This is a genomic window from Lysobacter gummosus (assembly GCF_001442805.1).
GTDB classification, from domain to species: domain Bacteria; phylum Pseudomonadota; class Gammaproteobacteria; order Xanthomonadales; family Xanthomonadaceae; genus Lysobacter; species Lysobacter gummosus.
In genome coordinates this window covers 5,213,819-5,444,504 of the sequence record NZ_CP011131.1, presented here as the reverse complement: position 1 = coordinate 5,444,504, position 230,686 = coordinate 5,213,819, and the positions used below count along the sequence as shown (strand labels likewise).

Genomic DNA, 230,686 nt, shown 5'->3' with positions numbered 1-230,686 from the left:
GCTATGGAAAGGAGAGCTTCCGGTCGGCAGCAGCGCCACACCGATGACGTATGTGTCGCCGATTGATGGGAAGCAGTATGTACTGATCTCAGCCGGAGGCGCTGCACATTCGCCCACGATGGGGGACTATGTCATCGCATTCTCGCTCTAATGTGAAGGCATAAAGCCAGCTCAGGCTGAGCGAGATATTAAGTTCAACCATAGTCCTAGCGGATCGTATCAGTGCATCGACATCCCGGTGTCAAAAGGCAATAGCTGCTGTATGGGCAGGCGTCGTGGGCGAGGCTGAGCGGATTATTGTCCGTCGCGCGGCTTTCGTGCGCGCGAGTTTTACCTCCACAAGGACAAAGGCAATGCCCAGAAGAAGCTAGCGCTTCTTCTGGGTTTGGTGACTTAAGGTGATCTGGTAATTCGTGGGTGAATATTGACGCAGAGGCACCGAATCACTGGTGATTTCAAAGATGCTGAAGGCCCAAATGGGTCGCGCTCAGGAGTTTCTGTTGATCACGTCGCGCGGAGGCTTGTTGTTAATCACCGTATTCAGCGCGCGCGACCTCAATGCATGGGGCGCTTCCCGGCACGAAGAACGCTTATGAAAACTTGGTCCAAGCCTCAGGTCCGCGAAATCGCTGTGTACATCATTTCATTCAGCCGCCTAAGAAATCAACTCGTACTCCTCCGGCGATTTGTTCTGAACACGCCCGATTCCGCTGTCGCAACATCCGCGGGATCCTCATCGAATCGGAGGTTAATCGATGATTGATGGCAATTGATTTCTAATGAATTCAGGCGGATATGTTTCTGTAGGCGCCGTGCGTTGCGCTCAAGTGGCTTTGACCGCTTAGCGTTGAACCTACTTCAGCGAAAGGAATCCACGGCGAACATCGCCCCCCCCCCCACCCCGGCCGAAATAGCGCCCATACAGCATCGCCGGATCGCCTTCGGCCACCGCTTTGAGTGGCTGGTAAGAAAAATCCTTTGGAAATTTTGGAACGAGTTTTGGAACGTAATTTAGAACACATCATGAAATTAAAGGCTCACTACCCCGCTAAAGAGCTTTCTCGATACAGCCTCTATGTTGCTTGTCGGGAAATACTGCTGAGCGGCGCACTGAAGACTCTACCCATGGTAGGTCTTGTCAGCGTGGCCGTTTTGGCCGTTCCACCGGCATTGGCCTCGCAATGTGCTACGACAGATGGGGGCAACGGTGGGGATGTGGTTCTTAATGGTGGGACATGCTCCATCCCCTCGGGATACAACCCCGTCGATAACGATCAGCGAGTGGGAGGCGCCTACGTCGATCAAGGAGATCGGGTAACGCTGATTGGAAATGCGCAGGACATATCTGCGGGGGACCGAGGGCAGCGCAACTTCACTTTGGGTGAGCTCGACGCGTCCGCCAGCGGAAAGGAAAGGCTTCTGCTCGGAGGGAAAGGGAAAGGTGTTAGCACTCCCGATCCCATTACCGGGGGGCGGATTGTAGTCGCTACCTATGACTCTGCGGCGATTAGCTCTGCCGATTGGGGCGCATTGCAGAATGCGGCCACCAGCAAATACGTTAATGTCGGTGATCAGCAATATGTTGACGCTCGTTTAGGGACGGCGCAGGGAGGAACGCTGGTTGTTGATATTGGCAATCGAGCGCTTGCGCCATCTGCGGCTGAGAACTCGCTTGACCTCGCGCTGAAACAAACGCAGCTAACAAGGGCGGCCGGAGATGGAAGTGCCGTTCGCTGGGCCTCCCGAAACCGAATCTTGGCTGCGGATGTGATCACAGCGGCTTCGGGGGCGACGACAAGAACAGTCCCTATGTCAATTCCAACGTATGCGGGTACTTTTGCGGGATTTGATGGTAGGGCCTACACGGTAAATAACGTAAGCGATCTCAAGAACTACAATGATCTCTTGATCGCGGCGCTTGAGGACGGGCGGCTGAATTCGCAGGCTGCGTATGATTCGGCCTTCGCACAAGCGGTAAGTTATACAACCCAGAATGCAAGCTTCAGCTTCGATATCGATCCCGGGGACGAAATAACGGTCGCTGGCGGCATCAATTATTCGATGTATGTCGATGGGGTCGGGGCGTTGGGCGTCATTGAAAACGGCGCGCAGATTGATCAGCGAGGCGCGCGGGTGGCTTCGGCCAATGGAGGGCGGGTCGTTATTGAGGCGGAGGGGCAACTGTCGGGTCATTTCTCGAGTCTGGAAATTTCCAGCGGTGGCTCTGCGCAGAATAATGGAGCGATTTCCGCGGGATATTACGCGGATAATGAGCACGACACGACGACGGCGGGTACGCACGGTGGGGCTTACGTTGAGGGCTTCGCCGTGACCGTTGATGGGAATGGATCCGCTTTCGAGAATCGAGGGATCATTAATGTCGCCGGCTTCGACTATGCCCCGGAAACGGCTCCTGATCAGTATGGCGTCTTGACGCGGAACGGCGGGGCGACGACTAACCGGGGTGTCGTGAACGTTGGTGTTAACAATGGCGCCAAGACGGGAGCCATCAACGGCGCGCTTATTGCCGGCAGTGGATCTTCATTTATAAATGAAGCTGAAGGACTCATTTATATTGGGCGGGCGGCGCAGTACAGCCCCGCCATGCCCGAGGCAGTCTCCGATACAAGCAACCATGTGATGCAACGGGGCATTTATCTCGATGCAAGCGCGGGCGGGACTGCCATTAACGAGGGCGCCATCGTTATCGGCACGAAGACCGAAAACGCCATTGGCATGGGAGCGGTCGGTTCCAACGCGCAGGCGCAACTGCGAAATCGTGGAGAGATAATCATTAATGGCGCATCTAGATCAGCGCCTTTGGAAAACCTCGGCCTGCTTGCACAGGACAATGGGTCCACCGTGATTGCAAATGACGGGATCATCCGCGTAAACGGCATCAACGGAGTGGGGCTGAAGGTTCTTTCTGCAAATGCATCGGCTTCGGCTGTTTCCAGCGCTGGCAGTCGTATCGAGGTAAACGGAACCGCCGATCCTGCTAGCGGTGTGCGGAACTACGGCGCATGGATAGATGGTAGTTCGGCAAACGCTTTGCTCGAAGGAGATATCTTGCTCGCGGGCCGCGGAGCAATCGGCGTTCATGCAAGAAATGGTGGGTTGGTAAGTATTGGGCCCAGCGCTGCCGTGAAGTTCATCGAAGCCGGAGATTCCACCGCCTGCCCAGCCAGTTGCAGCGATCAGATCGGGTATTTTGTGTATGGCAAAGGCTCGCGTATTGAGGGGCGGGGTGGTGCCTTAGACGTCAATACCTCCCGCTCGACCCTGCTCCGTGTAGAAAATGGCGCAGCCTTCTCTACTAGCGCAGGACAGCAAATTTCTGCGTCTGGCGTTGCCGCAACTGCAATTCAGGGCTCAGGATCCGAAGCCCGTGTAGATATCGCCGGAGCGCGTCTCGTGGCGTCGGGTTCCGGTGCGACCCTCTTGAAAATTGATGGTGGAGCGACAGGAATCATTGGTGCCGACACCGAGGCGCGCCTCGCCGCGGATAGGGCCATTGCGGGCTTGGTGGATGGCCGTAAATATGAGTTGTCCGGTCAGCCCAGCAGCGAAATGTTTCCGTCCAGGTTGGAGTTTTCCGGCCAAGTCATCGCAGACTCGAAAGACGCGCGGGGATTTATCGCGCAGGCGAGCGGGGTGTTGGTGCATCGCGGAACCACTCAGCTAGCCGATGGCGTAGGAATTACCGTGCGCGATGGAGGGGTGCTGCAAGGAGGGGGCTCCGTCTTGGTGCAGAACGGTACCGGACTGCTGTTGGATGGGGCGGCTTCCAGCACGGACTTTAACGCGGGAGCCAGCATAACGACTCTGGACGGCGATGCTGCGATTCGTGTCCGCAATCAAGCATGGCTGGAAACGGGGGCCGGAATAGCGCGCGTTCAAGCGGCCGGCTCTGCGCACGGGGTGGTCTTGAGCGAGGATGCCAAGGGGGCTGCATTTAACGACGGAAACATCATTGTGGATGGCCAAGGGAACGGCATTGAGAACAATGCCGCGGGAGGGCGGGTGCTGTTGAACCGGTCTACCCTTTCAGTGACTTCAGGTGCGGGCATCCGGAATCTAGCGGCTGCTCAGGGAGTGTCCTCATTCTCACTCGTAGGCGCTCGGATTGCGTCTGCGTCGGGTTGGGGCATCCAAGCCGAATCTGGAACGGCCAAGGTCAATGTGACCGGTGGCCGGATCGAAGGCGGGGCTGGCGCCCTATTCACCGGTTCGAGCGCGCAATTGGAGATCTACGCGCAACAAGCGAGTCTTGTTGGTCGCGCGCTGACTGAGGATGGCGGGCGGAGCTCTGTCACGCTGGACGCTGCGTCGCTGTGGGAAATGAAAGCGAGCTCGAATGTCAGCGAATTGGTCAACAGAAACAGTTCGGTAGACTTCGGAGTATACGATCCGGCGACGGGATTCAAGAGGCTCACCATTGCAGGTAACTATGTCGGAGACGGCGGTAGGTTTCTTATCAACACGAAGCTGGGAGACGATCAATCTCCCACTGATCTTGTGCGAATCATGGGCAACTCGTCGGGAGCCAGCAGCCTTCAAGTGACAAACGCTGGCGGGCTAGGTGCGCAGACAGTGGAAGGCATCAAAGTGGTGCAAGTCGGCGGAACCTCCGACGCGCGGTTCCTGCTGAGTGGTCGAGCTGTGGCGGGTGCCTACGAATACCTACTGCAAAAGGGGGGCATTGCCACGCCTGCCGACGGTGATTGGTATCTACGTTCCTATGTGGTCGTGCCGCCCAAGCCCGTGCCGCCCAAGCCCGAGCCGCCTGAGCGAATTGTGCGTCCGGAAGTTGGCGCCTATCTGGCGAACCAGTCCGCAGCAGAGGGACTGTTTCGCCATAGCCTGCATGATCGCTTGGGCGAGCCGAATCTGGCCGAGCGCATGCGCGAGGGCGATGCGTTGAGCTCGGCATGGGTGCGCACCTGGCGCGAGCAGGCCGACTACACGTCTGTCGATCAGCTCGACACCAATAGCGATAGCTCCGGTCTGCAGGTCGGCTCGGACTTAGCGCGCTGGGGTGAGCGTGGACGTGGTCAGTTCGGCGCCATGCTGGCCATTGGGCAGGCGAACAACCACGTGCGCTCGTTACTGACCGGCTATTTCGCCAAGGGCAAGGTCGATGGCCGCGCGTTGGGGCTGTATGCGACTTGGTTCGCCGACCCGGTCGAATCCACCGGCTTGTATATGGATGGATGGCTGCAGTACGCGCGCTTCGATAACCGTGTGGAGGGCCTGGGCTTGGCGCGCGAGAGCTACGACAGCAGTGGTTCGACTGTCTCGATCGAAGCCGGTTACTCCTTCCGCTTGCGGAGCAACGGCCGCAGTGCGTTGTTTCTTGAGCCGCAGGGGCAGCTGATCTATTCCGATTTCGACATGGAATCCTTCACGGAAACCGGTGGCACGCACATCGATGATACAAAGTCGGGAGGGCTGACCACGCGTCTCGGCTTGCGTCTGTACGGTCATGCGATGGGCGACACCGGCAATCGCGTCCAGCCGTTTGCAACTTTGAACTGGTGGAACCAATCAAGCAGCGCCGAGATTGCTTTCAACCGTGACCGTGTACGTACAGCTCTGCCGCGCGATCGCTACCAGCTCAAACTCGGCGTGCAGTTGCAACTGGGGGGCGGCTGGACTGGTTGGGGCCAAGCCTCCGCGGAAACGGGTAGCGGAGACTACCGTGACATAGGCGGCCTTATTGGAACCAAGTATAGCTGGTGAGGCTCGCAGCGCAGGACTGCAGAGTGAGCGTCAATCTGCGTCCTTTGCTTGACACGGCCGCACGAGTATTCATGCGAGTGACGCTTCATAAGCCTCGACGTAGCAACGAGATCCCGAAAACTGCCGAAGTTGATCGTATATGAGCACAATTGAGCAGTACAAAAATTTAGATAAATCACTGGGGTTACGCGGAAAGTCACGCAAATATTTTTCTTGCGTCTGTCCGTTGCCACGATGATGCGCATCCTCGTGCTCGGTGCAGCGGCTGGCGGCGGCTATCCGCAGTGGAACTGCAACACTTCCAGCAGTCAGCGCGCCTGGCGTCAGGAGCCCGGGCATAAGCGCCGCAGCCAGGCGAGCATCGCGGTCAGCGCCGATGGCGAACGTTGGCTGCTGATCAACGCATCGCCTGATTTCCGTCAGCAGATCCTCGCCCTGCCACCGCTGTGGCCGCAGCGCGATCTGCGCCATTCGCCGATCGAAGCGGTGTTGCTGACCAGCGGTGAGATCGATCACATCGCCGGTCTCTTATCAATGCGCGAACGCCAGCGCTTCGACTTGTGGGCAAGTGCCCGCGTGCTGGACGTGTTGAGCCAGAACCCGATCTTCGATTCGCTTCACTCCGATTACGTCACCCGTCGGGCGTTGAGTCTGGATGCGCCGCTGCATATCGCCGGCCACGATTCGCCGCTCGGTCTGTGCGTCACCGCTTTCAGCGTGCCGGGCAAGGTGCCGTTGTTCATGGAGTCGCGAGAGAGCGGCGATCTTCGGGGAAGCGATGAAGAAACGGTCGGCCTGGAAATTTCCGATGGCCGTGAGCGCTTCTACTACATTCCCGGCTGCGCGGCACTGTCGCCGGCCTTGCGTGAACGCTTGCGCGGCGCCTCGCTGTTGTTCTTTGACGGGACCCTATGGCGTGACGACGAAATGCAGCGCGCCGGCGTCAGCGGCAAGACCGGCGCGCGCATGGGCCATATGAGCATTGCCGGTGGCAACGGCGACGATGATGCCGGTGCCCTCGCCGCGTTCGCCGATCTCGACGTGGAGTGCAAATTCTTCATCCATCTCAACACCACCAATCCGGTCCTGGACGAAGCCTCGCCTGAGCACGCTCAAGCCCGTGCGCAAGGCTGGAACGTAGCCGAGGACGGCATGGAGCTAAGCCTATGAGCATCAGTGCCGCTGAACTGCATCGCCCGACCAAGCGGTGTTGCGAGAGCAGGGTAAACGAGAGTCGGAATTTGACTAGATCTTCCATGCTGGGTGTGTTGACTCCCGACCATCGCCTGCGGCGGATGGCGATACATTGAACGGGGGTTGCGGAGTGCCATATTCCAACTCAGTGGCATATGGATATGCGACGCCCGCTTCCTGACTAGCAGCTTTCGATCCGTCGCTACTGGCAGTGTCCGGCGTGGTGACGGCCATCGCCAATTCGCCAATGACGTTCGGCCGCCACTGGCACAGCGCTTCGAAATACCGATTACCTCGGAGCAAGCAGTTGGGGCGTATAGCTATTAGTCCGCGGAAGGGCGGATGTCCGGAGATATGGAGAGGATTCCGATCCTCTTGGATTTCGATCACTTCCACATCTGCAATTCCTTTCGGCAGGCCTGCCCAAAGCTATTAAAAATACTTTGAGATTTTTCAGATTGCTGCCGATCTGCGTACAGCTCTCGGAGCGTTTTGTTATCGGCCATGTAGATGCGGGCAATTTGATCGACGGCTGCTTCCGCTGTCTCGACTACCTCATCAGAGGCGATCAAGCGAATTCGGTTAAGAAGCGAAAGCAGCTGGGATGTTGAGGAAAGGCTTACGACATCATGTTCGAATGCGTCCATTTCCAGGCGCGTCGCTTCATCGATGAAATTTCCGTACAGCGTCTCCCGCTTCGTGATCTCTAACGAAATTCGCTCTCGTCTCTGCTCGTAACGATGGCTCAACCATGTCGAAGCAAATGTTGTTAAGCCACCTAATAGGGATCCCCCCAGTGCGGCTAAAGCCGTGACTATTGAAGCGTCCATGAAGTGCCTTCTCTTAAGGGTCTTCGATTGATATCACACCGAGCGTGCAGTGACGATCGTTCCATGGACAAGGGCTGGCATCCGAAACCTCGGATTAGATATCCAAATTCTATGAGACTTCACCAAAAGCCGACATGCCTATTGGCCAGGAATCGAGAGCCTCGGCGATCAAGCTTCCGGTATGCCCATGCGTGCTCGCTTTGTTCAGCTCATTCAAAATCCATGCTGACGGGTTCCTCCTGGTTAAACGGTTATGAGTCGTGCGGCGAACGGAAACCGAAATCCCAAGCGGCAAGAGCTTGCGTGTGAAGATGTGTCTCTAAGAGGGACGGATCACAGGCCTTTTGCATGAGGCCGAAGCCGGAGCGGCATCAAGCGGCAGGGGCGTCAGCGTGGCTTCAGTGAAGTCTCGCACCAGTACGAGGCAGCAAGTTTGACGGCATGAGTGTGTCCGATGCCAAATGCCGTGCGAAATGGCGACGGAGTGAAAAAACTGGTGAAGGAGTAGGTGCGTGGGAGCAGCTATGTAGTAAGCAGTGAGCGATGGATGATGGGCGCAGATCAACAGAGAATTTCATCGCGTGTTGACGTTCAATTTGTCACGTTACGTGCTAGAAGAACTGGTCCTGTCGCATTAAGAACTTATCTTTTAGGCAGACTTGTTTAGCAGGCAACACTGTGGTGTTGATGCCGGCATGGCAGTTCCAGCTAGGTGGCGTGAACCTAAGGCGTGATCATCACCTTCGACGCATGAAAACGAGATCTTGCATAAATTTCATGGCGGCTGGATGCACGCTTGTATTTTTAGTTTATTTCCCAAAAGACAAAGGAAGAAGTATGAAGGTTTGGTCAAGGCCGCAAATCCGTGAGATCGCTTGTGGTTGCGAAATAAATTCGTATTCCTCGGGCGACTTGTTCTGACAACGAGGCAGCTACCGTCCGTTGCGACTTTTGCTCTTCTGATTTCTGAGACTTTCGGCCTCGATAGTCCGTTTGATTGGCGTATTGCCATCTTCAGTGTGCTTGGCAAGATGCTGTTGTGCATGAGGGAGCGGCCTGCGCTCAACGTGGCCTGAGGAAATGCTCAGCTTTGAGATTGGTAGCGGACGCACACGCGTCTTCTGTGCATCCTGTTGCGCAGAGTGCCCCTGGGTTGCGCGCGTGGGGGAGCTTCTTGACGGCGCGTAGTTCGACAGTGAAATGGCCGTTGCCGACATATATGAGAAGAGTGGCGCCCGTATGGGCAGATTTCCGCCGGCTGTTCTGATGCCGCTGTCGCCCGTCTCGATCTGCGCCGCAACATTTTGTCTACAGCAACACTATCAACTCTATTCTCAACGCGATCATCCCCGAACGGGCCTTCGTCGATGCAGACAGTTGGGAGGTAGCCAAGGATCGAATGGATATTCGCTTGTGAATGCTTTTTCCCCTCCCGAGACCGCGTGGTCGCCCGACCAATTGGAAGCGCAGTTACGTGCCATCGGCGCAGAGCGCTATCATGATAAGCATCCGTTTCATGTTCTTCTGCATGATGGTGGACTCAGTCGTGGCCAAGTCCAGGCTTGGGCATTGAATCGTTTCGAGTACCAACGCTGTATTCCGCTCAAGGATGCAGCGCTATTGGCGCGTATCGAGGCGCCAGACCTTCGCCGTGTCTGGCGACAGCGCATCATCGATCACGATGGTGACGGCGCCGATGATGGTGGTATCGCGCGCTGGCTACGTTTAACAGACGAACTTGGTCTAGATCGCGAATTGGTGGAGTCTGGCCGCGGTCTGCTCCCGGGCACGCGCTTTGCCGTACAAGCCTATGTCCATTTTGTTCGCGAGCGAAGCCTGCTCGAGGCGATCGCTTCTTCTTTGACGGAACTGTTCGCGCCCACCATTATCAGTCAGCGCATCAGCAGCATGCTTGCCAACTATGACTTCGTCTCAAGCGACGCACTGAGCTACTTCAATCAGCGTTTATTTCAGGCGCCGCAAGACGCGAGCTTCGCCCTAAACTACGTAAAGTGCCACGCGCGTACGCCCCAGCAGCAATTCGACGCGATCCAGGCACTGCAATTCAAGTGCGACATACTATGGTCGCAGCTTGACGCGCTCTATCTGGCATACGTTGATCCTGGCCTAATTCCGCCCGGAGCATTTCATCCAAGTGAGGCGAGGGATGAGCGGGTCCGACTATGGCGACATTAACCCCAAGCAGCGTACTGCGTTTGGCAAGTGGCGTGCGTCTATGCCGCGACGTGGTGCGTGGACAATGGGTGCTGCTCGCGCCCGAACGCGTGATTGAGCTGGATGATATCGCCTACGAAGTGCTGGCTCGCCTGGATGGGCAGGGGGATATTAACTCTCTCGTTGCCCTGTTATCGCGTGATTTTCAAGCGGATCCTTCGCAGATCTCTGACGACGTGATGGAGCTACTCGACGTTCTTCACGGAAAGCAGTTGCTGTGCAAATGAACGCTTCGTTTCCACCGCCGCTGGCGATCCTGCTGGAATTGACGCACCGCTGCCCACTGTCGTGCCCCTATTGCTCCAACCCGCTGCAACTGATCAGTCAGCGTGCTGAACTGGATACCGCGGATTGGCTGCGAGTGATCGACGAAGCTGCAACGCTAGGTGTTCTACAGGCGCATTTCTCTGGTGGTGAACCCACGCTCCGAAAAGACCTGCCTGAGCTACTGTTCCGCTCGCGGCAGAGGGGTTTGTATAACAATCTCATTACTTCTGGCGTCGCATTGGACCTCGAGAGACTCGCGGTCCTGCGGGACGCTGGGCTTGATCACGTCCAACTTAGCATCCAGGACAGTGTTGCCACCGAATCCAATCGCGTCGCAGGTTATCGTAATAGCCACGCACGTAAGCTCGCTTGCGCCAGCTGGGTGTGTGCGCTTGGAATGCCTTTGACGATCAACGTCGTCATTCATCGCCATAACATCGAGCGAGTGACGGATATGATCGCGCTGGCGGTGAGTCTGGGCGCTACTCGAGTCGAGGTCGCACATACCCAGTACTATGGCTGGGGTCTGCTCAATCGTGCCGCGCTACTGCCCACCCGCGGGCAGGTCGATACTGCCACTGCGGCTGTTGAAGAGGCGCGCACGCGGCTGCGCGGCGTGCTGACTATCGACTACGTAACGCCGGATTACTACGCGCGTCGGCCTAAGGCCTGTATGGGTGGCTGGGCCAGGCGCTTCGTTAATATCACGCCGGAGGGGAGGGCGCTTCCTTGTCATGCTGCTGAGACAATTCGGAGCTTGCAATTCGACTCGGTGCGCGAGCGGTCGCTAGCAGATATCTGGTATCACTCGGAGGCCTTCAAGCGCTACCGTGGCAGTGACTGGATGCCGGCGCCATGTCGGAGTTGCGATTATCGCGAGATCGATTGGGGCGGTTGCCGCTGCCAGGCCCTTGCGCTGGGCGGTAGTGCAGATACGCTCGATCCGGTCTGCGAACGCTCACTCGATCACAGCCGCCTTCGCGAGCTTGCGCGCAGTGAAGCGCATGCCGCTGGCCCAGCTTTTATCTATCGTCACGGAAAGAGAGAAGGCTTCGACTCGTAGCGGTGTCTTCAGTGCCTATAGTGAAGCGCGTCTGCAGGCGGCTGCTTCGCGCTTTACTTTCTGTAGGCATCAAGCTCTCTGACACACTCTCGCTATCCATGTTTGTAAGGCGGATAACGAAAAATTTCGGATGCGTCGGAGGTATCTACGCTTTCTTTCGCCGCAGCGTGCAGCCGTTCGCTTAGCGTGTGGCTACGCGAAGCCCCGGCAAAAAGCAGGGGGCAGCGCAATCCATTCAGCCCCTCTATCATCTCGAAAAGGCGCTCTCAACGGCGATCATTGGCCACAACCTGCCAACGACGTATGTCCTATTGGCCCGTAGTCGCGTAGCAGCGGTACGGTGCCAGGCAACTGCCAGGCCTACAGCGGCACGCCGGTGAATATGTAGGTGCCGTTTAGCGGGCATCCGATTGCTCAGAATCGGCAGAAGGGAAGGGGCGTAGTGGTTCGTCTCTTGCAGATGTTCGCAGGAGGTGGCATCACGCCGAGCATCGCTGATAGGTACGGGTTCCATTGGGACTCCGCGGGCGGCTTTCTGAGGTTGTGATTGATTGTTCCGCTGATTCGCCGTGTAGTAGATCAAGCGCAAAGCGCAAAGCGCAAAGCGCAAAGCGCGTTGCAGATACTGTTTTGCAAGGTCGGGCGATGACAAGCGTTCGTCGGCGGCTTCAGAAAATTAATGCGTTGGCGAGTGCTGAGTAAGCGGTGGTCCTGGTGGGTGCCGCGGCGAACTAAGCCGAGCGCGCGAACCATCGGAGGGGCAGCCTTGTCTCGTTACCAAATCACCCTGAATCGAAGGCCAGGATCGTTGCTGGACTTTGTTCCTTTGCAAGATGTTGCGTTGGCCTATGTGCAATCACTAGAGGCGCTGTGCGACGTGCGCCTGGAAAGCGCGTCCGAAAGGCAGGTAGTCATAAGCTTTCTGTGGAGCAAGGTCGGTTCCCGGGACATTCCTCAGGACAAGCTCGACTACTACGGCCTGGAGCGTGCTGGGTAGGGTGGTCGGAAGGGGCGTCCGGCGTAGTGCGAAGAGCGCGAGTAGTGCTCGGTTTTCACATTGTGCGCGGATGCGCCGTACATTGCGCCGGGTTCTTCTCATGGATGCCGGGTTCACTGCCAATCGGCCGATGGTTTTCCCGGAATGTGATTGATTGTTCCGGTGGTTCGCGGTGAAGTGAGCGAAGTGCAGAAGGCGTTGCGCGCATCGTTTTGTAAGGTCGGGTGACAGCAGGCGTTTGTCTACGACTTCCGCAGTTAATACGTTGGCGAAGTGATGAGTAAGCAGCAGACTTGGTGGTGCGCCCTAAGCGGGCATGCCCTCCGAGCCCATTCGGGCGTCCGACGAGAACTAGCTGAGAGCGCTATGGTGAACGCCTCTCGGGTTGATGTCGGGTCAGGCCCTGGAAAGCGGCGCTCGATAGCTCGAGCGGGCCGGCCGCCGTGCACGGGTTGCTGCGTGTTGCCTCTCGTGCTCGGCGGGGGCGCGATGCCGAGCAAGGTTCTCGGCACATCATTAGTGATGAAGCGATGGCATAAATCGCTTGGGTCGTATCTCGCCCGAGGCGTGCCGAGGTTCCTCGAAGGCGCCAGTGTGCCGACATCAGGTCGAAAGAAGGCTGGGTTCTGGAGTTTCTGAGCGGCCACAGGCTATCCATTCGTTCCGAAAGTTGGTCCATGGAATACGAAATGGGCCTGAGCCGGTTGGGATTCATGGCCGTCGATGGCTGCGGCAGAGCCAGCAGTCGCTGATATCGACGATGTCCTCCTAGCTATGCGGTATGCCATCGCGTTGATGGCGCTCTGATCGTTAGGTCGGCGAGCGTGAGCTCGGCTCCGTTGATGGGCGTCGGTGCGTTAGAAGGTGGGATTCAATGGGTCTCACGCGAAACGAAGAGGAACGTTGGATGGAATATGTGCGGATAGATTCGTCGCTCATAACCTTTGCTCGCGAAGCCATGCTTAGTGAAATACTCGTGAGCAACTGGAGCCCCCCGTACGGTGCCTCGGCGCGGTTCGCGGGCCGCTGGATTCAGGGGCGGCGATGAGCGATTACCTTCAAAAGGTTGTGTTCGGATTCGCCACGCTATTGCCGTTGGCGAACCCGCTGGCAACCATGGCATTGCTGCCGACCATTAGCCGCCACTACAGCGCTCGTGAGATCGACCGCCAGATCATCAAGACATCGATCAATGTCGTGGTGATCATGGTGGCGACCTACTATCTCGGCACGATGCTGATGCATGGGCTCGGGATCTCTATTCCCGGCCTGCGCATCGCCGGTGGACTGACCGTCAGCTACATCGGCTTCTCGATGCTGTTTCCCTCGGCCAAGGATGATCAGGAAACGCTGTCCGAGGACGTGGCTCGGCAGCCGAAGAAGATGCAGGATTTTTCGTTCTTTCCCCTGGCGATGCCGAGCACTATCGGCCCCGGCAGCATGGCCCTGATAGTCAGCATCGCCAGCACTGCACAGAGTGAGAAGTCGATCGCGTGGACCTCGCATTTGGCGGTGCTGACGGTGGCTGCGCTGTTCGGCGCACTGACCTGGGTCGGACTGAAAGGAGCCGGGTCGATGATGCGCGTCCTCGGCGCGTCTGGCCTGGATGCTATCTCCAGGCTCATGGGGTTCTTGCTGATCAGCATGGGTGTCCAGTTCGTCATCAACGGGGGGCTGGAGATTTATCGCCAGGAACTGCGCCCGCAGGTCCGGACCGAAGCCAACGTGAGGGTGGCGCGTGTGGATTCGCGATGGGATGCCGATATTGCGGGCGAGTCGGAGTTCTCTTCGGGTCGCGAATGGACGACGAGCGCTGCGGCACCCGCCTTGTCGGTCGCGTGGCCATTTCTCGTGGTTGGCGGCCGGGCAATTGCGCGCAGCTGCGACGAAGCAGGCTCGATGAGCCAAGAGAAGTCAATCGTTTGAATGTTACGGCAGGGCGCAGCGGCCTGCCTGCATAGCGTAGTTCTATTTAACTCCGAGGAAGGCTTATGCCTCTTAAGCTCGATATTCTGATAAATAATCCCTGGCCAATGCGCCTCGTCTCGGCTGTTGTATTCCTGCTTGGCCTCGCGTTGTTTGGCGGCGGCGTCTATCTGGCGGTCCTCGGCGGTTCCTGGTACTACCTGTTAACGGGCTTGGCGCTGATGGTATCCGGCGGTCAGCTGTTCCGTGATCGCCGGGATGGTGTCTGGTTGTTCGGCGGCGTGTTCGTCGCCACGATCGTGTGGACCATCTGGGAATCGGGATCCAGCTATTGGGGCTGGGTGCCACGCTTGGGGCTGTTGACCGGGCTGGGCATGGTGATCGCACTGCTGCTCCCGCGGTTGGGCTTCACCCGCAAGCAGTCGTGGGCGGCGACCGGCGTTATGGCGGCGATCTTTGCGGTCGCCTTCGTATTCGCCTTCGTCCCTTACCACGTCACCTCGCCCACCACGGCGATTCCCGACAGCCCTTTGGCGAAGGCGACGCGCCCTGCGCCGGCATCGGGCGATTGGATCGCCTACGGCCGCGACAAAGAGGCCACGCGTTACTCGCCGCTGGCGCAGCTCACCGCGGCCAATGTCGGGCAACTCAAACGCGTGTGGACCTATCGCACCGGGGATTTGCCACCGACCGGCAAGGTCAACAAATGGGGGGCACAGACCACTCCGCTCAAAATCGGTAATGGCCTGTACTTGTGCACTGCAACCAACAATCTGATGCGGTTGGATCCTGCTACCGGCAAGGAAGTCTGGCGCTTCGATGCGGGCGTCAAATACACAAGTGTGCCGTATACCGCCGCCTGCCGTGGCGTCAGTTACTACGAATCCAATCAGGTGGCAGAGGGCGCGGTTTGCAAGCGCCGCATCATCGAAGCCACCCTGGACATGCGTTTGATCGCGGTTGATACGGAAACTGGCAAGCTCTGCCCGGATTTCGGCAACAACGGCCAGACCGACATGATGGTTGGCTTCGGCAAGGTCGTGCCAGGCTTCGTTGCAACCACTTCGCCGCCACCGATTGTCAACGGAGTAGTAGTGGTCAACCACCAGGTACTTGACGGCCAGCGCCGCTGGGCTCCGTCCGGCGTTATCCGCGGCTACAGCGCGGAAACCGGTCGGTTCGTTTGGGCCTGGGACGTAAAACGTCCATACGATCGCAATGAGCCGCCGCCGGGCAAGACCTACAGCCCCGGTACGCCAAATTCTTGGGGCGCGATGATCGGCGATGACGCACTGGGCCTGGTCTACGTACCCACTGGAAACTCCGCTGCCGACTATTACAGCGCCCTACGTTCGCCAGAGGAAAATCGGGTGTCCAGCGCCGTGGTCGCGTTGGACGCTGCTACCGGCGAGCAACGCTGGGTGTTCCAGACTGTGCACAAAGACGTGTGGGACTACGACATCGGATCCCAGCCCACGTTGATGGACTATCCCGGCGAGGATGGTCAGACGGTGCCGGCCATCATTGTGTCGACTAAGCGAGGGCAGACCTTCGTGCTCGATCGCCGCAACGGTACGCCGCTGACCCCGGTCGAGGAGCGGCCGGCGCCAGCAGCAGTGTTGCAGGGTGATCCGCGCGCGCCGACGCAGCCGTGGTCAGTCGGTATGCCGCGGCTTGGTTTTCCCGACTTGACCGAGCAGCGGATGTGGGGCATGACCCCATTGGATCAGCTGTATTGCCGCATCCTATTCCGAAAGGCCCGCTACGAGGGCGAGTTCACGGCGCCGAGCATGAGTCGGCCCTGGATCGAGTATCCCGGCTACAACGGTGGCACCGACTGGGGCAGCATGGCGTTCGACCCGCAGACGGGCATCCTGGTGGGGAATTGGAACAACACGCCGATGTACAACCAATTACTCTCGCGCGACCAGGCCGATGCGCGTGGCCTGAAAGCGATTGACGATCCCGAGTACAAACCGGGTGGTGGTGGCGCCGAAGGTCCCGGCGCGATGGCGCAGACGCCTTACGGCGTGGACGTCCATCCGTTCATGGTGAAGTTCACCAATATCCTGTGCAACGAACCGCCGTACGGAATGATCACTGCAATCGATATGCACACCCGCAAGGTGCTGTGGCAGCGGCCGCTTGGCACCGCACGCGCCAACGGTCCGTTCGGTCTTCCGACATACATGCCGATCGAAGTCGGTACGCCCAATAATGGTGGGCCGATTATTACTGCCGGCGGCTTGGTATTTGTCGCCGCAGCGACCGACGGCTTGATCCGTGCCATCGACATGAAAACCGGCAAGGTGGTTTGGAGCGATGTGCTGCCGGCTGGCGGTCAGGCTACGCCGATGACGTATGAGGTGGGAGGGCGTCAGTACCTGGTGATGATGGCCGGCGGCCACCACTTCATGCAGACGCCGGTCGGCGACTACGTGGTCGCGTATGCCTTGCCCGATGCAAGTGGACAGTCTGCTCAATGACCGATCGAAGCCGCTCCCACGAATGGAACTCGCGGGAGCGGTGGACGACTTCTGATCTTATAGATCGCACGGCCGTTGGCAGAGTGAAGCGGACAGCGATTGCTTGGATGGTGCGCCGTTGCGAGCGGGCTACTGCATGGCAGTCGGCGATGTCAGCGGCGATTTCTAACAGTCGATCGCGCATGGGTTTTCTCAAGGCCCGTGGGCCAGGGTACTTTCATGATCGAGAAAGATGCCTTGTTACTGACGAGGGTGCAGTTCTCCTTCACGGCGTCGTTTCACATCGTGTTCCTGTGCTGAGCATTGGCCTGGCTAGATACCCGGCTGTGTTGGAAGGGGCGAGGCTAGGGTGACCGATATGGGTATCGGCCTTGATTTGCCGACGCTACTGATAGCGGTGATCGCGTTCGGCATTTTCGTTTACGGGACGCTCAACGGTTTTGAGCTGGGCGTCGGCTTGCTGTTTCCCTTCTTTCGTGGCGACTGCGACCGTCAACTGATGATGAACACGCTCGCGCCGATCTGGGGCGGGAACGAGACTTGGCTGGTGTTATGCGGAGCGGCTCTATTCGCGGCGTTTCCGGTGGCTTACGCGACCTTACTGCCGGCGGGGTACCTTCCGTTGGTACTGATGCTGTGCGGGCTGATCTTCCGCGGCGTGGCTTTCAAGCTGCGCGCCAAGTTCAATCGCACCCGTTTCCTTTGCGACGCGGCTTTCTGTGGCGGCTCGGCGTTGGCGACCCTGGCGCAGGGCATGGTGCTCGGAATCTTGCTGCAAGGCACCCCCGCGATCGAGCAGCACTACGCCGGTGACGACTGGGACTGGCTGTCGCCGTTCAGCCTGTTCTGTGGGATCGGCCTGTTGGTGGCTTATGCCGCTTTAGGCTGTGCTTGGCTGATCATGAAGACGCGCGGCCCTCTGCAGCAAGGTATGTTCATTGCGATGCGCCTGTTGACTCCCGCCTTGCTGGCGATGATAGGCATCGTGAGCTTGTGGACGGTGATCGGTCAGGCAGAAGTGCGCGCGCGTTGGCTCGATCCGCATAACTTGCCGTACTTCCTGCTCATGCCATTGCTGGTGCTGGGCTGTGTGATCGGGATTCTGCGCGCGGTTGAGCGGCGGCGGGAATGCGCGCCGTTTCTGTTCGCTATGAGCCTAATGTTACTGGCCTATAGTGGATTGATCATCAGCATATTCCCAAACATCGTTTCACCCGACGTGGGCCTTTGGAACGCACCTTCAGCCCATTGCAGCCAAGTGCTGGCATTGATTAAAACCGCGATCATTTTGCCCTTCGTGGTTGCCTACACAGCGCTGAATTACTGGGTATTCCTCGGAAAGGACCGCCACGATGACCGACGCCGATGAGTGCGGCCTGCCGTGATGGTCATGGCTATGGTTCCCAGGGGCGGTGGTTCCCCACCGGCCTGCCGCCACATCGGCTTTGCACAGTCGCGGTACGCCTATCGATGGAGCCGGTGTTGGGCGAACTCGGAGCCCGCAGGCCCTGTTGCAGTTTCAACCAAAAATATCATTGATAGATAGCGCCCTATGTTGAGCAACTTGAGCACGAGACTTAACGCGGCGCTGTGGGCCGCACTCTCATTGGCATCGCTGTGCGGTTGCGCGATGGTCAAGACCAGCACGCTGAGCCCGCGCGAGTACATTGTCAATGAGCGTGGCGATGTGCTCAGCTCGGGGAAGGTAAGCGCGGCGACCCACGAGGTATTGCGCGCCACCGGCTTGGATCAGGCCCAATGCGCAAAAATCTCCCGGGATTGCATCGATGCGCTTTCCATGCGTGTCGATGAGCCAGATGAACGACGCCTCGCCGCTGTCACGGAACTGTGGTTGAAGGAGGCGGTCACGCGCGAAAAGATCGCGAACGATGCAACCCTGGACGCGTGGTTCGAAGTCGCGCGGAACGCCTATGCTTATTTGTTCTTTTCTGCTCGCTCGACCGGTGAGCGAGCACTCGAGGCGCGGCAGGTGCAGGTAGCCGATTACTACGACTATGCCACGCAGCGGATCGTCACCGGTCTGTATCAGAAACGGCGGGGAGACGGAGAGGAGACCAGCATTCGCAATACGTTCGAGGCGGCTGGCTGGAAAATCCACATGGACGCATCGAGAGTGCGTTTCCCAGAAGGGGCGACCCTTCCAAAGGAACTGATCCCGGCAAACACGCTAGCGTTTTCTGGACTGCTGAGCACCTACCGACGCGACGGTCTGGGTACAGAGCTGGTGGCAGTGATGAACGACGAGCCAGACATGGTGGACGCCGAATCGGATGGGCGCGATCGACCGGCCTACAGCGAAATGCCCTCGCCCACGCTAACAGCCTTAATTCATTTCACAGGGAAAAATCTCAGCGAAGTACTGGCCACACGGGAGGCACGAATCGCCGTGCACGACCCCTATCAGGATGATGCGACTGACATTCAAGGCAAGCGTGTCCCACTGTCGGCGGACTTCACTGCGGGATACGCCTTGTGGCTATCCCGGGCGCGTTTCTCGCGGCAGGCAATCAGCACGTTGCTCGGGCGAAAGCAGGGCATCGACAGGCCGCATATCTACATGATGCAGCCGTTCGATCCGAATCGCCGTATCCTGGTCATGTTGCACGGGCTCGCCAGCAGTCCGGAAGCGTGGGTCAACGTCGTCAACGAGGTGACCGGCGATCAGGCGCTGCGCGAGCAGTTCCAGGTCTGGCAGGTGTACTACCCGACGAATGCGCCGCTTTCCTATAACCAGGCGACCATCCGCGACGCCATCCTTCGCAGCTTGCGCCACTTCGATCGGGATGGCGGTTCGCGTGCCTCGCACGACATGGTGTTGATTGGCCACAGCATGGGCGGAGTGCTTGCTCGGCTATTGGTGTCCTCTTCCGGGGATACGCTGTGGAACGAACTCCGGCAGGAATATGCGGTCGACGACAAACATGCCGAATCCATGCGCGCCCGGCTTGATCCGCTGCTGCGCTTCGAGCCGCTGCCGCACGTAGAGCGAGTGATTTTCATCGCTTCGCCCCATCGCGGTACCCGAGTGGCGGGCACGGGACTGGTGCAATGGCTGGCGGGGCTGATCAAGCTCCCCGACACATTGAATTCCGGTTTCGGCGATATTATGCAGGAGCTTGCCAAGGGCAAGCACGCAGACGGTTCGCGCCGTGCTATCCCCAATAGCGTGGATAACCTCAGCCAAACCAATCCCTTCGTCCGAGTCGCGGCGGATCTGCCGATTTCGCCGAACATGCGCTATCACTCGATCATTGCCCGACGTAATCCCAAGGTAGCGCTGGAAGCGTCGGACGACGGTCTGGTGCCGTATTCCAGTTCGCACCTGCCAGAAGCTGTTTCGGAAATAGTGATTACTTCCGGCCACAGTGTGCAGAAGACCGCGGCGGCGATCAACGAGGTGCGCCGTATCTTGCACGAGGATGTCGCGACTCTGCAGGCCGGCGCACGCTGAATCGATTGTGAGTGCGCGCTACTCGAAACGAAGGGAGTCGCGTTACTGCCGACGCTCCACTCCCACAGTGAAACTGCGGCCCGCGCCAGGTTCGTAGAAGCGTGCGTTGCTCTCGTTGACGATCACAGAGCCGACATAGTCGCGGTCGAACAGATTGTCCGCTCGAACGAATCCTTTCCAGCCGCGCGATCCGTGCCATTGCAGGCGCAACGCGAATTGGGCATAGCCGGCGGCTTGTTCGCTATTGAGATCGTCCACGGCGGTTGCGCTGCGGACGCGAAGCTCGAGAGCGGAGTCGAGTACGGCGTCGGCGGTCTCCCAGGCTAGTTCGGCATACCCGCTGGTCTGCGCTATGCCTGGCACGCGGTTGTTCGATGCGACGAAGCGCCTACCCGATATGGTGTTGTATGAGAATGGGCTCGCGAAGCGCGCACGGGTCCAGTTGAGTGAGGCAAGGTAAGACCACTGTGAACCCCAGCGGCCGTTGATCCCGAATTCGGCGCCAGTCCGGAGGGTGTCGCCAGCATTGGTGAAGCTGGCGCGCCCGCCGCTGCTTGTCGCGGGCACGATCTCGTCGTTGCCGTCGATGCGATACACCGTCGCGGTGACCTCGCCCCAACGCGGGCGCCAGCGTACGCCCACCTCGGCAGTGGTGTAGCGCGCGGCGCGAAGTTCGCGATTGAAGCCGGAGAGATTGTCGGGCCCGTAGGCCAGTTCGGTAACCGTCGGGGTTTCGTAGCCGTTGCCGACGCTCGCGAACAACTCGCCCTCGGCGAAAGCGCGGGCGACGCCTAGCGAGAACGTAGTCTTGCGGTAGTTGAGCCGGCCTCCGTCGTCGCCATTCCCCGCTGCACGGTAGTCGTCATCCGAAGAAAACCGCATGCGACCGTAGCGCAGGGCCACGAGCATCTTCCAGTGCTCGCCCAGGCTGCGGTCGGCGACCGCGAAGGCGTCGGTGCTGCGGACCCTGTTGTCCTCGTCGCGGCGCAACCGGCCGCGCACACCAAGACGCGGTGCGGCGCCGGTGCCGACGAAGTTCTCATAGCCTTTTCTGTCCTCATTGAGCCGGCCTAATTCCAGGCCGATCAGCAGTGATCCCTCCGGACTTTGCGAGCGGTGGCCAAAATCAAGGCCGGCGCTGATCCGGCCCACGTCGACGACGCCTCCGGCGCTAGTGGGCGCTCGTTGCGCGCTGACTGGAACGGACAGGAATTGCACGATATCGCGCTGGATGCCGTGAGCGCCGATCCAATAGGAGCGTCCCTGTGCATAGGTATCCTCCAGGCGCGCTCCGATCTGCAGGTTGTCGATGCGCTTGCGGGTATCGAACGTGAACGCGGCCGGATCGGTGCCGCGCGGGGTGCGCTGCAGTTGCTGGCGGCTCAGGCCGAGCGGATCGTCCGTGTAGGGCTGGGTCAATCCCGTCAACACCAAGCGCAGATTGCGACGGTCGTCGGGCGACCATTGCGCGACCATGTTGAGTTGGGCGCGCTCGGCGGCGCTGTGCGCTCGCTCACCGCTACTGATGAAATGGCTGCCATGCGCGCGCCAGCGCCAATCGCCGCCGCCGCCCAGCGCACCCGCTTCGACTCGGCGGCTGCGGTGGCTGCCGGTCCATGCGGATGCCTGCACGCCATCCGCGCCGTCCAATGCGGTCTCGGCGAGGATGACGCCTCCGGCGGCGTTGCCGTACTGCAATGCCAGCGGGCCGCGTAACACCTCGATCCGGTCCAGCGAGCCGATCGGAAAGGAGGAGGCTTGGCCTTGGCCGTCCAGTGCAGTGGCGGGGATTCCGTCGACGACCAGTTTGATACCGCGAATGCCAAACGTCGAACGGGCGCCGTAGCCACGGCTCTGGATCTGTAGATCCTGAGAATAGTTCTGCCGGTCCAGTACGTTGATGCCGGGCACGCGCGCCAAGGTCTCGGCCAAGCTCACCTGGCGCTGCCCGTCGCGCAGCGTCTCACCTTCGATGATGCTGACCGAGCCCGGAAATCCAGACAGCGGACGTCGATCGCCAAGGACGCGTACCGTATCCAACTGCGTAGCCGGATCGATTTGAGGCTCAGCGGCCACGCAATATCCATTGGTTGTCAACGCTACGTACAACGCGGTATGCCACGGCCTGGTTTTGCTGGAACTACTCTTGCGCATCGTTAGGTCGCGACAGGGGGGCGGAGTTCACCGGCAGACGATAGCGCCACATTGCCAGAGCGCCGTAAACGACCGCCAACAACGTTAGCGTTCCCAGTTCTGGAAGCACTTCGTCAAGACTCGCGCCCATAGCATTGATCTTGACCATCACGTTAATGCCGGCCGTGGTCGGCACCAGCTTGGCAGGCCAAAGCAACCAAGGCGGCATGGATGTCGATGGCCAAGACAGTCCGGCCAGAAAGTACATCGGCATCGACAGCAACAAGATCACTTGCATCGCGCGTTCGCGAACCCGGAAGAAGCTGCCGACGAATGCGGCGAAACTCACCACCGCGGCGATGTATAGCATTGCGCACAAGAACAGTCCGGGCAGATTGCCGCCGCGAGGAAAATCTTGGATCCAGTAGACGAAACCCGAGTAATACAACAGGTTCAATGTGCCGATCAGCCAGAACGCACTCAGACTGCCGAACAGCGTCGCCGTCCGCAGTGCTAAGCGTCCACGCAGTTCCTGGCGCGTGCCGATCAGCAGAACCATACCTAGCAACAGAGTTTGCTGGACGATCAACACGGACACCGCGGTGACCACAGCGCTGGCATAGCCCTCGCGCGTGTTGAACAGCGGGCGCTGCACGAGGCGCATTGGCGCGGTGTTTGGCAGGCCTTCGAACTGCGCCTGTACCAACACCGCTTCCTGCGAGAAACCTGCGACCGCGTCGGCCAAGCCCTGCAGGACTGTATTGGCCCGGCTCAACAAGGCGCCTTCGGCGAGAAAGGTGACCCGGCCTTGCTCGCCGCGCAGGATGTCGCGTTCGAAATCGGCGTCGACAATTAGGATGCCGTCGGCCTTGCCTTCCGACACCCGCTCCCGCGCTGCGGTGAGAGAGGCTTCCGGCGGGATCAGGTCGACCGCGCGGACTGCGCTGAGCTTGCGTAGCAGATCGCGGCTCATTGGACTGCGGTCGAGGTCAACGACCACAGTAGGCAGCCGGGAAGCGACCTGGTGACTGTAAGCGGCCGGATAGTAGAACGAATAGATTATCGTCGCGACGATGATCGACATCACGGCGGCGCGATCACTGAAGATTGCTTTGAGTGCGCCTTGGAACCCGCGGAGAAATTCGTTCATCGCCGCCCCCAACTGCCCGGATCGTGCAGCGCGCGAGCATAGAGTCTTAGGCCGAGACCGCCGCCGATGAGCATGAACAGCCCTAGTGTGGCTAGTGGCCAAAGTGAGTCACGCCAGGGCGCGCCTACGTCCAGCTGCTGCATCTGCAGTTGAACGTAGGCAGTGAAGGGCATCAACCGGCTCCAGATCTGGGTGAACAGCGGGCCTTCGATGGTCGGGAACGTGCCGCCGGAAAACGCCATGGCCACGCCAGCATAGATGCCGGTGAGCGACAGGGCAGTGGCCATGCTGCGGGTGGCGCCGATCAGCAAGCTGCCGATCGCGGCGTAAGCCAGGTACATGCCAGCATAGCCCGTTAGCAGCATGGCGAAGCTGCCGGCGACCGCGCCGCTGCGCAGACCGCCCACCCACAGCAGGGCGAGGGCGCCGTAGATCATGAACAACGACAGGTAAGGCAGCAGCTTGCCCGCAATCGCAGCGATGAACCTACCACCGCTAGCATCCAGCCAGGCCGGCGCGGTGCCGTCGCGCAATTCACGACCGAACGCGCCGACTACCGCAAGACAGAATGCCAACTCAAGTACAGCAGGGAACAGAAGCGATTGCAGAAAGTGTTCGTAGCTTCGTTCCGGGTTGAACAGTACCTTCGACTGCACTCGCACCGGCTCAGCGCGTACGCCGCCGCGACCATGCAGAAACATCTCACGGCCGAGCGAAAGCTCCGCGTTGTTGGCCTGCACGACTGCAGAGATCTCGCGGAACGCCGCCTGCCCCGTGGTCATGTAGCTGGCGTTGTAGTAAGCGATCGCCGTTGCGGTCTGGCCGCGTCCCGCTTCGCGCGACGCGTCTCGCGGAATATAGACCACGGCATACACCTCTACGCGCCGCACCATCGGCCAGGCCCGACTGAGGTCAGCAGGCGTCGCCCGCACGTAGACGCCGGGCGCAGCGTTGAGCATACGCACCAGGGATCGGCTGGCAGGGCTCTGATCATGGTCGACCACCGCTATGGGCACATCGCGCAGGACGGTATGGCTGAAGACCACCATCAGTAGTAGCAGGATCCCCCAAGGGATCCAGGTGATCTGAGCCGCGTCCCAGCGGCTACCGCGCAGAAAGGTAATCTCGCGTCGGGCCGACGCGAGGGTTGCTGCGACGAGGGTTAGTGGTTGGGCCATGCGAACAGCACGCTCATACCGGGCCGGAATCCGGCGATCGGCCGTACCGGACGAGCGCGCACTTCGAAACTCTTGATGTCGTAACCCGCCGACTGGCGTGTGGCCCTCCAGGTGGCGAAATCGCCCGCCGGATTGATGAAATACACCTCAAACTCCCCGTCGCTAGAGAGCGCGGGAATGCGGCCCCGCAGATGTTGTCCCAGCTTGAGTCCGGCGAACTGTTCCTCACGCAGATAGAAGGCGACCCAAACCCGATTCAAATCGATCAGCGTGAACACGGGGTAGCCGGCTGGCACGAGCTCGCCAATGTCGGCCAATCGTTTGTTGACTTCGCCCGCACTCGGCGCCAAACCGCGGACTTCGACGCGCGACGCCTCCACTTCATCCATGCCACCCTCGGCTTGGCGCACCTGCGCCTGCGCGGCCAACTTATCCTGACTGCGGGTGCCGGCCATGGCTAGGTCATACTGTGCGCGCGCCGCGGCGGCTGCTTCATCGGCGCTGCGCTGTTGCGCCAAGGCCTCGTCGCGTTTTTGCAAGGTGACCACGCCTTCGAGGTACAGGTTCTCCACGCGGCGAAAAGTGCTGCGCGCCAGATCGACCGCCGCCGCCGCGCGCTTCCAATTGGCCGCCGCCGCGCGAATCTCTTCCTGGCGCGCGCCTTCATCGGCTTTGGCGGCCTGAGCCCGCGCCGCGTCGAGCAGCGCCCCGGCCTGGCGCCCCTTGGCCTGTACCTCGGGACTGTCAAGTTCGAACAGAATCTGGCCCGCCTTGACCCGGTCGCCCTCTCGTACATGCAACCGGGCTATGCGTGCAGTGATCTTGGCCGAGACCTTGATGGTGTCGGCGTCGGCCGTGCCTTGCACTAAGCCGTCCGGTTTGCGCACAGCCAGCCACAGGCCGCCGATGATGAGCGTCGCGACAATCGCGATTAGGATGAGTCGTTTGTGGCCGAGCTTGGCGCCGGCCGTCTCCTGGGAAGCGTTCTGGTTCATTGCGAAACTACCTTGTCGGCCCATTCGGCGTATTCGGAATAACCATCGATCCGGCCAGAGACTTCCAGCAGCTGAGCCAGTGCGATGTCGTATTGATAGGCCGCTTGGGCGCGATCGATCGAAGCCGAGCCCAGGCGCAGGCGTGCGTCGATGACGTCCAGCGAGGTGGCCTGCCCTTCGCGGAAGGACAGTTCCTGCAAGCGCAGGTTCTCGCGCGACTGAGCGATGGAACTGTCCAGCAACAGGAACTGTTGCCGAGCAGTTTCCAACTGATTCCAGGCGCTGGTGACCGAGATCGCCACTTGATTCTGCGCCTCGCGCAGGCCCGCTTCGGCCTGTTCGAACTGCGCGCGGGCAGCGCCGATCTGGCGCGGGCGATTGCTGCTGGATACAAGGTCGTACTTCAAGCCAATGCCGAATACCCAGTCGGGCTCAGTGAGCGAGGCGTCGTCGCGATAAAGATCGCGCTGACCGAACAGGAATATCTGCGGCTTGAGCTTGGCTTGTTGCGCGCGCACGTTTTGGCTGGTCTGATCGACGATGGCTTGCAGGCGCAACAGCGCCGGATGATGATTGCGCGCAGCACGCTGAAAGGCGTCAAAGTCATCGAGCGGGGTGCTGATCACGAACAAAGGCGTGGTGGTTCCAACGGCCCGGTCTTCGCGCAGAAACCGCTGCAAAGTCGCGGTTATCGTGTCGTGATCGTGCCTGGCCCGCTGGAAGTCTCGTTCGGCCTGATCGCGGGCGACGGTGGCTTGCAGGCGCTGGGCCTTCGTCGCCATGCCACCGCGTTCGAGCTTCTCGGCATCATCGAGGTGCCGCTGAAGTCCGTCGCGGACATCGCTGCGGACCTCTAGCGCCCAGGCAGCCAGCTGTTGCCCAAAGTACAGTTGTACCAGTTGAAGCGTTTGCGACTGGCGCTCGCCGGCATGCTCCGCCTCGGCTTGGCGTACCGCGGCGGCAGCCGCGTGCTGCGCGGCCGAAATCTGCCCGCCGGTATAGATCGGCATGGATGCGGTGAGGCTTGGTCGGAAGCGCCAGTCGCTGTCGCTCAAGTGCAAGGTCGCCGGAGCACCGAAGGGTGCGAGCACCGGAGCCAGCGGCCCCAACGACAAATCCAGAGACTTCTGAAACTTCATCTCGCGCGCATCCAAGGTGATGTCGGGCAAGCGCAGGCTGCGAGACGCTTGCTGCAGATCGCGCTTGCTGTCCACATTGGCTTCGCTGGCGACGAGCGCATCGGACTTCTGTAGCAAACGCGAGCGGGCTTGTTCGAAGCTCAGCGCCCGCGCTCCGTCGCTTGGCATCTCTTGCGCGGCTAACGGCGACATAGTGAGCAATAGCACAAGAGAGAGCGATAGCACTCTATGGCGCACGCCTAATGCAGAGACTCTATCGAGTTGTAGCGCGCGGTCCTCGTTCGGATGGAAGGGATGGAGCCTGGGTCCGATTGCGGCATTATTGAATAACAATCTTTGAATTCGATGTGTTCGCACTTTTAGCTTTCGATAGGTGGTTCTCAAGTGCGAGTATAGATAATTCGAATCTACCCACAATGGGTTGCGAAGCTGTTGCCTTGTTTTTTTTCGCGATGAAAATGTGATTGATTATTTTGAGCAAGTCAGTTTTGCGCGAGTGCGAAGTGTCGCACCGTGGCGAATGTGATTGATTATTCGCGTGATACGAGCTGTGGAGCAAGCGCGGCCCGTATGATGACGGTGTCGAGTTTCACTATCGTCGGCACATCGAATTACGATTTAGTGGGCGATCTTTGCGGATGCGCAGTTGCAATCACATTGCGTAGCGGGTACGCATTCGGTAGTGCGGGGGGGGCGGGCGGGTCCCGATCGGGTGCGTCGTGGCCATTCTCGATCCAGGTGTGCATTCATGATTTCGCCCGAAAGGATTTGCCCGGGCGAGTTTTTCGCCTCGGCAGTACTGATCATGCTTGGCGCTTGGTCGGTCAACAGTCGCCGATGCCGGGTGAGGCATCGTCACCTTCGTCTTGTGGCGATGATGAAGGGGCATCTTTATTGCTGACCTGGGCGGCGCGCGATCATGAATCCTATGCTGACTATCACGCTCGTCATGGCCGATAGGCGATGTCAGGATCTGATCTCCTGTTTCACCGCCGGGTAGATGACCGGCGTCTTCATCGGCGCTGTGAAGATATATTTGACTTACGCCGCGCATTAGCGCGATACCGACGACCCGGCGCGGGAGCTCGCCGCGTTGTGTGATGCTCCGGCATTCCGCCACGCGTCGGCCAACTTGCTCGACGAAGTCATCGCTGCCTTCATGTTGATGTTCGCCAATCTGGCGCTGGGAGCGGGGCGCTAGCGCTCGGGACAGGCTCATTGATGGAGGTGCGGGTGGCCTACATTGCGCACTCTAGTCAGTAAGATGAATGGCATCAGCGCCGGGCGCTGCATGTGGCTATTTTTCGCGACGGGATGCGGGTGCTCGCATACCTCACTGTGATCATTCTTTCTGGGGTGGTGAAGGTGGGTTGTCATCGGGATCGACCAACTGCCGAGAACGGGCGAACTGGCTCGGCAAGACTGCCGTGATGCCAGTGCCCCTGGCTGCAGGTGTGATTGAAATTTCTCTCGCGCTGACAGGATGATTCTCCAGTAGCAGCATTGGAATTAACGGCGCCGAATGTACTTGAACGCTGGCGTACTCGGACGCCGGCGCTCTTGGCTTCGGGCCAAGGAGAAGTTGGATGTTGGATCGAGTAATCCCCCGCGCCCGTTTCTTGGTCGCCGGTCTTGGCCTTCTGTCTCTTACGGGATGCGCCATCAGCCGGATGCCCATTCTCAACCCCGTCGGCCCGGTTGCCGGGAAACAGACCGAACTGCTGCTGATCGCCACAGTAACGATGCTGTTGATCGTTGTGCCGATAATCTTGGCGACGCTGTGGGTAGTCTGGCGCTACCGCGCGTCCGCCAAAAGTGTCGATTACGATCCCGAGTTCACCAGTTCCCGCACCCTCGGCGCGGTTGTCCTGTTTGTTCCGCTGATCACTGTGGCGGTGATTGGTGCGATCACGTGGTTTTCCACCCACGATCTTGATCCCTACAAGCCCATTGCAGGAAAGCAAGCGCCACTAGAAATCCAGGCCGTCGGGCTGGACTTCAAATGGCTGTTCATTTATCCCGAACAAGGGATTGCGACCGTCAACGATCTGGTAGTGCCGGTGGATCGTCCGGTAACGATCCGACTATCTTCCGATCCGATGATGACTTCACTGTTCGTCCCCGGCCTGATCACCCAGATCTATGCCATGCCGGGCATGGAGACCCGCACCAACTTCCTCGCCGACCGAACGATCGAACTGCAGGGCCGCAACGGCAATTACTCGGGTCTTGGCTTTTCGCACCAGCATTTCAAGACGCGGGTGCTGACAAGCGAAGAGTTTGAGCACTGGCTGCGAAAGGTGGACGCATCGCCAAACATGCTCGATCGCGCGGCTTATGACGCGCTAGTGAAACCGACAGACGGCTATCCAGTGACCGCCTATCGCAGCGCACAGCCGGGATTATTCGTCGACATCATCAAGAAGTACTCACCTGCACACACGCCACCTGCGCGCCTGTCGGCCGCTGCCCCGAGTGTGGATGCTGACAACAAACACCAAGAGGGACATCACTGATGCTAGGGCGCCTGAACTACGAAGCCTTGCCGTTCTACAGCCCGATCGCTCTCGGCGGCGCAGCGGTCACATTGCTGGGCGCGCTGGCCGTGGTCGGTATATTGACCTGGTTCAAGCTGTGGGGATGGCTGTGGCGCAACTGGTTGACCACTTCCGATCATAAGAAGATCGGAATTATGTATGTAGTTCTGGCGCTGGTGATGTTGCTGCGCGGTTTCGCCGACGGGATCATGATGCGGTTCCATCAGGCAGCGGCGGTCAACGGCCCGGGATTCCTGGAAGGCGATCATTTTCAGCAAGTGTTCTCCGCGCACGGCTCGATCATGATCTTCTTCATGGCAATGCCGTTTTTTACTGGTCTTGCCAATTACGTAGTTCCGCTTCAGATCGGCGCGCGCGATGTCTCGTTTCCGTTCCTGAACGCGCTCAGCTACTGGTTGACCGTGGCGGGCGCAGGTTTGGTGTTGATCTCGTTGGTGATCGGTAAGTTTTCCACCGCAGGCTGGACCGGATACCCGCCTTATTCGTTGGCGCAGTACAACGACGGCGTAGGTGTCGACTATTGGATATGGGCGTTGTTCATCAGCGGGTTCGGCACCACGTTATCCGCGATCAACTTGATGGTCACGATTCTGCGGCGACGCGCGAATAACATGCTGATGATGGAAATGCCGGTATTCACCTGGACGGTGTTCTGTGCCTGCGTCATCATTCTTATCGCGTTTCCAGCACTGACGGCCGCGCTGGCGTTACTGGCCTCCGATAGGTTGTTCTCGACGCATTTCTTTACGCCGGGTGATGGTGGCAATTTTATGAATTTTGCCAACATGTTCTGGATGTGGGGGCATCCGGAAGTCTACATCCTGGTGTTGCCGGCTTTCGGTGTGTTCTCCGAGGTGGTTACCACGTTCTCGTCGAAGAAGCTATTCGGCTACAAGACCCTGGTCTACGCCACCTTGGTCATCACAGTGATTTCGACCCTGGTATGGGTTCACCACTTCTTCACCATGGGCGCTAGTCCGAAACTAAACGCCGTTTTCGGTATCGCCACGATGGTCATCGGCATCCCCACTGGGGTGAAGGTCTTCAACTGGCTGTTCACCATGTATCGCGGCCGTATACGCATGCATTCGACTATGTATTGGACAGTCGGCTTTATGGTGTTATTCGTGATCGGAGGTATGACCGGGGTGCTGCACGCGATCCCGGCCGTGGACTTCAACCTACACAACACGACGTTCCTCGTTGCCCATTTTCATAACATGATCATCCCAGGCGTGCTGTTTGGGTACATCGCGGGCTACCAGTACTGGTTTCCGAAAGCGTTCGGTTTTCAACTCGATGAGCGATGGGGAAAACGCGCATTTTGGGGCTGGTTCTTCGGCTTCTGTTTTGCGTTCCTTCCGTTGTACGCCCTCGGCATGATGGGCCTGCCGAGGCGCTCATCGCTGATCTTCGACGAAGACATGCGGGCGCTGCTATACGTGGCGTCAGGCGGTGCGGTTCTGATCCTGCTAGGCATCATCTGTCTGCTGGTGCAGTTGTACGTCAGCATCCGAAACCGGAACCAACTGCGCGACGCTACCGGCGACCCTTGGGATGGCCGGACCCTAGAGTGGTCAATTCCTTCGCCAGCGCCTTCCTACAATTTCGCTCGCAGTCCCAAGGTGCTGGGGCTGGACACCTGGGCCGAGGCCAAAGAAAGGAACATCGATCTGTATTCCGGGCCGTATTCGAGCATCGAGATGCCAAAGTCCAGCCCGGCCGGTTTCATCATCGGCGTGGCAGCGTTCCTACTTGGTTTCGGCGTGGTGTTCTGGATGTGGTGGTTGGCTGTGATCAGCTTTGCGGCAATTTTCATCGTGGTAGTCTCCCGCATGTTCAACGATCATTCCGAATACGAGATAGATGCAGCCGAGGTCGCTTGGCTCGATCAGCAACAACGGGGGGAGATCGCGCCATGAGCGACACACTGTTTATCAAGCCGAGCCGTGGCAAGCTGTTGGAGGTGAAGACTTCAGCGCACGGGGAGCGCGCGTTGGGATTTTGGTTCTACTTGATGAACGACTCGGTTCTATTCGGAATCTTGTTCGTAAACTTTGCCGTCCTGTTGAACGGTACAGCGGGCGGGCCGACCATTGCAGACATCGTCTCCTTAAGTCGCGCGGGGATCGAGACTGCGCTACTGCTGACTTCGAGCCTGGCGTTCGGGCTCGGTACGATTTCCGCGTTGTCTTCCAAAAAGAACATGGCCATTGGCTGGCTGCTGGTCACGCTCGCGCTGGGTGGTGCATTTCTGGTACTCGAAGTACTTGAGTTCCGCGAGCTGATCGAGCAAGGCGCAGGCCCCACTCGCAGCGGCTTTCTCAGTGCGTTTTTTGCCTTGCTTGGTGCCCACGGCCTGCATGTGGCCTTTGGCATGATCGGCATCGTGCTGATGATTGTGCAGTTGTCGAAAAGAGGACTGAAGGAATCGGTTTTTTCACGCCTGTATCGGCTCGGGTTGTTCTGGCACTTCCTCGATATCGTCTGGATCGGAATTTTCTCGTTCGTCTATCTGCCTGGGGTGCTGAAATGAGCGATCAAGCCAATCAGGGCGATGTGCCGATTAATCAACCACATCTGGTCAAGCCGCATTTGGGCGGTTATGCGGCCGGATTCGCATTCGCCGTGATCTTGACGGCGGTGCCGTTCGCTGTCGCGGGCTACGATCTTTTGGACCGGCGCTCGACGCTACTGCTAATCGCCCTGTTCGCGGCTATTCAGGCGGCGGTCCATGTTCGATTCTTCCTGCACTGGTCGGGCCGGCGGACACCGGTCGAGGCAACGATCGCCTTAGTATTCACAACCCTCGTCATCGCTATCATGATTGGCGGCGGCAGTTGGGTGATGTCCGACCTGCATCACCGAATGATGCCGTAATACATTGCGCGTCGGCCGACGTGTAAGCGGCTTGGCACAAGAACGCTGACGAGAGGGGCAGCCCTGTTCGGGCCGGGGCTGCCTCGTGCCCACGTCTCACACAGGCGTTGCCGAGTACAGTTCATCCGTCCGTCGTTTGCGGGGAGCGCTGAAGGCAGTGACGCGTAGTTCGAGCGGCTATATCCAGCGACATACCAGACTCAGTACTCGCCGGGTCACGTAATCTGGAGTTCCCAGGATTTCGTGAGCACCCGCTGGTATCCATACTGATAGCTGAAGTGATTCCCGTGTCTGCGCACGAGACGCAAGGCCACGCTAGGTCAGCCTGTAAGCGGGTTAGTGCGCATCGGGTTGGCGTGACCTCAATTGATGCTTGAAATCCTGAGCATTGCTCGCATAAACCATCGCGTGCGATTTCCCGTTCGACGCCAAATCGAACTAAGAAGATCTACCGCGGTTATGTCAGTGCGAATGAGAACGAAACGACAAATTGAGCCCGCCGATCAGATGTCCACAAAATCCTGGCAACTCCAATCGGAATGGAGCGAGCCGCCAACGATTCGGACATCGGGATTTGATAATCGTGCAGACGACCTTGTAAAGACGGCGGCAAGATCGTGCAGCCGGGAGTGTAGTAGATGCGCTCGCGGCCGTCGGAAATTTTCAACCCCTCCTATCTCCCCGAGCCGTCATGCAGGTCGGACTCCACGAGGATGTTGCGCTCAAACGCATGACTCGCCGTTCCGCGTTGGGAAAAATCACCGCGTTTACGGCGTTGCGTCCGACCCGTCGATGGGGATTCTATGATTCGGAGCTTCCGGCACGGCGCCGACTATTCCGGAACCATGACCATCTCTCCACGGCCGGTCGCAAGCCACTCGAACGAAACGTTCAGGGTTATTGCGAGCCGCACCAGATGCGACAGACTCGGATTGGGCCGGGCATTGAGCTCCCAATTCGCGACTGCATTGCGCGTCACATGCATCCGAGCAGCCAATTCGTGCTGGGTCATGCCGGTACGTTGTCGCGCCACGCGTATCCGCGTGGCCATGTCCATGGTGGGGTCTTTCGAATAGGGCGGTGTGTATAGACCCAGTTTCCTGTCGATCACTGGGCCCACCTTGCGGCCAAGCCGGCTTGTAAGTTGATTGACGACGTTTCGGTTTCCCCGCCGAAATCCGTTTGCGTATCGCGCTGAGGCCTCGGCCGACCCGATGCCGCTGCCGTCGCGCGATCTGCGGCGTGGTCAAGCGGGTGGCATCCTATGCCTTGCTCCTGGCCGGTCACGAGCCATACGATCGACACGCCGGTCTTGATCGCTAGCTCGATCAAATGTCCTGTCGATGGCGGTCGGGCTTCCCCGCCTTTTTCCCAATTGGTGATTGATCGCAGGGATACCCCCAGCATTCTTGCCAACTGCTCCTGTGACAGGCGTGCTTGCTTACGTGCCGCAGAAACCCGTTCTGCCAGACTCATCATTCGCTCCACTTGAAGATTGATCAAAAGTGGAGGCCAATACGAATCAGGGCCGTCTCCTCCCTACCTTCGGTCGGGGCTGGCTTTAGGGCTTACATGAACAAGGTCGCCGAAAGCTGAACAACGCGTTGTAGGGCGCTACCCGCTCGTAGCGCTTCGACCTCGCCGCTTAGCGCATGCGTCCGGTGATGCGGGCGAGTCGGCCGGTCGGGAACATTGCGTCATGCCGAGCCGTGCCGGAATCTGCATGCACTGGGATAGATACTCAGGCGGTGCAGTCGCCTTGCCAGGCACGGCGGTATCTGGACGAGTAAGAGATGGGGCTGGGGAGCGTCCCGCAACCGCGAGCGTGAATTTGTGCCGGGCGTCTGTATGACGGTTAACGAATCGGGCCGTCGGCGGGGGGGGGGGGCGGGTTCCCGCAGCCGCATCACGCCGAGCCGCAGCGATACCTCATCTTTACGGACACTCTGAATGTGTAATTTTAGTCATATTATTTGACTGATCTCTCACTCTTCACTCAGCTGGTTGTAGCTTTGATCACAAAGCGGCGGCCTGCGACCCAGCAGCTCGTCTGGTGAACGCGACCTAGGGGTTCGGGTGAGCATCGTCCCGGAAGTAACGACTAACGACCACGCTTTCGAACGATTCCTGGGAGAGGAGCGGACGCCGTTGATTAATTTCCTGCGCAGCCACGGCGCCTCGCAGGACGACGCCCAGGATGTCACCCAGGAAAGCCTGTACAAACTGACCCGATACCGCGCGGTGCCGCTGCAGGCGCTGAAACCACTGCTGTACCGGATCGCGCTCAACCAACTGTGTGATATTAGACGCCGCGAATCCGGCCTGCGCCGTAGCCTTCAAGCCGCCGGTCTCGGTGCGATTGACGCTCCGATCGATGTACCGCTGCCAGAGCAATGGGTGGAAAATCGCGAAGAATTGGCGCGGGTGAACGCTGCCATCGAGCGTTTACCGGAACGTTGCAGGCAAGTGTACTTACTCAACCGTATTGACGGTATGAGTTACAGCCAGATTTCGGCCCACCAGAGCATTTCCGTGAAGGCGGTGGAAAAGCACATCAGCAGGGCACTTACGCTACTCCGGCAATTCCTGGCTGCGCAGGCCCAAACTATGCTCAACGAGCAAGAGCCATGAACGTCTCGACCTTGCCACCGTCGCACCGCTTTCCCGATTCCGCGGAAGGCTGGCTGGCGCGGCTGCTGTCGCCCGAAAGCGACACGGACGATTTCGCTGCGTTTGAGGAGTGGATCGCGGTGTCCCCGCAGAACGCATTAGCTTATGCCGAGGCCGAACGCGTCCACGGCATGGCCCGCGCATCGCAAGCCGTGCGTGCGCAAGTGCCGACAGACCTATCGCAGATCGCCCTATCGTCCAAGCGCCCGTCGGCGCGCCGGGCGAGGCCGGCAGTCTTCGCCTGGGCCGCAGTCCTGGTGCTGGCGCTGGTGTCCGGTTGGGGTGTTTGGGTGGCACTGCGACCGTCGTCGCCGGTACAGTACGCCACCGCCGTCGGAGAACGGCTCAAGGTGGATCTGCCGGATGGATCCACGCTGGTTCTCGATACCGATACCGCGCTCCAGCTTTCCTACCGGCGTTCGCGTCGCGGGATCGAACTGTTGCGCGGTCGTCTGCAGGCGAACGTTGCGCACGACAAAGACCGCCCCTTCATCGTCTCCTCCGGAGACGGTAGTGTCCGCGCCGTGGGTACCGTCTTCCAGGTCGAGAACCGTGGCGGCGACACCGTGGTGCGCTTGTTAGAGGGGCGCGTCGTCGTCGCCACCCGACAGGCCGGCCAGGCGCTCGAACTGCATCCGATGCAACAGGTCGTCTACGGCGAAAACGGCTGGTTCGGAACGCCGGAAGGCGTCGACCGCATCGCTGCGGAGGGTTGGACCCAAGGCCGCTTGATCTTCAAAGAAAGACGGCTCGCCGAACTGCTGGTGGAGTTCAATCGCTACTCTCGCGATCATCTGGTCTTGTCGAAGGCAGAACTGGGCGACATCCGCGTCAGCGGCGCGTTCGCAGCCGACGACCGTTCCGGGCTGATCATGGCCCTGCAGCGCGGCTGGGGCTTGCAGGCCAAGCGCACGGCCAGCGATGAGACCACGCTCTATCTGCGTGAATGAATACCCAAGCTCCACGCCGATGAACCTGATCGTGCGCCACCGGCGGCATGGACCGCGTCCAACCATGGCTTCGAACCGATACACGCATCTACTGTCCTGCGGTCTGGCATTGGCGTGCTTTGCGCTTTCGCTGCCGATCACTGCCGCCGGGCGGGACATCGGCCTAGCTGCGGGTTCCAGCTACGACATCGGATCGGGACGGCTCGACGAGGCCCTCAGCCTCTTGGTCCATCAGTCGAACGTGCAACTGCTCTATTCGCCCAGTCTGGTCCGCGGCAAGCGCAGTGCGGGACTTAAAGGGCGCTACCCACCAGCGCAGGCGCTATCCCGGTTGCTGGACGATCAAGGCCTCACGGCGGTATCGGTGACGCCGAATACCTATCTGCTGCAACCCGCTCCGGTTCGCCCGCAGCGCCAACTCCGTAACGGTAGCGCCGCGGACTCGCGAGCCATGCAGGCGACTGCGCACGCCGCACTGACAGAACTGGCTTCGGTCACCGTGGTCGGCTCACGGATTCCACGCAACTCTTTCGATATCTCCGTTCCGGTGAACGTGATTACCGCAGAAGATATCGAAAAGAGCGGCGCAGGCACCCTGTACGAATTGTTGCGTGAACAGCCGGGCATGCTCGGTCATAATCCCGTCGAGATCGCCTACGAAGGCCGCATCGGTTCGCTCCAGCCCATCGTCGCCGCGGCTAGCGTCAGTCTGTACTCGCTCGGACCACGGGGTACTCTGTTCCTGGTCGACGGCAGGCGCGTAGCGAGCTTCGGCTTCGTTACTCCCAACCTGGGCGGGCTGTTCGATCTGAACAGCATTCCCTTGAGTTTCATCGACCATATTGAGATCTTGCGTGGCGCGGCATCGGCCAACTACGGCGCCGATGCTGCGGCGGGCGCGGTCAACATCGTCCTGAAGAGGGACGTCCAGGGCGCCGAAGCCGTCGTCCGTTACGGCGTCTCGGGGCGAGGAGACGCGCAAATAAGGGGCGCGTCCGTAAGCTACGGCGCGCAAACGCGCGACGACGGCAATCTGTTCGTCAGCGCGGACCTGTTGGCGCGCGATGCCTTGGCCGGTGACGCGCGTAACTGGCATACCCAGGACCTGACTAGGTTTGGCCTGCCCGACTATCGCGTACCGCTAGGAGTCCTCTCCCGGAATTTCGGAACGACATTTCCATTGCAGCAATGCCGCTCCGCCGGCAATGATCCCGACTCGCCATATTGCAGCGTCGACGCTCCCAGGTACGCCACGTTGCAACCGGAGATAAGGGTCAACTCCGTTTACGCGCGCTGGCAGCAGCCGCTAGGCGACGCCACGTCCCTGGAGATCGCCGCGCGCGGCTCACGGGTCGAGCAGGCCCTACAGACCCCGCCCAATATCGACTATCTGTTCATAACGGACCCAGGCCATCCGAACGTGGACATTCCAGATGATCTGCCCGACGACTACATCTCGTCGCCGGTTCGCTACGCGCTATACGACCTGGGCCTGCCGCGTAATCGGACGACGAGCGAAACCTTCGACTTGGCCATCGGCCTGCGCGGCAGCGTCGGCCGTTGGAACTTGAAGCTTGACCTGTCGCGTAGCGCGCAACGCACGAACAGCACTGTCTCCAATTTGTTGCGGTCATCAGGGGGCGACTCGCGGACGCTGTCCAGGTATCGCGTGTTCGGTGAAAATGATCCGGCCCTACTCGAATTGATGAGCTCCACGATCCATCCCGGCGGGCGCAACACCCTGGATTCGTTCGAAGCCAATCTGGATGGCGCTCTCTTTCGGATGGCCGGCGGTCCGGTCCGGTTGACTGCGGGGGTGGCCATTCGTACCGAGCGCCTGGTCGACTCCCCGGATCCACTGCAACTCGAGTTTCTGCCTTCCCAACTCGTTGTTCCTGCGACCTCGCACGACATCAGCCTCCACTCCACGTCGACGTTTGCAGAGCTCCGACTCCCGCTGCATCGAAAACTGCAAGTCGATCTCGCCGCCAACCACGACCGCGACAACAGGTTCTCCGGATCGCTTTCGACCCGTATCGGACTGGCGTGGGCGCCGCACGAACGCATCCGCTTGCGCGCCAGTGTCGGCCGGACGCGCCGCGCGCCTTCGCCTCAGGAATGGAGAAATCCCTACGAAGGCCAATTGAGGCCGGAACTGATGATGCCGCTGGCAACGCCGCTGCTGACACCTTGTGTCGAACTCGGGCAAGATCGGTGCTTACTAGGGGGCGGCGCGGGCGAAAATCCGAACCTGCGGCCCGAATCCTCGCGCAGTGCTTCGGTCGGAATTACCCTCGCTCCGACCGATGCTTTTGATCTGCGTCTGGAGCGCTACCAGATAGAACGCTGGGACGAGTTCGGCCTCAGCAATGCGATGTACCATCCATTCCTACATCCCGAAGGTCTGATTCGCGACGCGAACGGCGTGCTCTACCGCATCAGCGAGCACTTGGCCAACATTGGCGCTTCGAAGTCGAGTGGCTGGGAAGCGAGCATGAACTATCGTTTTCGCGGCCAAACCTGGGGCACCTTCGACTTCTATCTAGGCGGCCACTATCTCCTGCGGCATGCCACTTCCACGATCTACGCCCCCCAACGGATCGACGACGCTGGCTACAACAACCCCAAGCTCAGCTTGCTTGGTAGCGTGAAATGGCGTTATGGCGATTGGGACACGACATTAGCCATGCGCCACTTTGGACGCTCGCGCAGCTACGGACCATTGTCCGACTGCAGGATCGAACATAGTGATGCTGGAAAGTGCGCGAATCCATCGATGACCTTGTTTAACCTGCGCCTTAGCTATTCTGGGTTCGATCGCTGGACGCTCTCGCTCAACGTCAACAACCTCATGGACCGCCAGCCGATCAACTACCGCGCTTTTTCTGGGAACGGCTACAACATCGCGATGGACGACCCCTACGGCCGATACTACATTTTCAGTACCGCGTACCGGTTCTGAAAGCGCACCTGTGGGGGCGCTGTCTTTCGAGCGCAAAAGCGCCGCGCGCATCCGGTCCGTGCGCACGCGATTTCAATGACTCAGGCGATGTCGGCGCGGGGAGCGGGAGGTGGTGTAGCCCATCCCGATATTCCGCGAAGCCGTCGCCCTTTTTCAGCAGTTCCACGCGGGACGATCAATCACATCAATGCGGCATCGATCGCGCGAGCGTGTCGCGGCGGTCGCGACGCGGTGCCGACACCGGCTTCGCCGAACATGCCGTCGGTGATGTTCGCAAACGCGATGAGGGCGATCCCAGATTCGCGTTCTGGAAGCACGTAGGGTTCAGCCGAGCCGGATGTCATGGCGACCCGAAAGCTTTAATCACAGCTTGGGGATGATCCAGTCCCAGGTGGCTTGGTTCAATCACCCGTGATGGGTTCCGCTTACCACCTGGGAGACGAAGATGCGGCCGTTCTTATCCATTTTAGTTCGGAGATCGTTGCAGATCTGATCCACGCTGTAGGTGGTGGAGATCCATCGCACCGACTCCATGCCGGATTCACCTACATTGGCGTGTCGCTCCAGATGTGCGATGAAGTCTTTTCGCGCCTGAGCGTAGTTTTCGCGTTCCTTGTTCAAGTTCCACGTAATCACGAAGGCAGTCATGTTCCCCTGAATTTAGACTCGCGAAGCCATGTCCTTTGACGTCTGGCCATATATTGAGCTAGGTGGCTAGAATCTCCGTTCGAAGTTTAAAAGGTAGTAACGCCCGACTGGGTCATCATCGGCGATGGTATAGCCGCCGAAATTGTCGTTGTAGTTCTTCGGAGTAGCATTGAAGATATTTAGCGCGTTAGCTCCTAGGGTCCAGTTCGTGCCTGCGCCGTAGGTTAGGCTGAGGTCCGCGGTAGTCATTGAAGGGAGGTCTCGCCACAATCGCGTGTTTAGGACCAGCATATTCCCTGCAAGAACAGCCGACGTGCCGCGTAAGCCGCTCCGGTAACGAAGGGCAGCTCGACCAGACCAGCTTGAGTGAGTCCAGTTCAGTTGAGCGCTCGCATGAATGCGAGGAAATAGGCGGCCGGCCAGGTCCGCATCAAGATCTTGACTGTTCGTCCATCGGTCAATGTAGTCGGTTTGCAAGCGCAATTCGATTCGATCATCGCCAGCAGTGTTAAATCGAAGGGCTCCGTCGAATTTCCAGCCGTCTAGCTTTGTAATGCCAACGTTTTGAAGGGAGATGAGGAGAGCAACCACCCGGCCATCCGCATCAAGCACGTGTTTCGAAGGATCTTTGAAATCGGCCGCCGCGCGGATCTCATCGACACGTTGAATGCCGTAATATCCAAGACTTATATCCAAGTGGGGGTTGGGGGACCACAGTGCGTCCAGGGTGGTGCTACGTGATCTCTCCGGGCGCAGCGCTTGGTTTCTGACTGGCTGCAGATCCAAAAGGCAGAGGTCTTCGAACATTGGATTGCAAGGGAGGAGCGACGACGGTACTGCAGTTCTTGACGCAGGCAACATACGCTGTGATTCATACAGTGTGGGTACGCGGTAACCGTTGCCGTAAGAGCTTCGTAAGGTTAGGGTTGGCGTTACCTTCCATTTAGCGCCAATCCTTGGCGTGAGTTGTGTCCCGAAACCTTCGTTGTGATCGATTCGCCAGGCCAAGTCGAGAGCTGCGCTGCGAAATAGTGGCGCGGCTATTTCGCCAAAATGCGACACTCGCAGCGCATGCCCTCCGATGTGAGAGTTATCCATTCCACCCAGGCCCTCGGAATAGGCCGAGTAGCCGTCTGAACGCGCGGTGGTATATGCGTTCGATTGTAGATGTTCCTGATGGACGTCGAAGCCAAAAACGGACTCGATCGTGCCATGTCGCATTGTGAATAACGGTCCGCTGACTGTGCCGCTGATGCCGGAATGCCAGAATGCCCCGCTCAGCCGATTAGGTGGAGCAATGCTCGCGAGCGTTGCATGACTGACGTCTCCATCTAATTGATAATTCCATTCGCTCAATTCACGAAGTGGAAATGGTTTAAATGGATCAATATTCACTACGCCTGTGATACTGCTGGAGGCACTGTTTTTGCCATAAAACCCAGTGCCCATCCACATCCACTTTGTACCTCGACTTTGTACGCTGACCCGGGCGTCGACATCGTGCGATTCTGAGCGTACTGAAATAGGGCCCACGTCAAAAAAGGCGTGGGTGCGCCACGTGGCGCCGTCATAAAATTCCGCTGTCGAAGGGGGGAACTGCATGCCTGTTCTCAATTCGGACAAGCGTACAGAGGCATCAAGCGTGTGGCGTTCACTCAGGGGGTGTTGAAGAGTGGCATAGGTTGTTGTGGATTCCCTTGACGGAAGTAGGCTGAGATAACGAGGGGAGTCAAGGCTACAAATTCGGCCACTCGGACTGTCATCGGAGCTTGTGCAGTCGCCTAACCATTTTGCATCTTGCCCGGTAGAGATTTGAAGTGGATATCGTTCGTCATACAAGCCGTGGCGCGACTGATCGAGTGTGGCCCAGGTGCGCTGACGTCCAATTAGGCCTTCGTCGTAAGAACGATTGGCCGCGAGAGTCCAGTGTCCCCCCGCGGCAGTCAGGCGAGCGAGGTTTGCGAATAAGTCATGGCGCGCCGTATCACCTCGGTCGGAGATGCCGGTGTGTCCGCCGATCTCGGCCCCTTCATAGTCGTGCTTTAGTATTATATTAATGACACCACTCATTGCTTCTGAGCCGTAGACGGCAGAAGCACTGCCGCTCACTATCTCCACGCGCTCAATCATGCTTAGCGGAATACTTCCAAGATCAGTGAGCCCTCCATACTCTGATGAGCTCAGGCCAGAGCTTGCCACGCGTAGGCCATCAACCAAGAACAGTGTGGCCCTGGGGCCCAATGTGAACAGGCTTGTTGTGAAATTCGGTGCCCGCGGTGTTCGAAGGTTGACCCCAAAGTCGGTTGCGATATCACGAGGGTGGTGTGCGGTTGTGTTAGGCCACTGGCGGAGAAAGTCAAAGAGCGTGGTCTGGCCACTCGCACGAATGTCCTCCGCGGTAAATATCTTCAATGGGGCCGTCGTTTGCAGTGACTGGCGTGGAATGCGAGTGCCAGTTACCTGCACCGGTTCCAACTCCGTTAGCCTGTTAGCGAATGGCTGGGGGGGCGACGTCGTGAGGAATGGATCTTCCCGTGAAGTGCTTTGCAGTATATATACGTTGGGGCTTACTTCGGCTGCGGTTAGGCCGGTGCCATTCAATAACTGAGCCAGGGCCTCCAAGGGGGTGGAGGGGCCTCGAATGCCGGGGCTGCTGCGGTGCGCTACCGCCGACGGTGAGTACGCCAGGCTCAGTGGGGTCTGCTGAATAAACTGTTGCAGGACTTCTTGAAGTTGGCCGGCTGGGATCGAATACGTTGACCGTGAGGCATTAGAGTCGGATGCTCCCGCCGGAATGCTCCACGCCGATGTCGTCGCCGCAGCCAATGCTGAAGCTAATATAATAAAGAAACGAGAGGGGCGGGCGTGCATTCGTATGGATAGTTATATATATTTTTGGCGGTGCCAGCGAATTAATATGCACCGCGTTAGGTCAGTCAATGCTAGCTCAGTGCCATCTTAGGATAGGCATAGTATTGCGTACAATGTCGGAATAGTATTGGCAGATAGCGGGTTTATCTGTAGAGTTGGCGGCGGCCGATGTAAAGCTGCGGGGCGAGGCGTCTTCACGAGGCGGAATGGAGGTTTGAGCATCAATGTGCCACTGACGTGATTGACTGATCTTCGTAGATCAGCGGAACTTGTAGCCGACGCTTAGTGCGTATTCAATAACGGTGTAGATTGGTCCGTCAAGTTGTCCGATGCCGTCTTGATTGTTTTGAGCAAAGCATTGTTGCCTGTCGCTCTGAGAGGTTGGTACCTTTCAGGCCAACTGCAGCACGAAATCGACGGCGTTAAAATTATTGGGTTGGAAATTCCGGTCGGTTTGGAATTGCCGGAATCTAGTGGGCATCTGACCAGCGCTTTTGAATCGACGAGTCGGGTGGTAAAAAGGCCCTCGATGTACTCGGATACGTCCATGACGGCGGTCTTTCGGCCAGTGTAAACACGCATCTTGATGCGCTCTCTTTTAGGCTTCCAAAAGCCTCTTCCGGCGTTGCCCCAGCAATTTCCTCGTTTGCTTGTGCTTGGCTCGGGCTGCAGAAGCGTCGCCAAGTGTCGCTCCCATACTGAGCTCCTTCCGAGTGGATCAAGGCCTTGCATGAGCGCCTGCATCGCAGCCGTCCTTCGTGACCACATCCAGAACCAACGCGCGTTGCGTTGTTGGCTTTGCGGCCCACAGCTGCGTCGAGGACTCGGCACGGCGTCCGAATACCGAACTCATTCCGATGCGCTTCAATGAACTTATGGGCTTGGTTGGCTTTGCTTGAAAACCTTGTATGTAGGCATGGTGGTCACCTCAAGCTACAAACCTGGATGCTGGCCCTACCCACAAATCCTGGCGATTCCAAGGCATCGTCTTATTCAGAGTAATAGGGGGCGTAACGTAATTGCCCGCAAGGCCATGATGGTCTTGCGGGCGGTCGATCATGCTCGAATGGTTTTTTGTAATCGACTCGCTAACCGGTTCAATAGTCAGCCGGATTCGAACTGAAGGTGACCGGCACGTTTACGCTCACACAACCGCCTACGGGCAGCACCACGCCGGTGACGGAGACCGCGTTGCCACCGACGGCGCCGCCGCTGGCCGGGCAGGTGCCGAGCGTGGTGCCGCTGCCGGCGCAACTCCATGGGCCGCTCAGAGTAACGCCGGGCGGCAGGGTGTCGGTGATGGTGGCGCCGTTGGCCACGTCCGGGCCGGTCTGGTTGCAGGCGTTGATGACATAGGTGGTGCTGCCGCCGGGCGTGTACGTGGTGGATACGTCGCCCTTGCTGATGCGCAGGCTCACCGACGGACGCACGATCGGCGTGCTCGGTGGTGTCGGGTCGGAGCAGGGCGTGGCGATCGGGCAGTTGGCGTCGCCGCCGCCGCCCACGCGCGCGGTGTTGACCATGTTGCCGGAAGCGGCGAAGTCGACGTTGACGGTGAAGCCGAAGGTCGAGCTGGCTGCCGCCGCGATCGCGGTGTTGCTGATGCATGTCAACGTGTTGGAGGTCGCGGTGCAGGCCCAGTTGGCGGCGTTGGCGCCGCTCAGGGCGACCATGCCGTCGGGGACATTGAGGCCGGTCGGCAAGGTATCGGTGACGGTGAGCTGGCCGATGGTGGCGATTGTGCCGCTGTTGCTGACCGCGATGTTGTAGGTGCCGGTACTGCCGGCGGTGAACTGGCTCTGCGACGTGGTCTTGTCGATCGCCAGATTGATGCAGTCCACCGCGAAGTTGACGCTGGCAGTGTTGTTGGTCGGATCGATGTCGCCGAAACGGTCGGTCGCGGCGAACTCGACGGTGGCGGTGTTGGAAACAGTGGCGTTGCACACCGCGTTGTTGACGACCGTGCCGGTCACCGCGAAGGTGAGGGTGCCGCCAGGCGCGAGCGTGTAGCCGCCAATGATGGCGAGGCTGCCGGTGCCGGTGGTCGCCGGACAGGTCGAGCCGGCGCTGGCCGTGCAGGTCCAGGTCGCGCCGGTGAGCTGCGTGGGCAGGGTGTCGGTGATGTCGGGCGCGTCAGTGCCCGGGATCGTCGGCGCTTGATTGCCGGCAACGACCGGATTGATGTCGAGGTTGCTGATCACGACGGTGTAAGTGACCGGCTGGCCGCGCCGCACGCGCGCGGCCGAAACGATCTTGGTGATGCCGACGTTGGCCGGCACCGAGGCGATCATGTTGCGCACTTCGTGGATGTTGTTGAGGCCGCCGGTGGAGCCGGCGTAGCCCATGCGCAAATTGGCCGGCGCGGTGTAAGGGAAGTTGACGTTGTTGAGCAACACCGTCGGCGTGGAGCCGTCCAGGCCGACCGAAACGGTCACGGTGTAGCCCGACGAGGGTATGTTCGGCAGCAGCGCCACGCGCAGGCGGTCGCCGGTGGGGCGGGTGGTCACGGAGGGCGTGTCGATGCCGCCGGCGACCGCGCCGCTGGCCAGCCAGCGGTTGTTGTCGCTGAGCGGACCGCGCAACACCACCCGGTCGGCCTGACTGCCGGGGCTGCTGCTGTTGGCCGGACAGCCGCCGACGACGCCGGGCATCGAGCCGGAGAAATTGCCGAATTCGTCCAGGCCGATACCCAGGTAACCGCCGTTGCCGCCGCAATACCCCAGACTGCCGCCGGGCTGCGCGCCGGCCATGGTGCCGGTGGCGTCGTAGAGGAAGAAGGTGGTGCCGTCGGCGCCGTTCCCGCCCCAGTTGACGTAGTCGAATTCGACGATCACTCCCTGCGAGGACGGGAACGAGCCGCCGGTGTACAGGGCCAGACCCTGTTGATTGTTGTTGTTGGTGCTCAGGCGCAACCAGCCGCTGCCGTTGGCATCGTTGACGTTGTTGGGAATGGCGCCGTAGCCGCCGGTCAGGATGCCGCTGTCGTTGGCGCCGGCGTTATTGGTGCCGGTGATGGTCCAGCCGGTTTCGGTGCTGTTGAGGAACGGCGAGGTGACCTTGAACTGGGCCTGGGCGCTGGACATGCACAACGTCGCCGCGATCAACGCTACAAGTGCCGGCACGCCGGCACTAAGGCCATGATTCGATTTCAGCATTTCAATCCTCAAGCAAAAGCCGACGTCCCCCAATGGACGCAACCTGGCGTAGCCACAACATCGGCTTATGGCGATGAAATTTGAGTAAAAACTATGCCCAGGATGCGTGTCGTGGGGGGCAATTCGCGTGCTCGGTTTTAAATCGCCTGAACGATCTTTGCGCCAGGCCTCGTGCTGCACGAGTGGCGTCCGACCCGGGGCTTGAGGACCCAGTCCTTAACAATCATTGCCACCTCACTGTCCGCATGGACGTCGGTTAATAGGGCAACTTGAGCTGCTGTATGCGGCGTCGTTGAATCACCTAGGGTTTCGTCGAGCCACGCACGACGAAGGCAAGCAGCTGCGGCTTGTTTACGAAACCTGGGGCGACGAACAACTCCAAGTTGTAGGGCAGAAGACCCCAGCCTCACCGTGCCTCACTTGCTGATCGTGATCACGGCCTAGAAATCTCCTTCGTCTTTAGCCTGCTAGGAGAGCCAACTGATCGTTGGCATTCGAGGACTGGATATGGCGCGGAACGAAGGGCAGTTGAGGTCGAGGCGAAAAATGAGGCGGTTCTTACTTTTGGAGGTGAAGCCACTCATTTTGGCCACGGTCATTGGCGTGGTTGCCGGTGTGCCGGTTCGAGCCGAAAGCGGCGTGCCCACTAACTATCTGGACTATCTCTTCTGCTTAGAGAGCTTCAACGAGATCCGGGCCTGTTACGCAGCAGACTTGAGCCAGCAGCCAGGGGCGAGAGTCGAGTGCGCGAAGGAAAAGGGCGTGTCCGGCAAATGTCTGGAGTTCGTATCGAACGACGACCCGCCCGAAGAGTTGACCACGCCAGGTGGCGAAAAATGGGCCGATTTGGACGGGCAATCAGGATCCAAGGCTGCCCCGGTTACGATGATGCGAAAAAAGATTGACGAGTAGGCCGAGCATCGGATTCGAATCATTTCCTCGGAATACCTTGGCGACCACAGAAGTCGCCGCCGATTTTCCCTTCCAGAAGTGGAGCTTTTTCAACATGTTCGAATCTATAAAAAACGGTGCGCCCATGGTGCTTGCGGTCGCATGCGTGATGGCTCTGGCTGCGCCTCTTCCCGTCGTAGCGCAGTTAACAGAGGTGGTGGTTGTTCCCGGGCAGCAGTGCCGAGGCATCGGCATCAACAATCAAGCATTTGTAGTGGGGGCTTGCGCTGACACGGATGGCACGACTTTGGCGTTCCTCGCCACCGGAGCCCAGAAGTCGATACTGCCCGGGTTGGCCCTCGGAAGGAGTTGCTCGGCCGGGGTGATAACCAATTTAGGCAAGATCGTCGGCAGCTGCGTGGACTCGAACCTCGTCTCGCAAGCCGTCGTTTGGAACACAGGAGGTTCGCCGATTGCGCAGCGGCTGATGCCGTTGCCAAATGGAAAGAGCACCTCGGCAACTGCCTTCAACCAAGAGGGGGTGGTGGCAGGTGTGTCGAGAGACGGCAGCTTTTTGGCACAGCCGGCGGTCTGGCTCAACAGCGCGACTGCCACCGCCTTGCCTGTTGGGCTGTTGGGGCTTTCCGACACGAACTGCGTCCCGGTCGATGTCTCCGACGGCAGTTCCAGCGGTCCTACTGTCATCGCAAACTGTCCCGACCGGTCGGGGGGGATTCGGCCGATCTATTGGACTCGCACGGGTCTTTTCAACGCATACGTCGCGCAGGCGTTGCCGCTCCCATTGGAGGCGAAGCGGTGTCGTGTCTCGTCGATCAAGGGATCGCATGTTCTGGGAGTATGTAACCTCAGCAACGGAGCGGGTTATAGAACGGTCGTGTGGACGAACTTTAGATCGACCGTCGTGTTGAGCATCGACGTGGGCGGCCGGTCGGCATCGAATGGTGGGATAGAGATCAATGCGAGCGGCGAAGTCGTAGGCGAGTTCGCGGTGCCTGACGGTGGTGTTCAGTCATTCTATTGGAACAGTGAAGCCGATGACTTTGCCTATATCTCGCCGCTACCTGGAGGGGAGGACGTCTCAGTTGTTGGCATTGGCACGAACGCCGTAGTCGTGGGCATTAGCCAAACGGATGCGGGCGTGAATCACGCCTTCTCGTGGACCCGATCAAACGGGATGAGCGATCTAGGCTCGCTTCCTGGCGGCGAGAACAGCGACGTTAGCGATCAATCCGACTCAGGGTGCTTCGTGACCGGCGCTAGCGAAGCGGGCTCAGCGGACATCAACCGAGCTTACGTCGCAAATCTCTGCACAGAGCGCTCAGTTGATCGCGCCACGAGAGGTCACCTGTCTTCGCTTTCTGTGCGTGCAAGTTATCGGCGGCATCCTTGAGCCGCGAGAAGGCAGGCAACGCGTGTTCAATGGGGCGCAGAGTATGTCGAGCGTGAGTAAAACGACCGGCTAAACCCCCAAGACATTTGTAGCCCACGGGTTGTTCAATCACGCGGGCTGCTCGCGCGCCGAACATAACGCGCGACTGTGCGAAGTCGCGGCAAGTCGGCCTCCTGCCGGTGAGCTTGGGCCTGCTGATTGCCAGGAGTCAGCATCGAATTGGCGCCGCTGGGTCGAGTCGGTGACTCCCAAACGGGTGAGAACGGTCTCAGATCGTAGCGGCAATACATTCCTGAGGGCTGGCACTGGAACCGCATCGATGTAGCCAGAGGTTTCTGAGGTGGCGAGGGGAGGCCTGCATTAGGCCCCTTGGCGATCATGCTCAGTGCAGGGGGCGAGTAGGGTGCCTTGCTCCAGGGCGGCTCGCGTCCGGGGCGTCGTCGTGAGGCCGCCAGACCGAATGCGTGCGCCGACCGAGGGCCGGTCCGGCCTCGCCGCAAAACCACCGGGAACGGGAAGGGAAGGGGGCGGAATCGACAAGGCGGGCCCGAAGTAGTTGTCGGCGCGCCGGCCTTTGTGCCGAGCACTGACTTTTCGGGTGTGCCCTCAGCCGGCGGGGCTCGTTCGAGCGATATTGGCCAGCGTGGACCTGCTGTGAACTGCGGGATTTCCCGACCAAGGGGCGGATATGAAACTCCGGGCGATTCAGGCGAGGAGCGAGCGCTCGGTGATAATCCGTGAGTCGTAGACAGAGTCGGCCGCTGGTCACGGTATCGCGCCAGGCGCCCTGAAACAATCCAAAAGCGACCACGAAGAACAGACGGCTTGCGAACCGTGCCCATCCATAATGGGCAGGGGTGTTCCCATACGACGCAGGAACGCGAGGGTATCCCATGCCAAAGAGTTCCCGAAAACTCACGCTCGGTGAGCTGCAGCACATCGATTCTCTCATCAGCCTGGCCCAGGAGCGGGGGCTGAAACCCAGCGATCAGATTGTCGCCAACAAGGATATCTCCTGCTGCGGAGCCGTCGCCGCGGATGCTAGGGGCAAGCTGGTTTTTTCCGCCCGTGACCGGGAAATCTTGAAGCAGATGGCCAAGTTGCAGTCGCAGATCACATCCATGCCGACCTTGGGTCAGCTCATCGAGGCCCGCGCAGCCCTGCTGCGCGCAGCAAAGAGAAGCCGTCTTTAAAGGGAGTCGATGATGCGCGCTGAAACGACACTGGTGATCTTCGGCGCCGTGTTCCTCGCCAGCGTGATGAATCAACTGCCGGTCCGGGCGTGGCACGTTCTGATTGCACGTTTCGACCGTTCCAGCTTCCTGCCCTACTGGGGCTTCTTTGGACCCAAGCCTGCCTACGCTGGAATCCACGTTGTGTACCGCGATCGCAGCGCATCCAGTTGGAGCGACTGGACGGAAATCGACATACCGCCTACCGGGGGCTGGCGCTGGATTTGGAACCCGGCGCGGCACGAGCGCAAGGCGCTGCACGACTTGGTGAATGGTCTCGCCTTCCTGATCGCTGAGGCGCAGAACGACGGGCAGGTCATGCTGTCCAATTGCCACCTTGCCCTAGTGTCCTGGGTCGTGGCGCAGCCGCACGTTGCGCCAGACGCACAGTGCCGCCAGTTCGCGCTTGTCGAGGCCACTGGCCACGGTACCGCCCGACAGGTCCGGCCTGTATTCACTTCGGAGATATTTTCGCTTGGTTAGCCCGGAGCTAGCGCTGGAAGTGGCGGTTCGAGGTGCAAGTGCAGCGCTCGGAATTGGCTTTCTCGAACAACTGCACGTAGGACATCGCAGCTTTGCTAGCAGTGGGCTGTATGCCGGCAACGTGATTCGCCTGATTGGCGCTCCCGAATTCACCGAGCGATTCGGCACCGTGCCGCTGCGCTTGGTGCTCACGGTGGGCGCCGCTTGCGGCCTGCTGGGGTTGTTCCTCAATCCTTACGAAGGTGCCGGACGGCTGATACTGGCGCTCACATTTGCCTGCGCAGTCGTCAGCCGATTCTGCCGCATCATGGGTGGAGACGGCGCGGAGCAGATGGCAATCCTTACGTTGTTCGCGGGTTGTCTGGCTATTCTGCCGGGGCCTGACGCGAGCACGACCTTGCTGGCCGTATTCTTCATCGGCGCCCAATTGGTGTTGAGTTACTTCACTGCGGGATTCGTCAAGGCTGTGTCCCCCACCTGGCGCAGCGGCACCGCCATCGGACTGGTCATGTGCTCAGAGGCCTATGGCGAGCGCTGGATTGGCTCGTTCGTTGAATCGCGAGACGCACTGTCCCGGCTACTAACAAGGGCCGTGTTTGTAGGCGAGTGCTTGTTTCCCCTGATTCTGATCGCGCCGCGCGAAGTGGCGCTCGCTATGCTCGTAGCCGGCTTGGTGTTTCACGTCGCGACCGCGGTAACGATGGGGCTAAACACTTTCATGATCGCTTTTCCGGCAACGCTTCTCTGCGTGCTGGTTACGGTCGAGAACGTATCGCCATGGTGGTAACCGTGTCCAAAGGCATTCGGGTCATCTATGACGGCGAATGCCCTCTGTGCCAGAGCTTCGTCCGGCGAATGCGTCTTGAGCGCAGCTGTGGCCCCATTGAGCTCATCGATGCACGCACCGACCTAGCGCTGGTCTCCGAATTGAAGGCGCGGGGCATGTCTCTCGACGATGGGATCGTTGCCTGCATCCAAGACGAATGTGTTCACGCGGATGAGGCCCTGACCCGGCTCGCACTGCTCAGTACCCGCAGGGATTCATTCAATCGACTGATGCACTGGACCTTCTCGCGCCCAAAGTTGGCGCGCTTGATCTATCCACTGATGCGCGTCGGCAGGAGTAGCCTGTTGTGGCTAATGCGTCGCGAACGGATCTCGCGCTGAGGCTCGTAAGTGAGGCGGCACGCGCAGTTGCCCCCGCCACGTCTGCGAGCTATGTCCGGGCCGAATTCTTCAACCCCGCGAACCTCCAGGAGCACTTCCCGGTGGCCTGGTGGATGTCAAGCCAGGCGGAGCCGGCATTCCTCGATTTCCTGCGGAAGTTCTTCTCGTGGCGGCGCAAGGGATTTCTCCGAGCACTCTCGACCGTCCGTCTGACAGTTGTTGAGTGCGGCTCTGCTTAACGCTGGTGTTAGCGAATGTCCGCTCTTGGCCGAATGCGGTAGGACGCTGGCCGAAACCGCGGGAGCCCGAGTAGTCCGCGAGCGGCCCCTCATCGCCCCCCAGGAGCCCCCAAACGCCCCCATCAGCCCATCAAGAGGGTTTGAACCCGGTTCCCGTGGCTCCACCAACCCCCAATCGCCCTCATCGGCCCTCATTAGCCCCCAGTGGCCCCCAGTGGCCCCCACTAGCCCCAGCCGGCACGAGTGGTATTGCCCAGCGTGAAACAGCTGGGGACCTGCGGGCAGTCCCGTCCGGGAGCGTCCACGAAATCCTGGGCGATTCACAGTGACCAAAGCCGACGCTGCGTCGTAGCCTGCTTGCTGCAGCTCTATACGACTTAACGGTGCCGCGAACCGCACCTCCGGCGACCTAACGCTATCCAGGATCGCTTTTGATCCGGCCAGTACGTCCAGATGCATATGGACGTACTGGCCGCCGCAGGCAGCCAATTAGCAAGCTGCATATGATCGCAGGGACTCTCTAAACATCAGGTCGTGGGTTCTCGGCCCGAGCGAGCAACGATTGATTTCCTCTGGCCCACCACTACCAGATGCAACGCGCGGGAGGTGGCTGCTTCTCACTCTGCGCACGGAATGGCATCGACCACAAGAAATCAGTTTGTACGTAGAACGGTTTTCCGCCCCTCTTGAATGTAGCCGCATTCGGCACACCAAGATCCAGCGTCTGTCTAGGGCGATCCTTGTCGTTCCGGTCAGTCGTCGTCGTTGCCATTGCGTGGCAGGTGATACAAGACGACCTCTGAAAGTCGAACTCAATGAAATGATCCGAAAGAACGGTGGGGTCGCCGGTCGGCGAGACGAAATCGATCTGGGTTCCTCCAAGAACATAGTTCTCCCACACCGTCCCCGTCACATCTCTAGGCTGTCCAAAAGTGTCGGGCGTCTCAAATTCGTTCTTGGGCGTCGACTTGTGATGGAAGGTTGCCCAAAACCAATTGGGAATGTCCTTTGTGAGAATATGGAAGGAATTCAAACCATATGTCTTCCCGTCGTGTTTGATCGTGTAGTAGGTGTTTCCTACGCCAGAGGAAAGCTGAGCATCGGTTAATACGATCCAAACGGCTTTGCCTTCGATCGAGTCGGACGGTAAAGAAAGTTGCGGCTTCTTTCCGCTCCGAACCGCCTCCGCGTAGCGGTCTAGACCTTCGGTGCTAAACAGACAATTCTCGCGTATAAATTCGTATGTCGATCGATTCATTCGCGTCTCACCAATCCCGCCACGATCGACAAAGATACTGTTGTCGGGTTCTGGATCGAATAGCGGCTTGAATTTACCTCCTAAGAGGGACTCGATCTGAATGCTTCCTGGTGTAGTAGTCTTCTTGAGATTTGTAGCGGCCGATTTCGGCAGCACAACTCCGTGAAAGGAATCAGACTGCCCAGGAACTGCTCCTTGGAAGCCGGTAGGTAGACTTCGGTCATTCCACTCCGGGGGCTCAGCTCCATTGGGCAAGAAGACCTCTGTGCGAGCAAGTCGCCACATCTCCCAAACGACTGTCGTTCCGGGCGTTCCAATTGGCTTTGAACAGTCGGCTTGCCCCCGCGAAGAGTTTGAAGACTTCGCAGGGTGCATGAGTGTGAGAAACAAATTCCAAGCGTGCCGACTAGGGAAATCTACGGCATCAGTACGCACCGGCGAAAAGCGACAGTGATTCATTTCTGTAGACGAAGCTGAAACTGCGAGCCGCCCTGTCAGGACCATCGCAACAACAACGCAACCTACTGTGATTCGAATTATAGGAGTCATGGGAGTTTCCCGTCAGCGATCCAGTCTCGAAACTTGCAGATGTTTTCGGCTGACCAGGCTCCGTCACACGGCATTGAGCCCGCCTCCAGCTGCTGCAGAATTGCGTCAGCGTTCGCCTTCACGTCTTCGTAGAGGGACAGATCAAAGGCGCCAAAGTTCTTCATAGAACTGACGTCCTTAGCTCTAAAGAGCGATCGAATGTCTGCGACGTAGCTTATGGGCATCACAAGTCCTAGAAATCACACCCAGCGACAGGGGGCTGCGAGTACTGCAACCGTCTACTGGTGGTGAACGAGGCCAGAGCTTGGGACCGGCCAAAATCACCAGCTTCGTCCCGGTTCGTTGCTCAGCAAGGCTGGACCGGATGGCTAAGCGTAGTAGCGGGCGAGGGCAAGTCAGCCGGTGCGCCGCCGAAGCATCAACTGACTCGCCGGGACTAGTGATCGCCTAGATGGAGCCAGATTGCGAGGCTCAGTCCTCCACAAAACCCTGGGCGATTCAGTTGCCATGAAGGTGTTCCCCGTCCGTGAGATGCGCAAGAATGGCCGGATGACCCTGACCTATCTCCCTGCACCGCCAAATCCCACCCGTGCCGATGATCCTATATGGACGTCATTCAATGACTACCTTGTTCGCCATGAGATCAAGGCGGTGATCCACCCCGCTTTGAAGGCTTACCAGCATGCTGCCGACGGACGCTTTCTAAGTGCACACAACCTCAATCATTGCCTGACATTGGAAGCCCTCTGGCGCTTTCCGACCCGAACGGTTTAGCCGCACTATCGATTCCCATTAGCCCAGTTCTTCCGGACCTTGGATGGCTATTGGCTGGCGCGCGAACTGCGAGTCCGGCTCTTTTAGCTCTTTCTATCCCGGGAGATACGCCCCAAACGCAATCGAGAGCGGTGCCTTACCCAGAGAGGCAGCGCGGAAAATATACCAGCATCTGTCGAGCCGATAGAAATGGAAGAAGTCCAGCCAATTGCTCGATCGATGACCAGGAGTTTGCGTTCGGCTACGGCGAGGGCCCTGACGTGCAGTCCGCAAAGAGAGCCGCCGAAAAGAGTGCGAAAGAGGCGCTTGGCGCCAAATCTGTCCACCACGTCACATACAGGTGCACGAATCCTAAGGGCGACCGCATAAACCCAACCAAATAAAACTGAGTTCAATTCCATGACCAATCTTTATTTAAGACATCAGCTCGATCTCGCGATTGGGCAAATAAATTCGGGAAGTTGCTCCGTTGCAAAAGACATCCTCGAGCCTCTCGTAAAGCTTCTAGTGCCAGAAGCGATTTACCTTTATTCAACATTTAGTATCGCAGGCACGGAATCGGATACTGACTTTGAGAGACGCAGTATTTCCTTACTTAACGATGCGGCAATGCTTGGCTACGCACCGGCCATGCATGCTCTGGGTGAGTATTACGAAAGCGGTGACTTGTTAGACATTGATATGAAACAAGCTGAACTATTATTTAGCTCAGCCGCTGCTCAAGGGCATATGCGATCGAAGTTCAGGTATGGACTGATTCTTCTTGATGACCAACGGCCAAGCAGTCGAGACCAGGCACAGCGCTTGATTCGAGAGGCTGCTGAAGCAGGAATTGAAGAGGCTGCCGACTTTTTAAGGGAGATGGAGTAGTTAGCCATAACACTTAGCAGGGCCCCTCTAGCTCCCAATCATTGAGAAACTTAAAGGCCTCGGAGAACGAGGCCTTTCTTTTGTGGTCTCCGAATGCTTGCCACAGAGGAGCGGAGGCGTATCGCGCCGCGAAGATGTCGGTCAGCATTGATTAGCCCCCTCCTTAGTCATCATCAAAGTATCTGTCCAGATCGCAATACCGGAAGCACCGCGGCCGGGATCGATGACCGCGCGCGGCGTGCCCAAGTGATCGGGCTGCACGTACTTCAACGACTGTGCCATAAAGGGCCGAGTTCAGGCGACCCAGTTGCAGTGCGTTGTCCATGGCGAAGCGACGCCGCGCCCAGGACTGGGGCGTGGCGCTGAAGAGTTGGGATTGATTGCATGACCTGTCCTTGGTCGCGGCGCTATCAGCGTCGGCGATGTCCGTCTTGCTGGATGAGACTTGGCTCAGCTCAAGCCGCGCGCGGTCTCAAAGAGCGGGCGAATGAAGGCAGCATGCCACTTCGCCTGTGATTCGCACAGGTTCCCCGGGCGCGACCACTCCGCAATTGCCAGCTGTCTCATGCTGGCCAATACCACTCGCGTCGGCCCGCCGACTGGGGGCGTTGGGGGCGTTGGGGGGCGAATGAGGGTCGATGAGGGTGATTGGGGGTTGGCGGGGCCATTGGGACCGGGTTCTAACCCTCTTGACGGGCTGATGGCGGCGTTTGGGGGCCCATGGGGGCGAACGGGAGTTGCAACGTACTATTCGAACTCTTCCGGCTTTGACTAGACGCCTAACGCGGTCAGCCACGAGCGAGCGGTCCGTGAACCAGCTTCGGGCCATGGCATTAAGGGGCCGGCTGGCGCGCTCTGCCGTCGCCATGGGAAGCACCGAACGGAGCGCCCCCCCTGGGCGACCCAGCTTTACCACCGTGGCGTTCCCGAGATAACATCCCGGCCACTCGTACTACCGCGGCTGCTGAACCCGGTACTCACGAGATAATGACCATGAAAATGGAAAGAAACCGCGTCTGGAGGCGTTCGCAGGCTCGCAACTGTGGCGGCGATCGAGTGGTGCACTCGGCAAAGTTCAAGCCCGAGAAGAACTGGAAGCTGCTGTATACGCGGGGTTGCAAGCTGATCCGCGCGCGGCAGCTGGGCTTCGCCTATCCGATCCGCAGCACCCGGCAATTGTTGGATCAACAGTGACCAATCTGCTGTTCGTATGCAGCCGCAACCAGCTGCGCAGCCCCACCGGTGAAGCGGTCTGGCAGCACCGTGCGGGCTTCAGCGCGCGCTCCGCGGGCACCAGCCCGCATGCGCGCAGACCGATCGGCCCAGCGGATATCCGCTGGGCCGATGTTATCTTTGTTATGGAACCCAAACACCTGCAACGGTTGCAGGCTGGCTATGCGCGGCTGCTTGCGTACAAGCAACTGCACTGTCTGGATATCGCCGACGACTATCGCTACATGGACCCTCAGCTGGTGGCGCTGATTGATGCAAAGGTGACGTCGCTCCTGAAGACCGATAACCAGGCGGATTGCCTCACCTGATCCACCAACCCCCAATCCCTCATTCGCCCCCAAACGCCCCCAATCGCCCCCAATCGCCCATCGAGAGGGTTTGAACCCGGTTCCCGTGGCTCCACCATCCCTCTTGGCTCTCATTAGCCAGCCCTCACTAGCCCCGCAGCCGGCGGCCAGGCACGCGTGATATTCGTCAGCGTGAGCGCGTGGCAGCGGTGCCATCGCCTCTGACCGGCTTGGTCAATGACAGGGCGTCACTCGCGGCGTACAGGTATGTGCCGATCAAACTAGGTACGCCGTTGCGTACACGCGAAACATATCGATGAATTCTGCGAAGTGATTAGTGCAGGCAAGGAGTGGCAGGCACGGACTCGTTAGGACGTGCACGAGTCCACGTTGGGGGCCTAGCTAGCAGTTGCGAAAGCCGCTCATCATTGCCGGAATCCACGAGGGAACCCGGCCACGGCCCAAAGTGGGATTGGCGCCACTAGATCTTCGTTTAGGCCGTGGTTTGGACTGCCCAGCAATTTAAGACACTGCCCCGCCTCAACGTGAGGCACGCTCAAAGGCGTCGAGGCCTGTGTGCATTCAATCTCGCATATTATCTAAGCTGTCTTGAGCCTCCTGCAGTGACATGCTTACTCCAGCAGTTCTGGCAGAAAGCTTACGCAAGATGGCATGCGCTGACATATAGCCACTTGTGCCGATTTTCTTATTTATTTCGATGCACAGTTTTGCACCCGCCTCGCAAGGTGCCGATAGTCGCCAACGAGTGCTTAACTCTCTTTCTAGGGACGACATGTAGTCGCCTAGCGAATAGCCAGGCTCTATCTCGACACCGTCAGCGTCTTTCAAGAAATCGTTCCAAAAATCTTGCCTGCTTACGTCGCAGGTCTGTTTGCAGCTGCGAATAAAAGTCGTGCGCATAGCCTCAATGATCTTATCGGATAAGCCCGACAGGAGTATTTTTTCGGCAGCATTTATGCTGGAGGGATTGTCAGCAGAGCCCGTAGGTCCGGCAGGCAATATCACCGGGTCATGGAAAGTGGGATCCGCTCCTTTGACGACTATTCTCTTTTGCAGTTGAATGCTCACATGGGGTGTGTGATGAGTGCTAGGCGAGGCCTGGCACGCGACAGACATCATCACCCAAAATGCAAAAAGAAAAGTACGTAATTTCATATGCTTCCCTATCTCGTTGGCATGCATGCGAAACATAGTACGTGACCTTCGGCCTGCCCAAAATTTAGAGTTCGTCCAGAGCCAGGGCCGGTTCGGACCCGTTGCCCAGTTTTCATGCCCGGCAGATAGGCTCTAAATTCGCCGCTTCCGTTAGCCATGAATACCGGGATGCCGAATCTATTCGACGCAGAGGTGTCGTCGCGCGAAAAGTAGCTCTCGTACCACTCCTTTCCGTTTCCATGAGTATGATTAAAGTACACGGGCGGCGGAGTGCTGAAGTAGTTCCCTACAAACCAAGAGATCTCGCCCTGGCTTACTGGATTCATCATCTCTGACCAGTATGAAACTCCATTTCCATATCCAACAGAGCCATTTTCTAAGCGGCTGGTTGCGGCGCCAATGAGGTCGTCATACGCCTGCCGTACCATATCTTCCGGCAGTTGCCCCCTTAGTGCGCTGGGGATATTGAAAATGGGGTATAGGTGCTTGGGTTCGCTGCGATCAACCAACACCTCCCCCGCGCTGCCAAACACACTTGTTCTGGTGCCGGCAATCGTCCCGTTTATGGTTCCCGGGGACATGCCGCCTGAGATGCGGCAAGTGGTATCTGTGCCGCAAGCCACGCTTTCACTTTCACGGCCATCTGGGTCAACGAACGCATACGGGTTGTTGTTTGCATACCAGTAGCGATTGAAGTTTGCGCCGCTATTCGAGTTTACCGTTACTGGATCGGCACTCATGAACCGCCCTAGCGTCGGGTCGTAATACCGCTGCTGCATGTACGTCAGCCCGGTTGCTTCATCCATTACATGGCCGGTATAGCCGATCCCGTCGACCGTCTTGTTGATCGCACTACCATAAGGTTCGTAGTTCGTCCGCTCGATCAGCGCGCCGCTGATGTCGCTTGTCGCCACCGGGCTGCCCAGCGCATCGGTGTGCTGATACTTGGTTGCGATGATCGTATTACTCGGCCAATTGTGATCGATCGTGGCGATTAGGCTGCCGCCCAGATACACGTTCTCGTGCGTGGTCTGGACGCCTGCGCCGGAGATCTTGGAACTGAATAGTAGCTGCCCGGATTGGCCGTATTGGAATGTGTGCGAAGAGCCATCGTCCTTGAAGATCTCAGATCGACGACCGAGGCTGTCGTAGCGGTAGTTCTCCTTGCCCATTACCCGACGCAGGCGGTTCCCGTAATCGAAACTGTACTGCTGGCCATTCTTATTGATCACATTGCCCTGCACGTCGTAGCCCAGACCCGTGACGGTAGCGCCGTTGGCGTTCTGGACGTTGGTCAGGCGGTTGTTGGCGTCGTACCAATAGCTATGCTCGCGTACGGCCGGATGACTGACGCTGCGAATGTTGTCGAGCGGGTCGTAAGCGTAATTGATGTAATGCGTGCTACCGCCGAACATCGCCGAGCCTGCCGCCGCTAGACGGTTCAGGCCGTCGTAGCTCAAATAGCGCTTGAAATTCTGGCCCTGTACCAGGTCATCGATCAAGGTGGTGTTGCCGTTGGCGTCGTAGAGGCTGGTGAACCCCGCCACGTTGCCGTCCTGCGTGGTTTGAGGCAGCTGACGGGCGTTCTGAATCATCGTGTGGATGATGCCGTTGCCGTAAGTGAACTGCTTGATGGCGCCATTGGGGTGGTAGCTGATGCCGCTGGCGTATGTACCAGTGGTGGTACTACCCGGCGCGGTGGCCACCTGAGTCGCTTGGCCCAGGGCGTTAGGGGCGTAGTTCAGCGCCAGTCCGGTCGGATAGGTCTGTGTGGCTAGATTGCCGTTTGAGTCGTAGCCATAGCCGATGGCCCATTCGTAAGGTCGCAGCAACGACTCTTTGATCGGCAAGCGCCGCTTGTTGTAGGTGTAGACGGTATCGACGATGGTGGTGCCTTCATTGTTCCAAGTTCGGACCAGGCTGGGCAGGCCATCCTTGGTGTAGTCCCAATGCTGGTTGCCGTTGCCGTCTGGGAACGAGAGGTCTGTCACGCGGTTGCGCGCGTCGTAAAGCCGATCCGATCGCCGGCCGGACTGGTAGGCTGCCATATGCTCGCAGCCGGTAGCGGCCAAAGTCGTCAAACCCGACGCCGACCAAGTCAGGTTGTCGTTGTAGTCGTAGCCCATCACCGTGGAGCCGGTTTCCGGTTCGTTGACCCGGCACAGGCGCTGGACCGCGTCGTACTCGTACTCGCGAATCGCTTCGACGGTCTGACCGGCATTGTTGCCCGAGCGGCGAATCTGTGTCGGCTTGAAGAAGTAGTCGCGCCAGATCTGGGTGATCCCGCCTTCCGGATAGAAGATCTCGATGGGATAGTCGGTGCTGGGCTGGTCCCAGGCGGCGTAGCGGGTGCGGGTCTGATAGCCGCGCGGATCGGTGACGCGGATCTCGCCGCCGTTCAAATATTCGGTGGTAGTGGCCGTGGGCGAACTGAGTTCGGAGTCCTGTTCGACCCGAGTCACGCGATCTAAAGCGTCGTAGCTGGTCCGGGTTCCGGTGTTGATGGCCCAGTTGCCGTCCGCATAGGGGTTGCGCGGATAGGAGACGAACGCTTTGCGGCCCGACAGGTCATACGACTTTCCGACGAGGCTGTAAGTCGCATCGTTGTTGGTGATATCGCGCTGGTACTCCCAGAGCGGTCGCCACAGGGCGTCGAAGATGGTGACCTTCTGGTAATTGCCTTGATGGGTCACGTGTCGCCAATGCCCGGCAGGAATGCCGAACTCTGACTCGTTGATCTGTTGGAACGAGAACGTTTTGTCGTTCCAAGGCGTGGTATCGCCGGTCGGGTAAACGACTCTCGAGACGCGCCCCATGTTGTCGTATTGGTAATTAGTGGTGTGTCCGTTTTCGTCGGCGACCCAGTCAATCCAGCCACTGTCGTTGACAGAAGCTGACTGTGTACTGCCCGAAGGCGATTCGGGTGTGGCCGGATGATGGATGCTTTGCGGGACTCCGCGTTTCCAATTCGACAGTGTGGTGACATTGCCGTTGCCATCCTTAAAGGTGGCGACGGTGCCGTCGGCGCTGTAGGTCAACGTTTGAACCGGAGTGGCATCGTTGTAGCGGAAGACCCTATAGGGCTGCGCGCTGGCATTGAACTCTGTCTCGCTGACTTTGATCCCTCCTGTATACGACCGCCTCACTTGGCTCAGCACCCATTTCGACAGATCGTCGTGGTACTCGGTGACATCGGTTCGGGCGTAGCCGTCGCTGATGTTGCTGAAGCGGGTGATCGACGTCGGGCGGGCCCACGCGTCGAATGATCCTACTGTGCGGCTGTATGTCACGCCATCCTGGGCGATGACGGTGCTGAGTTGCGGACGCAAATACTCGGATGTGAAGCCGTCGCCACGCGGCTGTGGGCTGGTCGCTATCGGGGTTGGAAATGGCTGGCCCGAGGTCGCCAGATTGTAGGAAATGGTCTGGGTCTGAGCGATGGCAGTGGGGCCGCTGCCCTTTTCGACCTTGAGCAGCTTTCCTTCGTTGTAGCGGTAGCTGTTGCCGTAGGTATAACGCGTCCACTCTCCGCCCGGGCCTGTGACTATCGCGACCGAGGTGCCAGCACACGCATCAGAGGTGCAGACCACAGCGCCGCAATTGCTGCCAGTGCATACCGGCCCAGTGCCCGGAGCAAAGAAGATGGTGGAACCGTAGCTGTAGTTCCATTGCATGGTCGCCAGGCCAGGGCCGCTGATCGTCTTGCTCTTCAGCGAGAACGCATCGTACGCCAGCGGGTAATACGCAACGTCGTCGTTGGCGTTGTTGTTAGGGATCGTATAGTTCGAGCACACCATGGGCACGTTGCTGCGGCCATGTCGCTCTGGCTCGACCTGGAAAGTGCCGGTCGCACCGGAGGGATGAGTGATCGTGCCCTGCGCGCCGCCGGTGATGACCTGGCCGGGATCGCCGCAACTGCGTACCGGATCCTCCGCGCCCGGTTGACCTTGGTCATAGCGGATCTTGGCACTTGATAGAGCGGAGAATGAGATGCTCCACTGACTATTGTCCGGCTGCATTACAGCGGTCAGTGTGCCGGTGGTTGGGGTCGGATAGCTGTACTGGTAGGTCCAGGTCTGGGTGCCCGTGCTGACGCTTGCCACATGTCCCTGCGCGTTGTAGCCCACCGTGATCTGGCGGCCATCATTGGCTTGTATGGATGTCAGCCGGGCCGGTTGATCATATGCGTTGGTATAGGTGTAAGTGACCCAATTGCCGAACCGGTCTTCCACGCGGGTCGCATATAGGACGTTGCGCCGCCGCGCGATTTGCCCACTGCCGGCTTGACCGCCTTTCAGCCAAGGCTCCGCATACTGTGCCATCCAATCGAACCAGTACTTGGTGCCATCAGCGGTAATCGCAAGAAACCCTTGCCCGCCCTCATTCTTTGCCGTCGGCAAACAGGAGAAATAGGTGAGTCCCGCTGTCATCCAATAGTAGGGCCCGCCTGTGGATGGTGCGGTGGACGCGCCATTGGCGTAAAGCATCTCGCCGCCACCGGGCATGTCGGCATGGTTGCCCTGCCAGAAATCCTCGGGATTGAAAACAGTGCCGCTGCTGGAGACCTGCGCGGGCCTGGCGGCTGCGGCGCTGGCGACCGAACAGCGCGTGGACTTCCAACCAGGTGCGAACACGCCGCTGAGCTTAGGTGCATCCAGCTCCCAATCCGCCAGAGTGGAGTCGTTGAGGTAGCCCTTGCGGTTACTGACCTTGAAGGTACGCGAGAATGCAACGCTTAGCTTGCTGTTACCTGGAATACTTACGTCGGTCGCGGAAAACGATAAGGCGCCGGTATTCAGATCGACTTGGTCGCCGAACAGTGTTGGCCCGAGCGATGCGATCGTCTCCCGCGAGTTGATCAGTTTGCCGTATTCCTCCCAAGGTCTGGTGACCTCCTGTGCCGACGAAGAGTTGCTGGCGGCAATCAACAACAGCGCACTGATGAGCTCTAACCCAATCTTCATGCTAATCCCCTTAGCGATCTAGCTACTGCGCCGACGTTCAGCCGAAACCGCACGGCGGGCGGGCTGCGGCGCGGTCGGTCTATCTGCGCTGATGGATGCGGCCGTGAGAAGCCGGCCGGGGACGAACAGCACCGGGCGGAAGTCCTACGGTTCGTCGGGTCTCGCGGAGCCCTCGCCGCGGCCGAGTTCGTGCGCTGCGCGCAGCGCATCGACTGCGTAACGGAATTGCCTTCCCGAGTGCAGGGTCTGGCCGTTGTGCAGGACGATGCGGTAGCGCCCCGAGCCCGCCGGCTCGATGCAGCGGATGGCGCCGGCCCTAACCACCGAGGAACGATGCAGGCGGATGAAATCGGACGCGCCCAGCAACGCATGGAACTCGCCCAGGGTGGCGCGGATGGTGTAGATCGATCCGCCAGCATGGACTTCCACGTAGTTGCCCGTGGATAGCGCTAGATCGATCCTGGCGGGCGCGACGAAGTAGGTCCGCTGGCCGGCCTTCAGGGCGATGCGGTTCTTGCGGCCTTCTTCCGGATGCTCCGTCGGTTGGGGTGGAATGAGCCTGTCCAGAGTATCGCGCAAGCGCTGTTCGCACACCGGTTTGACCAGGTAATCGACCGCCCTGATCTCGAAGGCGCGAGCGCCGTGCTGAGGATAGGCCGTCACGAAGACGATCTGGGGGCGCGGTCCGCGCCAGCCGGCGAGCGCCTGGAATCCATCGCGGCCGGGCATCTCGATGTCGATGAACACCAGGTCGATATCACCGCTTGCCGCGGCTTTGGCCAGTTCCGTGGCGTTGGCGCACTCGGCCACGACAGCGATGCGGTCGTGGCCGACCCGCAACAGCAAGCGCCGCAAACGCAGCCGCGCCATCGGTTCGTCGTCGATGATCGCCGTCCTGAGCGGTTTCACGGACGCACCTCCTGCTTGGGGGCGACGGCGCGCCCCTTGGCCTGCGCAGGTAGGAAGATGCGCACTACGTACGAGCCGTTCTCGACGCCGTAGCCCAGCCGGGCGCGGTCGCCGTACAGCAGGTCGAGACGGTTCCGGGTGGCTTTCAGGCCGACGCCGGTGCCGTGGGATGGCTGCGATTGCGGGGCGAGCGTGTTGGACACAGTGATCGATACGCCATCGGCTTTGAGGCGAAGGTCGATGCTCAGCCGTCCGGGGTGGGGCGATCGCGCGATCGCATGGCGAATGGCGTTCTCTACCAACGGTTGCAGGATCAGCGGCGGTACCGGCAGGTCGAGACAGCGCACGTCGACCTGCCAGTTGATATTCAGGCGTTCGCCGAGCCGGACCTGTTCGATTTCCAGGTAGTGCTCGACCAGGGCGACCTCGTGTCGCAGCGGCCTGAGCGGATCGTGCGAGAACGACAGACCGTCCTGAAGCAGCGCCGACAGCGACACGAGCATGCGGTCGGCAAGTTCGGCATCGTGGTGCACCATTTCCGCGGCGGAATTCAGCGCGTTGAGCAGGAAGTGTGGATTCATCTTGGCCCGCAGCGCTTCGATCCTGGCCTCGGCGAGGCTGGCCTGGAGCTCGTCGATGGTCTTTTCGCGATCGACCGCGCGCTCGTGGAAGATCAGCGCGTGGGCCAGTCCGATCACGATCCAGGTCAGCAGGAAATTGGCAGTCAGGTTGCTCAGCACTATTTCCCTGAACGGCGGCAGCGGATCGGGGCCGTACCAGCGGAAGACGTGGTTAGTGTGCTCAAAATAGACCGAGCGCAGCAACACCACGACTACGGGGATGCCCATAAGCAGGGGGACGGCGCGCGCGATCTGCCCGCGTTCGATGGGGTAGCGCCGTGCCAGCCAATACAGACCGAGGCTGATCGGAACCCACATCATCCAACTGGCGAAGCTGAAGCCAAGAGCCTGCCATGCGGACATCTGCAAGCCGCCGGGGCCGCTGACCGAGGCGACGTGGACGGAGAAAATCAGCGAGTAGCCGGTCCACCAGGTCAGGACGATCCAGAACACGTTGGGGATGCGTTTGAGCAAGCGGTAAGCTCCGGTGTCGGTAATGGAAAGTCTGTCAAAGCGCGGCTACAAGGGTTCGACCGATCGCCGTGAGGCCGGCCCGCACGAGGAACGATGGCCAGCGACCTGTCGGGTCGGAACCGGATCCGTGCGCCAGGGGAGGCCGCGGTACGCCCTCCGGAAATGTATGCGCTTGCGCCGGCTGATGGGTCCAGTCCCGGCAGCGTTCGGCTTTCCGGACGTGCCGTTCGCCCCGGCCGCCGCACCGGCGTACCGGATCGGCTCGTGCCGCGATGGCGTCGGCGCAAGGCGCGCCGGGCACGCGCCGGAGAGGCGGCCTGCGCGGCACGGCAGGCGCGATTCAGCCGGCCCTGGGCGTAGCCCCCTCCGCCGCGTTGCGGTCGCGATCGGCGCGGCGATAGCCGATGGCTTCGCTCAGATGCACGGTCACGATGCTCTCGCTGCCGGCGAGGTCGGCGATGGTGCGGGCCACGCGCAATTAAGCGATCTACAGCATCTCGTGGGTTCAGCGCCAAAATCTCGATCACTACTTCCGCAAGCTCGGTCGCGCTCTGGTTCAGGTCAGAATCGCCAACAAAGGCGTGCGCTGCACTAAGCGTTAGCATCGCTCCCACTGGATGCTCCTTGGCCCAGGGGCCGCAGTGGTGAAGTAACGTTTTCCCCCTTTTAGTGGTTCGCCGTTTGGGTTTCAGGAGTCACCTAGTGGTTAGCTGACGGAAATCTAGGGGCGAACACGCACACGACTGCAAACCTAGTGGAGACCGGCATCGCCTTAGTCATACATGCTTCAGGATGCTGGGGGAAGTCCCATAATGTGCTGCGGAATTGGGCGGTCTGGATGGTGCTACCGTGGCTTATAGTGATCTGGGATATCTCTGGATAACCGTGGATAACCCTGGGTAATCAAGAGAGTTGGATTGCAGTTGCCCACGCTCCACCACCGTCCTTCCCGGGGCGTTTTTCTCCGCCGGTGCGGACCTCAAAAACCACCTTATTTCCGGGCCTTTCTGCGAAAGCTGTGGTTTCGGAGAACCGGTAAAAAACGCCGTTTGGCGAAAATTTTACCGGTCAGTCCTCTCTCTTCTCCCTACCTGTGGTCTCGGAACCACAGGGCTGAATTTTTGGTGCTTATAAATCAGTGGGTTAGCCGTGGACTTTTTTGCGAGTTTTTCGGCGAGCAACAGGTCAACCAAAACGTCAAACCCACTCTCCGAAACCACAGGTGCGGAGAATAGAGAATGGTCGGAACTGTGCACGCAGTTCGTCTAAACGTGACCGACCGCTAAACCAGAGCGCCAGACTCCGATGGCACATGTGGGGGAAAGCATAAGTTGGCCGCTTAATGGCCAATGTCTGGGCCTAGGAGCCTAGCGAAGGTCCGTCTACCCGTCGCGTCAGCGCGATGCTACAGGTGAACGATCACGACGAAGCCGACGGCACCCGCGTGTACGAAGTGAGGGGGCAGGTGTTCTTCGCCGACGCCACCCAATTCGCCAACAGCTTCGATTACCTGCACGTGCCGAAGAAGGTGGTGAGCGACCTGACTCGCGCGCACTTCTGGAACCTGAGCGCCGTCGGCGCGCTGGACCGGGTAATACTGAAGCTGCGCGCGCGGCGCGGAAGTCGAAGTAATCGGCCTCAATGAAGCCAGCGATACGTTGATCGAGCGCGTCGGCAAATACTGGAGTAAGAACGCCAGCTTGGCTGTTGGCCATTGACTGCGAAAGGAGTCGCCTCTAGAGGCGTTCTCCGCTATCGCTATGCATTACGGCGAATGACCGCTTTTGGTCGAAAACGATCATTTGGCTGGCATGTGATACTGCGGGCCTGGCGTGTGCGATTGTTTGCCGCCTCCCCGCTCGTATAAGCTCGGCACAATCAGGGGCTGGTCGCATTCAACTATGATGGAGTATTCAAGCGACAAGGCTGACCAGCGCTATGACGTTATCGATGCATTGCGCGGGTTTGCACTGACCGGCGTGTGCTTGGTCAATCTGGTATCGCTGAGTCTCTACGAGTTCCTGGACGCACCGGCGAAGGATGCTCTGGCCAGCTCGAGATTCGACCATGTCGCCGAATTGGCGATGGCTTGGTCGGTGAATATAAAGTTCATCACGATATTCTCATTGCTGTTCGGCATGGGGTTCTCGCTGCAGATGCAACGCGCTTCATCGCGTGGCGAGGATGGCAGCTGGCGATATATCCGGCGCATCTTCGTGCTGATGGCCATGGGCTCCGTCCACGCCTGGTTCGTTTGGTGGGGGGACATTCTGCTCACGTATGCAGTGGTGGGCCTGATGCTGCTCCCCTTGCGCAACGTGCCCGATCGCGTGCTGCTAATACTCGGCGTCGTCATAGCACTGTTGCCGCCGTTGATATCGCCTTACGTCAGAGGAGTTCTGCCGGACCTACCCGCACAGGGGGCCATGTACGAGCAGTCTCTTGAAGCATTCTCGTCAGGCCATTGGAAGGAGACGTTCAGTGCCAACATGGCAATGTCCGAGTGGGCGCGGGTCTCGAACTGGGCGCTGGTGTGCTTCGTTCTAGGCCGATTCCTGCTGGGATACTGGGCCGGCCGGAAGGGTCTACTGGCGGCACTCGACCAGAACCTTTCGCTGCTCAGGAGAATCTTCGTTGGCGCGCTGGCGACAGGTTTCGCGGCGACCGTGCTCTCATATGTCCAAGCGCCGATGCGCGCGGCTTGGCCGATCATCGATATCGAACCGGTGAAGATGTTAATCCGAGTGCTCCTTCGGGCCGGGCCCCTTGGCATCGGCATCGCATACGCAACGGGCTTCGCCCTGCTGTTCCGTCTCTCCAGTTGGGCACGTCGTCTCAGCGTGTTGGTCCCTTTGGGGCGGATGGCGTTGACCAACTACGTAACGCAAAGTCTTTTCGGCATCGCCTTGTTTTATGGGATCGGTCTTGGAGTGGGTCCAGATTTTGGCATGGCCGGCATACTCGTCGCATGGGTGCTGATACTCTCGCTGCAGATATGGTGGAGTCGAGCGTGGTTGACACACTTCACCCAGGGACCTTTCGAGTGGGCGTGGCGATGGCTCACCTATGGACGCCGCCCGAAGTTGCGAAATGGTACTGGCGCGCTCGAACGTGCGCCCACTAGCTAGTGGCTCAGCGCGAGAGCGGATCGAACATGTGGCGTCACGGATGTGCAGGGCCGCTTTTGCCGTCGCCGAATCGTTCTTCAGCAGCCTGAAGAAAGAGCGCATCCGCAAACGCGCCTACAAAACCCGCGATTTGGCCCGTGCCGACGTCTTCGGCTACATCGAAATGTTCTACAACTCCACACGCCGCCACAGCCACCTGGGCGGCGTCAGTCCCGAGGCCTTTGAGCGTGCCTCACATTGAGGCTGGGCAGTGTCTTAATTTGCTGGGCAGTCCACTCTGTGGCCCGCAATCCACACCCATAGAGCAGGTGTGCCATCAGAGCGGTCATTCCTTCCACTGCCCCGAGACGGCGGCTATCTCATCATTGATTTTGATATGGATCTCTTTGAATCGCCCAGGGTTTCGTAGACATCTCGCAGCCATAAACTATGGCTTAAGTGGAGGTGGTTATGAGCGCGAAGCGATACACCGATGAGTTCAAGATCGAAGCGGTCCGTCAGATCGTGGAGTACGGGCGGCCGGTGGCCGAAGTAGCCGAGCGCCTGGGCGTGTCGGTGCACAGCCTGTACGGCTGGCGGCGTCAGCAAGGCAAAAGCGATGTGGTTCGTCGTGTGGAAAAAGATCAGAACGCGGACGTGCGACGCCTGAAGGCAGAACTTCGGCGCGTGACTGAAGAACGAGACATCCTAAAAAAAGCCGCCGCGTACTTTGCCAAGGGGTAAAGGTGAAGTACGCCTTCATGAAGCAGCACGCCGACGAGTTCGGCCTGGCCGCAATGTGCCGTGTCTTGGGCATAAACCGCAGCGGTTACTACGCTTGGCTTCACGCGCCGGCCAGTGCGCGTGCACGCGACGACCAACGTCTGTTGGGATTGATCAAGCACAGTTGGTTGGAAAGCGGCTCGATCTACGGCCATCGCAAGATCACCACGGACCTGCGCGAGTTGGGTGAAACGTGCAGCAAACACCGCGTTGCGCGTTTGATGAAGCAAGAAGGGCTGCGCGCCATGGTGGGCTACGGCCGGCGGCCGCGGCCGTTGAGCGGGCCGATCGGCGCCGTCGCCAACAACGTGCTGGCGCGTGAGTTCACAGCGCAAGAACCCAATCGGGCCTGGGTGACCGACATCACCTACATTCGCACCCACGAAGGCTTCTTGTACTTGGCCGTCGTGCTCGATCTGTTCTCCCGCAGGATCGTGGGCTGGGCCACGCGTCCAACGCAGCACTCCGATCTGGTGCTGCAGGCGCTGCTAGCGGCGGTGTGGCGACGCAAGCCCGCGCCTGGTTTGCTCTTGCACTCGGATCAAGGCAGTCAGTTCACGAGCGAAGACTGGCAGAGCTTTTTGAAGGCCCACGGCATCGTGTGCAGCATGAGCCGACGCGGTAACTGTCACGACAACGCCGCGATGGAAAGCTTCTTCCAGTTGCTCAAGCGCGAACGGGTTAAGCAACGGATCTACCATACCCATGACAAAGCACGAGGCGATGTGTTCGATTACATCGAGCTGTTCTACAACCCCAAACGACGGCACAGTTCCAACAATGGCCTGTCCCCGATAGAGTTTGAAAGGCGGTACGCACTAAACGGCTGACGACTGTCTACAAAAACCTGGGCGATTCACTTCCATTCGGCGGATTTCAATAAGCGACGCAGGTCTTCGCGCTCCGGCCAGTGGTGTCAGGCGGCATGGGGCACGGTCAGGTACTTCAGGCTCTTGAGCGACTGATACCCGCTGCTTGCGACATTCAGCGATCCGCAGCGGGATGAGCGCTGCCGTGCATCTATATCAATTTGTATATAGATGATGGCGTTTCATGCATTTGTGGCCTATCCCCGCAGCCCGCAGAATCGGAGGGGCGCCCACCAAGCGTCCCCAAGGCGGCCCTCGCCGCCACGCCGCATGACAACGAGCAAATGGTGAGGAAAAAACATCATGGTAAGCAGGCGATCCTTGTTGGGGGCACCGTTCTGGGCTGCGGTCGGTATGAACGCCCTCGCACAGGCGCATCAGGATCGAGCAGGTCAAGGCAGCCAAGCGCCCACGGCTGCCGATCAGTTTCCGATCGCCAGCGGGCCCTTTCAGCCGAGTGTGGAATCGCTGAAGACCTACCAGACGCCGGCGTGGTTCCGCGACGCCAAGTTCGGCATCTGGGCGCACTGGGGGCCGCAAGCCGTCCCGCGTTCGGGCGACTGGTACGCGCGCTTCATGTATGTCCCCGGGCATCCGCACTATGCCCATCATGTGAAGCATTACGGACATCCATCCGAGTTCGGTTACAAGGACATCATCCCGCTGTGGAAGGCGGAGAAGTTCGATCCGGAAGCGTTGATGGATCGCTATGTCGCTGCCGGCGCGAAGTACTTCGTCAGCATGGGCGTACATCACGATAACTTCGATTTATGGAACTCGCGCCATCATCGCTGGAACGCTCTCGCCATGGGGCCCAAGCGGGATATCGTCGGCGCATGGCGCGATGCTGCCCGCCGGCGTGGGCTGCGTTTCGGTGTGTCCGAGCACCTGGGCGCTAGTCACAATTGGTTTTGGCCGAGTCACCAGTACGATCAGTTCTGGCCCAAGCTCGGCGTCGACTATGACGGCGCCGATGCCCGAAACGCGGATCTCTACCACCCGAGGCACGACGAACCGTACAAGGGGCATGAGACCTGGTACACGACCAGTCCCGCGTTCCATCGAATCTGGTTCAACCGCGTTCGCGATTTGATCGACAACTACGAACCGGACTTGCTCTATTCCGATGGCGGCATACCGTTCGGAGAAGTAGGGCGCTCGCTCATCGCCCACTATTACAACAGCAGCATTGCGAAGCGGGGCCGCCTTGAGGCGGTTTACAACTGCAAGGCGCTGGGTTCCGGGGAGTTCTATCCCGAAACCTGCGTGCAGGATGTAGAACGCGGCGTGATGAGCGGAATCAATCCGCGGCCCTGGCAGACCGATACGTCCAACGGCGATTGGTTCTTCGCCGACGAGGATAACTACAAGACCGCGCCCGACGTCATTCGCATGCTCGCCGATATCGTCAGCAAGAACGGCAACATGCTCCTCAACGTCGCGCTCTGTCCCGATGGCAGCCTGCCGCCGGAATCGCAGACCTTGTTGTCCGATCTGGCGCAATGGATGGGCACCAATGCCGAGGCGATTCACGAGACGCGTCCCTGGGCCGTCCATGGCGAAGGCCCCACCGAGACCGCCAGTGGCGCTTTCAAGGAAAGCGCGGCGTACTCCGCCGAGGACATCCGCTTCACCGCCAAGGGCGGCGCGCTGTATGCCATCGCGATGGGCTGGCCGCGCGACGGCGTGCTGCGCATCCAGACGCTGGCCGAAGAATCGGCGCTGGCGCCCGGTACCATCGAGCGCGTGGAGGCGCTGGGCTCGGCGGAAAGCCTGCCGTACAAGCGCACCCGGAGGGGACTGGAAGTGCGTCTGCCCGAAGGATTGGCCGGATCGATCGCCGTTGTCCTGAAGATCCGTGGCAATGGGATTGGTTTGACTGGTTGATGGCAAGGACATCGACCCGCCTATGAACACTGTGACCAGCTTGATACACGGCCGCGCTCTGCTCAGGTCCCTTTTGGTTGTCGCGTTGGTTACCGCTGGACCGGCGTTCTCCGCAGAGCAATCAGCCCCCGGGCAATCCGTCGCCGAACCGCCCAGCGCGCTGGACGCCGCCGGCCAACTGCAACGGTTGGTGATCAAGCCGCGTTTCGGATTCGGCTGGCTGCGCGTTGCCGGCGGCGTCCAGTTCCAGACCGGCGGCATCACCAAGAGCGTGCTGTTCTACGGCCCCGGCATCGCGCGCGTGTCCGCGCACAAGGGCCAATCGCATACCCGGCAATCCAGCCTGGTCGTGGTGGCGTCGCCGCAGGCGCCGGCACTGGACATTGCAGAGTCCGCCGACGCACTCATCGTCGCCGGGGCCGGGCTGCGCGCTGTCGTCGACAAACGCACCGGGACTATCGCGTTCCAACGACCCGACGGCACGCCGCTGGTCCGCGAGCAGGAGGCACCGGTGCTCACGCCGGGCACCGAACCCTCGGGAACCCAGACCTACGTCGTCGAGCAGCGATTCGCGCTGACTCCAGACGAATCGCTCTACGGCCTGGGCCAGTACAACGAGCCGTACATGGACTATCGCGGCCGCGAAGTGCTGATGGTGCAGACCAACATCGGCATCGTCGTGCCGTTCATGGTGTCCACGCGCCGCTATGGGCTGCTGTGGGACACATACTCGAAGATGAGGTTCTCCGACGGCCCGCAGGGCGCGGCCTTTCGTGCCGAGAACGCGCCTGCCGGCGTCGATTACTACGTAGTGGCCGGCGACACGATGGACGAGGTGATCGCGGGCTATCGCTACCTCACCGGTGCCGCGCCGATGTTCCCGAAATACGCGTTCGGGCTCTTCATGAGCAAGGAGCGCTATGCCACGCAGCAGCGCCTGCTGGAGGTGGTGCGGCGCTTTCGCCGCGAAAGCTTTCCGCTGGACGTGATCGTGCAGGACTGGCAGTACTGGGCTGGACAGAAGGACGGCCAGTGGGATGGCAACTGGAGCGGCATGGTCTGGGACCCAGAGCGCTATCCCGACCCCGCTGGCATGACGCGCACGCTGCACGACGATCTGCACACCCGACTGATGGTGTCGATCTGGCCGTCGATCGGCAACGACACCGCACTGGCGGGCGAACTCGATGCCAAGGGATTGCGTTTCGAGCCACTGCACTGGATTTCCAAACGGGCGCGCATCTACGACGCTTTCAGCGAAGAAGGCCGGGCCATCCACTTCAAGCATGCGAAGAAGGGCCTGTTCGACATCGGCGTCGACGCGCTGTGGATGGACGGCACCGAGGTGGAGGTGGGCGGTGCCGCGCACGACCCTGCCGAAGTGGAGGCTGACATCAAGCGCCTGGGCCGCAACGCGATGGGCGACTTCGGGCGCTACCTCAACGTCTACAGCCTGCTGACGACGCGCGGCGTCTACGAAGGCCAGCGCGCGAGCGCCGATCTTGGCGACAAGCGCGTGTTCACGCTCACCCGTTCCGCCTGGGCCGGACAGCAGCGCTATGCCGCAATGCCATGGTCGGGCGACACCACCGCCAGTTGGGACGCGCTGCGCGCGCAGATCGCCGGCGGCCTGAATGTCTCGATGGCGGGCCTGCCGTACTGGACGCAGGATGTCGGCGGCTTCTTCGTCAACGCGCCCGGCGGCGAACGCGACCCGGCCTACCGCGAACTGTTCGCACGCTGGAACCAGTTTGGCATCTTCAATCCGATATACCGCATCCACGGCACCTCGATCGAGCGCGAGCCCTGGGCGTTCAAGGCACTCGAGCCGGCGGTCTACCGCTCGATCCACCGCGCCGCCGAGCTGCGTTACCGCCTGCTGCCCTACACCTACAGTCTGGCCTGGGCCAGCACGCACGACGGCTACACGATGATGCGCGGTCTGGCGATGGACTTCCCGGACCAACCGGCACTGCGCCGCGTGGATGACACTTACATGTTCGGTCCGGCGTTCCTGGTGCAGCCGATCACCAGGCCGATGTTCCACGCCGAACTGCCGCCGCCGCCCACGGTGCCGGCAACGCAGTTGCGCACGCCCGACGCTCAACCGGGCCTGGAGCTCGAGTACTACCGCGGCATGGAGTTCGAACAACTCGCCAGCCGCACCGTCGACCTGCAGGCCGAACACCATTGGCCCGGCCCGCCGCTGGACAGCGTGCCGCCCGGCTTGGACGGACTGCAGAACTTCTCGGCGCGCTGGCAGGGCCGGATCATCGCGGCCGAGGACGGCGAGCACGAGATCGGCGTTGAAGGCGACGATGGCTTCCGCGTCTGGCTCGACGACAAGCTCGTCGTCGAGGACTGGAAGGAATCTGGTGCGCGTTTCGCCGGAGGGCGCGTGGAACTGCGCAAGGGGCAAGCGGTGCGCGTGCGCATCGACTATTTCCAGAAGGGTGGGGGCCGATCGATGCGGCTGGCCTGGCGCACACCGAGCGAACGCATCGCTCTCGCAGAGCACCAGCGGCGACTCGATCCGAGGCAGGCCACGCTGCTGCCGGCCGGTACGGACTGGTATGACTTCTGGACCGGCCAGCGCCATGCCGGCGGTGCCAGCGCCGCGCGGCGCTATGCGATCGACGAGTTTCCGTTGTTCGTGCGCGCCGGCTCGATCGTGCCGTTGGGTCCGGTGGTCCAGTACGCCGACGAGAAGCCGGACGCGCCCTACGAGATCCGCATCTACCCCGGCGCCGATGGCCGCTTCACGCTGTACGACGACGACGGCGAGAGCTATCGCTACGAGAAGGGCGAGTACGCCACCGTCGCGCTTGCCTGGGACGACGCGCAGCATACGTTGCGCATCGGCGCCCGAGAAGGCAGTTTCCCCGGCATGACCGAGCAGCGCGAGCTGAACGTACGGCTGATGCCATCGGGTCCCGGCGACCGCGTCCAGACCAAGACCGTCCGCTTCCATGGCGAGCCGGTTGAACTTTCCTTTACGCAATGAAAGAGGAAGGCTATTCGATGAGACTGCAAAAGGAATTGGTCGCGGTGGTCGCCGCGCTGTGCTGGGCCGTCACGGCGGGAACCGCGATGGCAGGCCCCCAATCGGTTGTATCGCCGAGTGGCCATGCTGTCATTCGCATCGACGATGACGGCAGTCGATTCTCGGTGCTGCGGCGGGGGGAGACTGTCATCGCCCCATCACCGCTGGGATTGGAACTCGACGGTGCGGCTGCATTCGGCGCGCTGGTGCTCGAACGCCGCGAAGATGCCGAGGTGGACCGCAACATCCCGCTGATCGCGACCAAGGCATCGGTGGCGCGCGACCGCTACCGCGGTGCCACGCTAACGTTCCGCGAAACGCAAGCGCCTGCGCGCCGGCTTATCATCGACGTGCGCGCCTACGACGATGGCGTTGCGTTCCGCTACCGTATCGACGATCCGGCGCCGGTGCGCCTTGCCGGCGAGCGCACCGCCTTCGTACCGGCGGGCGACCCGTCGTGCCTGGCCACCGAGTTCGACCGTTCGCACGAAAAGCCCTTCGAGCGCCAGCGCATCTCGGAACTGGCCACGGACAAGGGCTACGACGTGCCGCTGGTGTGTGTCACCGCTTCAGGCCGCACGCACTACGCCGTCACCCAGTCCTATCTGCAGGGCTACACGGGTGCGTCGCTATGGCGTCAGGGCGCGGCCATGCAGGTGCGCCTGTCGGCCGTGCCGGGGCGTGAGGGACCGGCCTATGTCTCCCGCGGCGGGCTCAGGACGTCCTGGCGCGTGGTGATGATGGCCGGCCGTGCGGGCGATCTCATCGCTTCGTCGCTGGTGGGCAATCTCAACCCGCCGCCCGAGGGCGACTTCAGCTGGGTCAAGCCCGGCAGGGCGGCCTGGAACTGGTGGTCCGGGCCCAGCAAGGGCGCCACGGCCGAGATGGATGCCTTCCGCCGTTACATCGATTTCGCCGCCGAATCCGGCCTGCCGTATGCGCTGCTGGACGCCGGCTGGGCCTGGGGCAGCGGCCCTTGCTGCGAAGCGCTTCCGGAAACCGATCTCACCCGCCCGGTCGATGGCGTGGACATGCCCGCCCTGGTGCGCTACGCCGAGTCCAAGGGTGTCAGCCTGCTGCTGTGGGCGCACTGGAAGCATATGGCCGCGCGCATGGACGAGGTACTGGATACCTGGGTGGGCTGGGGCATCCGCGGCATCAAGGTCGACTTCATGGAGCGCGACGACCAGGAAATGGTCGACTTCCACGAGCGCATCGCGGCGGCCACCGCCAAGCGCAGGCTGCTGCTGAATCTGCACGGCGCCTACATGCCTGCCGGCCTGCAGCGCACCTACCCGAACTTCATCACCCAGGAAGGGGTGATGGGCGCCGAGTGGAACAAGTGGACTGCGCTCATCACCGCGCGCCACAACCTGACGCTGCCCTACACGCGCATGCTTACCGGTCCGATGGATTACACGCCGGGTGGTTTCCGCAATCGCACGCCTGCGACGTTCGAAGTACGCGACGTGTTGCCGTTCACCCAGACCACCCGCGGCCAGGCGCTGGCGATGTTCGTGGTCTACGACAGCCCGCTGCAGATGGTGGCCGACGACCCGGATGCCTATCGCGACGCGGCCGGTTTCGAATTCATCCGCCGCGTGCCCACTGCCTGGGACGAAACCCGCTTCCTGTCCGGCGAGCCGGGGCGCGACATCGTGCTGGCGCGGCGCTCGGGTTCGACCTGGTACGTGGGCGCGATGACCGGCGAGGAGGCCCGCACCACGCATGTTTCCCTGGACTTCCTGCCTGGGGGGCGCTACCAGGCCACAGTGTGGGAAGACGGCAAGGCGCCCGACGAACTTCGGCGCAGCGAACGCATAGTGACCGCGCGCGACACGCTCGGGCTGCGCCTGTCCGTGGCCGGCGGCGCTGCCGTGATCCTGGAGATGGACAGATGAGCGGCATGCTTTCCGACAGCAGTTGCCGCGCGATCTTCGCCTGAATTGTGGTTACGGTTTATTGGAGAAATGAGATGCAAACATTCTTGTGGAATCTGCGACGCATCGGTGTGCCCGTGGTGGCCTTGGCCGCGGCGGCCGCCGGCGTCGCACCCGGTGCGGCCAACGCCGCCAGCGCTCCTCCACGCGAGATCACGATCGACCTTGCGCAAGCCGAACGGCCGCTGGACCGATTCTTCGATCTGTCGGTCGGTTCGGATTTCCCGGGTACGTTGATACGACCGGACAGCCAAGCGCACCTGAAGCTCGCTGTCGATGAACTTGGCTTCCGCTACCTTCGATTCCACGACATCTTCCACGATGTACTGGGCACCGTGCGGGTCGTTGACGGGCGTACCGTGTACGACTGGACCAAGCTGGACCAGCTCTACGACGACCTGCTGTCGAAAGGAATCAAGCCCTTCATCGAACTGGGGTTCACGCCCAAGGCGATGACCACCTCCGAGCAGACCATCTTCTACTGGAAGGGCAATACGTCGCATCCGAAGTTGGAGCCTTGGCGCGATCTCATCGATGCCTTCGTTCGCCATTTGCGCGAACGCTACGGGGTCGCGGAAGTGCGGCACTGGTATTTCGAGGTCTGGAACGAACCGAATCTCGATGGGTTCTGGGAACGAGCCGACCAGCAGGCCTATTTCAAGCTCTACGAAGTCACGGCCAAAGCGATCAAGGCGATCGACCCCACGTTGCAGGTCGGCGGACCCGCGACCGCCGGCGCGGCATGGGTTCCGGAATTCCTGCAGTACGCACATAAGAATGGCGTACCCGTCGATTTCGTCGCTACGCATAGCTATGGCGTTGATGGCGGCTTCCTGGACGAGAAAGGTGAGGCCGACACCAAGCTTTCGCCTTCCCCTGATGCGATCGTTGGCGATGTGCGAAGGGTCAGGCAACAGATCAGCGCATCGCCGTTCCCGTCGTTGCCGCTTTACTTCACGGAGTGGAGCACCAGTTACACGCCACGCGACGCTGTGCACGATTCGTACATCAGTGCGCCGTACATCCTCAGCAAACTCAAGGCGACGCAGGGACTGGTGCAGGGCATGAGCTACTGGGCATACACCGATCTGTTCGAGGAGCCGGGTCCGCCGCCGACCCCGTTCCATGGCGGCTTCGGACTGATCAATCGCGAAGGCATTCGCAAACCGGCGTTCTTCGCCTACAAGTACCTGCATGCCCTCCGCGGCAAGGAGATTCCGTCCTCCGATGCCGAATCGCTGCTGGCGACGGATGGCGCCCACACTTCCGCATTGATCTGGAACTGGACCTATCCCCAGCGCGACCTCAGCAATCGCCCGTTCTACACCAAGCTCGTTCCCGCTTCGCCGGTATCCGCCGCGCGACTGGCGTTCAAGCATCTTACGCCTGGGTCCTACCGGCTTCAGGTCAAACGCACGGGGTTTCGTGCCAACGACGCGTACTCTGCCTATATCGAGATGGGAGCGCCCGCCTCCCTGAGCGACGGCCAGCTCGACAGGCTGCATGACCTGACGCGCGATGCGCCGGAGACCGATCGCAGGATCAGGGTCGGACTCAGCAGTGAATACACGTTCGAAGTTCCGATGCGCAGCAACGATGTCGTGCTGGTTACGCTGACGCCGGAGTCGGGTACTCGCTGACGGCGCGAGATCCAGACGCTATCCATTCCTGTATAGGGTCCTTCGCATGCTCCATCTGCTCCGACACGCGGTGCTTGCCGTATCGGCATCGACGTTCACCAGGGCCAGGCCTCCGAAACCGTCTTATTTCCGGGCCTTTCTGCGAAGGTCTTGGTTTTCGAGAGCCGACAAAAAATGCCGTTTGGCGAAAATTTCGCCAGCCAGTCCTCTCTCTTCTCCCTATCTGTGGTCTCGGAGCCAAAGGGGCGTTTTTTTCGCCGTGTAGATCAATGGATTAGCCGAGGACTTTTTTGCGAGTTTTTCGGCGATCAACAGGTCAGCCAAAACCCGAAACCCACTTTTGGGAACCATAGGCGGCATACCCAGTAAGGCCGGGCATCGTTGCGCTCGTTTAGGCCTAAGTCATTGGATGGAGGTTCGAATCTATCTGGCCGCGCCTAAGCCATGCACGGACCAATTCCTTCATCCACAGCACCCAGCTGTGCCCATCGTCAGATTTCTCGTGCAGTGCCTGCGCCGGCGAGCCCGCGAACTTGAGCTAGTTCGGCCAGGAAGATCTCCGGCCGTGTCCGCTTGCGCTTTCGCTTGTCGTTGTACTCCGCATCACCGAAGGAAGCGGCATGGACATCACTCGCCTGGACCTCTGGCTAATTTTCGCGGATCAGGCCGACTTGTTCAGGGCTTCCTTAACGGAGGCGCCTGTCCTATTTCGTAACAGCGCCCTCAAGGAAAGTTAATAAAAACAGGTGTCTAAAAACGCTGAATACACCGCTGCCGCCGTAAATGTGCTCCCGGAGTGTGCAGGCGCTGCGTTTCGAGGAGCGGCGTCCAAAGTCCGTATTTCGGAAGTTCCTTGTTTATACAGAGATAATGCCTTCAGATTTTAACGGGCGCAGAGTATTAGTCCTCTCGGCGAATACCCGCTTGCATGGTTCTCAGAGGTAATAGGTGAGTGGTCAAGAAGCCATCAGGCAAGGACGTCCATTGTGTCTATCACTGTCCAAGATGCAATTGATACATGCGAGCGAGCGTGTACGTTAGGCATTCCTCTCGTCGGCAGGTCGGAAGCCTTTCTCGACATGATAAAGGTCGTGGGCAGGGTGGCACGTCACGGTGATGCCACAGTACTGATCCGAGGCGAAACGGGGACAGGAAAGGAATTGGTTGCCAGGGCTACGCACTACCTCGGGCGGCGCTCCAGTTATCCGTTTGTGCCCGTCAATTGCGGTGCCTTGCCCGAGGATCTGATTGAGAATGAGTTGTTCGGTCATCGTGCTGGTGCCTATACGGGAGCAGGAGCAGAGGTTGCAGGACTCATCCGATTGGCTGATCGCGGCACCCTCTTTCTCGACGAAATAGATGCGCTGCCGCTGAAGGCACAAGTCTCTCTTCTCCGCTTCCTGCAAGACGGATGCTATCGCCCCTTAGGCGGTCAGCGAGAAGAAGCATCCAATGTTCGCGTCGTCGCCGCGTGCAACGGGTGCCTCGAAGATGAAGTCAAGGCGGGACACTTTCGCCGCGACCTCTATTATCGGCTGAACCTTCTGTCGATTACTGTCCCCCCATTACGCGAAAGAGGTGCGGACATCCCGCTTCTTTCTAAGTACTTCTTGCGTGAATTCGCTCGTCGCTATGCATCGTGCGAAAAAGATCTTCACAGTCATACCCTGTCCTGGTTCCTCCACTACGATTGGCCCGGCAACGTCCGGGAGTTGGAGAACCTGGTGCATCGCGAATACCTGATCTGCGAAGGTCGAGAGCTTCTAATCCGAGCGCCCAGTGAATTCAATGACAGCGATCAGCAGCGCGCGCTATTAGGTGAGCGGTGTGCGGCGCTTCCTCTGCAAACGGATGCCCTTGCAACGAGCTACCACCTGGCCAAAGCACATGCTCTTGAGCAGTTCGACCGGGCCTACCTTACCGAGCTGATCCACCGCACGCACGGAAACGTGACGCAAGCCGCGGCGCTCGCGGGCAAGGAGCGCCGCGCGATGGGCAAGCTCTTGAAACGCTACGGCATCGGCTACGTCGTCAGAGATTAAGCGTTTTGCGCCGACGCTCGGCATTGTTCGATTGAAATCTCTTCCGAGTTCGACGTATTGAGCGTCGTCGCTCGCGCGCGCATTGCGCAAGCACCCCGTCAAGTACGCAGCTAGCAAGTCGAACACCTGGAGGATTGTTGGCGTACCTCGCTTGGCGTCTGGTCGCTCCAGTGAGTCGTGGGAACGCAGTGCTTTGTATTCTCCCCGCCGCATTTGCTCTTCCACTTGAAATGCATCGCCGCACTGATGTCTGCCTGCTGGCAGATGTTCATCACCGACACGCCGGTATCGGCCTGCTTGAGGATCGAGACGGTGAACTTCGAAGTCTTCATCGGAACATCCTGGCGCGGACATGCCAGAAAGTTCCGCTTTCAGCGCTGTGGCGGGTGAGGGAGCTTACGGTTGTCCTGGGTCATCTCGCACCCTGAAACCTGCACGGACCCGGGTGGCTTTCGACCCGCCTTGCCACCCTCGCAATGTAAGGCCGCGATTTTCTTAAGAATTCTGTCGAGTCCCGCATTGGCAAGGAACTTGCTCTGTATTGAGCGAGTGAGAACGGAGATTCGCTGGTGACTCGTTCGGTGCAGGAGGTTGCTGCTGGCATTAAACGATATTGCGATGCCCATCCCGATGCTTGCGACACGCTCGAAGGAATCGCGTGGTGGCTCGTGATCCAGCGTTCGCCGGCCGAGAGCGAAGTGCTCGAGGCGGCGGTCGACTACCTCATCAAGTGCAACATGCTGACCTCGTATCGTCTAAATGACGGAACGACCTTGTTCGGATGCTCGGGTTGCACTGCCGACGGCGCACCGGGAATGGAGATCGAAGCTAAGGAGCGCGACACATGATGGTCGAGGCGATGACACTGCTGATCAAGCAGCTCAACGACTACATAGCGCAGTCGGATGGCGGCGGGCCCGGCGCGCCTGTGCAAACCGTATGGGGAAACGTGGCTCAGCTCGATCGGCCGGAAGTTGCGACGGAACTCGAGAACCACATCGTGCTGACGCTCGTGAATCTCGAGGAGGAACGCGCTTTAAAGAACGGCAGGTCGTTCGCGAGCGTCGGCTCGTCCGACGTCGCCTATCGTAACCGCCCGATCCATTTGAACCTGTTCCTGTTGTTCACGGCGAACTATCGAAACTACGGCACGGCGTTGCGCCGGCTGTCGCAGGTGCTTACGTTCTTTCAGGGCAAGCAACAGTTCACCTTGGCGAATTCACCCGGAGCGCTGCCTCAGCCGCCGATCGCGGAGTTCTCGCTGACGATGGATTTACTCTCGCCAAAGTTCGAGGAGGTCAATCACCTCTGGGGATTTCTTGGGGCCAAGCAGGGCGTTTCTGTTCTATACCGCGGACGTCTGGTGACGATCTCGGACGACCGTGTGCTGACGGGCGGCGGCATCATCCGTGAGATCGACGTCTTGAGCCGGGATGCGACGGCATGATCCGCTACCGGACATTGTTCGAAGTCGACATCGCGCACGACTATTTCCTGAGTCGTGGCGAGGTCGTACTCGAAGCGCAGTCGGACGCGGATCGGTCTTCGCTGGCGGCGTTGTACTCGGTTGCCGAGGTTTTCGAGATCGAGCCCGACGCGGCCACGATCGCAACATTAGCGGGCCACAAGCTGCTATTCCGCGCTACACGCACGGGATTCCTCGTCGCCGCGCAGGTTGACGCCTCGACACCGCCGCAGCCGATAATCGCACCTGACGATACCTTCAGACTGGCCTTTCTGCTGCGTGTGCGTAATGCGCGGTTCGCAAACTACACCGAGCTCGGGCAGCCTTCGCGCTTCTATCGTTTTGGCAACGACGCACAAAATCGCGTGGCCGGCGTCAGCAACCTCTCGCGGCCGATCCGGGTGTTCGATGCGACGAGCCGGTATGTCGCCGGCGATGTGTACTCTCAGGCTGCGGGTTCGACGTTCGATCTGTTTCTCGCGCTGCGCGACACCGGGCCGGCCGCGACGCCGGTTGTGGCGGACTGGCGCCGAATTCCGGCCGACACCTTCAGCGCCAGCGCAACCTATCAATCCGGGGCGATGGTTCTTGCTGCGAACCGCGTATACCGCGCGCTCGTGGATACGCCGGGGACCGATCTGACCAATGCGGCGGAATGGCAGCCAGGCACGTTGCTCGGCAACCAGTACGCCAGTGTCTCGGATGCGATGCGCGCCGACTTCGCGTTCGCGACGTTCGACATCACCGCGGCCGCCTTGCCGCGCGCCACCGTGCGTGTGACGCGTGCCGGCGCAGCGACACCGGCTTCCGAGCAGAACTTTTCGGCGGAGCAGGGCCTGTTGAGCCAAGTACAGGTCGATCTGCGTACGCTGCCATCGGGTACCTATCGCCTCGAACTTCTGGACGACGCGGATACGCTGTTTCCAGGTCATACGACATCCATCTTCATCGCAGCCGACGCGCGCTCGGCGGCCGCATTCGGCGTGATCGAGATCGATCGCGGCACTGCCGACTACGCGCTGCTCGACGGAGCCGGCGCGCTGCGCTCGCCGCGCTACACGCTGCGTTTCCTCAATCGTTCGACACGTTGGCGCTACATCTTTCCCGCGGCGCAGGCGGTCGGCGCGGGCGCGGACGTCGCGCATGAAGGCGCGGACCCGCGTGTTCTCGTTACCGCCAACGCGCGTCCGCTGTCGCGCTTCGGCGCGGGATCGTACTTGCAGGCCGACGTCTCGGCGACACCCGTTTCGGAAGAGATCCTGCTTCCTGCACCCGAGGCTAACTGCTTGCGGCGCCAGAACGCCGAGTGGTTTTCTGAAACCCATCTGCCGAACCTAACCGTAGGACCGTAACCCATGGCTCTTAATCTGAGAACGCCGGGCGTGTACATCGTGGAGGAATCGAAATTTCCTCCGTCCGTGGTGCCGGTCGAAACCGCGATCCCGGCTTTTTTTGGTTACACGCGTAATGCGCAGTACAAGGGCACCAATCTTCTCAACCGTCCCGTGGCGGTGAATTCGCTGCTGGAATTCCAGGAGATCTTCGGCCTCGCTTCGGAGATCGGAGGTTTCGTCATCGCCCTGGACGAGGACGGCAACGTGGCGACGCCCGTGGCCGATCCGGGGCAGGGAGCGAATGCACGGTTCCGCCTGGCATACGCGCTCCGTCACTTCTACGACAACGGCGGCGGTCGCTGCTACATCGTGAGCGTGGGAACTTACGCCGCCAGCGCGGTGACCAGCGATATCGTTAATGCGCATATCGCGGGACTGGAAGCATTGGCGCGTGAGGATGAGCCCACGCTCATCGTCTTCCCCGATCTAAGCGGGATGCGCCCCGCAGCGGGCGCGAATCCCGCGGAGATCGCCGCCAATCTCGCCGCCACGCGGGCCGCATATCACTCGGTGCTGGTGCAGGCTCTGAACCAGTGCGCCAGGCTGGGGGACCGCTTCCTGGTCTGCGATCTGTGGGATGGCGACCAACCCGGCAGCGACGGCATCACGGCGTTCCGCAACGGCATCGGCACGCGCAATCTGAAGTACGGCGCGGCGTATCACCCGTACATCCGAACCACCATGGCGTGGAATTGGGACGAGTCCACCATCACGGTCACCCAAGTCGCGCGCCGCAACGACGACGGCACGGTGACGAGGCCCAGCCCGCACAACGGCATGACGCTGGCGGCGCTCAAGACCGGTTCACCGGATTCCAACCCGCTGATCTACGGCAACGCGCGCAACGAGTTGGCGCGGTTCGCCGTCACCTTGCCGCCTGCCGCGGCCGTGGTCGGCATCTACGCCACGGTGGACCGGACACGCGGGGTGTGGAAGTCGCCGGCTAACGAGAGCCTGGCCTCGGTATTCGACCTCAGCGTGCGCATCGACCAAGACCTCAACGACAACATGAACGTCGAGCCGAGCGGCAAGACTATCAACGCGTTGCGTGCGTTCAGCGGCAAGGGCTTTCTTATCTGGGGCGCGCGCACGTTGGCCGGCAACGACAACGAATGGCGCTACGTGTCGGTGCGTCGCTTCTTCAACATGGTCGAGGAGTCGACGCGTAAGACCACCGAGGCCTTCGTGTTCGAGCCCAACGCCGCGGGCACCTGGGCCAAGGTCAAGGCGATGATCGAGAACTTCCTGATCATCCAGTGGCGCGACGGCGCGCTGGCCGGCGCCAAGCCCAATGACGCGTTCTACGTGAATGTCGGCCTGGGATCGACCATGACCGCGCAGGACATTCTCGAAGGCCGCATGAACGTCGAGATCGGCATGGCGGTGGTAAGGCCGGCCGAATTCGTGGTGCTGCGTTTCTCGCACAAAATGCAGGAGTCCTGATCCATGGCGTACAAGACCCCCGGTGTTTATGTGGAGGAAATCTCCACGCTGGCGCCTTCCGTGGTGGCGGTGGAAACCGCCGTCCCCGTGTTTATCGGCTACAGCGAACGCGCGGAAAACGCAGCCGGCAACGACGTGCGTTTCGTGCCCACACGCATCCGCTCGCTGCTCGAGTACCAGCAGTTCTACGGCGGCGATTTCACCCCTGCCAGCTACCGCGTCGTGGTCGATACCGCCGCCGGCAATTCGGTCGGTGCGGTATCGCCGCGCAACGCGGCCGACGCCGAGCGGCGTTATTACCTGGCTACCGCCCTGCGGCATTACTACGCCAACGGCGGAGGTCCCTGCTATGTCGTTTCTGTGGGGTCGTATACCGACGCTCCGGCGCTCGGCGATACCACCACCCCGGCCGGCCTGCTCGGTGGATTGTCGCGTGTCGAAGCGGTGGACGATCCTACGCTTCTGGTGTTCCCCGATGGCGTCTCGCTCAGCGCCGTCGAGATGGGTTCGTTGCAAGTCGCGGCACTGGCGCAATGCGAGAAGCTGCAGGACCGCTTCGTCGTCATGGATCTGGTGCAGGGCGACCAGCCATCCTCGCTGGCGTTGGATCCCATCGGCGACTTCCGTCAGAACGTGGGCATGTCGTCGCTGCGTTACGGCGCGGCTTACTACCCCTGGGTGCGGACCATCTATCGGCCGGACGTGGATTTCCGCCAGCTCAATCTGGTGAACCCGGCGCTGGTTGCCCTCACTGAGGCGGCCGTCAATACCTTGACCGGCGACGCGGCGATCGACGGTCTGGTGATCTCGGCGCGAGCGGCCGACACCGCGGTGAATACCGTAGTGGGCACGGTGAACACCTCGGCCATGACCGGGCCGAACGCGCTCACGCTCACCCGCGCGAACATCGGCCAGCTCAGCGCGCATTACGCGAACTTCCTCGACCTGCTGCGGCAAACCGCGGCCGCGACCCCGGTGGCCACCATACGCCAGCGATTCGCCAACCTGGTGATCCTGGCGCGCGCCGTGGTGCTGGCGCTGCGCGCGCTGCAGACCGCGGCGCCGTCGCTACCCGCCGCGGTGAATCTGGCGGTGACCGATCTGAGCAATAACACTGAGCTCGTAGCAGGCATCTCGGCGCTGATCGCCTACGAGAAAAATGCAGGCGTCATGAGTTCCATCTCGACCACGCGTCTGGTTGGCGACGTGGCAGCTGACTACGCCGCGCTCAACGGCACGCCATGGATCGCGCCCAACGCCAACGCGACCGCCATTGCGGCCAGTGCCGACGTGTTCACCGATGCCTCCGTGCGCACTACGGCGTTGAACGCGGCCTCGGCGCTGCGCCGGCTATTCGATCCACCCGCGGCCGCCTTTCTCGCCATCTTCACCAGTGTGGAGTTCCTGGCCGACGAGGCGCAGAACCGGTTGTTCGAGAAGCATCCGGTGTTCGCCAACATCCTCGAACAGGTGAACCGCGTAATGACTCTGCAGCCGCCTTCAGGTGCGGTGGCCGGTGTCTATGCGGCGGTGGATCGCATGCGCGGCGTATGGAAGGCGCCGGCCAACGTCTCGCTGGCCGACATCAGCGGCGTGGCGGTGAAGATCAACGACCAGGCGCAGGAGGATCTCAACGTCTCCAGCACCGGCAAGAGCATCAACGCCATCCGCACGTTCACCGGCAAGGGCTCGCTGGTCTGGGGCGCACGCACGCTGGCCGGCAATGACAACGAGTGGCGCTACGTGCCCGTGCGCCGTTTTTTCAACATGGCCGAAGAATCGATCAAGAAGGCCACCGAGGTCTTCGTATTCGAACCCAACGACCGCAGCACCTGGGTGCGCGTGCGCGCCATGGTGGAGAACTTCCTCACCGTGCAGTGGCGCCAGGGCGCGCTCGCCGGCGCGGTTCCGCAACAGGCCTTCTTCGTCAAGATCGGCCTGGGCGAGACCATGACGGCCCAAGACATCCTCGAGGGCCGAATGATCGTCGAGGTCGGCATGGCGGTGGTTCGCCCGGCCGAATTCATCGTGCTGCGCTTCGCGCACAAGATGCAGACCTCCTAACCCACGCCTCAAGGAGACGAGAACATGGCTGAGTATCCGTTACCGAAATTCCACTTCGAAGTGCAGTGGGGTGGCACCCGCATCGGCTTCACGGAAGTGAGCGGGCTCGAAGTCACTACCGACAAGATCGAGTACCGCGACGGCGCGAGCAAGGAGTACCACAAGATTCGCATGCCAGGCATGCAGACCTTTGGCGATCTCACGCTCAAGCGGGGCATCTTCGCGGGCGACAACGAGTTCTACGATTGGTGGAACTCCGTGGCGCTCAACACCGTCGAGCGCCGCGACATCACCATCAGTCTGCTCAACGAGAGTCACGACCCGGTGGTGATCTGGAAGGTGAAGAACGCCTGGCCGACGAAGGTGACTTCCACCGACCTGAACGCCTCCGGCAACGAGACCGCGATCGAGACATTGGTGTTGGCCCATGAGGGTCTGACCATGGAGAACGGTTGATCCATGGACCTGAGCTACCCGCATCCGGGCTTCCACTTCCTGGTGGTGTTCGAGCTGCTGCCGCAGTTCCCTTACGACACGCGCTGGCAAGAAGTGTCCGGGCTTACCGTGAGCACGGAGTTCGAGAGCTGGCCCGAGGGTGGCGAGAACCGCTACGCGCATCAGCTGCCGAAGAACCTGCAGTTCGGCGAACTGGTGCTGAAACGCGGCAAGTTCATGGGTTCGGGCGTGCTGCACTGGGCGCGCAAGGCCATGGAGCAGTTCGAGTACAAGCCCACCAACGTGCTGATCTCGTTGCTCGATGACGAACACCTGCCCATCTACAACTGGTACGTGGTTGGCGCGGTGCCGAAGCGACTGGAGGTTTCCGGCATCAACGCCGGCAGCAACGAGATCCTGGTCGAGTCGCTGGCGCTGCAGTACCAGTACTTCAAGTACTACGACCCGGCGAGCGTGGCGCTGGATGCGGCGGCGGCGATCACGGGCAGTGTGGGAGTGAGCATCTGATGCCCATCGAGATCCGCGAGCTGGTGATTCGCGCCACGGTGGATCCGGCCACGGCGGGGGGCGGTGGTCCAGGCAGCTGCGGCATGCCCCAAGGCAAGGACGGCAAGGACAAGGGCGGGGCACCCGCCGGCGACGGCGATTCCACGTCCTCCGGCGGCGATCTGGTGCAAGCCTGTGTGCGCGAAGTCATGCGCATTCTCGAGCGCAAGGAGGAACGCTGATGCTGTTCGACAAGGGCAAGCTCGAGAAGCTCACACTGCGTGCGTTCAAACCGGCGGCCAACCCCGAGGACAAGCCCATCCCCTCGGATGATCCGAAGGACACGTATGTGCTGCAGGTAAATCCGAGCACGTACACGCTCAGCAAGATCATCAACTACTCGCGGCAGACCGGCCAGGGCGATACCGCCACCGAGGCGCTGTACAACAATACGCCGCCCGTGAATCTCTCCTTCGAATTTCTGTTCGACGGCACCGGCGTCGTACCCGAGCCCTCCGAGCTCGGCGACATTCCGCTGGTGGGCGCCATCGCCTCGGCGTTGTCGGGCCCGAAGAAGTTCGTGATCATGGACGAGATCCAGAAGTTCGACCGGCTGGTGTACGAGTTCAACGGCACCATCCACCGGCCGCGCGAGCTGCTCATGGTCTGGGGCACACTGGTGTTCCCCTGCGTGTTGAGCTCGGTGAGCTACCGCTACACGCTGTTCAAGCCCGACGGCACGCCGCTGCGCGCCATCGCCAGCTGCTCGTTCTGCGAGCACGTGCCCAAGGCGCTGGCCGAGCGCAAGAAGAACGCGACTTCACCCGACCTCACGCACCTGCGGGACGTGCGCGAGGGCGACACGCTGCCGGCCATGGCGCACGACATCTACGGCAAACCCGAGCTGTATCTCGAGGTGGCGCGCGTGAACAAGCTGGTGAACTTCCGCCGGCTGCGCCCAGCCAGCCGCGTGGCTTTTCCGCCGGTGGGAGTGAAGTCATGAGCGCGCAGCTCATCGAGAGTTCCACCGACGTCATCACGCTCACCGTGCGTGTCAACGGCACCGAACTACCGCGCACCGTGACCCTGCAGGGCGTGGAAGTGGTCAGTCAGGCCAACCGCGTGCCCTATGCGCGCCTGCGCGTGGGCGACGGCGACGCTGCGCGCGGCGACTTCGCGCGCAGCACCGGCGAGTTGTTCGTGCCGGGCAATCAGATTGAAGTGTCCGCCGGTTACCACGGTGAAACCGAGGTCATCTTCGGCGGCGTCATCCTGACCCAGCGCATCGTGTCGCGCGACGGCGCGTCCTGGCTGGAATTGGAATGCCGCGACCCGGTGTTCGTCATGACGCTGGTTCGCCACAACCGCTACTTCGAGGAAATGAGCGACAGCGAGGTGGCTTCCAAGCTACTGGGCGAGTATCCAGGTTCCGGCGTGAGCGCCGGCAAGATCGCCAGCAGCGAGGTCAAGCATCCGCAACTGTTGCAGTACCAGTCCAGCGACTGGGATTTTCTGGTGAGCCGTGTCGAGGCTGCCGGGCAGTTGTGCTTCGTCAACGCGGGCAAGATGAGTACGATCAAGCCGGCGCTGGACGACCAGCCCGCGATGGATCTCAACTTCGGCTTCACCGTACTTGAGTTCGACGCCGAGATTGACGCACGGACTCAGTCGGGCGCCATCCGCGCCGTTGCCTGGGACCCGGCGGAGCAGGCGTTACAGGAAGTCAATGCCACCGATCCGGGCTGGAGCGGAAACGGAAATCTGAGTGCGTCGAAGTTGAGCGCCGCCGCTGGCCGCTCCGAGGATGTGCTCTGGCATGGCGGCAGCCTGGCCCACGAGGAATTGCAGAAGTGGGCCGACGGCGCGCTGCTGCGCGCGCGACTGGCCGCGGCACGCGGCCGCGTGCGCTTGACGGGCCTGACGGCGGTCAAGCCGGGAACCGTGCTGCAGCTCTCGCGCTTCAGCGAACGCTTCAACGGCAAGGTGTACGTCACCGCCGTGCGCCACGAGTTCAGCTCGGGCAAGTGGACCACCGATGCCGAGTTCGGATTGCCGCGCGAGCCGCACGCCGCACGCGTGGCGATGAACCACCTGCCGGCCGCGGGACTCGCGGCCGCCGTGCATGGACTGCAAGTGGGCGTGGTCACCGAACAGGACGGCGATCCCGGCAAGGAGCACCGCGTGCGCGTGAAAGTGCCGCTGGCCGGCATGGGCGAGCAGGGCGTGTGGGCGCGCGTGGCCACGCTCGACGCGGGCGATCAGCGCGGCACGTTCTTTCGTCCCGAGAAGGGCGACGAAGTGGTGCTGGGCTTCTTCCACGACGACCCATCGCAGCCGGTGATCCTCGGCATGCTCCACAGCAGCAAGAAAGCGCCGCCGCTCGAGGTTACCGCCGACAACCATCAGAAGGCTTACGTGTCGCGCAGCGGGCTAACGCTCGAGTTCGACGACGACAAGAAAGCCATAACGCTGAAGACGCCGGGCAATAACCGCATCGTCCTCAGCGACGAGGACGGCGGCATCACGCTCGAAGACCAGAGCGGCAACAAGTTGGTGTTGGGTAAGGACGGCGTGGTCATCGAGAGTCCGAACAAAGCCGTGGCGGTCACCGCCAAGACCAAGCTGGAAGCCAAGGGCAACAAGATCGCCTTCGAGGCGCAGACCACGCTGGAAGCCAAGGCGCAAGGCGCGGCCGAGGTTTCCAGCAGCGGCAACCTGACCCTCAAAGGGTCGATGGTCATGATCAACTGAGGAACGGATCGCTGCCATGCCTCCCGCCGCGCGCGCCAACGACATGCACGTCTGCCCAATGATTACCGGCACGGTGCCGCACGTGGGTGGCCCAGCGTTGCCCGGTGCGCCGACGGTAATGATCGGCGGCATGCCCGCACTGCGCGTCGGCGACATGCTGATCTGCACCGGGCCTTCGGACTCCGTGGTGGCCGGCAGTGGCAGCGTGATGATCGCGGGCATGCCGGCCGCGCGTCTGGGTGACAGCACCGCACATGGCGGCAGTCTCGTTGTCGGCTGTTTCACCGTGATGATTGGAGGTTGATCGTGACCGACAGTCCTCAATTCCTCGGTAAGGGCTGGTCGTTCCCGGTCACTTTCAGCAACCAGGGACGCAGCGTCGCGATGGCGCAGGCCGAAGACGATATCCGTCAGAGCCTCGACATCCTGCTGTCCACCGGTCTCGGCGAGCGCGTGATGCGCCCCGGCTTCGGCTGGAAGCGCGATGCGCTGATGTTCGAGCCGCTGTCAACGTCCTTCGGCTCGTACCTGGCGCGCGAGATCGAGAACACCATCCTGTTCTATGAATCGCGCATCGAGCTCAATCGCGTCGACTTCGAAGCTGCCTCCGATCAGACCGGGCTCATCCTGATCCGCCTGGACTACACCGTGCGCGCCACCAATACGCGCACCAACCTGGTCTATCCCTTCTACCTCGATCATCAGGAGGCGAAGGGCTGAGCATGGATACGTTCCGCCGCTATGGACACCTGCTGAGGCCCGACGGCACCAACCAGTTGCAGAGACTGTTGCCCGGACTGGAGGCGGACTATGTCGTGCCGGACGAGCGCTCGTTCGCCGATCTGCTCGACTACGCGTATAGCGTCGCAGCCGAAGTGCGTTACTACGATCTCTCCGGCCAATCCACCGGCGACTGGCAAGCGTTGCTGGAAACGTTGCTGGCGCCCGGCAGCGGGCGCATGCGCTCCACGGAGGAGTTGCAACTGCTGTTGGCCTCGCGCTCGGACTGGCCGCCGCATCTGGTGCTGTTCCTCACCTTCCTCAAGCTGTTCCAGCACCTGCAGGACGATCTCAACGAACTGACGCGCCGCCACTTGCTGTACTACTACGTGAAGCAGTTAGGGCTGCAGCTTCACGCGCCCGAGCGCGACTGGGTGCACGCCATCCTCGAGCTGGCGCAGAACGCGGCCGCGACGCGGCTACCCGCAGGTACCTTGCTGGACGCTGGCAAGGACGGCGCGGGCCGTCCGCTGACCTACGCCTTACAGAACGAGATCGTGGTGAACGCCGCGATCGTGGCACAGCTGCGCCGCAGGGTGGTCGAGGAGGACAGCCAGCATCATCGCCGCGTGTTCGTCGCCGATGGTTTCGACGCACTCGAAGGGCCGGGCGGCTACACCTTCGGACGGCGCCAGCTGGATCTCGATGTCTCGCAGCGCTTCATGCAGGAGGCGCCGCTGGGTTTCGCCGTGGTCGCGCCCATCCTCAGCCTCGCCGAGGGCGAGCGTCGCATCACGCTGCGCGCGCACCTGCGCGCGAGCACCGCCGAGCCGGTGAATACGCAAGGTCTGACCGAGGCGGTCACGGTCAGCTTGTCGGGCGCGCAGGGCTGGCTTACGCCGGATCACGTCGTGGCCACGCTGATGGCCAATGGCGGTTCGGGCCTGCCCGCGCTGGACCTGACCATCGACATCGGCTCGGCTGCGCCGGCGATCGTTGCCTTCGATTCGGCCTTGCACGGCGCCGGCATGATCAGCGACCGCCCCGTGCTGCGCTGCCTGGTGCGTGGCGCATCCGGCGCCTTCGATCTGTTCGACCGCTTCAATGTCGAGCGTATCGACCTCGCAGTGAAAGTGATCGGACTGCGCGGTGTAGTGGTGCAGAACGACGAGATCCCGCTCGACGCCAACAAGCCCATGCCGCTGTTCGGCAGCCAGCCGCGTATCGGCAGCGTGTTCTACGTGGGCAGCACAGAGGTGTTCTCGAAGAAACTGGATTCGCTGACCTTCAACCTGGAGTGGAAGTCGCCGCCGGACGACCTGTTCGAGCACTACCGCCAGTACTTCGATTTCATCAACAACACATTGACGGACACTTTCGCGAACAACTTCCGTGTCACCGTGGACTTGTTGCATGAGCGCGTGTTCCGCCGACTGCTGGTGAACCAGACGCTGTTCGAACCGGTCACCACCGACGTCAACGCGATCACCGCCAATGCCAGCGCCTTCAACTTCGCGCTGCAGGGGCTGGACTACCGCGAACAACCCGACCTGCAGGTGCCCGACGCCTTCACCGCGAGCAGCCGTGCCGGTTTCGCGCGTCTGGTGCTCAGCGAACCCACGCGTGACGATTTCGCGATCTTCGCCAGCGAGGTGCCCTTCGAGGCCTTCGGTCATCCGGTATTCGCGCGGCGTTACGCCCACCAAGCCATGGCGCTGGCGACGTGGACCTCGGGGCAGAAGCCGCGGTTGCCCAGCGAGCCCTACACGCCGGTGCTGAACTCGCTGACTCTCGACTATCACGCCACTGCGACCCTGGTGCCTAATGACGACCAGCCGGCGGCGTACTTCGTGGTCGGGCCGCATGGCGCCATTCGCGCGCCGCGCGTTGCGCAGGCCCGGCTGGTGCCACAGCTGGATGGGCGCGCGGAGCTGTTGCTGGGCGTTCGCAACCTGCAACCGCCCGGCGCGCTCACCTTGTACTTCGAGATCGACGCGGGCACGGCCACGGCGGCCAATGCGCTGGCCACCGGCGACACGAGGTGGAGTTATCTCGCTGCCGGCGACGAGTGGCGGCCGTTGAGCGCGGGTTCGCTGCTCATGGACAGCACGCTCGGGTTCCAGAGCTCGGGCATCATCGCTGTCCAGGTACCCGCCGAGGCCACGCTGGCGCACCAGAGCCTGCCGTCGGGACTGGTGTGGTTGCGCGCCGCCATCGACCAGTCGCCTGAGAGCGCGGCGCGCACGCTGTCGATCCGCACGCAGGCGGCTCTCGCCCGCTTCGAGCCGGGCACGGCGCCGCTCGCGGATTTCGCGGCGCATCTGCGTCAGGGCCTGCCGGTCGCCACCATCAAGGCGCTGGTTCAGCGCAATGCCGCCATCCGCAGCATCACCCAGCCGCGCGCCTCCTTCGACGGCCGCGGCCCGGACAGCGATGAAGACTATATCCGCCGCGCCAGCGAGCGGCTGCGTCACCGCCATCGGGCTGTCACGCCCTGGGATATCGAGCGGCTGGCGCTCGAGCGCTTCCCGGAAGTGTTCAAGGCCAAGTGCCTGCCGCACAGCGACGCCGACGGCATCGCGCGCGCCGGCCATGCGGCGCTCGTGGTGATTCCTAACCTGCGTCGCGGCGGTGTCGCCAATCCGCTGGAGCCGCGCGCGGCCGAGGAACTGTTGGCGCGAATCGCGGAGTACTTCGGCGGCCTCGCGACGCCGTTCCTCAACCTGCACGTGATCCGGCCGGTATTCGAACGCATTCGCGTCGAAGCCAAGGTGGTGTTCACGCGCGGTCGCGATCCGGGCTACTACAGCGGCGTGCTCAATGAAGACCTGCGCCGTTTCCTGTCGCCATGGGCGTATCAGGACGGCGAGGACATCCAGTTCGGCGCGCGCATCTATCGTTCGGAGATCCTCGCCTTCATCGAAGGGCGCGAGTACGTCGATCACCTGGTCGGCCTGCGCGTCTATCACACGTATTCGGGCAGCAAGGCCGAGGGCATCGGCACGATGGCCATCGGCGAGGATTTCGTCATTTATCCGAAGCCCAAGCCCGGTCTGGGCGAGATGCGAATGGGCGACGACTTCATCGTCGGGCGCGCGGTCGAGGCCGCCGGCACCACCCAGGCGCACGCCATCCTGGTCTCGCATCCGCAGCACCTCATCACAGCCGTGGCGCCTGGAGAAGAAGTGTGCTCGGGCGTGACCACCATGGGCATCGGCTACATGACCGTCGGTCTCGATTTAGAAGTCGGGTTGGAGACGTCATGAGATTTCCAACATCAACACGAGCGGAGTACTGACTTATGAGCAGCCAAACACGGGACTTCCTCAAGGGAGTTTTCAAGAACGGCGACCGGCCGGACGCGAGCAATTTCGCCGACCTTATCGACAGTTGCATGAACAAGGCGAGCGACGGTCTGAACCTGGACTCCGACGGTACGCTGCTGCTCGCGCGCGGCCTGCGCCTGGGCGACAGCGCCGTGGCCAACATCCCCGGTGGGCTGCGTTTCAACGGCGGCCAACTGCAGGTCAACAATGGCGCCAGCTGGAGCAACGTCGGCGGCGGTGGCAGCGGCGGATTCGCGCCCGTGGCGGGGTTCGCGGGCGCGATCGCCTACAACGGTGGCCGCGTCGGCGTCGGCACGGCGGCGGCGGAGCCGGCCGCGAAACTCGAAGTGGCGCTGGGCGCGAACGCCGGGCCGGCCGAACAGGTGCGCTTCGGCAACGCCATGGTCGGCAGTGGCGGCGGCCCCTTCGCCGCTTTCGCGGTGTACGGACATCGGGCATTGGGCGCGGACGTCAGCGCGGTGAATGCGAGTTACGCGCTGCGACAGTCGAACACCGGCGTGGTACATCTCAACGCGGCGGCCGGGCAGGTGCTGAGCCTGCGTCAGAACGGCACCGACGTGCGGCTAGGCATCACCGGGACCGGCAAAGTGGTGATCGGTGGCGAGTCCGAACTCGTCGGCTCGGGCGGTGCGGCGCTGCAGGTGGCCGGCAGCGCATTCAAGAACGATGGCAACGGCACTTGGGCATTCACCTCCGACTCGCGAGTGAAGGAGGACGTGCGCGACCTGGACGCCGGCCTGGCCGAGCTGCGGCGCGTGCGGCCGGTGCGTTATCGCTACAACGGCCTGGCGGGTACGCGCGCCGGCCTCGAAGGCGTGGGCATCCTTGGCCAAGAGATCGAGGAAATTCTGCCCGAGACGGTGGAGAGACTGCCGGCGGATTCCAACACCGATGGCGTGGATGGCTTGCGCGTGTTCAATCCTTCCGCGCTCACCTACGTGCTGATCAACGCGGTGAAGCAACTCGCGGACAAAGTCGAAGCGTTGGAGCGTGCGCTGGGTGAGGCACGGACGCAGGCCGCGCGGTGAACGAGACGCTGCACATCTCGACCGCGCCGCCCGATCGGGTGAGCCTGGACTATTCCAGGCTGCGCGAAGACGGGATGCAGTGGATTCGCCTATGGGCCAAGGACAGTTGGACGGATCACAACGCCCACGACCCCGGCATCACCCTGCTGGAAGCCGCCAGCTACGCGATGACCGAGTTGGGGCTGAAGCTGCAGCTCGACATCGCCGACCTGCTGCGCAGCGGCGAGACTCACGCCGAGGCCGAGTTCGAACCGGCGCACCAGGTGCTGCCGGTGGGGCCGGTGAATGGGCAGGACCTGCGCGCGATGCTGCTGGATCACCCGCTGATCAGCGACGCGCAGATCTTCCATCCGGCCGACAACGAGATCGCTTTCTACGAAGTGGATGCCGATCCACCGCTGACCTACGTAGCGCCGCTCCTGGCGCCGGTGCGCTCGCGCACTGCCGGACTCTACGAAGTGCTCGTGGAGCTCTCCAAGCTCGAGCTCAACAGCAACACCTATAAACTGCCGGTGGTGGCGGCCGGCGACACATGGGACACCGAGATAGCGCTGCCGTACTGGGACGACGCCGAAGCCGCGCCTTTCCGCCAGCCCGTGGTGCTCAACTCCATCGCAATGATCCCCGACGCGGGAGAATTCTGGCGCGCGTTGCCCGAGAACCTCAGCTTCTTCGGCCGTATCCAGGTGAACTACACAGATCTTTCCGGTACGCCGGGCAGCGTGCAAGCCTGGGTGCTACTGCGCATGGTGGAACAGATCGCGCAGCCCGGCCTGGTGGTGCCGGCCATTCTGGTCGCGGCGCGGACGGCGATCGAATCGAGCCTGCCTGGGTCGCCGCTGTCGCAGTTCGCAACGAATGTGCGCGACGCGGCCGTCGCCGTCGAGCAGTTGGCCGAATACGTCGCCCACTGGCGAAATCTCGGCGAACAGGCGGTGCGCATCGGGCTGGCGCGGGTACAGGAAATCGGCGTGAGCGCGCGTCTGGAGGTGACCGGCGGCATCGACGTCGAAGCGCTGCTGGCGCGCATGTTCATGGACATCGACTCTGCGCTGTCGCCGCGCGTGCGCTTTCAGTCGCTGGCGGAACGTCGCGCCGCGCAGTCCGATCCGGAGCTGATCTACGACGGCCCGCTGCTGCGCAGAGGATTCCTCGACCGCGCCAGCAGTGGTCGAACCGTACCGGACGTTATCTACACCTCCGACATCCTGCGGATCATCATGCAGCGCCGCGGCGCCGGTGGCACCGATGTGGTCGCGCTTGAGAACGTGACGGAGCGGGACATCGTCGCCGTCACCGATCTCACCCTGGCGAACTTCATCAACAACCGACCCATCACCTCGGGAGCCGAGGACTGTCTGCATCTGGTGCAGATCGCGCGCTACCGGCCGCGCCTGAGTCTGGCCAAGTCGCGCATCACCGTCGTGCGCAACGATGTCGCGGTGGCCTACGACACTGCGCGGGTGCTCAGCCTGTTCCAGGGCATGCAGAAACAGGCGCTGGACGAGGCATTCACCGACGAACCCTCGCCTGTCTGGCCGGTGACCGCCGGCGACGCGCTGCCGGTGGCCGACTACACGCCGCTGCAAATGGATCTGCCCGCGCTATTCGGCACCGGTGAGGCGGCGCTGCCGGACAGCGCTGGCACCGAGCGGCACGCTGCGGTCCGTCAGCTGCAGGGCTATCTGCTTCTGTTCGAACAGTTCCTGGGCGACATGACCGCGCAGCTGGGCAACATCAATCGCTTCTATTCTGGTGGCAGCGAGGCCGGGACCAGCTACTTCACGCGCCCGCCATTCGACCTGCCGGGCGCGCAGCGTCTGTTGCGGCGGTTCCCCGCGAGTGGCGACTGGGCCAGTTTCATCGCCGACCCGGACAACGCGGTGGCGCGCGCGCTTCGCGACGCGGCGGAGACTCGCGAACGCTTGCTCGACCGACGCAACCGCGTGCTGGATCACCGGCTCGCGCGCCAGGGCGAGGAGGCCACGGCGCTGGCGCAGGAGGTGCATCGCTGGGCGCGCGCCGAGCTGGATGTACGCTCGTTGCCGCCGGCGCAACAGGAGAGCCAGGTCGCCGAGCGGCGCGAAGCCGCCAACGCGCGCCTGCTGCGACTGAAATCCGCGTTGCTGCGCGAAACGCCGGAACTCAGCGCGCTGCGCTTGCTGGCTTTCAGCAGTCCCTTCCAGCGTGACTCGGAGATTCTCACCGTCGAAGCCGATGGCGCGGGCTTCCGCTGGGTGCTACGGCCGGACGGCCAGCCGCGATTGCGCAGCGCTGCTCCGGACGAGACCGAAGTCATGGCCGCGATCTCGGCCGAGCGCGCCTTGGCCTTTGCAGGACGAGCGAGCAACTACTCCGGCTTCGACGCGGGCGGCGGCGTTTTCCGGCTGCGGCTCGCCGACGGCAACGCAGCTGCGGCGCTGGTGATCGCGGAGAGTCTCCAGACCTTCGCTTCCCTGGCCGCCGCGAACGCGGCCGCGCCGGCGCTGGCGGCGCTACTCGCCACCGTGCGCATCGAAGCCTCGCTGTCGCCGCTCGAGCGGCGGGTGGCTCATCACAGCGGAATCCGCGATGCACGTCGACGTCGCGCGCTGCGTCCCATCAGCGACTTCTTCGAGATCTTCGACGAACCGGCGCCGCCAGGGTTGATCGGCCGCCGCTGGCGGCTGCGTAATGCGATGCCCGCGGGCGCGGTGTTGCTGGCCAGCGCCGTGCGCTACGACGCCGTCACGGCGGCCGACGCCGTGGCGCTGGCGGAGCAGTCCATCGGCCGCGTGCTCCGCTACGGCCCGGACGAATGGAACTATCACGTGGTTCCCGCAATCGGCGACACCTTCGCGATCGAGTTGCACGATCCCACGGGCGTGTTGCTGGCGGTGTGGCCGGGCAGCTTCACCAGCGTCGGGTTGGCGCAGGCGGGAATCGAAGCCGCGGTGGCGTTGTTGTATCGCGAGTACGCTGCCGAGACGCTCTATCTGCTGGAACACGTGCTGTTGCGGCCGCAAGCGGACACGGACACCTTCCTGTCGTTGCCCGAAGGCGAAGGGCGCGAACGCGATCCCTACAGCCATCGCATATCGCTGGTGCTGCCATCGGGCTACGCGCGAGACTTCACGCAGGATCCCGCCGTCGCCACCCGCGTTGCGGCGATGCCGAATCGCTTCCGCAGCGCGGAGTTCCGCAGGCACGTGGAGGGAATGATCCAGCGTTGCTGTCCGGCTCATCTGCTGGTGAAGGTGTTCTGGGTGGACCGCGAATCGCCGGCGAGCGCTTCGACGGCGAGCTTGGACACTTTCGAGACCCGGTATCACACCTGGTTGGACACCGTGCTGATTCCGGGCGCGGCGCCCGCGGCCGTGTCCGCCGCGCGCAACTCTTTGGTGGAGGCGCTCAACGCGATCGCCAATGACACTTAACCGTCATCGTATCCAGCGGCAGGTACTGGAGCTCACGGTCGGCGACGCCGCCGCCGCGCCAGGCATCCAGGAGCAACTGGCGCGCGCATGCCGCGAGCCGCTGCTCGCCGGCATGACGTCGGTGTTCGATTCGGTGGCGCCAGCGCACGAGTTATTGCGACTGGAGCGACTCGAGATCGACGTGGGCCGTATCGAGGGCGACGACTGGGCGCCGGAGTTCGAGCGACGCTTGCTGGCCGAGTTGGAGAGGCTGCTCGAGAGTCATGCCACCGAAGCGAAGCGTGAACGCGCCACTGAGATCTCCGAGGCGGACGGTGGAGAGTTCGAGGCCTTCGTATTCTTCCTGCGGCATGGTCGGCTGCCCTGGTGGGGCTCAGCTCCTGATTCGGGTTGGTCGAGAACAGTCGAAGCGGCGGACGCGCGGCGCATCGAAGTACTACGCGCATTGCTGCACGAGGAGCCGCGCGCATTGACGCGCTTGATCAATGCCCTGGACGACGAAGCGCTCGATACGCTGGCCGCGGGCACCGGCTCGCTACAGGGTTGCACGCCAGCCTTGCGTGAGCTGCGGCCATCGGATTCGGCCGCGTTGAATCACCGTTGGCGCCTGAAATTCTGGAGCGCGGTGATTGCGTGGTCCATCGCGCCGCGCGACGGCGGAACGGGTGCCGGTCTGGTCCACGCGCTGCTGGCTGAACGTTGCATGCTGGCGATGGAGCAATCGCGTCGGCGACTCGATGTGGCGAGGGGATCCACGGGCAGCGGCTCGGCTGCCTTCATCAGGCCGGTGACCGTGGCGGCCTTGCCCGCGCTCTGGCGTGAATGGTGCGAAGCGGCGTTCAAGGAGATGGAACATGCCGCGCCAACCGCACCCAGCGCGGGCGAACTCGTGCAAGCGGCATCCGCGTCAGGCCATCCGCAACAAGAGCCTCGAGGGCGCGGAGTCGAGTCCTCGGCAATCGCCGACCAACTCGTGCAAGCGGGATCCGCATCAGACCGCCAACGCCAGGAATCTCGACAACGCAAAGTCGAGTCGGCGACAGGGGAGGTCATCTATCTACCCTGCGTGGGAATCCTGCTGCTGCATCCCTTCCTTGAGACGCTGTTCCGCGATCGTGGCCTGCTGGAAGGCAACCGCTTCGTGGACGACGAGGCGCGGCAGCGCGGCGCGCAACTGCTCGGCTATATCGCCACCGGCCGCGCCGATACGCCGGAGTACGAGCTGGGCTTCGCCAAGCTGTTGGTCGATTTGGCCATCGAGACGCCGTTGGAATCGGCTTGGCTGGAGCCATCGGATATCGCGGCCTGTGACGCGCTGCTCGCAGCGGTGCTCGGTCACTGGACCGCGCTGCGCAGCAGCTCGGCCGCGTGGCTGCGCAGCCAGTTCTTCCTGCGTGACGGCAAGCTCGAAGCGGTGGACGGTGGCCATCGCATCACCGTCGAGCGACGCGCGCAGGACGTATTGCTGGCGCGGCTGCCGTGGGGCTTCGGCGTGATCAGCTTGCCGTGGCGGGAACAACGAATTTTCGTGCAATGGCTGGATTGAGGAGAGTGCGGGCTGAGATCAAGGCGCTGTTGCGACCGATCGAGCCGGACAGGGTCATCATTCAACAGGGAGTAACCCATGAAAGCAGGTAGAGAAAAAGCTAGAGGCGCCTGGCAGCTGAGCCTGCCGCTGATGTTGATGATTACAGCGGCGAGTGTCGGCCCGGGAGTGGCCCGGGCAGATGCGCAGGACCTACCCATCCCATGCGCTAATTTCGAGATTACCTATGCGGCCAAGCCCGGCGAGGTGATCGCTCCGACGGACATCGAGACCAACAAGGATTCGTTCTGGGTATTCGAGAATTCGGGAGGCAACCTGGCGTGTGGGGGCACGGGGCCTTTCACCTGCGCTGGCCTTACCGTGACAGTTCCCGAGAAGGACGTCGTCCACCCATCGACGGCCAAGACCACGATCAACGGCACTGCCGCGGCCTTGGGCGAGCAGGATCAGTTCAGCTTGACGAGCATCGATGCCAACGATGTCACCCAGACGTGCAAGGGCACCTATCTGTTCCACGTCAGCTCCAACGGCGGAGGTTGGGGCGACCCGCATCTGACCACCGTCGACGGCCTGCACTACGACTTCCAGAGCGCCGGCGAATTCACCGCGCTGCGCGACGATCGCCTGGAGATCCAAACGCGCCAGACCGCGGTGCCCACGGCCAAGATCCCGATCACCAACGAACACACGGGTATCAAGCACTGTGTCGCGGTGTACACCGCCTTGGCGACCCGCGTGGGCAGCAGCCGCGTCACGCTGCAGCCGAATCCGAACGTGGAGGAATCACGCAAGGGCATGGAGCTGCGCGTGAACGGCAAGTTGGTGACGCTCACCGACAGTGGAATCACGCTCAAGGCGAGTAGCGGGGAGCAGGGCGCCTCCATAGGCCCCGCCGCCGTGGGCGGCATCGATGGACACATCAAGAAGGCCGCCGATGGCGCCATCGAGATTGTCGACGCGCGCGGCACTCAGGTGGTGGTCACGCCGCAGTTCTGGAACGGCCCGAATGTCTGGTATCTGAACTTGAAGGTGTATCAGACCTCGGCCACGCAAGGCACGATGGGCATCGTCCCGGAGGGTAGTTGGATTCCCGCGTTGCCCGATGGCTCCTCACTCGGCCCCAAGCCCGAATCGATCGATGAGCGCTACGAGCAACTGTACGAGAAGTTCGCCGACGCATGGCGCGTGACCGACGCAACCAGCCTGTTCGACTACGCGTCGGGCACCAACACCGCCACGTTCACGCTCGATGAGTGGCCGTACAACTCGCCGGAGTCCTGCGATGTTCCCGGCCAGACGCCGGTGCAGCCCACGACCGAAGCCGTGGCGCAGGCCGCATGCGCGGCGGTGCAGGATCCGAAGGAGAAAGCCGACTGCGTGTTCGACGTCATGATCACGGGGCACGAGGGCTTCGGCAAGAGCTACCAGATCATGCAGGCCTTCAAGCCCATCGGCACGGGCACCTGGTACAGCCCCGAGGCGCGCCCGACCAAGCCGCCGACCCATCAGGGAGGTTGGGTCGAACTGCTAAAAAAATGGTGGTGGCTGATCCTGCTGCTGATAGTGGGACTGCTCCTGTTGCTCAGAAAGAAGAAGTAGTGGGAGCGGGATCGTGAGTGATTCAAGATCACACGCGAAGCGGGCGCCGGGCGGAGATTTTCTCCGCCCGGCATCGCTGCTGCGGGTCATGCCCGCGTTGCTGTTGAGCGGAAACGCCTGGTCCGCGTCGCAGGATATCGACTTCGAACTCGATTGCGCGCAACAGCCGCCGCATGTCTTCCAGGCCAAGGTGGGCGTCGCCTTCGATTCGCGCATCGAGCTGCTCAACAGCGGGGGCGAGCGCAAGTTCTGGGCGTTCGTCAGCGCGCCGACCGGCACGAGCGCGGGCGCTCGCTGCAAGGAGCAAGTCGCCGGCGCCGAATTCCTGTGCAATGGCGTGACACTGCGCTTGCCGGTCGGGTCTCCGAAGAGGCCGGTGCCGAATTCCGAGTTCGCGAAGATTTCCGGAATGCCGTCGCTCGAAGGAAGCTTCAGTTTCGGCCTGATCGTGGGTTCGAAGGAGGCCGGCGGCGCCAGTTGCAGCCGAACCTATCAACTGTCCATACAGCCGGCCGTGATAGACAAGCAGCCGCCCAGCGCGCCGGCCGGTTTCGTGGCGGAATTCAGATTCGGCGCGCCCAGGATGACCATCGACCTTTCCTGGCGAGCCGCCACGGATGATATCGGTGTGGTTCGCTACGAGATCCAGCGCTGCGACGGCGAGCTCTGCCCGGATTTCAGAACACTGAAGTCGGTCGCCACCACGCGCGCGGCGGATTCCGGAGATCTTCGCTTCAACACCGGTTACCGATATCGCGTGCGCGCCTTCGATCGCGCGGGCAACGCCAGCGACTTCTCCGAGATATCGCTGGTACAGACCCCCGCCGAAGGTCCGCCCGGCCGTCGTCAATAGGTGGCAGATGAGCAAGCGCAAATACAGGAAAATCGAAGGCACGCAGAACCGCGACGCGACGTTCTTCAAGCCGCAAAGCGGGCCTGCGTCCGGCGATCCGTACTTCAAGCCCATCGCGGCCAGCGTCGCGCCCACGGTGCAGAAGGAGGACGCGCCCGCCACCACGACCGAGGAAGAGAAGAAGGACCCGATCACCGAAGGGCTCAAGATCACCGGCGAGAAACTCGCTGAGAACGAATCGTTCAAGAAGTGGTACGAACCGCGTCTGGCGAGCCTGAAATACACGTTGTGGGACAAGGCAAGCCCCGCCGAGAAAGCAGCGATGCTCGGCTTCCTCGGCGTGAACCTGGGCGTGGCCGGCCTGGCATTCGCGTCGAATCCGCAACTGCGCGAGAGTCTCTCGGGTGTGAACATCGGCAAGCCGCTGGGATGGATCCCGTACTCGCCCATCAACGGCTTCAACTACAAACTCCCCGCCGCCGGCAAGAACGACATCGGGTTGTCCGCGGATTTCACCCTGAATCCCTATCTGGATCTGTGGAAGAAACGTCCGTCATTCATGCCCTCGGGAGCCACGTTCGGCCTCGAATCCAGCTACGACCCCACAGGCAAGGGCTTCAACATCACTGGCGGAAAGTTTGGTCTCGACTTCTTCGGCGGTGCGTTGAAGGCGGAAGGGAAAACGTTCAACTCGCTGAGTCCGTATCCGATGTTGACGCCAGGCACGGGGCCGGGTGACGACCCGACTTGGCTTATGAACCAGACACCGGGCCTGCCGGATCTCAAGCAATCGGGGTTTCAGTTCATGTTGAGTGCGGATTTGCTGAAGCTGTTTCCCGGGTTGAGGAAGAGGTTCTGAGCGCTATGCAGACCAAGGCCGCGAGTAAGGAGCCGTCGAGCTCGGCAAGCCGCGGGTTCTTCAGCGCACGCCCGTCGTCGCCATCGTTCTTCAATTCGATGGTGCAGGCCAAGTGCGCCGCGTGCGAGAACGAGGAAACCGTCCAGCAGAAGGAAGACGCCACTGTGGACGATCCGGATCTGGCCGTGCAGGCCAAGTCGGAATCATCATCAACCATACCCACCGTACAAACTAAATGCAGTGCTTGCTCCGGGAACGACATAAAGCTGCAAACGAAGCTCACCATCGGTGCGCCGGGAGATCGCTTCGAACAGGAAGCCGATCGCATGGCGGACACCGTCATGCGTTCTCCGGATCCACGCACGATATCGATGCAAAGAGCGCCCGGGCCATTGCACATCCAGCGCGAGTCGACCGAGAGCTGCTCCATCAGCGAAGAAGCGAAGGAGCCGGACGAAGTCGAAGAGGAAAAGGAGGATATCGATCCCGCCGAGCAGCAGACGCCGGTCAGTCCCAAGCGCGAGACCGGTGACGTCTCACCACCGGCCGACATGGAGTCTCGTCTCGAAGGCTCGCGCGGTGGTGGCGCGGCCATGTCCGCCTCGACGCGCGACTTCATGGAGTCGCGTTTCGGTTACGATTTTTCCGGCGTGCGCATCCACACCGGTGGAGAGTCGGAGCATCTGAATCGCGACGTACGCAGCCTCGCGTTCACAAGTGGCAGGGACGTCTATTTCGGCGCCGGACAATATCGCCCCGATACGGACTCGGGTAAGCACCTGCTCGCACACGAGCTGACGCACGTCGTGCAACAGTCGGGCTCTGCGGGCGCAGGCGTAGTGCGCGAAAAGGCGGACCCGAAGACGATCTCGCCGTCGCGCGAAGAAAAGCCTTACTACTCGGGGGGCGGGGCGTGGGTCTCGGGCACGGCGACGCACGGCGTGATCGAGAAACTGCTGCGTGATCACGACGATCAGTTGGTCACGGAAGCGGCGATCCCCGGGGCGGATCGGTTCGTGCCGATGCTCAATCTGATCGGTGTGGCGGATCTGTACAAATCCTCGCCCGCGCATCACGTCACCGGTGTCAAGGCTTACAAGGAAGCGGACACCGAGGACCGCTTCGTGAACATGAACAACACGGATTCGCGCGGCACGCAGCCCGCGGTCGACTCGCTGCCGCGGCGCTTGAAACGCAAGAAAGGCACGCGCGACTGGGACGGTGATTTTCCCGAGAAGATCTGGATCGGCGAACTCAAGCCTTTCGCTACCAGCAAGCTCAAAGCCGGCGTGAATCAGCTAAACAGCTATACGCGCGGTTACAAAGATTTCGTTAAGCAGGCCAACCATGTCAACGGTGGGCAGACGCGGGCCAGCATCGATGTCGAACGGCTGGATCTCAAGATTCCCGATTATCTGAACTTCGACAACTTCGCCACCCAGCAGAAGATTCCGTCGAAGAGCACCACGCCTGACAAGAAGACGCGGCTTTGGGTGGCGAGCGCGGGAAACGGCGTTTACCTGTATACGGCCTTGGCCGGGAATACGGAAGCGGCGCCGCCGCAAGAGTATTTCGACGAACTGGCGAATATGCGCAAGTTGGTGCTCGGGCCGCTGTCGGAGCCGGCGAAGACGACCGCGCGCATGAAGTTCGCGTCGCCGTCGACGAAACTTTCGATATCGAGTGCCGGCGCGGGGGCATCACGGCGCGTCCAGCGAAATACCGCCGATCGGGGAGCGAACTACTGGACCGATCGGGCGCAGGACTGGGAAAAGGTTCGCTCCGCCTGGGGCATGAAGTTTCGCGCGCAAACCAAGGGCGGCTTGAAATCGCACGTTGAGAAAGTGCGTTTCGAGAAGGCCTTGGGACGGCAGGGGCGTTCGCTGAAACCGGTCGAGAAGAAGGAGGTCAAGGAGTACAAGCAATTGATGTTCTGGAGCGGACGCGCCGGGAAGTTCCTCGGCAAGGTCCGCTTCATGCTCGGCAGCGCCTGGGACAAGGCGCTCGCGGTTTTCGAGAAGATGAAAACGAAGATGACCGGCATTCGCACCAAGGTCTTGGGCATGAGCGAAACCGGCTTGGTCAAGGTCAGCTGGCAGTCGCGGCTCATCCAGGCGCTGATGGTGGTCTGCAAGGCAGTGTTCTCGTCGTTCATCACCGAAAGCTTCAACTTCTTCGCGCAGTGTTTCCATTCCGCCATGGACAAGGTCGTGGAGAAATTCCAGGCCGAACTCGACGAGCGATTTGGCGAGCAGATCTGCCGCGCGCGCAAGTTGTTCGAGGAGAGCAAGCAGAAGCTCGAAGACGAGTGGGGCGACGTCATCCAGCAGATCCAGAACATCGTCGAAGCGATTCAGAACGTGAAGCGTTGGGTGGACATCTGTACGACCGCGGTGGATTTGATCCGCGTCGGCGTGCAGGTCATTTCATGCCTGACACCGCCGGGCCTCGGTTGCCTGTGGGGGCTCGTCGCGCAGCTCGGGATCGGCGCGATGGTAGGCCTGGTGATCGGTACGCAGTGGTTCAACGATAATATAATCACGCCGAACGTGCGCCAGCTGCTGAAGGATCACATCGCGCCTACCTACCAGAACCTCATCAACCGGGTCCTGGGTGACGGACTCAAGGAATATCACTGCCACATCGCCGATGAGGCGATTCCGACGATGAATTTCGAGGCGAAGGGCGGGATGGCGGAAGGTTCGGCGGCAATGCGCGCACATCGCGACTCGTGGGAAAGTGAGTTCGAACCGCAGATCATGGCGGATCTGCAACGGGTTTTCGGCAACCCGAATGGCAAGAAGGTGACGAAGGAAGACGTGGAGAAGCTCCTGAAGAAGATCCAGGACAGCGGACTGTCGATGGAGGAATTCAAGGATCGCGCGACGATGCAGAAGTTGCTCGAGCAGGCGCGCGATCCGAAGTCGGGAAAGCTGGACATCGAACGCGCGAAGGCCGAGGCCGAGAAAAAGGAAGCCCCCCCGCCGCAGACTCCACCGCAGCGCAACATTAATTATCCAAACGCGCGCAAGCAGAACACCGTCTTCCAGAAGATTCATGGCTGGGATCCGACGATCTTCATTGCCAAGCCTGGCATCAAGGTGGATTCGGACGAGTTTGCCGATGCGGTGTACGACATGCAGGGCAAGGTCGGTGTGAAGCAGGACGGCATTCTGGGCGACGAAACCCTCGTGGCGTTCTACGACAAGAACAAGAAAAAACCGGATATTTTCTACAAAGAATCCGTCCAGGCGATTGAACAGAAGAAGGCAGCGGCCGAGAAAGCGGCGAAGGAGAAGGCCGAGCGGGAGGCGGCAAAGCTACCGGTGAGCGAAGGACCGGAATACACCACCGTGGTTACGGCCTTGCCGCGCGACGTCAAGGTCCTGAACGCGCACACCGTTCCGGCGGCGTCTGGCGGCGACCACTTCCCCAAGGGCGCGTCAATCAACGTGTATGTCGTCGATGTGCACTCATACATGAAGGTCGCCGGTGATCACGACATCGTGGACCCGAAGCCAAGCTTCATCGAGCTTGATATTCATGTCGACAAAAAGCACATCTATCGGATCACGAACGTCGCCGTGGATCAGTTCTACATCGCCAAGATGTTCGGCGATGCGTGTTACTGGACGCTGATGCTCGAGATGACCGACGGCTTCACCGTCGATACGCCGAAGGGTCCATTCACGCTGCATCGCACGATGTGGTGCTGGAAGGACAAATGAATCCGGCACTGGATTGAAGGAGAAACAGGTGGAGAAGTCGCAACGTGCCGAGGTCGTGTCACTGGTTCCTGAAAGGAGTTCGATCGAGAGCGCCTACCGGCGTTTCGAAGCCGCGCTCGAATCGAGGCTGCGCACCCTGTTCGGCACGGGTTCGAACGAGCTTGCACAGCCCCCGCTGACCGAATCCTGGATCGGAGCGGATGAAACGGCTTTCGGCGATTTCCTGCGCGATTTCAACCCCGACAGGGACGCGCAACTGCTGCTCATGCTGGCGCTCGCGCCTTCGCTCAAGCCCGAGTTCTTCGATTCGCTGCTGCAGCTTGCGCATCCTGGCGCGGGTGAATTCCCGCAGTTCGGCGGTGTGCGCGGCAAACAACATCGCGGATTCCTGCCCACCGGCGACACCGCATTGTTCCTGCTCGCGGGCGATGATCTGGAAGCGCGCATGCGCTGGCAAAAACTTCTCGCGGGCGATCATCCACTGGTACACAATCGCGTCGTATATCTGGAAGACGCCGTGGAGGGCGATCCGCCCATGAGCGGTCGGCTGATGATCGACGCCGATCTCGCCGAGCGCTTCATCAATGGAAAGGTCCGCGCGCCTCGCGCCTCGCTGAAGTTCCCCGCGCAGAAACTCGAGAGCGGCATGGAGTGGGACGATCTGGTCCTCCCGCCTCGCACGCTCACCGAGATCCGCGAACTCAAGAACTGGGTGCGCAATGGCAACGTGCTTCTCGACGAATGGAAGATGCGAAGCAAGCTTCGCCCGGGCTGTCGTGCGCTGTTCTTCGGGCCGCCTGGTACGGGAAAGACCATGACCGCGACGGTACTTGGAAAAGTGACCGGCCGCGAGGTCTATAAGGTCGACCTGTCGATGGTCGTTTCAAAGTTCATTGGCGAAACGGAGAAGAATCTGGCCGGATTATTCGACCGGGCCGAACACAAGGACTGGATCCTGTTCTTCGACGAAGCCGACGCGCTGTTCGGAAAACGCACGCAAGTGCGCGACGCACACGATCGCTATGCCAATCAGGAGGTCTCATTCCTGTTGCAGCGGATCGAGACCTTCGCAGGCTTGATCATCTTGGCGTCGAATCTCGCGGGTAACGTCGACGAAGCCTTCGCGCGCCGCTTCGAGCACCTCGTCCACTTCCCGATGCCGCGTCAGAGCGAGCGCCTTCTTATCTGGAAGAAAGGGCTGCCGCCCGTAGCAGCGCTCGAATCAGGCATCGATCTTGCGCAGATCGCCAATCGCTACGAGCTGAGCGGCGGAATGATCATGAACGTCATTCGCTATGTATCGTTGCAGGCGATTTCCCGCAATGAGCGTGTGCTGCGCCTGCAGGATTTCCTCGACGGCATACGCCGCGAAAACACAAAAGAGAACAAGCTCGAATAGCGAGCAACTACGACCGCGCATCGAGCAAGTAGATACGATCCTGCACGCGGGACGTGATTGCGTGGTCTGAAGATCTACTGGTAATCCTTGAGGCGTGTCGGTTGCTTTGCCTGCGTGGGCCCGCTGCTAATCATCTCTCTGCTCAGAGCGGTCGCGCAGGTAGATTATGGAAATGTCCGATGAGTACGAGCCCAGAGACGGCGTGCCAGATCCCGCAGCCATGGCGCTAATCGAGGCTCTGAGCTTCCATCAGATTCGGGCCATTGATTCTGCGTTGCCAGTGGCGGCCGGCACTGGATGGCGAGAAGTCGCCTATGTGGTTGCCACTACTCTGATAGCCAACTCGGCTCACGTTCCAGGCCTCCCGGATATCTACTGTGCACAGCGTGTCCGGGAGATGGGCGCTTTGCCGATCGGGTGTGATCTTCGTCGAGCTGATCGATGCCGCGGACGAAGCCGAACCCGTTCTTGTTTATCCCCGTCGCGCACTTGCGCCTGCGGCCGAATGCTTCATCGCCATAGCCAAGCGGGTGACGAACGAATGGGAGGTCAATGGGGCATTGCCAATTACTGACGACTCGACGCTTTGACCGCGCTACTGGGTGGCACCAGCCCGAAGGACATTGAATGAGCCTCGCCTTGAGACTGGGCTGTGTCGTGATTTGCTGGGCAGTTCAATCGTATCCGTACAGCGAGCGATGCGACCGGCGAAGGGAATCTGTGTTCTCAAACCAGCATCGATTGCTGGGCGAAGATGCCCGCCATCGCGCCCTGCGACGATGCCAGGGTGACTGAGGGCATGAGGAGAGTGGCAAGGTCGCCGGCGGCGTAGATGCCGGGCATGCTGGTTTGGTGGCGTTCGTCGAGCTTGAGGGCGATGCCGAGGGGCGTATCGACCGTGGCGAGGCCCAGTAATTCATGCAGGCTTGCGGACGGCTTGTTGCGCGGATGGGCGAACAATACGTCGACCGCGATATTGCGACGGGTATCGAGATTGACGGTGGCGATATGGCCCTTGTGATGGGCGATCTCAATGATCCGGCCATCGACGACAGGTAGGTCGCGGCGTGCCAGATCGGCCCGGATATCGGCTGACAGGTCGTGACCATCGGCGAAGACAGTCAACTTGTCGGTCCAATCGTGAAACAGCCTGACAGACTGGTGCGACTGCGGGCCGGACCAGACGAGGCCCCAATGCCGGCCGGCAACTTCAAAGCCGTCGCAATAGGGGCAGGGCACGATGGACGTGCCCCAGCTTTCGGCAAAGCCTGGAACATCAGGCATCTGGTCGGCGACGCCATAGCTCAGGATCAGGCGGCGCGCCCGAAGACTTTCACCATCGCCGGTGAGAACGGAGAAATCGTCGATGGCGCCGGAGACGGCGTCGGCGCGGGCATTGACCAGCCTGATCGTGGGGTAACGTGCCAGCTGCTGCCGCGCCTCGGCCAGGATCTCCAGCGGTGGCTTGTGATCGTGGCCGAGAAGGCCATGCGAGTGGCCGGCGAAGCGATTGCGCGGCAGGCCGGTATCGAGAACGGTGACCTTGCGGCGGGCACGGCCGAGTTGCAGGGCGGCGGCGAGGCCGGCAAAGCTGCCGCCGATGATGATGACGTCATCCATGGTGATGGGCTCAGTGTTGTGGATGGAGGGAGCCGCGCCTGAAGCGCAGTGCGTGGTCAATCCGGTGACTGCAGACTGGCCAGCTATCGGCCCAGTCCGAACGCCTTCCTCAGGGTGGTGTCGACAGGGCCCGCAGGCATGAAACGGCGTAGCTTGCTTAGAAGCGAGGCCTGTCCGGCTGGCGTGCGCCGCATGCGCCAACCGCCAAGAGCCGCCTCGACGATCGTGCGGGCCACACCATCGGGTTCTGGTGCGTCCTGTACATTCTTTTGAACAGCCCGGAGGACGAGATGTCGCTCCTCGTCATAAGCCGGAATCCTGGAGGCCACATGGGGTGCATTGAGATCCAGGTTGGTTCGGGTGAAGGAAGGCTCGACGAGCGTCACGCGAATTCCGAATTGGCGCACTTCATGGTCGAGTGTCTCGGACATGCCCTCGACCGCGTGTTTTGAGGCCGAGTAAAGGCTCATATAAGGGGCCGGGAGAAAGCCCAGAACCGAACTGACGTTGACGATTCTTCCAGAACGTTGCTTGCGCATGTGCGGCAACACCGCCTGCGTCGCGCGCAGTACTCCCAGGATATTGGTATCGAACAGCAATTGGGCTTCGGCGATCGAGGTCTCTTCCGTCGATCCGAGAAGTGTCACGCCCGCGTTATTCACCAGTACGTCGATGCGATCGGCTTTGGCGGTGACTGCCTGAACTGCGTTTTTAACCGACGCTTCGTCGCGGATATCCATCTCGATCAGCTCTACGCCAGGTATTGGCTGTGCTTTGGCGATGTTGCGCACGGTACCGAACACCCGGCAACCTTGTTCGGAGAAGCGAATTGCGGTGGCGCGCCCGATGCCCGATGAAACGCCGGTGACAAGGACAACTTTGGAATTCGACATGACGGATTCTTCCCGTGTCTAACTGGTCGTTGTGGATCGGGCCTGCAAAGGAGTCGGTCTGATTTTGAACCAGATGGAGTACATGGCCGGCAGGAACACCAAGGTCAGGACTGTTCCTGCCAGCGTGCCGCCAATCAGCGTGTAGGCAAGCGTTCCCCAGAACACGGAATGGGTCAGCGGGATGAACGCGAGGATTGCCGCCAAAGCGGTCAGGATTACCGGGCGGGCACGCTGCACGGTTGCTTCCACCACGGCGTGGAACGGGTCGAGACCCGCCTGAGCGTTTTCGCCGATCTGTCCAATCAGGATCAGCGTGTTGCGCATCAGAATTCCCGACAGCGCGATTAGTCCGACCAGCGCATTGATGCCGAAGGGCTGCTGGAACAGGATCAGGGTGGGCACGACGCCGATCAGGCCCAGCGGGCTGGTCAGGAAGACCATCACCATCGCGGAGATCGAACGCACCTGGAAGATGATGATGATCAAGGTGATGGCCAGCATGATCGGGAACAACGGCAGCATGGCCTTGGTCGCCTTTCCCGACTCTTCGATGGAGCCGGCCTGCTCGATCCGGTAGCCGCTCGGCAGCCGGTTCATGATCGGCTGGAGTTGCTGCAGCATTGCCGTGGAGACATCGGGAGGCTGTAAGTGGTCGGCGATGTCGCCGCGCACGGTAATCGTGGGCATGCGGTCGCGCCGGCGCATGATCGGTTCTTCCATGCGCACCTCTGCCTCGCCCACCTGCGAGAGCGGGATGCGTTGTCCATTGGCGCCTGCCAGGGTGAAGTCCGCCACCCGGGCCGGATCAAGCCGGATGTCGCCGGACGAGCGCGCGATGACTTGTACCGTGCGGATATCCTCACGCACAGCGGTAACCGGTATGCCGCTCAGCAGGAATTGCAACTGCTGCGCGACGGCGCTGGAGGTCAGCCCCACCGCCTGCAGCCGATCCTGCTGCAAGGTGAAGTGCAGTGTCGGCGTGCGCGTGCCCCAGTCCGTGTTGACGGTACGCATCATCGGGCTCGTTTCCATGACCTGCCGTACGTCTGCGGCGATCTCGCGCAGCTTGACGGGGTCGGGCCCGACCACCCGGTAAGCGACCGGGAATGGCGAGTAGGGACCGAACACGAGTTGGGTGACACGCACACGCGCCTCGGGAACCAGGCCATCGGCGATCGCTCGGCGCAGCCGGTGCTTCAACGCCTCGCGCTCGTCCTGATTGTCGGTGCGGACGACGATCTTGGCGAACGAAGGATCGGGCAGCTCCGGCCCCATCGCCAAGTAGAAGCGCGGCGCGCCCTGGCCCACGTAGGCGGTGACGATCCTGGCTTCCTTCTGCTTGGCCAGCCAGGTTTCTACCTTCGCGGTGGCCGCGCTGGTCTGCCCGATCGCGGTGCCGTAAGGCAGTTGTATCTCCACCAGTACCTCGGGCCGGTCGGAGATCGGGAAGAACTGTTTCTTGACGATGCCCATGCCGAGAATCGCCATGACGAACAGTCCCACCACCGAGCCGGCCACCAGCCACTTGCGTGCGATCACGCGCTCCAGCACCTGACGGAAGCGGTTGTAGCGCGGCGTGTCGTAGATGGCGTCATGGCCGCCTTCGATCTTCTTGAAATCCGGCAGCATCTTCACGCCGAGGTAGGGCGTGAACACTACCGCGACCACCCACGACGCGATCAACGCGGTGCCGACGATCCAGAACATGTTGCTGGTGTACTCGCCCGCGCTAGAGCGCGCGAAACCGTTGGGCATGAAGCCGACGGCGGTCACCAGCGTGCCCGACAGCATGGGCGCGGCGGTATGGCTCCAGGCATAGGCGGAGGCTTTGACGCGGCTGTAGCCTTCCTCCATCTTCACCACCATCATTTCGATGGCGATGATGGCGTCATCCACCAGCAGGCCCAGCGCCAGGATCAGGGAGCCTAACGTGATGCGGTCGAAATTCTTCCCGGTCGCCGCCATCACCACGAAGACCGCCGCCAGCGTCAGCGGCACGGCCGCGGCCACCACCACGCCCACGCGCCAGCCCATGCTGATAAAGCTCACCAGCATGACCACCAGCAGCGCGACGAAGAACTTGACCATGAACTCGCCGACCGCCGAGCTGATGTTGACCGCCTGGTCGGTGACCTTGGTCAGGCTGATGCCCAATGGCAGCTCGGCGTTGACTGCACCGACCTCGTGGTCCAGCGCCTTGCCCAGGTCGAGGCCATTCCAGCCATCGCGCATGACGATGCCCAGCAGCAAGGCCGGCTCGCCGCCGTTGCGGATCAGGAACGTCGCGGGGTCTTCGTATCCGCGCCGAACAGTGGCGATGTCCGACAACTTCAGCGTACGGCCCTGCGCGACCACCGGCGTGTCGCGGATCTTCTGCAACTCGTCGAACGCGCCGTCCAGGCGGACAAGCACCTGCGGTCCGTGGGTTTCCACCGAGCCCGCCGGCGTCAGCGCATTCTGGCTGTTGAGCGCGGCGAATACGTCCTGCGGACCGACGCCCAGCGTCGCCAAGCGTTCGTGCGAGAACTCAACATAAATGCGCTCGGCCTGCTCGCCGATGATGTTGACCTTCTTCACGCCCGGCACGTGCAGCAACCGCTGGCGCAGCGTCTCGGCTTCGCGTGCCAGCAGTCGCTGCGGTTCGCCTTTGGCCTTGAGTGCGAACAGCGCGAAGGTGACATCCGCGTACTCGTCGTTGACCATCGGACCGATCACGCCGGCCGGAAGATTGTTGGCCTCGTCGCCGACTTTCTTGCGTGCCTGGTAGAACTCCTCCTGCACGGCGGAAGGCGGCGTGCTGTCGAGCAAGGTCAAGGTGGTGAACGCCAGGCCGGGCCGCGTGTAGGTCTCGCTGCGGTCGTACCAGCGCAACTCCTGCAGGCGCTTCTCGATCTTCTCGGCGACCTGATCCTGCATTTCCTGCGCGGTGGCGCCGGGCCATGCAGTCACGATGGTCATCACCTTGACCGTGAAGGCGGGATCTTCCGCGCGGCCCAACTGGAAGAATGCAATGAGCCCGGCCAGCGAGATCAGGCAGATCAGGAACAGGGTGACGGAGCGCTCGCGAACGGCGAGCGCAGACAGGTTGAAGCGGCTCGCGCTCACGGCCCGGCTCCCGCGGTCGCGGCGGCGGACGGGCCGGCGATTCGGACCTGCTCGCCTTCGCGCAGCAGATGGGCACCCAGCGCGACGATGCGTTCGCCTTGCTTGAGCCGGCCGGCAACGCGTGCGCCTTCATCGCTCACGCGCAGGACCGTGACCGGCCGCCACGCCACCTTTGTCGTGTTGTCGTTGATGACCCATACCCCGGGCCCTTTACCTGCATCGAACAGGGCTCCGACCGGCACTTGCAAGCCGCTGGACCCGCCGGAGTGCCCGTCCGCGATCTGGATGGTGACCGTGGCGCCTAATGGGGCGTTTGCCAGTTCCCCTTCGAGCACGTACCGCGCCTCGAAGGTACGTGTTAGCGGATCGGCGGCATCCGACAACTGCCGAAGCCGCGTCGCTACGGCGACGCCGTCCTTGCCGAAGAGCGTGGCTTGCCCGGCGGACCCGACCGCAGGGCGCAGGGTTTCTGGCAATTGGACAAGCGCCTCGCGCGGACCGGCATGCGCCAGGCGCACGACGACCTGTCCGGCGCCGACGACCTGCCCAGGTTCTGCCAGCGTTTGCATGACCGTGCCATCGCCATCAGCCAGCAACTGCGCATAGCGGCTCGCGTTGCGAGCGACTTCGGCTTGGGCTTGGGCCGCGCGAAGCTGCGCCTTGGCGGCATCGGCCGCGGCTTTGGCTTGTTCGTAAGCCGATGCCGATACGGCGCCGATTCCGAGCAGGTTGCGATAACGGACTTCCTCCTGCGTCGTCTGCACCGCCTGCGCGCGCGCGGCGGCAACGGCTTGCTGTTGCGCATTCACCGCAAGCTCGAGATCGGCCGGGTCGATGCGCATGAGCGACTGCCCGCGCCGGACGGTTTGCCCCGCATCCACGAGCCGTTCCAGCACCTTGCCGGAGACGCGGAAGCCCAGGTCGCTCTGTACCCGGGCGGCTACGGTCCCGGTGAAGGACCGCGATGCGGCGTCTGCCCCTTGAACGATGGCGACGCGCACCAGTGGCGCCTGAGTGCGCGGATCGGATGCGGCCGTATCGCCGCAGGCGGCGAGCACGAACGGCAATGCACAAAGGACTGCGGATAAAACGAGGTGCCGGAGCATGTGGGTCCCACAGACAAGCTGATCTGGGACCGAAGCATGATACTAGTGACTAATTTCGTCAATAGTCACAGCGTGGCGTTCATCATGGAGACAGGCTGCGAAGGATGAGGCCGGACAGCCGGGCCGGCGCTTGTTCGGTGTAATCGAAGCTGTGCTGTAGCAGAAGCGGATTCAGATAGGGCCGTATGACGAGATAGATCGCAGCCGTGGTCTCGTCGAGCGGGGTTTTACGCTCGAAGTCTCCGGTTTGTCGGCCTTCCTGAATGATGTCCTGAAGCAGGGCCTGCATGCGCGCCTCGTAGGCAATCGTCGCTGGCCAGCGTTCGCTGGCCGCTGAGGCGGCGATTTCGTAGAGCTTGCGATCCTGAAACAGCAGGCGCAGGGTTGCATCGACAATGGCCTTGAACATGCGCCGAAGCTTCTCTGGCGGCCGATCGCCCCCGTCGACCGCGGCCCGCACTTCGGCCTCGATCTGGAGCATGCAGTTGACGCAGATGGTCTCGCCAATCGCTTGTTTGGATTCAAAAAACTTGTAGATGTAGGCCTTGGAGAAGCCCACGGCCTTGGCGAGGTCGGAGACGGTCGTTTTCTCATAGCCGTACCGACTGAAATGCTCGGTTGCGGCTGCGACGATCTGATCTCGCAGCTCATGATCGGCGGGGCCGCGAGTCGCGCCTGAATGAGGGGTTGGTCTGTTCATAGCGTGAGCCTATCGCCTGGTGGGCGAATAGGCAACAAGTGACCAATCGGTAATATGGTCAGTAAAAATAAAGGCTGCGCGCTGGCAACCGATCTTCCTCGCTGGCGCCGGAGCGTGCCCGCTAACGCTCGAGCACGCTCTTAGCTGGGCGGCTGGCGAGTGGGCGGGAGCAAGGCCGCGCGCCGGTGCCGGAGGACCAGTCCAACAAGCCATATAGCGTCATCGTATTTGGCGAGCAAGGGATTGAGATTCCAGACACGATTTACGCGGACGGCAGCGAGGAGGTCATATCGCTGATTAAGGCTAAATACGGTTCCGGCGCCAGGTTCAGCGCATGGAATGTCGATGATGCTGAAAGAGCGAGATGAATTACGGGGCGGGTGTGTAGGGCGCTGGCCAGTGCTCGGGTCGCATTCTCAATGATGCCCCTGGTCAGGAAACTCTCGCATTGGCTCGGAAGTCGGATCAGGTTTGACGAGCGTTTCCGAAACAATGTATTTATCGATGATCCAAGCAAGGAAGGCGTTGGCAATGGGCAAGGTTGATACGAGTGCGAAGTCATTTGTAATGATGTGCATCGTACTGGGGACGGCGCTTGTTCCGGCGAAGGCGACCGACAGGATGGTGATCGACGCGGGCGGAACCTCGCCCGATCGCATACTGACGTATGTCAACGATTATTCGACCGACAAGTCGGGAATCGGCGACGGCTCGGGCGACATCCGCGAGATCGTCCTGACCATGGTATACGAAGCGGCGAAGCAGCCTTACTGGACCGAGACCACCTTGCAGTTCAAGTGCCCTGCTGCCGCCCGCGCCAAGAAGGCTTCGCGCAAGCAGGCGACCGACGAGGCTCCCGCAGCCTTGCCCGATGTCGACGCGGTCGAGTTCCGCATGGTCGGCGGGCACAAGCGGATGAAGGATTCGCCAGCGATTCAGCCCCTGACCGGCAGTGGTTGGCAGTCCGCATCGAACTATCTGATGCTCAAGGTCTATCGGGTCGCCTGCAGCGACTCGGCCATCCGCCACGCCAAGCAGGCTGCCGCGATGCCGAACGGCAAGATGGATCCGGCGGCCTTGCGTCAAAGCATGCGTGGGCTGGGTTTCGACATGGCCGAATTCCTGCCCACAGAAGGTTTGTCGATGAACGTGTTGGCCAGCTACACCTGGGAGCACTTCTGGAAGGGGGCGCCCAAGCCTGCGCTCAACAACGGCCGTCAGCTGACGGCGAAAGAGGCTGCCGCGTTCGAGAAGCAGTTACAGGATCAGATCGCCATGTTGGAACGCCAACGCGACGTTGTCGGCGCCCGCATCAAGAAGGCCGACGACGAGAACCTCTTCACTGCGGAGGCGGCGAAAATGCGCGGCGGCCGCCACATCAGCGGCGCCGAGCAGACGATGATCAGTGTCTGGCTTGGTAAGAACGAAGGCGACGTCGTAGCAGCGATGGGGGCGCCTGTGGTCAGCGAAGCGGGCGGGCTGCGCTATCTGACCTATGCGCGCGATTACGACAGCCGTTTCGCATTGGTTACCGCTGGCGGGGACCACATTTCGACTCAGGGGCTGTACGAAAGCTGCCAGGCTCAATTCGTGCTGAAGCCCGATGCCTCTGGCGCGATGCGCGTGGCCGATGTGGTTGTCGAGGAAAATCGCAGCGGCCCTGGTCGAGCCTATGTATGTTCGAGCCTGCTCAACGCGCCGAGGAACTGACTCGTGCCGGCCGGCGCAGGGTGCGCCGGCCGCAGCATGACCGTGCCATCCGACGTCCGATCACTGCTTGGCGCCGCCGCTGGCCATGCACTTGTCGAGCATCCGATAGGCTTTCTGCAACTGCGGCAGCTTGACTGCATAGACTTCCTTGCCTTCGAGCCGGACAGTGAACTCGTCGGTGTCCTCGCCCTTCTTGATCACCTTACGCAGGTAGTTCTTGACGTCGAGGAACATTACGAACGTCCCGCGATCCGGGACGATATTGACGAGCGCGGTGGGATAGGTGACGGTCTTGCCCCGGGCGTTTATGACGATGTCAACTTGCTCGGTAGCGGCCGGCGAACGGATCTTGTCGCCGCTGAACCAGATCTGCCCCGCGCCTCTACTGGCCTCCTCGGCGTTCCCGGGGCCATGAATGGCATACAAGCTGTCAGGCATGATGTAGCTGACGGAGCAGCGCAGGCCGTTGTCTTCGCGGCTACGCATCAACACCCAATAGCCGTCTTTCGATTTGTAGAATGCGTCGCTATAGAGCGAGCCCTGGCCTCCTCCCCCTCCCTGCAGAAGTTCAGCGGGAATTTGGGCGATCGCCGATTGAGCTGCCAGCAGTGCCGTGATCAGCCCCCCGGCGACCAATAGATGCTTCCCAAAATGCATGGACAATCCTCCTTAATTTCCAAAACGCAGAGGAATCGTAGCACCAAGGAGTGCACCCGCCCAGGCGGCAGCCAGGTGCGCATCGTCCGGATGCGGAGACGTGGCGATACCGATTTCAAATCGCCCGGAGATAGAGAGTCGTCAGTCCTTTGGGTCCACGAGACTGGTCCGCGCTAGCTCTGCGTTAGCCCTGCTTGATGAGTGTGCGTTTGCCTATGGAATTGGCCTTTCGTGCCGTGGGCTTCGCAAGGCCGGGGATCAAGAAATCACTGATACTCCGTCCGTGCTTCGTCTTTTGGGCCAGCCACCGCGGCATGAGTCCCCGGCCCGACCACGTAGTGCGCTTGTCATTGGGGGCGCGATACTTGGGAGCCACTTTGCTCGGCTTGCGCCGCGAGCCGAGCTTCTTGCTGGCAGCATGAAGCGCCGCCGGTTGATCGCCAACGAACTCCTTGATCGTGTAGCCGTGGCGCGCGGCCAGTGCGACTGCTTGTCGGCGCACCGAGGTGGCGGGCGACGCTTTGACAGGAGATGTTTCTGTTTCTCTGCGGCGATCAGGAGGGAGGTCAGGTCCCGCAGTTTGAGCTTGTCGATGTCGATGTTCATGCAACCAAGCCTCCCGCCATGCCGCCTGTCAACCGAGGGGCGATCAAGTGAGCCGAGGATATGGACATGCTGGCTCAGAGTACGGACCGGTAGATTTGGCGCCCTGCGAGGATGCCGTCAAGTTGATTGCTTCGCTTCGCCCGGATCAGGTCCAAGCGATCGATACGGTCCTGCTTAGCGCCTGTGACCATCACCGGCGCAAAGTCGCTTGGGCTGTTGGCGCCCTGATGGGCAGCAGGCCTGACAGTTTCTGCGCCGCGCGCGTGGCGGAGATGGTGGCGCTCGGTCGACTTGAGGCTCAAGGCGACCTGTCGAGGATGCGTTATAGCGAAGTGCGGCTCGCCGCTGCTGGCGTTCGCCTGTTAAGCCGCTAGCGCCATTAGCCGCGCCGCGCATCAAGCAGCTTGAGATCTTTCGGCGGCGAGTAGCGTCAATGGTCGAACGTCGCCTCCTGCATGATGCACTTCGCTTCTCTGAGTCTTGCGTTGCGCTCGATGCAATGGCGATACCGCAAGCCATACCAATCCATCATGCTCATCCCCTTCGGAAAATTCTCGATGAGCCAATAGCCAGTGAACGTTTCCGGTGCGTATGTGACGAGGTCTTGTGCTTCGAATACGGTTGCAAGATTGTTCTGAAACGCCCTTGGTGTTCACCGTGATCGCGTACAAAGTCGTCGTGGCTCGGGTTGGCGTCCTTGTCTGCGCGCCAGTCGTACCAGCAGGAGATCGTGTCGGAAATGCACCGGCGATCAGTTCTCGGAATTCGGCGCAAAATCCCAAATGAGAGCGGCACTGCCGTTTAGCATTTCGGCATAGCCGATAAGAATGCTGCTTCATGCTTCGATGGTTCCGGCCGCTGGCCGGCGACATGAAAAATATACAAGGATGCCCACTTGAGCCCGGCCACAAGCGCTCATTGCTGGCTTGCGTCCACGAGCGACGAAGACACGACGTGGACAAGAATGAGATGGTCAAGGGCTTTTCTCAGAATGATGCCGTGGTGATCCTGAAGACGAACGGAGAGACGATCCAGGGATATCTGTCAAAAATCGATCTGGCGCAAGACTGCTTCGTTATTCAAGTAGCTGCCTACATCGGTCTTGACGGGAAAGTCGAGCGCCAGGACCTTGTCGAGTGCAAGTTCGGCGACGTCGACACCATCAGCAAGTTGGGTAATGAGCCAAAAAATCCACCCACTTTCGATGCCGATCTCAAGCAATATCCGATCGGCAAGTACCTGATGATCTGGGGCAAGCATGACGGCTCCATCAACCCGACGATCGAGCAAGGCGTGTTGAAGAGCATCAACTTGGACAAGCGCACGCTCGTGCTGCACAACATCACCTACGATCAGGACCGAACGGTGAATATCGATCGGATCAGCTTCATCGACGATACCCGCAGCGGGCCCGGTGCCTTGGGGGCCGTGCAAACACTGGATTGGCATCTCAGGCCCGACTGAGCCTGGTACCGGGGCGAGCGGAAATACACGGGCTCGTAATTCCTCGGCAACCGCTCCTTAAACCGCCGTTCGCAGGCTTCGCGTTCGCCGCGATCGCAGCCGATCCTGGCGGCGACCAGCGCGACTTCGGGTTACCGCAGCCATTGCGCCGGCGCGCGTCGCACCACTCCAGCGCCAGCGGCAGGCGGCCCGCTAGCCGCGCCGCAGCGAGCTGTTGCAGTAATTCCTCCGCATCGGCCGGCGAGCGGCCGCCACCCGCCGGCGGCGCATGTTCGATGCCGTCCTCTGCGCCGCCTTTCGCGTTGTGGAACGGGCTAGTGAGAGTGTTCTCGCGGTTGCCTGCCTTCAGGGCAAATCGACCTTTTTCTCCGAAGCATCAGCGCAGGGTGGGCTGCTGTACGCATGGAACTTCTCGCTCGTTGGTTGCCGATGCTTTTGCGAGCGAAGTCGCATTGGCGCGAAATAGTCGCCGGATTTTGTGCGCTGAATCAAGAATCGCTAAAAAAAACTGGCCGCCGCTTCCGCTTAACAGCGTAGTAGTTGGCGATGCGCTAAGACGCAGATGCTTGAATCCAAGACGGCGGCGCTTTCGTTGAATCACAGAAAGGCTATCCGTGAACCTTAAGACTGCTTCGTCATTTATCGCCCTGTGTCGTTGACCAAGGAAAGTCGCCGCGCGAAGCACCAGGTTCTGATTCGGGCCTGCGTGTTTTGACGGGAGTCGAGCTGGGCCGGAACGAGAGTATCGAACGATGTTCCTCTGAATTGCGGAGCTGACGCCAGAACGGCAGCGCGCATTTCGGGATGTCCTTGCAATAGCTCTGCACCGCCATGCGCGACGCTGCCGACGTGAGCCGGTGGAAGACTTCATGGTCCACAAACTGCTCGACGACACTGTTCCGGCAAGCACTTGCCATGCGGCAACGGTTTCACGGAGCCAGCGGCATGACAGCCGGTGAAGGCAGCAGCGGCGCCTCACCCAGTCCTGGAAGCCAATCAAGATTAAGGAGATTTCATCATGGCAACGATCCAATGGTCGAAACCTCAGTCCCTGGAGTACATCCCCGACGGCAAGCTGGTGACGTTCACGGCGATGCATCAGGCCTCATACACGCAATACGTCCAGGTCATCGACGCCGGCGGCAACCCCATCAGTTTCTATTGCCTGGATGGCAGTCAGGCGAGCTTCCCGATCTCGGGAAGCGGCGTCAACGTCGGCTTCCTCCAGAACGGAGCCGGCAGGTTCACCATGGCGCACGGGATGCAGGTCCAGTTCGGCAGCAGCGGGCCATACATTCCGCAAGTCTCGGCGGGCAATCCAGTCGTGTTCTTCATCAACAAAACACTGGGTGGGGGCAACTTATACGTGACCGAAGACGGTACCGATAATGATTTCAACGATACCAACTTCGTGATCCAGTGGTACCAGTACGTGGGCTGACCCGCCTCCGTCCCCGGCTGAAATGGGGCGGCGTGATAACTCATGAATTCCCATGGCTGCCGCGATGGATCGTCCGGATTCACCACGGAGCGCAACAATGACGGAGTGCAGCAATGAAGACCGGAATCATTATGTTCGGTGCACTCGCCGGTGCGCTGGCGATGTCCACATCGTGTACGAAAAAAACCGAACCCACTGTCGCCGCTTCATCGATCTCCAAGGATCAGAAAACACCGTTTCCGGGCGGCGCACCGATCACGGCGGCTGACCTGACCGCGACCCCGGCGGCTCTGCCCACCGCCCCGCCGCCGTACAACTACGACCCCTACAACCCCAACATCTCTCACGCGGAATACGCCCGCTTTGCCTGGCGGCAGTTCATCCACTTCAATTCCCCCGCGCAGAAAAATGGCGTCGATGTCGCCGGCAAGTCTCCGGTCGTGCGGGGAAGCATCGATCCGAACCGCAACTTCGCCGCATCCGGCGCCAGTGGTTTCTACCAGAGCGGCAGAACCGCCAATTCCAACTTCAGCAGCAATCAGTTGGTCTGGGAAACCTTTGCTCACCGGTCCGAGCTGTTCCCCGCGGGATCGGCGCCCAAAGGCAACCTTGCCACCCTGGATCCCGAGTACGCCTTCCAAAACGTCAAGGTCGCGTCGACCGACGCCCGGTTCAACAATCTCGACGAAAACACCCAGATCGGCCAGAACCAGATCTTCTTCCCGAAAAACGGCAACACGCCGTCAACCAATCCCCAGGACGATCACATCATCTTGTTCCAGGCCAAGGTGAGCCCTGTTGAATATGGTTATATAAAATCCATCTACAACGCCAACAATCCTCCAACCGCGCTGGAATTGCCTCCCAACGGGACGGACCAGGGAGAATCGGTGGAGGTCAAGTCGGCATGGCGGGAAATGACTCCCGCCTTGATCGCGTCCGGCCGCTATCACACGGCCGAGGCCTTGTATTACTACCAGGAGAATGGCCAGACCCAGGCTCGGGTGGCCACCTTCGGTCTGGTCGGCCTGCATATCTTGCGCAAGATGGAGAACTACCCGACGTTCGTTTACACCACCTTCGAACAGGTGGATAGCCTGACCACGCCGGACAAGAAAGACACCGGACTGTATGTCATCAACCTCTATGACCAACTGCAATACGATGCATCGGTACCGCCAGAGACGCGGCCGTCGGCCATCCTCAATTCCGGTTCCAACCGGACCCTGGTCGCGTTGCCCTTGGCGGGCGCGATCGATAGTGCCCACGGCTACGATGTCGTTCCCGGCAAGTTCACCGTGCCTTCCGGGTTTTCGGGTCCGATCAAGGTCCAGAATCCACCGGTAGCGACAAGCGCTGTCTATAGCGTCAACTCTGAAGTCCAGCTAGCCATGGCCAACACGCCCGAGTTCAAGAATTCGGTGTGGCAGTATTATCGTCTCGTGGGGCTTCAGGTGTTGCCCACGAACGAGGACAGCTCCGTCACGCCGGCTACGCCTAATCCGCTTACCCAGGACTATTACCTGGCGAATATCGTGGTCGAGAGCAGCCAGCCCGGCATCCAGTTGTTCAAGGGCGGAGTCAAGGATCCCAGCCCCGACAAGAAGGAATTCACCCTGCTCGCCAAGCGCGGGCTGCCAAGCATCCTGGGCGTGAAGAAGTTGCCCCCGAATTCCGACCAACTGGTGATGGGTGGATGCATGGGTTGCCACGGCAATGCGCAATACCCCAGGGACAAGGAAGGCAAGGGTCCGAGCATCTTCAGCTTCCTGATCAACGGGGACACCATGGGCGGACAGGGCTTCAGCGCCGACGAGCGGAACGAGTCGCCTGGCGAGTTGAGTGCGAAACGTCTGGAGTATCTGACCTACTAAGTAAAGCGTGAGCCCGGAAGCGTTCTCGCTTCCGGGTGATGCGTCATGGTCGCGCGGCGCCCTCGAGCCTGGGGCCAAGCCGCGGAAAGCCGGGGTGGCTCAACCTAAGCCCATCGTTGTGCCCGGGATTTAGTCTGCTTATCGGGTCGCGGGCGCGGGTGGACTGCGAAGCAAATTAAGACGGTGGTCGCGCCAAAAGGGACCGATTCGACGATCGTTGAGCATCTGCTTGATGGCGGCTAAAGCGACTCACCTCGACGCCCATCGAGCCGCCTGTGACCCTTGGGTGTGGAATGGCGCCAGTAGTCGGTGGTCGCCTCCTGCATGATGCACTTCGCCTCACGCAACGCCCGCCTGGCGCTTGATGCAGTGCCGGTACTTCAGGCCGTACCAGTCGAGCATGCTCAGGCGCATGCGCACATCGCTGCATGGCAGCCTATTTCGCGGTGTGACGGTCGCCGCATTAATCGGAAATGGGCAACTTGACATGCGGGTCGTCGCCCACCACAGTCGGCGGCGTCCAATAACGCTGCACATGCATGCAGCGCACTGCGCGGATCAATAACTGACCGCACAACTGTTGTCATTGTTCTCTGGGGGGGAAAGGCCGCGCCGCAGCAGGTTTGCCGCGCGTGGCTTGAAAAGGTCGGCGCATTCGCGCCCGCCTCCTTCCCTATCCACCAGGTACCTGGAGAACACACCCAATGAGCATCAGATTGACAGGAATCTTGCTGTCCGGCTTTTTGCTGGCGGCCTGGCTGTCGCCCGCGCACGCGCAGACCGTCAGCTGCACGGGGATCGCAGAATGGAACGCGGCCACCATCTATAACGCGGGCAGCAAGCTCGTCTATCAGGGGCGGCTGTATCAGGCGACTATGTCGATCTGGAATACACCGCCCACGCACTGCCCCAGCTGCGGCTACTACCAGGATCTGGGGGCCTGCAGCGCTGGCGGCAACCAGCCGCCCACGGTCGCGTTGACCGCGCCGGCGAACGGCGCCACTTTCACTGCGGGCGCCACCATCACCGCTACGGCGAATGCAGCCGATGCCAACGGCACCGTCGCCCAGGTGCAGTTCTTCCGTGGCGGCACTTCGCTGGGCATCGATACCACGTCCCCGTACAGCGCGAGCTGGCCTAATGCGGCAGCAGGCAGCTACGCGATCACTGCGGTGGCTACCGACAACGAGGGCGCCACCACCACGTCGGCAACGGCCAACATCACCGTCAATACCGGGACGCCCGACACCACCGCGCCCAGTGTGCCGGCCGGATTGGTCGCAACGTCGGTGACCTCGTCCAGCGTCAACCTGAGCTGGAATGCCTCCACCGACAACGCCGGCGGCAGCGGCGTCGCCGGCTACGACGTCTACCGCAATGGCGCGCTCGTCGGCTCGCCTGCCGGTACGTCCTTCAGCAGCACCGGCCTGACCGCGTCCACGGCCTACACCTTCCGCGTGCGCGCCCGCGACAACGCCGGCAACGCCTCGGCGCAAGGCACGCAGATCAGCGCGACCACCAGTGCCGGTGGCGGCGACAACACCCTGCCGCGGCATGCGCTGGTGGGGTACTGGCATAACTTCACGAATCCATCCGGTCCCACCATCCCGATCAGCCAGGTCTCCAACGACTTCGACGTCATCGTGGTCGCCTTCGGCGACGACGCAGGCAACGGCGCCGTCAGCTTCACGGTCGATCCGGGCGCCGGAACCGAAGCGCAGTTCAAGGCCGACGTGGCCGCGGCGCGCGCGCGTGGCAAGAAGGTCGTGCTGTCGCTGGGCGGCCAGAACGGCACGGTGACGCTGAACAATGCGACGCAGGTCGCCAACTTCGTCAACAGCATGGAGGACCTGATCCGCTACTACGGTTTCGACGGCGTGGATATCGACCTGGAAAGCGGCGCGGGCGTCTTCCACGGCGCGGCCGTGCAGACCAACCTGGTCACGGCCATCAAGCAGCTCAATACGCGCATCGGTCCGTCGTTCTACCTGTCGATGGCGCCCGAACACCCGTATGTCCAGGGCGGCTTCGCCGCGTACAGCGGGATCTGGGGCGCTTATCTGCCGATCATCGACGGACTGCGCCAGGAGCTGGACCTGATCCACGTGCAGTACTACAACAACGGCGCGTTGTATTCGCCGTACAGCCAGAACGGCTTGCCCGAGGGGTCGGTCGACATGCTGGTCGGCGCCAGCCTGATGCTGATCGAGGGATTCAGGACCAACAACAACACCGGCGTCGTCTTCAACGGCCTGCGGCCGGACCAGGTGGCGTTCGGACTGCCCTCGGGACCGTCCTCGGCCAACAGCGGACAGGCGTCGTCGGCCACGATCGCCAATGCCCTGAACTGCCTGACGCGGCTGCAGAGTTGCGGAAGCATCCGGCCTCAGCAGGCCTATCCCAGCTTCCGCGGCGTCATGACCTGGTCGGTCAATTGGGACCGGCACGATGGTTTCAATTTCTCAAGGCCGGTGCGGGCGACGTTGAACACCTTGCCCTGACCGGCGGCGAATAGTCGGGGCGGGCAAGGCTTCGCCTGCTCTCCAGCTCCTCCTTACTCGGCGCCCTTGATGGGCGCCGATTTTTTTTCGCCTCTGCGTAAACTCACTCCAGCCATGACCGGTGGTCTGCGGGCGAACTGGCCCCGAGCGGGTCAGGATGCGCAAGAGCCAGAACAGAGGTGGCGGTAGCCTTTCTCGACTCATAAAGAGAAAAGAGAAAGGCTGCTCTGGCCCCTGTTTTGCCCTTTGAATCGCAGCGCCGCATCGTAATTGAAGGCGAGCGGTTCATCGAGCATCAGCCGCGAGCGGCCGCGCATGATCGCTCCGTAATGCCATGTACGCAGCACGCACTTCTTCGGGCAATTCTTTAGCTGCCAGGAGTCGATTTCCTTCGCAACCGCAGTGCCGATGGACGGTATGGCCGAGGCCGGCGCGTCTGCGGCAAGCGGCTGTGCAATCGGGGACGGTGTCTGCGGAATCCTGTGCCGTTTCGTTGTGCCTTGCAGCATAAAATTCAGGCCCGGAAGCCTTGCGGGAACGCGCTCCGTTGCTTTATGGTGCAATCGATTGCATCTTGGCGAATTTCAAGGTTTCGCACCGGTTGGGAGGCCGGAAGATAGATGAGTATCTATTCGATCGAACCGAGGCAACGAATCGGTGGCTGGCGTGCATCCCACAGCAGAGGCGATGCCTCGAAAGATTCGTCTGAGCAAACTTTCGTTTGTGGTTTGAGGACGCCGGGATGAGCTCTTTGAACCCCAAGCTCACGAGGCGAAACGCGATATGCGCCGCAGTGGCGGCTGGCTTCGGGTTGGCCGCGGGCGGGGTTGCGCCCGCGCTGGCAGCGGAAAAGCCGCTCAAGGGCAACCTGAAGCATTCCGTCGCCCGTTGGACGTTCCCGAAGCAGTCGGTCGCCGAGCTTTGCCAGACGGTGAAGCGCATCGGTTTTTCCGCCATCGACCTGGTCGGCCCGGAAGACTGGCCCACCCTGAAGGCGCATGGCGTGGACAGCTCGATGTGCAATGGCGCCGAGATCAGCCTGGGGAAAGGCTTCGCCGCCTCTGAGTTCCACGATCAGCTGGTGGAGCGCTACACCCGTCACATCGACCTGGTGGCGGATGCCGGTTACCGCAACCTCATCTGCTTTTCCGGCAATCGCAATGGCATGGATCCCGAGGAGGGGATGAAGAACGCGGAGGCGGGGCTGAAACGCATCCTCGGGCATGCCGAGAAGCGCGGCGTCATGCTGGTGATGGAACTGCTCAATTCCAGAGTGGACCACCCCGACTATCTCTGCGACCGCTCCGCGTGGGGTATCGAGCTGTGCAAGCGGATCGGATCGGGCAACTTCGGACTGCTCTACGACATCTATCACATGCAGATCATGGAAGGCGACATCATCGCCAGCATCCGCAAGAACCATTCGTTCTTCAAGCATTACCACACCGCGGGCGTGCCCGGCCGGCATGAGATCGGCGCGGACCAGGAACTCAACTATCCCGCGATCTGCCGCGCGATTCGCGACACCGGCTTCGGCGGTTATCTGGCGCAGGAGTTCATGCCTGAAGCGCCCGATCCGGTCGCCTCGCTGCGCGAGGCGATACGCCTGTGCGACGTTTGAAACCGATATCCACCTAGGGAAGCACCCATGGCAGACAATCACTACGACGCCATTGTCGTTGGATCAGGAATCAGTGGCGGTTGGGCGGCCAAGGAGCTGACCGAAAAGGGGCTTAAGGTCCTGATGCTGGAACGTGGCCGCAACATCGAACACGTCAAGGACTACGTCAATGCGATGAAGGAGCCGTGGGACTTCCCGCACCGCAACTGGTCGACGCAGGCGATGAAGGCGGACCATCCGGTCCTGATGCGCGACTACGTTCTGAGCGAAAGCACGATGGGGATGTGGGCCGACGAAAAGGACAATCCCTACACGGAAACCAAGCGGTTCGACTGGTACCGCGGCTATCACGTCGGTGGCCGCTCGCTGCTGTGGGGCCGGCAGAGTTATCGTCTGTCGGATCTGGATTTCCAGGCGAACCTCAAGGAGGGCATCGCCACCGACTGGCCGATCCGTTACGCCGACATCGCGCCGTGGTACGACCACGTCGAGAAATTCGCCGGCATCGCCGGCACTGTCGAGGGGCTGGACGTTCTGCCTGACGGCCAGTTCCTGCCGCCCGTCCCGTTGAACGTCGTCGAGAAGGATGTGGCGGCGCGGATAAAGAAAGCGTTCGGCGGCACGCGCCATCTGATCCACTCGCGCACCGCGAACATCACTCAGCCCAAGATCGAGCAGGGCCGCGTCAATTGCCAATATCGCAACAAGTGCATCCTGGGCTGCCCCTATGGCGCTTACTTCTCGACCCAGTCGGCGACGCTGCCGGCGGCGATGAAAACAGGCAACCTGACATTGCGCCCGTTCTCGATCGTCAAGGAGGTGCTTTACGACAAGGAGCGCAAGCGGGCGCGCGGGGTGGAGATCATCGATGCCGAAAACGGCCAGACCTATCAATACACGGCCGATGTCATCTTCCTCAACGCATCGGCCTTCAATTCGACCTGGCTGTTGATGAACTCAGCCACCGATGTATGGGAAGGCGGGCTGGGCTCGTCCTCGGGCGAGCTGGGGCATAACGTCATGGACCATCACTTCCGCGTCGGCGCCGCCGGGACGGTCGAGGGCTACGAAGACAAGTACTACTTCGGCCGCCGCCCGTGCGGCTTCTATATTCCGCGTTTCCGCAACCTCGGCGACGACAAGCGCGACTATGTCCGCGGGTTTGGCTATCAAGGTTCGGCCAGCCGTACGGGATGGTCGCGCGACATCGCCGAACTCAGCATCGGCGCCGACCTGAAGGATGCGTTGAGCGTACCGGGGGACTGGTCCATCGGCATGACGGGTTTTGGCGAGATGTTGCCGTATCACGACAACGCGATCAGCCTCGATCCAAACCGCAAGGACAAGTGGGGCCTGCCGGTGCTGGCGATGGATGTGAGCCTGCGGGAGAACGAATTGTCCATGCGCAAGGACATGGGCGCGGACGCTGCCGAAATGCTGGAGGCCGCTGGCGTCAAGAACGTCAAGGTGCAGAAGAGCGACTACGCCCCCGGTATGGGCATCCACGAAATGGGTACGGCGCGCATGGGCCGCGATCGGAAGAATTCGGTTCTGAACATGCACAATCAGGTATGGGATGCGCCGAACGTCTATGTGACGGACGGGGCCTGCATGACCTCCAGTGCCTGCGTGAATCCGTCGCTGACGTACATGGCCCTGACGGCGCGGGCGGCGGATCATGCAGTGCGTGAACTCAAGGCGGGGAACTTGTGATGGAACGTCGCGAGCTTCTGAAGATGATCGCCGCCGCCACCGGCGCGGCAATGATCGGCATACCGGCGTTCGTCTACGGACAGGCGCCGGTCCCGAACGGCAACACGGTCTTTTCCGAGAGCGAAGTGGCCAAGCTGGACGAGATTGCAGAAACCATCCTGCCCCGGACCAAAACGCCTGGAGCCAAGGACGCGGGCACGGGCCTGTTCATGGCGCGGTTCGTGTCTGATTGCTACACGCCCGAGTATCAGAAGGCCTTCCGCAAGGGGCTGGCCGACATCGACAAGCGCGCGGGCGGCGACTTCATGTCGCTGACTCCCCAGGCCCGCACCGAATTGCTGCGTGCCCTGGATGCTGAAGCAGGAAGGCAGCGCAACGCGACTGACATAGCTACAGGAGGAGCCAATCCGAAGTCGGTGAAGCTGCACTACTTCGCGATGATCAAGCAGCTCGTTCTTTTCGGCTATTTCACCTCCCAGGCGGGAGCGACACAAGCGTTGCGATACGTTGCCGTGCCGGGTCGCTATGACGGCGACGTGGCCTACGAGCCAGGCACGCCCGCGTGGGCGAGCAACTGATAAAGCACCGACTTGCTTGAGTCGCTCTTGGTGGCGGGGACGATGACCAAACCGATCCTGATGGCTTTCTGTGCGCTGGCCGCAGCCACTACGTTCGCGCGGGCACAGGGTGAGCGGCAGCGCGATCCGGCCAAAACGGAAGTCTGGAAACCAGTTCCCGTGACGGTGGCCACGCCCAAGGACGCCGCGCCATCGGACGCGGTGGTTTTGTTCGACGGTACGGATCTGTCCGCCTGGGAGGCGGAGCAGGGCGGCAACGCCCGCTGGACCGTAGCCGATGGCGCTTTCACCGTGGTGCCGGGCAGCAAGGGGATCCGCACGAAAAAGCGCTTCTGCGACATCCAGCTTCATATCGAATGGCGCAGCCCTGCCAAGACCCAGGGGTTTGACGGGCAGAATCGCGGCAACAGCGGGATTTTCCTGCAGGAGCTCTACGAGCTGCAGGTGCTCGACAGCTACGGCAACCCGACCTATTCCAACGGCCAGGCGGCTTCGATCTACAAGCAAGCCATCCCGCTGGTGAATGCCTCGCGCGCACCGGGCGAATGGCAGGAGTACGACGTCATCTGGAAGGCGCCGCGTTTCTCCGAGGGCGGCGGTCTTGCCTCGCCCGCTCGCATAACCGTGCTGCACAACGGTGTACTCGTGCAGGACGGCACCATCGTGTCGGGCAAGACCGAGTACATCGGAGCGCCTTCGTATTCACCTCATGGCTGCGCTCCGATCTACCTTCAGGATCACGATTCCAAGGTCAGCTTCCGCAACGTCTGGGTGCGTGAGTTGTAGCGGACAGGCGCGGAGCGAGCCTCCGCGCCCGCTTCCTACTGTTTCAGGAAGGCCGCGATGTCGTCGATATCCTTCGGCGACAGTTGGCCGAACGGCGGCATCAGTCCGCCACCTTTTTTGATCTTGTCCGCGATCTGCTTCGGGTCGAGCCGCTTATTCACGTCGGTCAGGGCAGGAAACGTTCCTGCGATGCCTGCGCGGTCGGGGCCGTGGCAGGCCGAGCAGTTGGCGGCATAGAGTTTGGCGCCTGCCGCGGCATCCTGCGCGGCGGCAGGTGCGGCCGTAAACGCCGCGGCGAGGAAGGACAGGGCCGCTATCGGGATGAATTTCAACATTGGCTTTCCTTGGTGCTAGCGATCCGCGCCCGCGGGCAGGTGCTCGTTGAGGTAAGTCGCGCCGGTCTTGATGACCGCGGCCGGGTCGAGCGGATGGTCGTGCTCGATGATGTACCACTGCACGCCAGCACGTGCGGCGGCGGGAAGAATCGCATTCCAGTCCAACACGCCTTTGCCCAAGGCGGCGAAACCTTCCTCCTGCTTGGCCTGGCCTGGCGGCGCGTTGTCCTTGGCGTGTACCGCGAACACGCGCCCGCGGAATTTGCCCAGCAACGCTGCCGGGTCGTAGCCCGCGCGCGCAATCCAGGCCAGATCGAGTTCGGCTTTAAGCTTGGGGCCGGCACCGTCGAACATGAGCTCAAGGCCCGTCTTGCCATTGAAATCAACAATCTCGAAGTCGTGATTGTGGTAAGCGAGCGTCATGCCTTTGGCCTGGACCTTCTTCGAAATACCGCCCAGTTCCTTGCCCAATGCGATCCAGCCAGCGGCGTCGGTCGGGCGCTCCTCCTTCTTCAGGTAGGGCACCACGAGCGTGGTGTTGCCGATCGACTTGTTGAACGCCACCACATCGTCGAAGCCGCTGCGCAGATCGGACAACTGCACGTGGGTCGAAACGACCTTGATCGAATACTTGTCCAGAAGCTGCTTGAGATCCCCGGCCGACGTGTTCTGCTTGCCGACGGTCTCCACGGCGTGGATGCCGGCGTCGTGGACGATCTTCAGCTGTTCCTCAAGCGAGGCGATGTTGCGCAGTGTGTACATCTGCACTGCGATGGGTCTGGCCTGGGTTTGGGTGTTCTGTGCGAAGGCGGGCAAGGCGGTCAAGAACAAAAGCGCAGCGGCCGCAATGCTGCGCGGGGCGGTGATCGTCATGGTTTCCTCCCGGGATTCTGATGACTACGGACTAGGTAATGGCTCGCGTGTGGCTGTATCTGCAGCGTCGGATAGACCCATGCACTGGCAATGGGCTCAACCGATGGATGTCCAGGCGCGTGTTCTGGCCGATGCGATGACGCGATCGACGATCAGTGCAGAGCGCAGCCCGTCGTCGAACGTCGGCAGCCCTTCCGGCCGTTCGGCCTGGATGGCGCGATAGGTGTCCGCGACAAAGGCATCGAAGCAGTTGCCGTAGCCTTGCGCATGGCCGGCCGGCAGCACCGAGAGTCTGCGTTGCTCGGAACTTCCCGCGGCCGGGCCGCGCACGAAGATTTCCTCGCGCTGGTCGGGCAACCCGATCCACAGTCGCTCGCTGTCTTCCTGGTCGAACGCGACACTGGCCTTGGCGCCGTCGATCTCGAACCAGAGGCGATTCCTGCGCCCGGCCGACACTTGGCTGACGGTCAACGAGACCAGGGTGCCGCCTGCCGTCTTGAACATGGCCGCCGCGACGTCTTCGCTCGATACCGCGTGCATTGCGCCGTCTGTTGTCGGGGCGGCGAAGCTTCGGCTGGCGGTGGCGCCTCGTTCGGCGATCACGGTTTCGAATGCGGCGCTGACCTCGGCGAAGCGCTCCCCGGTGACCCACTCCACCAGATCGCACCAGTGCGAGCCGATGTCGGCGAACACGCGAGAGGCGCCGCCCAGCATGGGATCGACGCGCCAATTGTTGCTGGCGGGATCCATCAGCCAGTCCTGCAGGTAGCTGCCGTGAATGAGGCGCAGCGGCCCCAGTTCGCCCTGGGCGATGCGCGCGCGCGCCTCGCGGACGACCGGGTGATAGCGGTAGACGAAGGGCACCGTGGCCGCCAAGCCGGTGGATGCGGCCAACGCCGCCAAGGCCCTGGCGTCTTCAAGCGTCGTGGCCAGCGGCTTTTCGCAGATCACGTGCTTGCCGGCCTCCAGCGCCGCCTGCGCCATCGCTCGATGCAGGTGATTGGGAGTGCAGACATGCACGACCTGCACCTGCGGATCTGCGACGACTTCTTCGATGTCGCGATAAGCGCGCGGAACATCCCAGGCCAGCGCCACCTCCCGGGCGCGCTCAGGCGACGACGCGCTCACGCCCCTGACGAAGGCGCCCGCGAGGATCGCTGCGCGGCGATGCACCTCGCCGATCATCCCGGTGCCTACGATGGCGACCCCAAGCTTGCTCATCTGTGCGGATCCTCAGTGTGTGGGTGACGCGGAAGGCGCGGCGGAGACGGAGACCGGCCGTTCGCGGAACAGGAACACGAAGGCCACCAGCACGACCAGGGCGACGCCCGCCGGGAACAGCCAGATCTGCTGCCAGTCCCGTCCTGCCGCCGTGGTGTAGTGCTCGACCACCGCGCCGGACAGAAAGCTGCCGATCAACATGCCGACGCCGTACGTCGCCAGCGTGATGAAGCCTTGCGCGCTGCTGCGGGACGCGGGGCCTGCATGGGCGTCGGTATAGATCTGGCCGGTGACGAAGAAGAAGTCGTAGCAAATGCCATGCAGCACGATGCCGCCCACCAGCAGCGCGAACCCGGCGCCGGCATCGCCATAGGCGAACAGGCCATACCGCAGCACCCAGGCCGCCATGCCCAGCGCCAGCATGGTCTTGACGCCCAACCGCGCGAACAGGAAGGGCATGGCCAGCATCAGCAGCACTTCGGACACCTGGCCGAGCGACTGCAGTCCGGCCGCGCCACGCACGCCGAGATCGTTGAGATAAGGGTTGGTGAAGTTGTAGTAGAACGACAGCGGGATGCAGATCGCGATCGAGGCCAGGAAAAACACCAGGTAGGAACGCGACTTCAAAAGACGCAGCGCATCCAGCCCCAGGATCTGTCCAAGCTTCGCGTTGCGTTGCTGTTCCAGCGGCGGCGTATTGGGAAGGCTGAGCGCATACAGGCCGAGGACCAGCGAGGCCGCCGCGGCCATCTTGAAGGTGAGCTCGAGCCGATGGGCCTGTTCCCAGCCCAGCCAGCCGATCAGCACGCCGGCGACGATCCAGCCAATGCTGCCGGCGACACGGACCGGCGGGAACTGCTTTTCGGGCGATTGCATATGCCGCATCGCGATGCTGTTGGCCAGGGCCAGCGTGGGCATGAACAGCAGCATGTAGATCATGACGCAGGCCGAGAACGCGCCGAAGCTGGTTGCCGTGGATGCCTGCCACATCAGTACCGCGCCGGCCAGATGAAGCACCGCCAGGATGCGCTGCGCCGCGAAGTAGCGGTCGGCGATCAGTCCGACCAGAAACGGCGCGACGATGGCGCCGATGGACTGGCTGAGGAACGCCATCGCCACCTGGCTTGCGCTGGCCTGCAGCGGACCCTGCACCAGGTACGTGCCCAGGGTCACGAACCACGCACCCCAGATGAAGAACTGAAGAAACATCATCGCGCTCAGGCGCGACATGGTGAACGTCATGGGTACCCCTCCCAGGGTCGGTGTCGGATCAAATCCCCAGCATGCCGCGCATCTTTTCCGGACTGACGCCGCTGTCGGCGAAATCGTCGAAGGCGCGCTCGGTGACGCGAATGAGGTGGTCGCGGATGAAGGCGGCTCCCTCGCGCGCGCCGTCCTGCGGATGCTTCAGGCAGCACTCCCACTCCAGTACCGCCCAGCCCGGGAAGTCGTACTGGGCCAGCTTGGAGAAGATCGCCTTGAAGTCGATCTGGCCATCGCCCAGCGAGCGGAATCGTCCGGGGCGATCGATCCAGTTCTCGTAGCCGCCATAGACGCCGCTGCGCGCACTGGCGCGGTATTCGGCGTCCTTGGCGTGGAAGATGCCGATCCGCTCGTGATAGCGGTCGATAAAGCCCAGGTAATCCATCTGCTGCAGCAACAGATGACTGGGGTCGTACAGAATCTTCGCGCGCCGGTGGTGATCGACGACGTCGAGGAATCGCTCGAAGCTCGCGCCGTCGTGCAGGTCTTCGCCCGGATGGATCTCGTAGCACACATCGACGCCGCAGTCGTCGAAGGCGTCCAGGATGGGGCGCCAGCGGCGACCGAGTTCGGCGAAGGCTTCTTCCACCAACCCGCTCGGCCGTTGCGGCCAGGGGTAGAAATAAGGCCAGGCCAGCGAACCGGAAAACGTGGCATGCGCCGTAAGTCCCAGGCGCTGACTGGCTTTGGCCGCCAATGTCAGCTGCTCGACGGCCCAGGCTTGCCGGGCGGCCGGATCGCCGCGTTTTTCCTCCGGGGCGAAACCGTCGAACAAGATGTCGTAGGCTGGATGGACGGCGACCAGCTGACCCTGCAGGTGCGTGGACAGCTCGGTGATCTGGATGCCGTGCCGCGCCAGCGTGCCGGCGATATCGTCGCAGTAGGCTTGGCTGCGCGCAGCCTGGGCGAGGTCGAAGATGTGGGGCGCGCTGGTCGGCACTTGTACCCCAGAATAGCCAAACCCGGCCGCCCACTCGGCCAAAGTGTCCAACCGATTAAACGGAGGTTTGTCATCGATGAACTGCGCGAGGAACAGCGCTGGACCCTTGAGTGTTTTCACGATAATCCCCTCAATGCAATCGATTGCAATCCTAGCATGGGGTCGCCGGGACACGCGTTGTGCACCGCACCGCAGAACCTACGGCTGAGCCATGGCGACCATCTACGACATCGCAAAACACGTGGGTGTCTCGGCAGGCACCGTGTCCCGCGCGCTCTCCCGGCCGGACAAGGTTCTGCCGGCCACGCGCAAGCGCATCGAGGAGGCGGCCGCCGCGCTGGCCTATGTCCCCAACACGGTGGCCAGGACGCTCAAGACCCAGCGAAGCGGCAAGATCCTGGTCACGGTTCCGGACATCGCCAATCCGTTCTTCGCGCAGATACTCCAGGGAGCGGAAGAAGCCGCGCAGGCCGCCGACTACGCCGTCCTGCTCGGCGATACCCAGAACCGCCCGGATCGCGAAGAACGCTACGCGCAGATGCTTCCCCGCAACGAAGCCGACGGCCTGATCGTGCTGGGGCACCGGCTTCCGCCGACGGCGCGGGAAATCGTCAAGCGGCTCGGCGTCACCGCGCCGGTGGTCAACGGATGCGAGTTCGACCCGACGCTGGGCATTCCCAGCGTACATATCGACAACGCAGCCGCCTCGCGCGCCGCGATGGAGCATCTGTATGGATTGGGGCACGAGCGGATCGCCGTGGTGGGCGGCCCTCCGGACAATCCCTTGCACCAACAGCGCCTGGAAGGGGTCAAGGCCGCCGCCAGGGCGAAAGGCCGTTTGCGTTCCCTGACGATCGCCCCGGGCGACTTTTCGGTTGAATCGGGCTATGTGGCCGCGAAAAAGCTGCTGAGCTACGCATCGGCCCCGACCGCCGCGTTCTGTTTCAGCGATCAGATGGCGCTGGGCGTTCTCGCCGCGTGCAGGGATCTGGCGATCCGCGTGCCGGAGGACTTTTCGATCGTCGGTTTCGACGACCTGGAGTCGTCCCGCTATCTCACCCCGCCGCTGACGACGATCAGCCAGCCCATGCGCGAGATCGGCGTCCGCGCCGTCCACCTGCTGCTCGCCATCATCGAGGCCGTGGAAGTGCCGCGCCAACAGACACTGGACTTCAGCTTGATGCTGCGCGGGTCGACCGCCCCACCCGCGGCATAAGAAGCATTGGGTCAAGCCTGAATGAAAGGTGCACTGCCCCGGTTGAATGCATGCGCGGTCGGTGGCAACCGCACATAGGTAAAGGTGAGGCTCGGCAACGGGCCGCATCAAAGCGCGCAGGCCGCGCTTGAGCTCCAGCTAGTCCTCGCGGCCTCACTGCGAGTTCGGTGAACGCTCACGACTCGGCCGAGCGCACGCCAGAAGCATGTCCACCCATGCATCGCTGGACTCCGCGCCGAAGCGCGGGACCATCTGTGTTCCAGCTTACTTGTTGGCCCCGCATCCGAGCGTCCGCTCGGCTTCGCCCTGCGGGGTCAGCGCGATGCGCGAGAACGACAGCTGCAAAGGCGCGGAGGTTTCGATCGCCAATAGGCCGGACAACTTCGACAAATTCGCACCGGCCAGCGCGAAACACTTCAACGGTATCCCGAGCGTGGTCCATTGGCCGAGCGGCAGCGACGCTAAGGAATCGCGCAGCGGCAGCGTTGCGCCGCAGCCTTCGCCGCAGGCAACGCTTATGGCCACTTCGCCCTTCGGTGGAGCGTCCACGCGAAGCGCCAGCGACAGTTGCATGTCGCCGTTGGCCTCGCGCGTCAGGTCCTTCGCCGCATCGGCGATCAACGACAATCGTGCGGGCGCCGACCCCGACCAAGTCACGCGTCGCGCGTCTTCCTGGCGCCGGTGATCGACCGCGGCGATGCGGATACTGTCGTCGTCCGCCGCCGCAGGCAGCGTCTTGAGGCTGACAGCGCGCCGGTCGGCGGCTTCCAGCGTCAGCGACAGTCCCGGCGCCAGCATGCCAAGCCCGTAGAACTGGCCCGGTTGTGCTTGCGCGAGCGATACGCCGGAAGTTTCCGGGAGCGGTACGAGATCGCCCGCGCCGGCATACGTCAGGCCGTAGCCATAAGGGAATTGCGGACGGTAATTCTTCTGGCCGACATTGTTGGCGTACTGGTCGGCGCGGCGCGGCCAGGAGTAGCTGAGCCTGCCCTTGAAGTCGTAACCGATGCCGTCGTCAGGCCCGCGCAACAGAACATCGGCGATGCCGGCACCCTCGCTGCCCGGCAGCCAGGCCGCGACGAAGGCATTGGACGCGTTGATCTCGCGGTTCACCCACAGCGGCCGGCCGCTGAGGAACACCGTCACCACGGGAATGCCGTCGGCCTTCAGTTTCCTGATGAGCGCAAGATCGCTGTCGTCGCCGGGCTTGTAAAGCAGCGTCGGCAGATCGCCCTGGAACTCGGCATAAGGGTTCTCGCCGATCACCACGATGGCGGCGTCGGGTTTGGTCCGATACCGGCCATCGGCCGCGAGTTCGGCGCTGCCGCCCGCGACCTGCACCGCGGCCTTCAACCCTTCCCAGATCGTCTCGCCATTCGGGAAATCCGCGCGCGTGGTGCCCGTGCCCTGCCAGGTCAGTGTCCAGCCGCCGCTCTGCTTGGCCATGCTGTCGGCGCCGTCGCCGGCGACCAACAGTTTCTTTTTCGGGTTCAGCGGCAGCACGCCGCCCTGATTCTTCAACAGCACCAACGATTCGCGCACCGCCCGGCGCGCGACCGCGCGATGCTCGGGGGCGCCCAGCAACTCGAACTTGCCGCCCAGCATTCGTTGTGACGGTTTGCCGGCATCGAACAGGCCGAGCCGGAACTTCACCCGCAGCACGCGCCGCACCGCATCGTCGAGCCTGGCCATCGGAATCGTGCCGGCCTTCGCCGCGGCCAGCGTGCTTTCGTAAAACGGCTTCCAGCTGTCGGGCGCCATCACCAGGTCGACACCGGCGTTCACCGTCGCCGGACACTGCGTGTTGTCGCAGCCGGCGATCTGGCCGTGCGCGTTCCAGTCGGTGACGACGAAGCCGCCGAAGTTCATGCGTCCTTTCAGCACGTCGGTGACCAGCGGCTTGTGACCGGCCAGTTTGACGCCCTGGTAGCTGCTGAAGGAAACCATCACCGCTTGCGTACCGGCGGCGATGGCCGGCGGGTATCCGGCGTTGTGTATGTCGCGCAGCTCGGCCTGACCGATCTGCGTATCGCCCTGGTCCTTGCCGTCGCTTGTGCCGCCGTCGCCGAGATAATGCTTGACCGAGGAGATCACATGCGCGGCGTCCAGGAATTCCTTGTCGCCGACCTTGCCCTGCAGCCCTTCGACCATCGCGCCGGCGTAGCGGGCGACCAGCTTCGGATCTTCCGAATAGCCTTCGTAGCTACGGCCCCAGCGGTCGTCCCGCGGCACCGCGACGGTGGGCGCGAAGGTCCATTCCATGCCGGTGGTCCGCGTCTCGATCGCGGTGATCCGGCCGATCTCGCGGATCAGGTCCGGATTGCGCGTCGCACCCAGGCCGATGTTGTGCGGGAACACAGTGGCGCCGATCACGTTGCTCTGGCCGTGCACCGCATCGATGCCGTACAGGATCGGGATCGCCTTGCCGCCGCCGCGGGTGTCCATCGAGGCCTCGTAGAACGCGTCGGCTTGCGCCAGCCATTCCGCCGGCGCCGCGTTGTACTTGCCGCCCGGATCGGAGCCGCCGCCGGCCAGCACCGAACCCAGGCGGTACTTGCGCACATCCTCGGGCGTGAGGCTGGAAATATCGCCCTGCACGATCTGGCCGACTTTTTCTTCCAGCGTCATCGTCGCCAGCAGCGCATCGACGCGCGCCTCCAGGGCCGGATCGGCCGGTAGCGGCCAGGCCGGCGCCGGCCAGCGCTCGGGCTGGATCGTGCCGCCTGCCGGCGCGTTCCCGGCAACGCCGGGGCCGACGCTCAAACCCAGCGCCACCGCCATGACCAGTCCGCCCCGACGCAGCGCCGCCGAGGGCGTCGGCAGTTTCTTCGATACGATCTTCAAACCAAGCTCCAGAAAGTCCGCGCGGGCAGGGTGCGCGATCGCCCGTGACGCCGCATGCGCTTGCGCAAGGCAACCCAAGGCAGGGGCGGATCGAGATGTGTGCAGCAGGCCGCCTCGCCCGCGGTGCGAGCGAGGCAGGCCGGATGGCTATCAGAACTGCAGGCCGAAGTTCACTCCGTACGTGCGCGGCGGCAAGTACTGCGACACCCACAGGTACTGGCCGGGGCCGGGGCTGAAACGGCCGGCCGCGGTGCGGGTTTCCTCATCGGTGACGTTCTGCACGTACAAGCCGGCCCACCAGCGCCGCTGAGGTTCCTCGTAACGCAGCGAGACGTCGCCACGGGCGTAGGCGTCTTGTTTGTCCTCGTTGCCGAGGTTGAACACGCTCAGCCAGGTTTCGGTTTCGTAATGGCCGGTCACTCGCGGAGTCAGCGTCCCGCCGTTGCCGAGACGGAATTCGTGCTCCCAGATCAGCGTCAACGCGAAGTCGGGCGCGTGCGGCAGTTCGTTGCCGGTCACGTTCGTGCAGTTGCTGATGCCCGACTCCGGCGGGCACGCAGGCAAGCCCTGGTAGTCGTTGCTGCCTGCGTAAAGCAGACTGCCCAGGTCCTTCTTCGGAATGCCCGAAACCGTCAGATTGACGCGGTCGTTCTCGCCGATGAGGGCCGACAGTTCGCTCTCGTAGCCCCACACCTTGGTGCTGTCTTTGACGTTGCTGAAACCCAGGCCGCGGTTGCCGTCGGGAAAGGTGACCGGCGCCGACAACTGGAAGTTCTTGAAGTCCATGTAGTAAATCGCGCTGTTCCAGGTCAGGCGCCCTTCGAGGAAGCTGAACTTGCCGCCGACCTCGTAGTTGGTCAGCTCCTCATGCTTGTAGGTCGCGCCGCCGTCTTGCAGGCCGCCGGACTTGTAGCCGGTGGAGACGCTGGCGTAGAGCAACCCCTTCTCGCCGACATCGAAATCGGTGCGGGCCAGCCACGTCACCTGACTGTGGCCGTACTCGCCATCGTTGACGGTGGAGACGTTGAACCCGTTTTGCGGACTCGGATACGTGCCTGGGGAAATCGGAACCTGCGGCACGTTCGGGTCGTAGGCCCAGCCCCAGCCGCGGCCGCCGACATTCCTCTTCTTGTCGTCGGTATAGCGCGCACCGGCGGTCAGGCGCCAGTTGTCGTTTACATTCCAGGTGGCCTGGCCGAACGCCGCGTACGAATCCACCGTCTCCTTGGGCTGGATGAACGAGCCTTGCCAAGCGACAGTGCCGTCTTGCGTGCCGTTGAAGATCGGAATGTCGAAGCGGATCGAATTCTTCTCGGCCGCGTAGTACAGGCCCACGATCCAGTCGACGGTCCGTTCGCCGGTCGAGGAGAGGTTGAACTCGTGGCTGGTGGTCTTGTATTCGGAATCGGTCGTGCGATCTTCCTGGAACTGCGCCGGGCCGCAGGCGAAGCAGGTCGGCACCAGCACGCCGCTGTCCTGGTCGTAGGTCGAGCGGCCGTCGAAGCGGCTGAAACCGGCTATGTAGGAAAGCCGCAGGCCGTCGTTGATATCCCAGTCCATGCGGCTGCGCAGCGCGTAAGAGTCGCGCTCGATGTACGGCGCGGTGTCGATCAGCGCCGACCAGAAGTCCTGCCCGGCCCGCGGACGCTGCATCAGGTTCATGCTCGGCGTGCCGCGATCGCGGAAGTACTCCAGCGCCAGATTCCAGCTGAAGGCATCGTTGGGCTGCCACAACGCGCTCACGCGCGCGGCCGCCTGGTTCTGGGCGCTGTACTTGTCGCCGCCGGTGACGTACTGGTTCGGATTGATGGGCCGGAACGTGGCCGGATTGCCGCCGGCCGCCGCATAGGCGGCGCGCTGCGCGTCGGAAGACGGTATTTGCCCCACCGGATCCTGGTAGTCGACATAGCCGTCATGCTGTTCCTGAGCCACCGCGACGCGCATCGCGAAGGTGTCGCTGATCGGCAGATTGACCACCGCTCGCGCCCCGATCGCGTTGTAGTTGCCGACGCTGAGCTGGGCGTTGCCGAAGTAGCTGCCGATCTCCGGCGTGGCGGTGCGGAAGTTGACCGCGCCGACCGTGGAGTTGCGCCCCCACAACGTGCCCTGCGGACCGCGCAGCACTTCCGCGGACGCCACGTCCAGCAGCAGGCCGGCGGCGGCTTCGGCCCGCGGCGAATACACACCGTCGACGAAGATCGCCACTTCCGGATCGGCGTATTCCGTCTTGGCCTGGTCGTTGCCGATGCCGCGCAGGGTCATGGTGATCACGTCGTGATCGCCCTGCCGGGTGGCCTGCATGCTGGGCACCAGTTTGGTGAGGTCCTGCACGGTCATCACTCGCTCTTTCTCGAGCGTCTCGGCATTGAGCGCGCTGATCGCGACAGGCGTTTTCTGCAGCGGCGTCTCGCGCTTGGTGCCGGTAACGACGACCGAATCGAGCGTCTTGGGCGCGCTTTCCTGCGGCGCGGCTGCCGCAGGCGTCTGCGGTTGTGCGGGACCTGCGGCCTGAGGCTGATCGGCAGCTCCGGCCAAAGCATCAGTTGATGAAACGAGTACGACGAGAATCGCGCCATACAGCGCGTGCAAGCGGTATGCCATGTCCTCTTCCCTCCAGTTCGGACGTTCCCATCTTCCAGCTCTCATGGCGGCAATCGCCGCTGGCCGGCGTGGGGCGGAGCGAGTGATACGCCCGAATGGAAGCGCTGTCAATGTCAAAATGGTAGCGCTACCAATTTGCTCTTACGGCGTCACGAGCTCGCGTCGCGCGAGGCGTGGATGCCGCACCGCAGCAACGAATCTGCGCGACGTTCATTGGGGGCGGATGCCCGCGCAAACGCGGTTATCGCGCGGCGACCTCGTCCCCGCCATCGCGGTGTGCGATAACATGATTCGCCCCCAACCCCTTCGGAAACGCATTGATGCGCGCCAGAATCGAAGACGTCGCCCAGGCCGCCGGCGTCTCCATGACGACCGTCTCGCGCGTTTTCAACCGAGAGCCGAACGTGCGCGAGAAGACCCGGTTGAAGGTCGAGGCTGCGGCGCAGGCGCTTAACTATCGTCCGAATCCTTCCGCGCGCAGCCTGGCGGGGAACCGTTCCTATCTGATCTCGCTGGTGTACGACGATCCCGCCGCGGCATCGAGCTACATCATGGAGATCATCGTCGGCATGCTCGCCGCCTGCGAGCGTCAGGGTTACAGCGCCATGCTGCGTCCGCTCGAATATTCCAATGCCGACCACGTCCGCGCCGTGGAGGAATCGATCGAGCAATACCGTCCGGACGGCCTGATCCTGGTGCCGCCGTTCGCCGACGACGTCAAACTGCTGAACCGTCTCGACGCCCTCGGCGTGCGCTACGCCTCGATCTCCGCGAAGGCCAAGCTCGGCCACGCGCGCATCGGCACTATTCTCGACGAGCGCAAGGCGGCGGCGGAGATGATCGCGCACGCGGTTGAGCTCGGTCATCGTCGCATCGCCCACATCGCCGGCCCGCCGATGCATGGCGGGCGTGCCTGGCGCCTGGCCGGTTATCGCGACGGCCTGCGCCGCGCGGGTATCCCTTACGACGCCAAGCTTGTCGTCGATGGCGGTTTCACTTTCGACGACGGCGTCGCCGGCACGAGGCAACTGCTCGATCTGAGGCATCCGCCCACCGCGATCTTTGCCGCCAACGACGACAGCGCCTGCGGCGTCATGCACGAGGCGTTCGAACGCGGCCTGCGCATTCCGCAAGACTTGTCCGTGTTCGGTTTCGACGACACGCCGGCCTCGCGCCAGATCTGGCCCAGCCTGACGACGGTACGGCAGCCGTGCCGCGAGATGGGACGCATCGCCGCCGAGCAACTGCTCGCTGCGATCCGCGACCCGCAGGTGGGTTCGCTCGTGCGCGTGCCGTATGAGCTGATGATCCGCCAGTCGGGCGGGCCGGCGCCTGTTGCGGCGAAGCGGCGCTGAGCGACGCCGCCGCGAACGCCGAGCGCCGACGTCAGATGTCCACGCCTGCCGCGACGAACAGGCCCCCGGTCGGCTTCTGGCAGATCTGGAACATGTGCTTCGGCTTCGTGGGGCTGCAGTTCGGTCTCGCGCTGCAGAATGCCAACGTCAGCCGCATCTTCCACACCCTCGGCGCCAGCATTGACGATATTCCCGCGCTGTGGATCGCAGCGCCGCTGACCGGATTGCTGGTGCAGCCGATCATCGGCTATTGCTCCGATCGTACGTGGGGCCGTCTGGGCCGGCGCCGGCCGTATTTCCTCGCCGGCGCCATCCTCGCCGCAATGGCGCTGATCGCGATGCCGAATTCGCCGACGCTGTGGAGCGCGGCGGCGTTGCTGTGGCTCCTCGACGCCGCGATCAACGTCTCGATGGGGCCGTTGCGGTCATTCGTGGGCGATCAGTTGCCGTCGTCGCAGCGGCCGGTCGGCTACGCGATGCAGACCACGTTCATCGCGGCGGGCGCCGTCATCGCCAGCCTGCTGCCGTGGCTGCTCACGCAGTTCGGGGTCAGCAATTTCTCCGCCGCCGGAGAAATACCCGACACGGTGAAGCTGGCGTTCTATCTCGGCGCCGCGGTCTTATTCGGCACGCTCGCCTGGACCGTGGTATCGACGCGCGAGTATCCGCCCGACGCGCTCGCCGCGTTCGAGGACGCAAGCTCCGCAGAGCCTCTGCCGCCGTTTCCCGCGCACCTGCGATACAAAGGCGTGCTTTGGTGCGCGGCCGGACTAGCCGTGTTCCTCACGATCCGCCTGAGCCAGAGCGACGCGCGCCTGCACCTGCTTGCGGCCGGCCTGTTCGCCTACGGGGCGATACAACTGATTGCCAGCTTCAGCCGCGCGCGCAATCCGGTCACCGCGATCATCGCCGACCTGCTGACGATGCCCACGATCATGCGCCAGCTCGTGCCCGTGCAGTGCTTTTCCTGGTTCGCGCTGTTCGCCATGTGGATCTACACGACGGCCGCTGTAACCGACGTGCATTTCGCCGCGCAGGACACACGCTCGGCCGCCTACAACGACGGCGCGAACTGGGCCGGCGTGCTGTTCGCCGCTTACAACGGTTTCGCCGTACCTGCGGCGATGCTGATTCCATGGATGACGCGCCGGCTCGGCCTGCGCCTGAGCCACCTGATCAATCTCGTCCTGGGCGGCTGCGGCCTGTTGTCCTTCCTGCTGATCCGCGACCCGCACTGGTTGCTGCTGTCGATGGTCGGCGTCGGCTTCGCCTGGGCGTCGATCCTGTCCCTGCCTTACGCGATGCTGTCCGACAGCGTGCCGGCGGGGAAGATGGGCGTGCACATGGGCATCTTCAATCTGTTTATCGTCATCCCGCAATTGCTCGCCGCCAGCGTCCTGGGCTTCCTGCTGAAGACGTTCTTCGGCAATGCGCCGATCTTCGCCCTGCTGATCGGCGGCATCAGTTTATTGGCGGCGGCACTGTGTGTGGTACGCGTCGGCGACGTTGCCGGAAATGGCCGTCTGCCGAAATAGTGCTTCGGAAGCGGCCATGGTCTATTTCGGGAGTCTCCTGCACGGCTCCTTGTATGCTTCCCCAAGCACGACGCAACTACATCGCCCAAGCCGAAACCGCTTCGCGGCCCGATTCATAACTCAGGTGCTGGCTCTCACTAATGAACTCTGACCGCCAATCGATGGAGTCGGCCCTCAAGACAGTCTGCCTGCCATTCCTGAGGGAGATCGGCTTTAAGGGAAGCTTTCCGAACCTATACAGAGACACGGACGGCTTTGTAAGCCTCATCAACTTCCAATTTTCCTCAGCAGGCGGCAGTTTTTGCGTAAACATTTCTTTTGCCGACAAGCTGCGAACGAACATTTACTTCAACAAAGAGGCCGCGCCAAAAGATTTGCGCGTCTCCTTCGCTACGGAACAGGCCCGCCTTGGCGCAAAGGATCTCTTTGGAGATCATTGGTTCTCATTCGGGCCGACAAGCGGCGCTGAGTTTCGTGGAAATCCACAGAATCCGGCCGCCATAGCGGCGCAGATCAATCAGCTCGTAACAGACGCAGCGCAGCCGTGGTGGCTAAAGCATGCCGGTGAGAGCTGACAGTACGAGAAACGAGTGGTGATCGCTGGTCGATTCCCCGCGGTTCGCCCTAGGGCCGATCACGAAGATGAACCCGTCCCTGGACCTAGGGCGCGCCTCAGGTTGCCCTGTTCTGTTCGCAGCACCTAGGATCTGAATCTCCAGAGTCGGAGGCGGAGCGATGATGCCTGCCCGTTTTGCGATCCCCTTTGTCGCCGTCGCCTTGCTGGCGTCGTGCTCTCAACCAGCCCCGCCCGCCGAGACTGCGACAGCGCCGGCCGCTACCAGGCCCGCGCCGGAGGCGGGGAATCCGACCATTGCCCAACCCGCGCCCGCGGCCCCTGTATCGGCTCCAATTGCCAGCCAGCCCGGCCCTCAGGGATCCCAGTGGGATCTCACCAGGGCGGCGGTCACCGGGAATCTGCTTACCGTGCAGTTCCTGGTTAAACCCGCTGCGGACAAGAATCTGTCCTTCATCGATCAGAAGATCGACGACGTCAGTGCTGTCGATGACGCCACATCGCAGCGCTACAGCGTTCTGAAAGACGACACGGGCAAACCGATGGCTTCCCCGGTCGCCCCAACGGGAAGAGTGTTGCGTCTGAGTGTCGATCGCGGGTCGCAGGCCGTGGTGTGGTTCAAGTTCCCGGCGCCGCCGGCCAGTTCCGCGACCGTCTCGATCAATATCCCCGACGTCGGCCCGTTCGATGGCGTGACCGTGCAGCGATGAAGCGAATCGCCGGTGCCATCAGCGTCGTGCTCGCCCTTGGCTGCACGCGGGAGCCGCCAGCGGCGCAGGAAAAAATGGCGCAAACGCCGGCAACCGATACCACGCCTGCCGTCCCTGCAACGGCTCCGAAGGATCCGTCGCAGGGCAGCGGGTCCGCGCTGAGCGGCAACGTCAGCGGCCTGAGCGCACGCGTCACGGACCTGCAAGGCCTCGTCAACGCTCTCGGCGGGGAAATCCGCGAGCATGAAATCCATGTCGCCCTGCCGGCAGACACGTTGTTCGAGTTCGACAAGGCCGAGATCCTGCCGGCCGCGGAAACGAACTTGCGCACGCTGGCGGAGCTGATCGGAAAGACCCGCGGCACGGTGTTGCTCAAGGGCTATACGGACGAGAAAGGCGACGACGCCTACAACCTCGCTTTGTCCGGACGTCGTGCCGAAGCGGTAAAGAATTGGATGGCGGCAAACGGCGTGCCGGTCGAACGCCTCGACGCCAGGGGTTACGGCGAAGCCGATCCTGTCGTGCCCAACCGACACCCCAACGGCAACGACGATCCTGACGCCCGCGCCAGAAATCGGCGCGTGGAAGTCATTCTGCCGCGATCCTAGCGCCTGTGATTGCCCGGTCCACGTGTCGGCAACGATGTTGAATTCTTCGAGTCGCCCGATTCCTCGCACAATACGTTTGGCGGAATTCAGGACGTGATTCGTTCGAGCGCGCGGGAGTTCCTGGACGCGTACCGCAGCGAGCTGCGGCCGTTCGACAGGCAGCACCAGGTGGCGCCTGGGATCGTGGTAACGCTCACCGGCGGTCACACCCCCGGACACAGCGTGGTCCGCATCGCCTCCGGCGGCGATCGGCTGACGTTCACCGGCGAGGCCGTAGTTCCGGCCGGGATCGAATACCCCGATTGGGAAAACGCCTTCGATCACGAACCCGAGGACGCGACCCGCGTGCGGGTTCGCCTCTTGCGGGAGGCTGCGAGAACCGGAGAGCTGTTCCTGGCCTCCCACCTGTCGTTCCCGTCCCTTGGCCGCGTGGCGGCCGCCGGCAAGGCGTTTCGTTATTTGCCGGCCAACTGGGCGTACTGGCGGCTTGCTGGGGGTAGGGCCGAAATACCGGCCATTGCGCTGATGACCGGCCGCTCTATCAAGAAGAGAAGACGAGGCGAATACAGCGCGCGTAGTCTGATGCTTGTACTGAAGCGGCGACTGAATGGAAAAGCCCCGCAACCGCGGGGCTTTTTCTTGGAGACTGGCCGCGTGGTTCGCTGAGCCCTTGTTGGCCGATAACGGTTCGCTATCGCGCCTCAACCAGCGGCATCCGCCGGCTTTCTTCCCCATGCCTGGAAGAAGAGGTGGGATACCACCAGTGTATCCGGATCGCTCAGGTGACTTCTCAAGCGGGTCAAAAGCGAGGAAATCTCCCGCGCACCCGCCAGCTTTTGATCGACAAGGCGTTCGGCGACATTCTCGGCGAAATCCGCCGCGATAAATCGCCGTTCGTGGTCGGCCGGATAAACGTGCACGATCGGACGCACGCTGATTTCCACCAGGCGAGCCACCTCGCGAAGCATGCGGGGCAATCGCCGTCCGATGTGGGGATCTATCCCGTTGTGTTCGGCGTAGCGCTTGAACAGCCCCATGAGCGTATCCCAGGCGGCACAGGGAGGATCACAGAGGAAGCTGACGTAGTCGGCTTCATGCAAGGCAAGCCATCCTCCCGGTTTCAATAGCGCCGCCGCTTCCGCCACGATTTGTTCCGGCTCCGGCACATTCACCAACACCAAGCGCGCCGCGACCAGATCAAATGAGGCCCTGGGCAGTTCGGTGTTCCGTGCGTCCTTCACCCAAACCTCTACGTTAGCGAGGTTGGACGCCGATACCCAATCTCTAGCCAACGCCACCGCGTCTTCGCTGCGATCCACTCCGATCACTCGTCCGGACGGGCCTGCGCGACCGGACAGAATCTCCAGGCAGCCTTGTGGGCCGCATCCAATCTCGACAATGCGCGGATCATCGGGGAGGGGGATCTGCTGGAACATCCACCGTGACTCTCCTGCCAACTGTCTGGCCTGGGCCTGGAGTCGAATCTGCTCCTCCCGGCGATAGCCGAGCATGTACTCGTCGGCGCTGCCCATATCGATCACCCTCTGGTCGCAATCGGGGAATTTCGTTGCTGTCGTCACCGCCCATCGGGCTCAACGCGGTTCCATCGCCAGATAGGGCGCTACGCTGCCCAGTTTCTCGACCGTCTCGGTGAACTCCCGCAGTGGATTTGACTGGGCAATGATTCCAGCGCCAGCCTGGACCCAACTCCTTGCCGCATCTTGATAGGCGGCTCTCAGCACCAGCGCCGCCTCAAAGCGACGCTCGCCTTCGATCATCAGCACGGCGCCGGAATAGAGCTCGCGAGGAACGGTTTCCAGGCGCGCTATCGCAGCGATCGCGGCTTGCTTGGGAATGCCCGTGGCCGTGATTGAAGGAAACAGGATGTCCAGGGCGTCCCATGCATCGGCATTGTCCTTCAATCGTCCGCTAACCCGCGAGCCGAGGTGCTGCACACTGCCACGGTTGCGAACCGACATGAAGTCGTCGATTACCACAGTGCCATGCGTACAAATTCGCATGAGCTCATCGACCGCTTCGCGGACGGAAATCGCATGCTCCACGATCTCCTTCGGGTCATTGATCAGTTCATCCCGATTTCGCGCATCCGTTCGCGGATCATCGCTCCTGGACCGAGTGCCCGCCAGGGGTTCGGTTGAGACGATGCCGTCATCCACCGACATGACCAGCTCCGGACTGAATCCAACGGCCTCGCGCGAATCGAATTTAAGCGCGAACGTTCTCGCCGGTGTATTGCGCCGGCGACCCAGCACCAGGCTGGCCGGCATATCGATGCGCTCTTGTGTCGGGACAGCGCGCGACACGATGATTTTTGCGTAGACACCGGAGCCTATCTCCTCCAACGCGGCACGGACGATGTCCTGATATACCCTTTCGCCGGCCTTGGTGTCGATCGGGCACAGATGGGGCGATGAGACGGTCGTCTGTTCCGACACAACTCTGACGACCTCATCCACCGCGGCCTCATCGTCGGAACAGATTTCGACGATGTCTGAGGTAACGACAATCTCAACGCGGGGGATCATCAAGATCAGGAGCGGCCAAGTGCCTGGCGTGTAAGGCTGGCCGTTCACGCAAGGCGCATAGTTGAATGCCACAAGTCCATGGACTCGTCGTCCGGAGCATGAGTGCTCGGCCATGAACTGTCTCGCCACCGACGCCAGCGCGGCATTCGTCGGGCCTGTCTGCATGCCCTCTTTCGATATCACCTCGTAACGGCCGCCGCAGGGGCTGATCGAGAGGGTGGCTGTAATCCCAAGGCCGATATGCCATCGATCATCGCGTTCATACGCGAAATATTGATCGTGTCCAAGTGCGTGAAGCAGCCGCTCGGCGATCTGCAACCCATCGCCACCGCTTAAGCCAATAACACGCATGACCCGATCAGCGCTCATCGCCGCTCCTTCGCCCTTGAGCGATTGCGTCATTGGTATTTGGGGCCAGAAACGGAGGGAAATCAGCCGCGGTTCGTGGCTTTCCACGTCCGCCAAGTCGTGCCATAAGGCAACTGCGGACTGCGATACTTCTATAGCCGATTGATGCTCTGCACAATCACGTTGTATTTTCGACGGCGATCGGAATTGCGCCTCCAACAGCATCACAATCCGACATGATCGCCTCGGCATGGCATGGCTCGATCCGCCACGGATCGGGGATCGGATCGCGGGCCTCGCTGCTGTCGCGAACCGCGCGTTCCATGGGGATAATCGACTTCATGCCCGGTGCGGATCGATCCGCTCGGTGAGCCATGCGTTGCCTTGGTCGCAGGCGTCGGACCAGTTACCGCCGGTAATCGAGCATGCCCCATCGCGAACTTGTTTTCGGCTTAGATCGCGCTGCCCAATGAGGGCATAAAATCGATGCTCGGAATGCAGTGTCTACCTCTTGCGTCAGCGCATTGGAGGCCTATCGAATACTTGCCGATCGGATGCGACTGCAGTCGAAAACCGCTTTGATCTATCGTGAGTTTCAGTGAGCGAAACATCTCGTGCAGAGTTCGGCGAACCAGATCGCGGATTCCAGAAGGCGCCCAGGAGTACATCGTTGGAGCAGCCGAATAATCCGTCACCCATTGCTACCGGAGCCAGCTATGAGTCGTCGCCGTTCCATGTCACTTATCGCGCCCGCGTGTCTTGCAGCACTTGCTATGGGAAGCCCCGCCCTGGCGTCGGCACAATCGGTCGATATGGGCACGCTGGGCGGAAATGTCTGTCTGGCAGGCAGCACCAACGATGCTGGCGCCGCCATCGGCACCTGTCGCAACGCGGACGGGGATCTGGTGGCGGCCTACTGGGCTGCGACGACAGGGCCTGCTGCGTTAGCGACGCTGGCGGTCAATGACCCTTGCGATGCGGTGGACATCAATAGCGCCGGCGTCATTGTCGGCAATTGCGAACTGGGCGCCGCAGGTGAATGGTTTCCCGTCGTGTGGACGGCGTCCATTCCAGGCAGCGTGCCGACCCAACTCAATGCGCTGCCCAATAACGCCAAAGCGATCGCTTGGCAGATCAATAGATCCGGTGTCATCGCAGGGTCGAGCGTCGCTGCCGATGGATCCGCCGCCGCGGTGATCTGGATGGCGGGCTCGCGCAATCCCACCCGTTTGCCCGAGCTCGGTTTGCTGCCTCCCTTGATCCCGAGCTCGACCGAATGTGTCGTCTCGGACATGGACAACACCGATCAGCCCGTGGTCGTAGGCATATGCGGGCTGCGCGATGGCGGAACCGTCGCGGTTCGTTGGGAGCCCGGCTTATTCGGATACGCCGCCACCGAGTTGCCCAGATTGCCGGGAGGATCCAACTGCGTGGTCGCGGCGATGAATTCAAGCCACCGTGTGGCAGGCACATGCCAGACCGATGATGGCGATGTAGTGGCCGTTCGCTGGGAGGCGGATGGAACGTCGGTCACCTATCTCGATTACCTGGAGGTCGCCGGCACATCACGGCAGCAACTGATAGCCGTCGACATGAATGAAGCGGGCATCGTTGTGGGCAACTACCTGGCCGACGATGGGCTGGCCAGATCCTTCGTCTGGGTCCCCGTGGGGATCCCGGATCAAGAGGAAGGACTGGACATCGGTACCCTTGGCGGGCCTTGGATCAAGGCGGTGGATATCGCCGATAACGGAAGCGTCGTTGGAACCGGTCAATCGTCCAATGGGTTGAGTCAGGCATTTGTATGGACACCCGTTACTGGAATTCGTGGGCTCGGCACCCTGGGGGGCTTTTCCAGTCAGAGCATCACGCTCAGCGACGATGGATCCAAGCTGATAGGCAATAGCCAGATCGCTTCCGGACATGTCCACGCGTTCATGGTGGGTGGGGCGGATCGAAACGTTCAGCGCCCGAAAGGTGGCGGGGTATCGACTGCGGCCGACCTCGAAGGCAAGGCCACGGAGCTTCGCAATCTCGTAAAAAATAAGATCGATGCGCTCAATCCGGATGCGAAATTTTTTGTCACCAGCATCATCGATAAGGCCAAGGCGCTTCGGCCCAAGGCGGGCGAGAAGCCGACTTTGGAAGAGCTTCGCAGGAGCGCCAATGAAGTCGGAGAGAAGCACAAGGCACTGTCCGAAGAGGCCAAGGAGAGCCTGCAATCGAACTTTCCGAAGATCTACTCGATGTTCTAGCGCAAACCTTTTCCACGATGGACGCTAGCGGCGTTTCGCGGATTTCGCTCCGATAGGGATATGCGGGAATGAGCCAATTGCGGTGGAGGCAGTGAACCGTTCTACAGAACCTGCTTTTTCAGCAGCGCCTCAAGCCAGTCCGCAAACACCTGCAGACGCTGCGAAAGATGCTGCCGATGCGGATAAAGCAGCGTCATCGGCATCGGCTCGGCACGATAGCCGGGCATCACTTCGACCAGTTCGCCCGCATGCAGATGCGGCTGTACGTCATAGGCCGGAATCTGGATAAGGCCGATGCCGGCCAGGCAGCAGGCGATGTAAGCCTCGGCGCTGTTGACGGTGACTCGTCCGCGAACGGGCATGGTGCGGACTTCGCCGTCTTCCACCCACTCCCACTCCTCGATGCGTCCGGTGGACGGTGAGGCATAGTTGACGGCGAGGTGCGCGCTCAGATCGGCCGGTCGCTGCGGTATGCCGTGATGGGCCAGATAGGCGGCGCTCGCCACATTGATGAGCGACAGATCGCCGATCTTTCGCGCGATCAGGCCCGAATCGCTCAGCGGCCCCACTCGCAAGACGCAGTCGACGCTCTCCTCGATCAGATTCACCGCGCGATCGGTCACGCGCAGCTCGATGTCGAGTTGAGGATAGAGCGCAAGGAGTTGCGGAAGCGCCGGCGCGACGATCAGGCGGCCGATCCGGCCGGGCACATCGACCCGCAGTTTCCCGCTCGGCCCGGCGGATGTCTGCCGGAACAGGCTTTCGGTTTCCTCCACATCGGCGATCACCCGAAGGCAGCGCTCATAGAAGGCGGCGCCATCCTGTGTAGGCGACACGCTGCGCGTGGTGCGGTGAAGCAGGCGCGCGCCCACCCGGCCTTCGAGCTCGATGACGGCGGCCGATACCGAGGAGCGGGGCAGTCCCAGGGTGTCGGCGGCGCGCGTGAAGCTCGCGCATTCCACGACGCGGGTGAAGACGCGAAAAAGCTCGATCCGGTCCAAGATTCAGGCCTGATTAGTCGTTATTTCTGACATATGTTGTCATAGATAAGCAGTTTAATCGGATTTTTTGGACGGTATGCTGCGATCAGAAGGTGGTCACATGGGTGGTCACCAGACAACCATGGAGCTTCAGGTCATGACCGATCACAGCATCAAGGGCAAAACCGTTCTCATCGCTGGCGGAGCGAAGAACCTGGGCGGATTGCTCGCCCGCGACCTCGCCGAGCAAGGCGCCAAGGCCGTGGCGATCCACTACAACAGCGCCGCCACCCAGGCCGCCGCAACCGAAACGGTTGCCGCCATTAATGCCGCGGGCGCCAAAGGTGTCGCCATCCAAGGCGACCTGACCACCGCGGCGGCCATCGAAACGCTGTTCGCCGACACCATCGCGGCCGTGGGCCGGCCCGACATCGCCGTCAACACGGTCGGCAAGGTGTTGAAGAAAGCTTTCGTCGATATCACCGAAGCCGAATACGACGAGATGACCGCGGTGAATTCGAAGTCCGCCTTCTTCTTCCTCAAGGAGGCCGGCAAGCACGTCAACGATAACGGCAAGATCTGCACGCTCGTCACTTCGCTGCTTGGCGCCTACACCCCGTTCTATGCGGCCTACGCCGGCACCAAGGCGCCGGTGGAGCATTTCACCCGCGCCGCCTCGAAGGAATTCGGCGAGCGCGGCATCTCGGTGACCGCGATCGGTCCCGGACCGATGGACACGCCCTTCTTCTATCCTGCCGAGGGCGCCGACGCGGTCGCCTATCACAAGAGTGCCGCCGCGTTGTCGAAGTTCTCCAAGACCGGCCTCACTGACATCGCGGACATCGTGCCCTTCATCCGTTTCCTGGTTTCGGACGGCTGGTGGATGACCGGCCAGACCGTTCTGGTGAATGGCGGTTACACCACCAAGTGAATCGGCGTAAGAGTCTCAGCGTGTTGTCATAAGCACGGCAGGTGCAGACGCCTACGGCTGCCGGCGGCGTTTTGGTGCTGTCCGGTTCTTTGCGGGAGGGTCGCGGTCACGCCGCTTGGGATGCGCAGCGACCCGCGTCACGGACCCACCCGGGCGCGGGTTGCTGAAGGGACTTGCGTCGCTTCAGCGCCGGTCGAGAGCTATTCCCCGGCGATGTCGATCCGGACCGTGGTCATACGTCGTTTGAAGGCAGGCACCCGCTTGCGCTTCATGCTTCGACCACGAGGACCTCAACCATGACCACCCACCGTTTTCCGATCGCGATCGCCATCGTGTTTTCCATGGCCGCCGCGGTCGCCGCGCCGGCGGCCGCAGCGGCTGAGCCGGCCATAGCCGCCATGCCGGCGGAGCTGGAAATGCAATTCGCATTGAGCGCGGTGCCGGCGCCCCTGCGCGAGAAGGCCGGCGTATATGTGCTCGATCCCAAGGTCGGATACCTGCGCAAGCGCGAAGCCAGCAACGGCATCGACTGCGTGGTCGAACGGACCGTCTGGGAATTTAACGATTTCCGCGACGATATCTATATCCCGCTGTGCTACGACGCCGCCGGCGCTGCGAACTATCTGCGCGCCATCATGGACACCGCCGCGCTGCGCGCCCAGGGCTTCAAGCCTGCCGCGCTGAAAGCGGAAATCGCAAGCCGATACTCGAACAAGACCTATCGCGTTCCGGACAAGGCCGGCCTGTCGTACATGGTGGCGCCGATCATGCGCACGGTCGGCCCGCCCGACATGAAGGTGCATACCATGGCGATGCCGCACTTCATGTTCTACGCCCCCGGCGTCAGCAATGCGGATATCGGCGCAGTACCGGACCTCGCCGACCATGCCAGCCTGCTCAATCCGTTCATCGACAAACAAGGCATCGCCGAACAGAGCTATATGATCCAGCTGGTGGGCGCGGCCGAGAAGGCCAAGATCATGTCCGACGAAAAGCCGCTGATCGACGCGCTGTGCGCCTATCGCGATGTGCTGTGCCTGCAGAGCGGCGCGCATCACTGATCGCTTTCATCGCCCGGCGCCGATCCGCGGATGGGCGCCGGGCGTAACCGGCTCTGAAGCGGCTACGGTTCATCCTGTGTGTCTGTGCCCGGCCGGCGGGCGTAAACAATTCACCGTCGCGACCGCGCGCAATAGGTGCGCCAAAGAACCCCCTGGCCGGCAAGGTAGATCAGCAGGCCGAGCAGCAGCGTCACTACGGTATCCACCCGGGTGAGCATCAATCTGAAGCTCGGCCCATCGTCCATCGGCCCCAGGACCCTCCAGCACAGCGGAACAATTCCCGCGTAGTGGATCGACATCGCAGCAAGGAAGGTCCATCGGCGCGAGTTGCCGCTCAGGCGGCCGAGCGTAGCGCCGATTGCCGCCCACAAGATCGGCAAACCTGACAACGCAAGCGGGGTCCCCAGGTAGAGCAGGGGCGAGGAAGCGATCGCGAGAGGCAGGTAGGTGCCGTGACCGGCACCCATGGCGAAGAATGCCCATACGCACAGCAGGCACCCATACGCGAATCCCCACAGGGCCGCCGAACGCATTCCCGAGCTGGGCTTTTCGATCATGGTGGCGGGCTCCATCGCGTCTTAATGTTGAAGTATCACTGCATCGGACGATCCATGTGCCGACCGCGGAACGGCGCCTGGGCCGCTCCGATCTCCCGGATTGCTGCCGCGCGGGTGCTGCGAGGGAGCGCGCGTGTCAGGCGCATACTCTCGATCAAAGCAACGAGGCACGCCGTACCCGTTGCAGATGGCTCATTCAAGCCGAAACCGCTTCGCGGAAATCCAGGAGTCAGACAGCCCCATGAAACCCCTCAGCGTCCCTCCCGCCGCACAGCGAGACGACAACTCCATCGAGATGTTCAACGCGTGGATCGCGGAGAACGGCCTGCACTGCTCATTGAACATCGGCATGTGGACGCAGAACGGACGCAGCGAGGCTCCGGCGTGGGGCATCTTGCTCGCCGACGCGATCCGCCACATAGCCGATGCGCTGCAAGAGGAATACGGGCGATCGGCTCCCGACACGGTCGCGGACATTCTGCAGTCGCTGCACGACGAGCTGCACAGCCCCACTTCGCCGGTCAAGGGTGCTTTTGTCCACGGACATTCGTAGCGGGTCCGGCGATCGCTGTGGCCGAAACCGTTTCGCGACTCGGCGGCCGCGTTTGTTCGAAGAGGCATCATCACTGCCGACGACTAATCCATTGGTCGAATGTCCCTGCATTCGGACAACATCCAGCCGCCCGGGCGGTGTGATAATTATCACGAAAGCAAGTTCCGTAACGATTGGCCACAAAGCGCGATGCTAGGCTGGCTCGGACGCGGGATTGCAATGGGGTGTCCGCGCGTATCGGGAAGCCGACACGGCTTTCCTTGGGGGATTGGTGATGAGCGCTCGCTTGCGAGAGGCCGCGCGGCGGCTGCCTGTGCTTGCGGTAGTGGAAGACGATCGTACGTTCCGCGAAGACGTGCTGTTGCCGGTGTTGTCCCACTCCGGGTTCTCGGTCGTCGGCATGGACAGGGCGCTGGATCTGTACCGGTCGATGACGCTTCGCTCCTTTGATCTGGTCCTGCTGGACGTCGGTCTGCCCGACGAAGACGGCTTCAGCATCGCAGCGCATTTGCGCAGGCTGTCTCCGCGGGTCGGGATCGTCATGCTGACCGGATACGACTCCGCGCAGGATCGGATGCGCGGCCTGCGCGCGGGCGCGGATGCCTATCTGCCCAAGCCGGTCGATATGGATGAGGTCGTGACCACCTTGCACAATCTGGCGCGATGGGTGATTCCGGACGCCGCCGCCGCGCCGACGTCCACTCATTGGCGATTGGACGAACGCGGCTGGTGCATATTGACCCCCGGCGGCGTCGAGATCGAATTGAACCTGGCCGAGCGGCAAGTGATGGCGATGCTGGCCGCGGCCGCCGGCATTCCGGTGCAACGCGAGACCTTGATCGCGAGCCTGGTGAAGAACGCGTACGACTTCGATCCGCACCGATTGGAAATGCTGGTTCACCGCCTGCGCAAGAAATGCCAGCAGGCGGCGGAAGAGGAGCTTCCTCTGCGCGCGGTGCGCGGCATCGGGTACGTGCTCAACTGGTAATCGATCAGGCCGGCGTCATGCCGGTGGCGGGGAAGGCGTAAGGTGAGAGCCATAGAAGTCTGGCTGCGGTCGATGGCGTTGGTGATCGGTCTGTTCGTCATGGGCGCGAGCGCTTCGGCATCGTCCAAGCTGCAGCCCCGCTACCGCGCCGGCCTGCACGTTTTCACCGGGGACGACGGGCTTCCGCAAGCGGGCGTGAACTCCGTGGTGCAGACGCACGACGGTTATCTGTGGATCGGCAGCTTCGGCGGCCTGGCGCGTTTCGATGGCCTGGCCTTCACGGTGTTCCGCGGCAAACCTTCGCTCGATACGCCGGGGCCCAAGGACGGCGCGCAAGGCGGGCCGCCCAGCGATCGCGTGCTGGCGCTGCATGAGGACGACCGCAAACAGCTGTGGATCGGCACGCAGGACGCCGGGCTGAGCATCTACAGCCAGGGAACGTTTCAGCACTTGTCGATTTGCGGCGGCACCTGCCAGGTCAACGCCATCACGCAAGCGCCCGACGGCAGGCTGTGGGTGGCAAGCAACGTCGGCTTGTTCAATCTGGATCCCGCGCACAAGCGAGTGAGCTGGGTCGATCCGGTGAGGACCGGCCATGCGGCCATGGCGTTCGATCCCACCGGCCGTCTTTACGTGGGCGGCGGCGAAGGTTTTTTCGTTCTCGCCGATCGAAGGCTTCGCCGCATCGCACTGCCCGACGGCGACCAATGGGTGCAGATGTTGCAAGCCGACGGCAGCGACTTGCTCGTCGGCACCGATCGCGCGCTTTATCGCTATGAGCCCGGGCAAGGGCGATGGCGCCCGCTCGGCGTCGCCGGCCCCACCATCGCGGTCAAGGACGCGGTCGGCCGCTGGTGGGTGGCCACGGCTTCCGGACGATTGGTCCGCGAGAACGGCGCCGGAGAATGGCTCGACGTCCCGGAATTGTTCGGCATGGGCGTTACCAGCCTGGCCAAGGACGACGAAGGCAATCTGTGGCTGGGCAGCGGCAGCAAGGGCTTGTTGCGCGTGCGCATACCTGTATTCGGCCAGATCCCGGTGTTCAGGGACGGGGTGGTCATGGCCGGCCGCGCGGTGGTCGCGGACGGGCAGGGCGGCTTGTGGTTCGGATCGGCTTGCGGCGGGTTGAACCATTGGCGGGCCGACGGCGCGATGACGCGGCAGCCGCTGCAGATGTGGCCGCACGTCGATTGCGTCACCAGCCTGGCGCTGGATCGCGACGCGGCGTTGCTGGCAGGAACCGCGGAAGGGCGCCTGGTGCGCATCGCCAATGGCAAGCCCACACCCGTCGGCGTCTGGCCGGGCGTGGGAGCGATCAACGTCTGGCGGCGGGGCGAGGGGCGTTTCCTGGTCAGCGCCGGACGCGCGACGTTCGAGGTCTGGATCGACGGCGAAGGACGCATCAACGGACAGCGCCGCATCGACGCCCTGCGCGACATGAGCGTGAACAACGTCGTTCCCGCCGCGAACGGCGGCGAATGGTTCGTCGGCGACCGTGGCGTGTGGCGCTTGCTCGATAACCGCATCGTCGAGCGATGGACGCCGCAAGAGGGCCTGTCGTCGCGCTTCGCCCGCGCCTTGTACGAAGACAGGCAGACCGCCACGCTGTGGGTGGGAACCTACGGCGGCGGCTTGAATCGGATACGCGGCGGCCAGGTGCATCATTACGACACCCGCAACGGCCTGTTCGACGATACGGTTTCATGCATCCTGGCCGATGGCCACGGACGATTGTGGTTGGGCGGCAATCGCGGCGTCACCTTGTTGCCGAAGCCGCGGCAGGCCGCGGCCGACACCGAATCCCTCGGCTACGCCGTGGACGATGGCTTGATCCCGTCGGAAATCAACGGCGGGCATTCCACCGCCTGCCATCGCGATGGGCAGGGGCGGCTGTGGTTTTCGCTGGTGGAAGGATTCGCCGTGATCGATCCTGCCGATGTTCCGCAGGCAGCCTCGGTGCCGCTGCGGCCGCGCATCGAAGAAGTGGCGATCGCCGGGCGCATGCAGAAGATCGTCGGATCGTCGCTGGCCCTGGAGCCCAATGCGCGCAGCCTGGAGATTCATTACACCGCCATCAACCTGAGCCGGCCGCGCGACACCTACTTCCGCTTTCGCCTGCGGGGTTTCGATCCGGACTGGGTGGAGGCGGGGAAGAACCGCAGCATTCTGTATCCCCTGATTCCGTGGGGAGAGCATGTGTTCGAAGTCCAGGCGCGCACCCAGGGCGGGCGATGGTCGACGGTGCCGGCGCGATTGAAGATTCTCAATCCTCAGCCTTGGTATCTGCGGCCATGGATCTTGATCCTGGCGACGTCGTTAGGGTTGCTGGTCCTGGTGATCGGCACCCAGCTCGGCGCCGGCCAGGAGCGAAGCGGCGACGGAGAAATGCCGCAGGCGAACGATCGCCGGCGTCAACGCGTCCCGGAGCCGGCGTCGCGATAGCCGCCGGCGGTTTTGTGTTCGGTCGCCGGGGCGGCGCCGCGGTAATCGCCGGCCGCCACCGGCGCCGGAGAAATGTCCAGGTCGGCGCCGTCCTCGATCTCGCTCCCGGCCTGGGCCAGCGGCAAGCGGATGCGCATGCGCGTGCCCTGGCCCGGGGCGCTATCGACATCGATCTGGCCTCCGTGTTCGGCCACGAAGCGCTGCACGGTCGTCATGCCGATGCCGGTGCCCTTGTCCTTGGGCTTGGTCGTGAAGAACGGCTCGAACATGCGCGCCAGCACTTCCGGCGTCATGCCGATGCCGGTGTCTTCCAGCTTGAGCGCGGCATGCGCTCCGTCGGCTTCGACGGATAAGAAAAACCGGCCGCCTTGCGGCATGGCGTCGCAGGCGTTGCTGACGATGTTGAGCAAGGCCAGCACCAGCTCGTCGCGATCGGCCCTGACCAGCAGGCCCGACGTGGAAGTGTCGAGCGAGGCCACGATGCCGCGCGGGAACATCGGCAGGATCAAAGGCCGCACTTCGTCGATGGCTTCGGCCAGATCGAACGTGGACACCTGGCGCACATGCGTGCGGCTGAAGCTGAGCAGGCGCCGGGTCAGCGTGGCGCCGCTGCGCGCGGCCTGGCGAATGCCCGGAAGCACGGCGTCGATGGAGCCGCCGCGCTTATCCACCGAGGTCGCGTGCCCCAGGATCACGCTGAGGATGGCGTTGAAGTCGTGGGCGATGCCGGTGGACAGCCGGCCCACGGTTTCCATCTTCTGCGTCTGCAGCAGGCGCTCGTAGGCACGCTCCTTTTCTTCCACCTGGCGGGTGAGTTCCAGGCAGAGCGCGTTGAGTTCTTCGCTGCGATTGATCGCCCGCTGCGACGACAGGATCAGCCGGTCGAGGATCATCACCAGCACGAGAAAATTCATCCCGGCCAGAAGCAGGTTGGACAGCACCTGCGAGGCCTGCATGGAGTCGGTCGCCAGCCGCAGATCGGTATGCGCACCGATCCCCAGCACCACCGCGTTGGCCAGCGCCGTCCACCACACCGCGCCGCGGCCCAGGAACAATCCGGAAAACAGCAGCGGCAGCAGCAGGGTGATCTGCAGTCCGGATTGCGCCTGCAATCCGTAGGCCTGATAGCTCATGCCGATCAGCAGCAGGCCGCCGACGACGGTCAGGCTGGTCGCCAGCCGGAACAAGCCGTGGCGCAGCAGGCAGAAGCACAGGCAGGTGTAGACGCTGATCATCAGGATCAGGCCGCTCTCGCCACCGCTGCCCCTGTCCGCGCCGGCCGCGCACGACGCGATCGCCGTGAACAGAGTCGCGGTCGTGGTGACGGCGAGGATCGCCTGCAAGGTCAGCGCGTTGCGCCGGTCGCGCCTGGAGTGGATGGGTACGCGGTTCATCCAGCCGATGAAGCCGTGCCACAGGGACAGGAGCGGTACGCGGGCGGTCATCGGTGCGGTCGATGCGAGCAAGGGGGTGATGGCCAAGAGGCCGGCCCGCACCGCGGGACGGCGAGCGGTCGAGGAGCGCTCGGCCCCTTCCCGCTGCGACGCTCGCGCGATCGACGGACTCGCCGTGGCAGAACGCGATCTGCCTTGAATGACATCGGTGGTCAGACTAGCACCACGTTTCGGCACGGTAACGGTGTATTAGGTGTGCCGACAAGGAATCGCGATATGCGTCACCTTTTATTGGGTGCGATTCGGCGAATCGGCGGTGCGGGTTAGTTTGCATTTCTCACCAACGGTGAGGAAAGAGAAATTTCGTCGGTGGTGGCGCCCCGGGGCGCGCTGCGCCGACCCGCTTCGAGACGGCCCGGGCGACGGGAAGCCGCTTGTCCGCGGGCGGCCATGGCGCGGACCGACCGACGACGTCGACGGCGGCGTGGGCGCAGTCCGTCCGCCGGGTTGGTGAGGATCTCCGCATGCGGGCTGGCCGCCGCGTTCGCGAGCGGCGCGTTCGACAAGCATCGCGCCTGCGGTCCACACGGCAACCCTTGGACGAGGGCTCGCAATGCGAGCGTGCCTGTCGATGCAACCGGTTATGCGCGAGTTTGATGTGTCGCCGAGCCAACGGCGCGTTCGCGGTTGCGCGATCGCGCTGCCGCCCGCGTCGAGATTTCCGCGGACGAAAAATATTCATCGTCATTGCTCAAAACCAATCGGGCCGATGTCTCGATAAAGCCGTCCGTGCGATGCGGATCGCGGAAATTATTCGTGAGGGCCTGTGCGTGTAATGGCGAAAATCGATCGCTAGTGTTCGACGCGCATGAGCGGTGCGCGATCGGTAAATCACGACGATTGCGCGCTTCGAACAATCCTCACGATGGGCGGCGCATGGAGCGGAAATTCGACGTGCGTGACGGCGGTGCCTCAGCGCGAAGCGAGCCTCCGGCCTGCGCCGGCACCGCGCCCCATCGGAATCGTCCGCACTCGCGCAGTGCAATCGTCCAGGCCGTCCGCGTGAGTCCGGCCGGCGCATCGGCGGCGACGAGCCGGGCCATCGCGCGCGCGGCGCCGCGCCGGAACGCGCGGCCGCTGCGACTTTCATCGAAAGAGCCGGCAGGCCAGGTCCTGCCGCTCTCAATCCCACAGCCCATCGGATCGGCTAGTAACTGGGGAAGCATCCAATGAATAAAATCTACAGCGTTGTCTGGAGCCGCTCGCTCAATCAGCTGGTGGTCACCTCCGAATTGGCCGGCGGTGGCGGCAAGGCCTCGCGCGACCGTCGCAAGGGTCCGCGCACGGCCGCGAGCTTGAGCGCGGGCGTCGTGACCGCGCTGTTGGCGATGGGCGGGACGGGATGGGCGCCATCGGCGCAGGCGCAAGGGGTGAACTGCGCCACCGCGCCGTACAACTACTACAGCGGCAGCACGATGTGCGTGGGTTTTCAGTCCCAGGCCACGGCCGCCGGAGCCACTGCCGTAGGTTATAGCGCCATCAGTTCGGGGCTGAATGCCACCGCTGTCGGCTATCAAGCCTTTGCCTCGGCGACCAATTCCCTTTACCTGGGCGCGCGCAGCGCGGGGGGAACCGGAGCGACCGGGGAGTCGTCGATCGCCATCGGTACGGATGTCGCCTCCAGCGGCTCCGGAGCCGTCGCTGTCGGCGTGCAGTCCAGATCGATCGGAAATAGCGCCGTCGCGGTGGGCGTGCAAGCCAATGCCGCGGCGTCGGGTGTGGTCGCGGTGGGCAGCGGCGCCACCGGTTCGGCGACCAATGCGGTATCCGTTGGCGCCGGAGCCCGCGCCACCGCGGTCAACTCCATTTACCTGGGCGCTCGCACCTCCGCGGGGTCGGGTGCGCTGGCCGACAGCGCCATCGCCCTCGGCACGGATGTGGAGGCCAGTTCTACCAGAACCGTTGCCATCGGCTTTCAAGCCAAGGCAGTGGGCATCCAATCCATCGCATTCGGCCGGGGCGCGGTCGCCGGCGTTGATGGCACTCCGGCTGTGCCCAACGACATTGCGATTGGCGTCAATTCGAGTGCCAACGGCGGTTTTAGCGTCGCGCTCGGCACTACCTCCGCGGCGACCGCGCAGGGCGCCGCGGCCGTCGGCAATACCGCCGCGGCCAGCGGAATCAACGCCAGCGCACTGGGAAGCGGCACTGTCGCGAGCGCCACCAATGCGACCGCGGTCGGCGCGTCCGCCAATGTCACCGGAATCGGCGCCAGCGCCGTGGGGTCCTTCGCCAACGCCAGTGGCGGGAACTCAGCTGCGATAGGTTCTGGCTCAAGCGCCAGCGGTGCCAATACGTTCGCCGGCGGCCGGTTGGCAACGGCGACCAACGACGCCGCCACCGCGCTCGGCAACGCCGCTCGGGCGGAAGGGAACAGTTCGCTGGCGCTCGGAGCGCAAGCGGCCGCTTTCGGGACCAGCACCGTCGCGGTCGGCCAGGGCGCCGGCGCGGGCTCGACCACCGCCAATACCGGCTCGGCGGCGATGGGCGTCGCCGCCGGCACGCTGGTCAGCGGCGCGCGCAACAGCGCCGTGGGCGGAGGCGTCGCGAGTGCGATGCGCGGCGCCGGCTCGGGCGTCACCGGAACGCGCAACGTCGCCTTCGGTACGGGCGACGGCACGGTCGCCTACGACGCCAATCTGGCCGCGGCGGCCGGCAACCTGGTCAGCGGCAACGACAATATCGCCATCGGCACCAACGCGGGCATCGGCGTGGCGAGCAACGCGACGACGTCGATCGGCCTGAACGCGAATGCGAGCGTGGGCAACGCGATCGCCATGGGCACCCAGGCAAGCGCCTCGGCGCTGGACGCCATCGCGCAAGGCAGCAGCGCCAACGCGGGCGGCCGCAACTCCATCGCCATCGGCTTCCAGTCGATCGCGTCGGCGATCAACTCCATCAATCTGGGCGCGCGCACCTTGGTCGGATCGGGCGCTCTGGCGGAAGGCGCTGTCGCCATCGGCACGGACGTGACCGCGTCGCAGGATCGCGCGGTCGCGCTCGGCGTCGTGAGCCGGGCAGCCGGCGTAGACGCGGTGGCGGTCGGCACCCGGACGGCCGCGACGGCCAACTTCGCGACAGCGCTCGGCTCGGGCGGCAACAACGCAGCAACGGCGGTGCGCGCCACCGGCATCGGTTCCACAGCCATCGGCGGCAACGCCGCTCTGGGCGCCCTCGCATCGGGCGCCAATGCCATCGCCATCGGCGGCGAATCCGTCGCCGATGCCGATGAGGCGGTCGCCATCGGCCGCGGCTCCACCGCTACCGGCGGTCGCGCCGTGGCGATCGGCGCCGGCAACTTCGCCAGCGGCGACGGTGCGGTGGCGATCGGCGATCCGAACACCGCCAGCGGCAACGGCGCGGTGGCGCAAGGCTTGGACAACACCGCCAGCGGCAACGGCTCGATCGGTATCGGCAACACCAACATGGTCGGCGGCGGCGGTCAGGCCGTCGGCGTGGCCGGCACCCCGGCGCAGGGCGCGGTCGGCATCGGCTTCCAGAACGCCGTGGTCGGCCAGGGCAGCGTCGCCATCGGCAGCACCAGCCGCGCGCTGGCGGCGGGCGCGGTCGCGTTCGGCGACACCGCGGTGGCGAACAATGCGCGCGACGTCGCGCTGGGCTCGGGTTCGGTGACCGCCGCAGCGGTGGCCACGCCCAGCACCACCATCGGCGGCACGACCTACAACTTCGCCGGCATCGCGCCGACCAGCACCGTCAGCATCGGCAACGCCGGCACCGAGCGGACCATCACCAACGTGGCGGCGGGGCGCATCGCGGGCGATTCGACCGATGCGATCAACGGCAGCCAGCTGTTCGCCACCAACCAGGCGATCGAAGCCATCGCGGCCAGCACGCCGCTGCATTACTACAGCGTCAACGACGGCGGCACACCCGGGGCGAACTACCTCAACGACGGCGCGACCGGGGCCAATTCGATGGCCGCCGGCATCGCCGCCACCGCCTCGGGCGATCAGGCCGTGGCGCAGGGTTATCAGGCCAGCGCATCGGGCGGCGATGCGGTCGCGCTCGGCACCGGCACCACGGCTTCGGCGGTCAGCAGCGTCGCGATCGGCGTCGACGCCCAGGCAACGGGCGCCAGCGGCTCCACCGCGGTGGGCGCCTTCGCCAACGCCAGCGCCACCAACAGCCTGGCGCTGGGCGAATTCGCCAGCGCATCCGGCGAGGGTGCCTCGGCGATCGGCCCCGGCGCGAACGCCGCGGCGGCGCGCGCCACCGCGATCGGCGCGTCCACGCAGGCGCTGGCGGCCTCGACCGTGGCGCTGGGCGACACCAACACGGTGGCGGCGGCGGCCGGCCCGGGTTCGGTCGCTATCGGCCGCAACTCGCAGGTGCTGGGCGGCACCGGCGCGGTAGCGATCGGCGAGAGCCAGAGCGTCAACGGCGATGGCGCCGTGGCGATCGGCGATCCGAACACCGTCAGCGGTACCGGCGCGGTGGGCGTGGGCGCGAACAACACCGCCACCGGCAACGGCGCGGTGGCGCTGGGCAACGCCAACATCGCCAACGGCCTCGGCGCGGTCGCGCTGGGCAACACCGCCAACGCTACCGGCGCCAGCGCGCTCGCCTTCGGCAGCACCGCGGCGGCCAGCGCGGACAACGCCATCGCGCTCGGTGCCAACAGCTCCGCGGCCCAGGCGGGCGCCGTTGCGCTGGGCTCGGGTTCGGTCACGGCGGCAGCGGTGGCGACCCCGAGCACGACGATCAACGACACGGTCTACAACTTCGCCGGCGTCGCGCCGACCAGCACGGTCAGCGTCGGCACGCTCGGTAACGAACGCACCATCACCAACGTCGCGGCGGGCCGGATCTCCGATGCCTCGACCGATGCGATCAATGGTTCGCAGTTGTATGCGAGCAATCAGGCGATCGAACAGGTCGCCGCCACCGCCAACGCGGGCTGGAACGTCAGCGCGCAGGGCGCCAACGTCAGCAACGTGGCGCCGGGCGAAGCGGTCGATCTCAACAACACCGACGGCAACATCGTGGTCAGCAAGACCGCGGCCAGCGACAACGTCAGCTTCGATCTGGCCGACGACATCACCGTCAACAGCGTCACCGCCGGCAACACCGTGTTGAACAACAACGGGCTGACCATCACCGGCGGGCCGAGCGTCACCACTTCCGGCATCAACGCCGGTGGCTTGGTGATCAACAACGTCGCGCCCGGCGTGGCCGGCACCGATGCGGTCAACGTCAGTCAGCTGACCGACGCGACCACCGCGGTGCGCACGCATTACTACAGCGTCAACGACAACGGCGTGGTCGGCGGCAACTACAACAACGACGGCGCGAGCGGCGTCAACGCGTTGGCCGCGGGCGTGGGCGCGAGCGCCACCACCGCCGGCGCGACCGCGGTGGGCTTCGGCGCGACCGCCGCGACCCAGGCGGGCGACGTGGCGTTGGGCTCGGGTTCGGTCACCGGCACCGTCGTGGCGACGACCGGCGACACCATCGCCGGGACCGCCTACAACTACGCCGGCACCGCGCCGATCAGCACGGTCAGTGTGGGCACTGCCGGCGCGGAGCGGACGATCACCAACGTTGCCGCCGGACGGGTGTCGGGTGGCTCGACCGATGCGATCAACGGTTCGCAGCTGTATGCGACCAACCAGGCGATCGAACAGGTCGCCACCACCGCCAACGCGGGCTGGAACGTCAGCGCGCAGGGCGCCAACGCCAGCAACGTGGCACCGGGCGAAGCGGTCGATCTCAACAACACCGACGGCAACATCGTGGTCAGCAAGACCGCGGCCAGCGACAACGTCAGCTTCGATCTGGCCGACGACATCACCGTCAACAGCGTCACCGCCGGCAACACCGTGTTGAACAACAACGGGCTGACCATCACCGGCGGGCCGAGCGTCACCACTTCCGGCATCAACGCCGGCGGCCTGGTGATCAACAACGTCGCGCCCGGCGTGGCCGGCACCGATGCGGTCAACGTCAGTCAGCTGACCGATGCGACCACCGCGGTGCGCACGCATTACTACAGCGTCAACGACAACGGCGTCGTGGGCGGCAACTACAACAACGACGGCGCGACCGGCGTGAACGCGATCGCTTCGGGCGTGAACGCCAGCGCGACGGGTGTGGCGTCGTATGCCGCGGGCTTCGGCGCGACGGCGAGCCAGGACAACGGCGTCGCCATCGGCACCAACGCGCAGGCCGTCACCGGTGGCGTGGTGGCGCTCGGCATCAACAGCTTGTCCTCGGCCCAGAACACGATCGCGATCGGCGTCGGCGCCACGGCCAATGTCCGCCTCGGTATCGCCATCGGCGGGGCGTCCCTGGCCGGCGGCAACGGCGCGGTGGCGATCGGCGATGCTTCGCGCGCGACCGATGCCTACGCGGTCGCGCTGGGCATGGTGTCGACGGCCACCGCGAGTCAGGCGGTAGCGATCGGCCATTTCGCGGATGCGACCGCGACCTCGGCCCTGGCCGCGGGCTACGACGCCAACGCGACCGGTCTGTATTCCACGGCCCTGGGCCGGTCGAGTTCGGCGTCGGCGGAAAGCGCGCTCGCCATCGGCAACACCGCCAATGCCAGCGCCACCGGCGCGATCGCCGTGGGTTTGAATGCAGCGTCCAGCGGAGTCAACGCCATCGCCATCGGTGCCGACGCCAGCGCCACCGGTTCGGTCGCGGTGGGCGCCGCGGCGCGCGCCGGCAACGGCGGCGCGGCGTTCGGCGACGGCGCCAATGCGACCTACAACGGCGGTGTGATCGATCCGGCGCTGGTGGCCGGCGCAGCGCTGGGCCGCAACGCCGTCGCCGATGTCTCCGGCGCCACCGCGTTGGGCACCAACACCTCGGTGACCGCCGTCGATGGCGTGGCCCTGGGCCGCGGCTCGGTGGCCAGCACCGCCGCCGGTGTGGCCGGTTACGACCCGATCAGCGGCTTGCCTTCCACCGATACCTCGCCGACCTGGCGCAGCACCTTGGGCGCGGTGAGCGTGGGCAATGGCACCGACACACGCCAGATCACCGGTGTGGCGGCCGGCGCGCAGGACACCGATGCGGTGAACGTGGCGCAGCTGACCGCGGCGGCGCGGGCGGCGACCACGCATTACTACAGCGTCAACGACAACGGCGTGGTCGGCGGCAATTACAACAACGACGGCGCGAGCGGCGTCAACGCGTTGGCCGCGGGCGTGGGCGCCAGCGCCACGGTGGCCGGCGGCACGGCCGTGGGCAACGGCGCGGTCGCGGGCACGCAAGCCGGCGACGTGGCGCTGGGCTCGGGTTCGGTCACCGGTACGGTGGTGGCGACCAGCAGCGACACCATCGACGGGGTCGCCTACAACTACGCCGGCATCGCGCCGACCAGCACGGTCAGCGTCGGCGCGGTCGGCGCCGAACGCACCATCACCAATGTCGCCGCGGGCCGGGTGTCGGGCGATTCCACTGATGCGATCAACGGTTCGCAGTTGTTCGCCACCAACCAGGCGGTGGGCGCGCTGGGCGTCAATCTGGATCAGCTGGGCAACAGCACCGCGGCCTCGCTCGGCGGCACTTCGGTCTACAACCCGACCACGCACACGGTGACGGCGGGCCTGGCGGTCGGCGGCAACAGCTACACCAACGTGCAGGACGCGCTGACCCAGGTGAACAACAACGCCACCGCCGGCTGGAACATCGCCGCCGGCGGCAACAGCGGCAATATCGCGCCCAACGAAACCCTGACCGTGGCCGCCGGCAGCAATGCCACGGTCGCCTACGACGACGCCTCCGGCACCTTGACGGTCGGCGTGGTGCCGGACCCGAGCTTCAACAGCGTGGTGGTCGGCAATACCACGATCACCACCAACGGCCTGACCATCGCCGGCGGGCCCAGCATCACCAACGTCGGCATCAACGCCGGCGGCACGACCATCACCAACGTGGCCGCCGGCGTCAACGGCACCGACGCGGTGAATCTGGATCAGTTGAACCAGGCGGTCTCCTCCGGCACCGCGCATTACTACAGCGTCAACGACGGCGGCGTGCAGGGCGGCAACTACGCCAACAACGGCGCCACCGCCACCGGCGCGATCGCTTCGGGCGTGAACGCCAGCGCCACTGCCGGCGATGCCGTGGCGATCGGCACCGGCGCCACCGCGGGCACCGCCAACAGCGTGGCGCTGGGCGCGGGCTCCTCCACCGCCGCGGCGGTGGGCACCGCCAGCGCCACCATCGCCGGCACCACGTACAACTTCGCCGGCGCCGCGCCGGTGGGAACGGTGAGCGTGGGCAGCGCGGGCGCCGAACGCACCATCACCAACGTCGCCGCCGGACGCTTGTCGGAGACTTCGACCGACGCGGTGAACGGCTCGCAGCTGCACGCGACCAATCAGGCGGTCAACGCGCTGGACGGGCGGGTCACCAATGTCGAGGGCGACCTCGCCAATCTGAGCGGCACCGTCAACAATTTCGACGGCCGCATCACTCAGGTCGAAGGCAACGTCGCCAACCTGACGAACACCGTCAATACCTTCGACGGCCGCATCACCAGCGTGCAGAACGGTTCCGACGGCATGTTCCAGGTCAGCCAGGAAGGCAACATCGCCAAGCCGCAGCCGACCGGCACCAATTCGTCGGCCGGCGGCAACGGCGCGGTGGCCAGCGGCAACAACGCCCTGGCGGTGGGCAACCAGAGCACGGCCAGCGGCAACGCCAGCACCGCGCTGGGCACCGGCGCGACGGCGAGCCACGCCAACAGCGTGGCGCTGGGCTCCGGCTCGGCCACCACGGTCGGTGCGCAGAGCGGATACAACGCCGCTTACGTCGGCAACAGCACCTCCACCGGCGAGGTCAACGTCGGCGGCCGCACCATCACCGGCGTGGCGCCCGGCATCGCCGGCACCGACGCGGTCAACGTCAGCCAGCTCAACGCCGGGGTGAGCTCGGCCGTCGATCAATCGAAGGCCTACACCGACGCGCGCTTCCAGAAGTTCGACTACGACGTGTGGAACCTGCGCAAGGACTTCCGCGCCGGCACGTCTTCGGCGATGGCGATGGCGGGCCTGCCGCAGGCGTACCTGCCGGGCAAGAGCATGCTCGCGATCGCGGCCGGCGGCTATCAGGGCGAATACGGCATGGCCGTGGGCCTGTCGGGCATCACCGAGAACGGCCGCTGGGTCTACAAGGCCCAGGCCAGCGGAAACACCGCGCGCGACTGGGGCTTCTCGGTCGGCGCGGGTATCCAGTGGTGATGCGATGCGCGCAGCGTCCAAGGGCGCTGCGCGCAATCCGATGAGGTCTTGGTCGCAGAACCCGAACGAATCAGAACTCTGTCCGGCGGCGCGGATTCATGCGCGCCGACCGAAGGTCACCAGTCAAAGCGAGGAACTCCAATGGAAGCCAAACGATTCGCTGGCATAGCGATCGCGTGCACTGTCGCGATGGGACTGTTGTCCGCTTGCGGTACCCGACATGTCAGTCGCGACATCTCCGCCGACGGCGTGCCGGGCGAGGTGGTGTTTCCGGCACCGGAACGCGCGGTGCTGAAAGACGGAACCTTTCCCAACCTCGACAACCTGCGTCTGGTCGCGCCCGGCGTCGGCAAGGAGCAGCTGTATCACCTGCTGGGGCGCCCGCACTTCCGCGAAGGCTACGCCGGCGTTCGCGAATGGGATTACCTCTTTCACTTCCGCCGCGACGGCAGCGTGACCACCTGCCAGTACAAGGTGATTTTCGACCAGAACTATCTGGCGCGCAGTTTCTACTGGCAACCGCAAACCTGCGGCGAGCTGCTGCGCGAGCCCGTCGCGATGGTGCCGGCGGCGCCCGCGGCGGCCACCACGCGTAATTTCTCCGTGTCCGCCGACGCCTTGTTCGCGTTCGGCCGCGCCGGCGCCGGCGATCTGCAGGCGGGCGGCCGGGCGGAGGTCGCGCGCATCGCCGGCGAGCTGCGCAATGCCAAGACACTGCGCGCGGTGCGGGTGATCGGACACACCGACCTGATCGGCAGCGATCAGGCCAATCAGGCGCTGTCGCGCCAGCGCGCCGAAACCGTGCGTCAGCTGTTGATCGACGAAGGCGTGCCGGCGCGAGCGATCTCCGCCGAAGGCCGCGGCGAGTCCGAGCCGGTCGTCGGCAACTGCGAGGCTTCGATGCAGCGCAGCGCCTTGATCGCCTGTCTGCAGCCCAACCGCCGCGTCGAGATCAAGGCCGATGTGGAAGAGTGAGTCGCCGCGTCGTTTTCATCCATTACGCAATAACCGAGGTAAGGCCATGAAATTTTTCGTAACCGCGATGGCAGCGGCGTTGTGCGTCGTGTCCGCATCGGCGATCGCCCAGGGCCAGGCGCCGCGATCGGCTCCGGCGACGCAGCAAGCCGCCGCGCGCGATATCGACCCCAACACCCTGGCGAACTCCGCGTTGCAACTGCTGCAGGCGATCGATCGCGACCAGGCCGGCGTGTTGTGGGACAACTCCTCGAGCGTGACCAAGCGCAGCGCCAAGCGCGAAGACTTCGTCGGCTATGTCGGCAAGAGCCGCAAGCCGCTGGGCGCGGCCAGCTCGCGCAACTGGATCGCGGTGCGGCGCGAAGTGGTGGGCACCGGCGCCAAGCTCCCGCCGGGCCTGTACGCCAGCATCGAATTCTCCAGCCAGTTCCAGAGCAAGCGCGCGGCGACGGAGCTGGTGTCCCTGCGTCAGGACGAGGACGGCATGTGGCGGTTCTCGGGTTACGTCATCCAATAAGCGCGCCGTTGAGACGCTTGCGTACTTTGTGTCTATGCGCCGCGGATGAAGCCGGCGCCTAGGCCCGGCGGCCGACGCTGTCGATATAGGCCAGGAACATGTCGGACATGGCCTGCGCATAGGCCTTGATCTCCGGCGCGGTGCGCGGGGTTTCCGAGAACTGTTTCCCCACGGTACTGAGTGTCGTGCCGATCAGGTCGCCCGCGCGCATGCGCGCGGCCGTGGGTGTGTTCGGCAGGATCTCGCGCATGAAGGCCTGCAGCGTGCGCTCGCCCCTGGCCCGGGCCTTCTTCGTCTCGGGCGCGTCGCGGTAGAGCGGGGCGGCGTCGTTGAGCGCCACCCGCATCTGCGCCTCCTCGCACTCGGAGCGGAGAAAGGCATGGACCAGCGCCCGCAACCGCTCCTGCGGCGGTTTGCCGACGTCTTTCAGGATGAGGCCCAGCAGATCGGTGGTCTGCTGCCATTCGTCGCTCTGCAGCCGGAACAGAATCGCGGCCTTGTTGGGAAAGTACTGATACAGCGATCCGACGCTGACGCCGGCCCGCTCGGCGACACGTGCGGTGGTGAACCGCTGCGCGCCTTCCACGGCCAGGACCTGCGCGGCCGCCTGCAGGATCGCGGCGACAAGCTGATTCGACCTGGCCTGCTTCGGCTGTTTCCGCGAAGAAATCCTGGGGGCTTTGCGATCGGTCATGGCCGGACTGTCGGTGCGGATTCGAGATGGCGAACTGGTCGCATCATAGGCTCAGGCGGGAAAGCTGGCACGCCGACGTTGCGAACGCGAGCGTGTAGCTCGGCCAAAGTGGTGCGATCGACTCGCGGCCCATGCAGCGCCGTATCGGTGAGACAGCCTGTTCGGCAGCTACTGCAATCATGAAGGCCGAGTTCGCGAACCAAAAAAATGCGAACCGCGATGCGGAGACGGCCGAAATCCGTTCGGTCGGGAAAGTCGTTTCTCAGCGAAATATCCGGGGAAAACGAGCGATTCGTCCTGGCTGGAATCGCGTGAAATCTAATGCGAATACAAAATACGACGCTTTATTCGTATTGTGTGACGACACCGGATTTCACCCATTCAAGGCAGATATCGCTATGAACACCCTTGCAGTTTCACCCCTTGCGCCCTTGCTGGACCGGCTTTTCAAACAGGCCGATGCGGCGACCAGCCCGGCGGTCGCCGAGATGTCGCGCGACGAGCGTTTGCGCCTGATGCAGAGCAAAACCGAGTACCTGAATTTCTACGAACGGATGAAGGATCTCTGGCTTCCGGTCTCGCGCGAAACCGGTCATTTGCTTTACATGCTGGCGCGCGCCTCCAATGCCCGCAGCGTCGTCGAATTCGGCACCTCGTTCGGGATCTCGACGCTGCATCTGGCCGCGGCCGTCCGCGACAACGGCGGCGGCCGGATCATCACCACGGAGTTCGAGCCGGCCAAGGTCGCGCGCGCCAAACAGCACTTCGCCGAGGGCGGATTGGCGGAACTGGTGGAGGTACGCGCCGGAGACGCGCTGCAGACCCTGGCCTCGGACCTGCCCGATTCGATCGATCTGCTGCTGCTGGACGGCGCCAAGTCGCTTTACCCCGAAGTGCTGGCGCTCGTGGAAGCCCGTCTGCGGCCGGGCGCGCTGATCGTCGCCGACAACGCCGATTACAGTCCGGACTATCTGGCGCATGTGCGTTCGCCGGCGGCGGGGTATATGTCGATTCCCTTCGCCGACGACGTGGAGCTTTCGATGCGTCTGGCGTAAGTCGCTGCCAGTCCGGCGTGCACCGATCGGACCCCCGAGCCTGTTGGCCGACACCGATCAACCGTCCTGCTTCGCCGGCTGAGTACCGGTGGATGCATCTAGCGAAAACGCGTTCGGCCAGGCATGGCGCGCCATGCCCGGCCGTGTCGCGATGCGCGGAACGTCATTGCGTCACGCACGCGACCTGAGCGTCGCCAGTCCGGATTACGGATTGGCGATCGGCGTCGTCGTATCCGCGCTCAACCGCCACTGGCCGCGTACCTTCGCCCAGTTGGCGACATCGATCGCGTGCAGGGTGATGCCGGCGGACGGAATGGTGAACTCGATGCGGTCGACGACGACGGCGCTGGAACACTGGCTGATCGTCTGCGCCAGCAAGGTGCGCTTGAACACGTATACGTTGGCCATCACCGCGCGATAGAACGCGGTGATCGCCGGTTTGCCGTTTAGCACCTGGCCGAGGCTGTTGACCTGCACCGCGTCTTCCGCGAAGCCGGCCATGAACCGGTTGAGGTCGCGGCGGGCGAAGGCATCGCCGAGGCCTTCGGAAGCACGTTCGAACTCGCGTTCGCAATGACGATGCTGCGCCGCCATCGGGTCTTGCGCCATCGCCGCGAGCGGGATCAGGCCGGACAACGCGAGCGTCATGCCCGCAGCGGCCATCGAGGTACGACTCTTCATGTTCGGTCCTTGCTGAAGTGGTTGGAGACCGAACCTTATCCAAGGCGCTTGCGCGGCGATGTACCCGGATCGCGAAAGCAGCTGACCGGGTTGTTCAATACGCGATGCTTATTTGTCGCCCTCGCATTCCATGTCGGCCGCGCCCATGTGTTCGAAGCCGGTGAGATCGACCGAAGTCACGCCGCGGCTGGGGTTGCTGGCGCGGCGGCCCAGGGAGTCGTCGCTGCTCAGCGGATACCGGACGGAGGCGTCCATCAGGTTTTCCGGAAAGGCGCGCACTTCCGTTTCGGTCAAGGTGACTGTTTCCTTGCGCGGCAAACGAAAGCTTCTGCGCACTTCGGCTTCGTTCCATGTCCCCTTCAGGGTCACGGTCACGCTGCGAAGATCGCCGTGCTCCCAGTCCAGATCGACCTTCGTGGCGAGCGGATGCACCTTGGCGGCCAGGCGATCGGGAAAAGCCGGGCCTTCGTAGTAAGCGTCGGTGGGATTGCAGACATCGCCCTTGTTCTCGTAGCGCTTCAAGGAACAATTGAAACGCTTGTCGCGATGGCCGAAGGTCTTTTCCAGATAGCAGCCGAAATCCTTCGACGACATCCGCGGCCATTTCAGCAGGTCGACGCTGGGCGCAGGCAGTCCCGCGCTCATGGCCGGCGGCATGCCGGCGAGGCAGACCATGAAGATGGTCAGGGCGGCGATGGCTTGGGGCGTCGTTTTCATACGGGGTGCGGGACCTTGTCGAAATGCGTGAATGGATTGGGGCGGAGAATAACGGGGCGGGTAGGGTTTCGATGCCCGGTAGTTGCCCTATCTTGCGATCTCTGCGTTGACAGTGGCCGGCCGCCTCGACCTAGCCCGACAGGATCGAGAGCGGGCCATCGAAGCGGCGGGTGGTTTTCGAACCAGCGCAAACACCGGTTCGCAGGTATGCGAAACTCGGCCTGCGGTGGAACCGCGTGGCTGGCGTCATGGATCGCAGGAGGCAAGTGTGGGTATGGAACAGCGCACAAGGGGCCGCTGGATCGTCGGGGTCTTGATAACGGCATTGGCGGTACTCGCGGTCGGCCTGGGCGGTTGGTGGGGACTGAGTCGCGATCATCGGGTCCGCGACGGGCAACCGCCGGCTTCAGCGGCGGCGACTGCCGGTACGCGCGTAGCGGATTCCGGCCCGGTCGCGGCGCCGTTGCCGACAGGGGCCTTCCGGGACATCCACAAGGAACTTGAAGTCCGCGCACGCGCGGGCGACGCGCGGGCGGCTTATCGCCTGGGCCAGATCATCAGCCGTTGCCGCGAGTACAAGCCGATACCCGGCGGCGAGTTTACGCAGATGCTGGCGAGCGCGATCGCACATGCCAGCGGCGCCATACGCATGGGCAGTCGCAAGCTGGACGATCCGGATCTGCTGGACATGCTCCTCTACGCCAAGAACGAAGCCGATGCGATCTGCGGCGGCGTGGGCGATCTGCCGGCGTCGGTGCGCAAGGGCGACGCGCGACTGTGGTTCGAACTGGCGGCGGACCAGGGCCATACGAAAGCGATGACCGATTACGGACGTTTTGCGTTCGACGATTTCGCCTCCGATGTCGATCTGCTGGACAAGGCGGACGAAGTGGTCGCGCGGCGCGAACGCGCGCGCGGCTACCTTCGCCGCGCATTCGAATCGGGTGAGCCGGAATCGCTGCTGGCATTGGCGGCCGCGCATGGGAACATGCCGTTTCTGGGCCGTGACACGACGGAATCTCTCGCTTACTGGAAGGCTTATCGCCAGACCGCGCCGGGACGCAAATTGCCGGCGGGCGTGGTGAACATGATGGAGGAGCAATTGCTGGCGGCGTCCAATCCGCAGCAGGTGCGCGATTCGCAGCGGCGATCGGTCGAAATCCTGCAGGCCTTCCAACAACACAGGGCGCCGCGATGAAACGTTGGCTGGGGTGGGGCGGATTATTGTTGGCGCTCGCCGCGCTGGCAGTGTGGTTTTATCTGGCGCGGCTGACGCCAGCACGCGGCGTGCCGTCACCGGGTATCGAAATCACGGACGCAGCGGCGACCGGATCGCAGGCCAGCCCGGCGCCGGGCGCGCAGAACCCCGCCGATGTGCTTCGCCGGCGTTTGTCCGAGCTTCCGCAACACTCGCCGAAGTTGCGCGCCGCGATGAAAAGCGCTGAGGCCGAAATGGAGAAAAAGAGCCCGACCGCGCGTTGGTGGCTGCGGCCGATCGACGAGATCCACGCCGAAATCCGCGCGGCGGCGGAACGCGGCGATCCCAAGGCCGCGTATGCCTTGGGAATACGCTATGGACAATGCAGCAGGGCGCTGGAGGACTACGCGCCGCAGAAACTGCTGGCGGAACTGGATCAGGAAAAGGAGCTCGCAGATTCAACGCCCGCACCGCGGCGCGGCATGGAGAACGTGGGCAACAGAATCAGCAGCGAACTTGCAACCTACGACGCCTGCGCGAGCCTGGACCGAGCGTTGCTGGACGAGTCCATGCTATGGCTGGAGCGCGCCGGCCGGGCAGAGGCCAAGGGCGCCAGGCTCGCCTATGTCTCTGCCTGGACCAAGCAGGCGAGCCGTGGTCGCAATGAACTGATCGCCGATATCGAGCGCATGGCCGCGCAGCGGACGCTGGCGCGCGAATGGCTCGAGCAGGGCTTGGCCGCGGGAGATTCGGATGCGTTGGATCAGTACATCGAAGCGTATTCCGGCCAGGGTGGCTTGCTGCCCCGCGACCGGGTGCAGGAGATGGTGTATCGCTATGCGCGCGATCTGGTCCGGAGCCGGCGCGTTTCCGGATTCGATGCGCTATGGGCCAGCGGCCCGACTCGTTACGGCGATGAGTTGACCTCGCAGCAATGGGATGCGGCCGAAGCGCAGGGACGCGGTATTTTCAAGGCTTATTACGAAGCCAGGCCGATCCGGCCGCAGTAAGCGATCCAGGTTCGACCCCGCCGATGCGGCCGCCATCGGCGCCTGGCCCCAACGCAAAAGCCCCGCCGCAGCGGGGCTCTGCTCGATGGTGCCCGGGCTAACCCACAGGGCTAGACGGGGCCGGGGTCAAGATTGCGGAAGGTCGCATTTCATTCTTGCATCGACGTGAAACGGCTTGGGAACATCCGGGTTCGAGCTTTTCTGCTCGCCGTCGAGTTCGAAGGATTTCGCATCGGGCGTGCCGCCGCGATCTTTGCAGGCGGCGGTAAGCTTTTCCTTGACCGCGGCGATCGCGCTGTCCCGGGTCGCGCCGTCGGCGCTGTTGGTCACGTTGACGATTTCCGCGAATGCGTTGTGGCTCATTGCGAAAGCCAAACCCGTCAGGGCGATCAGATACAACTTCCTCATGATCTTTTCTCCATTAAACGACTGACATCGATGGTGGATGACGATACCTCGGCGGGCTGCGGGCATAAGTTATCCATAGTCCGTCGTTAACGCAGCGAGAAGGATTTCGCGTCCGATCTGTTCGTGGAATCGAACTGGCGATCGCTGCTTGCGAATGCCCGAATCGATCGCATCCGGGGTGCGCCTGTTCATTCAAGCGGGTGTTTTGAAAGCGTCGTCTGGCGCGATCACATCGGATGCGTGTTTTGTATGCATCGGCCGTCCGTTTCCGGTCAGGGCCATTGCCACGCGCGCATGTCGTGTCTTGCTGCCGGCGACGCGTTCGAAGCGATGCTTCACCGTCGGGACGGACACGCAGTGACAGCCCGAGGCAAGCCGATGTCCGATGCGTGAAGCGCACCGGATGGAAAACAGGACCGATCGGGCTGCCGCGATGTCCGACAGCGAGTGCCGAGCCGGTTCTTCAGTCCGGCCACGGACCGGCCGTGGCGAAGCGCCACCGCCAAGCTCATCGTCGTCGCTCTCGGTCCAGTCCAGCCTGGACCGTCGTGAAAATATATTGCAAGCAAGCGCAGTGCACATCGCGTCGCACAATATCGCTGTGTTCTGCCGACTGCGTCCTGTTCTCAGCGTCAGTATCGAAAGCAACCGTTGCTGATTTACAGGCCTTCCATCGTCGATCTTACGGCCGTGAAGCGATCGCCTCAGACGCAGCTGTCGGCGCGTTTCGCGCCGTCGCGTCCCGCGCGAAGGCCGCGGAAAGATTTCATGGACGCCTGTTAATCCTCGCAAAGGCCCGTCGTGGCGTGATCGCGGAATTACACGGCTCGCGCTCCATTGACGTTGTTCGAAAGGCTGTGACGTAATCGCCGCCACCTCGCCTGCCCCCAACGGGGCGACACGCACGCCGCTTGCGATGCGGCGCCTGCGAGTTCCTTGCCGTCCGCAGCGGCCATCGCGAAATTCGCCTGTTCCGATCCATGGGGGTGCACGCAATACGAGAAGGCAGTCCGAACGCGCAGCGCTTCATCGCCGGCTATTTCCCCGACGCACCGCCCGAACTTCGCATACGGAGAACGACCATGCGACATCTCGCTTTCTGGTTCCTGTTATCCCTGGCGCTCCTGCCTGGCTCCTCGTTCGCGCAGACGAAAACCGTCGTCCCATTGGGAGGCAACGCCTTCATCACCCGGCCCGCCGCGAAGGGGGAGGAGTTGGTCGACAACACCGGCCTGCACAACTGGAACTCGGCCAAGGCCGTCGCCAGCGTGTACTTCTATGTCAAGCAGGCCGGCAAGCTCGAGGTCTCGCTGGTGGGCGCCTTGAACGGCGCCCACCACAGCACCGTCGAGGTATCCATCGATGGCCAGCGCCGGCTCGCATCGTTGTCGGGCACCGACACGGCCTCGTTCCACGCCGGCACCTTCACCATCGACCATCCGGGCTACGTCAAGCTCGACCTGCGGGGCGTCAGCACCGACGGCGACTACTACGGCGATATTTCCGGCCTGGAAGTCGGCGGCAGCGCCACCGCCGCGGGCCTGGTCTTCGCCGACGATCCGGCCAACTTCTATTGGTCGCGCCGCGGGCCTTCGGGGCACCTGGGCTTCGCGGTCCCGGAGAACACGGAGTATTTCTACAGCGAGCTCACCGTGCCGAGTAAGTACGATCCGATCGGCTCGTACTTCATGGCCAACGGCTTCGCCCAGGGCTATTTCGGTATCCAGGTCAATTCCGCGACCGAGCGCCGCGTGCTGTTCTCGGTCTGGGATTCGCCCAACGGCAAGACGACGCTGCTGAAGAAGGGCAAGGACGTGATCGCGCAGGACTTCGGCGGCGAAGGCACCGGCGGCCAGAGCTTCCTGCGATACGACTGGAAACCCGGCCACACCTATCGCTTCATCACCCGCGCGCGTCCGGATGGACAGGGCAACACCGTGTACTCGGCCTGGTTCGGCACGCCGTGCTTGCTCGGCTATGGCGATTGCCAGTGGAAGTTCATTGCCAGCTGGAAGTACGAGGGCCTGTCCACTTACCACAAGGGCGTGTACTCGTTCATCGAATCCTTCAATCCTGATCTGGGTTACCTCGATCGCATGGCGCTGTACGGCAACCAGTGGGCGGTCGGCAGCGACGGCGCATGGACGGAAGTGAAATCGGCGCGCTTGACGGTCGATGCGACCGCGCAAAATCGCCAGCGCCTGGACGTCACCGGCGGCGCCATCGCTCCGACTTTCTACCTGCGCAATGCCGGCTTCTTCGACAAGTCGGCGACGCCGGGCACCACGTTCACCCGTACCGCGTCGTGGTTCAAGCCGCGCGTGGATTTGCAGGCGCTGCCGGAGCCGGCGCGCTGAGCGATGCGATCATGCAGCGCCCCGGGCAAGCCGGGGCGCTGTCGTCCACTCCCTCATGCCTTGGCGGAAATCGCGCTCAGCTCTTCGAGGTCGAGGTCGCGTTCCAGCTCGTGCAGCGTCTCGTCGTCGATATCGCCGGCCCGGTGCAGGCGGATGAGCTCGCGGCGTCCGCAGGCGACGGCTTCCAGAACGACGTCGAAGTGGGCGTGGATCAGCGGCGTGTAGTGTTCGGTGCGCTCGGCGTAGTCGACGATCGCCACCGACTTGCGCTGATATTTTTCCAGCAGTTTGGGATGGATGAGGTTGCCTTCGCTGTCGTAGGCCAGGCTCTGCACGACGGCGAACTGCACCTGGGCCATGGCGGCTTCGGCCTGGCTCATGGTCAGGCGCGGTTTTTCCGTGTCCGGCTCGGTTAGCTCCGCCCAGCGGATCACCCGTCCCAGCGTCGTGCCCTGCACCAGCACGGTCGCGAAGATCACCGCGAAGGAGGTCACCAGGATGAAATCGCGGCCGGGGAAGCCTTCCGGCACGCTCAGCGCCAGGGCGAGGGTGACCACGCCGCGAACGCCGGCCCAGCTCAGGACGGTCGAGCCGCGCGCGCCGATGGGCTTGTAGCGATTGAAGCCCAGCGCATTGCACAGCTTGATGATCCAGTCCGATCCGAACACCCAGACGAAGCGGGCGACGATCAGCGCGGCCAGGATCGCGAGGATGTTCCATCCCATCGTCGAGGCCACCACGCCGAAGCCGCCGCCGCGTTCGACGACACCGCGCAGCGACAGGCCGATCAGGATGAAGACCGAGGCCTCCATCAGGAACACCAGGACTTCCCAGAACGACGAGCCGCGCATGCGCATCGAGGCGGTCAGCACCGTGCTCTGATGCCAGCTCGCGATCAAGCCGGTGACCACGGTGGCGATGACGCCGGAGACATGCAGCATTTCGCCGAGCAGATAAGACGACCACGACAACAGCACGGTGGCGGCGATGATCAGATACTCGTCGCCGAGACGGCGCACGAGCAGAACCCAGGCCGTACCGATCGCCGCACCGACCAGCATGCCGCCAAGCGCCAGCAGCAGAAAATTCCCCGCCGCATCGGCCGCGCTGAAGGCGCCGGTGATTCCCGCGGCGATGGCGAAGCGGAACAGGACCAAGCCGCTGGCATCGTTGAGCAGGCTTTCGCCTTCGAGCAGGATTTGCAGGCGCCGCGGCAGCTTCACCCGTTGCAGCACCGCGCGGGCGGAAACGGCGTCGGGCGGCGAGACGATCGCGCCGAGCACGGCGCAGGCGGCCCAGGGCAGCGTCGGAAACAGAAGATGCGTCACCACGGCGACGACGACGCAGGTGAACAGCACCGCGCCGACAGCCAGCGAACCGATGCCGATCAGATGGCGGCGCAAGCGCGCCAAGGCGATGGACCAGGCGCCGTCGAGCAGCAAGGGCGGCAGGAAGATGACCAGCACCAGTTCGGGATCGACCGCGATGCTGGGCAGGCCCGGTAGGAAGGCCAGCGCCGCGCCGCCGGCGAGCAGTCCGACCGATGGCGGCAGCCCGAGCTTATGCGCCGCGTAATGCAGCGCGATGATCGCCATGAACATCACGATCACCAGCTCGAATAAATGGGTGGCGTCCATACGGCTCCGATTCGGCCAGGCGCGTGCTCGGCTGTGCCTTATTTCAAAGCACGTTCAGGCCAAACGCAATCGTCGGCGAGGCCGCCTGTTCCGGGTCGCCCGATGCCCGTCCGGCGCCCCGCCGAATCCGCCTGGGCCGCCGCTGTGGCGGCCCGAGCATTCATTGGCCGGCTTGCAGCGACGCGCTCATGCGCTGATGGATCAGGTTGATCGCCTTCAGCGGCCGCAGCATGACTTTGAACTCGGTGATCTGCCCGGCCGCGTTCCAGGTGATGATGTCGACGCCGTTGACGATTATTCCGTCGATCTGGGTTTCGAATTCGAGCATCGCGTCGTTGTCGCCGACGATCTCGCGCACGTAGCGGAAGGTGTCGTTGAAGAACACCTGGAACGCCGCATTGAGGTACCACGCCGTCAGCTTGCGACCCTGTTGCGGGGTGTGGACGACCGGCGAATGGAAGGTGGCGTCATCGGCGAGCAGCGCGTGCAGGCCCGAGGGATCGCGGGTCTCGACCATCCGATGCCAGGTCGCGAGTGCCGAATTGCTCACGGTGTGTCTCCGCAGGTGGATTAGACGCTTGCACAGACTACGCGAGATTGCGATGTCGTCCCGGCCGACGCTGGCCGGGACGACAGTTTCCTGCGGCGATGTCCGTTACCAGATCTTGATGCGATCGGCCGGCGCCAGATACAGCTTCTCGCCCGGCTTCGCGCCCCAGGCGTCGTACCACGCGTCGATATTGCGCACGGTCTGCGCGCGCTGCGCGGCCGGCGCGTGGCCATCGGTGAGGATGCGCTGGCGCAAGGCGGCGTCGCGGATCTTGCTGCGCCAGGTCTCGGCGTAGGCGAGGAAGAAGCGCTGGTCGCCGCTCAGGCCATCGATCACCGGCGCCTGCTTGCCGCCCAGCGATTTGCGATAGGCCATGTAGGCGATGGTCAAGCCCGATACGTCGGCGATGTTCTCGCCCGAGGTCTGCTTGCCGTTGACGCGCAGGCCCGGCAACGGCTCGTAGGCGCTGTACTGGTCGGCGAGTTTCTTCGTCGCTTCCTGAAAATGCTGCGTGTCCGCCGGCGTCCACCAGTTGGCCAGGCGGCCTTGGCCGTCGAACTCCGCGCCGGTGTCGTCGAAGCCGTGGCTGATTTCGTGACCGATCACCGCGCCGATCGATCCGTAGTTCGCGGCGGCATCGGCGTTGGGATCGAAGAACGGCTTGTCCAGGATCGCCGCAGGGAAGTTCATCGCGTTCTGCAGCGGCAATTGCACGGCGTTGACCGTTTGCGGCGTCATCCACCATTCGCCGTTATCGACCGGCTGGCCGAGCTTGCTCAGCTGGTAGCGGTACTCGTGCAGTTCCGCGCGCAGACGGTTGCCCAGCGCGTCGTCGGGACGGATATCGAGCGAGGAATAATCGCGCCAGCGTTCGGGATAGCCGACGCTCACGCGCATCGACTTGGCCTTCTCGCGCGCCTTGGCCTTGGTCTGCGGCGTCATCCAGGTCAGCGAATCCACGCGTTCGTCGAACGCGGCGAGGATGTTGCCGACCATCTCCTCGACCTTGGCCTTCGAGGCCGCCGGAAAGTACTTCGCCGCATAGAGCTTGCCCAGCGCGTCGCCGAGCGCGGAACTGGTCGCGTCGAGCGCGCGCTTGCCGCGTTCGCGCGCCTGCGGCGTGCCCGCGAGCGTGGTGCCGTGGAAACCGAAGGCAAGGTCGGTGTAGGCCTTGGGCAATTCGCCGGGGCCGCGCAGAGCCTGGTTCCAGGCGGCGTGGTCCAGGGCGTGGAAAGCCAGGTAATCCTTCCACACCGGCAACGGCTCGCTGCCGACCAGACGGGCGATGCCGGTGATCGCACCGGGTTGCCATGCGACGATCTTCTTCTGCGCCGCCAGTCCGGCCGCGTCGAAGAACGCGGCCCATTCGATGCCCGGAGCGCGCTGCGCGAAGGCGGCGGTGTCCCAGGGGTTGTTGGCCTTGTGCACGTTCTGCGAATCGACCAGCGGTGCGTGCGCCTTGGCGATCTTGGTTTCCAGGGCGATGATCGCTTTCGCCTTGCTCTCGGCATCGGCGATGCCGGCCTGCTTCAGCAGCGCGATCACATAGGTTTCGTACTTCTTGCGCGTCTCCACCATTTCCTTGTCGGACGACAGGTAGTACTCGCGGTCGGGCATGCCCAGGCCGCCCTGCATCAGCGTGGCGACATAAGCCGGCTCTTGCAGCCCCTTGGCGACGAACACGCCGAACAGGTTATCGGTGTGGAAGTTGGTCGAGTTGAGCGGATCGGTGTCGGCGCGCACGCCGGCGCCGAACGCGCGCGAAAGATCGCTGCGCGAGGCGATCGCGCCGATCGCGTCCAGTTGCGGTTGCAGCGCCTGCAGGCCGCGCTTCTCGGTGCCGGCTTCGTCCATGTAGGCGGTGTGGAAATCGGCGATGCGGCGCGCGTCGGTGCCGGCCGCGGGCTTGCCGGCGGCCAGTTCCGCGATCAGCTCGGCGTTGCGTTTCTCCGCGGTCTCAAGCAACTGGGTGAACGCGCCGTAGTTGGAACGGTCGGCGGGGATCTCGAAGTTCTTGCGCCAGCCGCCGTTGGCGAAGGCATCGAAGTCGTCGCCCGGCTTCACCGTCTTGTCCAGGCCGGTCAGATCGATGCCGGAGACCGGCGTCGCGGCGGGGGCGGTCGTTTGCGCGGGCGCGGACGCGGTTTCGTTCGTGGCGGGTTTGCACGCGGCGAGGCTGCCGGCCAGCACCAGGGTCAGGCCGAGAGACAGAGCATTCAGTCGATAGGGCATCGTGGTATTCCGAAGCGGAGCGTAGGGGCGGCCGATCGTTCACCCAGGCCTTGGCCACCGCGTCCGAGCAATGGGTTGCGACAGGTGATCGGCGAACTGTCATCCGCGATGGATGACAGTGTGCGGCCTTCGAATTGCGCCCCATTGTGCGTCAGCCGGTCGGCGGCGTGGAAGTGCACGAATATCGGTAAACCGCGCTGCCGCCCGTATCGGAAAAGCCGTCGGCCCGGCGGCCTGTTCCGGCGTTGCTGAATGCGGTTGGGGGGTGACGACGGCGTGGCGGGATTAAGTGGGCGGCGCGAGGAAAATCGAGACGTGTATTCTTGGGGCGATCGACTCGAATCCACAGGCGGCCGCTTATGAAATATGCACTGGTTTGCGCATTGCTGATTACGGCGGGAAGTTCCGGAGTGTCCGCGGCGCAGAAGCGGGAGAAATTTGCGGACATGATGGTGCATCCGCATGAAGGCTCCGGGCCGGAGTTTAAATTTTCAGCGGCTTACGCTACCTCCGAGTCGCCCGTGGTCATAACCGTGGTCGGACGCAAGATGAAAAGTAGCGACAGGAAGTTTCGCACGAGCCTGCAGAAACATTGGTTGTCACAGAACATTCCCGACACGAAAACGGTGATGATGCGCGAGCAGGCGCTATGTAACTACGGCTCGAGGGAAGGGCGCTGCGACCGTTATGAGTTCGAGCCGGGCGGCGAGGAGCACTCCTACTATTTCTATCTTGACAACTGGAGATAGGCTGTCTGGTATGGATTCACAATCGCTCGCAGTCAACGGGGGAGCTTGTGCGAATGGATGAGTACGACTGGAATCGGCCTTACATCGAACAAGGCAGGATGGATCTGTTTGATGCCATCGATCGAGATACGGCGCGGAGGTACGGCAGCAAGGTCAGGGCTGCCGGCGTGTCCAATGTTGATTACAAGATGCGGTTCGGGAAGCTGGCTTCCAAGCAGTCCATGAAAGATCCGCCGAGCTGCGGGCGAATTTTTCCAGGTTATGTCGTGGTACGAAAGCTTGGCACGCCGGAGCAATACGAGACATGGATGCCGGAGCAGGTTTTCGAAGAGCTGTATCGGCGCAGCGATTGAACACGCCAGTCATTAAGGCTGAAGCCGCGATTAAAAAAGCCTCATTTACCCGGAATTACAGCCACCGATGTTCAAGTCCATCTTCGACCTGTTTCGTAGCAAACCAGCGGCGCCCCCCGTCACTGCGCAGGCGAGCCCGGCCGGCACGGCCGAGCCGCCGGCTGCCGCTGCGCCGCTCCCCATTCGCTGGTTGGGCAAGGACGATCCACGAAATCCCTTCACGGTGGGAGGCTACGATTGCCTGACCTTCGTCAGCACGATGATTTCGACGACCTCGGATGAGCGCATCGCGACTTCTTTTACTGCCTTGCGTGCCAGCCTGGGACAGGAGTATGTCGGTACGCTGCCGCAAGATGCGGTCGAAATCGAAAGTCGGCTGGTGTATCCCCTCAAGGGCGCGATCGCGGACGGCGCTTTGTTCAAGGCGCAGCAGATGGAGGACAAGTGGGATCTGTACCTTTATGGCGACCGCCTGTATTTCGTTCGCAGTTGGACCGGCGCCTTGACGTATGTCGCGGGCTTCGTTATCACCTCGGACCATCTGATCATCGAGCGATTGTGGGCGTCGCGCGAACAGGCTGGTGATCCGCAGTATGTATTGCGGCAGCTCGACTATCTGGTGAAGAGTCACGCGCTCGGTCGTCGCCTTCCGCATCCGTTGCCGGATCATCTGGAGCGCGATACGCAGGCGATAGGCCTGTTTTCGTTCGGCCAATACGGAAGGCGGTGCTGCTTCGGCACGTTCGAAGATACAGTGCGCGACGACATCGCCAAACCGCGGCCCGCGCCGGCGCAAGCCTGAAGTCCGCGGCGCACCTTGAGTCAACCGATACCTTAAAAAAATCCGCGCCGTGTATGCTGGGTTCTTCCCCAATGCCGCGCGCTCGCATGAAATCTTCGTACTCGCTCCTGGCCCTGCTTGCCTTCGCGAGCAGCGCTTATTCCCAGACTGCCATGCATCCGGACGATCTTCCTGTCGTCACCGTGTCGCCGGGCGTTTCCTTGCAGGAGCTCACCGGTCGCAGCGCCGCGCCGGGCGCTAAAACCGATCAGGGCAGCGTCGCGTTGTTCCGGCTGGAGCCGGGCCGCGCCAGCGCATGGAGCCATAACAAGGTCGGCGAAGAGTCGTTCTTCGTGCTCAAGGGCCGCGGCGAGGTATGGCTGGGCAACAAGGCGCACGCGGTGCGTCCGGGCTCGTTCGTCCTGATTCCGCCGAGCGTCGTGCGTTCCATCCGCGCGAGCAAGGGCGAAGCGCTGGAGTACTACGCCATCACCACGCCCGCGTGGACGAAGGACGACGACATCCTGACCACGGCGCCGGAAGGCGCACCGAAGTAAGTCGGCGGATAGTCGCGACAGGCCTGCCGCGGGGCGGGCCCGTCGATCACAGACGCGGTCTGACGGTGAGGCATTGCGACACCGCGCCGACAGGGCCGCCGCTGTCGTGAATGATGCTGTGGGTGAGGCCGAAACCGCCCGCGCCGAAGCTGACCGTGGTGTCGAGCCCGAGCCATTCGCCGCTGGGCGGCGCGAACAGATGCGCGGTCAGATCGAGATTCGGAAATGCGACAGCTTCCGGCGTCGCCCGCGGCGTGATGCCGTTGGAGATGTCGAGCATGCCCAAGGCCCGCGCGGTCGCGCTGACCTGCTCGCCGTCGATCATGGCCACCGCGGTGCGCAGCCAATATGACGCCCGCCCGGGTTCGATCTGCGCGCGGCGCACGTCCACGCTGCGGACGAATCCGCCAGGCCATACCGAGCCCGGCTCCCACGGCTCCATCTGCTCCGGTGGGGCGATGCGCGGTAGCGAGGTGCCGGCGAAGGCGGCGGTGTCGTATTCCTGCATGAGCCAGGCGCGCAGGATCAGGGCGACGCGGCCGGCGTGGCTCAGGCGCGCTTCCACCAACTCGATGGTGCGGCCGGGCCTGAGCACGGCGACCTCGATATCGACGACGTCGATCGGAATGATGCCGAGAATGTCGTAGGACAGGCGCGCGAGGCGCAAGCCGTCGCTGCGGCGCGCGTCGCGATCGGCCTCGACCGCGTGCGCGAGCAGGCCGAAGGAGGGAGCGACGTGCTGTTCGGCGGGATTCCAGCCGCCGCCGACATGCTCGGTGGCGCGAAAGCGCTTCGCATCGACCCGCTCGAAATACGCGGCCGGCGAGCGATGGCCTGAAGGTTGCTGCATTTTCGATCCTCTCTTGTCGGCTTCGCCCGGCGAAGCTCGACAAGTGTTTCGCGAGGCGTCCCGGACATGAGGGGATGCTCGCTCATCGGATCGATTGTTGGCAACGGTTGGCGCGCCGGCCGGGCGCGCTCGCCGAAAATGTTCGTTGGCCCGAACGCCGCGCCCCGGCTTTGATCAAGGGCGCGGCGGCGCGGTCAATGCTTCGAGGCGACAGGGCTCTCGGTATGCATCACGCACAGCCAGCGATCGTCCACCTTGACCCAGGTGGATGTGTCGTACACCTCCATCTCCATGGGTTTGCCGTTCATCTGCATCTTCTGGTTTACATGGTAGCTGGCGACGGCGACATCGTCGGTCGGGAAAATAACGTCCATCCCGGATATTTCGTAGTCGGTCAACTTGAACTTGTCGTCGTTCGCCATCTTCAGGTAAGCGGCATGGTCGAACTTGTTCGTGCCGTGCGCGCTGACCATCACCGCGGGCTCGGTCAGCATTCTGGTGGCCACTTCGGGCGCGCCGTCCAGCATCGACTGCCAGAACGATTTCTCCAGCCGCTCGATCTCGCCTTTCTGATTCGACCTGTTCATGGCATCGCGCCTTTCAGGATGGGAGCGCCCATGGATAAGCGCTGCGGCGTTATCTCCCGGTGAGAGGGGCGCGGAGGTCGCGTAACAATTCACGCCTCATGCGACCAATAGCGCGGTGGCATTCGATTTATCGCGTGAATGGCTCTGGTCCGAACACAGGGTCTGACCATACTGAGCCCTGGTGATCCGAGGCTGCGAACGATGCGCTGCAATAATCCGTTGGTCCGGCTGCTGACGCTCGCCGCGATGGTTTTAAGCTTAGGCGCGATCAGCCCCGCCGCGCAGGCGCATCCCGCTTACCAGACCACCCAGGTCGCACCGGGGCTCTACAGCTTCGGCGCCGGAATGGCTTTCAACGCCTTCATGATCACCGACGACGGCGTGATCGTCATGGACAGCTTCGACAAGGAATTCGCCGAGGCCTCGTTGCAGGCCATACGCCAATTGACCGATAAGCCGATCCGGTATCTGGTGTATTCGCACAATCACTACGATCACATCAGCGGCGGCGAAGTGTTCAAGGCGCAAGGGGCGACGGTGCTGAGCCACGAGGCGGCCGCGAACTGGCTGAAAAGCCATCCCAGCCCCGATGTCGTCATGCCGGATAAAACCTGGTCCGGATCCAGATACGAACTCAAGCTCGGGCACGGCGCGATCAATCTGCTTTACTTCGGCGCGAATCACGGCGAAGGCATGACCGTATTCCAGTTTCCGCACGAACATGCGATCTACACCGTCGATCTGGTCGTGCCCAAGCGCGTGGGCTTCGCCTACATGCCCGATTTCTCGCCGCGCGAGTGGGAGCGAACCCTCGCCGAAATGGGCAAGCTCGATTTCGACCAGGTGATGTATGCGCACAACGCGGCGGTCGGGCCGCGGGCGAGCGTCGCGGAGCAACTGGATTATCTACGCGACCTGCGCGCGGCGATTCTCGCCGAGCTCAACAAGGGCACGCCCTTCATGAAAATCCCGAACACGGTGAAACTTCCGAAGTACGAGAAGTGGGACGGCTACGAGGAATGGCTGCCCATGAACGCCTGGCGGATTCTGCTGGAAATCGCGATGGGCGTGTAACTCAAGGCACGCGCGTCACCTGCCCGTAGGTGGCGCGCCAGCGGCCGTCGCGTTTCGCCCAGACGTAAGACACCCGCAGGGTGCGCGTCTGGTGGCGGCCGTCCTGCGTCCAGCCCAGGTGGAGCAGGCCGCCGATCACCGCGCCGTCGCCCCAGACCTTTTGTATCCGCTCCTGCAGCGCATACGGATCGATCTTGAATCCGGGCAGATGGAAATCGGCCAGGAACTGCTGCTTGTTTTCCACCGACGCGTCGGAATTGACCAATATGTAGTCGTCATCGACCAGCCGCGCGAGCGTCTCGGTGTCGTTGCGAACCTGAGCCCGGTCGTAGTCGTCGATCGCTTTGGCGAGGTCCGGCGGCAATTCAGTCGCGAAGGCCGGCGCGGTAATCAGGGCGAGAATGACGGCGAGTTTCACGGCGGGCTCCGCTGAGAGAGAAAAAAATTGAATACGCCAGGGGGCGAGCCCCATCGCTGAACGCGGCTTCGACGTGCGGCCACGATGCCGGCCGCGCCTGGATGAGACAACGGCCATTTAACGGATCGCCCCGATGCCACTTGGACTGCCGCATCGCGGACGCGATCGCGCCGGCAACGCCATGGCCGCGCCGCGATCTGCGCATCAACGGCTGCATGTCGCGCGCAGTGATCCGCATGCAAGACAACGGCAGCGATGTCCGCCGCATGCGCACGCAAGTGAGACGATGATGCCCTCATGTAAAAATTTCGCAGATTTTTTCTGCGACGTAGCGCTGTCGAAAAAACGTTATAAGCTCATAGCGAAACGATCTTTGACGACGGCCTCGGAACGGCGCGCGGCATCGTGATAACAAGTGCAACGTCGAAAGTCAGGGGGGCATCGACCCACGCAGCGCATCGGCTCGTGGCCAAAACTGAGGACTTCCCCATGTTGCAGCAACACGATCTCGTCCAGGATCCAAGCACGACAGCGGTCCCGTTCGCCGAGGAACTCTCGGACGAAAATCTCGAAGCGTTGTTCGGCGGTAAGCCGGTAGTCTGCGGTTGCGGTTGGCTTTGTTCCTTCACCGGCGAGTGCGGCTGTTCCAACGGCCACTCGGTGTGTGTCGGTCACTGCTGATCGGCTTCCCGGAGCCGCCTGGCCGCAAGCGGGCGGCTCCTTCGAGACCGCGACCTCAGCTCTGATTTACGCCGCGATGCTCGACGCGTCGCGCGGCGCCGGATGCCCGTCGCGAAAGCGCGACGCGTATTCGCGCGGCCCGCGCGGCGGTCGTCGTGCCGGTTCGTCCGGCCATCGCGGCGCAGATCGGACGGGGTCGCTTGCGCGCCCCTCGCGGGCTCCAGCCTGGACGAATAGCACGTGAATCCTTCAACGCGGCGCGGCGCGGCCCGGACCAAGTTCGTCAGTCAGACCTCGGCCGCCGACTGCGGCCACGCCTGTATCTCGATGCTGTTGTCCGGACTCGGATTGCGCATGCCCATGCTCGCGCTGGCGGCGCGCTACCCGGTCAGCCAGCGCGGCATGTCGGCCAAGGAAATGCTCGACGTCCTGCGCATGTGCGGCGTGCGTCCGCGCGCGCTGCGGGCCAGCGACGGCGGCGTGGAAGCTCTGAAGCACGTGGCGTTGCCGGTCATCGTGCATCTGCGTCGCGAGCATTTCGTCGTGGTCAGCGGCATCGACGAGCGCGAAGTCACCGTGCTGGACCCGGCCAGCGGCGAAAGCCGCGTCGCCCATGCCGAGTTCCAGTCGCAGTGGAGCGGCGTATTCATCGGCGCCGAGCGCGATCCGTCCATGCCCGCGGGCGCGAAGACTTCGCCGCTGGGCCAGTTGTTCAATGAATTTCTCGGCGAGAACTGGTCGCTGTGGCTGTTCCTGCTCAGCGTGATCGCGCTGACCGTGGCCACCACGATTTCCTTCCCGTGGCTGCTCAGCCGCGCGGTGACGTTCCTGGCCTACGGCGGCCAGGGCAGCGCGACCGGGTTGGGCGTGGGGCTGCTGGTGCTGTCGCTGGCGTTCGTCGCCGCGCACTGGATGCGGGCGCGGGTGTCGCTGCTGATCCAGCTGCGCCTGGACCGATCCCTGATCACCCGCTTCGTCGATCGCCTGCTGCGGCTGCCGCTGCGGATCTTTTCGCTGCTGCCCGCCGGCGACCTGATCGCTCGCGTCAATTCGGTCTCCGGCGTGCGCGACTTCCTGTCCGCGCGCATCACCGGCCTGATCCTGGATTCGGGCGTGCTGGTGGCGACCTTGGCGGTGCTGGCGTTCCAGAGCGCGCAGGTCGCGTTGCTGTTCCTCGCCCTGACCTTGCTGTCGACCGTGGTTCTGGTGGCGTGCTGGAAACGCCTGCTGCGCCTGACCGGCGGCGAAGTGCTGGCCTATTCGGGTTACTACAGCACCCTGGCCGAGACCCTGACCATGGCGGTGGACGTCAAGGTCAACCGAAAAGAGAAAGTTTTCGCCGATCGCCTGATGGAACGCTTCGGCGAACATCAGAAGTGGCTGGAGGCGCGCGGCAAGCTCAACGCCATCTTCGAGGCCTTGTACGCCTATCAGGACAAGGTGGTGCCGATCGCGGCGCTGTTGCTGCTGTTCGTCGCATTTCCGTCGATCGACCTGTCGGACCAGACCGCGTTCTATTGCTACTTCCTGCTCGGCTGGACCGGCCCGTCGGTGCGCGCGATCCAGATGTTCTTCATGCAGCTGGTGGTGGTGCGGATCAACGCCGACCGCATCGAGTCGATCCAGGGCCTGATGAGCCTGGACGACGCGGCGCCGCCGGCCGACACCCAGGCGCCGGTGTGGGACGAACCCAGCCAGGTGACGGTGCGCGATCTGGGCTTCTCCTACCTCGGCACCGGCACGCCGGTGCTGGAGCATTTGAATGCGCGTTTCGACGACCGCGGCCTGAACGTGATCGTCGGGCCCTCGGGTTGCGGCAAAAGCACCTTGCTGAAACTCATCGGCGGCCTGTTGCTGCCCGACGCCGGCAGCGTGCAGATCCGCATCAAGGGCGAGCGCGAAGGCGCGGCGGGCGCGGCCGCGGTGGCTTATCTCAATCAGCATCCGGCGCTGTTCGCCGGCAGCGTCGCGCAGAACATCGCCATGTTCGATCCGCAGGCCGATGTCGAGCGCATCGAGCGCTGCGCGCGCGCGGCCTGCATTCACGATGAAGTCGTGGCCTGGCCGCTGGGTTATCAGACCCAGGTGGTCGCGGTCGGCCAGAGCCTGTCGGCCGGGCAATGCCAGCGCATCGCCCTGGCGCGCCTGCTGTACAGCCATGCCCCGGTCATGCTGCTGGACGAATTCACCAGCGACATCGACGCCGCCACCGAAGGCGCGATCCTGCGTCATCTGCGCCAGTGGCCGGGGATGAAGATCATCGTGACCCACCGCACCCAATGGATCCAATCGGGCGATCGCGTGCACGAACTGGGCCGGATCGCGCAAGGAGAACCCCGCCATGAACTCCCCGTCTACGCCTGAGCGCCGCCCGCGGCGTCTGGCGATCGCCGCCGGCGCGCTGGCGCTGTGCGTGTTGGCGCTGGGCTTGCTGGTGACGCGCAACACGGTCGCCTCGGTCGCGCCGGTGGCGGTGGTCAATCCGAAACTCGACGCCTTGCCGACGGTGATCTTCGCCGACGGCACGCTGTCGTACCGCAACGAACTGGCGATGACCGCCGAGGTGCTGGGCGCGGTGGAAGAGATCTACGTGCGCCAGGGCGACGAGGTCAAGCGCGGCCAACCGCTGATGAAGCTGCGCTCGCAGCAGTACGAGGCGCAGTTGGCCCAGCGCGAAGCCGGGCGCGACGGCGAGGTCGCCTCGCTCGAAGTCAATCGCGCATCGCGCGAGCTGGCCGCGGCCAAGCTGCGCAGGTTCACCGAGCTGCGCAAGCAGCAGTTGGTCAGCGAGGCCGACCTGGACGAAGCGCGCGCGGCCTATCGTCAGGCCGACGCCGAATACCGCCAGGGCGGTACCCGCATCCAGAACCAGCGCGCATTGGTGGACGAGGTGCGCGACAGCCTGCACAAGTCGCTGCTGCGCTCGCCGATCGACGGCACGGTGCTGTCGATCGACGTGTCGGCGGGCGAAACCGCGGTGCCCAGCGCGCTGAGCTTCAGCGGCTCGACCGTGGCCCGCATCGCCGACACCAGCGTGCTGGTGGCCACCGCCAAGCTCGGCGAATACGACGTGTGGAAGATCCGCCCCGGTGCGATCGCCAACGTGGTGGTGCCGGCGTTCGACGAAACGCCGTTGCAGGGCACGGTGCGGTCGGTGTCGATGGCGCCCACGCGCGCGGCCGCCGGCAGCGGCAACGGCGCCGCCGCCACCGGCGCGGCCAGTTACGAGGTGCTGATCGACATCCGCAATATCGGCCGCGCCAGCCTGCGCACCGGCATGACCTGCCGGGTCGAGTTTCCCAGCCGCAAGAGCGCGCCGGTGTTGACCGTGCCGATCGCGGCCCTGCGCGAGGAAGGCGAGGCGACGACGACGGCGGCGGCGGGCAAGGGCAACACCGGCACCGTGTTGGTCGTGCGCGACGGCATCGCCAGCCTGCGCGAGGTGCAGTTGGGCGACGCCAACGACAGCCGCCAGGAAATCCGCCGCGGCCTCAGCGCCGAGGACTTGATCGTGGTGCCCGCATCGGGCCAACCCTCGCTGCGGCCGGGCACCCGTGTGCGCGTGATTTCGTATGAACGCGGTTGAGCTCAGCGGCATCCGCAAGAGCTATCGCCTCGGCGCGACCGAGGTGACGGTGCTGCGCGGCGTCGATCTGCAGGTGGCGCAGCACGAATACGTCGCGGTGATGGGCGCCTCGGGCTCGGGCAAATCGACCCTGCTCAACATCATCGGTTTTCTCGACACGCCCGATGCCGGCGAAATCCGCATCCACGGCCGGCCGGTGCAGCGCCAGGACGATGCGGCGCTGTCCGGCTTTCGCAATCGCACGATCGGCTTCGTGTTCCAGAGCTTCCATCTGCTGGGCAATTGCTCGGCGCTGGAGAACGTGATGCTGCCCTTGCGCTATCGCGGGCTGGCGCGCGCGGCTGCGCGCGCGCGCGCATCCGCCGCCCTGGCCGAGGTGGGCATGGAGCGCCGCGCCGCGCACCGACCCGACGAATTGTCCGGCGGCGAGCGCCAGCGCGTGGCGATCGCCCGCGCCATCGTCGGCGAGCCGGACATCATCCTGGCCGACGAACCCACCGGCAATCTGGATTCGAAGACCTCCGACGAAGTCCTGGACGTATTCGCGCGCATCCATGCCAACGGCCGCACCTTGATCGTGGTGACCCATGCGCCGCACGTGGCCGAGCGCTGCCAGCGCACGATCCGGGTCTCCGACGGCCGCGTGCTCGACGCCGCCGCGCTCGCGACTGCCTGAGCGCATGGACGGCTTGCGCCGCTGGCTGGCGGGTTTGGCCGACGCCGCGCGCTCGCTGGCGCGCAGTCCGCGTCCGACCGTGCTGTGCGCCAGCGCGATCGTGCTGGCGGTGATGGCGTATTCGACCGTGGCCAGCATCGCCGAGGGCATGGCGCAGGTGCTCGGCCGGCGCTTCGAGACCTTGGGCAACGACACCCTGGTGATCCGCGGCCAGTCCACCGCCAGCGGCGGCTTCGTGCCGTCGCCGAGCGATCTGTCCGACCTGCAGCGGATGCCGCAATGGGTCGCGCGCGCGGCGCTGGTGCAGGAGCTGTCCGGCGCGGCGACCTTGCTGGAAGGGCCGGGCACGCGGCAGGTGGCGCAGGTGCTGGCGGTGAGCGAGGACTACTTCGATATCGATCGCATAAAGGTCGGGCAGGGCCGCGGGCTCGGCCGCGGCGCCGGATCGGGCAAGCGATGCCTGCTCGGTGCGCGCATCGCCGCCGCCCTGTTTCCCGGCGGCTCGCCGGTGGGCAAATTCCTGCGCGTGGGCGGGCAGTGGTACGTGGTCGGCGGCGTGCTGGCGGCGACCGACGAGCCGGGCAAGTTCGTGTCCAACGACGATGCGGTGTTCCTGCCGCTGGCCGGCGCCGGTGCGCTGGTCAAGCCCGGCGACGACGGCGGCCGGCTGGTGGTTAAGGCCGCCGCCGGCGCCGACATGGAGCGCCTGCGCGCGAAGTTGTCCGCGCTGTTGCTGCGCAAGTACGGCGGCCGCTTCGATGCGGACGATTTGCGCATCGAGGCCAAGCAGGCGCTGCTGGACAGCGCGCGCGGCGCGACCCAGAGCCAGGGCCGCACGCTGGCGTGGATCTCGCTGCTGGCCTCGCTGGTCGCCGCGTTGGGCGTGATGAACATGATGTTCCTCAGCGCCGACGAGCGTTCGGGCGAAATCGGCCTGCGCCGCGCGATCGGCGCGACCCGTGCCGACATCGCATGGATGTTCGTGTGCGAGGCGCTGCTGCTGTGTCTGATCTCGATCCCGCTGGGCCTGCTGCTCGGCCGCATCGCCGCCGGCGCGCTCAAGAACGTACTGCGCCTGGACTCGGCGCCGGTGCTGGGCTGGCAGGCCTGCGCGCTGGTGGCGATGGCGACCACCGCGCTGGTGCTGGCGTTCTCGCTGGCGCCGGCCTGGCAGGCCGCGCGCAAGGATCCGAAAAACGTGTTGCGCAGCCAATGACCGCAGGCGCGCGCCCCGGCCACGACGACACCGCGATCGCCGCCGCGCAGGCGCGCGCGCGCGCCGATGCCGCATCGGTCCTGCCCGCGGCCGCGCCGGGCGCGTGGTTCGTGCTCGGCGAAGCCTTCCACGCCGCGCTGCGGCAGTTGCGCAGTTTCCCGGTGCGCACGGCGGTGGCGATGCTGAGCGTGGCCCTGGGCGTGGCCGGCATCGTCTCGGTCGCGTCGCTGTCGGAAGGCTTGTCGCGCACCCTGGTGCGCTCGTTCGAATCGATGGGCCGGCAAGTGGTGATCGTGCGCGCCGATCCGTCGTACGAATCCTTGCTGCTGGGCACCGCCAACCGCTTGTCCGAGCAGGACCTGCGCACGGTCTCGCGCGCCTTTCCGCAGCGGCCGGTGGCGCCGTTTCTGCGCTACGGCGCGTTCAACAACGCGATCGCGCTGGGCTCGCGCAAAAGCACCGCGGCGGTGTACGGCACCACCCTGGACTACTTCGCGCTGGGCGAAATCGAACTGGTCGCCGGTGCCTGGCCCTCGCGCGAGGACTGGCGCGGCGGCGGCGGCCGGCAGTGCCTGGCCGGACGCAGTCTGGCGGCGGAACTCGGCGGCGCGGCGGCGGTGATCGGCCGCGATCTGGTCCTGCCGGGACGAAGCTGCCGCGTCAGCGGCGTGGTCAAGGGCGCCGGCAGCGCGTTGGGATTCGACTTCGAACGGTTGGTGATCGCGCCGATCGGCCTGGTGCGGGCGATGGACAGCGACGGCAGCCGCAGCGATCTGGAGCTGCACGCCGGCTTCGCCGGGCAGGACGACATCGACGCGATCGGCCGCCGCCTCACCGCCGAGTTGCGCAAGCACCGTCATACCGCGCGCGGCGAGGACGACTTCATCGTGGTCACCGCGCAACGCCTGCGCAGCTATCTCGACACCACTCTGGCCAGCGTGCGCGCCGGGTTGTTCCTGCTGATGGCGGTGGTGTTCGCGGTGGCGGCGCTGGGCATCGGCAACGTGATGCTGTCCGGCGTCAATGCGCGCCGCCGCGAGATCGCCATCAAGCGCGCCATCGGCGCCTCGCGCGGCGGCATCTTTCTCGAATTCCTGGCCGAGGCGGTGATCCTCACCGGTTTCGGCGGCGTGCTCGGCGTCGTGCTGGGCGCGGCGGCGGCGTGGGCGATCACCGCCACGTCGAGTTACTTCGGCGAACCGACCGTGTCCGGCTCGGGTTGCCTGATCGGGATCGTCACCGCGCTGCTGGTCGGCCTGCTGACCGGCGTGTGGCCGGCGGCGCGCGCGGCGCGGTTGGACCCCGTGGCCGGTTTGCATCATCACTGAGGTGAAGACATGAAAGGACCGTGGATCTGGATCGGCGCGTCGGCATTGGTGGTGTTGCTGGCGGTATCGCTGGGGTTCGTGTTGATGGCGGCCGGGCGCTCGGAGCCTTTGCAGACGATGCAGATCGACGACTTGCCGGTGCTGGGCCGAGCGGATGCGGCGCACGAAATCGTCTTGGTCACCGACTACGGATGTCCGGCCTGCAAGCGTTTCCATGCCGAGATGCTGCCCAGGCTGATGGCGCGCTTCGTCGATGGCGGCCAAGCGAAGATCCGCGTGCTGGCGTTTCCGATCCGCGAGGGTTCGACCGAACTGGCGCATGCGGTGACCTGCCTGCAGGAACGCCCCGGCGTCGACACCAAGGCCTTGTACGACCGCGTCTACGGCCAGGATCTGGTCGGCCTCGCCGCGCCGGAGCTGGCGCGGCGATTGATTCCCGATGCCACGCCCGCGGACGGTTTCGGCGCGGCGCAACTGAGCGCGTGCATGCAACGGCCCGACATCGCGCAAAGGGTGGAACGCCAGCGTTACCGCGCGATCGTGCACGGCATTTCCTCGGTCCCGACCGTGGTCGTCGATCGCGTGCTGATGCCCGAGCCGTGGACCTTCGGCTGCTACGAGGCGGCCTTGAACGCACCCAAGACGGAAGCGCGATGACATGAGCAGCCTGGATTTCGATCGTTACTACATCGCCGCGATCTGTCGCGAGGAAGCCGAGGCCCTGCGCGGGCGGATCGTCGAGCGCGTCGCCGCCAGCGCGGTGCCGGCCGGCCTGCATCCGGCGTTGATCGACGGCGCCGGCGAATACCTGTTGCAGCGCTTGTGCTGGATGTTCCAGAAAGTGTTCGTGTTCGAGCTCAATCGCTATGCCGGCGCCGCGCCCGGGCCGCAGGCCAGGCCGGCCACCGCGGTCGGCGATCCGGTGTTCGTCGCCTTCGTCCAGGCCATCGCCGAGGGCGAACGCGCGCGCGATCTGCGTCTGCGCTACGCCTTCCTGTATCGGCGCGCACAGCGCTTCTGCGAGGGTTTCGTCGAATTCCTTCGCGATCACCTAGGTCATCTGGCGGCCGACGCGCAGGCGTTGCAAGCCTTCGGCCTGAAGTCCGATCTGACGCCGCTGCGCATCGAGTTCGGCCAGGGCGACCCGCATCGCGGCGCGCGGGCGACGATCCGTTATCGCTTCGACGCGTTCGACCTGTACTACAAGCCGCGCGGATTGGGCCTGGACTTGCTGTACGCGCGCCTGCAGCGCATGGCCGATACCGATATCGCCGTGCTGCAGTCGATCGATCGCGAACACTACGGCTGGCAGCTCGGCGTGCGCGGCGGCGGTGCGCAGGGGGCGGAGGCGGCCACGCGTTTCTATAGCTCGCTCGGCACCTGCACGGCGGTGGCGCACCTGCTGTGCGGCACCGACATCCACTTCGAGAACATCGTCACCGACGCGCACGGCCGGCCGTTCTTCGTCGATGTCGAGGCCTTGTTCACCAACACCGCGCGCATCGACCGGCAGGCGGCCTCGGCGGTGACGATCATGGACGCCGAGCACGAACTGGACCGGCGCCTGGGCGAATCGGTGCTCGGCGTCGGCGTGGTGTCGCTGCGGCGCACGCGCGAGGGCGTGTTCTCCGGCGCGGCGCAGGGCGACCGCGTGGCCGCGCCGGTGTCGCGCGAGGTCGCGGTGGACGCCAAGACCGCGAGCATGCGCTTGTCGCGAGTGCACGATGCGATCCGCATCGACAGCCCGGTGCCGCGCGTGGACGGCGAACCGGCGGCGTTCGCGGCGTACTTCGAGGCCTTCGCAGACGGTTACCGCGACGCGGCGGCGGCGTTGACGGCGCATGCGCGGCAGGTCGCCGCGCTGCTGGACGATGCCGCGTCGTTGCGTTCGCGGCAGATCATGCGTCACACCTATCTGTACGGGCTGTTTCTGGCCGAAACCACCCATCCGGCCCTGGCCGAACCGGCCGCGGCCGATGCGTTGCTGCTCAAGTTGCGCCGCGAGGAAGCCGGCAAGCCGTTCCTGCGCCATCTCTACGACAGCGAGCGCCAGCAACTGCTGCAGTTCGACATTCCCTATTTCGAAGCGCGGCTGGACGGCTGCGATCTGCACAGTCCGTTCGGCACGATCGCCGGTTTCTTCCAGCGCTCGGCCTTGCAACTGGTGCGCGAGCGCCTGGATCGTTTCGCCGATGCTTCGTGGATCGCGCGCCAGCTGAGCTTTGTTGCGGTCGCGCTGGGTTGCCACGGCGGCGCCGGTTGCGCCGGGCATGCGCACGGCGATCTCGCCGCATCGGTGGCCGCGGCGCTGGACGACGGCTCGGTGAGCGGCGAGGGCGACGGCAGCGTGTTGTGGACGTACAGCCCGCCCGCCGGCACGCCCGGCGGCGATTTCGCGATCATGCCGATGGGGCCGGACCTGTACACCGGACTCGGCGGCATCCTCGCCTTTCTGTCGCGCCGCCATGCGCCGGGCGCCGATACCGGCGCGGACGCCTTGACCGAACGCCTGATCGCGACCGGCCGGCGCATCCTGGTCGAGCGCAGCGCGATGCTCGGCAGCGGCGCGTATTCGGGCATGGAAGGATTGATCCTGGCCTTGGCCGAAGCCGCGGTCGAACGCGGCGACGAGGAATTGCGAAAGTTGTCTGTCGAAGCCTTCCTGGCGCGCGAGCCGCAGTGGAGCGCGGATCGTTTCGACATCATCGACGGCGCCGCGGGCATCGCCCTGGTCGCGCTGGCCTTGCATCGTCTCGACGGCGACGCACGCTTGCTCGCTGTTGCGCGCCGTCTCGGCGAACGCTTGATCGCCGCGGCGCGGCCGGGCGACGACGGCCCGGAGTGGTGGCTGCACGGCGTCGATCGCTGCGTGACCGGCTTCGCCCATGGCGGCAGCGGCATCGCCTTCGCGCTGATGCAACTGGCGCAAGCGCTCGGCGATACCGCCATGAACGAACTGGCCTTGCACGCATTGCGCCGCGAAGACCGATTGTTCGACGCCGACATCGGCTTGTGGCCGGACACGCGCGAAGCGCAGCCGCAGTATTCGCTGGGCTGGTGCAACGGCGCCGCCGGTTTCCTGCTCGCGCGCGCGCAGGCCTGGGACAGGCTGGAGCCGTGGCAACGCGACTGCGTGCGCGCCGCGTTCGCGCGCAGCGTGGAATGGTTCGGGCGGCTGAAGGACGATTCGCTGTGTCACGGCAGCGCCGGCGTGCATCTGGCGCTGGCCAAGGTCGCCGCCGCGCTGGGCTTCGATTTCGACATGGATGCGCCCGCGTTCGCCGTCGATGACTATCGCGCGGGCTGGACGCACGACCGCGGCAATCTGGGTTTGATGGTCGGTCTGGCCGGCGCGGGCCTGGCGCATTTGCCGGCGCAGCCGACCGCGGGCGGCGCATCGCGTGGGTTCTGTCCGCTGACGCTGACTTAGCGCCGGCGATCACGCGCGCGGCCGGCGCCGCGGCCGTTGGCGTTTCGTGCCGTGGCGGTCGCGGCGGCCGGGGCCGACACGGCCGGGAGGAGCCCGCACAAATCGATGGCGTTTGGCAAGGGCTCCGAGAACCGCCGCCCGCGGACGCCTTTGAACCCCGATTTCGCCCATCGGGCCGGTCGCAAGCCGGCGGCCGCCACACGCTCGATAGCCCGCGCCCGCAAGGGTTTGCGCGACTGTGAAGCAGCTGAATCAGCCGCGATTCGTGAATGTCCGGACCCCGCCGTGCCCGCCGCGACGCCCTGCCAGCGGCAGGCGGCGGCCGCACGTGTAAAATGGCGATCTTTTAGCCAGTAGTAATGATGCAAGCACCTCGACGGGCCACGGTTCGCGGCCCGACGTTCATCCGCACGCTCGCTCGCCTGACGGCCGCAGACCTGCCCCAGCCCACGCGATCGTTGTCGGATCAGCTGAGTCACTGGATCGATTGGACTCATGCCGTTGCGCTGTCCACCGTGCTGGACAGGCCGGCGGCGGCACTCGACGACGAACGCATCGACAGCGCCGCGGAAGCGGACGAATGCGCGCGCGTGCGCGCTTCGCTGACTGGCGCGATTGTCGGCGATGCGGCGTTCGCCGCGCCGCCGCCCACATCCGGGCAAGCCGACGCAGATGAAGGCCCGGACTACGCGTTCTTCCGTCAGCGCTACCTGTTCCTGCAACAGACGATGGAAGCCGGCGTAGGCCGCTTGCGCGATCGCCTGCGGCTCAAGCTGAGCGCGCAGTCGGCCGATCTGGCCCGTCTCGCCGACGTGGACGCGGTGATGGAACGGGCGCTGAGCCGGCGCGAGCGCAGCCTGCTGTCGGTGGCGCCGGTGCTGCTCGCGGAACACTTCGAACGCTTGCGCCAGAACGCGCGCGCCGGCAGCGACGAGGCGCGCGTGCCGGGCGAGGCGCCGGCAGCGGCCGGCGAAGCCTGGCCGGATGTGTTTCGCAAGGACATGCAAGACGTATTGCTCGCCGAACTGGATGTTCGCCTTCAACCGGCCGAGGGCCTGCTTGCCGCCCTCGCCACCAATCCACATGGATAACATGTTCAGAAATCTGCTTTATCCGGCGATCTTCGTCGTAGGTTTGATCGCCGTGTGCTGGGTCGGCGCGGGCTATGTCGGCACCAACACGCTGGCGTTGTCGGTCGCGCTGTTGATCGGCGCTTGCTATTGCGCGGGCGGGCTCGAACTGCATCGCTATCGGCAGGCCACCGCCACGCTGGACCGCGCGCTCGCCGAGTTGTCGGCGCCGCCGGCGGATCTGAGCGAATGGCTCGGTCGCCTGCATCCCTCGCTGCGCAACGCCGCGCGCCTGCGCATCGAAGGCGAACGCGTGGCGCTGCCGGCGCCGGCGCTGACGCCGTATCTGGTCGGCCTGCTGGTGTTGCTGGGCATGCTGGGCACCCTGCTGGGCATGATGACCACGCTGCGCGGCACCGGACTGGCGCTGGAAAGCGCCGCCGACCTGCAAGCGATCCGCGAATCCATCGCCGCGCCGGTGGCCGGGCTCGGCTTCGCCTTCGGCACTTCGATCGCGGGTGTCGCCGCCTCGGCGATGCTCGGCTTGCTGTCGGCGCTGAGCCGGCGCGAACGCGCGCAGGCGGCGCAGCGGCTGGATGTCGCCATCGCGACCACGCTGCGCGCTTACTCGCAGACGCATCGGCGCGAGGAAGCCTTCAAGCTGCTGCAGCGCCAGGCCGAAATGATGCCGACGCTGGTCGATCGGCTGCAGGAAATGACCGCGGCGATCGAGCGCCAGAACCTGCTCGCGCACGAGCGGCAGATGGCGCGCCAGGACGCCTTCCACGACAAGACCGAAGCGGTCTTCGCCCAGTTGGCCGCGTCGGTGGAGCGATCCTTGCAGGACAGCATCGGCGAAAGCGCGCGCGCGGCCGGCGCGGCGCTGCAGCCGATCATGCAGACCACGATGGCGGCGATCGCGGACGAAACCCGTTCGCTGCAGGCCACCGTCAGCGACGCCGTGCAACAGCAGATGGACGGCCTGTCGGCCGGTTTCGCCACCACCACCACCCGCGTCACCGAGATATGGAGCGAAGCGCTGGTCGATCAGCGCCGCTGCAACGAAGCGCTGGCGCAGGACCTGGGCAAGACCCTGGACGGATTCACCGCGCGCTTCGATCAGGGCGCTGCCGGTTTGCTGGACACGGTGTCGGCGCGTTTCGACGCCACCGCGGACAATGCGGTGGAAGCCTGGAACGGCGCGCTGTCGCGGCAGCTGAGCGCGCACCAGGACATGGCGGCGCGCAATCAGCAGGCGCAGCTGGCGGCGGCGAAGGCGTGGAGCGAGGCGCTGTCGCAACAGCTAGACGCCAACGAAGCCATGGCGGCGCGCAATCAACAGGCGCTGGCCGCCGCGGCGGTGACGTTCGAGTCCCACGCGGCATCGCTGGTGCGCGCGTCGGAGCAGTCGCATGCGCAGTTGCAGACGACGCTGGAATCGCGCGACGAACAGCGGCTGGCCGCGTGGACCGGCGCGTTCGATTCGATGGCGGCGAGCCTGGGCGAGCGCTGGGAGCACAGCGGCGAGCATGCCGCGCAACGCCAGCGCGAGATCTGCGACACGCTCGCGCGCACCGCGCAGGAGATCACCGCGCAGTCGCAGTCGCAGGCCCAGGACACGATCGCGGAGATTTCGCGCCTGGTGGACGCGGCGTCGCAAGCGCCCAAGGCCGCGGCCGAAGTCGTCGCCGAGCTGCGCCAGAAGCTGTCCGACAGCATGGTCCGCGACACCGCCATGCTGGATGAGCGCAACCGTCTGCTGGCGACGCTGGAAACCCTGCTCGATGCGGTCAACCACGCCTCCACCGAACAGCGCGTCGCGGTCGATGCGCTGGTCGTCACCTCGGCCGATCTGCTCGATCGCGTCGGCACCCGCTTCACCGATCACATCGAGGCCGAGACCGGCAAGCTCGGCGCGACCGCCGCGCAGATCAGCGTCGGCGCGGTCGAGGTGGCGAGCCTGAGCGATGCCTTCGCCGCGGCCGTGCAGCAGTTCGGCGAGTCGAACGAATTGCTGACCGCGCGCCTGCAAGGGGTCGAGACCGCGCTGGACAAGTCGCTGGCGCGCAGCGACGAGCAACTGGCGTACTACGTGGCGCAGGCGAAGGAAGTCATCGACCTGAGCATGCTCGCGCAGAAGCAGATCATTCAGGACATCCAGCAACTGGCGCAGCAGCCGGCCGCGGCCGGAGCGCAGGCGGCATGAGCCTGGACATCGACGGCGACGCCGAGTCGGCGACACCGGTGTGGGCCGCCTTCGGCGACCTGATGTCGGTGCTGCTGGGCGTGTTCGTGCTGATCCTGGTCGGCGTGCTCGGCGTGCAGATGCAGTTGTCGAACCGGCTCGACCAGGAGGTCAAGCAGCGCCGCCTCGAAGCGCAACGGCGCAAGTCGCTGGAGCAGGCGCTGGCGGTGCCGCTGGCGAGCGGACGGGTGACCCTGGTCGATGGACGCATCGGCATTCGCGGCAGCGTGTTGTTCGCGTTGAACTCCGATCAGCTGCAGCCCGAAGGCCGCGAGCTGCTCAAGAGCCTGGCCGGGCCGCTGTCGGACTATCTGCAGGCGCGCGATGAAATCCTGATGGTCAGCGGCTTCACCGACGATCGCCAGGTGCGCGACGGCAATTCGCAATTCGCCGACAACTGGGAACTGTCGGCGCGGCGCGCCCTGACCGTGACCCGCGCCTTGGTCGCCGCGGGCGTGCATTCCTCATCGGTGTTCGCGGCCGCATTCGGCTCCGAGCAGCCGGTGAGTTCCAACGCCGACGAAGAAGGCCGCGCGCGCAACCGGCGCGTGGAAATCGCGCCGGTCCCGAAGCCGTCCAAGTCCGGGTGATGCGTCGTGAGCCGTAACCCGACCCTGGCGCGCAAGCGCGTCCAGCCCGATGCGCGGGCGCAAATCGATGCCTGGCGCGAGCAGGGCGCCGATCGCATGGACCGCGTGCGTTTTCATCGTATCGACGCGCTGGAGCGTCGCGCCGCCAGCCGTGACGGCGAAGCGCGGCGGCTTCTGGATGCACGCTTGGCGGAGCTGATGCGGGCGTATGCGGGCGATCTCAAGCGCGCGGCGCGGAAAAACACGGCGGCCGACGATGCCGGCGGCAGCGTAGTGGGCGGACTGATCGATTACCTCGCGCAGCAGACGGCGGCGCGCGACAGCGCCTTCGCCATGGGCGAGGCCGCGGTGTTCCCGCAGCTTGCCGCGCTCGAAGATTTTCGCGCCATTTGGTCGCAGATCCGCTCCGAAAGTCAGTTGCGGCAATCCCTGCGGCAGGCGCCCGGCGATGCCGGCCCGCTCAACTCCGGCCGGCTCGTGCATCGCTCGCTCACCCTGATGCGCGAGCTGTCGCCCGGGTATCTGCAGCAGTTCCTGGCCTACGTCGATGCCTTGACCTGGATCGAACGGATGAGCGGAGACGGCGTCATGGAACTCGACGATGCGCTGCGCACCGGCAGCGTCGCCAAGCGCGGCCGGGACAAGCCGCGCAAACGCCGCGGCGAGTAGGCCTCACGCGCCGAGCAGGCGCCGCCGGAGTTTCGGCGCCGCGAGCAGTACGAGCGACACGAAGAAAGTCAGCACGGACATCGTCATGACCGCGGCGAACAGGTAGTAGATCCCGTCGAAAGACCCGCCGCCGGCCAGCAACTGCAGCGCGAACGTACCGGCGAGCCCCAGCGCGAATCCCACCGCCGGAATCAGCAAGGCCTTGGCGCCGCTTTTCCAGATCACGCCCGCGAACGCCGCGCCCACCACCAGCGCCGGGACGATCGACACGACGGTCAGGCCCAGGCCGGTCGCGCTGGCAAGCCAACACACGATCGCGGCCATCGCCACCGCCGCTACCGCCGCAATCCATTTATGCGCCATGTCCGTTCCTTGATCGAGAGTGTGCGTGCGCGGCCATCTTAGCGAACCGGCGCGGCCGCGGTCTTCACCGGCGGCAGTGCGCGCGCGTAAGCTGCGCGGGCGTTTCATTTCGATCGGATGGAGGACTATGTGAAAGCCGGTATCGTCGTTTCAGTCATCGCCAGCCTGTTGGTCGGCTGCGCGACCACGCCGGGGGCGAAGAGCGGCTCGCTCGCATCGCGCCTGGTGGGCACCTGGCAAGTCATGGAGCTGGTGGATACCGATCTCGCCGGCAAGGCCGTGCGTCCTTACGGCGAGCATCCCGTGGGCTACATCGTCTACGACGCGACCGGGCATATGCACGTGCAAGTCATGCGCACGCCGGCGACGCCGCCGTTCGCCGACGGCGATCAGAAGGGCAGCGATCGCGAAGTGCGCGGCGCTTACGACGGTTACATCGCCTACTTCGGCACCTATCGCGTCGATGAGGCGCAGGGCCAGGTGATCCATCAGGTGCAGGGCAGTCTGATGCCGAGCTACACCGGCACCGACCAGACGCGGCCGATCAAACTGGTCGGCGATGAGCTGATCATCGAAGGCGATACCGCCGGCGGTCATTTCTACCGGCGGCTGCGGCGGGTGAAATAAGCGATTGCCGATGCTGTTCGCGCGCTCAGAGTCGGCTTCGGCCCGCGTTTCCGCCGTTTCGTCGCATCCGCATTGACCGTCCCTGGCGGACGGGGCAGCTTGGCGCGAATCGGAACCTGCGAGCTCGGGATGATCGTGATGACGGGTAAGACACTGGCCGCAGCAGCATTGCTGCTGGCGCTCGCGGGCATGTCGCCGGCGCTCGCGGCCGAAGCCGTCGTCGCGCCGGCCTGCGAAATCGGCAGCTACCGCCTGGTCGACGGCAGCGCGCTCGACATCGGCCCGGGCGCGGCGGGGCAACTGCGCTGGCGGCGTACCGACGGGCTCACGGGTGCTTTGATTCGCGCGGGCAAGGAGCGATGGACCAGCACCTACGGTTGGACCGAGCGCCCCGACGGACATACGCTGACGATCACCGACTGCGGCCGCGGCGGTATCGGCTTCGACGATATCGCCGGCCAGCGCGAAGCCTTGATCCAGCGCGACACACGCTTCGAAAGCAACGGCGTCGAACTGGCCGGGCGCTTGACCTTGCCGCCGGGCCGGGCGCGAGTGCCGATCGTGGTGTTGATCCATGGCGCCGAGCATTCCTCGGCGCTGCAGGACTATTGGCTGCAACGCCAGTTCGCCAGCGCCGGCATCGGCGTGTTCGCCTACGACAAACGCGGCACCGGCGCGTCGGGCGGCCGCTATAGCCAGAACTATCTGCTGCTGGCGACCGACGCGATCCAGGCCGCGCGCGAAGCCCGCCGCCTCGTCGGCGACAGGGCCGGGCGAATGGGCTACCAGGGCGGCAGCCAGGGCGGATGGGTCGCGCCGCTGGCCGCGCGCATCGAGCCGGTGGATTTCGTCATCGTCAGCTTCGGCCTGGCGGTGTCGCCGCGCGAGGAAGATCGCGAGGCCATCGCCGCGGATCTGGCGCGCGCCGGCTTCGGCGGCGTGGAAACGGCGAAAGCGCTGGAAGTCGCCGACGCGACCGCGGCGATCGTCGAAAGCGATTTTCGCGAAGGCTTCGAGCGGCTCGACGAGGTCAAGCGCAAGTACGCCGCGCAGCCGTGGTTCTCCGCCATTCGCGGCAACTACAGCGGCTTCATGCTGAGCGCCTCGGCGCAGGACTTGCGCACGCAGGCGCCGGCGCTGGTGGCGGGCATCGAGGTGCGGTACGACCCGATGCCGGTGTTGAACAATCTGGCGGTGCCGCAGCTGTGGCTGCTGGGCGGCCAGGACCGCGACGCGCCGCCGGGCGAAACCGTGCGTCGCCTGGATGCGCTGAAGCAATCGGGCCGGCCCATCGACTACGTCGTTTTCCCCGATGCCGACCACGGCCTGTACGAATTCGAGACGGGCAAGGAGGGCGAGCGCATCTCGACCCGGCAACCGCAGGACTACTTCCCGCGCATGCGCGACTTCATCCTGGGCAGGCCCGCGGCGAAGTGAGCCCACAGTGGCGCGCGTTACTTCGCCACGCGCCGCGCATCGACGACCTGCGCGCCCTGTCTCTGTCGGCACCGCACCGATACTCCCATGGGTTTAAGCTCGCCGCAGCGACTTGACCGATTGAGGAGACCGCCATGCACCATTCCCGTCTTTGCGCGCTGTTGATCGACTGCCAGACCTCCGATATCGACCAGGCCGCCCAGTTCTGGGCCGACGCGCTCGGCCGGCCGATGGACTTCGATCATCCCGGCACGCGCGGCAACTACCGGATGCTGGAAACGCAGGAGGATGAGCCGATCGTGCAGATCCAGCGCGTCGAGCACGAGAGCCGGGTCCATATCGATATAGAAACCGACGACATCCCCGCCGAAGTCGCGCGCCTGGAAGCGCTGGGCGCGCAAGTGGTCGATCGCCTTGAGCGTTGGGTAGTGATGCAGGCGCCGACCGGGCAGCGGTTCTGCGTGGTGCGGGTTCAGCGTCCCGGTTTTCCCAAGAACGCTACCTGTTGGGATTGAGCGGAACTTGCGACCGCGGTTGCGCCGCGCGAGGATTCCATTCTCGGTTGACCCGACGTCAGACTACGAAGAGGCCGCAGATGTACGCCAAAGCCATCACCCCCATCCTGAACGTCTCCGACATCCAGCGCAGTTTCGACTGGTTCGAAAAACTCGGCTGGAAGAAATGCTGGGACTGGGGCGCGCCGCCGACGTTCGGCAGCGTCGGCTCGGGCGAGTGCGAAATCTTTTTGTGCGTGAACGCGCAGGGCGGTCGCGGCGACGGCGAGAATCGGCCGAGTTTCGGCCCGGATTCGAACGGGGCCGCCGAGACAGGCGTGTGGATGTCGATCTGGGTGGACGATGTCGATGCGGTCCATCAGCGCTGCATCGAGCAGGGCATCGAAATCAGCTGGGGACCGGAGAACATGCCCTGGGGTGTTCGCGAGATGCATGTCCGTCATCCCGACGGACATGTGTTCCGCATCAGCCGCGGTATCGACCACACCTAGGCCGGCCTCGCGCCCGGCGCCCGCCCGTGCCGCCGATCGCACCGCGTCTATCGCGCACATCGGTCGGCGCCGCGAGAGGCGCCGACCGTCTAGCCCGCCGCGAGCGCGGCGATCGCTATCAGAACGCCGGCAGCACCGCACCGCGATACTTCTTGGCGATGAAGTCCTTGACCTGCGGGCTGGTCAGCGCCGCCGCCAGCTTCAGCACGCGCGGGTCCTTGAGATTGTCCGGACGGCCGACCAGGAAGTTCACGTACGGCGAATCGCTGCCTTCGATCGCCAGCGCGTCCTTGGTCGGGTCCAGGCCGGCGTCGAGCGCGTAGTTGGTGTTGATCAGGGCCAGATCGACCTGATCGAGCACGCGCGGCAGCATCGCCGAATCGAGCTCGCGGAACTTGAGCTGCTTCGGGTTCGAAGTGATGTCGCGCAGCGTCGCCAGCGAATCGGTCGGGTCGCGCAACTGGATCACCCCGGCCTTGTGCAGCAGGATCAGCGCGCGGCTGTTGTTGCTCGGATCGTTGGGAATGGCGACGTCGGCGCCCGACGGCAGGTCATTGAGCGACTTGAACTTGCGCGAGTACGCGCCGAACGGCTCGATGTGCACGCCGACGATGGTGGTCAGCTGGGTGCCGCGGCTCTTGTTGTAGGCGTTGAGGTAGGGCTCGGTCTCGAAGTAGCTCACGTCGATGAGCTTCTGCGCGACCTGGTCGTTGGGCTGCACGTAGTCGTTGAACACGCGTACGTCCAGCTCCACCCCTTCCTTGGCCAGCAGCGGCTTGACCACTTCGAGAATCTCCGCATGCGGCACCGCGGTGGCGGCGACGGTGAGTTTCTTCGATGCGGTGTCGGACGCGCCGCAGCCGCTCAGTGCGGCGACGGCCAGCAGCAACGGCAGAAGGATTTTCTTCATCGGGTGATCCTCATTTCGAATATTGAAGGCGCCGGCTCAGCGACGGCTGAAGCGCGCGACCAGGCGGTCGCCCAGCGTCTGCAGTGCCTGCACCAGCAGCAGCAAAAGCAGCACCGTCACGAACGCCACATCGGTATGCGAGCGCAGATAGCCGTCGCGGTAAGCCAGATCGCCGAGCCCGCCCGAGCCGATCGCGCCGCCCATGGCGGTGTAACCGATCAAAGCGAGGGTGGTGACGGTGGCGCCGGCGATCAGGCCCGGCAGCGCTTCGGGCAGCAGCGCGCGCAGCACGATCTGGCGCGTGGTCGCGCCCATCGCCTGGCAGGCTTCGATGATGCCGCGATCGACTTCGCGCAGCGCGGTCTCGACCAGGCGCGCGTAGAACGGCGCCGCGCCGACGACCAGCGGCAGGATCGCGCCGCGCACGCCGAGCGAGGTGCCCATGATCGACAGCGTCAGCGGAATCATCACGATCATCAGGATGATGAAGGGCACCGAGCGCAGGATGTTGATCACCAGCGACAGCGCCGCGTACAGGCGCGGCTGCGCGCGCAGTTGCCGCGGCGCGGTCAGGAACAACGCGATGCCCAGCGGCAGGCCGATCAGCAAGGTCAGCGGCAGCGCGCCGGCCAGCATCAGCAGGGTGTCGAGCGTGGCTTGGCCGATCTCGGTCCATTTGCCCGCGTCCAGGTGGGCGAACCAGCCTGCGTTGGCGGTCATCGCGCGATCTCCTCGACATGAACGCCGGCCGCGCCCAGGGCCGCGATCGCGGCATCGCTGTCGCCTCCGACCAGGGCGATGGTGAGCTGGCCGTAGGGCAGGTCTTTGATCCGGTCGATGCGGCCGGCGAGGATGTTGTAGTCCACGCCGGTCTCGCGCGCGATGCGCCCGAGCAGCGGCTCGTAAGTGTGCTGGCCGAGGAAGGTCAGCCGCAGCAGGCGCCCGGACACCGCGGCGAAATCGCTGTGCAGCGCGCCTTCGTTGACGTGCTCGGCTTCGGAGACGAAGCGGCGCGTGGTCGCGTGGCGCGGGTGCAGGAACACGTCCGCGACCTGGCCGCTTTCGACCAGATGGCCGGCGTCGAGCACGGCCACGCGATCGCAGACGCGGCGGATGACTTCCATCTCGTGAGTGATCAGCACCACGGTCAGGCCCAGCTCGCGGTTGATCTGCGCCAGCAGCGCCAGCACCGAGGCGGTGGTCTGCGGATCGAGCGCACTGGTGGCTTCGTCGCACAACAGGATGCGCGGCCGGCAGGCCAGGGCGCGGGCGATGCCGACGCGCTGCTTCTGGCCGCCGGACAACTGCGCGGGGTATTTGTTCGCGTGTTCGTTCAGGCCCACGCGCGCCAGCAGTTCGGCGACGCGGCTGGCGATCTCGGACTGCGGCGTGCCGGCCAGTTCGAGCGGAAACGCCACGTTGGCCGCGACCGTGCGCGAGGACAGCAGATTGAAGTGCTGGAAGATCATGCCGATGCGCCGGCGCAGCGCGCGCAGACCGGCGGCGTCGAGCGCGCCGGGGTCTTCGCCATCGACCAGCACGCGCCCGCCGCTGGGGCGCTCCAGGCCGTTGATCAGGCGGATCAGGGTGGATTTGCCGGCGCCGGAGTGGCCGATGATGCCGAACACTTCGCCTTCGACGATCCGCAGGTCGAGCGGTTGCAAGGCCGCGACCTCGCGGCCGCCGACGCGGAACGATTTGTGGACTTGCTGGAATTCGATCATGGACCGTCGCGAAGGCAGTGCGGTGCGTGGAAGGACAGCGCCGTGCAGGCGGTGGCGCGAGGTCGATCCGGGGCGGAGTGTGGCGCCGCCAGCCTAGCATTCGACGCAATCGGGGCGGACGGCATTGTAAGGCGGGGCGCCGGGGCGGGTGGTTGCGGGCCGGTTATTTGCTTAGAACCGCTGGCAATGCCGTGTAAGTGACGAAAGCAGTTAGCCCCTCTCCCGCTTGCGGGAGAGGGGTTGGGGTGAGGGGGCGCGGGCGGCGGTGAGGCTTCGAGTAAGAGCATTCGCGCCTATGGCGCTCATCCCCTCACCCCGGCCCTCTCCCGCAAGCGGGAGAGGGAGAGGGAGACGAGCGATTTTGTCAGCGTTAGCCCCTCTCCCGCTTGCGGGAGAGGGGTTGGGGTGAGGGTGTGCGGGTGGCGGTGAGGCTTCGAGTAAGAGCATTCGCGCCTAGGGCGCTCATCCCCTCACCCCGGCCCTCTCCCGCGAGCGGGAGAGGAGCGGTTTTGTCAGCGTTAGCCCCTCTCCCGCCTGCGGGAGAGGGGTTGGGGTGAGGGTGTGCGGGCGGCGGTGAGGCTTCGAGTAAGAGCATTCGCGCCTAGGGCGCTCATCCCCTCACCCCGGCCCTCTCCCGCGAGCGGGAGAGGGAGAGGGAGAGGGAGAGGGAGATGAGCGATTTTGTCAGCTCTTGCCGCCCCGTCGCCCGGCGGCCGCATGAGCCCCGTCACTGTGCGCAATCGGCTCTCACGCAGTAGCCTGTCGCGATGGACTCTCTGATCGCCGCTGCCGGGCGCGCGCTGGCCGTCGGCGATGCGCTCGGCGCGCTCAAGCGCGTGGCGCTGCGCGACGACCCGCCGGCATTGGCCCTGCGCGGCATCGCCATGGCGCAGCTCGGCGACTATCCGCGAGCGCGCGAACTGCTGCGCCGCGCCGCGCGAGGTTTCGGCGCGCGCGAGGAACTGGCGCGAGCGCGCTGCCTGGTCGCCGAGGCCGAGGTGGCGCTGGCCATGCGCGACCTGGGCGGCTCGCCGCGCCCGCTCGCCGACGCCGCCGCGGCGTTGCAGGCGCGCGCCGATCACGCCAATGCCTTGCAGGCGCGCCTGATCGCGCTGCGCCGGCTGTTGCTGCTCGGCCGCCTCGACGAAGCCGCGTCCGCACTTGCCCAAATGGACCTCTCCGGCCAGCCGCCGTCGCTGGTGGCGGTGGCCGAATTGGCCGCCGCCGAAGTGGCCTTGCGCTCGCTGCATACGGCGGCAGCGCGGGCGGCGCTGGATCGCGCCTTGGCCGCGGCCGAACGCGCGCGCGTGCCGGCGCTGCTCGCCGAAGTCGGCGATGCGCGCGCCGCGCTGGATCGCGTGGCCGCGCGCATCGTCCACGCCGGCCATGAACAACCCTTGCGACTGGAGCAGGTCGAAGCCTTGCTGGCCTCCGGCGCGCTGGTGGTCGATGCCTGCCGCCGCGGCCTGCGCGCGGGCGACAGCTGGCAGGCGCTGGCGCGCAGGCCGGTGTTGTTCGCCTTGCTGCGCGCGCTGGCCGAAGGCTGGCCGGGCGATGTCGATCGCGGCGCCTTGATCGCGAACGTGTTCCGCACCCGCCATGCGGACGAAACCCATCGCGCGCGTCTGCGCGTGGAACTCGGCCGCCTGCGCGCCCTGATCGCGCCGCTGGCCGACATCGAGGCCACCGCGCGCGGTTTCCGGCTGGCGCCGCACGAGGAGCGCGCGGTGGTGGTGCTGATGCCGCCCATCGACGGCGATCAGGCCTCGCTGTTGGCATTGCTCGGCGACGGCGCGGCCTGGTCCACCTCGGCCCTGGCGCTGGCGCTGGGCGACAGCCAGCGCACGGTCCAGCGCGCGCTGGTGGAGCTGGAGGCCGCCGCCCAGGTGCGTTCCATCGGCCGCGCCCGCGCCCAGCGCTGGCTGGCGCCGTCGCTGGTCGGATTCACGACGATCTTGTTACTCCCCGCTGCGCTGCCGCCTGGGTAGATTGTTTTTGCCGCGCCGTACCGGGCGCCCCCATCAGGAGCCAAGGCCATGCCCATCACCTCGAACACCACCCCCAGAGCGAAAGAAACCTCTCCCGCTCGCCCGGCGCGGATCGTGCGCGAATACGGCCCGTTCGACGGCATCGAACAGACCCACGGCATCACCTTCGACGGCCAGCGCGTGTGGGCCGCCACCGGTTCGAAACTGATCGCGGTCGATCCGGCCAACGGACAGGTCGAACGCATGCTCGACTGCGCCTCGCACGCCGGCTGCGCCTTCGACGGCACTCACATCTACCAGATCGCCGAAGCGCGCATCGACAAGATCGACCCGGCCACCGGCGCGGTGGTGGCGTCGATCCCGTCGCCGGGCAACGGCGGCGATTCGGGCCTGACCTGGGCCGAGGGCAGTCTGTGGGTCGGGCAGTACCGCGACCGCAAGATCCTGCAGATCGATCCCGACACCGGCGCGGTCTTGCGCACGATCGAATCCAACCGCTTCGTCACCGGCGTGACCTGGGCCGACGGCGAGCTGTGGCACGCCACCTGGGACGGCGACGACAACGAACTGCGCCACATCGACCCGGTCAGCGGCGAAGTGATCGAGCGGCTCGAACTGCCGCACGGCATCGGCGTCAGCGGTCTGGAATACGATGGCAAGGACCTGTTCTATTGCGGTGGCGGTTCCAGCGGAAAGATCCGCGCGGTGAGCCGCTCGAAGTAAGCCGCGCCGTCCGACGCACGCCGTCCCGAGCACGGCGGCGTCCGCCCACCGCTTCGCCCGCGCCGGCGCGCGAACCTGCCCGCGACCCGGACACGAAGCGGCCCACTGCCTATCGAACCTCCATCCGGTCCGATGCCCGGAGGCGGGCAGGTCTTGCCCGCGCGACGCCGCAGTCGCGCGTTCATCCCTCTTTCCACGCGGCCCCGTCGGGCCAGGAGCGCAGCATGAATACCGCGATTACCGCCATCAACGCCGCCGATCATCCCATCGTGTCCAAGGAGCAGTGGCTCGCCGCGCGCAAGACGCTGCTGGCGCGCGAGAAGGAACTCACCCGCCTGCAGGATGAAATCGCGCGCGAACGCCGCACGCTGCCGTGGGTGCGGGTCGAGAAGGACTACGTCTTCGACACCTTGCAGGGCCCGCGCCGTCTCGCCGATCTGTTCGACGGCCGCGGCCAACTGCTGGTGCAGCACTTCATGTTCGCGCCGGGCTGGGAGCAGGGCTGCAAGAGCTGCTCGTACATGGCCGACCACAACGACGGCGCCAACATCCACCTGTCCCATCGCGACGTTACCCTGCTCGCGGTCTCGCGCGCGCCGCTGGCCGACATCGAGCGTTTCCGTCAGCGCATGGGCTGGCGCTTCAACTGGGTGTCCTCGCTCGGCAGCGATTTCAATCGCGACTTCGCCGTGAGCTTCAGCCAGGACGAATTGTCCAGCGGCAAGGTCGATTACAACTATGTGCGCCAGTCCTTCCCGCACGAAGAAGCGCCCGGCCTGAGCGTGTTCTGCCGCGACGAGGCCGGGCAAGTCTTCCATACCTACTCGCGTTACGGCCGCGGCGTGGAAGTGATGATGCACACCTACAACCTGCTGGAACTCACGCCCAAGGGACGCGACGAAGACGGCCTGGATTATCCGATGGCGTGGGTGCGCCACCACGATCGCTACGAACCCGCCGACCCGGTGAAACCGGCGGCGACGGTCGCGGCGTGCTGCGCGCCGCGGGACTGATCGGGCTTCATCCACTCCGACTTCGCACGATCCGGGAGACGTCATGGAAACGCTGTGGCCGTGGTTGACGATCGCCGCACTCGGCGCCATGCACGGACTGAGCCCGGCGAACGGTTGGATGTTCGCCGCCGCCCGCGGTTTGCACGCGGGCGGCGGCGCGCAGGCACGGCGCGCGCTGCTGCCCATCGCGATCGGCCACTCGGTATCGGTGGCGGTCGTGGTGGCCGCGGTGGCGCAGGGCCTGTTGATGAATCGCGCCTGGGTGCAGGGCGCAGCCGGCGCGTTGCTGATCGGCACGGCCCTGTATCGCGCGCTGCGCGGCGGCGGATCGCGCGCGCCAGTTCACGGCGCGCTAGCCGTTCGCATCGGCGCGCATGCCGGCGACGCCGGCATCGCCGCGTGGTCGTGCCTGATGGCCACCGCGCACGGCGCCGGCCTGATGCTGGTGCCGGCATTGGTGCCGATCTGCATGAGCGACACGCCTGCGCGCGAGATCACCGCCTCGGGTTCGGTGATGCTGGCGCTGGCGGCCGTCGCCCTGCATCTGGCGACGATGTTGTTGACGACCGGCACCATCGCCACCGGCGTGTGCCGCGGCCTGAGTTTGCATCCGCGCTTGCGCGGCGGCGCGCTGCCGCGTCATTCGTGGACGGTGGCGCAGGTCGTGACCGGCGTGGCGCTGATCGCGTTTCGTTAGCCGCCGTAGCCTGATCCGCATGCGGTCCTTATCCAACCCCCTCGACGATGCGCACATCGCGTTCAGCCGCGCCGCGCAGATGCATGAGAGTCGCCTGATAGTCAGGGCTGTCGTAAGCGGCGATGGCCGCGAGCAGCGTATCGAATTCGACCACGACGATGCGCGTCGGCCGGCCCGATTCGTAAGTCTTGTCCGGCGCGCCGCCGGCCAGAACGCGGCCGCCGTGGGCGAGGATGGCCGCGGTCGCCGGCGCGATGTAACGCTCCACCGCGGCCGGGTCGCTGATGGAATTCCAGGCGATGACCCAGTAAGCCTTGTTCATTGCGATCTCCGCGCGGCCGTGGCGGCCGCGATAAGTCAGATGTCGTGATTCGTTCGATCCGGCGCGCTCATTCGCCCGCCGGCCCGAACTGTTTGTGGGTGATGAGCCATTGCCCGTCGCAGCGCAGCAGCGACAGCAGGTTGATGAAGTGATTGCCGAGGAAACGCAGTTCCGCGGTGACCATGGCCATCTCGCCCACCACTTCGATCGACCGGGGCGCCATCCGCAACGGTTCGCCGGCTTCGCGCGGACTCACGCGCGAGGCGACGGCCTGCAGGTATTGATCTACATCGCGCGAGCGGAAGCGACCGGTGGTGACATCTTCGATGCGTGCGCTTGGATGGAAGACGCTGCGAAGACTCCGCGTATCTCCTTCATAAATGCCGCGCAGGTAGGTGTTGGTCAGCTCCAGCAGCGCTTGATGGTCGCTCATCGCCGTACTCCCGGAAATCAGATGGCCGGCCTCAGTGCCCGGCGCTCTGGCCGCCGTCCACGTGCAGGATCTCGCCGGTCACGAAGCCGGCCGATTCCAGGTAGACGATGGCCTGGACGATATCGCCGATCTCGCCCATGCGTCCCACCGGATGCAGCGCCGCCAGCCATTCGTGGGTCTGCGGCGCATGCATCGGCGTCTTGACGACGCCCGGCGCGACCGCGTTCACGCGGATGCCGCGCTTGGCGTATTCGATGGCCAGCGACTTGGTCGCCGCATTGATCCCGCCCTTGCTGAGCGAGGCGAGCACGGACGGCACGCCGTCGATGGCGTGCTCGGCCAGGGTGGTGGTGACGCTGACCACGTGGCCGCTGCCCTGCTTCTCCATTTCCGCCACGGCCAGCTGGGTGATGTGGAAGAAGCCGGCGACGTTGACCGCCAGCACGTTGGCGTAGTCGTCCGCGGTGTATTGCGTGAACGGTTTGGCGATGAAGACGCCGGCGTTGTTGATCAGGCTGTCGATGCGGCCGAATTTCGCCAGCCCTTCGCCGATCACGCGCTCGGCGACGGCGCGGTCGGCGATGTCGCCGGCGACCGCGAGGATGTCCGGATCGTTGGACGGCTTGATCGAACGGGAATTGGCGACGATGCGGTAGCCGCGATCGCGCAGCGCCTGGACGATGCCGGCGCCGATGCCTTGCGAGGCGCCGGTGACGATGGCGACTTTGCTTTGAGTGCTCATGAGATTCGCTCGGTAGAAGGGGAATCGGCGGCTGCGTTCAGCTGCAGCGCCGGTGTGCCCAATCTAGGAACGCGGCCGGGATTAGCGAATCCCCGTGGTCCGGCAGACATTCTTCCGCCGCGCGGTGCAATCGCCCGCTACGGCGTCAGCCGCGCGAACGCCGCGCGCAGGCGCGGCACGGCGAAATCGACGAAGGCGCGGACCTTCGGCACGGCCAGCCGGCCCTGCGGCGAGACCAGACTGACCGGGATGGGATCGGGTTCGAAATCGGTCAGGACGATGCGCAGTTCATCGCTCTGGACTTGCCGTGCGACGTGGTACGACAACACGCGGGTGACACCGTAACCGTCCACCGCGGATGCGATCGCCGCGCGCACGTTGTTGACCACCAAACGCGGAGCGAAAGCGACGGCGCGGGCGATGGTCGAGCCCGACGGCGGCGGAAAGCTCCACGAGTCGATGCCCATGTGCGCGGTGGTGACGATCTTGTGCTTGGCCAGATCCTGCGGTTCGTCGATGCGCGGATGCGTGGCCAGATAACGCGGCGAGGCCACCGTCACCCGCCGCACTTCGCCGATGCGATGCGCGATCAGGTTGGAGTCGGCCAGATGGGTGATGCGCAGCGCCAGGTCCATGCCTTCGTCGATCAGGTTGACCGCGCGCTCCAGCAGATGCATGCGCACGTTCACCGTCGGGTGTTCGTCGATGAAGGCATCCACGATCGGCCGCAGCAGCTCCACGCCGGCGAACACGGTGGCGGTGATGGTCAGGGTTCCGCGCGGCACCGAGCGCTCGCCGGCGGCTTGCCGGTCGGCCTCTTCCAGTTCCGCCAGCACGCGCCGGCAGGCGGCGGCGTAACGCTCGCCGGCTTCGCTCAATTTGATCGAGCGCGTGGTCCGGTGCAGCAGCGGCACGCCCACGTGCGCCTCCAGGAACGCGACCGCGCGGCTCACCGCCGCCGGCGAGCGGCCGGTCCTGCGGCTGGCGCCGGCGAGGCTGCCTTCATCGAGCGCGGCGATGAAGACCTTCATGGCGTCGATACGATCCATAGCTTCACCGTGTGCGCTGGCGGCGAGTGCCGCCGAGTCCGGGCGATTTCAACACTCGCGCGGCCGCGGGTCGAGCGCCGACGCATGTCGGACATGCGCACGGGCCGGAACCGCTGTGCGGCCCGGCCCGGCGCGATACAGGGCGATCGATCCGATCGCCGCCGCTTACTTGCTGACGAAGTCGAGCAGATCCTGGTCCAGACGATCCTTGTGCGTATCGGGCAAACCGTGCGGCGCGCCCGGATACACGATCAGCTTGGCGTTCTTGATCAGCTTCGCCGCCGCGCGCGCCGAGGCGTCGATCGGCACGATCTGGTCGGCGTCGCCGTGGATCACCAGCACCGGCACGTCGATGCGCTTGAGGTCCTCGGTGAAATCGGTGGCCGAGAACGCGGCGATGGAGTCGTAGGTGTTCTTGTGTCCGGCCTGCACGCCCTGCGAGCGGAACGATTCGATCAAACCTTGCGAAGGCTTGGCGCCCGGACGGTTGTAGCCGTAGAACGGGCCCGAGGCGATGTCGAGATACAGCTGCGCACGGTTGTCCAGCGAGGCCTTGCGCAGACCGTCGAAGACTTCGATCGGCAGGCCGCCGGGATTGGCCGCGGTCTTGAGCATCAGCGGCGGCACCGCGCTGACCAGCACCGCCTTCTTGACCCGCGCGCTGCCGTAACGGCCCAGATAGCGCGCGACTTCGCCGCCGCCGGTGGAGAAGCCGACCAGCACCGCGTCGTGCACGTCCAGGGTGTCGAGCACCGTCTTCAGATCGGCGGCGTAATGGTCCATGTCGTTGCCGTCCCAGGGTTGGCTGGAGCGACCGTGGCCGCGGCGGTCGTGAGCGATCACGCGGTAGCCGTGGTCGGCCAGGAACAGCATCTGCGATTCCCAGCTGTCCGAGTTCAGCGGCCAGCCGTGGCTGAAGGCGACGACCGGACCGTTCTTCGGGCCCCAGTCCTTGTAGTACAGCTGCACGCCGTCGGCGGTGGTGATGTAGCTGGAAGACTGACGCTGCGCGGCGGCCTGCTGGGTCGGCGCGGCGGCAGCGGCGGGGGCGGCCTGGGCGGCGGTGGCGATGCCGACGGTCAGCAGGGACAGGGCGAGCGAGCGTTGCAGAGCGGTCATGGCGGTCTCTCCGGGTTAGGTGGCGGGCGGCTGGCCCGTGAGACGTACTTTGCGTGAGCGCTCGGGACGGTACGTAACGTATAGTTCGTAAAACTTGACTGATCGTATTTTCATGACCGACCGCCTCGAAGCCCTGCTCGAACGCTTTTCCGCCAGCGCCCGGCTGTTCCACGCCGGCGCCCTGTGCGGCATCAACGACCTGGCCCCGGAGCACGGCGCCGGCCAACTGCATCTGGTGCGCGGCGGCGCGGTCGAGATCGTCCACGACGGCGAGCCCGGCCTGCGCATCGACGCGCCGAGCCTGCTGCTGTATCCGCGGCCGATGGCGCACCGCTTCATCACCGATGGCGAGCGCGGCGCTGATCTGGCCTGCGCCAACCTGCATTTCGAAGGCGGCGCGGCCAATCCGATCGCCGCCGCGCTGCCCGGGTTCGTGTGCATCGCCCTGGATGAAATCGACGGCGCCGCGCACGTGCTGGCGTTGTTGTTCGAGGAAGCCTTCGACCACCGCTGCGGCCGTCAGGCGCTGGTCAACCGTTTGTTCGAAGTCGTGCTGATCCAGGTGCTGCGCCATCTGATGGAAAGCGGCCGCACCCGCGTCGGCATGCTCGCCGGTCTGTCGCATCCGCAGTTGCGGCATGCGCTGGTGGCGATCCACGAAACGCCCGATCGCGACTGGACCCTGGATTCGCTGGCCGCGCGCGCCGGCATGTCGCGCAGCGTCTTCGCCAATGCGTTCCGCGATGCGGTGGGCTGCACGCCGGGCACCTATCTGCAGCAATGGCGCGTGGGTCTGGCCCAGCAAGCGCTGCTGAGCGGACGGCCGTTGAAGTTGATCGCGATGGAGGTCGGCTACGGCAGCGAAGCGGCCTTGTCGCGCGCGTTCAAGGCCTCGACCGGCATGTCGCCGCGGCTGTGGAAGAACGAGACGCTGGGCAACAAGAGTCCGTAGCGGGCGCCGCGCGGCGGCGTTACGGCATCTGTCCGGATTGGCGTTCACCCGCGCCAGCGGCGCCGCCGGTTGCTCCTTTTCCTCTTTGCTGAAACCGGCCCGCATCTGCCGACTCGTCGTATCCATCGATCTGTGCGCAAACCGCACAGATGTTGTTCGCGCAGGCCTCTGAGGCATCCGATCCGCGGCCGGCATCATGGCGCCCTCGACAACGAACGGGCTCCCGCATGCGAATCTCTGCTTTTCTCGGAATGGCCGCGCTTGGAATGGCCGCACTCGGCAACATCGACGCTCAGGCGGCGACGCCCGCGCCGCATCCGACTATTCGCGATATGGCCGGCGCCGAACCGATCGCGCAGTTGCATGCGGACAAGACCGCGCTGTTGGTCATCGACTTCCAGAACGAATACTTCCCCGGCGGGCGCATGCCCATCGCCGATGGCGAAGCCGCGTTGCGGCAAACCCGCCGCCTGCTGGATTTCGCCGACGCCCACCACATCCGCGTGATCCACGTCCAGCACGTGCTGCCGGCCGGGGCGCCGGTGTTCGCCGACGGCGGCAAGACGGTGGCGTTTCACCCCGATATGCAGCCGCGCAGCGGCGAGACGGTGGTGAAGAAGGATGCGGTCAGCGTATTCGCCGGCGCGTCCGCCGCCGCGATCGAGACAGCCTTGCACGAGGCCGGCGCCGATACCCTGATCATCGCCGGCCTGCAGACCCACGCCTGTGTCGCCGGCGCCGCGCGCGATGCGGCAGCCAAGGGCTATCGGGTGATCGTGTCCTCCGATGCCAGCGCCACCCGCGATCTGACCCTGCGCGACGGATCGAAGGTTGGCCATAAGCAACTGCACGCCTCGGCGCTGGCTTCGATCGAGGACACCTTCGGCGATGTCATGACCACCGCACAGATCCTCGCCCTGCCGGTGCGCTGATACCCTTCGCGCCAGAACACGGCATCGGCGCGGCGCCGATGCCGTTCACTGGAGTGCAGCGATGGATCAATTGTCAGCCATGCGCGCTTACCGGAGCATCGTCGAATCCGGAAGCTTCACGAAGGCCGCCGAACGCCTGGATACCAGCCACACCTCGCTGTCGCGCCAGCTCGCGCAGCTGGAGGCGCACCTGGGCGTGCGCCTGCTCAACCGCAACAGCCGCGGCCTCACCACCACCGAGGCCGGCGCGCACTACTACCGCGACTGCATCGATATTCTCGAACGGCTGGACGCGGCGCAGCAACGATTGAGCGGCGATGCGGCGCAGCCGTCGGGCGTGCTGCGCCTGAGCCTGCCGCATGCGATCGGCGCGCTGGAACTGGCGCAGTGGCTGCCCGGTTTCATGCAGCGCCATCCGCGCATCGATCTGGATCTGTCCTGCGACGATCGCATGGTCGATCTGATCAAGGGCGGCTTCGACATGGCGATCCGCGTCAGCGGGCCGCTGGCCGACAGCGGTCTGGTCGCGCGCGAGCTGGCGGTGTCCGAGCGCGTGCTGGTCGCCGCGCCGCAGTACATCGCCCAGCACGGCCTGCCGCGCGCGGTCGCCGATCTGCGCGAACATCAGCTGTTGACGTATGCGGGCGACGGTGCGGCGCTGCAATTGAGTTCGCCGCACGGCGACGACGGCAGCGTCAGCACGGGCGAGCGATTGCGGCTGGATTCGATCGTCGCCCTGCACGCGGCGGTGATGGCCGGGCAGGGCATCGCCGCGCTGACCTATCTGACCGTGCACGGCGATCTCGCCGCCGGGCGTCTGCTGCGAATATTGCCGCAGCACGACGCCGGCCGGCGCCATTATTTCGCCTTGTATCCGCACGCCCGCGCGCTGCCGGCCAAGGTGCGCGTCTTCACCGAATTCATGCGCGCGCATTACGCGACGATGCGACAGGGCGCGGGCTGACGATCGCACGCAACTCGGGCGGCGCCAGACCGCCGGAGTTCAGCGCGCCAGCCCGGCCGGCTCCGCGAGCGCGAGCCGCGCGCTGTACAGGACGCCCGCCGCGCCGCGATCGTCGGCATCGGTGGCCAGCAGCAGGTCGATGAAGGCGCCGTCGTGTTGCGCGGCGATGCCTTCGATCTTGCGCACCGGCCGCACGAAATCCAGATGCTGCAACTGCCCGTCGAGCGCGACGATGCCGACCGCCGCGCCGACGCAGGGGCCGTCGTTATAGGTGTCGTGGACGTTTTCCGCGACCGCGCTGAAGACCAGCCGGCCGTCGGCCAAGGCCGCCGCGTCGGTGAAGCCCAACGCGACGCCTTCGATCCGCGGCAGCTCCACCCTCTGTACGTTCGCCGGCAACTCGGGCAGGCGCGGCTCGCCATCGGCGCCCAGCGCATGCAGCAGCGAGGCCAGGGGAAAGCGGATCAGGGCATTGTGCGGATGGTCGCCGCTGGCGCGCTGCAACAGCACCAGCTCCTGCGCGCACACCACCGCGCCTTCGAGATTCAACGCGGGCAAGCCACGCTGCAACGGTGCGTACAACGCGGACAGATCCACGCGCCGCGGCTCCCCGCGCAAGGCGCCGGCATCGTCCAGACCCAGCAATACACCGGTCCGGCGGTTGGGCTTGGAGCCGGAGGGCAGCGCCAGCAAGGCGCCGTGCGGATAACCGGAGAACGCCGGCAACCGCACCAGCGCTTCCAGATCGGGTTTGCTCGCCTTGCGCGCGGCCGCTTGCTCGGGCAGTTCGCCGTCGAAGATGCGCAGCCATTCGCCGTCGCGTTGTCCGGCCAGGTCGAACACGCCCAGATACAGCTCATCGTCGGCGATCACGTACAGGAACTCGCCCGCGGCGACGATGCCGCTGGCCGCGCTGAGGCGATCGGGCAGGGCGCGCCCGGCCGCGAACCTGAGCTCGCGCAGCGGTTGCAGATCGATCATGCGATGGGGCTCCGCGAGAAATTTCCCGCCCATCGTGCGCCATCGCGGCGCCGCGCGACACTGCGGCGCCGCGTGGGCTGCGCGGGCGGCGATCAGCCCGCGGTATCGACCAGCACCAGCTCGGCGTCTTCGATCGCGGTGACCCGGATCGAGGCCTGATCGCGGATCGCCGCGCCGTCGCGCGCCTGCAAGCGCAGGCCATCGACTTCGACCGTGCCCGTGGACGGCACCAGATAGCCGTAGCGTCCTTCGCCGAATACGTACTCAGCCGATTCGCCGGCGGCCAGCGTCAGGCCGAGCACGCGCGCATCGGCGCGGATGGGCAGGGTGTCGTGATCGCCTTCGATGCCGCTGGCCAATACGACGAAGCGGCCGGAGCGATCGCTCTTGGGGAACGGCTTGCTGCCCCAGGTCGGCGCGCCGCCGCGCTGATCGGGAATGATCCAGATCTGGAAGATGCGCGTGGTCTCGGGCTCCAGGTTGTATTCGGCGTGCTGGATGCCGGTGCCCGCGCTCATCACCTGCACGTCGCCGGCCTCGGTGCGGCCGCGGTTGCCGAGGTTGTCCTGGTGGGTGATCGCGCCTTCGCGGACGTAGGTGATGATTTCCATGTCGGCGTGCGAATGCGGCGGAAAGCCGCTGTTGGCCTGGATGGTGTCGTCGTTCCAGACCCGCAGCGCGCCCCAGCCCATGCGTGCGTCGTCGCGGTAGCTGGAGAACGAGAAGTGGTGCTTGGCGTCGAGCCAGCCGTGGTTGGCGCCGCCGAGGCTTTGGTAAGGGCGATGTTCGATCATGTCCGTGCTCCTGTGTTTGTGCTTGGCGGTCACGATAGGCCGATGCGACTGGCTTTAGAATCGAACCAATCGAAAACGATCGTTTCCAAAATAGACATGAACAAGCTGCCCGACCTGGAAGCCTGGGCGATCTTCGCCAAAGTCGCCGAGACCGGTTCCTTCGCCCGCACCGCGGTCGAGTTCGGGCTGTCGCAGGCGACCGTGTCCAAGGCGGTCACCCGCCTGGAAACGCGCCTGAAGACGGTGCTGTTCCATCGCACCTCGCGGCGCATGTCGCTGACCGAAAGCGGACGCGGTGCGCTCGAGCGCGCCAGCCGCATCCTCGCCGAGGGCGAGGCGGTGGAAGCGGAAATCACCGCGCAGGCCAAGAGCCCGAGCGGGCAGGTGCGCATCGCCGTGCCGATGTCGTTCGGCATCGCCCATCTGTCGCCGCTGCTGCCCGAGTTCATGCGCCGCTATCCGGACATCGCCCTGGAAATCGTGTTCGACGACGGCGTCACCGATCTGGTCGGCGGCGGCTACGACCTGGCGCTGCGGATCTCGGCGCTGGCCGATTCGAGCCTGCTGGCGCGGCGTCTGTGCGGCGTGCGCATCGTGCTGGTGGGCTCGCCGGGGTATTTCGAAGCCCATGGCCGGCCGACGCATCCGCGCCAACTCACCGAGCACCGCGCCTTGTTGTACACCTACTCGCGGTTCGGCAATGCCTGGCGTTTCACTCACAAGCGCCACGGCGATTTCTCGATCAGCCTGCCGGCGCCGCTGCGGGTCAACAACGCCGAAGCTTTGAATCCGGCGTTGCTGGCGGGGCTGGGACTGGCGCTGCAGCCGGAATTCCTGGTCTGGCGCGAACTGCGCAGCGGCAAGCTGGAAGCGGCGATGCCGGAGTGGTCGCCGCCGCCGATCGCGCTGCACATCGTCACCCCGCCCGGGCGCATGCGGCCGCAGCGGGTGCAGGCCTTGATCGACTATCTGGCGCGCAAGTTCGAAAAAGCGCCGTGGGCCGATCCGGCCGGTTGAGTCGCAGCGGCGCCGCGCGCGGTGCTTTGAACGAATGCGGTGGCGGCCCGCGGCTGGGCGGGCGGCGCGTGCGCCATCGCCGGGCGGGGCGTCGTTTGCCGCCTGCGGCCCGCGCGAAGATCCGGGCCCGGACCTGCCGACGAACGGTCGCCCGCGATCGGTTCTGGCGCTTGACGACGTATCTTACGATATATATCTTAAGACCTATCTTCTGATAGGTAAGGTGCCTCCCTCATGTTTCGTCACCTCCTGCATGGCCAACGCTGGCCCTTTGATTTTGAAAGCTTTTCGCGCTTCGACCGGGCGTCCTGCCATCCCTTCTCCGAGACCGCGGGCCGTCATCACCGCGGCGGTGGCCGCGGCGGCCGGGGCGGTTTCGGACCGGGTCCGGGCGGCGGCGGTTTTCCGGGTGGCTTCGATGGCGGCGACGGTTTCCCGCGCGGCCGCAAGTTCACCTCCGACGATCTGCAATCGCTGCTGCTGGCCCTGCTGGAAGACCAGCCCAGCCATGGCTACGAATTGATCAAGGCGCTGCAAACGCGTTCGAACGGTTTCTACAGCCCCAGCCCCGGCATGGTGTATCCGGCGCTGACTTATCTGGAAGAACTGGGTTACGTCACCGTCGAAGTCGAGGGCAACCGCAAGCGATACGCGCTCGCCGAACCGGGCCGCGCGCATCTGGCCGCCAACCGCGAACGCGTCGATATGATGTTCGCCAAGCTGACGCATATCGCCCGCAAGATGGATTCGGTGCGGCGCGCGCTGGCCGGCGAAGACCCGAACGATCCCGGCGAAGACGGCTGGCTGCCGGAGTTGATCAACGCCCGGCGCGCGCTGAAGACCGCGTTGTTCCGCCACGAAAACGTGCCCGTCGCCGAGCAGCGCCGGATCGCCGAAATCCTGCGGCGGGCGACGCGCGAAATCGAAGGCGGCAACGACTGACCTTCGCCGCGTCCGCGCACTCCGGTGGTTTTCTCCACTCCAGCCGGCATACGCCGACACAAGGCCTTTGCATGCAACAACCCGACGATCTGGCAGTCGTGCGCGTCCGCCATCCGCTGAAGCTGCGTCTGTTGCGCGTGGCGCGAGTGCAGGCGGTGACGCCGCATCTGCGCCGCGTCACCCTGAGCGGCGAGGATCTGCACGACTTCGCCTCCGCTTCGTTCGACGATCACGTCAAAGTGTTTTTCCCCGCGCCCGGGCAGGATCGCCCGGTACTGCCGGAGCTGGGCGCCAACGGCCTGAGCTACGCCGCCGATGCGCCGCGGCCGGTGGTGCGCGATTTCACCCCGCGACGTTTCGACCCGGATGCGCTTGAACTCGACATCGAGTTCGCCCTGCACGACGCCGGCCCGGCCACGGCGTGGGCGATGCAGGCGCAGGTCGGGCAGTACCTCGGCATCGGCGGCCCGCGCGGCTCTCGCGTGATTCCGCCCGGATTCGACTGGCATCTGCTGATTGGCGACGACACCGCCTTGCCGGCGATCGCGCGGCGTGTGCAGGAGCTGCCGGCGACGACGCTCGCCATCGCGGTGGTGGAAGTCGCCGATGCGAGCGCGCGCATCGATTTCGCCAGCGCCGCGACCTTGCAGATTCTGTGGTGCTACCGCAACGCTTCATCCGCGAACGGCGAGGAATTGCTGCGCGCGGTGAGCGAACTGCCGCTGCCCACTGGCGAAGGCTATGTCTGGGCCGCCGGCGAATCCAGCGCGATCCGCGCCGTGCGCCAGCATCTGCTCGGCGAACGCGGCATCGACAAATCGCGCCTGCACGCGTCGGGTTACTGGAAGCGCGGCGCGCAGGACGTGCACGACCATTTCGAAGACTGAAATCTCCCCGATCGCGGCCGCCCCGACCGCAAGGACCCCCATGTACTCGTTACCCCTTCCCCAAGAGCGCCGCCTGCTGTGGCTGCTCATGCTGACCCAGTTCACTCTCATCATGGATTTCATGGTGATGATGCCGTTGGGTCCGCAGATCATGCATGCGTTGCATGTGTCGCCGGCGCAGTTCGCCGCCGCGGTGTCGGCCTATTCGATCTGCGCCGGCCTGTCCGGCCTGCTCGCCGCCACCTATATCGACCGTTTCGACCGGCGCAAACTGCTGCTGGCCATGTACGCGCTGTTCGCGGTCTCCAACCTGGCCTGCGCGCTGGCCGACAGCTACGCCTTGCTGCTGGCTTCGCGCGCGTTCGCCGGCATCAGCGGCGGCGTGCTCAGCTCGATCATCATGGCGATCATCGCCGACGTGGTGCCCGCGCAGCGACGCGGCGTCGCCACCGGCACGGTGATGACCTCCTTCGCGATCGCCTCAGTGCTCGGCGTTCCGGCCGGGGTGCTGCTGGGCGCGCACTTCCACTGGTCGGCGCCGTTCTGGCTGCTGGTGGCCTTGTCGGTGCTGGTTTGGATCGGCGGCTCGCGCCTGGTGCCGCCGCTGAATCAGCATCTGTCGCGGCTGCCGGTGCCGTTGAGCCAGGCCTTGCCGAATCTGTTCAAGCTGTTCGCAAGCTCGCGCCACCTCAACGCCTTCGCCTTGACCTTGATGTTGACCACCTCGCAGATGCTGGTGATTCCCTTCATCTCGCCGATGCTGGTCGCCAACCACGGCATCGACCCGGCGCAGCTGTCGTGGATGTACATGGCTGGCGGCGTGGCGGCGTTCTTCACCTCGCGCCTGATCGGGCGCCTGGCCGACCGCTACGGCAAGCAGTTGGTGTACCGGATCGCGGTGGTGGTGTCGTTGCTGCCGGTGTTGTTCATCACCCATCTGCCGGCGGTCGGTTTCGTCGCGATGCTGATGTTCTTCCCGTTCTTCATGGTGTCGATGAACGGCCGCATGGTGCCGTTGCAGGCGTTGCAGACCACGGTCCCGCAAGCGGCGCAACGCGGCGCCTACCTCAGCGCCAACAGCGCGATGATGTCCCTGGGCACCGGCCTGGGCGCGTGGCTCGGCGGCTTGATGCTGAGCACCGACGCCAGCGGCCACATCGTCGGCTACGGCACGGTGGGCTGGATCGCCGCCGCGCTCGCGCTGTGCTCGGCGTGGTGGGTCGGCCGCGTCACTTCGGCCGAGGAGCCGCCGCTGGCGGCGCCGCTGCCGATGGCGGAAGAGCGCGGCGGCGCGGTGTGATTGGCTTACGCCGACGATCGCATCTGCGTCGAACCGCATCGCATACACAAACCGATAAGGCGCGGCCGAACGATTTCGGCCGCGCCTTTCTATTTCGCCTTGGCCGCCTCATCCGGCAACGTCCACGCGATCACGCTGTCGCCCGGCTTGGTTTCCATGCGGTCGTGGCCGCCGACCGCGGCGACGATGTATTGCTTGCCGTCGATGGTGTAGCTCATCGGCGCGGCCTGCGGTCCGGCCGGCACGCGGGTCTCCCATAGCAGCGCGCCGGTGCGGGTGTCGAAGCCGCGCATGAAGTTGTCCAGCGAGGCGCCGACGAAGGTCACGCCGCCCGCGGTGGCCAGCGAGCCGCTGTTGTTCGGCGTGCCGAGTTCGAACTTCATGTACGAGGGAATCCCCATCGGCCCCTGGTCGTAACCGGTGCCGAGCGGCCGGCGCCAGATCACTTCCTGCGTCCGCAGATCGACGCCGGAGATGTAGCCCCACGGCGGCGCCACGCACGGGGTGTTGAGCGGCGACATCCACGGTTCCTTGCGCGCGCCGTAGGCCAGGCCTTCCTGCGCCATGTAGCCGGGCGTCTTGCTCTTGCCGTTGAACACCGACACCACGCCGAGCTTGTTCATTTCCTCGCGCGGGTAGACGTTCTCGGTGTAGGGCAGGCGATTGCTGTTCATCACCATGATGCCGCGGCGCAGATCGACCGCGACGCCGCCCCAGTTGATGCCGCCGTGATTGCCGGTGTACGACAGCGAACCTTGCAGGCTCGGCGGGGTGAACATGCCTTCGTAGCGCAGCTTCTTGAACTGGATGCGGCAGGCCAGCTGATCGAACGGGGTGATGCCCCAGGCGTCGGATTCCTTCAGCGTTTCATAGGTTTTGCTGGGCGCGCCGACGGTGTTGGGCATGCCCGGCGACACCGGCTGGGTCTTGGCGGTCCAGTCGCCGTGATCGGTGCCCTGCGGAACCGGAATCTGCCGGACCGGCATGATCGGCGCGCCGGTGGCGCGATCGAGCACGAATACTTGCCCGGACTTGGTCGCCTGGATCACCGCCGGCCGCACCGAGCCGTCGGCCATCGGCCAATCGACCAGATTGGGTTGCGGGCCCAGGTCGTAATCCCACAGATCGTGATTGATGGTGCGAAAGTGCCAGCGCTCCTTGCCGCTGAGCGCGTCCACGGCGACCAGGGTCGCGGTGTATTCCTCTTCCTGCGGCGTGCGCTCCTTGCCGAAGAAATCGCCCGAGGCGTTGCCGGTCGGCAGATAGACCAGGCCCAGTTCGTCGTCGGCCGCCATCAGCGTCCACACGTTCGGCGTGGAGCGTGTATAGGTCTGGCCCGGCGGCGGTTCGGCGGTGATCGCCGGATTGCCCAGGTCCCAGGCCCAGCGCAATTGGCCGCTGATCGCATCGAAGGCGCGCACCACGCCCGAGGGCGCGTCGCGTTCCTGGCCGTCGCGCACTTGTCCGGTGGGCTGGATGACCACGCCGCGCATCACCACCGGCGGCGAGGTCGGGCCTACGAAGCCGGGCTTGGTGTTGCCGGTGCCGGCGTTGAGATCGACGAAGCCCTGCTGGCCGAAACCTGTGCACAGCTTGCCGGTGCGCGCGTCGAGCGCGCCGAGACGGCCATCGACCATCGGCCAGAAGATGCGTGTGGGGCATTCGGTGGTGCCCGGCGGGGCCTGGTAATACGACACGCCGCGACACGTGGTGGCGGCGACGCCGGCCATCGCCTTCGGATCGGTCTTGGGATCGAAGCGCCAACGCTCCTGGCCGGTGGCGGCGTCCACCGCGATGACTTTCTGCGTCGGCGTGCAGATGTAGAGCAAGTCGCCGACCTTGAGCGGCGTGTTCTGGAAGGCGTAGCCCAGGCTGGAACCGGCCGGTTTCAGATCGCCGGTGTGGAACTCCCAGGCCAGCTTCAGGTTTTTCGCGTTGTCCGGAGTGATCTGATCGCCGGGCGTGTAGTGATTGGACAAGTTGGAACCGGCGTAAGCGGTCCAGTTGCCGGCGTCGTGATTGGCGGCGACGTTGCCGTCCGGGCTGTTCACGGTGGCGCGGCTGAAAGGCGCGGGGTTGGCCTGCGCGGCCGGCGCGGCCAGCTCGATCGTGGACGGATACAGCAGCGGCCCGAAGATCAGCGCCGCGCCCGCCAGCGGCAGCACCGCGCTGACCAGGGCATAGCCGAGTCCGGACGGCGGCGCCTTCCAGCGTTTCGCCGCCACCCACAGCGGGAGCAACACCAGGCCCAGCACCGAAATCCAGGCCAGGCGCGGAATCAGCGCCCACCCGTCCAGGCCGACTTCCCACAAGGCCCAGGCGATGGTCGCCGCCGAGGTCGCGCCGAACAGCCAGAATCCGGCGCGCCGGCGCAGTGCGATCAGCACGCCGGACACCAACACCGCGACGCCAGCGAGTACGTAGTACCAGGAGCCGCCCGCGGCGACCAGTTGCGCGCCTTCGTAAGCCAGCGCCGCGCCGACCAGGGCGATCGCCCAGGCGTAGGCCGACAACAGCCAGAAGCGAAGCCCACGTTCGGAACTTTTACGAGTCATGGCGGCACCTGCGCAGGGGCGAGGGAGACGTGCGGACTACAGGTCGCGCTGTCGGCGGTCAGTGCTGAGAGGTTTCTACAGCACGCACAAGCCGCTTCAAAAAAAGAACAGGGCGAGGGTGATGCCTGGGCAAGACTAACGAATTTCATCCGGTGGCGGCGAGTGCAGCATATCGGCCTGAAACGGGCTCCAACGCATCGCACGTCACCTTTTTTCGTATCCTCGGTTCATCGATGCGCGGGCGGGTGCCGTCGGCATCGGGTGTCCAGCCGGGCCGCGGACAGGCTCGGCGAACTTCGCATTTTCGTCACGTCCGGGCTGAGCGGAATGCGAGTCGGGCGAGCGGTCGTCCGGCGACCGGCTCATGCATTGCGCCAGGCGATAGCCCAGGTAGCGATCGTACAAAGTGGTATGCAGATTGTGCAGCGCCAGCTCGATACGAAACGGCGTGCGCGGATTGCGGTCGAGCAGGCGGGCGATGTGGAAACCAACCGGTTTCACGCCCTTCTTGTGAACATAGATATCAAAGCCGCGGTAGAAGGGATCGGCGAGCAGGCTGTCGATCCGGGCGACCGTGACTCGCGCTTGCGCGGACAGTGCAGCGCGCAGGACCGGATCGCGCTCGGAGAGCAGGCGTT

181 protein-coding genes and 4 pseudogenes (2 of these 185 cut by a window edge) are annotated in these 230,686 nt (G+C 63.4%); 122 read left to right on the top strand and 63 right to left on the bottom strand.

Annotated features, from left to right (window positions below):
- The 3 genes from LG3211_RS22060 to pqqB all read left to right on the top strand — a co-directional run.
- A protein-coding gene (locus LG3211_RS22060) for a membrane-bound PQQ-dependent dehydrogenase, glucose/quinate/shikimate family (RefSeq protein ID WP_057945676.1) crosses the window boundary here: on the top strand, positions 1-151 show its 3' portion. The gene continues 2,168 nt to the left of window position 1, outside the view; the window shows 151 of its 2,319 coding nt (coding positions 2,169-2,319); its start codon lies off the left edge, out of view; it ends in the stop codon at positions 149-151.
- 827 nt (positions 152-978) lie between these two features.
- A complete protein-coding gene (locus LG3211_RS25150; RefSeq protein WP_148649086.1) occupies positions 979-5,742 on the top strand; it encodes an autotransporter outer membrane beta-barrel domain-containing protein in 4,764 nt (1,587 codons plus the stop codon).
- 237 nt (positions 5,743-5,979) lie between these two features.
- The gene (gene pqqB, locus LG3211_RS22050) at positions 5,980-6,912 is read left to right on the top strand and encodes a pyrroloquinoline quinone biosynthesis protein PqqB (protein WP_057945675.1); all 933 of its coding nucleotides are present in this window, start codon (positions 5,980-5,982) and stop codon (positions 6,910-6,912) included.
- A 410-nt stretch (positions 6,913-7,322) separates the two neighbouring features.
- On the opposite strand, the gene LG3211_RS22045 is transcribed toward pqqB, so the two are convergent.
- Positions 7,323-7,766 (bottom strand): hypothetical protein, encoded by a 444-nt coding sequence (locus tag LG3211_RS22045; protein ID WP_148649085.1) that lies wholly within the window; start codon positions 7,764-7,766, stop codon positions 7,323-7,325.
- Positions 7,767-8,453: 687 nt separating this feature from the next.
- Here LG3211_RS22045 and pqqA point away from each other — a divergent pair.
- The 9 genes from pqqA (at position 8,454) to LG3211_RS22005 (ending at position 20,212) form a co-directional block, all read left to right on the top strand.
- Positions 8,454-8,687 carry a pyrroloquinoline quinone precursor peptide PqqA gene (pqqA, locus tag LG3211_RS27590; RefSeq protein ID WP_222837545.1) on the top strand — a complete coding sequence of 78 codons (234 nt, stop codon included), beginning with the start codon at positions 8,454-8,456 and terminating at the stop codon, positions 8,685-8,687.
- Positions 8,688-9,179: 492 nt separating this feature from the next.
- Positions 9,180-9,962, top strand: a complete 783-nt coding sequence (gene pqqC / locus LG3211_RS22040; protein WP_057944708.1) for a pyrroloquinoline-quinone synthase PqqC — start codon at positions 9,180-9,182, stop codon at positions 9,960-9,962.
- Positions 9,950-10,228, top strand: a complete 279-nt coding sequence (pqqD, locus tag LG3211_RS22035) for a pyrroloquinoline quinone biosynthesis peptide chaperone PqqD (RefSeq protein WP_057944707.1) — start codon at positions 9,950-9,952, stop codon at positions 10,226-10,228. The genes pqqC and pqqD overlap by 13 nt, the downstream gene beginning before the upstream one ends.
- Positions 10,225-11,331: a pyrroloquinoline quinone biosynthesis protein PqqE gene (pqqE, locus tag LG3211_RS25145; protein WP_083512753.1), complete on the top strand. Its 1,107-nt coding sequence runs from the start codon at positions 10,225-10,227 to the stop codon at positions 11,329-11,331. Before pqqD ends, pqqE begins: the two co-directional genes overlap by 4 nt.
- 766 nt (positions 11,332-12,097) lie before the next feature.
- Positions 12,098-12,328, top strand: coding sequence for a hypothetical protein (locus LG3211_RS22025; protein WP_148649084.1), 231 nt, complete (start codon positions 12,098-12,100; stop codon positions 12,326-12,328).
- 1,044 nt (positions 12,329-13,372) lie between these two features.
- The gene (locus tag LG3211_RS22020) at positions 13,373-14,254 is read left to right on the top strand and encodes a MarC family NAAT transporter (protein WP_057944704.1); all 882 of its coding nucleotides are present in this window, start codon (positions 13,373-13,375) and stop codon (positions 14,252-14,254) included.
- A 65-nt stretch (positions 14,255-14,319) separates the two neighbouring features.
- Complete coding sequence (locus LG3211_RS22015; RefSeq protein WP_057944703.1) at positions 14,320-16,740, top strand: membrane-bound PQQ-dependent dehydrogenase, glucose/quinate/shikimate family; 2,421 nt, start codon at positions 14,320-14,322, stop codon at positions 16,738-16,740.
- A 358-nt stretch (positions 16,741-17,098) separates the two neighbouring features.
- The gene (gene cydB, locus LG3211_RS22010; protein ID WP_237049904.1) at positions 17,099-18,109 is read left to right on the top strand and encodes a cytochrome d ubiquinol oxidase subunit II; all 1,011 of its coding nucleotides are present in this window, start codon (positions 17,099-17,101) and stop codon (positions 18,107-18,109) included.
- 261 nt (positions 18,110-18,370) lie between these two features.
- Positions 18,371-20,212 carry an esterase/lipase family protein gene (locus LG3211_RS22005; protein WP_237049794.1) on the top strand — a complete coding sequence of 614 codons (1,842 nt, stop codon included), beginning with the start codon at positions 18,371-18,373 and terminating at the stop codon, positions 20,210-20,212.
- A 42-nt stretch (positions 20,213-20,254) separates the two neighbouring features.
- Here LG3211_RS22005 and LG3211_RS22000 read toward each other — a convergent pair whose 3' ends face one another.
- The 5 genes and pseudogenes from LG3211_RS22000 to LG3211_RS21980 all read right to left on the bottom strand — a co-directional run bounded on the left by LG3211_RS22000 (position 20,255) and on the right by LG3211_RS21980 (position 26,999).
- A complete protein-coding gene (locus LG3211_RS22000) occupies positions 20,255-22,288 on the bottom strand; it encodes a TonB-dependent receptor family protein (RefSeq protein WP_187313078.1) in 2,034 nt (677 codons plus the stop codon).
- A gap of 184 nt (positions 22,289-22,472) precedes the next feature.
- A pseudogene (locus LG3211_RS21995) lies at positions 22,473-23,429 on the bottom strand (ABC transporter permease); the annotation flags it as partial.
- A gap of 62 nt (positions 23,430-23,491) precedes the next feature.
- Positions 23,492-24,673 carry an ABC transporter permease gene (locus LG3211_RS21990; RefSeq protein WP_057944699.1) on the bottom strand — a complete coding sequence of 394 codons (1,182 nt, stop codon included), beginning with the start codon at positions 24,671-24,673 and terminating at the stop codon, positions 23,492-23,494.
- On the bottom strand, positions 24,658-25,668 hold the full coding sequence (locus LG3211_RS21985; protein WP_057944698.1) for an HlyD family secretion protein: 1,011 nt from the start codon (positions 25,666-25,668) through the stop codon (positions 24,658-24,660). The genes LG3211_RS21990 and LG3211_RS21985 overlap by 16 nt, the downstream gene beginning before the upstream one ends.
- Complete coding sequence (locus LG3211_RS21980; protein ID WP_057944697.1) at positions 25,665-26,999, bottom strand: TolC family protein; 1,335 nt, start codon at positions 26,997-26,999, stop codon at positions 25,665-25,667. The genes LG3211_RS21985 and LG3211_RS21980 overlap by 4 nt, the downstream gene beginning before the upstream one ends.
- A 1,394-nt stretch (positions 27,000-28,393) precedes the next feature.
- On the opposite strand from LG3211_RS21980, the gene LG3211_RS21975 reads away from it, so the two are divergent.
- From LG3211_RS21975 to cyoD, 4 genes are read left to right on the top strand one after another with little or no spacing between them, the layout of a single operon-like run.
- The gene (locus LG3211_RS21975) at positions 28,394-29,323 is read left to right on the top strand and encodes a ubiquinol oxidase subunit II (protein WP_083512751.1); all 930 of its coding nucleotides are present in this window, start codon (positions 28,394-28,396) and stop codon (positions 29,321-29,323) included.
- Positions 29,323-31,287, top strand: a complete 1,965-nt coding sequence (locus tag LG3211_RS21970; protein WP_057944695.1) for a cbb3-type cytochrome c oxidase subunit I — start codon at positions 29,323-29,325, stop codon at positions 31,285-31,287. The genes LG3211_RS21975 and LG3211_RS21970 overlap by 1 nt, the downstream gene beginning before the upstream one ends.
- Entirely contained in the window at positions 31,284-31,901 is a 618-nt protein-coding gene (locus LG3211_RS21965; RefSeq protein ID WP_057944694.1) for a cytochrome c oxidase subunit 3, read from the top strand. Before LG3211_RS21970 ends, LG3211_RS21965 begins: the two co-directional genes overlap by 4 nt.
- A complete protein-coding gene (gene cyoD, locus LG3211_RS21960; RefSeq protein ID WP_083512750.1) occupies positions 31,898-32,245 on the top strand; it encodes a cytochrome o ubiquinol oxidase subunit IV in 348 nt (115 codons plus the stop codon). The genes LG3211_RS21965 and cyoD overlap by 4 nt, the downstream gene beginning before the upstream one ends.
- Before the next feature lie 832 nt (positions 32,246-33,077).
- Here the strand turns inward: cyoD and LG3211_RS25140 are convergent.
- Both LG3211_RS25140 and LG3211_RS27585 read right to left on the bottom strand, forming a co-directional pair.
- A complete protein-coding gene (locus LG3211_RS25140; RefSeq protein WP_083512749.1) occupies positions 33,078-33,302 on the bottom strand; it encodes a helix-turn-helix transcriptional regulator in 225 nt (74 codons plus the stop codon).
- Positions 33,303-33,352: 50 nt separating this feature from the next.
- Positions 33,353-33,652 carry a helix-turn-helix domain-containing protein gene (locus LG3211_RS27585; protein ID WP_484502511.1) on the bottom strand — a complete coding sequence of 100 codons (300 nt, stop codon included), beginning with the start codon at positions 33,650-33,652 and terminating at the stop codon, positions 33,353-33,355.
- A gap of 669 nt (positions 33,653-34,321) precedes the next feature.
- Between LG3211_RS27585 and LG3211_RS21955 the strand changes: the two genes are divergently transcribed.
- Genes LG3211_RS21955 through LG3211_RS21945 form a run of 3 tightly spaced genes read left to right on the top strand, consistent with a single transcriptional unit; the run spans position 34,322 to position 38,827 of the window.
- Positions 34,322-34,876 carry an RNA polymerase sigma factor gene (locus LG3211_RS21955; RefSeq protein WP_057944692.1) on the top strand — a complete coding sequence of 185 codons (555 nt, stop codon included), beginning with the start codon at positions 34,322-34,324 and terminating at the stop codon, positions 34,874-34,876.
- The gene (locus LG3211_RS21950; RefSeq protein WP_057944691.1) at positions 34,873-35,865 is read left to right on the top strand and encodes a FecR family protein; all 993 of its coding nucleotides are present in this window, start codon (positions 34,873-34,875) and stop codon (positions 35,863-35,865) included. The genes LG3211_RS21955 and LG3211_RS21950 overlap by 4 nt, the downstream gene beginning before the upstream one ends.
- Positions 35,866-35,884: 19 nt before the next feature.
- On the top strand, positions 35,885-38,827 hold the full coding sequence (locus LG3211_RS21945) for a TonB-dependent receptor (protein WP_187313076.1): 2,943 nt from the start codon (positions 35,885-35,887) through the stop codon (positions 38,825-38,827).
- A 179-nt stretch (positions 38,828-39,006) separates the two neighbouring features.
- Here the strand turns inward: LG3211_RS21945 and LG3211_RS26575 are convergent, their stop codons facing one another.
- The 4 genes from LG3211_RS26575 to LG3211_RS21935 form a co-directional block, all read right to left on the bottom strand.
- The gene (locus LG3211_RS26575) at positions 39,007-39,171 is read right to left on the bottom strand and encodes a hypothetical protein (RefSeq protein WP_187313075.1); all 165 of its coding nucleotides are present in this window, start codon (positions 39,169-39,171) and stop codon (positions 39,007-39,009) included.
- Positions 39,172-39,232: 61 nt separating this feature from the next.
- Complete coding sequence (locus LG3211_RS21940) at positions 39,233-39,475, bottom strand: hypothetical protein (RefSeq protein WP_057944689.1); 243 nt, start codon at positions 39,473-39,475, stop codon at positions 39,233-39,235.
- 66 nt (positions 39,476-39,541) lie between these two features.
- The gene (locus LG3211_RS25130; protein ID WP_083512745.1) at positions 39,542-42,346 is read right to left on the bottom strand and encodes a TonB-dependent receptor; all 2,805 of its coding nucleotides are present in this window, start codon (positions 42,344-42,346) and stop codon (positions 39,542-39,544) included.
- Positions 42,347-43,443: 1,097 nt separating this feature from the next.
- A complete protein-coding gene (locus tag LG3211_RS21935; RefSeq protein ID WP_057944688.1) occupies positions 43,444-45,429 on the bottom strand; it encodes a DUF11 domain-containing protein in 1,986 nt (661 codons plus the stop codon).
- A gap of 618 nt (positions 45,430-46,047) precedes the next feature.
- Between LG3211_RS21935 and LG3211_RS21930 the strand changes: the two genes are divergently transcribed.
- The 6 genes from LG3211_RS21930 to LG3211_RS21905 all read left to right on the top strand — a co-directional run bounded on the left by LG3211_RS21930 (position 46,048) and on the right by LG3211_RS21905 (position 50,685).
- Positions 46,048-46,413 carry a hypothetical protein gene (locus LG3211_RS21930; RefSeq protein ID WP_148649081.1) on the top strand — a complete coding sequence of 122 codons (366 nt, stop codon included), beginning with the start codon at positions 46,048-46,050 and terminating at the stop codon, positions 46,411-46,413.
- Positions 46,414-46,450: 37 nt separating this feature from the next.
- Positions 46,451-47,803 carry a hypothetical protein gene (locus LG3211_RS25125; protein WP_083512744.1) on the top strand — a complete coding sequence of 451 codons (1,353 nt, stop codon included), beginning with the start codon at positions 46,451-46,453 and terminating at the stop codon, positions 47,801-47,803.
- A gap of 893 nt (positions 47,804-48,696) precedes the next feature.
- The gene (locus tag LG3211_RS21920; RefSeq protein WP_057944685.1) at positions 48,697-48,996 is read left to right on the top strand and encodes a hypothetical protein; all 300 of its coding nucleotides are present in this window, start codon (positions 48,697-48,699) and stop codon (positions 48,994-48,996) included.
- A 12-nt stretch (positions 48,997-49,008) separates the two neighbouring features.
- Positions 49,009-49,518, top strand: a complete 510-nt coding sequence (locus tag LG3211_RS21915) for a hypothetical protein (protein ID WP_148649080.1) — start codon at positions 49,009-49,011, stop codon at positions 49,516-49,518.
- The gene (locus LG3211_RS21910; protein WP_148649079.1) at positions 49,511-50,305 is read left to right on the top strand and encodes a hypothetical protein; all 795 of its coding nucleotides are present in this window, start codon (positions 49,511-49,513) and stop codon (positions 50,303-50,305) included. Before LG3211_RS21915 ends, LG3211_RS21910 begins: the two co-directional genes overlap by 8 nt.
- A 2-nt stretch (positions 50,306-50,307) precedes the next feature.
- Positions 50,308-50,685, top strand: a complete 378-nt coding sequence (locus LG3211_RS21905; protein ID WP_187313073.1) for a DCC1-like thiol-disulfide oxidoreductase family protein — start codon at positions 50,308-50,310, stop codon at positions 50,683-50,685.
- An 822-nt stretch (positions 50,686-51,507) separates the two neighbouring features.
- Here the strand turns inward: LG3211_RS21905 and LG3211_RS26045 are convergent.
- Entirely contained in the window at positions 51,508-52,338 is an 831-nt protein-coding gene (locus LG3211_RS26045) for a hypothetical protein (protein ID WP_148649078.1), read from the bottom strand.
- A 942-nt stretch (positions 52,339-53,280) separates the two neighbouring features.
- Between LG3211_RS26045 and LG3211_RS26040 the strand changes: the two genes are divergently transcribed.
- The 4 genes from LG3211_RS26040 (at position 53,281) to LG3211_RS21895 (ending at position 55,916) form a co-directional block, all read left to right on the top strand.
- Positions 53,281-53,505: a hypothetical protein gene (locus LG3211_RS26040; protein ID WP_148649077.1), complete on the top strand. Its 225-nt coding sequence runs from the start codon at positions 53,281-53,283 to the stop codon at positions 53,503-53,505.
- 399 nt (positions 53,506-53,904) lie between these two features.
- Positions 53,905-54,375 (top strand): tetratricopeptide repeat protein, encoded by a 471-nt coding sequence (locus tag LG3211_RS26035; protein ID WP_148649076.1) that lies wholly within the window; start codon positions 53,905-53,907, stop codon positions 54,373-54,375.
- 1,056 nt (positions 54,376-55,431) lie between these two features.
- The gene (locus tag LG3211_RS21900) at positions 55,432-55,569 is read left to right on the top strand and encodes a hypothetical protein (RefSeq protein WP_237049793.1); all 138 of its coding nucleotides are present in this window, start codon (positions 55,432-55,434) and stop codon (positions 55,567-55,569) included.
- The gene (locus LG3211_RS21895; protein WP_057944681.1) at positions 55,566-55,916 is read left to right on the top strand and encodes a low molecular weight protein tyrosine phosphatase family protein; all 351 of its coding nucleotides are present in this window, start codon (positions 55,566-55,568) and stop codon (positions 55,914-55,916) included. Before LG3211_RS21900 ends, LG3211_RS21895 begins: the two co-directional genes overlap by 4 nt.
- A gap of 561 nt (positions 55,917-56,477) precedes the next feature.
- On the opposite strand, the gene LG3211_RS26030 is transcribed toward LG3211_RS21895, so the two are convergent.
- The 5 genes and pseudogenes from LG3211_RS26030 to LG3211_RS27160 form a co-directional block, all read right to left on the bottom strand.
- Complete coding sequence (locus LG3211_RS26030; RefSeq protein WP_148649075.1) at positions 56,478-57,071, bottom strand: hypothetical protein; 594 nt, start codon at positions 57,069-57,071, stop codon at positions 56,478-56,480.
- An 8-nt stretch (positions 57,072-57,079) separates the two neighbouring features.
- A complete protein-coding gene (locus tag LG3211_RS27165; protein ID WP_057944680.1) occupies positions 57,080-62,035 on the bottom strand; it encodes an RHS repeat domain-containing protein in 4,956 nt (1,651 codons plus the stop codon).
- A 144-nt stretch (positions 62,036-62,179) separates the two neighbouring features.
- Entirely contained in the window at positions 62,180-62,905 is a 726-nt protein-coding gene (locus tag LG3211_RS21885) for a LytR/AlgR family response regulator transcription factor (RefSeq protein WP_057944679.1), read from the bottom strand.
- A 35-nt stretch (positions 62,906-62,940) separates the two neighbouring features.
- Positions 62,941-64,038: a sensor histidine kinase gene (locus LG3211_RS21880; RefSeq protein WP_057944678.1), complete on the bottom strand. Its 1,098-nt coding sequence runs from the start codon at positions 64,036-64,038 to the stop codon at positions 62,941-62,943.
- A 340-nt stretch (positions 64,039-64,378) separates the two neighbouring features.
- Positions 64,379-64,516, bottom strand: a pseudogene (locus LG3211_RS27160) (magnesium chelatase subunit ChlI family protein); the annotation flags it as partial.
- Positions 64,517-65,425: 909 nt separating this feature from the next.
- On the opposite strand from LG3211_RS27160, the pseudogene LG3211_RS27155 reads away from it, so the two are divergent.
- From LG3211_RS27155 to LG3211_RS21830, 9 genes and pseudogenes are all read left to right on the top strand, one after another.
- Positions 65,426-65,756: pseudogene (locus LG3211_RS27155) on the top strand (STAS domain-containing protein); the annotation flags it as partial.
- A gap of 183 nt (positions 65,757-65,939) precedes the next feature.
- Entirely contained in the window at positions 65,940-67,166 is a 1,227-nt protein-coding gene (locus LG3211_RS21870) for a DUF418 domain-containing protein (RefSeq protein WP_057944676.1), read from the top strand.
- 58 nt (positions 67,167-67,224) lie between these two features.
- Positions 67,225-67,407: pseudogene (locus LG3211_RS21865) on the top strand (IS3 family transposase); the annotation flags it as partial.
- Positions 67,408-67,616: 209 nt separating this feature from the next.
- Positions 67,617-68,758, top strand: a protein-coding gene (locus tag LG3211_RS21855) for an IS3 family transposase (protein ID WP_148648703.1) whose coding sequence is annotated in 2 segments (ribosomal slippage) — positions 67,617-67,854 and positions 67,854-68,758 — 1,143 coding nt in all. Because the reading frame shifts where the segments join, the coding sequence is not laid out codon by codon here.
- A gap of 393 nt (positions 68,759-69,151) precedes the next feature.
- A complete protein-coding gene (locus LG3211_RS21850) occupies positions 69,152-70,684 on the top strand; it encodes an alpha-L-fucosidase (RefSeq protein ID WP_222837544.1) in 1,533 nt (510 codons plus the stop codon).
- Positions 70,685-70,706: 22 nt separating this feature from the next.
- Positions 70,707-73,688, top strand: a complete 2,982-nt coding sequence (locus LG3211_RS21845) for a glycoside hydrolase family 31 protein (protein ID WP_083512743.1) — start codon at positions 70,707-70,709, stop codon at positions 73,686-73,688.
- Positions 73,685-75,628: a glycoside hydrolase family 97 protein gene (locus LG3211_RS21840; protein WP_222837542.1), complete on the top strand. Its 1,944-nt coding sequence runs from the start codon at positions 73,685-73,687 to the stop codon at positions 75,626-75,628. Before LG3211_RS21845 ends, LG3211_RS21840 begins: the two co-directional genes overlap by 4 nt.
- 74 nt (positions 75,629-75,702) lie before the next feature.
- On the top strand, positions 75,703-77,307 hold the full coding sequence (locus tag LG3211_RS21835; RefSeq protein ID WP_083512742.1) for a GH39 family glycosyl hydrolase: 1,605 nt from the start codon (positions 75,703-75,705) through the stop codon (positions 77,305-77,307).
- 1,079 nt (positions 77,308-78,386) lie between these two features.
- On the top strand, positions 78,387-79,349 hold the full coding sequence (locus LG3211_RS21830) for a sigma 54-interacting transcriptional regulator (RefSeq protein WP_057944673.1): 963 nt from the start codon (positions 78,387-78,389) through the stop codon (positions 79,347-79,349).
- A gap of 110 nt (positions 79,350-79,459) precedes the next feature.
- On the opposite strand, the gene LG3211_RS27580 is transcribed toward LG3211_RS21830, so the two are convergent.
- A complete protein-coding gene (locus LG3211_RS27580) occupies positions 79,460-79,681 on the bottom strand; it encodes a transposase (protein WP_057944672.1) in 222 nt (73 codons plus the stop codon).
- Positions 79,682-79,918: 237 nt separating this feature from the next.
- Here LG3211_RS27580 and LG3211_RS26025 point away from each other — a divergent pair, with 237 nt between their 5' ends.
- The 22 genes from LG3211_RS26025 to LG3211_RS26570 all read left to right on the top strand — a co-directional run bounded on the left by LG3211_RS26025 (position 79,919) and on the right by LG3211_RS26570 (position 108,493).
- Positions 79,919-80,197 carry a hypothetical protein gene (locus LG3211_RS26025; RefSeq protein WP_148649074.1) on the top strand — a complete coding sequence of 93 codons (279 nt, stop codon included), beginning with the start codon at positions 79,919-79,921 and terminating at the stop codon, positions 80,195-80,197.
- On the top strand, positions 80,194-80,796 hold the full coding sequence (locus tag LG3211_RS21815) for a Pvc16 family protein (RefSeq protein WP_057944670.1): 603 nt from the start codon (positions 80,194-80,196) through the stop codon (positions 80,794-80,796). The genes LG3211_RS26025 and LG3211_RS21815 overlap by 4 nt, the downstream gene beginning before the upstream one ends.
- Positions 80,793-82,166, top strand: coding sequence for a hypothetical protein (locus LG3211_RS21810; RefSeq protein ID WP_057944669.1), 1,374 nt, complete (start codon positions 80,793-80,795; stop codon positions 82,164-82,166). The genes LG3211_RS21815 and LG3211_RS21810 overlap by 4 nt, the downstream gene beginning before the upstream one ends.
- Positions 82,167-82,169: 3 nt before the next feature.
- The gene (locus LG3211_RS21805; protein WP_083512741.1) at positions 82,170-83,651 is read left to right on the top strand and encodes a phage tail sheath family protein; all 1,482 of its coding nucleotides are present in this window, start codon (positions 82,170-82,172) and stop codon (positions 83,649-83,651) included.
- 3 nt (positions 83,652-83,654) lie between these two features.
- On the top strand, positions 83,655-85,715 hold the full coding sequence (locus LG3211_RS21800) for a phage tail sheath C-terminal domain-containing protein (protein ID WP_083512740.1): 2,061 nt from the start codon (positions 83,655-83,657) through the stop codon (positions 85,713-85,715).
- Between the two features lie 24 nt (positions 85,716-85,739).
- A complete protein-coding gene (locus LG3211_RS21795) occupies positions 85,740-86,171 on the top strand; it encodes a phage tail protein (protein ID WP_057944666.1) in 432 nt (143 codons plus the stop codon).
- A gap of 3 nt (positions 86,172-86,174) precedes the next feature.
- Positions 86,175-86,678 carry a phage tail protein gene (locus LG3211_RS21790; protein WP_083512739.1) on the top strand — a complete coding sequence of 168 codons (504 nt, stop codon included), beginning with the start codon at positions 86,175-86,177 and terminating at the stop codon, positions 86,676-86,678.
- Positions 86,678-86,899: a DUF5908 family protein gene (locus tag LG3211_RS21785; protein ID WP_057944665.1), complete on the top strand. Its 222-nt coding sequence runs from the start codon at positions 86,678-86,680 to the stop codon at positions 86,897-86,899. The genes LG3211_RS21790 and LG3211_RS21785 overlap by 1 nt, the downstream gene beginning before the upstream one ends.
- On the top strand, positions 86,899-87,660 hold the full coding sequence (locus LG3211_RS21780) for a CIS tube protein (RefSeq protein WP_057944664.1): 762 nt from the start codon (positions 86,899-86,901) through the stop codon (positions 87,658-87,660). The genes LG3211_RS21785 and LG3211_RS21780 overlap by 1 nt, the downstream gene beginning before the upstream one ends.
- Positions 87,657-89,408, top strand: a complete 1,752-nt coding sequence (vgrG, locus tag LG3211_RS21775) for a type VI secretion system tip protein VgrG (RefSeq protein WP_057944663.1) — start codon at positions 87,657-87,659, stop codon at positions 89,406-89,408. Before LG3211_RS21780 ends, vgrG begins: the two co-directional genes overlap by 4 nt.
- A gap of 16 nt (positions 89,409-89,424) precedes the next feature.
- Entirely contained in the window at positions 89,425-89,712 is a 288-nt protein-coding gene (locus tag LG3211_RS21770) for a PAAR domain-containing protein (protein ID WP_057944662.1), read from the top strand.
- A gap of 2 nt (positions 89,713-89,714) precedes the next feature.
- Positions 89,715-90,128, top strand: coding sequence for a GPW/gp25 family protein (locus tag LG3211_RS21765; protein WP_222837541.1), 414 nt, complete (start codon positions 89,715-89,717; stop codon positions 90,126-90,128).
- A gap of 2 nt (positions 90,129-90,130) precedes the next feature.
- Positions 90,131-93,394, top strand: coding sequence for a baseplate J/gp47 family protein (locus LG3211_RS21760; RefSeq protein WP_057944660.1), 3,264 nt, complete (start codon positions 90,131-90,133; stop codon positions 93,392-93,394).
- A 35-nt stretch (positions 93,395-93,429) separates the two neighbouring features.
- On the top strand, positions 93,430-94,503 hold the full coding sequence (locus LG3211_RS21755; protein ID WP_057944659.1) for a tail fiber domain-containing protein: 1,074 nt from the start codon (positions 93,430-93,432) through the stop codon (positions 94,501-94,503).
- 176 nt (positions 94,504-94,679) lie between these two features.
- Positions 94,680-97,919 carry a hypothetical protein gene (locus LG3211_RS21750; protein ID WP_148649073.1) on the top strand — a complete coding sequence of 1,080 codons (3,240 nt, stop codon included), beginning with the start codon at positions 94,680-94,682 and terminating at the stop codon, positions 97,917-97,919.
- On the top strand, positions 97,909-99,465 hold the full coding sequence (locus tag LG3211_RS21740) for a contractile injection system tape measure protein (RefSeq protein ID WP_148649072.1): 1,557 nt from the start codon (positions 97,909-97,911) through the stop codon (positions 99,463-99,465). The genes LG3211_RS21750 and LG3211_RS21740 overlap by 11 nt, the downstream gene beginning before the upstream one ends.
- 78 nt (positions 99,466-99,543) lie before the next feature.
- Positions 99,544-101,064 carry a hypothetical protein gene (locus tag LG3211_RS21735; RefSeq protein ID WP_148649071.1) on the top strand — a complete coding sequence of 507 codons (1,521 nt, stop codon included), beginning with the start codon at positions 99,544-99,546 and terminating at the stop codon, positions 101,062-101,064.
- An 88-nt stretch (positions 101,065-101,152) separates the two neighbouring features.
- Positions 101,153-101,917 (top strand): fibronectin type III domain-containing protein, encoded by a 765-nt coding sequence (locus LG3211_RS21730; RefSeq protein WP_057944654.1) that lies wholly within the window; start codon positions 101,153-101,155, stop codon positions 101,915-101,917.
- A gap of 7 nt (positions 101,918-101,924) precedes the next feature.
- Positions 101,925-102,776: a hypothetical protein gene (locus LG3211_RS21725; RefSeq protein ID WP_057944653.1), complete on the top strand. Its 852-nt coding sequence runs from the start codon at positions 101,925-101,927 to the stop codon at positions 102,774-102,776.
- A gap of 5 nt (positions 102,777-102,781) precedes the next feature.
- Complete coding sequence (locus LG3211_RS21720) at positions 102,782-106,504, top strand: eCIS core domain-containing protein (RefSeq protein WP_057944652.1); 3,723 nt, start codon at positions 102,782-102,784, stop codon at positions 106,502-106,504.
- A 28-nt stretch (positions 106,505-106,532) separates the two neighbouring features.
- Positions 106,533-107,903 (top strand): ATP-binding protein, encoded by a 1,371-nt coding sequence (locus LG3211_RS21715; RefSeq protein ID WP_222837540.1) that lies wholly within the window; start codon positions 106,533-106,535, stop codon positions 107,901-107,903.
- Positions 107,904-108,322: 419 nt separating this feature from the next.
- A complete protein-coding gene (locus tag LG3211_RS26570; RefSeq protein WP_187313072.1) occupies positions 108,323-108,493 on the top strand; it encodes a hypothetical protein in 171 nt (56 codons plus the stop codon).
- Positions 108,494-108,629: 136 nt separating this feature from the next.
- Here LG3211_RS26570 and LG3211_RS21710 read toward each other — a convergent pair whose 3' ends face one another.
- The 5 genes from LG3211_RS21710 to LG3211_RS21690 all read right to left on the bottom strand — a co-directional run bounded on the left by LG3211_RS21710 (position 108,630) and on the right by LG3211_RS21690 (position 115,327).
- Complete coding sequence (locus LG3211_RS21710) at positions 108,630-109,523, bottom strand: NAD(P)/FAD-dependent oxidoreductase (protein WP_057944650.1); 894 nt, start codon at positions 109,521-109,523, stop codon at positions 108,630-108,632.
- Between the two features lie 83 nt (positions 109,524-109,606).
- Positions 109,607-110,416 carry an oxidoreductase gene (locus LG3211_RS21705; protein WP_057944649.1) on the bottom strand — a complete coding sequence of 270 codons (810 nt, stop codon included), beginning with the start codon at positions 110,414-110,416 and terminating at the stop codon, positions 109,607-109,609.
- Between the two features lie 18 nt (positions 110,417-110,434).
- Positions 110,435-113,521: an efflux RND transporter permease subunit gene (locus LG3211_RS21700; RefSeq protein ID WP_057944648.1), complete on the bottom strand. Its 3,087-nt coding sequence runs from the start codon at positions 113,519-113,521 to the stop codon at positions 110,435-110,437.
- A complete protein-coding gene (locus tag LG3211_RS21695; RefSeq protein WP_057944647.1) occupies positions 113,518-114,627 on the bottom strand; it encodes an efflux RND transporter periplasmic adaptor subunit in 1,110 nt (369 codons plus the stop codon). Before LG3211_RS21695 ends, LG3211_RS21700 begins: the two co-directional genes overlap by 4 nt.
- An 82-nt stretch (positions 114,628-114,709) precedes the next feature.
- Positions 114,710-115,327: a TetR/AcrR family transcriptional regulator gene (locus tag LG3211_RS21690; protein WP_057944646.1), complete on the bottom strand. Its 618-nt coding sequence runs from the start codon at positions 115,325-115,327 to the stop codon at positions 114,710-114,712.
- 471 nt (positions 115,328-115,798) lie between these two features.
- On the opposite strand from LG3211_RS21690, the gene LG3211_RS21685 reads away from it, so the two are divergent.
- Positions 115,799-117,037: a hypothetical protein gene (locus LG3211_RS21685; RefSeq protein ID WP_148649070.1), complete on the top strand. Its 1,239-nt coding sequence runs from the start codon at positions 115,799-115,801 to the stop codon at positions 117,035-117,037.
- 60 nt (positions 117,038-117,097) lie between these two features.
- Here the strand turns inward: LG3211_RS21685 and LG3211_RS21680 are convergent, their stop codons facing one another.
- Both LG3211_RS21680 and LG3211_RS27575 read right to left on the bottom strand, forming a co-directional pair.
- Positions 117,098-117,694: a hypothetical protein gene (locus tag LG3211_RS21680; RefSeq protein ID WP_057944644.1), complete on the bottom strand. Its 597-nt coding sequence runs from the start codon at positions 117,692-117,694 to the stop codon at positions 117,098-117,100.
- 184 nt (positions 117,695-117,878) lie between these two features.
- On the bottom strand, positions 117,879-118,010 hold the full coding sequence (locus LG3211_RS27575) for a hypothetical protein (RefSeq protein ID WP_425479984.1): 132 nt from the start codon (positions 118,008-118,010) through the stop codon (positions 117,879-117,881).
- A 337-nt stretch (positions 118,011-118,347) separates the two neighbouring features.
- Between LG3211_RS27575 and LG3211_RS27570 the strand changes: the two genes are divergently transcribed.
- From LG3211_RS27570 to LG3211_RS26020, 5 genes are all read left to right on the top strand, one after another.
- Complete coding sequence (locus LG3211_RS27570) at positions 118,348-118,674, top strand: DUF3658 domain-containing protein (RefSeq protein ID WP_083512738.1); 327 nt, start codon at positions 118,348-118,350, stop codon at positions 118,672-118,674.
- 463 nt (positions 118,675-119,137) lie between these two features.
- Positions 119,138-119,764, top strand: a complete 627-nt coding sequence (locus LG3211_RS21670; RefSeq protein WP_148649069.1) for a hypothetical protein — start codon at positions 119,138-119,140, stop codon at positions 119,762-119,764.
- Between the two features lie 1,018 nt (positions 119,765-120,782).
- Positions 120,783-121,205: a hypothetical protein gene (locus tag LG3211_RS21665; RefSeq protein ID WP_057944641.1), complete on the top strand. Its 423-nt coding sequence runs from the start codon at positions 120,783-120,785 to the stop codon at positions 121,203-121,205.
- A gap of 113 nt (positions 121,206-121,318) precedes the next feature.
- Positions 121,319-123,079: a hypothetical protein gene (locus LG3211_RS21660; protein ID WP_057944640.1), complete on the top strand. Its 1,761-nt coding sequence runs from the start codon at positions 121,319-121,321 to the stop codon at positions 123,077-123,079.
- 704 nt (positions 123,080-123,783) lie between these two features.
- Entirely contained in the window at positions 123,784-125,580 is a 1,797-nt protein-coding gene (locus LG3211_RS26020; RefSeq protein WP_148649068.1) for an Ig-like domain-containing protein, read from the top strand.
- A 200-nt stretch (positions 125,581-125,780) separates the two neighbouring features.
- Here the strand turns inward: LG3211_RS26020 and LG3211_RS26015 are convergent, their stop codons facing one another.
- On the bottom strand, positions 125,781-126,089 hold the full coding sequence (locus tag LG3211_RS26015; protein WP_222837539.1) for a hypothetical protein: 309 nt from the start codon (positions 126,087-126,089) through the stop codon (positions 125,781-125,783).
- A 272-nt stretch (positions 126,090-126,361) separates the two neighbouring features.
- Between LG3211_RS26015 and LG3211_RS21650 the strand changes: the two genes are divergently transcribed.
- From LG3211_RS21650 to LG3211_RS21635, 4 genes are read left to right on the top strand one after another with little or no spacing between them, the layout of a single operon-like run.
- On the top strand, positions 126,362-127,201 hold the full coding sequence (locus LG3211_RS21650; RefSeq protein ID WP_425479983.1) for a hydroxypyruvate isomerase family protein: 840 nt from the start codon (positions 126,362-126,364) through the stop codon (positions 127,199-127,201).
- 27 nt (positions 127,202-127,228) lie between these two features.
- Complete coding sequence (locus LG3211_RS21645) at positions 127,229-128,914, top strand: GMC oxidoreductase (protein ID WP_057944638.1); 1,686 nt, start codon at positions 127,229-127,231, stop codon at positions 128,912-128,914.
- Positions 128,914-129,492, top strand: coding sequence for a gluconate 2-dehydrogenase subunit 3 family protein (locus LG3211_RS21640; protein ID WP_057944637.1), 579 nt, complete (start codon positions 128,914-128,916; stop codon positions 129,490-129,492). The genes LG3211_RS21645 and LG3211_RS21640 overlap by 1 nt, the downstream gene beginning before the upstream one ends.
- Positions 129,493-129,534: 42 nt before the next feature.
- Positions 129,535-130,278 carry a 3-keto-disaccharide hydrolase gene (locus LG3211_RS21635; protein WP_187313070.1) on the top strand — a complete coding sequence of 248 codons (744 nt, stop codon included), beginning with the start codon at positions 129,535-129,537 and terminating at the stop codon, positions 130,276-130,278.
- Between the two features lie 35 nt (positions 130,279-130,313).
- Here the strand turns inward: LG3211_RS21635 and LG3211_RS21630 are convergent, their stop codons facing one another.
- From LG3211_RS21630 to LG3211_RS21610, 5 genes are all read right to left on the bottom strand, one after another.
- The gene (locus tag LG3211_RS21630; RefSeq protein WP_425479982.1) at positions 130,314-130,610 is read right to left on the bottom strand and encodes a c-type cytochrome; all 297 of its coding nucleotides are present in this window, start codon (positions 130,608-130,610) and stop codon (positions 130,314-130,316) included.
- Between the two features lie 18 nt (positions 130,611-130,628).
- Positions 130,629-131,486 (bottom strand): sugar phosphate isomerase/epimerase family protein, encoded by an 858-nt coding sequence (locus tag LG3211_RS21625; protein ID WP_057944636.1) that lies wholly within the window; start codon positions 131,484-131,486, stop codon positions 130,629-130,631.
- 96 nt (positions 131,487-131,582) lie between these two features.
- Complete coding sequence (locus tag LG3211_RS21620; RefSeq protein ID WP_057944635.1) at positions 131,583-132,707, bottom strand: Gfo/Idh/MocA family protein; 1,125 nt, start codon at positions 132,705-132,707, stop codon at positions 131,583-131,585.
- A 12-nt stretch (positions 132,708-132,719) separates the two neighbouring features.
- Entirely contained in the window at positions 132,720-133,949 is a 1,230-nt protein-coding gene (locus tag LG3211_RS21615; RefSeq protein WP_057944634.1) for a nucleoside permease, read from the bottom strand.
- A 28-nt stretch (positions 133,950-133,977) separates the two neighbouring features.
- Complete coding sequence (locus LG3211_RS21610) at positions 133,978-135,030, bottom strand: sugar phosphate isomerase/epimerase family protein (RefSeq protein ID WP_057944633.1); 1,053 nt, start codon at positions 135,028-135,030, stop codon at positions 133,978-133,980.
- A 91-nt stretch (positions 135,031-135,121) separates the two neighbouring features.
- Between LG3211_RS21610 and LG3211_RS21605 the strand changes: the two genes are divergently transcribed.
- Entirely contained in the window at positions 135,122-136,126 is a 1,005-nt protein-coding gene (locus LG3211_RS21605) for a LacI family DNA-binding transcriptional regulator (RefSeq protein WP_057944632.1), read from the top strand.
- Between the two features lie 264 nt (positions 136,127-136,390).
- On the opposite strand, the gene LG3211_RS21600 is transcribed toward LG3211_RS21605, so the two are convergent.
- Both LG3211_RS21600 and LG3211_RS21595 read right to left on the bottom strand, forming a co-directional pair.
- On the bottom strand, positions 136,391-138,907 hold the full coding sequence (locus LG3211_RS21600; protein WP_057945667.1) for a glycoside hydrolase family 3 protein: 2,517 nt from the start codon (positions 138,905-138,907) through the stop codon (positions 136,391-136,393).
- Positions 138,908-139,120: 213 nt separating this feature from the next.
- Positions 139,121-141,571, bottom strand: a complete 2,451-nt coding sequence (locus LG3211_RS21595) for a TonB-dependent receptor (protein ID WP_057944631.1) — start codon at positions 141,569-141,571, stop codon at positions 139,121-139,123.
- 320 nt (positions 141,572-141,891) lie between these two features.
- Here LG3211_RS21595 and LG3211_RS21590 point away from each other — a divergent pair, with 320 nt between their 5' ends.
- The 6 genes from LG3211_RS21590 to LG3211_RS21565 all read left to right on the top strand — a co-directional run bounded on the left by LG3211_RS21590 (position 141,892) and on the right by LG3211_RS21565 (position 147,019).
- On the top strand, positions 141,892-142,926 hold the full coding sequence (locus LG3211_RS21590; protein ID WP_057944630.1) for a LacI family DNA-binding transcriptional regulator: 1,035 nt from the start codon (positions 141,892-141,894) through the stop codon (positions 142,924-142,926).
- Between the two features lie 35 nt (positions 142,927-142,961).
- The gene (locus LG3211_RS21585; RefSeq protein ID WP_057944629.1) at positions 142,962-144,461 is read left to right on the top strand and encodes an MFS transporter; all 1,500 of its coding nucleotides are present in this window, start codon (positions 142,962-142,964) and stop codon (positions 144,459-144,461) included.
- Positions 144,462-144,601: 140 nt separating this feature from the next.
- Positions 144,602-145,036, top strand: a complete 435-nt coding sequence (locus LG3211_RS21580) for a DUF4304 domain-containing protein (RefSeq protein ID WP_057944628.1) — start codon at positions 144,602-144,604, stop codon at positions 145,034-145,036.
- A gap of 160 nt (positions 145,037-145,196) precedes the next feature.
- The gene (locus tag LG3211_RS21575) at positions 145,197-145,745 is read left to right on the top strand and encodes a hypothetical protein (protein ID WP_057944627.1); all 549 of its coding nucleotides are present in this window, start codon (positions 145,197-145,199) and stop codon (positions 145,743-145,745) included.
- Positions 145,742-146,353, top strand: coding sequence for an OmpA family protein (locus tag LG3211_RS21570; RefSeq protein ID WP_057944626.1), 612 nt, complete (start codon positions 145,742-145,744; stop codon positions 146,351-146,353). The genes LG3211_RS21575 and LG3211_RS21570 overlap by 4 nt, the downstream gene beginning before the upstream one ends.
- 9 nt (positions 146,354-146,362) lie before the next feature.
- Positions 146,363-147,019 (top strand): MBL fold metallo-hydrolase, encoded by a 657-nt coding sequence (locus LG3211_RS21565; RefSeq protein ID WP_237049790.1) that lies wholly within the window; start codon positions 146,363-146,365, stop codon positions 147,017-147,019.
- Between the two features lie 35 nt (positions 147,020-147,054).
- On the opposite strand, the gene LG3211_RS21560 is transcribed toward LG3211_RS21565, so the two are convergent.
- The 3 genes from LG3211_RS21560 to LG3211_RS26565 all read right to left on the bottom strand — a co-directional run bounded on the left by LG3211_RS21560 (position 147,055) and on the right by LG3211_RS26565 (position 149,590).
- Positions 147,055-147,933 carry a methyltransferase domain-containing protein gene (locus LG3211_RS21560; RefSeq protein WP_222837538.1) on the bottom strand — a complete coding sequence of 293 codons (879 nt, stop codon included), beginning with the start codon at positions 147,931-147,933 and terminating at the stop codon, positions 147,055-147,057.
- Positions 147,934-147,945: 12 nt separating this feature from the next.
- Entirely contained in the window at positions 147,946-149,301 is a 1,356-nt protein-coding gene (locus LG3211_RS25095; protein ID WP_187313069.1) for a salicylate synthase, read from the bottom strand.
- A 124-nt stretch (positions 149,302-149,425) separates the two neighbouring features.
- Positions 149,426-149,590 (bottom strand): hypothetical protein, encoded by a 165-nt coding sequence (locus LG3211_RS26565; RefSeq protein ID WP_187313068.1) that lies wholly within the window; start codon positions 149,588-149,590, stop codon positions 149,426-149,428.
- A 373-nt stretch (positions 149,591-149,963) separates the two neighbouring features.
- Here LG3211_RS26565 and LG3211_RS21550 point away from each other — a divergent pair, with 373 nt between their 5' ends.
- Positions 149,964-151,502 carry a hypothetical protein gene (locus LG3211_RS21550; protein WP_083512735.1) on the top strand — a complete coding sequence of 513 codons (1,539 nt, stop codon included), beginning with the start codon at positions 149,964-149,966 and terminating at the stop codon, positions 151,500-151,502.
- Positions 151,503-151,603: 101 nt separating this feature from the next.
- Here LG3211_RS21550 and LG3211_RS21545 read toward each other — a convergent pair whose 3' ends face one another.
- On the bottom strand, positions 151,604-152,503 hold the full coding sequence (locus LG3211_RS21545; protein ID WP_057944622.1) for a LysR family transcriptional regulator: 900 nt from the start codon (positions 152,501-152,503) through the stop codon (positions 151,604-151,606).
- Positions 152,504-152,639: 136 nt separating this feature from the next.
- Here LG3211_RS21545 and LG3211_RS21540 point away from each other — a divergent pair, with 136 nt between their 5' ends.
- Both LG3211_RS21540 and LG3211_RS21535 read left to right on the top strand, forming a co-directional pair.
- Positions 152,640-153,413 carry an SDR family oxidoreductase gene (locus LG3211_RS21540; protein WP_057945666.1) on the top strand — a complete coding sequence of 258 codons (774 nt, stop codon included), beginning with the start codon at positions 152,640-152,642 and terminating at the stop codon, positions 153,411-153,413.
- Positions 153,414-153,586: 173 nt separating this feature from the next.
- Complete coding sequence (locus LG3211_RS21535; protein ID WP_148649066.1) at positions 153,587-154,474, top strand: hypothetical protein; 888 nt, start codon at positions 153,587-153,589, stop codon at positions 154,472-154,474.
- A 110-nt stretch (positions 154,475-154,584) separates the two neighbouring features.
- Here LG3211_RS21535 and LG3211_RS21530 read toward each other — a convergent pair whose 3' ends face one another.
- Positions 154,585-155,031: a hypothetical protein gene (locus LG3211_RS21530; RefSeq protein ID WP_148649065.1), complete on the bottom strand. Its 447-nt coding sequence runs from the start codon at positions 155,029-155,031 to the stop codon at positions 154,585-154,587.
- 241 nt (positions 155,032-155,272) lie between these two features.
- Between LG3211_RS21530 and LG3211_RS21525 the strand changes: the two genes are divergently transcribed.
- The 3 genes from LG3211_RS21525 to LG3211_RS21515 all read left to right on the top strand — a co-directional run bounded on the left by LG3211_RS21525 (position 155,273) and on the right by LG3211_RS21515 (position 159,014).
- Positions 155,273-155,584, top strand: coding sequence for a DUF5076 domain-containing protein (locus LG3211_RS21525; RefSeq protein WP_148649064.1), 312 nt, complete (start codon positions 155,273-155,275; stop codon positions 155,582-155,584).
- A 274-nt stretch (positions 155,585-155,858) separates the two neighbouring features.
- Positions 155,859-156,572 carry a response regulator transcription factor gene (locus LG3211_RS21520; protein ID WP_083512733.1) on the top strand — a complete coding sequence of 238 codons (714 nt, stop codon included), beginning with the start codon at positions 155,859-155,861 and terminating at the stop codon, positions 156,570-156,572.
- Positions 156,573-156,614: 42 nt separating this feature from the next.
- Entirely contained in the window at positions 156,615-159,014 is a 2,400-nt protein-coding gene (locus tag LG3211_RS21515; protein WP_148649063.1) for a ligand-binding sensor domain-containing protein, read from the top strand.
- Here the strand turns inward: LG3211_RS21515 and LG3211_RS21510 are convergent.
- The gene (locus tag LG3211_RS21510) at positions 158,984-160,459 is read right to left on the bottom strand and encodes a sensor histidine kinase (protein ID WP_057944616.1); all 1,476 of its coding nucleotides are present in this window, start codon (positions 160,457-160,459) and stop codon (positions 158,984-158,986) included. The genes LG3211_RS21515 and LG3211_RS21510 overlap by 31 nt on opposite strands.
- Before the next feature lie 1,178 nt (positions 160,460-161,637).
- Here LG3211_RS21510 and LG3211_RS26010 point away from each other — a divergent pair.
- The 3 genes from LG3211_RS26010 (at position 161,638) to LG3211_RS21495 (ending at position 171,172) form a co-directional block, all read left to right on the top strand.
- Entirely contained in the window at positions 161,638-169,680 is an 8,043-nt protein-coding gene (locus tag LG3211_RS26010) for an ESPR-type extended signal peptide-containing protein (protein WP_057944615.1), read from the top strand.
- A 189-nt stretch (positions 169,681-169,869) separates the two neighbouring features.
- Positions 169,870-170,655, top strand: coding sequence for an OmpA family protein (locus tag LG3211_RS21500; RefSeq protein ID WP_237049789.1), 786 nt, complete (start codon positions 169,870-169,872; stop codon positions 170,653-170,655).
- A gap of 46 nt (positions 170,656-170,701) precedes the next feature.
- Positions 170,702-171,172 (top strand): DUF4019 domain-containing protein, encoded by a 471-nt coding sequence (locus LG3211_RS21495; RefSeq protein ID WP_057944613.1) that lies wholly within the window; start codon positions 170,702-170,704, stop codon positions 171,170-171,172.
- Positions 171,173-171,230: 58 nt separating this feature from the next.
- On the opposite strand, the gene LG3211_RS21490 is transcribed toward LG3211_RS21495, so the two are convergent.
- A complete protein-coding gene (locus LG3211_RS21490; RefSeq protein ID WP_057944612.1) occupies positions 171,231-171,866 on the bottom strand; it encodes a TetR/AcrR family transcriptional regulator in 636 nt (211 codons plus the stop codon).
- 131 nt (positions 171,867-171,997) lie between these two features.
- Between LG3211_RS21490 and LG3211_RS21485 the strand changes: the two genes are divergently transcribed.
- Complete coding sequence (locus LG3211_RS21485) at positions 171,998-172,921, top strand: O-methyltransferase (protein WP_237049788.1); 924 nt, start codon at positions 171,998-172,000, stop codon at positions 172,919-172,921.
- 204 nt (positions 172,922-173,125) lie between these two features.
- On the opposite strand, the gene LG3211_RS21480 is transcribed toward LG3211_RS21485, so the two are convergent.
- Both LG3211_RS21480 and LG3211_RS21475 read right to left on the bottom strand, forming a co-directional pair.
- Positions 173,126-173,602 (bottom strand): YybH family protein, encoded by a 477-nt coding sequence (locus LG3211_RS21480; RefSeq protein WP_083512731.1) that lies wholly within the window; start codon positions 173,600-173,602, stop codon positions 173,126-173,128.
- A gap of 108 nt (positions 173,603-173,710) precedes the next feature.
- Positions 173,711-174,319 (bottom strand): hypothetical protein, encoded by a 609-nt coding sequence (locus LG3211_RS21475; RefSeq protein WP_057944609.1) that lies wholly within the window; start codon positions 174,317-174,319, stop codon positions 173,711-173,713.
- Positions 174,320-174,401: 82 nt separating this feature from the next.
- Between LG3211_RS21475 and LG3211_RS21470 the strand changes: the two genes are divergently transcribed.
- Both LG3211_RS21470 and LG3211_RS21465 read left to right on the top strand, forming a co-directional pair.
- Entirely contained in the window at positions 174,402-175,517 is a 1,116-nt protein-coding gene (locus LG3211_RS21470) for an SEL1-like repeat protein (RefSeq protein WP_148649062.1), read from the top strand.
- Entirely contained in the window at positions 175,514-176,527 is a 1,014-nt protein-coding gene (locus LG3211_RS21465) for a hypothetical protein (protein ID WP_057944607.1), read from the top strand. The genes LG3211_RS21470 and LG3211_RS21465 overlap by 4 nt, the downstream gene beginning before the upstream one ends.
- Positions 176,528-176,653: 126 nt before the next feature.
- On the opposite strand, the gene LG3211_RS21460 is transcribed toward LG3211_RS21465, so the two are convergent.
- A complete protein-coding gene (locus LG3211_RS21460) occupies positions 176,654-176,935 on the bottom strand; it encodes a hypothetical protein (RefSeq protein ID WP_057944606.1) in 282 nt (93 codons plus the stop codon).
- 1,082 nt (positions 176,936-178,017) lie between these two features.
- Here LG3211_RS21460 and LG3211_RS21455 point away from each other — a divergent pair.
- On the top strand, positions 178,018-179,292 hold the full coding sequence (locus tag LG3211_RS21455) for a DUF3472 domain-containing protein (RefSeq protein ID WP_057944605.1): 1,275 nt from the start codon (positions 178,018-178,020) through the stop codon (positions 179,290-179,292).
- A gap of 53 nt (positions 179,293-179,345) precedes the next feature.
- On the opposite strand, the gene LG3211_RS21450 is transcribed toward LG3211_RS21455, so the two are convergent.
- The 3 genes from LG3211_RS21450 to LG3211_RS21440 form a co-directional block, all read right to left on the bottom strand.
- Complete coding sequence (locus LG3211_RS21450) at positions 179,346-180,929, bottom strand: Na+/H+ antiporter (protein WP_057944604.1); 1,584 nt, start codon at positions 180,927-180,929, stop codon at positions 179,346-179,348.
- A 160-nt stretch (positions 180,930-181,089) separates the two neighbouring features.
- Positions 181,090-181,479 carry a nuclear transport factor 2 family protein gene (locus tag LG3211_RS21445; protein WP_237049787.1) on the bottom strand — a complete coding sequence of 130 codons (390 nt, stop codon included), beginning with the start codon at positions 181,477-181,479 and terminating at the stop codon, positions 181,090-181,092.
- Between the two features lie 105 nt (positions 181,480-181,584).
- Positions 181,585-183,711 (bottom strand): M13 family metallopeptidase, encoded by a 2,127-nt coding sequence (locus tag LG3211_RS21440; protein WP_057944603.1) that lies wholly within the window; start codon positions 183,709-183,711, stop codon positions 181,585-181,587.
- 359 nt (positions 183,712-184,070) lie between these two features.
- Here LG3211_RS21440 and LG3211_RS21435 point away from each other — a divergent pair, with 359 nt between their 5' ends.
- The 4 genes from LG3211_RS21435 (at position 184,071) to LG3211_RS21420 (ending at position 186,151) form a co-directional block, all read left to right on the top strand.
- Positions 184,071-184,460, top strand: a complete 390-nt coding sequence (locus LG3211_RS21435) for a hypothetical protein (protein WP_057944602.1) — start codon at positions 184,071-184,073, stop codon at positions 184,458-184,460.
- A gap of 53 nt (positions 184,461-184,513) precedes the next feature.
- Positions 184,514-184,813, top strand: a complete 300-nt coding sequence (locus LG3211_RS21430) for a hypothetical protein (RefSeq protein ID WP_057944601.1) — start codon at positions 184,514-184,516, stop codon at positions 184,811-184,813.
- 67 nt (positions 184,814-184,880) lie between these two features.
- A complete protein-coding gene (locus LG3211_RS21425) occupies positions 184,881-185,615 on the top strand; it encodes a hypothetical protein (protein ID WP_057944600.1) in 735 nt (244 codons plus the stop codon).
- An 86-nt stretch (positions 185,616-185,701) separates the two neighbouring features.
- Positions 185,702-186,151: a cupin domain-containing protein gene (locus LG3211_RS21420; RefSeq protein WP_057944599.1), complete on the top strand. Its 450-nt coding sequence runs from the start codon at positions 185,702-185,704 to the stop codon at positions 186,149-186,151.
- Between the two features lie 46 nt (positions 186,152-186,197).
- On the opposite strand, the gene LG3211_RS21415 is transcribed toward LG3211_RS21420, so the two are convergent.
- Positions 186,198-187,001, bottom strand: a complete 804-nt coding sequence (locus LG3211_RS21415) for a thioesterase family protein (RefSeq protein WP_057944598.1) — start codon at positions 186,999-187,001, stop codon at positions 186,198-186,200.
- A 194-nt stretch (positions 187,002-187,195) separates the two neighbouring features.
- Positions 187,196-187,588 carry a nuclear transport factor 2 family protein gene (locus tag LG3211_RS21410; RefSeq protein ID WP_057944597.1) on the bottom strand — a complete coding sequence of 131 codons (393 nt, stop codon included), beginning with the start codon at positions 187,586-187,588 and terminating at the stop codon, positions 187,196-187,198.
- 138 nt (positions 187,589-187,726) lie between these two features.
- Between LG3211_RS21410 and LG3211_RS21405 the strand changes: the two genes are divergently transcribed.
- Positions 187,727-188,662, top strand: coding sequence for an MBL fold metallo-hydrolase (locus LG3211_RS21405; protein ID WP_083512729.1), 936 nt, complete (start codon positions 187,727-187,729; stop codon positions 188,660-188,662).
- Position 188,663: 1 nt separating this feature from the next.
- Here LG3211_RS21405 and LG3211_RS21400 read toward each other — a convergent pair whose 3' ends face one another.
- Positions 188,664-189,080, bottom strand: coding sequence for a nuclear transport factor 2 family protein (locus tag LG3211_RS21400; RefSeq protein WP_057944595.1), 417 nt, complete (start codon positions 189,078-189,080; stop codon positions 188,664-188,666).
- Positions 189,081-189,569: 489 nt separating this feature from the next.
- On the opposite strand from LG3211_RS21400, the gene LG3211_RS26005 reads away from it, so the two are divergent.
- The 12 genes from LG3211_RS26005 to LG3211_RS21345 all read left to right on the top strand — a co-directional run bounded on the left by LG3211_RS26005 (position 189,570) and on the right by LG3211_RS21345 (position 204,571).
- The gene (locus tag LG3211_RS26005) at positions 189,570-189,761 is read left to right on the top strand and encodes a hypothetical protein (RefSeq protein ID WP_148649061.1); all 192 of its coding nucleotides are present in this window, start codon (positions 189,570-189,572) and stop codon (positions 189,759-189,761) included.
- A 240-nt stretch (positions 189,762-190,001) separates the two neighbouring features.
- Positions 190,002-192,125, top strand: a complete 2,124-nt coding sequence (locus LG3211_RS21395; protein WP_083512727.1) for a peptidase domain-containing ABC transporter — start codon at positions 190,002-190,004, stop codon at positions 192,123-192,125.
- A complete protein-coding gene (locus LG3211_RS21390; RefSeq protein WP_057944593.1) occupies positions 192,103-193,347 on the top strand; it encodes an efflux RND transporter periplasmic adaptor subunit in 1,245 nt (414 codons plus the stop codon). Before LG3211_RS21395 ends, LG3211_RS21390 begins: the two co-directional genes overlap by 23 nt.
- On the top strand, positions 193,334-194,023 hold the full coding sequence (locus LG3211_RS21385; RefSeq protein WP_057944592.1) for an ABC transporter ATP-binding protein: 690 nt from the start codon (positions 193,334-193,336) through the stop codon (positions 194,021-194,023). Before LG3211_RS21390 ends, LG3211_RS21385 begins: the two co-directional genes overlap by 14 nt.
- A 4-nt stretch (positions 194,024-194,027) precedes the next feature.
- Positions 194,028-195,239: an ABC transporter permease gene (locus LG3211_RS21380; protein ID WP_057944591.1), complete on the top strand. Its 1,212-nt coding sequence runs from the start codon at positions 194,028-194,030 to the stop codon at positions 195,237-195,239.
- Positions 195,236-196,567, top strand: coding sequence for an ABC transporter permease (locus LG3211_RS21375; RefSeq protein ID WP_057944590.1), 1,332 nt, complete (start codon positions 195,236-195,238; stop codon positions 196,565-196,567). Before LG3211_RS21380 ends, LG3211_RS21375 begins: the two co-directional genes overlap by 4 nt.
- 9 nt (positions 196,568-196,576) lie before the next feature.
- Entirely contained in the window at positions 196,577-197,224 is a 648-nt protein-coding gene (locus LG3211_RS21370) for a DsbA family protein (protein WP_057944589.1), read from the top strand.
- Position 197,225: 1 nt separating this feature from the next.
- Complete coding sequence (gene lanM, locus LG3211_RS21365) at positions 197,226-199,997, top strand: type 2 lanthipeptide synthetase LanM (RefSeq protein ID WP_057944588.1); 2,772 nt, start codon at positions 197,226-197,228, stop codon at positions 199,995-199,997.
- A 359-nt stretch (positions 199,998-200,356) separates the two neighbouring features.
- Entirely contained in the window at positions 200,357-201,088 is a 732-nt protein-coding gene (locus tag LG3211_RS21360; RefSeq protein ID WP_057944587.1) for a DUF3348 domain-containing protein, read from the top strand.
- Position 201,089: 1 nt separating this feature from the next.
- Positions 201,090-203,273, top strand: a complete 2,184-nt coding sequence (locus LG3211_RS21355) for a DUF802 domain-containing protein (RefSeq protein ID WP_057944586.1) — start codon at positions 201,090-201,092, stop codon at positions 203,271-203,273.
- Complete coding sequence (locus LG3211_RS21350; protein ID WP_057944585.1) at positions 203,270-203,902, top strand: OmpA family protein; 633 nt, start codon at positions 203,270-203,272, stop codon at positions 203,900-203,902. Before LG3211_RS21355 ends, LG3211_RS21350 begins: the two co-directional genes overlap by 4 nt.
- A gap of 96 nt (positions 203,903-203,998) precedes the next feature.
- Entirely contained in the window at positions 203,999-204,571 is a 573-nt protein-coding gene (locus LG3211_RS21345; protein ID WP_148649060.1) for a DUF2894 domain-containing protein, read from the top strand.
- Between the two features lie 3 nt (positions 204,572-204,574).
- On the opposite strand, the gene LG3211_RS21340 is transcribed toward LG3211_RS21345, so the two are convergent.
- On the bottom strand, positions 204,575-205,042 hold the full coding sequence (locus LG3211_RS21340; protein WP_148649059.1) for a hypothetical protein: 468 nt from the start codon (positions 205,040-205,042) through the stop codon (positions 204,575-204,577).
- Positions 205,043-205,063: 21 nt separating this feature from the next.
- Here LG3211_RS21340 and LG3211_RS21335 point away from each other — a divergent pair, with 21 nt between their 5' ends.
- From LG3211_RS21335 to LG3211_RS21320, 4 genes are all read left to right on the top strand, one after another.
- Positions 205,064-205,561, top strand: coding sequence for a lipocalin-like domain-containing protein (locus LG3211_RS21335; protein ID WP_187313067.1), 498 nt, complete (start codon positions 205,064-205,066; stop codon positions 205,559-205,561).
- A gap of 138 nt (positions 205,562-205,699) precedes the next feature.
- Positions 205,700-206,998 (top strand): alpha/beta hydrolase family protein, encoded by a 1,299-nt coding sequence (locus tag LG3211_RS21330; protein ID WP_057945663.1) that lies wholly within the window; start codon positions 205,700-205,702, stop codon positions 206,996-206,998.
- 134 nt (positions 206,999-207,132) lie between these two features.
- Positions 207,133-207,513 carry a VOC family protein gene (locus LG3211_RS21325; protein ID WP_057944582.1) on the top strand — a complete coding sequence of 127 codons (381 nt, stop codon included), beginning with the start codon at positions 207,133-207,135 and terminating at the stop codon, positions 207,511-207,513.
- 80 nt (positions 207,514-207,593) lie between these two features.
- Positions 207,594-208,004, top strand: a complete 411-nt coding sequence (locus LG3211_RS21320) for a bleomycin resistance family protein (protein WP_057944581.1) — start codon at positions 207,594-207,596, stop codon at positions 208,002-208,004.
- Positions 208,005-208,122: 118 nt separating this feature from the next.
- Here LG3211_RS21320 and LG3211_RS21315 read toward each other — a convergent pair whose 3' ends face one another.
- From LG3211_RS21315 to LG3211_RS21305, 3 genes are read right to left on the bottom strand one after another with little or no spacing between them, the layout of a single operon-like run.
- Positions 208,123-208,914 carry a MetQ/NlpA family ABC transporter substrate-binding protein gene (locus tag LG3211_RS21315; protein WP_057944580.1) on the bottom strand — a complete coding sequence of 264 codons (792 nt, stop codon included), beginning with the start codon at positions 208,912-208,914 and terminating at the stop codon, positions 208,123-208,125.
- Positions 208,915-208,950: 36 nt separating this feature from the next.
- Positions 208,951-209,634, bottom strand: coding sequence for a methionine ABC transporter permease (locus LG3211_RS21310; protein ID WP_057944579.1), 684 nt, complete (start codon positions 209,632-209,634; stop codon positions 208,951-208,953).
- Positions 209,631-210,638 (bottom strand): methionine ABC transporter ATP-binding protein, encoded by a 1,008-nt coding sequence (locus LG3211_RS21305; RefSeq protein ID WP_057944578.1) that lies wholly within the window; start codon positions 210,636-210,638, stop codon positions 209,631-209,633. The genes LG3211_RS21310 and LG3211_RS21305 overlap by 4 nt, the downstream gene beginning before the upstream one ends.
- Positions 210,639-211,405: 767 nt before the next feature.
- Here LG3211_RS21305 and LG3211_RS21300 point away from each other — a divergent pair.
- The 4 genes from LG3211_RS21300 (at position 211,406) to LG3211_RS21285 (ending at position 215,059) form a co-directional block, all read left to right on the top strand.
- Positions 211,406-212,626, top strand: coding sequence for a hypothetical protein (locus LG3211_RS21300; RefSeq protein ID WP_057944577.1), 1,221 nt, complete (start codon positions 211,406-211,408; stop codon positions 212,624-212,626).
- A 48-nt stretch (positions 212,627-212,674) separates the two neighbouring features.
- Complete coding sequence (locus tag LG3211_RS21295; RefSeq protein ID WP_057944576.1) at positions 212,675-213,349, top strand: Vgb family protein; 675 nt, start codon at positions 212,675-212,677, stop codon at positions 213,347-213,349.
- Between the two features lie 224 nt (positions 213,350-213,573).
- Positions 213,574-214,362, top strand: a complete 789-nt coding sequence (locus LG3211_RS21290) for a DUF899 domain-containing protein (RefSeq protein ID WP_057944575.1) — start codon at positions 213,574-213,576, stop codon at positions 214,360-214,362.
- Positions 214,363-214,405: 43 nt separating this feature from the next.
- Positions 214,406-215,059, top strand: a complete 654-nt coding sequence (locus tag LG3211_RS21285; protein ID WP_057944574.1) for a hypothetical protein — start codon at positions 214,406-214,408, stop codon at positions 215,057-215,059.
- A 28-nt stretch (positions 215,060-215,087) separates the two neighbouring features.
- On the opposite strand, the gene LG3211_RS21280 is transcribed toward LG3211_RS21285, so the two are convergent.
- From LG3211_RS21280 to LG3211_RS21260, 5 genes are all read right to left on the bottom strand, one after another.
- Positions 215,088-215,381: a DUF1330 domain-containing protein gene (locus LG3211_RS21280; RefSeq protein ID WP_057944573.1), complete on the bottom strand. Its 294-nt coding sequence runs from the start codon at positions 215,379-215,381 to the stop codon at positions 215,088-215,090.
- A 67-nt stretch (positions 215,382-215,448) separates the two neighbouring features.
- On the bottom strand, positions 215,449-215,814 hold the full coding sequence (locus LG3211_RS21275; RefSeq protein ID WP_057944572.1) for a nuclear transport factor 2 family protein: 366 nt from the start codon (positions 215,812-215,814) through the stop codon (positions 215,449-215,451).
- A 31-nt stretch (positions 215,815-215,845) separates the two neighbouring features.
- Entirely contained in the window at positions 215,846-216,556 is a 711-nt protein-coding gene (locus LG3211_RS21270; protein WP_057944571.1) for an SDR family NAD(P)-dependent oxidoreductase, read from the bottom strand.
- 137 nt (positions 216,557-216,693) lie between these two features.
- Positions 216,694-217,605, bottom strand: a complete 912-nt coding sequence (locus LG3211_RS21265; RefSeq protein WP_057944570.1) for a LysR family transcriptional regulator — start codon at positions 217,603-217,605, stop codon at positions 216,694-216,696.
- 165 nt (positions 217,606-217,770) lie between these two features.
- A complete protein-coding gene (locus LG3211_RS21260; RefSeq protein ID WP_057944569.1) occupies positions 217,771-218,724 on the bottom strand; it encodes an alpha/beta fold hydrolase in 954 nt (317 codons plus the stop codon).
- A gap of 112 nt (positions 218,725-218,836) precedes the next feature.
- Between LG3211_RS21260 and LG3211_RS21255 the strand changes: the two genes are divergently transcribed.
- The 3 genes from LG3211_RS21255 to LG3211_RS21245 all read left to right on the top strand — a co-directional run bounded on the left by LG3211_RS21255 (position 218,837) and on the right by LG3211_RS21245 (position 221,572).
- Positions 218,837-219,676, top strand: a complete 840-nt coding sequence (locus tag LG3211_RS21255; RefSeq protein ID WP_057944568.1) for an AraC family transcriptional regulator — start codon at positions 218,837-218,839, stop codon at positions 219,674-219,676.
- A 149-nt stretch (positions 219,677-219,825) separates the two neighbouring features.
- Positions 219,826-220,608: a cysteine hydrolase family protein gene (locus LG3211_RS21250; protein WP_237049786.1), complete on the top strand. Its 783-nt coding sequence runs from the start codon at positions 219,826-219,828 to the stop codon at positions 220,606-220,608.
- A gap of 61 nt (positions 220,609-220,669) precedes the next feature.
- Positions 220,670-221,572: a LysR family transcriptional regulator gene (locus tag LG3211_RS21245; RefSeq protein ID WP_057944566.1), complete on the top strand. Its 903-nt coding sequence runs from the start codon at positions 220,670-220,672 to the stop codon at positions 221,570-221,572.
- A 39-nt stretch (positions 221,573-221,611) separates the two neighbouring features.
- Here the strand turns inward: LG3211_RS21245 and LG3211_RS21240 are convergent, their stop codons facing one another.
- Complete coding sequence (locus LG3211_RS21240; RefSeq protein ID WP_057944565.1) at positions 221,612-222,553, bottom strand: DUF6929 family protein; 942 nt, start codon at positions 222,551-222,553, stop codon at positions 221,612-221,614.
- A gap of 92 nt (positions 222,554-222,645) precedes the next feature.
- Positions 222,646-223,347, bottom strand: a complete 702-nt coding sequence (locus LG3211_RS21235) for a pirin family protein (RefSeq protein WP_057944564.1) — start codon at positions 223,345-223,347, stop codon at positions 222,646-222,648.
- 96 nt (positions 223,348-223,443) lie between these two features.
- Here LG3211_RS21235 and LG3211_RS21230 point away from each other — a divergent pair, with 96 nt between their 5' ends.
- The 4 genes from LG3211_RS21230 to LG3211_RS21215 all read left to right on the top strand — a co-directional run bounded on the left by LG3211_RS21230 (position 223,444) and on the right by LG3211_RS21215 (position 227,493).
- Positions 223,444-224,364, top strand: coding sequence for a LysR family transcriptional regulator (locus LG3211_RS21230; protein ID WP_057944563.1), 921 nt, complete (start codon positions 223,444-223,446; stop codon positions 224,362-224,364).
- 234 nt (positions 224,365-224,598) lie between these two features.
- Entirely contained in the window at positions 224,599-225,306 is a 708-nt protein-coding gene (locus LG3211_RS21225) for a PadR family transcriptional regulator (RefSeq protein WP_083512724.1), read from the top strand.
- A gap of 71 nt (positions 225,307-225,377) precedes the next feature.
- Entirely contained in the window at positions 225,378-226,193 is an 816-nt protein-coding gene (locus LG3211_RS21220) for a siderophore-interacting protein (protein ID WP_057944562.1), read from the top strand.
- Between the two features lie 40 nt (positions 226,194-226,233).
- Entirely contained in the window at positions 226,234-227,493 is a 1,260-nt protein-coding gene (locus tag LG3211_RS21215; RefSeq protein WP_057944561.1) for an MFS transporter, read from the top strand.
- An 89-nt stretch (positions 227,494-227,582) separates the two neighbouring features.
- On the opposite strand, the gene LG3211_RS21210 is transcribed toward LG3211_RS21215, so the two are convergent.
- Positions 227,583-230,009, bottom strand: a complete 2,427-nt coding sequence (locus LG3211_RS21210) for a membrane-bound PQQ-dependent dehydrogenase, glucose/quinate/shikimate family (protein ID WP_187313209.1) — start codon at positions 230,007-230,009, stop codon at positions 227,583-227,585.
- Positions 230,010-230,252: 243 nt separating this feature from the next.
- A protein-coding gene (locus LG3211_RS21205; protein WP_187313066.1) for a hypothetical protein crosses the window boundary here: on the bottom strand, positions 230,253-230,686 show its 3' portion. The gene runs 979 nt beyond the window's last position; 434 of the gene's 1,413 nt are visible here — the last part of the coding sequence; its start codon lies off the right edge, out of view; its stop codon occupies positions 230,253-230,255.

Coding starts and splice junctions, on each gene's coding strand:
- pqqB (WP_057945675.1), top strand. CDS start 5,980: ATGCGCATCCTCGTGCTCGGTGCAGCGGCTGGCGGCGGCTATCCGCAG.
- LG3211_RS22045 (WP_148649085.1), bottom strand. CDS start 7,766: ATGGACGCTTCAATAGTCACGGCTTTAGCCGCACTGGGGGGATCCCTA.
- pqqA (WP_222837545.1), top strand. CDS start 8,454: ATGCCGGCATGGCAGTTCCAGCTAGGTGGCGTGAACCTAAGGCGTGAT.
- pqqD (WP_057944707.1), top strand. CDS start 9,950: ATGGCGACATTAACCCCAAGCAGCGTACTGCGTTTGGCAAGTGGCGTG.
- pqqE (WP_083512753.1), top strand. CDS start 10,225: ATGAACGCTTCGTTTCCACCGCCGCTGGCGATCCTGCTGGAATTGACG.
- LG3211_RS22020 (WP_057944704.1), top strand. CDS start 13,373: ATGAGCGATTACCTTCAAAAGGTTGTGTTCGGATTCGCCACGCTATTG.
- LG3211_RS22015 (WP_057944703.1), top strand. CDS start 14,320: ATGCCTCTTAAGCTCGATATTCTGATAAATAATCCCTGGCCAATGCGC.
- cydB (WP_237049904.1), top strand. CDS start 17,099: ATGGGTATCGGCCTTGATTTGCCGACGCTACTGATAGCGGTGATCGCG.
- LG3211_RS22005 (WP_237049794.1), top strand. CDS start 18,371: ATGGTCAAGACCAGCACGCTGAGCCCGCGCGAGTACATTGTCAATGAG.
- LG3211_RS21990 (WP_057944699.1), bottom strand. CDS start 24,673: ATGGCCCAACCACTAACCCTCGTCGCAGCAACCCTCGCGTCGGCCCGA.
- LG3211_RS21985 (WP_057944698.1), bottom strand. CDS start 25,668: ATGAACCAGAACGCTTCCCAGGAGACGGCCGGCGCCAAGCTCGGCCAC.
- LG3211_RS21980 (WP_057944697.1), bottom strand. CDS start 26,999: ATGTCGCCGTTAGCCGCGCAAGAGATGCCAAGCGACGGAGCGCGGGCG.
- LG3211_RS21975 (WP_083512751.1), top strand. CDS start 28,394: ATGTTGGATCGAGTAATCCCCCGCGCCCGTTTCTTGGTCGCCGGTCTT.
- LG3211_RS21970 (WP_057944695.1), top strand. CDS start 29,323: ATGCTAGGGCGCCTGAACTACGAAGCCTTGCCGTTCTACAGCCCGATC.
- LG3211_RS21965 (WP_057944694.1), top strand. CDS start 31,284: ATGAGCGACACACTGTTTATCAAGCCGAGCCGTGGCAAGCTGTTGGAG.
- cyoD (WP_083512750.1), top strand. CDS start 31,898: ATGAGCGATCAAGCCAATCAGGGCGATGTGCCGATTAATCAACCACAT.
- LG3211_RS25140 (WP_083512749.1), bottom strand. CDS start 33,302: ATGGACATGGCCACGCGGATACGCGTGGCGCGACAACGTACCGGCATG.
- LG3211_RS27585 (WP_484502511.1), bottom strand. CDS start 33,652: ATGCTGGGGGTATCCCTGCGATCAATCACCAATTGGGAAAAAGGCGGG.
- LG3211_RS21950 (WP_057944691.1), top strand. CDS start 34,873: ATGAACGTCTCGACCTTGCCACCGTCGCACCGCTTTCCCGATTCCGCG.
- LG3211_RS21945 (WP_187313076.1), top strand. CDS start 35,885: ATGAACCTGATCGTGCGCCACCGGCGGCATGGACCGCGTCCAACCATG.
- LG3211_RS26575 (WP_187313075.1), bottom strand. CDS start 39,171: ATGACATCCGGCTCGGCTGAACCCTACGTGCTTCCAGAACGCGAATCT.
- LG3211_RS21940 (WP_057944689.1), bottom strand. CDS start 39,475: ATGACTGCCTTCGTGATTACGTGGAACTTGAACAAGGAACGCGAAAAC.
- LG3211_RS25130 (WP_083512745.1), bottom strand. CDS start 42,346: ATGCACGCCCGCCCCTCTCGTTTCTTTATTATATTAGCTTCAGCATTG.
- LG3211_RS21935 (WP_057944688.1), bottom strand. CDS start 45,429: ATGTCCAGCGCCCAGGCCCAGTTCAAGGTCACCTCGCCGTTCCTCAAC.
- LG3211_RS21930 (WP_148649081.1), top strand. CDS start 46,048: ATGAGGCGGTTCTTACTTTTGGAGGTGAAGCCACTCATTTTGGCCACG.
- LG3211_RS21920 (WP_057944685.1), top strand. CDS start 48,697: ATGCCAAAGAGTTCCCGAAAACTCACGCTCGGTGAGCTGCAGCACATC.
- LG3211_RS21915 (WP_148649080.1), top strand. CDS start 49,009: ATGCGCGCTGAAACGACACTGGTGATCTTCGGCGCCGTGTTCCTCGCC.
- LG3211_RS26040 (WP_148649077.1), top strand. CDS start 53,281: ATGACCCTGACCTATCTCCCTGCACCGCCAAATCCCACCCGTGCCGAT.
- LG3211_RS26035 (WP_148649076.1), top strand. CDS start 53,905: ATGACCAATCTTTATTTAAGACATCAGCTCGATCTCGCGATTGGGCAA.
- LG3211_RS26030 (WP_148649075.1), bottom strand. CDS start 57,071: ATGAAATTACGTACTTTTCTTTTTGCATTTTGGGTGATGATGTCTGTC.
- LG3211_RS27165 (WP_057944680.1), bottom strand. CDS start 62,035: ATGAAGATTGGGTTAGAGCTCATCAGTGCGCTGTTGTTGATTGCCGCC.
- LG3211_RS21885 (WP_057944679.1), bottom strand. CDS start 62,905: ATGGCGCGGCTGCGTTTGCGGCGCTTGCTGTTGCGGGTCGGCCACGAC.
- LG3211_RS21870 (WP_057944676.1), top strand. CDS start 65,940: ATGATGGAGTATTCAAGCGACAAGGCTGACCAGCGCTATGACGTTATC.
- LG3211_RS21850 (WP_222837544.1), top strand. CDS start 69,152: ATGAACGCCCTCGCACAGGCGCATCAGGATCGAGCAGGTCAAGGCAGC.
- LG3211_RS21845 (WP_083512743.1), top strand. CDS start 70,707: ATGAACACTGTGACCAGCTTGATACACGGCCGCGCTCTGCTCAGGTCC.
- LG3211_RS21840 (WP_222837542.1), top strand. CDS start 73,685: ATGAAAGAGGAAGGCTATTCGATGAGACTGCAAAAGGAATTGGTCGCG.
- LG3211_RS21835 (WP_083512742.1), top strand. CDS start 75,703: ATGCAAACATTCTTGTGGAATCTGCGACGCATCGGTGTGCCCGTGGTG.
- LG3211_RS21830 (WP_057944673.1), top strand. CDS start 78,387: ATGATAAAGGTCGTGGGCAGGGTGGCACGTCACGGTGATGCCACAGTA.
- LG3211_RS27580 (WP_057944672.1), bottom strand. CDS start 79,681: ATGAAGACTTCGAAGTTCACCGTCTCGATCCTCAAGCAGGCCGATACC.
- LG3211_RS21815 (WP_057944670.1), top strand. CDS start 80,194: ATGATGGTCGAGGCGATGACACTGCTGATCAAGCAGCTCAACGACTAC.
- LG3211_RS21810 (WP_057944669.1), top strand. CDS start 80,793: ATGATCCGCTACCGGACATTGTTCGAAGTCGACATCGCGCACGACTAT.
- LG3211_RS21805 (WP_083512741.1), top strand. CDS start 82,170: ATGGCTCTTAATCTGAGAACGCCGGGCGTGTACATCGTGGAGGAATCG.
- LG3211_RS21800 (WP_083512740.1), top strand. CDS start 83,655: ATGGCGTACAAGACCCCCGGTGTTTATGTGGAGGAAATCTCCACGCTG.
- LG3211_RS21795 (WP_057944666.1), top strand. CDS start 85,740: ATGGCTGAGTATCCGTTACCGAAATTCCACTTCGAAGTGCAGTGGGGT.
- LG3211_RS21790 (WP_083512739.1), top strand. CDS start 86,175: ATGGACCTGAGCTACCCGCATCCGGGCTTCCACTTCCTGGTGGTGTTC.
- LG3211_RS21785 (WP_057944665.1), top strand. CDS start 86,678: ATGCCCATCGAGATCCGCGAGCTGGTGATTCGCGCCACGGTGGATCCG.
- LG3211_RS21780 (WP_057944664.1), top strand. CDS start 86,899: ATGCTGTTCGACAAGGGCAAGCTCGAGAAGCTCACACTGCGTGCGTTC.
- vgrG (WP_057944663.1), top strand. CDS start 87,657: ATGAGCGCGCAGCTCATCGAGAGTTCCACCGACGTCATCACGCTCACC.
- LG3211_RS21770 (WP_057944662.1), top strand. CDS start 89,425: ATGCCTCCCGCCGCGCGCGCCAACGACATGCACGTCTGCCCAATGATT.
- LG3211_RS21760 (WP_057944660.1), top strand. CDS start 90,131: ATGGATACGTTCCGCCGCTATGGACACCTGCTGAGGCCCGACGGCACC.
- LG3211_RS21755 (WP_057944659.1), top strand. CDS start 93,430: ATGAGCAGCCAAACACGGGACTTCCTCAAGGGAGTTTTCAAGAACGGC.
- LG3211_RS21740 (WP_148649072.1), top strand. CDS start 97,909: ATGACACTTAACCGTCATCGTATCCAGCGGCAGGTACTGGAGCTCACG.
- LG3211_RS21735 (WP_148649071.1), top strand. CDS start 99,544: ATGAAAGCAGGTAGAGAAAAAGCTAGAGGCGCCTGGCAGCTGAGCCTG.
- LG3211_RS21730 (WP_057944654.1), top strand. CDS start 101,153: ATGCCCGCGTTGCTGTTGAGCGGAAACGCCTGGTCCGCGTCGCAGGAT.
- LG3211_RS21725 (WP_057944653.1), top strand. CDS start 101,925: ATGAGCAAGCGCAAATACAGGAAAATCGAAGGCACGCAGAACCGCGAC.
- LG3211_RS21720 (WP_057944652.1), top strand. CDS start 102,782: ATGCAGACCAAGGCCGCGAGTAAGGAGCCGTCGAGCTCGGCAAGCCGC.
- LG3211_RS21710 (WP_057944650.1), bottom strand. CDS start 109,523: ATGGATGACGTCATCATCATCGGCGGCAGCTTTGCCGGCCTCGCCGCC.
- LG3211_RS21705 (WP_057944649.1), bottom strand. CDS start 110,416: ATGTCGAATTCCAAAGTTGTCCTTGTCACCGGCGTTTCATCGGGCATC.
- LG3211_RS21695 (WP_057944647.1), bottom strand. CDS start 114,627: ATGCTCCGGCACCTCGTTTTATCCGCAGTCCTTTGTGCATTGCCGTTC.
- LG3211_RS21690 (WP_057944646.1), bottom strand. CDS start 115,327: ATGAACAGACCAACCCCTCATTCAGGCGCGACTCGCGGCCCCGCCGAT.
- LG3211_RS21680 (WP_057944644.1), bottom strand. CDS start 117,694: ATGCATTTTGGGAAGCATCTATTGGTCGCCGGGGGGCTGATCACGGCA.
- LG3211_RS27575 (WP_425479984.1), bottom strand. CDS start 118,010: ATGCCGCGGTGGCTGGCCCAAAAGACGAAGCACGGACGGAGTATCAGT.
- LG3211_RS21670 (WP_148649069.1), top strand. CDS start 119,138: ATGCTTCGATGGTTCCGGCCGCTGGCCGGCGACATGAAAAATATACAA.
- LG3211_RS21665 (WP_057944641.1), top strand. CDS start 120,783: ATGGCAACGATCCAATGGTCGAAACCTCAGTCCCTGGAGTACATCCCC.
- LG3211_RS21660 (WP_057944640.1), top strand. CDS start 121,319: ATGAAGACCGGAATCATTATGTTCGGTGCACTCGCCGGTGCGCTGGCG.
- LG3211_RS26020 (WP_148649068.1), top strand. CDS start 123,784: ATGAGCATCAGATTGACAGGAATCTTGCTGTCCGGCTTTTTGCTGGCG.
- LG3211_RS26015 (WP_222837539.1), bottom strand. CDS start 126,089: ATGCTGCAAGGCACAACGAAACGGCACAGGATTCCGCAGACACCGTCC.
- LG3211_RS21645 (WP_057944638.1), top strand. CDS start 127,229: ATGGCAGACAATCACTACGACGCCATTGTCGTTGGATCAGGAATCAGT.
- LG3211_RS21640 (WP_057944637.1), top strand. CDS start 128,914: ATGGAACGTCGCGAGCTTCTGAAGATGATCGCCGCCGCCACCGGCGCG.
- LG3211_RS21635 (WP_187313070.1), top strand. CDS start 129,535: ATGACCAAACCGATCCTGATGGCTTTCTGTGCGCTGGCCGCAGCCACT.
- LG3211_RS21625 (WP_057944636.1), bottom strand. CDS start 131,486: ATGACGATCACCGCCCCGCGCAGCATTGCGGCCGCTGCGCTTTTGTTC.
- LG3211_RS21620 (WP_057944635.1), bottom strand. CDS start 132,707: ATGAGCAAGCTTGGGGTCGCCATCGTAGGCACCGGGATGATCGGCGAG.
- LG3211_RS21615 (WP_057944634.1), bottom strand. CDS start 133,949: ATGACGTTCACCATGTCGCGCCTGAGCGCGATGATGTTTCTTCAGTTC.
- LG3211_RS21605 (WP_057944632.1), top strand. CDS start 135,122: ATGGCGACCATCTACGACATCGCAAAACACGTGGGTGTCTCGGCAGGC.
- LG3211_RS21600 (WP_057945667.1), bottom strand. CDS start 138,907: ATGGCGGTGGCGCTGGGTTTGAGCGTCGGCCCCGGCGTTGCCGGGAAC.
- LG3211_RS21595 (WP_057944631.1), bottom strand. CDS start 141,571: ATGGCATACCGCTTGCACGCGCTGTATGGCGCGATTCTCGTCGTACTC.
- LG3211_RS21590 (WP_057944630.1), top strand. CDS start 141,892: ATGCGCGCCAGAATCGAAGACGTCGCCCAGGCCGCCGGCGTCTCCATG.
- LG3211_RS21585 (WP_057944629.1), top strand. CDS start 142,962: ATGTCCACGCCTGCCGCGACGAACAGGCCCCCGGTCGGCTTCTGGCAG.
- LG3211_RS21580 (WP_057944628.1), top strand. CDS start 144,602: ATGAACTCTGACCGCCAATCGATGGAGTCGGCCCTCAAGACAGTCTGC.
- LG3211_RS21575 (WP_057944627.1), top strand. CDS start 145,197: ATGATGCCTGCCCGTTTTGCGATCCCCTTTGTCGCCGTCGCCTTGCTG.
- LG3211_RS21570 (WP_057944626.1), top strand. CDS start 145,742: ATGAAGCGAATCGCCGGTGCCATCAGCGTCGTGCTCGCCCTTGGCTGC.
- LG3211_RS25095 (WP_187313069.1), bottom strand. CDS start 149,301: ATGACGCAATCGCTCAAGGGCGAAGGAGCGGCGATGAGCGCTGATCGG.
- LG3211_RS26565 (WP_187313068.1), bottom strand. CDS start 149,590: ATGAAGTCGATTATCCCCATGGAACGCGCGGTTCGCGACAGCAGCGAG.
- LG3211_RS21550 (WP_083512735.1), top strand. CDS start 149,964: ATGAGTCGTCGCCGTTCCATGTCACTTATCGCGCCCGCGTGTCTTGCA.
- LG3211_RS21540 (WP_057945666.1), top strand. CDS start 152,640: ATGACCGATCACAGCATCAAGGGCAAAACCGTTCTCATCGCTGGCGGA.
- LG3211_RS21530 (WP_148649065.1), bottom strand. CDS start 155,031: ATGATCGAAAAGCCCAGCTCGGGAATGCGTTCGGCGGCCCTGTGGGGA.
- LG3211_RS21525 (WP_148649064.1), top strand. CDS start 155,273: ATGAAACCCCTCAGCGTCCCTCCCGCCGCACAGCGAGACGACAACTCC.
- LG3211_RS21520 (WP_083512733.1), top strand. CDS start 155,859: ATGAGCGCTCGCTTGCGAGAGGCCGCGCGGCGGCTGCCTGTGCTTGCG.
- LG3211_RS21510 (WP_057944616.1), bottom strand. CDS start 160,459: ATGACCGCCCGCGTACCGCTCCTGTCCCTGTGGCACGGCTTCATCGGC.
- LG3211_RS26010 (WP_057944615.1), top strand. CDS start 161,638: ATGAATAAAATCTACAGCGTTGTCTGGAGCCGCTCGCTCAATCAGCTG.
- LG3211_RS21500 (WP_237049789.1), top strand. CDS start 169,870: ATGGGACTGTTGTCCGCTTGCGGTACCCGACATGTCAGTCGCGACATC.
- LG3211_RS21495 (WP_057944613.1), top strand. CDS start 170,702: ATGAAATTTTTCGTAACCGCGATGGCAGCGGCGTTGTGCGTCGTGTCC.
- LG3211_RS21490 (WP_057944612.1), bottom strand. CDS start 171,866: ATGACCGATCGCAAAGCCCCCAGGATTTCTTCGCGGAAACAGCCGAAG.
- LG3211_RS21485 (WP_237049788.1), top strand. CDS start 171,998: ATGCAGCGCCGTATCGGTGAGACAGCCTGTTCGGCAGCTACTGCAATC.
- LG3211_RS21480 (WP_083512731.1), bottom strand. CDS start 173,602: ATGAAGAGTCGTACCTCGATGGCCGCTGCGGGCATGACGCTCGCGTTG.
- LG3211_RS21475 (WP_057944609.1), bottom strand. CDS start 174,319: ATGAAAACGACGCCCCAAGCCATCGCCGCCCTGACCATCTTCATGGTC.
- LG3211_RS21465 (WP_057944607.1), top strand. CDS start 175,514: ATGAAACGTTGGCTGGGGTGGGGCGGATTATTGTTGGCGCTCGCCGCG.
- LG3211_RS21460 (WP_057944606.1), bottom strand. CDS start 176,935: ATGAGGAAGTTGTATCTGATCGCCCTGACGGGTTTGGCTTTCGCAATG.
- LG3211_RS21455 (WP_057944605.1), top strand. CDS start 178,018: ATGCGACATCTCGCTTTCTGGTTCCTGTTATCCCTGGCGCTCCTGCCT.
- LG3211_RS21450 (WP_057944604.1), bottom strand. CDS start 180,929: ATGGACGCCACCCATTTATTCGAGCTGGTGATCGTGATGTTCATGGCG.
- LG3211_RS21440 (WP_057944603.1), bottom strand. CDS start 183,711: ATGCCCTATCGACTGAATGCTCTGTCTCTCGGCCTGACCCTGGTGCTG.
- LG3211_RS21435 (WP_057944602.1), top strand. CDS start 184,071: ATGAAATATGCACTGGTTTGCGCATTGCTGATTACGGCGGGAAGTTCC.
- LG3211_RS21430 (WP_057944601.1), top strand. CDS start 184,514: ATGGATGAGTACGACTGGAATCGGCCTTACATCGAACAAGGCAGGATG.
- LG3211_RS21425 (WP_057944600.1), top strand. CDS start 184,881: ATGTTCAAGTCCATCTTCGACCTGTTTCGTAGCAAACCAGCGGCGCCC.
- LG3211_RS21420 (WP_057944599.1), top strand. CDS start 185,702: ATGAAATCTTCGTACTCGCTCCTGGCCCTGCTTGCCTTCGCGAGCAGC.
- LG3211_RS21415 (WP_057944598.1), bottom strand. CDS start 187,001: ATGCAGCAACCTTCAGGCCATCGCTCGCCGGCCGCGTATTTCGAGCGG.
- LG3211_RS21410 (WP_057944597.1), bottom strand. CDS start 187,588: ATGAACAGGTCGAATCAGAAAGGCGAGATCGAGCGGCTGGAGAAATCG.
- LG3211_RS21405 (WP_083512729.1), top strand. CDS start 187,727: ATGGCTCTGGTCCGAACACAGGGTCTGACCATACTGAGCCCTGGTGAT.
- LG3211_RS26005 (WP_148649061.1), top strand. CDS start 189,570: ATGTTGCAGCAACACGATCTCGTCCAGGATCCAAGCACGACAGCGGTC.
- LG3211_RS21390 (WP_057944593.1), top strand. CDS start 192,103: ATGAACTCCCCGTCTACGCCTGAGCGCCGCCCGCGGCGTCTGGCGATC.
- LG3211_RS21385 (WP_057944592.1), top strand. CDS start 193,334: ATGAACGCGGTTGAGCTCAGCGGCATCCGCAAGAGCTATCGCCTCGGC.
- LG3211_RS21380 (WP_057944591.1), top strand. CDS start 194,028: ATGGACGGCTTGCGCCGCTGGCTGGCGGGTTTGGCCGACGCCGCGCGC.
- LG3211_RS21375 (WP_057944590.1), top strand. CDS start 195,236: ATGACCGCAGGCGCGCGCCCCGGCCACGACGACACCGCGATCGCCGCC.
- LG3211_RS21370 (WP_057944589.1), top strand. CDS start 196,577: ATGAAAGGACCGTGGATCTGGATCGGCGCGTCGGCATTGGTGGTGTTG.
- lanM (WP_057944588.1), top strand. CDS start 197,226: ATGAGCAGCCTGGATTTCGATCGTTACTACATCGCCGCGATCTGTCGC.
- LG3211_RS21360 (WP_057944587.1), top strand. CDS start 200,357: ATGATGCAAGCACCTCGACGGGCCACGGTTCGCGGCCCGACGTTCATC.
- LG3211_RS21355 (WP_057944586.1), top strand. CDS start 201,090: ATGTTCAGAAATCTGCTTTATCCGGCGATCTTCGTCGTAGGTTTGATC.
- LG3211_RS21350 (WP_057944585.1), top strand. CDS start 203,270: ATGAGCCTGGACATCGACGGCGACGCCGAGTCGGCGACACCGGTGTGG.
- LG3211_RS21345 (WP_148649060.1), top strand. CDS start 203,999: ATGGACCGCGTGCGTTTTCATCGTATCGACGCGCTGGAGCGTCGCGCC.
- LG3211_RS21340 (WP_148649059.1), bottom strand. CDS start 205,042: ATGAAACGCCCGCGCAGCTTACGCGCGCGCACTGCCGCCGGTGAAGAC.
- LG3211_RS21330 (WP_057945663.1), top strand. CDS start 205,700: ATGACGGGTAAGACACTGGCCGCAGCAGCATTGCTGCTGGCGCTCGCG.
- LG3211_RS21325 (WP_057944582.1), top strand. CDS start 207,133: ATGCACCATTCCCGTCTTTGCGCGCTGTTGATCGACTGCCAGACCTCC.
- LG3211_RS21320 (WP_057944581.1), top strand. CDS start 207,594: ATGTACGCCAAAGCCATCACCCCCATCCTGAACGTCTCCGACATCCAG.
- LG3211_RS21315 (WP_057944580.1), bottom strand. CDS start 208,914: ATGAAGAAAATCCTTCTGCCGTTGCTGCTGGCCGTCGCCGCACTGAGC.
- LG3211_RS21310 (WP_057944579.1), bottom strand. CDS start 209,634: ATGACCGCCAACGCAGGCTGGTTCGCCCACCTGGACGCGGGCAAATGG.
- LG3211_RS21305 (WP_057944578.1), bottom strand. CDS start 210,638: ATGATCGAATTCCAGCAAGTCCACAAATCGTTCCGCGTCGGCGGCCGC.
- LG3211_RS21300 (WP_057944577.1), top strand. CDS start 211,406: ATGGACTCTCTGATCGCCGCTGCCGGGCGCGCGCTGGCCGTCGGCGAT.
- LG3211_RS21295 (WP_057944576.1), top strand. CDS start 212,675: ATGCCCATCACCTCGAACACCACCCCCAGAGCGAAAGAAACCTCTCCC.
- LG3211_RS21290 (WP_057944575.1), top strand. CDS start 213,574: ATGAATACCGCGATTACCGCCATCAACGCCGCCGATCATCCCATCGTG.
- LG3211_RS21285 (WP_057944574.1), top strand. CDS start 214,406: ATGGAAACGCTGTGGCCGTGGTTGACGATCGCCGCACTCGGCGCCATG.
- LG3211_RS21280 (WP_057944573.1), bottom strand. CDS start 215,381: ATGAACAAGGCTTACTGGGTCATCGCCTGGAATTCCATCAGCGACCCG.
- LG3211_RS21275 (WP_057944572.1), bottom strand. CDS start 215,814: ATGAGCGACCATCAAGCGCTGCTGGAGCTGACCAACACCTACCTGCGC.
- LG3211_RS21270 (WP_057944571.1), bottom strand. CDS start 216,556: ATGAGCACTCAAAGCAAAGTCGCCATCGTCACCGGCGCCTCGCAAGGC.
- LG3211_RS21265 (WP_057944570.1), bottom strand. CDS start 217,605: ATGGATCGTATCGACGCCATGAAGGTCTTCATCGCCGCGCTCGATGAA.
- LG3211_RS21260 (WP_057944569.1), bottom strand. CDS start 218,724: ATGACCGCTCTGCAACGCTCGCTCGCCCTGTCCCTGCTGACCGTCGGC.
- LG3211_RS21255 (WP_057944568.1), top strand. CDS start 218,837: ATGACCGACCGCCTCGAAGCCCTGCTCGAACGCTTTTCCGCCAGCGCC.
- LG3211_RS21250 (WP_237049786.1), top strand. CDS start 219,826: ATGTTGTTCGCGCAGGCCTCTGAGGCATCCGATCCGCGGCCGGCATCA.
- LG3211_RS21245 (WP_057944566.1), top strand. CDS start 220,670: ATGGATCAATTGTCAGCCATGCGCGCTTACCGGAGCATCGTCGAATCC.
- LG3211_RS21240 (WP_057944565.1), bottom strand. CDS start 222,553: ATGATCGATCTGCAACCGCTGCGCGAGCTCAGGTTCGCGGCCGGGCGC.
- LG3211_RS21235 (WP_057944564.1), bottom strand. CDS start 223,347: ATGATCGAACATCGCCCTTACCAAAGCCTCGGCGGCGCCAACCACGGC.
- LG3211_RS21230 (WP_057944563.1), top strand. CDS start 223,444: ATGAACAAGCTGCCCGACCTGGAAGCCTGGGCGATCTTCGCCAAAGTC.
- LG3211_RS21225 (WP_083512724.1), top strand. CDS start 224,599: ATGTTTCGTCACCTCCTGCATGGCCAACGCTGGCCCTTTGATTTTGAA.
- LG3211_RS21220 (WP_057944562.1), top strand. CDS start 225,378: ATGCAACAACCCGACGATCTGGCAGTCGTGCGCGTCCGCCATCCGCTG.
- LG3211_RS21215 (WP_057944561.1), top strand. CDS start 226,234: ATGTACTCGTTACCCCTTCCCCAAGAGCGCCGCCTGCTGTGGCTGCTC.